We start from the raw sequence: 217158 nt of genomic DNA, 5'->3' as shown, positions 1-217158 counted from the left end.
CTGAGGCCGGGGATGTCAACATATCTGGCGTTGACTTTTGGCACGCTGTTGAGTTCTCAAGGAACGGACACTTCCTTCGGACCGCCTTCCAGCGGGCCCTCCGGGCGCTTCGTTCTTTCGTGTTTCCAGCTTACCAGATGTTTTCCGCTCCGTTTTCCGGAGTTTCATTCATCCGATTTCCCGAACTGGTCGGGCCGCTTTCCGCGACGGCCTCCACATTAGCGCATTTCGGTTGTTGCCCGAAATTCACACTCACCACGGTTGACGGGAACGCCAACAAACCCATGTGAATGGGTGTCGAGGTGGGGGTGGGTCCTGCAGAGTGGGGTGGCCGCATCAGCGACTCGTTCAACACTAGGCCACCCGGACGACATCGTCAAACACCGAGGGCGGGATCCGGCTGGATCCCGCCCTCGTATGTCGAAGCCGCAGCTCAGCGGCGTCGTGTTTCGGTCACGCCGTAGCCGGAACCAGCTCCGCCGCCGCCAGGTTGCGCTTGCCGCGGCGCAGCACGAGCCAGCGACCGTGCAGCAGATCGGCCTCGGCCGGCACCGCTTCCTCGTCCGTCACCTTGACGTTGTTGAGGTAGGCGCCGCCCTCCTTGACCGTGCGGCGGGCGGCCGAACGGCTCGGCGCCAGGCCGACGGCGACCAACAGGTCGACCACCGACTGGAGTTCGGCCACCTCGGCCTTCGGGACCTCGGCCAGGGCGGCGGCCAGGGTCGGCGCCTCCAGGTCGGCGAGGTCGCCCTGGCCGAACAGCGCCTTGGACGCGGCGACCGCGCGCTCGTACTGCTCGGCGCCGTGGACGAGGGTGGTGAGCTCCTCGGCGAGGGCTCGCTGGGCGAGGCGGGCGGCGGGGCGCTCGGTGGTCTCGCGCTCCAGTTCCTCGATCTCCTCCTTCGAGCGGAAGCTGAAGATCCGCAGGAAGTTGGGGACGTCCCGGTCGTCCGCGTTCAGCCAGAACTGGTAGAAGGCGTACGGGGTGGTCAGCTCGGGGTCGAGCCAGACCGTGCCGGACTCGGTCTTGCCGAACTTGGTGCCGTCGGCCTTGACGATCAGCGGCGTGGCCAGCGCGTGCACGGACTTGGCGTCGGCCTTGCGGATCAGGTCCGTGCCGGCGGTCAAGTTGCCCCACTGGTCGCTGCCACCGGTCTGCAGGGTGCAGCCGTAGCGGCGGTTCAGCTCCAGGTAGTCCATGCCCTGCAGGATCTGGTAGCTGAACTCGGTGTAGCTGATGCCCGCGTCGGAGTTGAGCCGTCGGGCGACGGCCTCCTTGGCGATCATGTTGTTGACGCGGAAGTACTTGCCCACGTCGCGCAGCAGGCTGATGGCCGACATCCCGGACGTCCAGTCCAGGTTGTTGACCATGCGCGCCGCGTAGGGGCCCTCGAAATCGAGGAAGCGCGAGATCTGGCCCCGCAGCCGCTCGACCCAGCCGGCCACGGTCTCGGGGTCGTTGAGGACACGCTCGGCGGTGGGCTTCGGGTCACCGATGAGGCCCGTGGCGCCGCCGACCAGGCCGAGCGGGAGGTTTCCCGCCTGCTGGATGCGGCGCATGGTGAGGATCTGCACGAGGTTGCCGAGGTGCAGGCTGGGGGCCGTCGGGTCGAAGCCGCAATAGAACGTGACCGGGCCGTCCGCGAACGCCTTGCGCAGTGCGTCCTCGTCGGTGGACAGGGCGATCAGCCCCCGCCACCGCAGCTCGTCGACGATGTCCGTCACGGTCACGCTTCTCCTTCGATCGGGCGCCCGCCCGGTGGCGGCCCGTTCTCTCGGACCCCGGGTCGGTACGACTCCAGCGTGGTAGAGCCTACGCGGTCGGGGCCAGCGGGTTTTCCCCGAGCGTCGTGCCGCACTCCTCCCCCGGCCGCTCCGGCGCCCGTCTCCCAGCCGCTCCGGCGCCTGCCCGATACCGGAAATTCCGTTGTTCGTCGGCTGTGGGCCCGTTCAGAGTGGTGTCACCGCCGTGCGGCGGCAGTGACGTGTGTGGAGACGGTCGTGCCGCCGTGGCACGCCCGGGAGAAGGGTGTGCCGAGTGCGCAACACGCTGGTTCTGAACGCGAGCTACGAGCCCCTGACGACGGTGTCGCTCCAGCGCGCCGTCGTCCTGGTGCTCCAGGACAAGGCGGTGGTGGAGCAGGCGCATCCGCTGCGCACGGTCCGGGGGACGGGCGTCAGCATCCCGGTGCCGCGGGTGATCAGGCTGCAGCGCTACGTGAGAGTGCCGTTCCGACAACAGGCGCCGTGGTCGCGGCGGGGTGTCCTGGCCCGGGACCAGCACCTGTGCGCGTACTGCGGGCGGCGGGCCACCACGGTGGACCACCTGCAGCCCAGGTCGCGCGGCGGGGAGGACAGCTGGTTGAACACCGTGGCCGCGTGCCCGGAGGACAACCAGCGCAAGGCGGACCGGACACCCGAACAGGCCGGGATGAGGCTGCTGCGTCGGCCGTTCGTGCCGACCCCGCAGGCCACCCTCATGCTGGCGCTCGGCCTGCGCGGCTCGGAGGCCCGGGAGCTGGCCGACTGGCTGCCGGCCGTGCCGGGCCAGCCCGCTCCGACAGCCGTCCCGGCCGCGTGAGCGCCGCCGCGAGCTGCGGCCCGGGCTAGCCCTTCGCCTGGTAACCCGCCGCCGTGCCGTAGTTGGCCGAGTGCTCGGGCATCACGACCACCCGCCCGCCGCCGATCAGCACCCGCCCGGAGACCAGCAGCGAACCGGTGCCCTGCGGGAAGTTGCCGCCGGTCGCCTCCTGGCCGCCGGCCAGCGGGAACCTGCTGAGGCGGGCGGGCTGGTCGCGGCGTTCGTCGGCGGCGAGCACCAGCGCGCCGCCGTCGACGCCGACCGCCCGGACGGTGCCCTTGGCGGCGGTCGGCGCCTTCCAGCGCTGCTTGCCGGTGTCGAGGTCGTAGCCGACCGCCGCGACCGGTCCGCCGCCGTTCGCCGGGACGAGCGTGGTGACCATCGTGCGGTTCTGGAAGAACACCTCGGGCGTGGCCGAGAACGTGCCGTGGCCGACGTCCAGCCGGCCGCCGTCGCCGACCACCGGGATCTCGGCGGCCGGGTCCCCGCCCGCGCCCCAGGAGAACACCCGGTCGTCCTCCGGCTTCTCGCCCGTGGTGAGGACGACGGACGGCTCGGCGGACAGCACGGTCACCGTCTTCGGCCGGTTGTTCAGGCCGCGCCACCAACTGACCTTGCCGTCCGCCGTGTTCAGTGCGACGGCCTGGTCGGCGGGAGTCGAGTCGGCGCAGGAGGAGGCGACCAGCACGGTCTTGTCGGTCACGCCGCCGGACAGGGTGCAGAACTTCCCCTGGCCGGTGTACTGCCAGACGTCCTTGCCGTCCGCGGACTCCCAGGCGATCGCCCGGTCGTCGCCGACCGCGATCACCTTGTCCTCGGTGACGCCGATCCGCGCGCCGTACGCGCCCTTGGCGTCCGAGACGGTCTTCGTCCACGCGGTCTTGCCGGTCTTGGTGTCCACGGCGGCGACCAGCGTGCACGGGCTCTTCGGGTCGGCCTGGGCCCGGAACAGCACCGCGCCCAGCCCCGCCTGGTTGACCCCCGCCGACAGCCCGCACGGGACGGCCCCGGCGGCCGGTGGCTCGACCGACCAGACGGGCTTGCCGGCCGCGAGGTCGTAGGCCCGCACGCCGGCGGCGTCGGCGCGGACCACCGCATCGGCCAGCAGCCAGCTGCCGACCAGCGTGTCGTCACCCGACGACCCGGACGCGGCGGGCTGGGCGGACCACACCTTGGTGTGCGCGACGGCGAAACCGGGCTCCCCGCCGCTGCTGGCGGCCGCGTTGCCGCCGCCCTCGGCCCCGACCATCAGGCCGGCCGCGACCAGCACGCCCAGCGCGGCCACCCCGGCGCCGGTGCGCACCAGCAGGGTCCGCCGGTTGGGCACGTGCTCGCCGGTGAGTACCGCCCCGGCGGCGGCGCGGGCCCTGGCCGAGAGCGAAGAGCCCGCCGTCGAGGAGCCTGCCTTCGGCGAGCCCGTCTTCGGGGAGCCCGTCTTCGGGGAGCCACCCTTCGGGGACCTGCCCCGACGGGCGGCAGCCCGCGACGGCGCGACGGGCGCGGCCTCGGGCGTCGTGTCCGGCTCGGGTTCCGGCTCCGTGGACGGCTCCACCGGAGCGGGCTCGGCATCCTCGATGTGCACGTACCCGTCGGCCGAGTACTCCGCCCCCACCGGGACGTACAGCCCCTCCCCCGCAGGCTGCTCCGGGACGGCGTACGGCGCGTACTGCTGCTGCCCGTGGTCGGGGTACGGCTGGTGCTGCTGGTACTGCTGGTACTGCCCCTCGGCGTAGCCACCCTGGACGTAGCCGCCCTCGGCGTACCCGGTCTGGGCGTAGCCGGTCTGCGCGTACTGAGGGTCCTGTCCGTACGGCGAGCCCTGCCCGTCCTGCTGCGGGTACGGCAGGCCCTGCCCGTACCCGCCCTGGCCGTAGCCAGCCGCCGTCTGCCAGTACTCCTGCTGCGGGTGGTCCTGCGGCTGCGGCTCCTGGTGCCCGCCGCCCGGCCAGGCCTGCTGGCCCTGCGGGTACCACGGCTGCTGCTGGGCGTCTCCGAAGGGCTCCTGCGCCATCCGTTCCCGTCCCTCCCGAGCCGCCTGCCGATGCGGCAGTCAGCATCTCACGCCCGTTCGAGCGCGCCGCCCCGGCCTCGGGGGTCGGGGAGGTCAGCCCGCGGACTCCGCGTTCAGCGCCTCGTCGATGCGGGCGGCCAGGGTGAAGTCCAGGCCGGTCAGCCCGCCCGCGCTGTGGGTGGAGAGGACGAAGCGCAGGGTGCGCCAGCGGATGTCGACGTCGGGATGGTGGTCGAGCGCCTCGGCCTGTTCGGCGACGGCGACGACCACCCGGATCGCCGCCGGGAAGTCGGGGGCGTCGGCCGCGCGGACGATGCTGTCGCCCTCCCTGGTCCACCGCGGCAGTGCGGCCAGGGCCGCCGTGATCTCGTCCTCGCTCAGCCGTGCCCTGCTGCTCATCGAAGCTCTTCCGTTCGTCGTCTCGTCGTCCGGTCAGGCGTGCACTGCGAGGAACATACCGAGCCGGGGCCCTCCGCACCGGACGACACAGCCGCTGACGGACAGCCCCCGACTGGCGGCAGCCCCTGGCAGGCGGCAGCCCCCGGCAGACGCCCCCCGACGGATGCTCGGCTCGTCAGCTCAGCAGCAGTTTGGTGACCGCGGCGAGGCCGACCACCACGATGATCCCGCGCAGCGCGGCCGGCGGCAGGCGGCGGCCGACCTTGGCGCCGAGCAGGCCGCCGACCAGCGAGCCCGCCGCGATCAGGCCGGCGGCCGCCCAGTTGACGGTGGCGGTGAACAGGAAGAACAGCGCGGCGACGCCGTTGACGACCATCGCCAGCGCGTTCTTCACGGCGTTGATCCGCTGCAGGTCCTCCTGGAGCAGGATGCCCATCAGCGCCAGCAGCAGGACGCCCTGCGCGGCGCCGAAGTAGCCGCCGTAGATGCCGGTGAGGAAGACGCCGACGAACAGCAGCAGGCCGCCGTCCGGGTCCCCGTCGGGGCGGCGGCGGGCGGCGACCGCCTTGGCGACCTTGGGCTGGATCACCACCAGGACGAGGGCGAGCAGGATCAGTACCGGGACGATCGCGTCGAAGGCGCCTTTCGGCAGTCTGATCAGCAGCAGCGCGCCGACCAGCCCGCCGAGCAGCGAGGCGGTGCCCAGGCGCAGCAGCCGGTGGCCCTGGCCGGCCAGCTCGCGGCGGTAGCCGATCACGCCGCTGAGCGAACCGGGCACCAGGCCGAAGGTGTTGGAGACGTTGGCGGTGACCGGTGGAATCCCGATGGCGAGCAGCACCGGGAACGTGATCAGCGTGCCGGAGCCGACGATCACGTTGATCATCCCGGCGCCGACGCCCGCCACCAGGACGGCGATGCCCTCCCAGAGCGTCATGGGTCACCTCTCCTCTCGGTCCTGTCCGGGGGGATCATGCCGGACGGCCCGCCGGTCGGACCAGGGCCGCCCACGATTCGGGACACGCGCCGCGACCGCCACGCACCACGACCGCCACACGCCGGGGGCCCGCCACCATGCGGTGGCGGGCCCCCGGGCCGGACGGTTCAGCCGGTCACTCCGGGTCGATCTTGCGGTACTCGCGGGCCGGGTCCACCCGGGGGCGGGCGGCACCCTTCTCGGTGTCCACCGGGCGCGGGCCGGCCGCCGGGTCGAGCGGCACCTGGGTGGCCGCGGGGGCCGCCTGCGGGACGCTCGGGGCGGCGACCGCGCCGCCGTTGACGCCGGGGTTGCCGGTCAGCCCGCCGAAGGCGCCGCCGAGGCCCTTGAGGGCGTCGCCGACCTCGCTGGGGATGATCCAGAGCTTGTTGGAGTCGCCCTTGGCCAGCTCGGGCAGGGTCTGGAGGTACTGGTAGGCGAGCAGCTTCTGGTCGGCGTCGCCGTCGTGGATGGCCTCGAAGACCGTCCGGATCGCGGCCGCCTCACCGTCGGCGCGCAGCACCGCGGCCTGCGCCTCACCCTCGGCCCGGAGCACGTCGGCCTGCTTCTCACCCTCGGCCTTGAGGATCTGGGCCTGCCGCTGGCCCTCGGCGGTGAGGATCGCGGCGCGCTTGTCACGGTCGGCTCGCATCTGCTTCTCCATCGAGTCCTGGATGGAGGTGGGCGGCTCGATCGCCTTCAGCTCGACGCGGTTGACCCGGATGCCCCACTTGCCGGTGGCCTCGTCCAGGACGCCGCGCAGACCGGCGTTGATGACCTCGCGCGAGGTCAGGGTGGATTCGAGGTCCATCGAGCCGATGATGTTGCGCAGCGTGGTGACGGTCAGCTGCTCGATGGCCTGGATGTAGCTGGCGACCTCGTAGGTGGCCGCGCGCGGGTCGGTGACCTGGTAGTAGATCACCGTGTCGATGTTGACCACCAGGTTGTCCTGGGTGATCACCGGCTGCGGCGGGAACGGCACGACCTGCTCGCGCAGGTCGATCCGGTTGCGGACCCGGTCGATGAACGGGACGACGATGTTCAGGCCTGCGTTGAGCGTCCGGGTGTAGCGGCCGAAGCGCTCCACGATCGCGGCGCTGGCCTGCGGGATGACCTGGATCGTCTTGATCAGCGCGATGAAGGCCACCACGACCAGGACGACCAAAACGATAAGGACGGGTTCCACGGACTCTCCCCTAGATGACCAGGGCGGTCGCGCCCTGGATTTCGACGACGTCGACCTGCTGCCCCGGTTGGTACACGCTGTCGGGGTGGAGCGCGCGGGCCGACCAGATCTCGCCGTTCAGCTTGATCCGTCCACCCTCCCCGTCGACGGTTTCCGCGACGACCGCGGTGGCGCCCTGGAGCGCCTCGATGCCCATCTTGATGTGCGGGCCCTGCCGCAGTTGCCGGTAGGCGATCGGGCGGACGAAGACCAGCAGCGAGACCGAGACCGTGATGAAGACCAGGGTCTGCCAGACCGCGTCTCCGCCCAGCCCGGCCACGCCGGCGGCCACCAGCGCACCGACCGCGAACATGGCGAACTCCGGCATCGCGGTCAGCACCAGCGGTATGCCGAGCCCGACGGCGGCCAGGAGCCACCAGATCCAGCTGTCCACGTGTCCATCCTAGGGAGCGAAGGGCCTTCGAGGCGGACAGTTCCCGCAGGTCGAGGGGCGGAAACCGGTCGCGCGTGCGACCGGTCCCCGGAAACCCGACGACATCGGAGCGTGCGAGGTGCGTGCGAGGCGCGGACGGGGGCTCAGCCCAGCGGCAGGCCCTGCGCGGACCAGCGGTCCCCGTGGCGCTCCAGGGTGAGCGGCAGGCCGAAGCACTTGGAGAGGTTGCGGGCGGTCAGCTCGGTGTCGATCGGACCGGCGGTGAGCACCTTGCCCTGGCGGATCATCAGGACGTGGGTGAAGCCCGGCGCGATCTCCTCGACGTGGTGGGTGACCATCGCCATGGCCGGGGCGAACTCGTCCTGGGCGAGCGCGCCGAGCCGGCGGACGAGGTCCTCGCGGCCGCCGAGGTCCAGGCCGGCCGCGGGCTCGTCGAGCAGCAGCAGCTCGGGGTCGGTCATCAGGGCGCGGGCGATCAGGGTGCGCTTGCGCTCGCCCTCGGAGAGGGTGCCGAACTTGCGGCCGGTGAGGTTGGACATGCCCATCCGGTCGAGCAGCGCGAGCGCGCGGGACTCGTCGAACTGCTCGTAGGTCTCCTGCCAGCTGACCGTCATGCCGTAGGCGGCGGTCAGCACGGTCTGCAGCACCGTCTGCTCGGCCGGCAGCTTGTCGAACATGGCGGCGCCGGCCAGGCCGATCCGGGAGCGCAGCTCGAAGACGTCGACCTCGCCCAGCTTCTCGCCCAGCACCGACACCTTGCCCGCGGTCGGGAACAGGTAGGTGGCGGCGATCTGCAGCAGGGTGGTCTTCCCGGCGCCGTTGGGGCCCAGGATGACCCAGCGCTCCCCCTCGGAGATGGACCACGAGACCTGGTCGACCAGCGCGCGTCCCTCCCGGACCACGGATACGTCCACCAGCTCCAGCACGTCGCTCATGCCTACGCCTTCCCCAATACAAGAATTTCGGCCGTCGGTGCGGGCGGCGAGCCTACTCCGGCAGCCGGTGGGCACGGGGTGGGTGCGCCGCACACGCATGGGCAAACCTACGCCACGCGGATGACCGCCGATTCCGTAGGCTGGCCGGATGCTCGCGACTCCTCCCGACAATCCGTACGAAGAACCCCGTTCGGGGCGGCTGACCGCGTGGGGCAACGCCCTGCTGGCCGGTCTGGTGCCGCCGGACAACGCCGCCGCGGCCGTGCTGGGCGACGACGAGAGCCACCGGGTGACCGGGCTGCCCGGGGACGGACCGGACGAACGGCACGGCCTCACCTGGGCGCTGGGGCGGCTCCGGATGCTCGGGGTGAAGGGCCTGCGGCTGGCTCTGCCGTCCGCCGGGCACCCGCTGGGGCTGACCGGTCCGGCGCCGTTCAACGCGCGGGCGATGGGCGTCGGCGAGGCGGTGCTGGCGGTGGGAGTCCCGCTCGGACTGGTGCCGGAGGTGGAGGTGTTCGGCCCGGCCGGGGACCGTTCGGCGACGGTGCTGTGGCGCTGCCTTGAGACCAACGACACACCGCCGGCCGACGTCCCGTCGCTGCACGAGGCCGAACGGGAGCTGGCCGACGGGCTGCGCGAGGCGACGCTCCTGCTGACCCGGCTGGACGTGGCGGGCGCCGGGCCGGAGGCGCTGCGGGCGCTGGAGGCGTACCGCCGGCGCGGGCACGCCGAACTGCTGGCGCCCGGGTACCCGCCGCGCGCGGTGCGGGTGCTGGAGTCGGCCCGGCAGGTGTCGGCGCTGCTGGCGATCGCCGCGGGCGGGCACGGCGCGGCGGTCAACGCCTCCGAGATGGCGGCGCGGCAGGCGGTGCTGGCGCCGCTGCGGCGCACCGCCCGGCGGGCGCAGGTGGCGGCGTACAACGCGCTGGTCGACGAGCGCGAGGACCGCTGAGCACGAGGACCGCTCAGCACGAGGACCGCTCAGCACGAGAGCCGCTCAGCAGCCGGACAGCTGGGCAGCCGGGCGCCCGCGGCCCGCTAGGACGGGCCGCCGGCCCGCGCCTCGCCGTTGCGGACGGCCCACAGGGCCGCCTGGGTGCGGTCCGCCAGGTCCAGCTTCATCAGGATGTTGGAGACGTGGGTCTTCACCGTCTTCTCCGACAGGTGCAGGCTGCGGGCGATCTCCCGGTTGGAGCGGCCGTCGGCGATGTGGCCGAGGACCTCGCGCTCGCGCTCGGTGAGGGTGCCGCCGCGGCCCTGCGGGGCGCGGGGGCCGTCGTCGGCGAGCAGCGCCTCGGCCAGTTCGGGCTGGAGCAGGACGTGGCCGGCGTGCACCGAGCGGATCGCGCCGGCCAGCGCCTCCGGGTCGACGTCCTTGTAGACGTACCCGGCGGCGCCGGCCCGCAGCGCGGGGACCATCGTGCGGTGCTCGGTGAAGCTGGTGACGATCAGGATCCGGGCCCGGCTGCCCTCGCCCTTGAGCGTGCGCAGCGCCTCGATGCCGTCGACGCCGGGCATCTTGAGGTCCATCAGGACGACGTCGGGGTCGAGTTCGCGGGCGCGCTCGACGCCCTCGGCCCCGTCGGCGGCCTCCCCGACCACCTCGATGTCGTCCTGGACCTCCAGGAACGTGCGCAGCCCGCGGCGGACCACCTGGTGGTCGTCGACCAGCAGGACGCGGATCGACGGCGTGCCGTGAGGCGGGTTGTCAGGCACCGGGGACCTCCATCTCGACGAGCGTCCCCCGGCCGGGGGCGGACTCCAGGGTGAGCGTGCCGCCGACGGCGGCCGCGCGGTCGCGCATCGAGGCCAGGCCGAGGTGGCGCCCGGCCCGGCGGACGGACTCGGGGTCGAAGCCGTGCCCGTCGTCGCGCACCCGCAGCACGGCGCCGCGCGCGGGCGTGCCGGCCAGGGTGACGGTGACGCGGCCGGCACCGGAGTGGCGCAGCGCGTTGTGCAGCGCCTCCTGGGCGACCCGCAGCAGCGCGGCCTCCTGCGCCGGCGGCAGGGCGCGGACGCCGTCGGCGGCGAAGGCGACGTCCGCGGTGTGGGCCCGGTCGAGGACCTGCACCTGGGAGGCGAGGGTGGCGCTCAGCCCGTCCTCCTCCAGGGCGGCGGGGCGCAGTTCGACGACGACGGCGCGCAGTTCGTCGGCGGCCTCGGCGGCGAGCCGGGCGACCTCGGCGAGTTCGGCGCGGGCCCGGGCCGGATCGCGGTCGACGAGCGTGGCGGCGGCCTTGGCGGTGAGCCGCAGCGAGAAGAGCTTCTGCGCGACGGCGTCGTGCAGGTCGTGGGCGATGCGGGCGCGTTCGCCGGCCAGGGTGAGTTCGCGGCTGCGCTCGTACAGGCGGGCGTTGGAGAGGGCCAGGGCGGCGTGCGCGGCGAGTATCCGCAGCAGCTCCTCGTCGTGGTCGGTGAACAGGCCGCCGCCGCGCTTGTTGGCGAGGAAGATGACGCCGATGACCTGCGGTTCGTCCTCGGCGGCCTCGGCGTCCAGGATGGGCATGCCGAGGAAGGCGTCCATCTCGGGGTGGGCGGCCGGCCAGCCGCCGAAGGCCGGGGCCCTGCGGACGTCGGCGAGCCGGGTGGGGCCGGTCTCGTGCAGCATCTTGGCGAGGACGCCGTGCTGGCGGGGCAGCGGGCCGATCGCCCGCCACTGCTCGTCGGTGACGCCGTCGACGACGAACTGGGCGAAGCCGCCGTGGTCGTCGGGCACGCCCAGGGCCGCGTACTCGGCGCCGAGCAGGTCGCGGGCGGAGGCGGTGATGCGGCGCAGCACCTCGCGGACCTCCAGGTGCCGGCTCATCGCGAGCAGCGCCTGGCTGACCGCCTCGATGCCGGCCAGGCAGGGGTCGCAACCGGGCATGGGGCGGGCCGGGCCGCGCAGGTCGAGGTGCGGACCGGCCGGGCTCCGGTGGTCGCTGGGCGTGCTGGGCATACCGCCAAACTACCGCCGCCGCGGGCGCCGCCGCGTCGGTCCGCGGCCGGGGTGGGCACAGGTCCGGGGACCTAGGTCCCGGGGCCCGCGCAACGGCCGAGGGGCGGCTCTCCGGTGACGGGAGAGCCGCCCCTCGGCGGGCGGGACGAAAGCGGGCGGGACGAAGGCGGGGGGACGAAGGCGGGGGGCGGAGGGGGTCAGCCCTTCTGCATGACCTCGGGCTCGTGGCGGCGCTGGAGCCGGGTGACGATGACGCCGATGACGATCGAGATCGCGATCAGCGCGCCCGCGTCGATCGCCCACTGGGCGACGCTGGCCGTCCACAGCGGGTCGTACTGGGGGTTCTCGAAGTCCTTGTTCCAGGGGCCCATGAGCTTGGACAGGTCCAGTGTGGTGGCCACGATGCCGGTGCCCCAGCGGGCCGGCATCAGCCAGGCGGCCTGCTCCAGGCCGGGCTTGCCGAAGAGCTGGAACAGGCAGCCGGTGAAGACGACCTGGATGATGGCGAACATGACCAGCAGCGGCATGGTCTTCTCGGCGGTCTTGACCAGGGCCGAGATCATCAGGCCGAACATCATCGCGGTGAAGCTGAGCAGGATCATGCCGATGGTCATCTCGATGATCGGCAGGTCCTTGACGATCAGGCCGTGCTCGGGGAGCTTGCGCGGCAGGAAGCCGACCGCGGCGACGATGGCGCCCTGGATCACGCTGAAGAAGCCCAGCACGATGATCTTGGACATCATGTACGCCGAGCGGGAGAGCCCGGTGGCCCGTTCCCGTTCGTAGATGGCCCGTTCCTTGATCAGTTCGCGGACCGAGTTGGCCGCTCCGGAGAAGCAGGCTCCGATCGCCAGGATCATGATGATCGTCGCGGCCCCGCTGTTGAGGTGGAGCTGCGTGTTCGGATTGGGCGCGAGGCCCGCCCCGTTGGGGACCAGCACGCTGACCGCGCCGATGACGGCGGGCAGCAGCACCGACAGCGCCAGGAAGCCGCGGTCCGAGGCGAGGACCGACATGTAGCGGCGCATCAGCGTCCACAGCTGGGAGCCCCAGCTCTGCGGCTTCGGCGGCCGGACGGCCTCCTGGGCGACCTGGGCGTGCTGCACCTCGCCCGACTCCACGTCGGGGGCGGAGTACTGCTGGTGGTGCACCGAGCCGCGGTAGCGGCCGGCCCAGTCGTGGTCCGGGTAGTTCTCGAAGGCCTGGAAGACGTCCGCCCAGGTCTCGTACCCGAAGAAGTGCAGCGCCTCGTCCGGCGGGCCGAAGTAGGCCACCGCGCCGCCCGGCGCCATCACCAGCAGCCGGTCGCAGAGCGCGAGTTCGGCCACCGAGTGGGTGACGACCAGGATGGTGCGGCCGTCGTCGGCGAGACCGCGCAGCATCTGCATGACCTCGCGGTCCATGCCCGGATCGAGGCCCGAGGTGGGCTCGTCCAGGAAGATCAGCGACGGCTTGGTGAGCAGTTCCAGGGCGACCGAGACGCGCTTCTGCTGGCCGCCGGAGAGCGCGGTGATCTTGTTGTCGGCGCGCTTGTCCAGGCGCAGCTCGTACAGCACCTCGTCGATCCGGGCCGCGCGCTCGCGCGCCTCGGTGTCGCCGGGGAAGCGCAGTTGGGCCGCGTACTTGAGGCCGGTGCGGACGGTGAGTTCCTTGTGCAGGATCTCGGACTGCGGCACCAGGCCGATGCGCGAGCGGAGTTCGGCGAACTGCTTGTAGAGGTTGCGGCCGTCGTACAGGACCTCGCCGCGGTCGGCCGGGCGGTAGCCGGTGAGGGCGCGCAGCAGGGTCGACTTGCCGGAGCCGGACGGGCCGATGACGGCGACCAGGGACTTCTCCGGGACGCCGAAGCTGACGTCGTCGAGCAGGATCTTCTTGGCGCCCTTGTGCTCGACCTCGACGGTCAGGTGACGGGCGGAGAAGGAGACCGCGCCGGTGTCGACGAACTCCTGCAGCTGGTCGCCGACCAGGACGAAGCTGGAGTGGCCGACGGTCAGCCGGTCCTGCGGGCCCATCAGCTGGCGCTGCACCCGCTGGCCGTTGAGGAAGATCCCGTTGTGGCTGCCGAGGTCGACGATCTCGTAGCGGCCGTCCTGGAGCTGGCGCAGCTCGGCGTGGTGGCGGGAGACCTGGAGGTCGGAGACCACGACGTCGTTGTCGAGCGCGCGGCCGATCCGGACGGTGCGCATGGCGGCGGTCAGGTTGCGGATGATCGTCGGCTGCGGGCCGTCGCCGTCCTGCGGGGCGGGCGGGAAGGCCTGCTGCTGCGGGAAGCCGCCCTGCTGGGGCTGGGGCGGGTGCGGGTGCTGCTGCTGCGGGAACGGCGGCTGGGGCCGGCCCGCCCAGGCCTGTTCGGGCTGCGGCGGGTAGGGGGCCTGCGGCGACCAGCCCTGCTGCGGGGCCGGCGGCTGGGGCGTCGGCGCGGCGCTGCGGCTGGTGGCGGCCTCGTGCCAGGCGGGAGCCTGCGGGGCGGCGGCGTGCGGGGCGGCGTGGGCGGGCGCGGAGAAGCCGAGCCGGGGTCCGTTCTCCGGGTTGCCGAGGTTGACGACGGCGCCGGGGAACAGCTGGGCCTGCATCGTCCGGGCACCGGCCGTGTAGGTGCCGTTGGTGCTGCCGTGGTCGTCCAGCTGCCAGCCGCTGCCGTTGAAGGTGATGGTCCCGTGGTTCCAGGAGACCCTGGCGTCGTCGAACGTGAAGTCCGACTGCGGGTTGCGCCCGATGGTGTAGGACCGCCCGGGCTCCAGAATCCGCTGCTGTCCGTTGATATCGATGACGAGTTGCGGCACTGCGCGCCTGCCCCGCTCTCTCGGTTCCCCCGAATTGTGCCCCCGACCAGGGGTGCGATGTTTCCGAAACTGACGGGGGGAATCATTCCAGCCTGCTGACCGCCGATAAAAGTCACCCCGGGTGACTGTGACCAGGCTGCTACCCGGCACCCGTCCGCGACGTGGGACGGGTGCTCTGGGCCCGCCGGCCGGCGGGTAGCGTGGGAGACACCATGAACGCATCGCCCCTGGCCGCTGAGCCCCTCCCCGCCGCCCAGCCCCGGACCGCGGACGAGCGCACCCTGCTCGTCAAGGTGTTCGGCAAGGACCGCCCCGGCATCACCGCCGGCCTCTTCGCCACCCTGGCCGGCTTCGCCGTCGACGTGATCGACATCGAACAGGTCGTGACCCGTGGCCGCATCACGCTCTGCGCACTGGTCACCCCGCCCACCGCTCCCGGCGCCGAGGGCGGACTGCGGGCCACCGTGCACCGCTGGGCGGAGGAGCAGAAGCTCCAGGCCGAGATCCTCTCCGGCATCGGCGACAACCGGCCGCGCCGCGAGGGCCGTTCGCACGTCACAGTGCTCGGCAATCCGCTGACCTCCGCCGCCGTCTCCGCGCTCACCTCCCGGATCACCGCGGCGGGCGGCAACATCGACCGTGTGTTCCGGCTCGCCAAGTACCCGGTGACGGCGGTCGAACTGGCCGTGTCCGGTGTGGCCACCGACGAGCTGCGGGCCGAACTGGCCCAGGAGGCGGCCACCCAGCGGGTGGACGTCGCGGTGGTCGCGGCCGGGCTGGAGCGCCGGGCCAAGCGCCTGGTCGTGATGGACGTCGACTCCACGCTCATCCAGGACGAGGTGATCGAGCTGTTCGCGGCCCACGCGGGCTGCGAGGAGGAGGTCGCCGAGGTGACGGCGCAGGCGATGCGCGGCGAGCTGGACTTCGCCGAGTCGCTGCGGGCCCGGGTCGCGCTGCTGGCCGGGCTGGACGCCTCGGTGACCGAGAAGGTGCGCGCGGAGGTCCGTTTCACGCCGGGGGCGCGCACCCTGATCCGCACGCTCCAGCGGCTGGGCTACCAGGTCGCGGTGGTGTCGGGCGGGTTCACCCAGGTCACCGACCACCTGGTCGAGGAGCTGGGGCTGGACTTCGCGGCCGCCAACACCCTGGAGGTGGTGGACGGAAAGTTCACCGGCCGGGTGGTCGGCGAGATCGTGGACCGCGCGGGCAAGGCCCGCTGGCTGGCCCGGTTCGCCGAGCAGGCGAAGGTGCCGCTGTCGCAGACGGTGGCGATCGGCGACGGCGCCAACGACCTGGACATGCTGAACGCGGCCGGGCTGGGCGTGGCGTTCAACGCCAAGCCGGTGGTGCGCGAGGCCGCCGACACCGCCGTCAACGTGCCGTTCCTGGACACCGTGCTGTACCTGCTGGGCATCACCCGGGAGGAGGTCGAGGCGGCCGACGCGGTGGACGGCAGCCTGACCGAGTAGAGCCTGAAGACGCACGAGAGGGGCGCGCGGACCTGGTCCGCGCGCCCCTCGTCGTCATCGAAACCCGGAGCCCGAAACCCGGAGCCCGAACCCGGGAAGTCTGGAGCCCGGGAAGTCTGGAGCCCGGAAGCCCGTACCGAACCCGGAGCTCCGGACGGGGTCAGTCCTGCGGCGTGTGGTACGAGACCAGCGCGGCCACGCCCGGCTCGACGCCCTTCCACGAACCGCTGAAGCTGAGCACCGCGATCGCCGCCGTCGGGAAACCGCCGAGCCGCAGCCGCTCCAACGCGTCCCGGTCGCCAGCGTCCCCGGCCAGCACCTGGGTCAGGCCCAGCACGCCGGGATTGTGCCCGACCAGCACCACGTCCGCGTACTCCTCCGGGGTCTCCTGGAGGACGGCGATGATCTCACCGGGGCTGGCCTCGTAGATCCGCTCCTCGTACACGGTCTTGCGGGCCCGCTTCGGCAGCTCGTGCGCCGCCAGCTTCCACGTCTCGCGGGTGCGCAGCGCGGTGGAGCAGAGCACGTACTCGGGGTTGATGCCGGAGTCGACCAGCCAGCGGCCGGCGTCCGGGGCCTGGTGACGGCCCCGGTCGGCCAACGGGCGCTCATGGTCGTCCACGCCGTTGGGCCAGTCGGCCTTGGCATGGCGGAGAACGATGATCCTGCGGGACGTGTCGGCGCTCATACCCAGCAAGCTTGGCAGAAAAGCCGCTCCGGGGCGCGGTGCTCCCGGATGCCGCCACTCGCAGGGGTGGCGGGTGTCATCATCCGCCGTTCGTCCGGCCTTCCGATAAACGGGGGCGGCCGGTGAACGGCGCCGCTACGCGCGGGGGGGGGGATGGGCCGGATCAGCCTATGGCAGCGGCGACGGAGGCGATGATCGCCACCAGCACCACGATGCCGGCGATCGCCAGGGCGATCTGGCCGAGCTGCTTGCGGCCGTCGGTCGGGTTGGGATCGAGAACGGGCATGTCCGGGATTCTTCCACCCCGAACACGCCCGTCGGTCACCGACCCCTCGGGGTTGGCCGTCCCTTGGTCAGGCCTTGACCTGCGCCACGGGGTGGACCGCCTCGTCCTCGATGTGCCGGGCCATCGCGGCCCGCAGGCCGAACAGCATCTGCGGCACCAGCAGCAGCGCCAGGAAGCCCAGCGGGCCGTACCACTCGCCGGTCATCTGGTAGATCCGGCCGATCAGGATCGGGCCGGGGATGGAGATCAGGTAGCCGACGCCCTGGGCGAAGGCGGAGAGCTGGGCGACCCCGCCGGCGGTGCGGGCGCGCAGCCCGATCATCGTCAGCACCAGCGGGAAGGCGCAGTTGGACAGGCCCACCAGGACCGCCCAGAGCCACGACGCACCGGCCGGGGCCAGCGCCAGCCCGGCGTAACCGGCGATGCCGCAGGCGGCCAGCACGACGACGAACAGCCGCTGGTCGCCGCGGCGGGCGGCCAGGTTGGGCAGCACGAAGGAGACCGGCACGCCGATCACCATGGTCACCGCGAGCAGCACCCCGGAGGTGCCCTTGTCGACGCCGGCGTCCTGGAAGATCTTCGGCAGCCAGCCCATCACCACGTAGGCGCCGGTGGCCTGGAGGCCGAAGAAGCAGGCCATCGCCCAGGCCGTCCGGCTGCGGGTGATCGGCAGCTTGGCGGCGGCCGCCCCGCCCGCGCGCTCGCCGCGCTCGCGCTTGGTCAGCAGCACCGGGAGCCAGAGCAGCAGGGCCAGCGCGGCGAGACCGGCCCAGACGCCCAGGCCGTAGCGCCAGTCGCCGCCGAGCGCGCTGGTCATCGGCACGGTGACGGCGGCGGCCAGCGCGGTGCCGGCCGACAGCGCCATCGAGTACAGGCCGATCATCGGACCGACCTTGTCCGGGAAGTAGCGCTTGATCACCACCGGGATCAGCACGTTGGAGACCGCCACACCGGCCAGCGCGAGCGCCGTCAGCAGCAGGAACACCGCGGTGCCGCCGGCGAAGGAGCGGGAGAGCACGCCCAGGGTGATCGCGCCCATGCCGGCGGTGATCACGGCGATCGGGCCGATCCGCCGGGCCATCGAGGGCGCGGCGAAGCCGAACAGACCGAAGCAGAGCGACGGGACGGCGGTGAGCAGCCCGGCGAGCGTCGGGTTCATCCCGAGGTCGGCGCGGACCTGGTCGAGCAGCGGCCCGAGGCTGGTGACCACGGGGCGCAGGTTGAAGGCGGCGGCGGCGATCGCGACGGCGAACAGCCAGCCCAGGTACTTGCCGGAGGAGGGCGTGGAGGGCCGCTCGGTCTGCGGCCGGGCCTCGGTTCGTGGGGAGGCGGTGGTGTCTGCTGCGGGAGGCATGGGCACCATCATAGAATGATGGGATGAATCGGCGCACCTTCGAATTGGCATGATGTGCCGACCCGCTCCCCCACCGGACGCCGGCCCTCCCACCCGCCGGCCCCGTCCATCGAACCGTAGCCGCAAGGAGTACCCGTGGCGCTGTCCTCGCCGAGGCGCACCCCGCTGTCCGACCAGGTGATCGCGCAGCTGCGCGCCCAGATCACCTCCGGGGAGTGGCCCGTCGGCTCACGCATCCCCACCGAGGCCGCACTCGTCGAACAGCTCGGCGTCGCCCGCAACACCGTCCGCGAGGCCGTCCGCGCCCTCGCCCACAACGGGCTGCTCGACATCCGCCAGGGCTCCGGCACCTACGTGCTCGCCACCAGCGAGCTGGCCGGGGTCATGCACCGCCGCTTCGCCGACGCCGACCAGGCGCAGGTCGCCGAGCTGCGGGCCGCCCTGGAGACCTCCGCGGCCGGCCTCGCCGCGGCCCGCCGCACCGACCGCGACCTCGGCCTGCTGGACGCCGCGCTGGGCCGCCGCGAGAGCGCCTGGCACTCCGGCGACGCCGAGGACTTCATCCAGGCCGACGCCGCGTTCCACCAGGCCGTCGTCGCCGCCGCCCACAACGACGTGCTGGCCGCCGTCTACGCCGACCTCGGCGAGGTCACCCGCGCCCACCTGCGGCACGACGTCGGCCCCGAGCTGGTCGCCGAGCGCTACATCGGCCACGCCACCATCCTCGACGCCATCCGGGCCGGCGACGCCCAGCGCGCCTCCGTCGAGGCGGGCCGCGCCATCGGCGCGTGCACCCCCGCCGACGCCTGAGGCGCCCCGGAAAGCCCAGGAAAGCCCCGGAACGTCCTGGAACGCCACTGCCCGGCACCCCCCACGAGGGGCGCCGGGCAGCGGTGTGCGGCGGAGCGGTCAGGCGCCGATGGCGTGCAGGCCGCCGTCGACGTGGATGATCTCGCCGGTGGTCTTCGGGAACCAGTCCGACAGCAGCGCGACGATGCCGCGGCCGGCCGGCTCCGGGTCGGTCAGGTCCCACTTCAGCGGGGAGCGGTGGTTCCAGGTGTCCGCCAGGTCGCCGAAGCCCGGGATGGACTTGGCGGCCATCGAGCCGAGCGGGCCGGCCGAGATCAGGTTGCAGCGGATGTCCCGCTCGCCCAGGTAGCGCGCCAGGTAGCGGTTGGTCGACTCCAGGGCGGCCTTGGCCGGGCCCATCCAGTCGTACTGCGGCCAGGCGAACTGCGCGTCGAAGGTGAGGCCGACGACCGAGCCGCCGTCCTGCATCAGCGGCAGCAGCGCCATGGTCAGCGACTTCAGCGAGAAGGCCGAGACGTTCATCGCGGTGGCCACGGACTCCCAGGGGGTGTCCAGGAAGTTGCCGCCCAGGGCGTCCTGCGGGGCGAAGCCGATCGAGTGGACGATGCCGTCCAGGGTCGGCAGGTGCTCGCGGACCGTGTCGGCGATGCCCGCCAGCTCCTCCGCGCTGGAGACGTCCAGCGGCAGCACGGTGACCGGCTTCGGCAGCTTCTTGGCGATCCGCTCGGTCAGGCTCGGGCGCGGGAACGCGGTGAGGATGATCTCCGCACCCTGCTCCTGGGCGAGCTTGGCGGCGTGGAAGGCGATGGAGGACTCCATCAGCACACCCGTGATCAGGATGCGCTTGCCCTCGAGGATTCCAGTCATGCTCAGTGACCCATGCCCAATCCGCCGTCCACGGGAATGACGGCTCCGGTGATGTACGCGGCCTCGTCCGAACCGAGGAACCGCACGGTGGACGCGACCTCGGCGGGCGACGCGTAGCGGCCCAGCGGCACGCCCGAGACGATCTCCGCGCGGCGCTCGTCGCTGAGCACAGCGGTCATGTCGGTGTCGACGAAGCCGGGGGCGACCACGTTGACGGTGATGTTGCGCGGGCCCAGCTCACGCGCCAGCGACCGGGCGAAGCCGACCAGGCCCGCCTTGGACGCGGCGTAGTTCGACTGGCCCGGCGAACCGGACAGGCCCACCACGGACGAGATCAGCACGACACGGCCCTTGCGGGCCCGCATCATCAGCTTCGAGGCGCGCTTGACCACCCGGAAGGCACCGGTCAGGTTGGTGTCCAGGACGGAGGTGAAGTCCTCCTCGGACATGCGCAGCAGCAGGGTGTCGTTGGTGATGCCCGCGTTGGCGACCAGCACCTGGACCGCGCCGTGCTTCTCCTCGATCTCGGTGAAGGCGGCGTCGACCTGCGCGGCGTCCGTGATGTCGCAGCGCACCGCGAGGACGTCGTACTTCTCCAGGGCCTCGGGCACCTCGCCCGAGCGGCTGGTGATGGCGACCTTGTCACCCGCCTCGGCGAAGGCCTGGGCGATCGCGAGGCCGATGCCCCGGTTTCCTCCGGTGACGAGAACCGAGCGGCTCAACGATCCACCTCTCTCCGTGTGTGCGGACGTACGTCGGAACGCGTACGCAGTGTGACGCTATCGGGCGGTCGGCGGTGTCGGCGCATCGGGCTCCCACAGCGCCGCACCGGAGGAACTGTCGCAATCCGACAATCCGCACCCGCAGCGCCCCGCACCTGCTCAGCCGCCCCGACCGAACCGCCGCCGGAGCCGAGCCGACGCCGCCGTACGGGAACAACACGGCCCCGCGCACCCGTTGCCCCCGTGGTGTGGGCCGACCCGGGACCGGCCGTACCGATCCCCGAAGGGTCCCGCGAGGAACGAAGGCAGGGCGCATGACCAAGGCACGGCCCAGGAGCACCCACCGAAACGGACGGCTGCTGGCCCTGACCGCCCTCGCGGCCGGCCTGGGAGCGGCCGCCTGGTCGCTGCGCGACCTGCCGGCGGCGTTCGGCCGGCGGCCGGACGGCGAGCACGAGGAGCGGGTGCGCGACTCGCCGCAGTACCGCGACGGCGTCTTCCACAACGCCCCCTCCACCCTGGCCCGGGCCACCACCGCCCCGGACATCGACCGCGGCACCGTCCGCCGGATGCTGTTCGACCGCGAGGGCCGCGTCCCCGCCCACCCCGTGCCCACCGTCCGCCCCGCCGGCGGCCCCGGCCCGGCCGCCGAGGGCGTGGCGATCACCTGGTACGGGCACGCCTCCGCGCTGGTGGAGATCGAGGGCTCCCGGGTGCTGCTCGACCCGATCTGGAGCGAGCGCTGCTCCCCCGCCGCGCACGTCGGCCCCAAGCGACTGCACCCGGTGCCGGTGGAACTGGAGGAGCTGCCGCAGGTCGACGCCGTGCTGATCTCGCACGACCACTACGACCACCTGGACATGGCGACGGTCAAGCGCCTGGTGCGCAGCCAGTCCGCGCCGTTCGCGGTGCCGCTGGGCATCGGCGGCCACCTGCGCCGCTGGGGCGTCCCGGAGCACCGCATCATCGAGCTGGACTGGGACGAGACCTGCACCCTCGGCGACCTGGTGCTCACCCTCACCTCGGCGCACCACTTCTCCGGCCGCGGCCTGACCCGCAACACCACCCTGTGGGGCTCCTGGGTGATCGCCGGCCCCGACCGCAAGGTCTTCTACACCGGTGACTCCGGCTACTTCGAGGGCTACGCCCGGATCGGCGACCGGCACGGCCCCTTCGACGCCGCGCTGGTGCAGATCGGCGCCTACGACGCCGCCTGGGCCGACATCCACATGACCCCCGAGGACGCCGTGCGCGCCCACCGCGACCTCCAGGCGGGCCTGCTGGTGCCGGTGCACTGGTGCACCTTCAACCTGGGCCTGCACCCGTGGGCCGAGCCGATCGAGCGACTGCTGGTCGAGGCCAAGGCGCAGGCCGTCCCGCTGGCCGTGCCGCGCCCCGGCGAGCGGGTCGACGTGGACAACCCGCCGGAGCTGGACGGCTGGTGGGAGATCGTCGGCTGACCGACCGGCCACCACGGCGGCGCACCGGTCGAAATGCGCTGGCCGAAACCCCCTGGACCGGCCATGATGCGGTGCGGGCGCCCCTGTGCGGCGCCGCACCGCCACCCTCCGCGACCAGGGAGCACGATTGCCTCCGATCCCTCCGGCCGACAGCGTCGGCGCCCCGCACGGGCGCGCCGTCGACCCGCTGTTCCTCGCCTTCCCGCTGCGCACCCTCGCCGACGCCGCCCTCACCCGGGCGCGCGAACTCGGCGCCGCCCACGCCGACTTCCGTCTGGAGCGGGTCCGCAGCGCCTCCTGGCGGCTGCGCGACGCCCGCCCGGCCGGCACCTCCGACAGCGTGCAACTCGGCTTCGCCGTCCGGGTCCTGCTGGACGGCGCCTGGGGCTTCGCCGCCGGGGTGGACCTCACCACCGACGCGGCGGCGCGGGTCGCCGAACAGGCCGTCGCGGTGGCCCGGCTGTCCGGCGGGATCAGCCGGGCCGCCGGCTCCGCCGAGCGGGTCGAGCTGGCCGACGAGCCGGTGTACCGGGACGCCACCTGGGTCTCCTCGTACGAGGTGAACCCCTTCGAGGTGCCGGACGCGGAGAAGACCGCGCTGCTCGCCGAGTGGAGTTCGCGGCTGCTGGCCGCCGAGGGCGTCTCGCACGTCCAGGCGAGCCTGCTGACCGTCCAGGAGAACAAGTTCTACGCGGACACCGCGGGCACCGTCACCACCCAGCAGCGGATCCGGCTGCACCCCACGCTGGAGGCCACCTCGGTGGACGAGCGCACCGGGGCCTTCGACTCGATGCGCACGCTGGCCCCGCCGGTCGGGCGCGGCTTCGAGTACCTCACGGGGGGCCGGGGGGCGGCCACCGACGGCCGGGGCCCGGCCGCAACGGGCTGGGACTGGGACGCCGAACTCGCCGAACTGCCCACCCTGCTGGCCGAGAAGATGAAGGCGCCGAGCGTCCGGGCCGGCCGCTACGACCTGGTCATCGACCCGTCCAACCTCTGGCTGACCATCCACGAGTCGATCGGCCACGCCACCGAGCTGGACCGCGCCCTCGGCTACGAGGCCGCCTACGCCGGCACCTCCTTCGCCACCTTCGACCAGCTCGGCTCGCTCAGGTACGGCTCCGAACTGATGCACGTCACCGGCGACCGCACCGCCGAGCACGGCCTGTCCACGATCGGCTACGACGACGAGGGCGTCGCCACCCAGTCCTGGGACCTGGTCAAGGACGGCACCCTGGTCGGCTACCAACTCGACCGCGGCATGGCCAAGCTGAAGGGCTTCGAGCGCTCCAACGGCTGCGCCTTCGCGGACTCCCCGGCGCACGTGCCGGTGCAGCGGATGGCCAACGTCTCGCTCCAGCCCGCCGCCGACGGCCCGGACACCGAGGGCCTGTTCGCCGGGGTGGAGAACGGCCTGTACATCGTCGGCGACCGCTCCTGGTCGATCGACATGCAGCGCTACAACTTCCAGTTCACCGGCCAGCGCGCCTACGCCATCAGGAACGGCGAACTCGCCGGCCAGGTCAAGGACTTCGCCTACCAGGCGACCACCACCGACTTCTGGGGCTCGATGACGGCGGTCGGCGGCCCGCAGACCTACGTCCTCGGCGGCGCCTTCAACTGCGGCAAGGCGCAGCCCGGCCAGATCGCGGCGGTCAGCCACGGCTGCCCGTCGGCGCTGTTCCGCAACGTCAACGTGCTCAACACCCAGCAGGAGGCGGGTCACTGATGACCGCGATGCAGCCCCACGAACTGGTCGAGCTGGCACTCGGCCTCGCCCGCGCCGACGGCTGCGTGGTGATCGCCGACGAGGAGTCCACCGCCAACCTGCGCTGGGCCGGCAACTCGCTGACCACCAACGGCGTCACCCGCGGCCGCCGCCTCACCGTGATCGCCACCGTGGCCGGGGCCGAGGGCACCGCCTCCGGCGTGGTCTCCCGCGAGGCCGTCGCCCCGGACGAGGTGGAGGGCCTGGTCCGCGCCGCCGAGGAGGCCGCCCGCGCGGCCGGCCCGGCCGAGGACGCCCAGCCGCTGGTGGCCGACCGGCCGTCCTCCCCGGACTTCACCCGGCCGCCCGCCGAGACCTCGATCGCGGTGTTCGACGCCTTCGGCCCGGCCCTCGGCGAGGCCTTCGCCCGGGCCGCCGCGCAGGGCGAACTGCTGTACGGCTTCGCCCGGCACGAGGTGGTCAGCAGCTACCTGGGCACCTCCACCGGCCTGCGGCTGCGCCACGACCAGCCGACCGGCATGGTCGAGATCAACGCCAAGACCGCCGACCTGTCCGGCTCCGCCTGGGCCGGCGCCGCCACCCGGGACTTCTCCGACGTGGACGTCACCGCCCTGCACACCGAGCTGACCAAGCGCCTCGGCTGGGGCGCCCGCAAGGTGGACCTGCCCGCCGGCCGGTACGAGACGCTGCTGCCGCCCTCGGCCGTCGCCGACCTGATGCTCTGCCTCGCCTGGTCCGCCGTCGGCCGCGACGCCCACGAGGGCCGCACCGTCTTCTCCAAGCCCGGCGGCGGCACCCGGATCGGCGACAAGCTCGCCGGGCTGCCGCTGACGCTGCGCACGGACCCGGCCGAACCCGGCCTGGAGTCGGTGCCGTTCGTCCTCGCGCACTCGACCGGCGGGGACGTCTCGGTCTTCGACAACGGCCTGCCGATCGACGCCACCGAGTGGATCCGCGAGGGTGTGCTGACCGACCTGGTCACCAGCCGCCACTCCGCCGGCCTCACCGGCCTGCCGCTGCGCCCGTTCGGCGACAACCTGGTGCTGGAGACGGCCGGCCAGGACACCGCGCCGACCCTGGACGAGATGATCGCCCGCACCGAGCGCGGCCTGCTGCTCACCTGCCTCTGGTACATCCGCGAGGTGGACCCGGCGACGATGCTGCTCACCGGTCTGACCAGGGACGGCGTCTACCTGGTCGAGAACGGCGAGGTCGTCGGCGCGGTCAACAACTTCCGGTTCAACGAGTCCCCGGTGGACCTGCTGGACCGGATCACCGAGGCGGGCCGCACCGAGCGCTGCCTGCCCCGCGAGTGGAGCGACTACTTCACCCGCACCGCGATGCCACCCGTGCGTGTCGCGGACTTCAACATGAGTTCGGTCAGCCAGGCCTCATAGCCACTGACCAACGGGGGGATACGAGAGACATGATGGACGAGAAGCGGCTGGTCAAGACGAGCAAGATGCTGTCGCGCATCCTGCGGCACGAACCGGAGCGGGTGGGCGTCACGCTGGACGAGTCCGGCTGGATCCGGATCGACGTGCTCCTCACCGCCCTCGCGGCCGAGGGCAACCGGCTGACCAGGGCCGATCTGGACCACGTGGTGGCGACCAACAACAAGCGCCGCTTCGGCTACTCCGCGGACGGTCTCTCGATCCGCGCCAACCAGGGCCACACGGTGGCGGTCGACCTCGGCCTGGCCGCCACCGTGCCGCCCCCGGTGCTCTACCACGGCACCGCCGACCGCCACCTGGCGTCGATCTTCCGGGAGGGCCTGCGCCCGATGGCCCGGCAGGACGTCCACCTGTCCGCGGACACCGAGACCGCGGTGCGGGTCGGCGCCCGGCACGGCCGCCCGGTGGTGCTCACCGTGAACGCGGCCGCGATGGCGGCGGCCGGCCACGAGTTCCGGATCAGCGACAACGGCGTCTGGCTCACCGACGCCGTCCCGCCGCAGTTCCTCTCCCGGCGGTCGTGAGGCCCCTCGCCCCGCCGTCCCGATTGCCCGTCCCGATCGGCCGGACAGTCCCTTCGCACGCCCGACCGGGTGGGTCCGCCCCACCCGGTCTCGTCGTCCCCGCTGCCCAGGCGTACCGTGAGGAGGCCGCGCGGCGAGTCGCGCGGGAGCGTGGACGAGGGCGGTACGACATGGGCAAGAGCGCTGACGGTGGGCAGGTCCACCGGATCACGGGAGCGCGGAGCAGCCTCACCGAGGACGTCCGCGGGCGGCAGCGCCGCTACGTGGTCTCGATGCTGCTCCGTACGGTCTGCGTGCTGCTCGCCGTGGTGCTGTGGGACGTCCAGCGGTGGCTGGCGTTCGCGGCGCTGGCCGGCGCCGTGCTGCTGCCGTACTTCGCCGTCCTGATCGCCAACGCGGGCCGGGAGCGCGCGCCGGGGCTGCCGAGCACCTTCGACATCCCGCTGGACACCCCGCTGATGCTCGGCCCCGGTGGGACGGGCGGGCGGGGTGGGGCGGACGGGGCCCCCGGTACAGGAGGGGCAAAGACCGCTGCCACCGATCCTTCACAGGGCCCGAACTGACCGTCCGTTTCGAGACGTTTCGAGAAAATCTGGCTCGAAGAAAGCTCAGAAGAAGCTCAGATTAATCATGCAAGACCTCCCCATCCGAGGCCCCTGGCGTGACATACTGCGTACGCGCTCCGCATCCCCCGTCGGAGCGACGGACCGACGCCGGGCGGCTCCCCCCGTGGCTGCCCGGCGTCGCCATGCCCGGATCCGGGCGGGCTCGCTCCGGGCCGCGCGGAACGCGTGAAACACTGGCGGTGCAGACCACCCGCCTAGTGCTGAGGACGACCCGATGGACACCCCGCAGACGCCGATCTGCTCCGCCAAGGGCTGCCGGGCGGAAGCCCGTTGGGTGCTGGTGTGGAACAACCCCAAGCTGCACACCCCGGACCGCCGCAAGACCTGGCTCGCCTGCGACGAGCACCGCGAGCACCTGTCCCAGTTCCTCGGCGTGCGCGGCTTCCTCAAGGAGGTCGTCGCCTTCGCCGACTGGACCCCGGAGACGTCCGAGTCGTCCTGACCTCGCGAGGCCCGCTAGCCGCCGATCGCCGACATCGGCCGCTCGGGCTGGTGGAACTCCGGGTCGTCGATCCCGGCGCCGGCCTTCTTGCCCCACATCGCCGCCCGCCACAGCGCGCCAAGCTCGGCGTCGTCCGCGCCCGAGCGCAGGGCGGCGCGCAGGTCCGTCTCCCCGGTCGCGAACAGGCAGTTGCGCACCTGCCCGTCGGCGGTCAGCCGGGTCCGGTCGCAGGCCCGGCAGAACGGGCGGGTGACGGAGGCGATCACGCCGACCCGGGCCGGGCCGCCGTCCACCAGCCAGCGTTCGGCGGGCGCCGCGCCCCGGCGGGCGGACGGCTCCGGGGTGAGCGCGAACCGCGCGCCGAGCAGGTCGAGGATCTCCTCGGCGGTGACCATCGCGGAGCGGTCCCAGCCGTGCTGGGCGTCCAGCGGCATCTGCTCGATGAAGCGCAGCTCGTAGCCGTGCTCCAGGCACCAGGCCAGCAGGTCGGCAGCCTCGTGGTCGTTGACCCCGCGCATCAGCACCGCGTTCAGCTTGACCGGTGTCAGCCCGGCGGCCTCGGCGGCGGCCAGCCCGGCCAGCACGTCCTGGTGGCGGTGGCGGCGGGTGAGGGTGTGGAAGACCTCGGGGTCGAGGGTGTCCAGCGAGACGTTGACCCGGTCGAGCCCGGCCTCGCGCAGCGCCGTCGCGGTGCGGGCCAGCCCGATGCCGTTGGTGGTGAGGGACAGCTCGGGGCGCGGCTCCAGCTCCGAGCAGGCGGCGACGATGGCGACCAGGCCGGGGCGCAGCAACGGCTCGCCGCCGGTGAAGCGGACCTCCCGGACGCCCAGGTCGCGCACCGCGAGGGTGACCAGCCGGACGATCTCCTCGTCGGTCAGCAACTCCGGCTTGGCCAGCCAGCTCAGGCCCTCCTCCGGCATGCAGTAGGTGCAACGGAGGTTGCACCGGTCGGTCAGGGATACCCGCAGGTCGACGGCCTGGCGTCCGAAGGTGTCGAGCAGCACGTGCGTCCCTTCCCGAGAATGCGGCCGGCCCGGCCACCGTCACGGCGGGCCGGGCCAGCATAGTCATCGCCGGTCGGTCGGTGGGCGCCCGGTCAGTGGGCGCCCAGCCCGGTCAGCGCCCGGACCTCCAGTTCAGCGTACTTCGCCGGGTCGGGTCGGTCCTTGGACAGCAGGGTGGCGATCCACCCGGCCAGGAAGCCGATCGGGATGGAGACCAGCCCGGGGTTCTCCAGCGGGAACCAGTGGAAGTCGGTGTCCGGGAACAGTGAGGTCTTCGCCCCGGAGACCACCGGGGAGAAGACCACCAGCACGACCGAGCTGATCAGACCGGCGTAGACCGAGCTGACCGCGCCGGAGGTGGTGAAGCGCTTCCAGAACAGCGAGTAGAGCAGGGTGGGCAGGTTCGCCGAGGCCGCCACCGCGAAGGCCAGGGCGACCAGGGCGGCGGTGTTGAGCTTGCCCGCGAAGAGGCTGAGCACGATGGCCACCGCGCCGATCGCGACGGCGGCCCACTTCGCCGAGAGCACCTCCTGCTTCTCGGTGGCCTTGCCGCGCCGGATCACGTTGGCGTACAGGTCGTGCGCGAAGGAGGCGGAGGACGCCAGGGTGAGTCCGGCGACCACGGCCAGGATGGTGGCGAAGGCGACGGCGGAGATCACCGCGAGCAGGATCGCGCCGCCGGTGGTGCCGGGGCCTCCGCCGAGCACCTCGGCCAGCTGCGGGGCCGCCGTGTTGCCGGAGGCGTTGGCCGCCTTGATCGCCTTGGGGCCGACCAGCGCCGCCGCGCCGAAGCCGAGCGCCAGGGTCATCAGGTAGAAGACGCCGATGATGCCGATCGCCCAGAGCACCGACTTCCGGGCCGCCTTGGCGGTGGGCACGGTGTAGAAGCGGACCAGGATGTGCGGCAGGCCGGCGGTGCCGAGCACCAGCGCGATCCCGAGGCTGATGAAGTCGAGTTTGCTGGTGTCGCTGGCCCCGTACTTCAGCCCCGGTTCGAGGAAGGCCGCGCCCTTGCCGCTGGCGCTGGCGGCGGCGCCGAGCAGTTCCGAGGGGTTGAAGTGGTACTTGGCGAGCACCAGGACGGTCATCAGCGCGGTGCCGGCGATCAGCAGCACGGCCTTGACGATCTGCACCCAGGTGGTGCCCTTCATGCCCCCTATCACCACGTAGACGACCATCAGCGCGCCGACCGCGACGATGGTCCAGCGCTTGGCGGCGTCCCCGTTGACCCCCAGCAGCAGGGCGACCAGCGTCCCGGCGCCGACCATCTGGGCGAGCAGGTAGAAGATCGACACCACGATGGTGGAGACGCCCGCCGCGGTGCGCACCGGGCGCTGGCGCATCCGGAACGCGAGGACGTCCGCCATGGTGAAGCGGCCGGAGTTGCGCAACGGTTCGGCGATCAGCAGCAGCGCGACCAGCCAGGCGACCAGGAAGCCGATCGAGTAGAGGAAGCCGTCGTAGCCGGAGAGCGCGATGGCGCCGGCGATGCCGAGGAAGGACGCGGCGGACATGTAGTCGCCGGAGATGGCCAGGCCGTTCTGGAATCCGGTGAAGCCGCGGCCGCCGGCGTAGAAGTCGGCCGCGTCCTTGGTCTGCCGCCCGGCCCAGACGGTGATCGCGAGGGTGGCCAGCACGAACAGCCCGAAGAGGGTCATCGTGATGCCGCGGTGCTCCGTGGCGGAGCTGGCGAGCAGGCTCATTCGGCGGACTCCCGGGGAGCGTGGACGACGGCGCCGTGGGCCTCGCGGATCGCGGCGGCGGTCGGGTCGATCCGCCGGTCGGCGTAGCGGGCGTACCAGGCGGCGATGGCGAAGGTGGTGACGAACTGCAGCAGCCCCAGCACCAGGGCCACGTTGATGTGCCCGACGACCTTGGCACCCATCAGGCCGGGCGCGTAGCAGGAGAGCAGCACGTAGAGCAGGTACCAGAGCACGAAGCCGATGGTGACCGGGAAGGCGAAGCTCCGGAACGAGCGCCTCAGGGTACGGAACTCCTCGCTGTCATCGATGAGTTGGACTTCCGTAGGGGCAGTGGTGATCGGCGGCGAATCCACTCTGTCTCTCCTCACTCCTTCGGCGTAGCGGTCGCACACGGGGAACGATCGGACGTGAGGGGCGTCACAATCCGTGTGCGCGCCGCGCAATGCTAGGAGCGTCGCGCCCGCCCCGAAAGGGGTTGACCGCGATCAGCCAGTCGTTCACCCTCCCGCACTATCCAATTGGCCGAAAACCATCACTCGCGCCACTTCACGACACCGCCGCCACATGCCGAAGGGGCGGCACCGTCCAGCAGTGCCGCCCCTTCTGACGCATCGTCAGAAAGCGATCCGGACCTTCAGCGCCGAGCGGTCGTCCATCGCCCGGTACCCGTCCGGGACACCGTCCAGGCCCACCGTGCGGTCGAACACCAGACCCGGCTCGATGGCCCCGGAGAGGACGTCCGGCAGCAGGTCGGGGATGTAGGCGCGGGCCGGGGCGACGCCACCGTTGAGCGAAACGTTTCGGCCGAACATCTGACCGATGTCGACGCCCGCGCTGCCGCCGTGCGGAACGCCGACGTAGCCCACCGCGCCGCCGTCCCGGGCGATCGAGACGGCCGTGCGCATCGACTCCTCGGTCCCGACGGCCTCCAGGACGGCGTGCGCGCCCTGGCCGCCGGTCAGCTCCTTGACCGCCTCGATCGCGGCCTCGCCGCGATCGGCCACCACGTCGGTCGCGCCGAAGCGCCGGGCCAGGTCGGTGCGGGCGGTGTGCCGGCCCAGCGCGATGATGCGGTCCGCGCCCAGCCGGTGCGCCGCCAGCACGCCGCACAGGCCCACCGCGCCGTCGCCGACCACGGCGACCGTCACGCCCGGGCGCACCCGCGCCGACACGGCGGCGTGGTGCCCGGTGGCCATCACGTCGGACAGCGCCAGCAGCCCCGGCAGCAGCTTCTCGTCGCCCGCGGCCTCCTTCGGCAGCTTCACCAGCGTGCCGTCCGCGAACGGCACCCGCACCGCCTCGCCCTGGCCGCCGTCGGAGCCGACCTGGCCCCAGAACCCGCCGTGCGGGCAGGAGGTCTGCAGGCCCTCCCGGCAGAAGTCGCAGCTGCCGTCCGACCAGACGAACGGCGCCACCACCAGGTCGCCCGGCGCGAAGCCGCGCACCTCGGCGCCCGCCTCCTCGACCACGCCCAGGAACTCGTGCCCGATCCGCTGCCCGGCCACCCGCTGGGCCACCCCGCGGTACGCCCACAGGTCGCTGCCGCAGATGCAGGCGTTCACCACCCGCACCACGACGTCCGTCGGGTGCTGGATCACCGGGTCCGGGACCTCTTCGATCCGGATGTCATTGGGGCCGTGGATCACGGTGGCGCGCATGGGAGTTCGTCCTTACGGAGTCGGCCGTCGGGGGGTGTCGACAGCCGGTGGATGGCGTCGACCGGATAGGCGACGCCCATGCGGAATACTCTATTCCGGTCGCTCGGCCGGAACATTTCGACCGGACCCGGGCCCGACGGCGCTTATCCTGTTGGACCATGCAACCGATCCAGCCCGAGACGTACGGCGCGCCGCGGACCGTCCCGGTCCCCGCCCAGCGCACCGCCGCCCCCGCCGAGGGCTTCGCGGTGGTCGACGTCGAGACCACCGGCCTCGGCCGCTCGGACCGCGTCATCTCGGCGGGCGTCTACCAGCTGGACCCGGACGGCGAGGTCACCGACCACTGGTACACCCTGGTCAACCCCCAGCGGGACCCGGGCCCGGTCTGGATCCACGGCCTCACGTCGGAGCTCCTCTCCGGCGCCCCGACCTTCCCGCAGATCGCCGACGAGTTCGCCGACCGGCTGAACGGCCGGGTCCTGGTCGCCCACAACGCGCTCTTCGACTGGAACATGATCTCGCGCGAGTTCTCCCGGGCCGGCCTGCGCGCCCCGGTCGAGCAGCGGATCTGCACCATGGTGCTCTCCCGCGACCTGCGGCTGCCGCTGCCCAACGGCAAGCTGTCCTCGCTCGCCGCCCACTTCGGCGTCCGCCAGCAGCACGCGCACAACGCCCTGGACGACGCCCGGGTGCTCGCCGAGGCGTTCCGCCCCAGCCTGCACCTGGCCCGCCAGGGCGGCGTCCCGCTGCCGGTGCAGGCGTGCGTGGCCGTCACCGACCTCGGCGAGGAGGAGCCCGCCACCCCCGGCCGCGCCTCCTGGACCGGCGCCGCCTACCGCCAGGCCAAGAAGCGCCCGCCCTGCCCGTACCCCAACCCCGGGCGCTGGGAGGACGGCAAGCCGCTGGTGCAGGGCATGCGGGTGGCCTTCACCGGCGACACCGCCACCGACCGGGAGCTGCTGGAGGACCGCGCCGCCGAGGCCGGCCTGCACATCGCGACCTCGGTGAGCCGGCTCACCAGCCTGCTGGTCACCAACGAGCCGAACAGCTGGAGCGGCAAGGCCCGCCGGGCCCGCGAGGTCGGCACGCCGGTGGTCGGCGAGGACGCCTTCCTCCAACTGCTCCGCGAAGTCGCCCCGCACCCCGGTGCGTGAGCCGGATGTGAAGTCGGCGTACCGTGCCCATGTGTACCGTTTTCTGCTGACCCGCCAGTGGCTGATCACCATGCTGATCGCGCTGCTGCTGATCCCCGCGACGATCGAGCTGGGCTTCTGGCAGCTGCACCGCCACGAGGCGCGGGTGGCCCGGAACGACCTGATCGGCAAGGCCCTCACCGTCGCCCCGGTGCCGTTCGACACCGTGTCGTCGGCCCCCGGCTTCGCGGTGCCCAAGGACCTCATCTGGCACCCGGTGACGGCCACCGGGCAGTACGACACGGCGCACGAGTTCGTCGTCCGCAAGCGGACCGACTCCAGCGGGGACACGATCGGCTACTTCGTCATCACCCCGCTCAAGCTCTCCGACGGCAGGGGCAGCATCCTGGTCAACCGCGGCTGGGTGGCCGGCGACGGCGGCGCCACCGCCTACCCGACGGTCCCGGCCGCCCCGGCCGGCGAGGTCTCCCTCACCGGCCGGATGCGCGCCGACGAGACCACGGGCAGCAGCGGCATCAAGGACCGCGCCGGCCTGCCCGACCGGCAGTTCAACCTGATCAACACCGAGCAGCAGGCCAAGGAGACCGGCGTCACCACCGTGCTCGGCGGCTACCTGGAGCTCACCGCCACCACCCCGGCCCCCGCCGACCAGCCCGAGCTGATCCCCGAGCCCAACCACTCCGACATCGGCCCGCACATGGCGTACGCGATCCAGTGGTGGCTGTTCACCGCGATGATCCCGGTCGGGGTCGGGGTGCTGGCCCGCCGCGAGGCCAAGGACCGGGCCAAGCAGGCCGCCGAGGCCGAGGTGCCGGTCGAGGCCGTACCGGCGGCCTGAGGCCCCGGCCCGGGCGAACGCCCCGCAGACGGCCCGCAACGCCCCGGAGAACCGCCTACAGCACGTCCTCCAGCTCGCGCAGCAGCCGCGCCTTGGCACGGGCGCCGACCACCGAGCGCACCGGCTCGCCGCCGCGGAACACCATCAGCGTCGGCATCGACAGCACCCCGTACGCCGCCTGGGTGCGCGGATTGCGGTCCACGTCCACGCTGACCACCCGCAGCCGGTGCGCCTCCTCGCGGGCGACGTCCGCCAGCACCGGCGCCATCATCCGGCACGGCGGGCACCAGTCCGCCGTGAAGTCCACCAGCACCGGCCCTTCGGCCGCCAGCACCTCCGCGGCGAACGTGTCGTCCGTCACCGCGGGCACCCCTGGGATCTGCACCATCGTCTACTCCTTCGCCCATTCGTTCGCCAGTTCACAGCGCGGCGGCTGTCCGGAGGTCTCGGCCGCCAGCCCGTCCCGGGCCCGTACCGCCCGGTCGAACTGCCCGGCCACCCGGGCCCGGACGTCCTGCAGCCGGGCGATGCACCCGTCCAGTTCGGCGAGCTTGCGCCGGTACACCTCCAGCGAGGCCGGGCAGGAGTCGCCCTCGGGGTGGCCCGCCTGGAGGCACTCCACGAACGGGCGGGTCTCCTCCAGGCCGAACCCGACGTCCTGCAGCGTCCGGATCTGCCGCAGCAGCCGCAGGTCCTCCTCGTCGTACGCCCGGTAGCCGTTGCCCGCCCGGCGGGCCGGCAGCAGGCCGAGCTGCTCGTAGTACCGCAGCGCCCGGGTGGTCGTCCCCGCCCGCTCCGCCAGCTCCCCGATCCGCATCCCCGCACCCGCTCTCCCGGCCCGCCTCCGCACGCCGCCGGGACCGACGGTAGACCTTGACCCGGACGTCAACGCCAGCCCGGCTCCGACCGCCCTCCACCGCCCCCGGCGCCACGCCACCCCGCTCCCGCCCCCAGCCCTCCCCCTCGCGCCCGCCACCCGGCAGGATGGTCCCCATGGATCTTGGACTGAAGGACAAGGTGTACGTGGCCACCGGCGCCACCCGGGGCCTCGGCCTCGCCGCCGCCCGGGAGCTGGCCGCCGACGGGGCCCGGGTGCTGGTCAGCGGGCGCGGCAAGGAGTCCGTGGCCGCCGCCGTCGCCGAGCTGGACGCCATCGGCGGCGCCGGGACGGCCCACGGCCTGGCCGCCGACAACGCCGACCCGGCGACCGCCGAACGGCTGATCGCCGAGGCGACCGGGCACTTCGGCCGCCTCGACGGCGTGCTGATCAGCGTCGGCGGCCCCCAGGCCGGCCCGGTGGCCACCGCCCCCGAGGAGGCCTGGCGGGACGCGTTCGAGTCGGTCTTCCTCGGCGCGCTGCGGCTCGCCCGCGCCGCCGCCGCGGCCCTCGGCGAGGGCGGCGTGATCGGCTTCGTGCTCTCCGCCTCGGTGCGCCAGCCGATCCCCGGCCTGGGCATCTCCAACGGCCTGCGCCCGGGGCTGGCGATGGCCGCCAAGTCCCTCGCCGACGAGCTCGGCCCGCGCGGCATCCGGGTGGTGGGCCTGCTCCCGGCCCGGATCGACACCGACCGGGTGCGCGAGCTGGACTCCCTGGGCGGCGACCCGGACGGCGCCCGCGCCCAGGCCGTCGCGACCATCCCGCTCGGCCGCTACGGCACCCCGGAGGAGTTCGGCAAGGTCGCGGCCTTCCTGCTCTCCCCCGCCGCCTCCTACCTGACCGGTGTGATGATCCCCGTCGACGGCGGCGCCCTGCGGCCTCTCTAGGGCGCGTACGGGGGCGGGCGTCCAGCTCCGCCCGCCCCCGGTTCACTCCACCCGCGGGGGCCTGCGCCGCCCGCGGCGCCGTCGCGACCCGGACGGGGCGGCCTGGAGGACCCGGATCCGCAGGTCGGCGGGGAGTTCCGGGAGGCCCAGGCTGGTCCGGGCGTCGGTTCGTGGGCCGGTGTCGAAGTGCTCCACCAGGGCCGCCGGATCGCCACCGGGGGTGAGCCGGACAGCGCCCCGCAGCCGCGGGTGCCCGGGTGCGCGCACCAGGCGTACGCCCGCGCGCTCGACTTCGGGGAGCGTGGCCGTCCCGGCCTCCAGCGCCTCCTCCAGCGCCCGGGTGCGGACCCGCAGCCGGAGTCCGGTGGCGCCGGGCGTCGGCACGACGAGACCGGCCGGGCCGCTGCGCCGCAGCTGCGCCACCAGCCACCAGCCGGTGCCCGCGACCACCACGGCCAGCCCGCCGATGACGGCGGGCCACCACCAGGCCGAATCCGCCCAGCGGGTGCGCGAGCGGGCACTGAGCACCGGCTGGTCCGGGGAGGTGAGCGGCCACCAGCCCGGCGGGTCGGCGCCGAGCCGCCGGTACAGGTCGAGTCCGCCGGCCAGCACCAGCACGCCGGCGGCCAGCAGCACCGCCCCGACCACCCCCAGCAGCACCCGGTTGACGGCCGTCCGCCTCATCCCGCCGCCCCCGGCCCGGGCCCCGCCCCGGGCGCCGCCCGCACGTCGAGGCGCAGCGGCCGGGCCAGCGTCACCCGCGCCAGTTCGTCGCGCAGTTGGCGCTGGACCGACACCGGGTCCGCCGACCCGATGAGAGTGACCCGGACGCGCCGGCGGCTGATCCGGATCCGCAGCCGGTCGATGCCCTGGAGTCCGGCGGCGCGGTCGGCGAGCAGGTGCCCGATGCCGGCCCGGTCGATGGCGGCGCCGGTGTCGCCGTGCGGGCGCAGCGGGAGCCAGCGGCCGAGACCGGGGGCGAGGGCCAGCCAGAGCAGCATCCCGCCGAGGAGGACGGCGGCGCCGGCACCGACCAGCGTCCACAGGTAGTCGAGGTGACGGGTGGCCAGTTCGTCGGCGGCCCGGGCGCGCCACCGGCGGGTCGGGTACCCGGCGCGGACGGCGATCACGTCGTACAGCAGCGCGCCCGCGAGCACCAGCAGCACGGTGGCGACGAGCGCCGCGACGACGGCCCGCGGCGCCTGCGGCCGCCGCACCTTCCCCGGCGGGGGCCCGTCCCCGGCCGGCGTCGCCGCATCCCCGGCCACCGTCGCCGCCTCGCCGGACGCCGGTTCGCCCCCCGCGCTCATGACACTCCCCCGGTCACCAGCCGCTCCACGACGACGACCACCTCGGACACCCTGGTCCCGGTGAACCCGGAGACCTGCGCGGCGACGCGTTCGCGGACGGCCCGGGCGAGCCCCGCGAGGTCGGCGGGGAAGGGCAGCGCGACGGCGACCCGGACGGTCACCGTACTGCCGGGCAACGCCACCGAGACGGCGGGCGGTGCGCCCTTGACGGTGCGGCCGGTCCAGGCGTCGGCGAGGGCCTCGTGGGCGGCCCGGGCGGCGATACGGGCGTAGACGCGGTCGGCGATCCGGAGCCGGCCCCGGGCGGCGGGTTCGCGGCGGGCACCGGTGGTGGGAGCCGCCATCAACGGCGCCGGTCGCGGCCGCGGAGCAGGTCGCCGAGGTCGCCCAGCTCGATGTCGCCCTCCAGCAGGCGGCCGGCCACGAAGCCGACCAGCCCGAGCGCGGCGACCAGCAGGAACGCCGCGAAGCCGCCGAAGTACCCGGCGAAGCCGAGGGCCATGCCCACCACCAGGCCGACGATGGCCAGGTTCATCCGCTACTCCTCGTCCTCGCTGCCGCCCGCCGCCGGGCGCTTCGTGGGCTCGTTACTTGAGCTTGGGCCGCTGCCCCGCGACGACCGGCTCCTCTTCCTCCTCCTCGACGTCCGGCTCGTCGGGGAGGTGGACGTCGTTGACCGCGATGTTGACCTCGACGACTTCCAGGCCAGTCATCCGCTCGACCGCGTCGATGATGTTCTCCCGTACCTGACGGGCGAGTTCGGGGATGACCACGCCGTACTCGACGACCAGGGCGATGTCGATGGCGGTCTGCTTCTCGCCGACCTCGGCCTTGATGCCGCGCCCGACGCCGGACTTGCCGCCCGGCACCCGGTCGCGCATCGCGCCGAAGGTGCGGGCGAGGCCTGAGCCGAGGGCGTGGATGCCGTTGACCTCGCGGGCGGCCATCCCGGCGATCTTCTCGACCACGCCGACGGCCAGCGCCGTACGGCCGCGCTCGCCGGACGGCTTGCCGGCATCGGTCGCGCCCGAGGCCGAGGACGGCGAGGACGGCGTGTGGGCGGCGGCGGAGCCGGCGGCCACGGCGTGGCCGGGGTTCTTGTGCATGGTGGCGGGGGTCGGAGTGTCAGGCATGGGGGCGCATCTCCCGTCGTACGGCTCCAGCTATATCGCAGATCCCCATAACTCTGGCATTTCGCCACGTTCCGCGCCCGCCGGGGAGGGCCACCGGGACGCCGCCGGGAACGCCGAGGGCCCGGCCCGGGGAGCACCCCCGGGCCGGGCCCGTCCACACGACGCAGCCTGGTAGGTCCTAGTCGCCGATCCCGGCGAGGTCCCGCAGGCGGCGGGCCTGCGCCGCCCGTTCGGCCGAGCGCTGCTCGTCGAAGGAGCGGCCCGCGGCGCCCTGGAGCAGGGCCTTGGTCTCGATGACGGCGTTGCGCGGCGCGGCCAGCAGGGCGGCGGCGAGGTCGCGGGCGGCGGCGTCCAGTTCCGCACCGGGGACGGCCAGGTTGGCCAGCCCGATGGCGGCGGCCTCCTCGGCGCCGACCCAGCGGCCGGTGGCGCAGATCTCCAGCGCCCGGGCGTAGCCGACGAGTTCGGTGAGCGGCTTGGTGCCGGCCAGGTCGGGGACGAGGCCGAGCGAGGTCTCCTTCATGGCGAACTGGACGTCGTCGGCGACGACGCGCAGGTCGCAGCCGAGGGCGAGCTGGAAGCCGGCGCCGACGGCATGGCCCTGGACGGCGGCGATGGAGACCAGGTCGGGGCGGCGCCACCAGGTGAAGGCCTGCTGGTAGGAGGCGATGGTGTCGTCGAGCTCCTGGTCGGGAGCGCCGGCGAGCTGGAGGAAGGTGGGCTCGCCGGGGATGCCCTCGGGGGTGAACATGGCCCGGTCCAGGCCCGCCGAGAAGGAGACGCCCTCCGCACGCAGCAGGACCACCCGGACGCCACCGGGCAGGTCACGGCCCGCGGCGGCGAGGGCGCGCCACAGGGCGGGCGACTGGGCGTTGCGCCGCTTGGGCTGACACAGGGTGACGACGGCGAGCTCGCCGTCGATCTCCAGGCGGACGCCGTCCTGCTCCCAGCTCGGGGCCTGCGGGTCGGTGACGGGGGCGGTCATGCGGGGACCTCCGGTGGCGAGGGGCTTGGCTACCGGAGAGTAACAAACCTGGGCGCGCGGCGGCAGGGCGCCGGCCCGGAAAGATCAGCAGAAGGGGAGCACCGGGGGGCGGACAACACCCCGGACATGACGATCGGCGGCCGGTCCACTCGACCCGAGGGCGGACGATCGGTTCTCGTCTCCTCAGTCGGCGCCCTGCCGCCGCGCCATCCAGCGATAAGCTGATGGACCGTCAGGAACCGGCCCCTGCGGTCGCCTTGTTCTTGCCACGCGTGGCACCACCGCGGCCCCGGAGAATGACTCCGGACTCGCTCAGCATCCGGTGCACAAAGCCGTACGAACGACCGGTCTCCTCCGCGAGAGCGCGAATGCTCGCCCCGGAGTCGTACTTCTTCTTGAGATCGGCCGCGAGCTTCTCACGCGCGGCACCGGTCACCCGGCTGCCCTTTTTCAGAGTCTCGGCCACCCGTGCCTCCTCGTAGCGTTGCTCGGTCAGATTCCCATGATCACCCATCCACCGCGTCCTGGCCACCCATTCGGCAAGGTCGATGTCGGGAATGCGTGGTCCTGCGGTGGTGATCCGAGCGCGTCGGGGCGCTCACGTAGAGTGCGCGCCCCCGGGCGGATTCCGCCATCCGCCGAGAAAGGGCTGATCAGCAGTGTCGGCCCGACCACGATCGAGTGGCGGGCCGACAGGAAGTCCTTAAACGGAATCCAGGCTTTCTTCATTCCCGGACACGCCGTAAGTACTAGTTTTTCTGGTCCTAAAAGCGGAGATCGCGTCTACACCCGGTCAGGCCAGCGAGACCAGATCGGCGTACGCCGGGCTCCAGAGGTCCTCGACCCCGTCCGGCAGCAGGATGATCCGCTCCGGCTGGAGCGCCTCGACGGCGCCCTCGTCGTGGGTGACCAGCACGACCGCGCCGCTGAACTCGCGCAGCGCGCCGAGGATCTCCTCGCGGCTGGCCGGGTCGAGGTTGTTGGTGGGCTCGTCGAGCAGCAGCACGTTGGCGCTGGAGACGACCAGCGAGGCCAGCGCGAGCCGGGTCTTCTCACCGCCGGAGAGCACCCCGGCCAGCTTGTCGACGTCGTCGCCGGAGAACAGGAAGGAACCGAGGATCTTGCGGATCTGCACCAGGTCGGTGTCCGGCGCGGAGGAACGCATGTTCTCCAGCACCGTGCGGTCCGGGTCCAGGGTCTCGTGCTCCTGGGCGTAGTAGCCGATCTTCAGGCCGTGGCCCGGGGTCACCTCACCGGTGTCAGGCTGCTCCACCCCGGCGAGCATCCGCAGCAGGGTGGTCTTGCCCGCGCCGTTGAAGCCGAGGATGACGACCCGCGAACCGCGGTCGATGGCCAGGCCGACGTCGGTGAAGATCTCCAGCGAACCGTAGGACTTGGAGAGCCCGCTGGCCATCAGCGGGGTCTTGCCGCAGGGCGCCGGGTCCGGGAAGCGCAGCTTGGCGACCTTGTCGTTCTGGCGCACCTGCTCCAGGCCGGAGAGCAGCTTCTCGGCACGGCGGGCCATATTCTGCGCCGCCACCGTCTTGGTCGCCTTGGCCCGCATCTTGTCGGCCTGGGAGTTGAGGGTCGCGGCCTTCTTCTCGGCGTTGGCCCGCTCGCGCTTGCGGCGCTTCTCGTCGTCCTCGCGCTGCTGCTGGTACTGCTTCCAGCCCATGTTGTAGACGTCGATGGCGGCGCGGTTGGCGTCCAGGTAGAAGACCTTGTTGACGACCGTCTCGACCAGTTCGACGTCGTGCGAGATGACGATGAAGCCACCCTTGTAGGTCTTCAGGAAGTCCCGCAGCCAGACGATCGAGTCGGCGTCGAGGTGGTTGGTGGGCTCGTCGAGCAGCAGCACGTCGGAGTCCGAGAACAGGATCCGGGCCAGCTCGACGCGGCGGCGCTGACCACCGGAAAGGGTGTGCAGCTCCTGGTTCAGGATGCGGTCCGGCAGGCCCAGGGCGGCCGCGATGGTGGCCGCCTCGGCCTCGGCGGCGTACCCGCCCTTGGTGAGGAACTCGGTCTCCAGGCGCGCGTACTTCTTCATCGCGTTGTCCCGGGTGGCGCCCTGGCCGTTGGCCATCCGGTCCTCGTTCTCGCGCATCTTCCTGAGCACGGTGTCGAGGCCGCGGGCGGAGAGGATGCGGTCCTTGGCGAGGACGTCCAGGTCACCGGTGCGCGGGTCCTGCGGGAGGTAGCCGACCTCGCCGGAGCGGGTCACCGTGCCCGAGGCCGGCATGCCCTCGCCGGCCAGCACCTTGGTCAGCGTGGTCTTGCCGGCGCCGTTGCGCCCGACCAGGCCGATCCGGTCGCCGGCGGCGACCTTGAAGTTCGCGGACTCGATCAGGATTCGGGCACCGGCGCGCAGCTCGAGGGCGTTGGCGGAAATCATGGCGGAAACTACTCCTGGGACGTGGGCGGGCGGCCGGACGGGGCCCGGGGCCGGGCAGCGGGAAGGGGCGTCGTCGGTGGTCGGCACAGCGCACGGGGCGGTGCCGCGCGCCCGCTATTGCCCGGAGAAGTCAGCCATGACGGCAAGTCTACCGGGCCGCGCGGGAACCCCCGGGGCTACCGCCCAGGGGTACCGGCGGTCCGGCGTCACTGCTGGGGCTGCTGAGACTGCTGGGGCTGCTGCGCCTGGGGCTGCATGAGCGGCTGGTCGCCCACCGGGGCGTCCTGACCCGCCGGGGCGTCCTGACCCACCGGGGCGTCCTGGGCCGGGCTCGCCGCCGGGTCGGTGCAGCCGCCCTGCGGACGGACCGCCGCGAACGGCGCGGACGGGCTGCCGCAGGCCGCCTCGGGGGCGGCCGCCTTGGTGTCGAACACCCGGGCCGGAACGATCGGGCCGTCGGTGATCAGCACCCGGCTGCCGTCCAGCGCCTTGACCGAGGCGCTCGGGCCGGTGTTCAGCTGCCAGCCGGTGCTGTCCAGCCGGTACCCGTTGATGCCGCCGGAGACGGCCTGCCCCGCGCTGTTGGTGCAGCTGCGCGGGACGAGCACGGCGTACTCGGTGCCGACCGTGCGCAGCGGGTCGTAGACGCAGCCGCTGGGCGGCTTGGAGTTGTAGCGCAGGTCGCCGTCGGCGTCGCGCAGTCCCATGGTCAGGTTCGGGGTCACCACGGCCACCCAGGCGGAGCCGCCCTGCGGGACGGTGTGCAGGGCCGCCGCGGCCCGCTCCTGGGCCAGCTCCTTGCGCTGCGCGTCGGTGCGCTTGTCGGCGCCGGGCTCGCCGTCGCCGCGCAGCCAGTCCGCCAGGCCGGGCACCGCCCGGTGCCAGCGCACCTCGTGGTCGCCCGGGCGCACCGAGGTGACCAGGCCGTCGTCCCAGACCACGATGGCGTTGTCCCCCGCCATCGACAGGTACAGCGCGGTGGCGCCCTCGCGGCGGTAGGACCAGGCCTGCTCGCCGCTCTGCCGGTGGAAGGCCTCCAGTCCGGGGCCGACCTTCAGGTCCAGGTCGGCCGTGCTCAGCGACTGCGTGCTGACCGGCGTGGCCTCCGCCTCGCCCGGCCCCGCCACCCGGTCGCCGAACGGCACCGGCTTGTTGGCGTGCGCCGCCGCACCGGCCGCAAGGACCAGCATCACCGCCAGGGCAGGCAGGATCGAGCGGGGGGTCAGTACACGCAGCGGCTTCCAGGACACGGCCGGAGCGTACCTTTCACCGGGCACGCGAGTCAGCCTGGAATCGCCCCCGCCCCACCCCTCGGACCGCGCGTCCGGCCGCGCGCGCCCTCCCCGCGCACCCGCCCGCCCACCTGCACCGTCGGTGCCGGGGCCGGGCCGCCGCCCGCTCCGGGGCCGGGCGCCGGGGCCCGGCCGGACCGTTACAGAGCTGATACACGCGGCGGGGCCCGACCGGGCGTTGCGGCAGACGGCGTTCGAATATCGCCCACTTTAGGGTGACATTCGGCTTTTCTGACGCGCGCCGGGCCTACTGTCGGCGAGCGGAGCGCCACGGTCCGTCCAGTGCGCCCCCGCCCCGCGACGCCCGGAGGAGAGACCATGCGAATCGGCCGCCTGACGCTGGCCGCCGCCGCCCTGCTGCTGATGGCCACGGCCAGCGTCCCGGCCGGGTCGCCGCTCAGCCAGACCGAACGGCACTCCCTCTCCTCGGACGCCTTCGAGCCGCGCGGCGCCGCCCCCCGCCCGCCCGTCCAGCGGCCCAAGCACGAGCCGCCGTTCGGCGCCTTCGTCGGCTCCTGGGACGACTACATCCCGCAGATCGGCCGGTACGCGCAGTGGCTGGGCAACGCCAACCTGCAGGTCGGCCACACCTACCTGGCGGGCAACAGCTGGGCCGACGTCGAGGGCGAGCTGATGGTGCTCGGCATGTGGTCGCAGTGGCGGTTGGCCGACCCGTCCCGGACGCTCGTCCTCGGCGTGCCGATGCTGGTGCCCAACGAGGCGAACGTGCCGGACGGCGAGGTCGCCAAGCTGCTCGCCCAGGGCGCGCGCGGGGACTTCGACCGGCACTTCCTGCGGCTCGCCCACCGGCTGGTGTCCCTCGGCGGCGCGGACACCGTACTCACCCTCGGCTGGGAGATGAACGGCGTCACCTACACACACCGCTGCAAGCCCGACCCGTCCGCGTGGAAGGCGTACTGGCGGCGGATCGTCGACGTGATGCGCTCGGTGCCCGGGCAGCGGTTCCGCTTCGACTTCACCCCGAACCGGGGCCTGGACGCCATCCCGTGGACCAAGTGCTACCCCGGTGACGACGTGGTCGACATCATCGGCATGGACAACTACGACCAGCCCGCCGGGGGCACCTTCGACGACTACGTGCGCGAGCCGTACGGGCTTCAGGACCAGGTGGAGTTCGCCGCCAAGCGCGGCAAGCCGGTCTCCTACCCGGAGTGGGGGCTGTTCCGCAACGGCGACAACCCGGAGTTCGTGCAGCGGATGGTCGAGTGGATGCGCACCCACGACACCGCCTACCAGACCGTCACCGACTACTGCCCGCACGGCTTCTTCGAGTGCGACCGCAACCCGCGCTCCGCCGCCCGGTTCAAGCAGCTGATGTCCGGGTCGAAGGGGGCGCCGGCGGTGGTGCCGACGGCGCCCCCGGCCCCCGTCCAGCCGATCGTCCCGCCGCGCCCGCCCACGCCGTCGGCCACGCCCGGGGCCCCGAGCGTGGCGCCCGGCCCGTCCGCGAGCCCGTCGCCGGCCCCCTCGGCCACCACGTCGGCGAGCCCCTCGAAGAGCCCGTCCGCGAGTCCCTCGGCGGCCCGGACGCCCGCCCGGACGCCCGCCCGGCGCTGAGCCCGGGCCGGGGGGGCGGGGGCGGTCAGCTGCGGCGGCGGGCCAGCAGGGCCTCCTTGAGCCGCGGGAAGCGGGTCCGCAGCACGTGCGCCGCCTGCTGGCGGACGCGCACCGCGCCGGACCGGGCGACGGCCGCCGGCGCCGGCCCGGGCGGACCGAACAGCAGGCGCTGGTTGGACAGCTGGTCCGGCCGCCAGCGCTGCTTGTACGGCTCCTGGCCGCGCAGCAGGCCGAGCAGCGGGACGCCCGCGCCGACCGTCTCGTCCAGGGCGGCGCTGAACAGCAGCCCGGCGATGTCCAGCCGCTCGCGCAGCACCGGGTGCGCGCCGTACATGTACAGGCCGCCGAAGGAGGGGCAGAGCAGCAGCAGGTTCACCGCGACCAGTTCGCCGTTCAGCCGGAACTGGTGGACGGCCGCCCTGCCGGTGGCGACCAGGCCGACGGTGGACTCGGTCAGGTGCCGGGCGAAGCGGTCGGTGCGGTGCTCCGGGGTGACGCCGCGCTCCTGCCACTGCAGGAAGTGCAGCCGCAGCAGGCCCTCCAGCGCCGCCGGCACCTCGGCCGCCGGCGTCGAGCTGACCTGCACCCCGGCCTCGGCGATCTTGCGCAGCTTCACCCGGCTGCGCTGCGCGGTCTTGCCGGGCACCCGCTTGAGCAGCCGGTCCATCGGGACGGCCGGCAGGTACTGGCAGAGCGAGTCCTGGTAGCGGCGGCGCCGGCCGTGCCAGTGCTCGTACACCCGCTGCACCGCCGCCTCGGGGTGCACCTCGCGCAGTTCCAGGGAGTGCCACGGGCGGGTGAGCGGGAGGGCGGCGGCGAACTCGGCGGCGGCCCGGTCGGCGCAGTCGTCGTCGAGCAGCACGTCGGAGTAGTCGACCAGCCCGGCGCCCAGGGCGGTCAGCCCGCCGAGCGGGCCGCCGCGGCGTCTGAAGGCACCCGCGCCGACCAGCAGGCCGTCCCGGCGGACGAGCACCACCAGCAGGCCGCCCGGGCTGCCGTAGTGGCGCCACCAGGAGCGCTGCCAGTCGGCGGCCTGGAAGAAGGTGGCGGTCCGGCAGCGGGCGGCCAGGTCGTCCCACTCCTCGGCGAGGGTGTCCAGGGCGTCGTCCTCGCGGCGCAGCTCGGTGGTCCAGCCCGGCGCTGCCGGCTGGGCGGGGAGGCCGGCATGCCGGGTCTCAGTGCTCATCGCCCGCTCCCGGCCGCGGCCTTCTCCTTGGCCGGGGACTCCTCGGCGCTCTTCTTCTCGGCGGCGGCCTTCCCGGGCTTCCCCTCCGCCTTCTCGGCCTCCTCCACCTGGCCGGTCCTGTCGGCCTGGTCGGCCGGCCCGGCCCGGTCGGCGGCGGGCGGCTCCTCGCCGCGCGGGCGGGGGGCGGCCGGCGTCGTCGGCTCCGCCGGGGCCCCGGCGGCCTCGACGGGCTCGGGGGCCTCCGGCAGGGCGGCCTCGCCCCGGCGGCGGGTCATCATCACCAGGGCCCCCACCAGCAGCCCGGCCGCGCCGCCGACCGCGACGTCCAGCGTGGCGGACGGGGTGGTCGGCCGGTCCGGCTCGGCGGCCGGGGCCAGCGTCACCAGCCGGACGCTGGTGTCCCTGCTGCTGGTGTTCGCGAAGGAGACCAGCGAGCGGGCCACCGCGTCGGCGGTCTGGGCCGCCTCCTGGGGGCGCCTCCCGGTGCCGGTGATCTCGATCATCGGGGCGTCCGGGGAGGTGGTCCCGTGCACCAGGGACTCCAGCTCGGCGCGGGTGTGGCCGGTCTCGGCGGCCGCCACCGCGAGCACCTGCGGCTGGCCCGCCAACCGCCCGTACGCCTGGGCGAAGTTGGTCGCGGTGGCGGCCTCCCCCGGGTTCTGCGGCACCACGAGGACGTAGGCGCTGGCGGCGTACGAGGGGTGCGAGACGACGGCGTACCCGGCGCCGGCCGCGGCGCCCAGCGGCACCGCGAGCGCCACCGGCCACCAGCGGCGGACCAGGTGGCGGGCCCTTCGGCGCGGTGTGGTCATGGGTGTGACTCCTTGGGTATGTGACGGCGGTTCCGGTGGCGGCGGGCCGTCAAGCGCGGGCCAGCCGGTCGTAGAGGGCGCCCAGGTCTGCGGCGACCCGGGCGATGTCGTAGTGGCCGACCGCCGGGGGGTGCGGCAGCGGGTCGGAGTTGTGGTCGTTCAGGTGCCGCAGGTCGCGCAGCGCGGCGGCGTACGCGGCGCCCTCGGACGGGATCCGGCGGGCCTGCGGGGCGGCGCTGGGCGGCAGTTCGTCGAGCGCCGGGCAGGCGCTGTGCCGCACCGGCAGGCCGGCCGCCAGGCCCTCCAGGATGCCGAGGCCGAAGGTCTCCGCGGTGGAGGGGGCGGCCAGCACGTCCAGGGCGGTCAGCAGGTCGGGCACGTCGTCGCGCTCGCCGGTGAGCACCAGCCGTTCCCGGACGCCGAGTTCGGCGGCCCGGTGCTCCAGCGCGGCGCGCTCCGGGCCCGCGCCGACCAGCACCAGCCGGGCGGCCGGGTCGAGTGCGGCGAGGGCCTCCAGCAGCACCTCGAAGCGCTTGCCGGGGACCAGCCGGCCGACTCCGCCGACCACCCAGCTCCCCTCCGGCAGGCCGAGTTCGGCCCGCAGCCGGCGGCGGGTGGCGGTCCGGGCGGCGGCCGGGCGGCGGTAGCGGGCGGTGTCGATGCCGTTGGGGATCAGCTCGACCCGGGTCGGTGGGACGCCCCAGGAGTGCAGCGTCTGGGCGACCTGCCGGGAGACCGCGACGGTGGTGCTGCCGAGCCGCTCGGCCGCCAGGTAGAGGCCCTTGACGCCGCGGGTGACCGGGCGGCCCTCGATCACCCCGGCGTGCAGCGAGTGCTCGGTGGAGACCACCGCGCGGACCCCGGCGAGCCGGGCCGCCAGCCGGCCGTACAGCTGCGCCCGGTACAGGTGGGTGTGCACCAGGTCGTAGCGGCCGGAGCGGACCAGCCGGACGAGCCGGGGCAGCGCGCCCAGGTCGCGGTTGCCACGCATGCCGAGGTGGTGGACGGTCACCCCGTCGGCGCGCAGCGCGGCGGCGACCGTGCCGGGGTTGGTCAGTGCGACCACCTCGCACTGCTGGTGTGCGGGCAAGTGCCTCAGCAGCAGGTGGAGTTGGCGCTCGGCGCCGCCCGAGGCGAGGCCGGTGACGATGTGCAGGACCCTCACGGCCGGGCCCCCCGCCGGGCGACCAGGGGGCTTCGGCGCAGCTCGGTGACGGCGTCGCGCAGCCGCTGCCGGCCGCGTTTGGCGCGCAGCCGCCAGGCGCCGTCGCGGTCGCCGACGTAGCAGCGGGGCAGCGCGAAGCGGCCGGTGAGCGGGGAGTGCGCGATGGCGCAGGCGTAGTCGTAGCCGGCGTCGCGCACGGCCTCGGTGGCGGGCAGGTCGACGGCGCCGTACGGGTAGCAGAAGCCGGTGACCGGGCCGCCGACCACCTCCTCCAGGAGGCGCCGGCTCTCCCGGGTCTGCACCGCCAGGACGTCGGCCGGCAGGCCGGGCAGCGCCTGGTGGCCGAGGCCGTGCGAGCCGATCTCCCAGCCGGCGGCGGCGAGTTCGGTGACCTCCTGGACGGTGAGCAGCTGCTTGCGCGGCCCCTCGACGTCCCAGCCGTTGTCCCGGCCGAGCAGGTCGGCGACCACGTACGCGGTGGCGGTGAAGCCGTACGCCTGGAGGATCGGCACGGCGTGGCGCGCGAAGTCCGCGTAGCCGTCGTCGAAGCTCAGCCCGACCAGTCCGTCGTCCCGGCCGACGGCCCGGGCCCGCATCAGCTCGCCCACGGAGACGCCGCGCCACCCGCGCCGGTGCAGCCAGGCGACCTGCTCGGCGAACCGCTCGGGGCTGACGGTCAGCTGGTACGGGTCCTCCTTCTCGACCGCCACCGAGTGGTACATCAGGATCCACGGCGAGGAGGAACCGGGGCCGGACGGTTCGCCGAGCGGGCGGCGGCTCCTGGGCAGCTGCGCCTGCGGCCCGGCGGGGTCGGTGCACGGGAGGTCGCCGCGTGGTGCGGCTGCGGCCGGTACGGCCTGGCGGCGGACGCCCGCCTGGGCCGAACGGACGGTTCCCCGTTCATTGTCCATGGGGAAGCTTCCCTTCATCGGCGACGGTTGGCGGGTTCAGGGCCCGGGCCACGGCGAGGACCGGACCGCGCACCTCACGCGCGCCGAGGCCGGTGCCGAGGACGGCGAAGGCCAGCGCCACGGTGAGGCCCCCGAGGAGGGTGGAGAGCAGGGGGCCGGTGGCCAACCCGGCGACGGCGGTGCCGAGGGCGGTGGCGCCGCCGGCGGCGGCCACCAGCCGGGCGTGGCCGCCGAGCACCCGGCGCAGCCGCAGCGGGATGCCGCGCAGCACCAGGCCGTGCAGCAGCAGCGCGGCGGTGGCGGTGATGCCGGCCGCGTTCCCGGCGGCGAGCCCGAGGGCGCCGAAGCGGGGGGTGGCGAGCAGGCTGACCACGACGGTGACGCCGAGGCCGAGCAGCATCGCGGCGACCGGGAACCAGTCCAGCAGCCGGCGGCCACCGTCCTCGGTGCCCGGATCGTCGGCCCGACGGACCACCGGGCGCAGTGAGAAGTACGGACGGATCATCACGCCGATCAGCGCCTGGGCGGGCAGGCCGAAGCTGTAGACCCGGATGACGGCGGCGGTGGCGGCGGTGTCCTGCGGGCCGAAGGCGCCGCGCTGGAAGAGCAGCGAGACCACCGAGGGGGCGCAGGCCATCAGGAAGGCGGTGCCGCCCAGGACGACCGCCGCGGCCTGGCCGAGGTCCTTCTCGACCCGGTCCCGGGCGGCGGCGAGGTCCCCGGCCGCCAGCGCCCGGGCGACCAGCGGGAAGGTGACGGTGCAGATCAGGATGCCGGCCGTCATGGCCAGTTGGGAGACCTTGGCGGCGTAGTTGAGGTGCGAGATGGTGCCGGCCGGCAGCGCCGAGCCGAGGTAGCGCTCGACGAAGACCTGCGACTGGCGGGTCAGGGTGAACGCGGCCACCGGCAGCAGGGCGAACGGCATCAGCACCAGCGCCTGGCGGGAACGGCGCGCGCGGCCCGCGCCGGGGGGCGATCCCGGGCCCGCGCCCTGGCGCAGCCGGCGCAGGAACGGGGCGACCAGCAGGCCGGCCATCAGCAGGCTGCCGAGCGCGACGCCGAGGGCGGCGGAGCGCACGCCCAGGAAGGACTGGCAGCCGAGCAGCACGGCGAGGATGCCGACGTTGTAGGCGACGTAGATGCCGGCCGGCGCGGTGAAGCAGTGGTGGGCGCGCAGCGCGGCGGCGAGGTAGCCGACCACGCCGAACGGCAGCACGGTGATCGCGGTGATCCGGGTGCAGGTGACGGCGAGGCCGGGGTTGGCCAGGCCGGGGGCGAGCAGCTCGACCAGCTGCGGGGCGCCGAGGGCGGCGGCCAGCGCGAGCCCGCTGAGCGCGAGCAGCAGCCAGGGCAGGGTGGCGCGGACCAGTTGGCGGACCGGGTCGGGGGCGTCCGGGTCCTCCTCGCGCAGCACCAGGGCTAGCGCGAAGGCGGGCACCATGAGGAAGGACATGGCGTCCTCGATCAGCAGCGGCGCGGCCGTCTCCGGGACGGTCCAGGCGACCAGGAAGGCGTCGGTGCCCTGGTTGGCGCCGAAGTAGCGGGCCAGCAGGAGGTCGCGCAGCAGGCCCAGGCCGGACCCGGCGGCGCTGAGGACGGCGGTGATGCCGAAGGCCTTGGCGAGGAAGCCGCGCCGGGGGGCCGGGCCGGGCCCGGACGGCGGGCCGTCGGCGGCGGCGCCGCGCGGCGCGGGCACGGCGGAGGCGAGGGCCGGCTGGTCGGTGGTCATCGCGGGTCGGCCTCCGCGACGCAGGCCCGGGCCGCGAGGCCGAGGACGACGGAGGTCAGCACGGTGGTGGTGCCGCCGATGTCCGCGTACAGGAAGTCGACCAGCACCCAGGTGAGCAGGGCCAGGGCGGCGAGCGCCGGGCCGCGGGAGTGGCGCAGGCAGCCGAGCAGCAGACCGAGGAAGAGCGCGGCGTAGGCGACGATGCCGATCAGGCCCTGCTCGCTGAGCACCAGGAAGTACATGTTGTGCGGGGAGAGCAGCGGTTCGCGCTGGAAGCCGATGGTGGGGTCGGCGGCGTCGCTGCCGGAGGAGAGCCGCAGCGGGGCGTGGCTGTCGCGCAGTTGCTGGAAGGCCTTGGGGCCGGCGCCGTGGACGGGGTGGTCCTGCCAGATCCGCCCGGCGGTGGACCACAGGTCGTAGCGGTCGGAGACGGACTGGTCGGGGGCGGCGGAGACGGAGCCGATCGAGCTGAGCCGCTCGGTGACGCCGGAGGCGCCGAGGCCGAGGCCGCCGACCAGGACGACCGCGGTGGCCAGGCCGAGGACGGCGCCGCGGACGGCGAGCCGGGCGTCGGCCCGCAGCAGCAGCACGGTGGCCGCGGCGGCGGTGGCGATCCAGCTGCCGCGGCTGAACGAGACGGCGAGCGGGAAGGCCAGGAAGGCGGCGGTGGCGAACATGGCGCGGCGCAGCCGGACGTCTCCGCCGGGGCGGCGCTCGGCGAGCGCCAGGGCGAGGGCGGCGAGCAGGCCGTAGCTGACGACCGTGGACATCGCCATGATGTCGAGGGCGCCGAAGGTGCCGACGGCCCGGATCGGCTGGCCGGTGTAGGAGGCGCCGGTCCGGGTGAGGTACTGGTGCGCGCCGACCACGCCCTGGACCAGCGCGGCGAGCACGAAGGAGCCGAGGACCAGCCGCTGGTCGACGCGGTCGCGCAGCGAGCAGAGCACCCCGGCCGGCACCAGGACGAACACCTGGGTGAGCCGGACGAAGCCGGTGAGGCTGGTGGCCGGGTCGATCGAGCCGACGGTGGCGACGGCGGCGGCGACCACGATGCCGCCGAACAGCACGCAGGTGGCGCGGCTGACGGCGGGCAGCCGCCCGCGCAGCAGGTTGAGCACGGTGAGGGCGACCAGGGCCAGCGAGGCCACGTCGGCGGCGGTGACGTGGACGGCGGCGGCGACGTCCTTCTCGCCGGTGGGCACGCAGACCAGCAGGACGGTCGCCGCGGCGAGCAGGCTGGGCCGGTCCGCGAGCGCGGGCAGCGCCTTGCGTAACGCGAGCCGCGGGACGGCGGGAAGGGTCAGGGCCACGCGGGTCAGCTCCCGTCCGGGTGGAGCATCAGGACCGCAGTGCGGCACAGGATCTTGACGTCCTGCCAGAGGCTCCAGCTCTCGATGTAGCGGTTGTCGAACCGGGCCCGGTCCTCGATCGAGGTGTCCCCTCGCAGGCCGTTGACCTGGGCGAGGCCGGTCAGGCCGACCGGGACGCGGTGGCGGTCGGCGTACTCGGGGTAGGCCTGGCCGAACCGCATGACGAAGTAGGGGCGCTCCGGGCGCGGGCCGACCAGGCTCATGTCGCCGCACAGCACGTTCCACAGCTGCGGCAGCTCGTCCAGCGAGCTGCGGCGCAGCAGCCTGCCGACGGCGCCCATCCGGTGGTCCTGGGAGATGTTCCAGCGGGTCGCCGACTCGTGTTCGTTGCTCGGGCGCAGGGTGCGGAACTTGAGGACGGTGAAGACCTTGCCGTCGAGCCCGGTGCGCTGCTGGCGGAAGAGCACGCCGGGGCCGGTGTCGAAGCGGACGGCCAGCGCGCAGAGCACCAGGACGGGGGCGAGCAGCAGCAGGCCGAGCCCGGCGGCGACGACGTCCAGGGCGCGCTTGGCGGCCCAGCCGGGGCGGCGCATCGCCGGGCTGCCGACCCGCAGGCAGGGGAAGCCCCACAGGTGGTCGGCTCCGGCCAGCGGGCCGGCGGGCAGCGAGCCGTGCTCGCGCAGCGCGGGCACCAGCCAGACCTGGCAGCCGAGCCGGGCGGCGTCGCGCAGGGCGGCGGCGGTCTCGGCCTCGTCGGCGGCGCCGGCGGTGGCGACCACGTGGTGGATCCGGTGCCGGCGGACCTCGCGCTCCAGCACCTCGCGGCCGCCGAGGACGGGCAGGTCGGTGTCGCCGGCGAGCAGCGGCGGGTCGGCGTCGAGGAAGCCGACCGGGCGCATCCCGTACTCGCCGCGCTCGCTGAGGGCGGCGGCGACCCGGCGGCCGAGCCGGCCGGCGCCGAGCACCAGGACGGGGTTGGGGCGGCTGCGGCGGATCCGCCGGACCAGGTGGTAGAGCACGGCGCGGCCGACGGCGGCGATCAGCAGTTGGACGCCGAGCAGGACGGTGAGCCGGGCCGGGGTGGCCGGGCCGCAGTCGGGCCAGCGGCCGTCCAGGCAGCCGGCCAGGGTGACGGCGAAGGCGGTGGCGACGACGGCCCGGACGGCCAGCGCGGGCAGTTCGTCCAGGACGGAGAGGGTGAGCCGGGTGCGGTAGAGGCCGCCGACCAGGTTGAGCACGAGCAGCAGGGGCAGGACGGCGGCGGCACCGAGCAGCGGCGCGAGCGGGACGGCCGGGTCGACGGCCCGGTTGGCGAGGCCGGTGGCGGTGCACAGCGCGATCGCGTCGACCTGGACCAGCGCGAGCGGCAGGGCGAGCCGGGACCGGACCGCCCCGCGGTGCCGGCGGGGCGGCGGCACCGTCCGGGTCTGGGCGGATCCGGCCGGGCGGTCGAGCAGCCCGGTGCCGGGCCGCCGCGGACCGGACAGGGACCGACCGGATCGCGGCACGCTGTCGTGGTCAATAGTCATCAGCGCACGAACTCCCCTGCTGTGTGCCCGGGGTGACGGCGCCCCGACACCGGATGGCGCGGAGCTGCCGTCCCGGCCCGGTGGGCGCGGTCCTGACAGCACCTGCTGCCGCTGGCGGCTTTCGGTCCTCTCGCACCGGGCCCGGCCGCGCGGGGCGCGACCATGAAGGGCTCAGTCGCGAATTCCCGGCGTGAAATCGAAACGAAGCAGGCGAAATCCGACAATACATAACCTGGCTGCGCAGACTGGAAGTTGACTTGCCGTTTCATTCCAGCCGCCCATTAATAGGTATTTCGGATTTGACGCCTCGTCCCTATCCGGTTGAGGGTGCGAATACGACGGCGCCGGACCGGCGGGCATTCACGGCATGTGAAACGATCAGATCCGCTCTGGGACACGGGCCCGGCGGCGCCCGGCCGCCGGACCGGCACCCAGCAGATGGCGGTACAGCGCGTCCACCTGTTCGACCACCGTGCGGACGTCGTGCCGGGCGACCACGTGATCGCGCAGCCTCGCCCCGCGCCGCTCACACTCGATCGAATCGGACAGCGCTTCCGCCATTCGGGTGGCGAGCGCGGTCACGTCCTCGGGCGGCACCACCGCCCGCCCCCGCTCGGCCTGGGGCAGGCACTCCCGGGCGCCCGGCACGTCGGTCAGCAGCACCGGACGGGCCACCGCCATCGCCTCCAGCGGGGCCAGCGCCATGCCCTCCCAGCGCGAGGGCAGCACCACCAGGTCGGCCGCCGCCAGCCACGGCCTCGGGTCCGGCACGTCCCCGACCAGCCGGACCCGGGACGGCTCGGCCGACTCCCGGACCAGATCGGCCAGCCGGTTCTCCTCGGGGCCGCCGCCGACCAGCGCCAGCCGGGCCTGCGGCACCGCCCGCAGCACCTCCGGCCAGGCCGACAGCAGCACGTCCTGGCCCTTCTGTCGGCACAGCCGGCCGACGCAGACCGCGAGCGGGGCGTCCAGGTCCAGGCCCAGCGCGATCCGGGCCGCCCGGCGGTCGGCGGGTGCGTAGTGGCGCACGTCCACGCCGTTGGGCACCACCGCCCAGTCCGCGCTCACCCCGGCGGCGACGCCGTCGGCCCGCTCCTGGACGCTGACGCAGAGCAGCCGGTGCGCCCAGCGGCTGGCGAAGCGCTCCCAGTGCAGGGTGGCGGTGGCCAGCGGGCCCTCGACGGCGGCGAAGGACCAGGCGTGCGGCTGGAAGACGGTCGGCACCGCGCCGCGCACCGCCAGCCGGCCGGCCAGTCCGGCCTTGGCGCTGTGCAGGTGGACCACGTCGGGCGCGGCCGCCCGGACGATCCGGCGCAGCCGCCACGCCTCGGCGGCGGTGCCCGGGCCCGGCGAGCGCCCGGCGGGCCAGTCATGGACCAGCGCGCCCACGGCGGCGGCCTCCTCGGCCAGCCGGCCGCCGCCCGGGCAGGCGACCAGCACCCGGTGGCCGGCCTCGCGCTGCCCCCGGACCAGATCGGCGACGACGCGGGCGACTCCGCCGTCCACGGGCTGTGAAATGTGAAGGATCGTCATATGCACGGCGGCGAGCCTAGGGTGGCTCCCCCGCGCCGGGCGGCCCTCGTCACCCGGAGGTGGCGGGCCGTCCACCCGTACGGCTTTCCGCTCGTACGGGTGGGCGGGCCGCTCGAATTCCCGGGCGAATTCCCGTGGGAAAGACAGCCCCGTGAACCCGGTGAACCCGGTGAACTCCGCGGAGTCAGCGGACCTCGGCGGCCAGGTTGGCCAGCACCTGGTCGTGGATCCGGTTCAGGCCCTTCGGGGCGAAGGTGCGCTCGAAGAAGCCGCCGATGCCGCTCGCGCCCTGCCAGGTGGCCGAGACGGTGACCTTCGACCGGCCCTCGCCGGCCGCCGAGACGGTCCAGGTGATCACCATGCTGGAGTTGGCGTCCTTCTCCACCAGCTGGTCGGGCGAGGGCGCCGAGACGGTGAACAGGCAGTCCCGCACGCGCTTCTCGGTGGCCTGGAGCTTCCAGTGCACCTGGGTGCCCGCGCCGGTGCCGCCGACCCGGACCTCGTACTCGCTGTACTGCGGGGGCAGCAGCTTCGGGCGGGTCACCTGGTAGTCGGCCAGCGCCTCGTACACCCGCTCGGGGGCGGCGTCGTAGTCCCGCTCGGTGGTGGCCTGCACCTGTCCCATGGCCTTGCTCTCCTCGTCCGGTGGTCTTCCGATTGTCACCGGCAAGCCAATCACAGCGCCGGGGGCGGAGGCCGACCGGACGGCCCGCCGCGGTCGCGGGGCGGCGGGATAGGGTGGCCGGTGTGCTCGATCTGGTGACAGCAGTGCGCTACGTCGACCCGCTGCGGTCCGGCGGCTCCGTCCCCGGCGTGGTGGAGACCGACGACCTGGGAACCTACGTGGTCAAGTTCACCGGCGCCGCGCAGGGCCGCAAGGCGCTGGTGGCGGAGGTGATCGTCGGCGAGCTGTCCCGGCGGCTCGGCCTGCGCGTCCCCGAGCTGCGGCTGGTGGACTTCGATCCGGCCGTCGCCGCGGACGAGCCCGACACCGAGATCCAGGACATGCTCAAGGCCAGCGGCGGCCTCAACCTCGGGATGGACCTGCTGCCCGGCGCGCGGGACTACCGGCCGGGCATGATCCCGGTGGACTCCGCCGAGGCCGGGCGGGTGGTCTGGCTGGACGCCCTCACCGGCAACGTCGACCGCACCGTGCACAACCCCAACCTGGTGGTCTGGCACGGACGGCTCTGGCTGATCGACAACGGCGCCGCGCTGATCTTCCACCACCGCTGGGCCACCGCCGAGGCGGCGGTCGGCAAGCGCTACGACCTCAGCGCGCACGCGCTGGGCGGCTCGGCCCCGGACGTCCGGCTGGCCGACGAGGAGCTCGGCCCGCTGGTCACCGTCGGCCTGCTGGAGGAGGTGCTGGCGCTCGTCCCGGACGAGTGGCTGGCCGACGAGCCCGGCTTCGACTCGGTGGCCGCCGTCCGGCACGCCTACGTGACCCACCTGGCCGCCCGGGTGGTGCTCTCCGCGCAGTGGCTCCCGGAGGGCTTCGCCACCCCCGAGCAGCTGCGCGAGGCCGACCGCCGCAGGGAGGCCCGGACCCGGGCCGGCCGGCCCGCCTGGCTCCAGGAAGTCCCGGACCTGCACGGCAAGCCGTCGGTGGAGACCGTCTGGGACCAGCACGTCGAATGAGCGGGGCGGGGCCCGCCCGGAGCGGTCGGCCGGGCGGGGCCCGGGCACCGCGGCCGGGAAACGACCGGGGAGCGGACCCTGATGGGCCCGCTCCCCGGCTCAGTGTTCAGGTGTCGCCGTGGTCAGCGCGTCAGCGCCACCACTGGACCGCCTTCTCGGCGTTGATGATGCCCGCGCCGTAGAAGCCGTTGTCGTCCGCGCCGCCCTCGCAGGTGGCCTTGTACGCGCCGGTGCCGCCCGGGTTGTACTCGCCGGTCGGGCAGGGGTGCGACTCCGCCTGGTTGGTGAGCAGCTCGGTCAGCTCGTCCGGGTTGGCCCACGGGAAGGTGCTGGCGAGCAGCGCGACCACGCCGACGACGTGCGGGGTGGCCATCGAGGTGCCCTGCATGTAGCCGTACTTGTTGCCCGGGATGGTGGAGAGGATCCGGCCGTTCTTGTCCGGGGTGTCCGGGATCTGGTAGCGGGCGTCGCCACCCGGCGCGGCGACGGTCACGACGCCCTTGCCGTAGCTGGAGTAGTACGCCTTGTCGCCCTTGACGCCCACCGAGGAGACGGCGATGACGCCGGGCAGCTCGGTCGGCAGCGACAGGCAGTCGTTGGTGACCGGGCGGGTCACCTTGGTGGTGTCGTCCGGGCTGGCGACGTCAACGGTCTTGTGCGCCAGGTCGATGTTCTCGTTGCCCGCCGCGGCGACGTTGAGGACGCCCTTGCGCTGCGAGAACGAGACCGCCTTGCGGACGGCGGCGCTGATCGCGGCCTGGTCCTTGTCGTTCGGGCAGTTGAACATCCACGGGTCGACGTAGTAGCTGTTGTTGGTCACCTTGAACTGGTGCTCACCGGCCCACACGAAGCCGCAGATCGCGTACTCGGGGTAGATGAACCCGCCGTCGTCGACGACCTTGACCGCGGCCAGCTTCACGTTCGGGGCGATGCCGACGACGCCCTTGCCGTTCTTGGCGGCGCCGATCGTGCCGGCCACGTGGGTGCCGTGGTCGCTGGTGGTGGGCTGCCAGGACTTCCAGTCGGTGTTCGGCTTGCCGCCGTCGATGCAGGAGACCGACTGCGAGGCGTCCACGTTGGCGGCCAGGTCCTCGTGCGTCGCGTCGATGCCGGAGTCCAGCACGCCGACGGTGACGTTGCGGCTGCCGAGCGAGAGCTTGTGCGCCTTGTCGACACCGATCTGGCGCATGTCCCACTGGTTGGCCTCGTACGGCTCCTGACCGGCGGCGGGCGCGCCGGCGGGCTCGGCGGCGACCTCGGCCTTGGCCTGGTCGGCGGCGGTGATGCCCTTGGTACGGCTGGCACCGACGGAGTCGACGCCCTTGGCCTGACGCAGCTTCTGCGCGAACGCGGTGTCGTCCGAGCGGGCGATGACGACGCCGATCTGCTCGTACGAGTACACCACCGAGCCGCCGAGGGCGGTGATCGCCTTCTCGACCTTCTGCACCTGGCCGTGGTTGGCCTTGGTGTTGACGACGTAGCTGAGCAGCGGACCGGTCGTCGAGCCCGCCGAGGGGGCTGCGACGGCGGTGCCGGCCGGGAGCGCGAGGGCGCCGGCGGTGGCGAGCACGAGGCCCACCGCCGCGAACCGGGTCCGGCTGATCCGAGGAACTCTCATAGGGGTTGGCCCTCCCGAGTCGTCATGCGGCAGCTGCGGTGTGGCAGGTGCGCCTGGAATGATCGGGACGCTAATGAATATTCGCTGATAAGCGCAAGAGGTAGTCATCTAATCGTCACATGTTGGCCAACATCGGAACCGAGGAGTCCGGAGGCCCAACACGTCAACAGAGTTGAAGAGTGTTAAAAAGTGACGGTTCGCCGACGTGCTACGGTGCGCCGGGCAGTGAGTACAGCGCACGGGCGTTGTCGGCGGCGACCAGCCGGGCCAGCCGCTGCGCGTCCGCCGCCGAACAGGCGCCACCCGCCTGCCAGTCGGCCAGCACCGCCCCCAGTCCGTACCGGAACTGGGCGGCGCCCACCAGGTACAACTCGGGCAGCCCGTACGCGTCGGTGGAGAACAACAGCTTGCCGAACGGCGCCAGTTCCAGCATCTCGCCCAGCACTTCGGCCACCCGCGGGCCGGTGTAGGAGGCGGTCAGCCCGAGATCGGTGTACACCGTCGGGAAGGCCTGGGCCAGCCACCCGGCCTGGCGGTGGTACGGGTAGCAGTGCAGCAGCACCAGCGGGACGCCGCTCGGCTCGGCCGCGCGCACGAACCCCGTCAGCAGCGACGGATCGGCCCGGTGCAGGGTGAGGTCGGGATCGCCGAAGCCGGTGTGGAGTTGGAGCGGCAGGCCCAGCCCGGCGCAGACGTCCACGGCCGTCCAGAGCAGGTGGTGCAGCAGCACCGGATCGGCCAGGCGGCCCCGCCCGCCGCGCAGCCAGGCGCCGGCCGCGGCCACCACGGCCGCCCGAGCGGGCCGTTCGGCGGGGGCGGCCAGGCCGTGCCGGTAGGCGAGCACCGACTTGACCGCGACCGCACCCGCGGCCGCCGCCGCCAGCGTCTCCCCGACGGCCTGCGGCCAGGACTCGGCCGGGCCCGCCACCGCCTCGGCCACCGACTCCAGCCGGACCACCTCGTGCACCACCGCCCCGGCGGCCGCGGCCAGTTCGCCGAGCGGCAGCAGCGGGAGGCCCGCGGCGGTGGTCAGCCCGGTGTCCACCAGGCAGGTGTCCAGCCCGGCGGCGGCCAGCAGCCGGCGGGTGGCCTCGGCGCCGCCCAGCTCGCGCCGCCGGGCCAGGTAGTCGGCGGCCGGGGCGTGCGCGGGCAGGCCGAGGACGGGCGGGCACCAGCGCCGGACGGCCAGGCCGAGCGCGCTGTCGAAGGGCGAACAGCCGGGCGCGGGCGGCCGGTCGGACTCGGTGAGCAGCCCGGCCAGCGCGTCGTCGGCGAGGTCGGCCGCCACCACGCTGTGGCAGTGGTGGTCGACCAGCGCGGGCAACGCCAGGGCCCCGGCGGGCACCGGTCAGTACCGCCAGCGGGTGGCGGCGACCAGCTGCTCGGGGGTGGCGACGGCGTACTGCTCGCCCTCCGCCCGGCGCACCGCCAGCACCGCCTCGTACAGCGGCCCGCCGAGCGCCTCGCGCAGCACCGCCGATCGCTCGTACGCGGCCAGCGCCTCCGCCGGGCCGGTCGGCAGCCGGGGCACCGCGCCGGGCTCGGCGGCGGCCGGGTCCCCGGTGAACTCCGTTGGCAGCGAGAGGTGTTGGTCGAGACCGGCGAGACCGGCGGCGAGCACCGCACCGACCGCCAGGTACGGATTGGCGCTGGCGTCGAAGCACTTGACCTCGGCGTTGGCGGCGGCGGCCCGCTCCCCCGTGGAGCCCGTCACCAGGCGCAGCGCGGCCTCGCGGTTCTCCAGGCCCCAGCACTGGTAGGCGCCGGCCCAGTGCGAGGGCACCAGCCGCAGGTAGCCGGCCGGGCTGGAGCAGCCCAGCACCAGGAGTTCGGGCAGCGCGCCGAGCACCCCGGCGAGGAAGCCCTCGGCCTCGGCGGTCAGGCCGTGCGGGCCGGGGCCGCCGTTGCCGAGGTTGTGGCCGTCCCGCCAGAGGCTCAGGTGCAGGTGCCCGCCGTTGCCGACCGTGCCGGGCTCGACCACGGGGGCGAAGGAGACCCGCAGGCCGTGCCGGGCGGAGACGGCCCGCACGGTGTGCCGGACCAGGACGGAGGTGTCGGCGGCGCCGACCGGGCCCTCGGGGGCCACCGAGACCTCGAACTGGCCCGGGGCGTACTCGGGGTGGATCTGCAGGACGCTCAGCCCCTGCTCGCCGAGGGCGCGCAGGACGTCCCGCAGGTAGTCGGTGAGGTCGGTGAGCCGGTGCATCCCGTACGCGGGGCCGTGCGTCGGGTACTGCGGCTCGTCCTGCGGGCCGCCGGCGAGGGCGACCACCCACTCGACCTCGATGCCGGCCCGCAGGGTCAGCCCGCGCTCGGCGGCGGCGGCCTCCATCCGGCGGGCGAACAGCCGCTGGCAGCCGGGGTGCGGGGTGCCGTCCTGGGTGTGCCGGTCCCCCGGGGCCCAGGCCCAGCCGGGCTGGGCGGCCAGCGGGACGACCCGGTCGAGGTCGGGGTAGAGCCGCAGGTCCCCGGTGGGGCCGCCGGTGCTCGGGCTGGTGGTGATGCCGTCGTCGGCGAGGAAGACGTCGAAGCAGGGCGCGGCGCCGACGCCCCACTGCGCGGCGTGCACCAGGGCGCCCAGCGGGACGGCCTTGACCCGGGTGATGCCCGCGTTGTCCACCCAGGTGACGGCCACCGCGTCGACGGCGGCGGTGCGCAGCCGGTGGACGGCGGCCTCGGCCTGTTCGACGCGGGCGGCGCACGGGGGCAGCGCGACGGCGGCGAGGTGCCCGCCGAGGCCTCCGGTCGGGCCGGTGGAGCCGGTGGCGGACGCGGCGGGGCCGGCGGCGGTTCCGAGGGTCATGCCCCCATGCTGCCCCGCCCGTCGCGGCCGGGTAACTCCCCTATCGGGTGGTCCCCGTGGACGCCCGTCCGCCCGTTCACCCGTTCGGGCCGCCGCCGGGCCCCGCCCCGCCGCCCGGATGCCTTTTGTGACGCCCGCACCCCTTCCTACTCGCGGGTAGCTTCGCTACAGTGGCCGGACGCACCACCGCCGGGCTACGGGAGCCGCACCGGCGGGGGCCTGCGGCCGCCGTGTCCACGGCGGGCGCGCGGTGCGTCATTCACCGGCCGGCGCCGCGAACCGCGGCGGGCCGGGTCTCCTTCCTCGTATCAGAGCCGCTTCCTTTCACCCTTGAGCGCCTGAGCACCACGGCACACCCCTCAGTTCGGCCGGAGCGGACCGGCCGCCGCGGCGGTGTGCCGGAACCCGTCATCTCCCCAGCCCCGCGCGCGGACCCTCCCCCGGCGGCGGCCGCCCCCGCCGCACGCGCGGGCGCGGCGGCCCGGCCGCCGGGGCGTCGCGCGGGCCCTTCAGGACTAGGAGTCAGGACAGATGGAGCGTCCCTTTTCCACGGTCGCCGTCGTCGGCCTCGGCACGATGGGTGCCGGTGTCGCGGTAGCCGTCGCCAGGAGCGGCCGCCGGGTGATCGGCATCGAGGCCACCGAGGACTCGGCCGCCCGGGCACTGGCCCGGATCGAGGAGGCGACCGCGCACGCGGTCGACCGGGAGCGGATCACCGCCGGGGAGCGCACCGCGCTGCTGGCGCTGATCTCGGTCGGCCACGAGCTGTCGGCCGCCGCCGGGGCCGGGCTGGTGATCGAGGAGGTGCCCGAGCGGCTGGAGCTGAAGCGGGAGCTCTTCGCCGAGCTGGACCGGATCTGCCCGGCGGAGACGGTGCTGGCCACCGGCACCACCGCGCTCTCGGTGACCCGGATCGCCGCCGCGACCGCCCGCCCGGAGCGGGTGCTGGGCCTGCACTTCTTCAACCCGGTGCACAGCATGAAGCTGGTCGAGGTGGTCCGCACGGTGCTGACCTCCCCGCAGGTCGCCGAGGACGCCGCCGCGTTCGCCCGGGACCTCGGCAAGGAACCGGTGGCGGCCGGCGACCGGGCCGGCTTCGTGGTCAACGGCCTGCTGTTCGCGTACCTGAACCAGGCCGCCGCGATGTACGAGTCCAAGTACGCCTCCCGGGAGGACATCGACGCCGCGATGCGGCTCGGCTGCGGCCTGCCGATGGGCCCGCTGGCGCTGCTCGACCTGATCGGCGTGGACACCGCGCGGACCGTCCTGGAGGCGATGTACGAACAGTCCCGGGACCGCCTGCACGCGCCCGCCCCGATCCTCGGCCAGCTGGTCGCGGCCGGGCTGCTGGGCCGCAAGTCCGGCCGCGGCTTCTACACCTACGAGGCGCCCGGCTCGTCCAGGGCCGTGGACGCGGCGACCGGCCCGGCGCGGGCCGCGGTGGCGGGCCGGGAGGTCCGCACGGTCGGCGTCTGCGGCTCGGGCACCATGGCGACCGGCATCGCCGAGGTCTTCGCCAAGGCCGGCCGCCCGGTGCTGCTGGCCGCCCGCAGCCAGGAGAAGGCCGACCGGGCCAAGGCGCAGCTGGCGAAGTCGCTGGCGCGCGCGGTCGACCGGGGCCGGCTGAGCGCGCAGGCGCGGGACGCCGCGCTGGCGCTGGTCACCCCGGTCGGCCAGTACGCCGAACTGGCCGACGTGGACCTGGTGATCGAGGCGGTGGCCGAGGACCTGGCGGTCAAGCGCGAGCTGTTCGCCACCCTGGACAAGATCGTCAGGCCGGGCGCGGTGCTCGCCACCACCACCTCCTCGCTGCCGGTGATCAGCTGCGCGACCGCCACCTCGCGGCCGCAGGACGTGATCGGCATGCACTTCTTCAACCCGGCGCCGGCCATGAAGCTGGTCGAGGTCGTCTCCACCGTGCTGACCGCGCCGGACGTCACCGCGACCGTGCTGGAGCTGACCGCCGAGGTCCGCAAGCACCCGGTGGAGTGCGGCGACCGGGCCGGCTTCATCGTCAACGCGCTGCTCTTCCCCTACCTGAACGACGCGGTGCGGATGCTCCAGGAGCACTACGCGACGGTGGACGACATCGACACCGCGATGAAGCTGGGCTGCGGCTACCCGATGGGCCCGTTCGAGCTGCTGGACGTGGTCGGCCTGGACGTCTCGCTGACCATCGAGCAGGTGCTGCACCAGGAGTTCCGCGAGCCGGGACTGGCGGCCGCGCCGCTGCTGGAGCACCTGGTCGCCGCCGGCTGCCTGGGCCGCAAGACCGGCCGCGGCTTCCGCGACCACGCGCGCCGGTGACCACGCCAGCCGCCGGGGGCGCCGCCGCGCGCGAGTCGGCGCCGCCCGGGGCCGGGCCGTCCGCGGCCGGGTCGGGCCCGGTCAGACCGGGCTGGAGCCCGGGGACGGTGTCCGCGCGCTGGCCCAGACCGGCCGTCACCGGCCCGGTCGCACCGGTCCGTCGGGGAAGGGCCGCGGCCGAACCGCCGGGGCCGTGTAGCGTTCCGGACATGGATCGGGTTCAGTCAGCCACCCCGCAGCACTCCGCCGGACCGCGCGGCGCCGACCGGACGGCCTCCTCGACCGGGGGCACCGGGCCGGAAGGGGGGCCGGGCAGCCGCCGGGCGGCGGCGCAGCGCCAGCAGATGCGTCAGGACCTGGCCACGGCCGCGATGGAGCTGTTCTCCTCGCAGGGCTACGAGGAGACCACGGTCGACCAGATCGCGGCCGCCGCCGGGGTGGCCCGGCGGACCTTCTTCCGGTACTTCCGGTCGAAGGAGGAGGCGATCTTCCCCGACCACGACGACACCCTCGTCCGGGTGGCCGACCTGCTGGCCAGCGCCGAGCCGGAGGAGCACCCGCTGGACGTGGTCTGCCGCGGCATCAAGGAGGTGCTGCGGATGTACGCCTCGACCCCCGGGGTGTCGGTCGCGCGGTACCAGCTGATCCGTCAGGTCCCGGCGCTGCGCGAGCGGGAGATCGCCGTGGTGGCCCGGTACGAGCGGCTGTTCACCCGGTACCTGCTGGGCCGCTTCGACACCGGGGAGTCCATCCCGTCGGGCTGGCAGCGCGGCGGCGAGGACGACTCGATGCTGGCCGAGGTGTCGGCGGCGGCGGTCGTCGCGGCGCACAACCACGTGCTGCGGCGCTGGCTGCGGGCCGGCGGGCGCGGGGACGTGGAGGCGCAGCTGGACCACTCCTTCGAGGTGATCCGGCGGACCTTCTGGGCCGCCAGCACGCCGGGTGCCAGACGCCGCGGCTCCCTGGTGGCACCGGGTGCCAATGGGGCTCCCGGTGACGTGCTGGCCGAGAGCGCACTGAGTGCCAGTCCTGGAGGTGAGGTGCTCATCACAGTCGCCCGGACGGACGCTCCACTGGACGTGGTGGTGGACAGCATCCGGGCCGCGCTGAGTGGCGCCAGGGAGTCCTGAGCCCACCATCCGTCCAGGTCAGAGCGATATCGAGGGCCCGCGTCGAACAGTCGACGCGGGCCCTTTCGGCACCCCCCGCAGCGCGTCCGAGGGCCGCCCCAGTGCGCCGGAATTCGTGACACCCGGTGTCTTTACGTGTGGCACAGGGTGCCACTACCTTGTTACTCACCAGTCGCGGCGCCGCGGCTCCCCACCTCGGCGCGCCGTCGTCCGGCATTCCCACACCCCGGGAGCAGTGCGCGTTCGGCCCGGTCCACCCCGGGCGCCCAGCCCGACCACCCACCACCCACCTCAGCGAAGCCGGTGTCCGCTCCCGGCTACCCCAGACGCCCTGTGCCCTCACACAGGTACGCCTTCGGAGGCAGCCATGCAGGAAATCCTCGACGCGATCCTCAGCAACGACGCCACGTCGGAGGACTTCGCCGCCGTCAAGCTTCCCGAGTCCTACCGAGCGGTGACGCTCCACAAGGACGAGGAGCAGCTGTTCGCGGGCCTCGACAGCCGCGACAAGGACCCCCGCAAGTCCCTTCACCTCGACGAGGTCGCCCTGCCCGAGCTGGGCCCCGGCGAGGCCCTGGTCGCCGTCATGGCCAGCGCGGTGAACTACAACACCGTCTGGAGCTCGATCTTCGAGCCGGTCTCCACCTTCTCCTTCCTGGAGCGCTACGGCCGGCTGTCGCCGCTCACCAAGCGCCACGACCTGCCGTACCACGTCCTCGGCTCCGACCTCGCGGGCGTGGTGCTGCGCACCGGCGCCGGCGTCAACGCCTGGAAGCCCGGCGACGAGGTCGTCGCGCACTGCCTCTCCGTCGAGCTGGAGTCCCCGGACGGCCACAACGACACGATGATGGACCCGGAGCAGCGCATCTGGGGCTTCGAGACCAACTTCGGCGGGCTGGCCCAGATCGCCCTGGTGAAGACCAACCAGCTGCTGCCCAAGCCCAAGCACCTCACCTGGGAGGAGGCCGCCTCCCCCGGCCTGGTCAACTCCACCGCGTACCGCCAGCTGGTCTCGCGCAACGGCGCCGGCATGAAGCAGGGCGACAACGTGCTGATCTGGGGCGCCAGCGGCGGCCTCGGCTCGTACGCCACCCAGTACGCGCTGGCCGGCGGCGCCACCCCGATCTGTGTGGTCTCCAACGACCAGAAGGCCGAGATCTGCCGCGCCATGGGCGCCGAGGCGATCATCGACCGCTCCGCCGAGGGCTACCGGTTCTGGAAGGACGAGCACACCCAGGACCCGCGCGAGTGGAAGCGCCTGGGTGCGAGGATCCGCGAGTTCACCGGCGGCGAGGACGTCGACATCGTCTTCGAGCACCCGGGCCGGGAGACCTTCGGCGCCTCGGTGTACGTCACCCGCAAGGGCGGCACCATCGTCACCTGCGCCTCCACCTCCGGCTTCATGCACCAGTACGACAACCGCTACCTGTGGATGTCGCTCAAGCGCATCGTCGGCTCGCACTTCGCCAACTACCGCGAGGCCTTCGAGGCCAACCGCCTGATCGCCAAGGGAAAGATCCACCCGACCCTGTCCAAGGTCTACTCCCTGGAGGAGACCGGCCAGGCCGCCCTCGACGTGCACCACAACAAGCACCAGGGCAAGGTCGGCGTGCTCTGCCTGGCGCCGGAGGAGGGCCTGGGCGTGCGCGACCACGCGCTGCGCGAGCAGCACCTCCCGGCGATCAACCGCTTCCGGAACGTCTGAGGCCGATCCCATGACCGACCAGCACAAGCGCGATCGCCCCTGGCTGATGCGCACCTACGCCGGGCACTCCACCGCGAGCGACTCCAACGCGCTCTACCGGCGGAACCTGGCGAAGGGCCAGACGGGCCTCTCCGTCGCCTTCGACCTGCCGACCCAGACCGGCTACGACTCCGACCACCTCCTCGCCCGCGGCGAGGTGGGCCGGGTCGGCGTCCCGGTCGGCCACGTCGGCGACATGCGCACCCTGTTCGACGGCATCCCGCTCGAACAGACCAACACCTCCATGACGATCAACGCCACCGCGATGTGGCTGCTGGCGCTCTACCAGGTCGTCGCCGAGGAGCAGGGCGCCGACATCGCCAAGCTCACCGGCACCACCCAGAACGACATCGTCAAGGAGTACCTCTCGCGCGGGACGCACGTCTTCCCGCCCGGCCCCTCGGTGCGCCTGATCACCGACATGATCGCCTACACCGTCGGCCGCATCCCCAAGTGGAACCCGATCAACATCTGCAGCTACCACCTGCAGGAGGCCGGGGCCACGCCCGTCCAGGAGATCGCCTACGCGATGTGCACCGCCATCTCGGTGCTCGACGCCGTCCGCGACTCCGGCCAGGTGCCGGCCGAGCGGATGGGCGAGGTGGTCGCCCGGATCTCCTTCTTCGTCAACGCCGGCGTGCGCTTCGTCGAGGAGATGTGCAAGATGCGCGCCTTCGCCCAGCTGTGGGAGAAGGTCACGCTGGAGCGCTACGGCGTCCAGGACCCGAAGCAGCGCCGCTTCCGCTACGGCGTCCAGGTCAACTCGCTCGGCCTGACCGAGGCCCAGCCGGAGAACAACGTCCAGCGGATCGTCCTGGAGATGCTGGCCGTCACCCTCTCCAAGGACGCCCGCGCCCGCGCCGTCCAACTGCCCGCCTGGAACGAGGCGCTGGGCCTGCCCCGGCCCTGGGACCAGCAGTGGTCGCTGCGGATCCAGCAGGTGCTGGCCTACGAGTCGGACCTGCTGGAGTACGGCGACCTCTTCAACGGCTCCGAGGTGATCGAGGCCAAGACCGCCGACCTGCTGGCCGGCGCCGAGGCGGAGATCGCCAAGGTGCTGGCGATGGGCGGGGTCATTCCCGCCGTCGAGTCCGGCTACCTGAAGTCCAACCTGGTCTCCTCGCACGCCGCCCGGCGGGCCCGGATCGAGTCCGGCGAGGACAAGATCGTCGGCGTCAACTGCTTCGACACCACCGAGGAGAGCCCGCTCACGGCCGACCTCGACACCGCCATCATGGTCGTCGACCCGGCCTCCGAGCAGTCCGTGCTCGCCGCCCTGGAGGCCTGGCGCGGCCAGCGCGACGAGGCCGCCGTCCAGACCGCGCTGGCCGAGCTCAAGTCCACCGCGGCCACCGACGCCAACCTGGTGCCGGCCACGCTCGCCTGCGCCCGGGCCGGCGTCACCACCGGCGAGTGGGCCTTCGCCCTGCGCGAGGTCTTCGGCGAGTACCGCGCGCCCACCGGCGTCGGCGGCGCCCCGGTCGCGGTGGCCGCCGAACCCGGCGGGGAACTGGCCGCGGTGCGCGCCGCCGTCGCCGCCACCGCCGAGGAGCTGGGCTCCGGCAAGCTGCGCCTGCTGGTCGGCAAGCCCGGCCTGGACGGGCACTCCAACGGCGCCGAGCAGATCGCCGTCCGGGCCCGCGATGCCGGGTTCGAGGTGGTCTACCAGGGCATCCGGCTGACCCCCGAGCAGATCGTCTCCGCCGCCGTCGCGGAGGACGTGCACTGCGTGGGCCTGTCGATCCTCTCCGGCGCCCACTGCGAGCTGGTGCCCGACGTCCTGCGCCGGCTGCACCGGGCCGGGGTGCAGGATGTCCCGGTGATCGTGGGTGGCATCATCCCGGCAGCGGACGGCGAGGCCCTCAAGGCCGCCGGCGTCGCCGCCGTGTTCACCCCGAAGGACTTCGGCATCACCACCATCATCGGCCGGATCGTGGACGAGATCCGGCTCGCCAACAAGCTCCAGCCCTGGACGCCCGCACCCGCGCCCACCAGCTGACCACTGGGAAGGAACCGACCCACCCTCATGTCAACCGTCAACCGCCTGCGCCCGCGCCGCTCCTGCCTCGCCGTGCCCGGCAGCAACCCGCGCTTCCTGGAGAAGGCCCAGGGCCTCCCCGCCGACCAGGTCTTCCTCGACCTGGAGGACGCCTGCGCCCCCCTCGTCAAGGAGAGCGCCCGCCACCACATCGTCGACGCGCTCAACAACGGCGACTGGGGCGGCAAGACCCGCGTCGTCCGGGTCAACGACTGGACCACCCACTGGACCTACCGCGACGTGATCACCGTCGTCGAGGGCGCCGGCCCCAACCTCGACTGCATCATGCTGCCCAAGGTCCAGGACGCCGAACAGGTCAAGGCGCTCGACCTGCTGCTCACCCAGATCGAGAAGACCATGGGCTTCGAGGTCGGCCGGATCGGCATCGAGGCGCAGATCGAGAACGCCAAGGGCCTGGTCAACGTCGACGCCATCGCCGAGGCCTCGCCCCGGCTGGAGACCATCATCTTCGGCCCCGCCGACTTCATGGCCTCCATCAACATGAAGTCCCTGGTGGTCGGCGAGCAGCCGGCCGGCTACCCGGCCGACGCCTACCACTACATCCTGATGCGCATCCTGATGGCCGCCCGTGCCAACGACCTCCAGGCCATCGACGGCCCGTACCTGCAGATCCGCAACCAGGAGGGCTACCGCGAGGTCGCCCGGCGCGCCGCCGCCCTCGGCTTCGACGGCAAGTGGGTGCTCCACCCCGACCAGGTCGGCGCCGCGAACGAGATCTTCTCGCCCTCCCAGGAGGACTACGACCACGCCGAGCTGATCCTCGACGCCTACGACTGGTGCACCTCCGAGGCGGGCGGCGCCAAGGGCTCCGCGATGCTCGGCGACGAGATGATCGACGAGGCCAGCCGCAAGATGGCCCTGGTCATCGCCGGCAAGGGCCGGGCCGCCGGCCTGGAGCGCACCACCAAGTTCGAGATCCCGGAAAGCTGAGGCCCGACGCGATGCAGTTCGGACGCACCTACGAGGAGTTCGAGGTCGGCGCGGTCTACAAGCACTGGCCCGGCAAGACCGTCACCGAGTACGACGACCACCTCTTCTGCCTGCTCACCATGAACCACCACCCGCTCCACCTGGACACCAACTACGCCGAGCGGACGACGGACTTCGGCAGGAACGTCGTGGTGGGCAACTACGTCTACTCGCTGCTGCTGGGCATGTCCGTCCCGGACGTCTCCGGCAAGGCCATCGCCAACCTGGAGATCGAGTCGCTGCGGCACGTCGCGCCGACCTTCCACGGCGACACCCTCTACGGCGAGACCACCGTCCTCGACAAGTGGCCGTCCAAGTCCAAGGACGACCGCGGCATCGTGCACGTCGAGACCAAGGGGTACAAGCAGGACGGCACGGTCGTCTGCGTCTTCCGCCGCAAGGTGATGGTGCCGACCGAGACGTACGTCAAGGAGCGCGGCGGCGAGCAGCCCGGCCGCCCGACTCCCCTTTCCTAGGGCCCCGAATCCCCCGAGACCCCGGAGGGGCCGGCCGCCGTCATCGGCCGGCCCCCACCCGGAACGGGGGCCCTGCCGCCGCAGCCACGCCGGCAGGGCCCCCGGCAATCCCCCCCCCCCCCGCCCCCTTAAACCTTTCGGAGCCGCACGATGGGACGCCTGGCACAGACCGACGGCCTCACCGAGATCCAGCGGGACATCCTCGCCACCGTGCGGGATTTCGTCGACAAGGAGATCATTCCGGTCGCGACCGAGCTGGAACACAAGGACGAGTACCCGACCGCCATCGTCGAGGGGATGAAGCAGCTCGGCCTCTTCGGCCTCACCATCCCCGAGGAGTACGGCGGCCTCGGCGAGTCGCTGCTCACATACGCCCTGGTGGTCGAGGAGATCGCCCGCGGCTGGATGAGCGTGTCCGGCATCGTCAACACCCACTTCATCGTGGCGCACATGATCAACGCCCACGGCACCCAGGAGCAGAAGGACCACTTCCTGCCGAAGATGGCCGCCGGGGAAATCCGCGGCGCGTTCTCGATGTCCGAGCCCGGCCTCGGCTCCGACGTTTCGGCCATCTCCACCAAGGGCGTCAAGGACGGGGAGTTCTACGTCCTCAACGGCCAGAAGATGTGGCTCACCAACGGCGGCACCTCCACCCTCGTCGCGGTCCTGTGCAAGACCGACGAGGGCGGCAGCACCCCGTACAAGAACATGACCACCTTCCTGGTCGAGAAGACCCCCGGATTCGGCCCGAACCCGACCGTGCCCGGCCTCACCGTGCCCGGGAAGATCGAGAAGATGGGCTACAAGGGCGTCGACACCACCGAACTGGTCCTCCAGGACGTCCGGATCCCGGCCGACCGCATCCTCGGCGGCGTCCCCGGGCGCGGCTTCTACCAGATGATGGACGGCGTCGAGGTCGGCCGCGTCAACGTCGCCGCCCGCGGCTGCGGCGTCGCCCGCCGCGCCTTCGAACTCGGCATCTCCTACGCCCAGCAGCGCTCCACCTTCGGCAAGAAGATCGCCGAGCACCAGGCCATCCAGTTCAAGCTCGCCGAGATGGCCACCAAGGTCGAGGCCGCCCACCAGATGATGGTCATGGCCGCCCGCAAGAAGGACGGCGGCGAGCGCAACGACCTCGAGGCCGGCATGGCCAAGTACCTCGCCTCCGAGTACTGCAAGGAGGTCGTCGAGGACGCCTTCCGCATCCACGGCGGCTACGGCTTCTCCAAGGAGTACGAGATCGAGCGGCTCTACCGCGAGGCCCCGATGCTGCTCATCGGTGAAGGAACTGCGGAGATCCAGAAGATGATCGTCGGACGCCGGCTCCTGGAGGAGTACCGGATCGCGGAGTGAGCACCGGGTCACCCCGGCTCGACGAGCGGCCCCAGGGACGCTCCGGGCCGGCTGGACGACCCTTCCGAACCGCCGGTCGACGGGCGTGCGGGCCCGTCCCGGCCACCCGCCGTGCCATCACGGCCCCGGCCTGGTCCGCCTGGGTCCGGCACGGCCCTCCGGAAGCGGCCGCAGGGCGTACAGCTGCGGCGACACGCCCCGCGGCCGCTTCCGCACACCCTCGACAAGGCCGTGTCCCGCACCCCCGGCGGACCGCGAACGGCCCGTTGCGTCCACCGGGTTCCGCCGACGGGCCTGTTGAGACAAGTGTCACCAGCCCCGTCCGGTCCCTTGGGAACCGGACCGGGGCGAGCTACGGTCGTAGAGGTGGGACGCGCACACGCGCTTCCACCGGACACGTGAACGAGCAGGCGGGTTGCCCACCCACCGTGTGCTCCCGATAGCATCCACCGGGACAGCAAGCCGTCCCTCTATTACCCGATCCCGCGGTGGCCCCCGTCCAGCGGCCATGATCCCCCGCGACAAAGGTCTTCGATGCCCATCAGCCCGTCCCCTCACACCTCCGTCACGGACCGCGATGCCCTCGCAGCCACGACGGCCGGTCGGCGACCCCGCGTGACCATCGCGCGCGGAGCCACCCCCTGGTTCGTCCCCACCCTCGCCACGGCCGCCGTGACCACCGCCCTCACCCGGCGCAGCGGCAAGTGGGCCCTGGCAGCGGTACCCGCCTGTGCGCTCAGCGCGGGCATGCTGTGGTTCTTCCGCGACCCCGAGCGTGAGATCGGCGCGGGCAGAGTGATCTCCCCCGCCGACGGCGTGGTGCAGAGCATCGACGCCTGGCCGGACGGCCGCACCCGGGTCGCGATCTTCATGAGCCCGCTCAACGTCCACGTCAACCGCGCGCCCCTGCCCGGCACGGTGACGTCGGTCGAGCACGTCGCGGGCGGCTTCGTCCCCGCGTTCAACAAGGACAGCGACCAGAACGAGCGGGTCGTCTGGCACTTCGACACCGAGCTCGGCGACATCGAGATGGTGCAGATCGCGGGGGCCGTGGCCCGTCGCATCGTGCCGTACGTCGCCGCCGGTACCAAGGTCGAGCAGGGCGACCGGATCGGTCTGATCCGGTTCGGCTCCCGGGTCGACACCTACCTGCCGGCCGGCGTCGAGGTCGGCGTCGAGGTCGGCCAGAAGACCACAGCCGGGGTGACGCGCCTTGACCGTGACTGATCCTGAGACAATCGTCGGCCTGGACGACGAGGAGACGGCCCTGCGCCGTCGCCGCTGGGCGCGCGACCGCGAGCTGCGCGCCCCGCGCTCTCCCCAGCACCTGTCCACCGCCGACTTCCTGACCCTGGGGAACGCCGTCTGCGGCTTCCTGGCGATCTACTCGATCACCACCGGGGTCCTCGTCCCGCACATCACCAACCCGGACGCCGCACCCGACCGGCACAGCGCCGCCACCGCGGTCACGCTGCTGCTCATCGGCTCCATGTGCGACCTCTTCGACGGGCTGGTGGCGCGCAAGCTCCGCTCCTCCGCCCTCGGAGCGGAACTGGACAACCTGGCCGACCTGATCAGCTTCGGCATCGCGCCGGCCTACTTCGTCGCCGTCTGGGGCATGGTCTCGCAGGGCTCCAACAGCAAGCTCTCGGCGCTCATCGCGATCACCGTCCTGCTCGCGGTCGTCCTGCGGCTCGCCCGCTTCTCCGCCGTCAAGATGCGGCCCGGGGTGTTCCAGGGCATGCCCTGCCCGATGGGCGCGATGACGGTGATCGCCATCGTGCTGCTCGACCCGCCGTTCCTGCCCGGTCTGCTCGCCATCTTCGGCGCCGCGTACCTCATGGTCAGCCGGATCGAGTACCCCAAGCCCCAGGGGCTGCTGGCCACCGCCACGCTGTGCTGGATCGTCGTCTCGATCGGCTGCCTCGCGGCCTGGGCGACCGGCCTGCCCGGTGGCGACGCGCTGATGCACGTCGGCGCCTTCGCCCAGATCACGCTCGCCGCGATGGCCCCGCTGCTGGTCATCCGGCGCAAGGTCGGGCAGAAGGTCGGCGACGTCCGCGCCAGGCGGGCGGAGTCCCGCCTCGGCTGAGTCGTTCCCGTACGCGAGAGGGGCCCGGATCCAGTCGGATCCGGGCCCCTCTTCGTGCTCGCTCTTCGCGGCGGGCTCGTTCTTCGGCCGGTCCTGCTAGGCGCCGCCGGTGTGCACGCTGAACGCCGAGCGGCGGGCCGCCCGCGCCACGCCCGGATCCGGGTGCACGCCCGAGACCGCCGTCAGCACCGAGGCCGCCCGCGGGTGCCCCGACTGCCGGGCCCGGGCGAACAGCCGCACCGGATCGCCCGCCGCGGCGCCCTCGACGTGGCCCACCAGCAGCTCCGTCTCGCCGTGGTCCAGCACCGCCGCCGCCGTGTCCACCCACAGCCAGGCCGCGTCCTCCGCCCCCAGCACGTCCGCCGGCGAAACGCCCTCGTCCGAGCGCTCCGCCAGCCACAGCAGCGCGTACGGGCGCAGCACCGGCTCGTCCACCGAGGCCCGCACCGCCTGCTCGGCCGGGCCGCCGGCCACCCGCAGCGCCTCGAAGGCCAGTCCGCGCACCAGCGCGTCGTCCCCCTGCGCCGCGTCCAGCAGCTCCGCCACCGCCCGATCGGCCGGACGGGCCGCCACCCAGGCGCGGAACTCGGCCCGCGCCGGGCCCGGCGAGTAGTCCGCGCAGGCGTTCAGCAGCTCGAAGGCGCTCTGCTCGATGTGCCCGGCCGCGGTCTGCGCGACCGTGCAGATCTCCTCCAGCTTCGCCCGCACCGCCCAGTGGCCCAGCGGCGACAGCTCGGCGGCCTCGTCCCTGCGGACCACGGCCCCGACGGCCGCCAGGCCGTCCAGCATCCAGTCCAGGACCGCGGCCACGTCCGCCGGCGACGGCGGGGTGTCGATCTGCGGCTCCCGGCACGTGCCGCGCACCGCCGAGACCGCCGAGGCGGCGTGCGGCACGGGCGACAGGCCCGAACCGTCCGCGCCACCCACCCGGCGCTCGTCCAGGCCCCGGCGCAGCAGCTCCAGCAGTTCGCCGTCCGACACCGGACCGGCCACCAGGTGCAAGAACGACAGCAGCTGCGGCGCCTGGTCCACCGCCTGGCCGGCCAGCACCGCGAACACGCCCCGCAGGGCGGCCGGCGGCACCGGGGCGAGCAGCGTCCAGGCGTCGAACAGCGCCGACCAGCCGCGGACGACCGCCTCGTCGTCGTGCTCCCAGGCGTGCAGGCGCCAACCCGGGACCGCACCGCCGTCCCTGGCCTCCACCAGGCCGACCAGCAGTGCCTGCCCCCACGCCTTGGCGGCGGCGCCGACCGTCATGGCCAGCGCCCGACCCGCCGCACGGGCGTCATCGGGCAGCAGCTCGCCCCGCTTGTCGACCTCTTCCAGGTCCCCCGCCCAGCGGGCGATCCGGACGGCGTCCACCAGCATCCGGCGGGCCAGCGGCGCCAGCTCGGCCGGCGCGGGGAAGCCCTCCGGTACGGGAACCCTCCCCCGACCGGGCGCCGCAGCGGGCCCTCGTCGGCGGGGTACCCCGGCCCCGCCCGGCTTGCCGGCGGCGGGCCGGTGGGCCGTACCGGGGAGACGGGTCACCGTCGCACCAGTACCGATCGTCGGAGGGAGCGGGGCATCACGGTCGCGCGGATTCCGAGACGTCACGTCGAGCAGTCTTCCCCTTGTACCGGCCTTCTGTCACATCCGGTTGGCTGTACGGACGGGCGGCCGTCGACGGCACCTCCCCAAGATCGGGCAACAATCGGGCAACAGAGGCAAACCGCCTGGCCGGAAACAGGTGGCGGGGTCATGCCATCCCGGCACAACCCTTGCGGCGACGGTCGCGCTACTCGCCCGGACGATCACGCTCCGTGGCTGACGGGTGAGGTTCGGCTTTCGTACAGAGGCCCTGTCGGTGCGACTTCCCGCGCGGGGGGGCTGGGTTCAGAGAAGGGGGGTGAGCCAGCGGCGGAGGAGTTCGGTGTAGTGGGTGGGGGCGGAGTTCCAGAGGGTGGCATGGTCGGCGCCCGGGAAGGGCCGGAGGCTGACCACGCCGGGGCGGGCGGCGGCGAGGCGCTCGGCGGCGCGGAAGGGGGCGATCTGATCGTCGGGGCTGTGCAGGAGGAGGGTGGGGACGCGCAGGTCGGCGCCCTCCGCGATGCGGCTGAAGTCGGCGAGGTCGACGCCGGTGCGGCCCTCGGCGGCGAGGGCGCCGAGCTCGGCGGCGGCGCCGGTGTAGCCGGCCCGGGCGGCGCCGCGGCGGGCGGTGGCGGGCAGGTCGAGGACCGGCGAGTCCAGGACGAGGCCGCTGACGGCATGGGCCCAGGCCGAGCGGGCGGCCGTCTGGAGGGCCATGGTGGCGCCGAGGGACCAGCCGTACAGGATGACCCGGCCGGCGCCGCTGTCGAGGGCGAGCCGGACCGCCGACTCGACGTCGCGCCACTCGGTCTCGCCGAAGTGGCCGAGCCCGTCCGGCGAGGCGGGGGCGCCCTGGTCGCCCCGGTAGGTGACGACGAGGGCCGGCAGGGCGAGGCGGTCGAGGACGGGGAGGACCGGGAGGGTCTGCTGCCGGTCGGCGCCGGGGCCGTGGACGAGGATCACCCAGGTGCCGCGTTTGCCGGCGAGGCGCCAGGCGGGGAGGGCGCCGAGTTCGCCGTCGGCGGCGGTGTCGGTGAAGGGGAGGCCGAGCGCCTCGGTGGGGTCGCCGAGGTGGACGCGGGGGGTGAAGCGGACCTCGGTGCCGGGGGTGAGGGTGCCCCGGTCGGCGCGGACGAGGCGGCGGGTGACGCCGTGCTCGTCGCTGTGCAGGACGTCCTCGACGACGGCGTGGCCGTGGTCGTCCCATTCCACGGCCCAGCGGCCGGGGCGCAGGCTCTCGGGGCGGCGGTTGAAGGTGATCCGGCCCGCGGCCAGGCTCCGCACCAGGACGGGGCCGGACTCCCGGGCGGCGCTCGCCGGGTGGACCAGCCGTTCGGAGGCCCGACGGCCGATCACCAGGACGGCGGCCCCGGCGCCGACGACGGCGGCCGCCACGACGGCCGCGGTTCCCCAACGCATATCGCTCCCCGCTCTGCTGGTCTTGGACCGGACGGTGTCCGGGCGGTGTTCGGACGGTGTTCGGGCACCAGTTCACCGGGGGGCCGCGCGGGCGGCCACCGGGCTGGGCCGTCCGGGGCACGGCGGGGCGCCGGGCGGGGCGGGCGACAGGCGGGCGGTCCTCTGGCGGGGTGGGCGGATCGGAGGTGGCGACGGGGCTCCGAGGTGTGACCAACCCCTCCGTGACCTCGGTTGACTCCCGGTTCGGCCGCGTGATGGGATCCTGGGGCCAAACGGAGGCATGCAGAGGAAGCCGGTGCGAGTCCGGCGCGGTCCCGCCACTGTCACCGGGGAGCACGCTCGGAACATCGCCACGGCGGGCCGTCAGAAGCCGCTGGAAGGCCCGGGGGTGCGTCCGACCCGGAAGCCAGGAGACTCTCGCCCCCGGTACGTCGATCCAGGGCGCGGACCCTGAGTGAGGACACGCACGCGATGCAGGCTGCCCCGCCCCGCCGGACCCCACGCGGCCTTCCGCCGAACCCGCCGTGCGCCCGCTGACCCGCGCCGCCGCGTTCGCGCTCGGCGCCGTCGCGGGCTTCGCCGCGGACGCCCGCTTCGCCGACCCCCGGCGCGGCCACCCGGTGGCCGTCTTCGGCAGTGCGGCGACCCGGCTGGAGCGGCGGGTGTGGCAGGACGACCGGGTGGCCGGCGCCGGGTACACGGCACTGTGCGTGGGCGCGGTCGCGGCCGGCGCGGTGGCCCTGGACCGTACGGTGGGCCGGCGTCCGCTGGGCCGGGCCGCACTGGCGGCCGCCGCGACCTGGACGGTGCTGGGCGGCACCTCGCTGACCCGGGAGGCGCGCACCATCGGCCGGTCGCTGGCCACCGGCGACCTGACGGCCGCGCGGGAGCGGCTGCCGCACCTGTGCGGGCGGGACCCGAGCGCGCTGGACGGGCCTCAGATCGCCCGCGCGGTGGTCGAGTCGGTGGCCGAGAACACGGCGGACGCCGTGGTGAACGCGCTGGTCTGGGGCACCCTGGCGGGCACCCCGGGGCTGCTGGCGTTCCGCGCGGTGAACACGCTGGACGCGATGGTCGGCCACCGCTCGCCGCGGTACGCCCGGTTCGGCTGGGCCTCGGCCCGGCTGGACGACGTGGCGGGCTGGCCGGGCGCCCGACTGACGGCACTGCTCACGGTGGCCGCCGCGCCGCAGCCGAAAACGGCCTGGCGGGTCTGGCGGCGGGACGGTTCGGCGCACCCGAGCCCGAACGCGGGCCAGGCGGAGGCGGCCTTCGCGGGCGCGGTGGGCGTCCGGCTGGGCGGAACCCTCCAGTACGGGGAGCGGGTGGAGCACCGGCCGGTGCTCGGCGCGGAGTTGCGGCCGGTGACGGTGGACGACATCGAGCGGGCCTGCGTGCTCTCCCGGCGGGTGGGCGCGCTGGCCCTGGGTACGACGGTCGCGGGGCACGTCGCGCTGCGCTTGCTGACGACACGGTGGAGGGGAAGGGCATGAGCAACGCACTGCTGGTCGCCGGGACGACCTCGGACGCGGGCAAGAGCGTGGTGACCGCGGGCATCTGCCGCTGGCTGGCCCGGCAGGGGGTGCGGGTCGCGCCGTTCAAGGCACAGAACATGTCGCTGAACTCCTTCGTCACCGCCGACGGCGCCGAGATCGGCCGGGCGCAGGCGATGCAGGCGCAGGCGGCCCGGGTGGAGCCGGAGGCGGCGATGAACCCGGTGCTGCTGAAGCCGGGCGCGGACGGCCGCAGCCAGGTGGTGCTGCTGGGCCGGCCGGTCGCCGAGGTCGGCGCGCTGGACTACCGCGAGCGCAAGCCCGTCCTGCTGGAACGGTCGCTGGAGTGCCTGGCGGACCTGCGCCGCCGCTACGAGGTGGTGGTCTGCGAGGGCGCCGGCTCGCCCGCCGAGATCAACCTGCGGGACCGGGACATCGCCAACATGGGCCTGGCCACGGCCGCCGGGCTGCCGGTGGTGGTGGTCGGGGACATCGACCGCGGCGGCGTCTTCGCGGCGATGTACGGGACGCTGGCGCTGCTGTCGGCGGAGGACCAGCGGCACGTGGCCGGCTGGTTCGTCAACAAGTTCCGCGGCGACGCGCGGCTGCTGGCGCCCGGCCTGGACATGCTGCACGGGCTGACCGGCCGTCCGGTGCTGGGCACCCTGCCGATGCTGCCGGGCCTGTGGCTGGACGCCGAGGACTCGCTGGACCTGTCCACGGTGGTGGACCGGGTCGACGGCCGCGGCCCGCTCGGGGCGGACGTGCTGCGGGTGGCCGTGGTGCGCTTCCCCCGGCTGTCGAACTTCACCGACCTGGACGCGCTGGCCCAGGAGCCCGGCGTGCTGGTGCGCTGGGTGACCCGGCCGGAGGAACTGGCCGACGCCGACCTGGTGGTGCTGCCCGGCACCCGGGCCACCGTGGCCGACCTGGCCTGGCTGCGCGAACGCGGCCTGGAGCCGGCGCTGAAGGCGCGGGCGGCGGCCGGGCTGCCGGTCCTCGGGGTGTGCGGCGGCTACCAGATGCTGGCGCGCGGGATCGAGGACGAGGTGGAGTCCCGGGCCGGCTCGGTCGAGGGCCTGGGCCTGCTGCCGACGCACGTCCGGTTCGGCGCCGAGAAGGTGCTGGCGCGGCCGGTCGGCACGGCGTACGGGCAGCGGGTCGAGGGGTACGAGATCCACCACGGGGTGGTGGCCGTGGAGGGGGGCGAACCGTTCTTCTCCGATGACGACGGGCACGGCCTGGACGGCTGCCGGGTCGGCCCGGTGTGGGGCACGACCTGGCACGGCGCGCTGGAGAACGACGGCTTCCGCCGTGAACTCCTGCGCGAGGTCGCCGCGTTGGCGGGCCGGGCGTTCGTGCCGGCGCCGGACACCTCGTTCGCCGAGGCGCGCGAGGCCCGGCTGGACCGGCTGGGCGACCTGATCGAGGAGCACGCCGACACCGACGCGCTGTGGAAGCTGATCGAGGGCGGGGTGCCGGCGGCAGGATCGCTGCCGTTCCTGGCGCCCGGGGCACCTGGGGAGTATGCATGAGTGACGTCCGCTATCCGTTCACCGCGATCGTCGGCATGCCCGACCTGCGGCTCGGACTGCTGCTCAACGCGGTCTCGCCGGCCGTGGGCGGCGTGCTGGTGCGCGGCGAGAAGGGCACCGCGAAGTCGACCATGGTGCGCGCGCTGGCCGGCCTGCTGCCGACCCTCGCGGCCGTCGACGGCTGCCGGTTCGCCTGCGACCCGGCCGCGCCGGACCCGCAGTGCCCGGACGGGCCGCACGACCGCCCTTCGGCGTCCGAACGCCCCGCCCAGCTGGTCGAGTTGCCGGTCGGCGTGGCCGAGGACCGGATCGTCGGCTCGCTCGACCTGGAACGGGCGCTCGCCGAGGGCGTCAAGGCGTACGAGCCGGGGCTGCTCGCCAAGGCGCACCGCGGCGTGCTCTACATCGACGAGGTGAACCTGCTCCAGGACCACGTCGTGGACCTGCTGCTGGACGCCGCCGCGATGGGCCGCTCGTACGTCGAGCGCGAGGGCGTGTCGGTGCGGCACGCCGCCCGCTTCCTGCTGGTCGGCACGATGAACCCGGAGGAGGGCGAGCTGCGGCCGCAGCTGCTCGACCGGTTCGGCCTGACCGTCGAGATCGCCGCCACCCGGGACCCGGCCGAGCGCGCCGAGGTGGTCCGCCGCCGGCTCGGCTACGACGCCGACCCGGCCGGCTTCGCCGCGCGGTTCGCCGCGGACGAGCAGGCGCTCGCCGAACGCATCACCGCCGCCCGGGAGTTGCTGCCCAAGGTGGAGCTGACGGATGTGGCGCTGCGTCAGATCACCGCCGTGTGCGCCGCGTTCGAGGTGGACGGGCTGCGCGCCGACATCGTGATGGCCCGCACCGCCGTCGCGCTCGCCGCCTGGGACGGGCGGACCGAGGTGCTGGAGGAGGACGTCCGCAAGGCCGCCCAGCTGGCGCTGCCGCACCGGCGCCGCCGCAACCCCTTCGACGCGCCGGGGCTGGACGAGGAGCAGCTCGACCGGACGCTGGAGGAGCACGCGCAGCCGGAGGAGCCCGAGGAGCCTTCTGAGCCGTCGGAGTCCGAGGGGCTCGGGGGCTCGGGAGAGGCCGAGGGCGACGGGGACGGCGAGGGCGACGGCCCCGAGGACGACGGTCCGGGCCCGGACGGCGGCCCCGGCGGCGGCCCGGACGGCGGCGGGGCCCCCGAGCCCGCCTCCGGCCCGGAGGCGTCGGCCGCCGAGCCGGACGAGCCGCTCCAGCAGCCCGTACCGGCCCAACACCCCGCCCCCGCAAGGGAGTCGGCGCCGGTCGCGGCCGGCGACCCGTACCGGACCAAGCTGTTCACCGTGCAGGGAACCGGCCACGGCGCCCAGGGCCGCCGCTCCCCCGCCGAGACCACCGGCGGGCACACCGTGCGCGCCCGGCGCCCCCAGGGCGCGCTCAGCCGGCTGCACCTGACCGCCACCCTGCAGGCCGCCGCACCGCACCAGGCGGCGCGCGGGCGGGCCGGCCGGGCGCTGGTGCTGCGCAAGGACGACTTCCGCGAACAGGTCCGCCAGGGGCGGGAGTCCAACCTGGTGCTGTTCGTCGTCGACGCCTCCGGCTCGATGGCCGCCCGGCAGCGGATGACCGCCGTCAAGGGCGCCGTGCTGTCCCTGCTGATGGACGCCTACCAGCGGCGCGACAAGATCGGCATGATCACCTTCCGGGGCGCGGACGCCGAACTGGCGCTGCCGCCGACGTCGTCCGTGGAGGTCGGCGCGGCCCGGCTGGAGTCGCTGCCCACCGGCGGGCGCACCCCGCTGGCCGCCGGTCTGCTGCGCGCGCACGAGGTGCTGCGGGTGGAGCGGCTGCGCGACCCGAGCCGCCGCCCGCTGCTGGTCGTGGTGACCGACGGCCGGGCCACCGGCGGGCGGGACGCACTCGCCCGGTCGCAGCGCGCGGCCGGGCTGTTCGCCGCGCAGGGCACCGCCAGCGTGGTGCTGGACTGCGAGTCCGGCCCCGTCCGGCTCGGCCTCGCCCGCACCCTGGCCGGGCTGCTCGGCGGCACCGCCGTCAGTCTGGACGAGCTGCGCCCCGAGGGCGTCGCCTCGCTCGTCCGCGAGAACCGGCAGGACAGCCGGCGCGAGAACCGTCGCGATAACCGTGCCACCACCATGCGAAAGGCGGCCTGAGCCGACATGCCCAAGGGTGTCCCCGAGAGCGTCCCCGACGACGGCCTGACGACCCGTCAGCGTCGCACGCAGCCGATCACCGCCGTGCACACCGGCCCCGGCAAGGGCAAGTCCACGGCCGCGTTCGGCATGGCGCTGCGGGCCTGGAACCAGGGCTGGCCCGTCGGGGTGTTCCAGTTCGTGAAGTCCGCCAAGTGGAAGGTCGGCGAGGAGAACGCGCTGCGCGTACTCGGCGCCTCCGGCGAGGGCGGAACGGTCGACTGGCACAAGATGGGCTCCGGCTGGTCGTGGATCCAGCGCTCCAGCGAGATGGAGATGGACAGCGAGGCGGCCGCCAAGGAGGGCTGGGAGCAGGTCAAGCGCGACCTGGCGGCCGAGACCTACCGCTTCTACGTGCTGGACGAGTTCACCTACCCGATGCACTGGGGCTGGGTCGACCCGGAGGAGGTCGTGTCGGTGCTCAAGGACCGCCCGGGCAGCCAGCACGTCGTCATCACCGGCCGGTACGCGCCCGAGCCGCTGACCGAATTCGCCGACCTGGTCACCGAGATGACCAAGGTCAAGCACCCCATGGACGCCGGCCGCAAGGGCCAGCGCGGTATCGAGTGGTAGACCGTTGAGCACTGCCGGCAGGCCGTTGGCCGCCATCCCCCGCCTCGTCATCGCCGCGCCCTCCTCGGGCGCCGGCAAGACCACCGTCGCCACCGGCCTGATCGCGGCGCTCGCCGCGCGCGGGCTGGCGGTGTCCCCGCACAAGGTCGGCCCCGACTACATCGACCCGGGCTACCACGCGCTCGCCGCCGGGCGCCCGGGCCGCAACCTGGACGCCTTCCTGTGCGGCCCGGAGCGGATCGCCCCGCTCTTCCTGCACGGCGCGGCGGGGGCGGACGTCGCGGTGGTCGAGGGGGTCATGGGCCTGTTCGACGGGGCCTCCGGGCGGGGGGAGCTGGCCTCCACCGCGCACGTCGCCAAGCTGCTGCGGGCGCCCGTGGTCCTGGTGGTGGACGGCTCCTCGCAGTCCCGGTCGGTGGCCGCGCTGGTGCACGGCTTCGCCTCCTGGGACCCGGAGGTGCGCCTCGCCGGGGTGATCCTCAACCGGGTCGCCTCCGACCGGCACGAGCACCTCCTGCGCGAGGCCCTGGAGGAGGGCTCGGGCGTGCCCGTGCTGGGCGCGCTGCGCCGCTCCACGGCCGTCGCCACGCCGTCCCGCCACCTCGGGCTGATCCCGGCCGTGGAGCGCTCGGCGGAGGCCCTGCGCGCCGTCGCCGACATGGGTGAACTCGTCGCCGCCTCGGTCGACTTGGACGCCCTGCTCGAACTCGCCCGGACGGCGCCGGAGTTGACCGCCGAACCGTGGGACCCGGCGGCCGAGGTCGACCCGGTGGCTGGCACGCCGCGGATCGCGGTGGCGGGCGGCGCCGCGTTCTCCTTCTCGTACGCCGAGAACGCCGAACTCCTCACCGCCGCAGGCGCCGAGGTCGTCCCCTTCGACCCGCTGCACGCCTCGGCACTGCCCGACGGCACGGCCGGCCTGGTCATCGGCGGCGGCTTCCCCGAACTGTACGTCCGGGAGCTGAGCGGCAACACGGCGCTGCGCGGGGCCATCGCGGCGTTCGCCGCCGACGGCGGCCCGATCGCCGCCGAATGCGCCGGACTGCTCTACCTGGGGCGCGAGTTGGACGGCCTGCCGATGTGCGGCGTGCTGGACACCGGCGCCCGGATGACCGAACGGCTCACCCTCGGCTACCGGGAGGCCGTCGCCCTGCACGACTCCCCGCTCGGCCCGACCGGCACCCGGGTGCGCGGCCACGAGTTCCACCGCACGGTCTGCGAACCGGGCGCGGGCGAACACCCCGCCTGGGGCTGGCGCCTGCCCACCGGCCCCCGCACCGAGGGCTTCGCGGGCAGCCACGTCCACGCCTCCTACCTGCACCTGCACTGGGCCGGAGCCCCGTCCCTGGCCACCTCCTTCACCTCCGCCGCAGCCACCTACCAGGCAGCCCCCGGGAACCCCGCGTCACCGTGACCCCCCTCGCGCCCCGCCCGTCTCAGGACGGGCCGTTGCCGAAGGTGCCGGTCAGGGGGTCGGGACGGTCGGGTCGGTCGGCGCGGTGGCAGGTGGCGCAGCGGAGGCGGGTGTAGATCGCCACCGGGCCCATGAAGACGTCCTCCCGGCCGTCCGCCGGGGAGGCGGAGGCGGCCGGCCCGCCGCAGTCCAGGCAGGTGCGGCGGGGGCGGGCCGCGATCGAGCAGGCGCGGCAGACCAGGTGGGTCGGGTGCTCGGCGTGGACGACCACGGGCTGGGGGCCGCCGTTGAGCAGGTGGACGCACCACGTGCAGGACTCGTCCGCCTGCGCCGCCAGCATCCGGGCCCTGGTCTCCTGCTGCCACCTGGCGGCCTTCTGCACCGGGACCGTCACCGGCGGCCCCCACCCGGCGGCGCTGAGCCACTGGGCGCCTTCCGCCCCGGCCGCCCGCAGCTGGTCGTCGACGGCGATGTCCCTGGGGGTCTTGTCCTTCATCGGCTCCTCCTCCGGTGCGGTTCCCGCCGGGTTAACGCCACCGGGGAGGCCATGGACACGCGAACTGCCCGACCACTACGGCCGCCTGCCGCTGCCGCCGCCCGCGCACACCCGGACCGACCGTCACCGCGGGCCCCGGCCACCCAACGTACGCCGAAGCGCCGCACCGCGCGGCGGTTCGGCCACAGACGCCGTCGGCGCGTTCAGCCGGGGCGCGTTCAGCCGGTGGCGCGGATGTAGATGTCGGCGGCGCCGGGGGCCGCGCCGGGGATGGTGGCGACGTAGATGCGGCGGGTGGTCTGGGGGTGGGTGCGGGGCGGGGCCGGGGTGGGGGTGAGGGAGGGAGGGATGGGGGTGGGTGTCGGGGTGGGTGTCGGGGTCGGGGGGAGGGTGACGGAGGGGGCGGGCTCGGGGGTGTCGTCGTCGAGGTCCGGGGCGGGGCCGGCCTCGGCGTCGGGGTCCGGTTCGGCGTCGGGGTCGGCGGCCTGGAGGCCAGGGGGTGCCGCGGGTGCCGGGGGTGCCGGGTCGGCGGTGGGGGTGAGGGAGGGAGTGGGTGACGCGGCGGTGGTGGAGGTGGGCTCGGGGTCCGGGAGGAGTTCGGGGGCCTCGGCCGGGCCGTCGCCGCCGAGGGCGGCGGTGAGGTCGGCCGGGAGGGGGGCGGCCGGTCCGGGGGCCGGGAGGTCGTAGGCGCGGAGGAAGTCGCCGAGGCCGACGTCCTTGCCCGCGACGCGGTAGTGCAGGTAGGCGATGGGAGCGCCGTCGGGGGTGTGGGTGTAGATGGCGCCGACGGGGACGTAGGAGCGGCCGACGCCGGGGTGCTGGGAGGGGTGGAGGCCGGCGAGGAGCTCGGCGCGGTCGCGGTCGGTCTCGCGGCCGACGCGGCCGGCGGTGAGCGAGTTGACGCCGCGCACCACGAGGGCGGCCGCGACGGACACGCAGAGGACCAGTCCGACGGCGACGGTGCGCCGCAGGACGGGTCGGCCGTGCAGGGCCGGCCAGGAGTCGGTGACCACGCGCTCGGGCGGGATGCCGTCCACGATTGTCGTTCCCCCGTTCGATCAGGACGTCATTGTGCTCGACGAGGGACCGTAGCCGAGAGTTCCTCAGCCCAGGTAGGCGGGGGCGACCGCGGCCTGGGTGACCCGCCGGGGGGCGCCGCCGCCGTCGGCGGGGACGGTCCACAGGTCGGCGCCGTAGTCGCCGGGCAGAGCGTAGAGCAGGGTACCGCTGTCCGACCAGACGGCCTGGTCGTCGATGTTGCGCTGTTCGGCGGTGGCGGTCTCGGTCATGGTGGCGAGGTCGAGGACGTACAGGCGCCAGGGGGCGTCGGGGGACAGGCCGGGGACGCGCTTCTTGTACGCGATGCGGGTGCCGTCCGGGGAGAGCGAGGGGCACTCGACGTTCTCGTGCAGGGTGGTGAGGGTGCGGGCGGCGAGGTCGCCGCGGACGAGGTGGGTGTGGCCGCCGGTGGCGAGGGTCGCGTAGAAGGTGTTGTCGTCGGCGAAGGTCACGCCCCAGATGTTGATGTCGTGGGCCTGGTAGGGGTGGCCGTCCTTGATCACGTCGAAGGTCTCCAGGTTGTCCCGGAGGTTCCAGTCGCGGACGTCGACGATGGAGGTGCGGGTGGAGAAGTCGGTGCCCGCGTAGGAGTCGCCGCTGACGAAGACCGTCCAGGCGGCGAGGTGCCCGGACGGGGAGACCCGGGAGCGGGTGGGGATGCCGGCCGCCGGGTAGGAGCGCCGTTCGCGCAGGTGGTCGTCGAGGACGACGGCGCGGTAGGTGTCCTCCAGGGCGCCGTGCTGGGCCTGGAGGCAGATGCCGGTGCCGGCGGCGGCGTAGAAGCGCAGGCACTGGACGCCGGAGGCGGTGCGCGGGCCGTCCGGGCGGTCGGCGGGGACGGCGGTGAGTTCGTCGCGGTGCGGGCCCCAGGCCATGTTGCGGAAGACCAGCCTCCGCCCCTCGGAGGGCTTCTGCAGGGTGACGGCGCCCTCGGTGACGGCGGGGCCGCCGGGCTGGGCCTGGTCGCGCCGGGCGGTGCGGTCGGCGGCGTGGAGGACGGCCCCGGTGCCGACGGCGCCGAGCAGCAGGACGGCGACCAGGAGGATGATCACCCTGGTCCGGTTCTGGAGTCGGTTCACGGGCTCTCCTCGACGGTGGTGGTGGCGGCGGGTTCACGCAGGACGGCGGCCGCGCCGAGCACGCAGAGCGCCAGCGCCCCCGCCGACCAGCCCAGCGCGCCGGTGCCGCCGACCGCGCTCCACAGCGCGCCGAACAGCAGCGAGCAGGCGAACCGGGCGAGCGCCTGCCCGGTCCCGACCAGGGCGAGCCCGGCGCCGCGCTGCCCGGCCGGGACGGCGTCGGCCGCGGCGGCGGCGAGCACGCCGTCGGTGGCCGCGTAGAAGGCGCCGTGCAGCACGAGGACGCAGACGGCCACCGCCGGGCCGCCGGCCGGCGAGAGCAGCAGCCCGTACGCGAGCAGCAGCAGCACGTGCCCGCCGAGGAAGAGCCGGCGGCGGCCGATCCGGTCGGCGAGGGCGCCGAGCGGGACGGCGAGCAGCAGGAAGGCGGCGGCGGTGCCCAGCGGCAGCAGCGGGAACAGGTCGACGGAGAGGCCGAGCCGGCGCTGGACGAGGAGGTACAGGAAGGAGTCGCTGACGGTGGTGAGTCCGAGCAGGACGGCGCAGAGCGTGAGCCGTCGCAGCCCGGGCAGCCGCAGCAGGGTGAGGCTGTCACGCAGCGAGGGAACCGTAGTTGACGGATCGTCAGCCGATGGCCGGTTCGGCACGAACAGCAGCAGGATCAGCACGCCGAGGGCGGCGACGCACGCGCTGACCGTGAACACGGCGTCGTAGCCGTGCCGTTCGCCCCCGTCGGCGAGCATCGGCCCGCCCGCCAGGCGCAGCACGAGGAAGGCGGTGAGCGGGCCGAGCAGGGCGCCGGCGGTGTCCATCGCCCGGTGCACGCCGAACGCCCGTCCGCGGTGGGCGGGTTCGGTGGAGAGCGAGATCATCGCGTCCCGGGGCGCGGTGCGCAGGCCCTTGCCGGTGCGGTCGACGGCGATCACGGCGCCGATCAGCGGCACGGTGTGGACGAGCAGCAGCAGCGGTTTGCAGAGCGCGGACAGGCCGTAGCCGACGGCCGCGACGGCCTTGTGGCGGGCGGCGCCGTCACGGCCGCGGCGGTCGGCGAGGTGGCCCCCGGCGAGGCGCACGAGCGCGCTGAACCCGTTCTGGATGCCGTCCAGCAGCCCGAACCCGAGCGGGGAGAGGCCGAGGCCGGTGAGCAGGTAGAGCGGCAGGACGGCGGTGACCATCTCGGAGGAGATGTCGGTGACCAGGCTGACGGCGCCGAGGGCGAGCACCGTGCCGGGTACGGCACGCAGGGCGGCGCCCCGCCGCCCCGGCGGCTCCGTTGCGGAGGCCGGGGCGGCGGGGGCCTTGGAGCTGCGGGAGTCCGCGACGTACACGGGCGTCAGTTCCAGATGCCGGTGATGTCGGTGGCGTTGGCGGCGTTGCCCGCGTGGGTGGTCAGCCCGGCGAGGTCCTCCAGGGTGCGCAGCACGTTGTAGTGGTTGTAGGTGGTGCCGGTGCTGCTGCCGGGGGTGACGTGGGCGCCGTAGACGACGGTCGGGATGCGGTTGCCGGCGAGGCGGTTGTCCTCGTCGAAGGTGACCACGAGCAGGCTGTTGTGGCTCTTGGCCCAGGTGGCGTAGGCGGCGAGGTTGGTCTGCAGCCAGGTGTCACCGGTGCCGACGGAACAGTCGTGCATGTCGTTGCACAGGTCCGGGATGACGAAGGAGACCTTGGGCAGGGTGGTGTAGTCGGTCGGGAAGGCGTCCATGCCGTAGGCGCTGGAGGCGGGCACGTTGCCGAAGCCGAACCACGGGTTGTGCTTCTGCGCGTAGTTGTCGACGCGGCAGTCGGTGGCGCCCTGGGCGGGCAGGCCCTCGTTGTAGCTGGCCCAGGTCTGGCCGGCGGCGAGCAGTTCGGAGCCCAGGTTGGGCTGCTGGAGGGCGCCGACGTCGACGCAGCTGTCGTCGGTGACGCCCTGCGCGCTGCCGGAGAACAGCATGTAGTAGTTGGGCTGGCTGGGGTGGGTGAGCGCGAAGGACTGGGTGAGCGTGGCGCCGCCGGCGACCAGCGTGTTGTTGATGTACGGCGCGCTGGAGCTGCTGCCGATGACCTGCGAGTAGGCGTGGTTCTCCATCAACACGACGATCACGTGGTCGGGCGAGGGCAGCCCGCCGGCGGTGTCGGCGGCCGCGCTGCCGCCGGCGGCCCACAGGCCGAGCGAGCCGCCGACGAGGCCGAGCCCGGCGGCGAGGGCGGTGAGGGGCCGGCGGAGCGGGCGGCGGAAGGGGCGGCGGGGGGACGTGGTTCCGGGGGTGCGGAGTCGTGCGAAGGCCATCGGGTCCTCCGTGCGTCGGGGCTGGCTGGTTGGAGCGCCGAGAACAGTAGGATCGCGCCGTGTCGTGTACCGCACAAGACAAGTGAAGAACAGGCGAACAGCTGCCGCCCGTCGGCGGTCCACGTCACAACCGCCCCGATTGACCCGTTCCGACCGGGCGTGGTGGGATCACGGGGGCCCTTGTGGCGGAATCGCGGATGCTCGTGCGCGGGGACCGCTGGGCTTTTCGGGTGAAGGAGCGGGACGTGATCGGACTGGTCGCCCTCAACGGGACGGGCCGGCTGCTGGCCGACGAGATCCACGCCGCCTGGCCCGAGACCACCCGCGTCCACACCGCTGTCGCCAGCGCCTGCTTCGGCCCGCCCGAAGCCCTGGAGTACGCCCTCGGCCGGGACGACCTGGTGGTCTGCCTCGCGCCGGTCGCGACCACCGTGCGGCTGCTGATCGACGGCTCGCACCTGCGCCCGGGCGGGCCCGGCCTGGTCAGCCTGGACCTGAACCTGCGCTACGCCGTCCCGCTGACCGGCCGCGACAGCGGCGCCGACGAACTGGCCGAGGAACTCGCCGCCCTGCTCGGCGTCCGGGCCGTCCTGACCAGCAGCCCTCCCCCGGCCACCGCCCCGCCCTTCGCGCACCTGGCCGGGCACGCGTCGACGTCCACCCGCGGGCCGCGCGGCTCGGCGGCCGTGCGGGCGCTCGCCGAGGGCCGACCGGTCCGGCTGGAAAGCGACCTGGCGTACCCGCTGCCCGCGCTGCCGCCCTCCGCCCGCCCCGACGCGCCCGCCGACGCCCCCGTCCTACGGGTCACCGACCGCACCCACCCCGACGAGGACGTGCTCCTCGTGCACCCGCGCACCCTGGTCGTCGGGGTCGGCGCGGGCGGCGGCGCCACGGACTCCGAGCTGATGCGACTGATCACGGACGCCCTGGCCGAACACGGCCTGGCCCGCGCCTCGGTCGCCCGGCTGGCGACGGTGGCCGGAAAGGCGGACCACCCGGAGGTGCGCTGGGCCGCGTTCTGCCTCGGCGGGGTGCCGGTGGACGAGCACCCGGCGGCGGCCCTGGCCGCGGTGGCGGTGCCGAACCCGTCGGACCGGGTCGGCGCCGCCGTCGGCACCGCGAGCGTCGCCGAGGCGGCCGCCCTGGCGAGCGCCCCCGGCGGCGAACTCGTCGCCGCCAAACGGAAGTCCGCCGCGGCGACGGTCGCGATCGCCCGGGCGGCGGTGCGCGGACGCCTCGCCGTCGTCGGGCTCGGGCCCGGCGCGCACGACCTGCTGGTGCCGCGCGCGCTGGCGGAACTGCGGCGCGCGTCGGCGGTCGTGGGCGCGCCGGGCGCGGTCGAGGCGGTCGCCGAGCTGCTGCGGCCGGGGACCAGGCGGATCGCGACCAGGCGGATCTCAACGGACGACGGCGCCGGGGCGGCCGCCGGTGCTTCCGTTGACCTGGCCGTCGACGCGGCCGTCGACCTGGCCGCGCACGGGCACGCCGTCGCGCTGGTCGCCCTCGGCGACGGCGCGGCGCTGAACGTGCCGCCGGGCGCGTACGACGTCCACCGCGTCCCGGGGCTGCCCCTCCACCCGCTCGCCCCCGATACACCCGCCCACCCGCAAGGAGCCCCCGCGTGACCGCCCCCGAACCCGACCTGCGCCACCACGGCGACGCCGAGGTGCGCGCCGACGGGTCCGGCCTGGTCGACCTCGCCGTCAACGTCCGCACCGGCACACCCCCGGCCTGGCTGCGCGACCGGCTCGCGGCCACCCTCGGCGACCTCGCCGCCTACCCCGACCAGGGCGCCGCCCGCGCCGCGGTGGCCGCCCGGCACGGGCGGCCGGCCGACGAGGTGCTGCTCACCTCGGGGGCGGCGGAGGCCTTCGTCCTGCTGGCCCGCGTCCTGACGGCACGTCACATCGTCGTCGTTCATCCGCAGTTCACCGAGCCCGAGGCGGCTCTGCGAGGCGCCGGGCACCAGGTGCACCGGGTGCTGCTGTCCCCCGAGGACGGGTTCCGGCTGGGGGCCGTCCCGGAGGAGGCCGACCTGGTCGTCCTCGGCAACCCCACCAACCCGACCTCCGTCCTGCACCCCGCCGACGCCGTCGCCGCACTCGCCCGCCCCGGGCGCACCCTGGTGGTCGACGAGGCGTTCATGGACACCGTGCCCGGCGAAAGCGAGTCCCTCGCCCCGGTCCGGGACCTGCCCGGCCAGGTGGTCGTCCTGCGCAGCCTCACCAAGACCTGGGGCCTGGCCGGACTGCGGATCGGCTACGTCCTCGGGCCCGCGCCGCTGATCGCCGCGCTCGGCGCCGCCCAGTCGCTCTGGCCGGTCTCCACCCCCGCGCTGGCCGCCGCCGAGGCGTGCAGCAGCCCGGCCGCGCTGGCCGAGGCGGCGGCGGCCGCCGCCGAACTGGCCTCGTGGCGGACGTACTTGCTGAAGGGCTTGGCCGCCTTCCCGACTCTTCGGGTGTACGGCGAGCCGGCCGCGTCCTTCGTCCTGGTACGGCTGCCGGAGGCGGCGGCCGTCCGGGAGCGGCTGCGCGGGCGCGGCTTCGCCGTCCGGCGCGGGGACACCTTCCCGGGGCTGGGCGAGGAGTGGCTGCGGATCGCCGTCCGGGACGAGGCCACCACCGACCGCTTCCTGGAGGCCCTCGCCGCCGTCCTCGGCCCAGCCTGACCCCCGCCTCCGACTCCTCCGCCCCTGCCCCCCGCCCCTCGCCTCAGCCCAGCCTGATCGCGTCCCCCACCGCGACCCGGCCGGGCACCAGCACCTGCGCGTACACCCCCGCGCAGGGCAGCGCGGGCATGCCCTCCAGCGGGACCAGGCGGTTCCGCTCGGCCGGGACGCGCAGGGCGGACGTGCTCCGGGGCAGCGGGCCGTGCCGCAGGGTCGGGACGGCGCAGCGCGGCGTGGGCACCACGACGCGCAGCCGCAGCGCCGGCCCGATCGCCAATTCCCGCCCCACCCAGGCGTTCTCGACGTACCCCTCGCCCTCGGTGCGGATCACCAGGTTCGGCCGGTAGCGCTCCGCCTCGGCGCCGGTCGCGGCCAGCGTCGAGGTGGTGACCAGGTGCAGCGGGGCAAAGTCGAAGAAGCCGCCGTCCGGCGCGGCCCGGCCCAACTCGTTGACGGTGACGTCGACTTCGGCCTCGATGCCGTGCGCCAGCACCTCCTCCGGCACGGCCCGCTCGATCGTCGCCCCGGGCGGGCGCTCGGCGATCAGGGCGACCTTGCGGCCGAGCGCCGCCGACAGCTCCTCCTCGTCCACGCACCGCCCGTCCGGGTCGGTGATCACCACGCCGCCCGCCGTGGTCGCCGCCGTGTAACCGAGCAGGCCCGCCCACAGCCGCGGGTTCTTGGCGCTGGCGACCTTCCCGGTGTCGAGGTCGAGCAGGGCGCGGCCGCGGTCCCGCTCCAGGCCGCGCCCGTCCACCCCGACCGCCGCCAGCTCCTCCCCCAGCAGCGACTTCACCGGGTAGCGCCGCAGCCGTTCGACCGTTCCGATCCTCATGCCGCGACCGCCCATTCGCGCAGGGCCGCGAAGTCGGCCGCCAGCAGGCCGAGTCGGGGGTTGACGTGGAACGTGAGGGCCGGGGCGGGGTGGTGGGCGGCTATCCAGGCGGTGTCCTGCGGGCCGAGTTCGTCGTCCACCCAGACGAACGGGCGGCCGTCCGCCCAGGCGACCACGTCCCGGGTCTTCCAGTGCAGGCCGTCCGGGTCCTCCCCGAACAGGTCCGTCCACTGGATGTAGGGGAGTTCGGGCAGTCCGAGGTTCGGGCCGATGTGGGTGTTCGCCTCGCCCATCCAGCCGGTGGCCCACACCAGTTCGTACGGCAGGCCGAGCAGTTCCGGCCCGTGCGCCGGGTTCAGCCACACCCGCAGCGGCTTCGCCCGCGCGTGGGAGTAGCGCGCCTGCCGGTCCGCCCACCAGGTCGGGAGCAGGCGGTGGGTGTCGTACCCCTCCGGCCGCTGGGTCTTCGGCGCGGCGTAGGGGTTGAGCGGTCCGTCCACGTCGAGGAGGAGCAGGGGCAGCGTCATGCCGTGAATTCTCCGGCCGCCCCGGCGGATTGACCAGCGGTTTGCGAGTTCACGGCCGGTGCCACAGGTTGCGGGCGGCCAGCAGCGGCAGCACGCCCTCGCCGAACCAGTACGCCTCCTCCAGGTGCGGCATGCCCGACAGCACGAACTCGTCGATCCCCAGCTCGTGGTACTCGGTGATCAGGTCCGCGACCTCCCGGTGGCTGCCCACCAGGGCCGTCCCGGCGCCGCCGCGCAGCAGGCCGATCCCGGCCCACAGCCCCGGGTACACCTCCAGCCGCTCGGCCGAGCCGCCGTGCAGCGCGAGCATCCGCCGCTGGCCCTCCGACTCGCTCTCGGCGAGCGCCCGCTGGGTCCGGCGCACGCGCCCCGGGTCCATTCCGGCGAGCAGCCGCTCGGTCTCCGCCCAGGCCTGCGCGGCGGTGTCCCGGGTGATCACGTGCAGCCGGATCCCGAACCGCACCACCCGCCCGCGGGCTGCGGCGAGTTCGCGGATCCAGCGGACCTTCTCCCGCACCTGGGCGGGCGGTTCGCCCCAGGTCAGGTAGACGTCCGCGGACTGCGCCGCGACCGCGCCGGCCGCCGGGGACGAGCCGCCGAAGTACACCGCCGGCACCGGGTCCGGCAGCCGGTTCAACCTGGCGCGCTCGACCCGCAGATGGGGCCCGTGGTGGTCGACCGTCTCGCCCGCCCACAGCCGCCGGACGATGTCCAGGAACTCCCCGGTCCGCGCGTACCGGGCGTCCTTGTCCAGGAAGTCCCCGTAGGCGCGCTGCTCGGCGGACTCCCCGCCGGTCACCACGTTCAGCAGCAGCCGTCCACCGGACTGCCGTTGGTACGTCGCGGCCATCTGCGCGGCCAGCGTCGGGCTGATCTGTCCGGGCCGGAACGCCACCAGGTACTTCAGCCGCTCCGTCACCTGCGTCAGCATCGCCGTCGTCAGCCAGGCGTCCTCGCACCACGCGCCGGTCGGCGTCAGCACCCCCTCGAACCCCAACTGCTCCGCGCTGCGGGCGACCTGCCCCAGGTACCCGAGGCTCGGCGGCCGGTCCGTCCCCGCCGCCCCCGGCGTGGACCCGTGCCCACCCCCGACGATCTGCCGGCTGTCACCGTTGGTGGGAAGGAACCAGTGGAACACGAGCGACATGATCGGACACACTCCTACGCCGGGTTGCCTGCGGGATGAGGACGGAGACACTCACCGGCAACACGCGGCCGCACACACCCGCACCAGGTCCACGTGCAGACGTCGCACGAGGACACGGCGGGCGGAAGCGGTCATGCGAGCGATTATGCCCGACGACGACGGCCGCCGGCCCTCCCGCGTACGGGAGGACCGGCGGCCGGTGCGCGGCGGGGGCGGATCAGACCTGGCCGGCCTTCTCCAGCGCCTCGCAGCAGGTGTTGATCATGAGGCGGGTGACGACGTAGGGGTCGACGTTGGCGTTCGGGCGACGGTCCTCGATGTAGCCCTTCTGCTCCACCTCGACCTGCCACGGGATGCGGACCGAGGCACCGCGGTTGGAGACGCCGTAGCTGTAGACGTTCCACGGGGCGGTCTCGTGCTTGCCGGTCAGGCGGGACTGGATGTCGTCGCCGTACTGGCTGACGTGCTCCAGCACCTTGTCCTGGGAGGCGCCGAGCGACTCGCAGGCGGTGATGATGGCGTCGTAGCCCTCGCGCATCGCCTTGGTGGAGAAGTTGGTGTGCGCACCCGCGCCGTTCCAGTCGCCCCTGACCGGCTTGGCGTCCAGGGTGGCGTCGATGCCGAACTCCTCGGCGGTGCGGTACAGCAGGTAGCGGGCGATCCACAGGTCGTCCGAGACGGTCAGCGAGGAGACCGGGCCGATCTGGAACTCCCACTGGCCGGGCATGACCTCGGCGTTGATGCCGCAGATCGCCAGGCCGGCGTCGATGCAGCGGTCCAGGTGCAGCTCGACGATCTCGCGGCCGAAGACCTCCTCGGCGCCGATGCCGCAGTAGTAACCGCCCTGCGGGGCCGGGAAGCCGCCCTCCGGGAAGCCGAGCGGGCGGGAGCCCTTGAAGAAGGTGTACTCCTGCTCGATGCCGAAGATCGACTCCTGGGCCGCGTACTTCTCGTCGACCTCGCGCAGCAGGGCGCGGGTGTTGGACTTGTGCGGGGTGCCGTCGGTCTCCAGGACCTCGCACAGGACGAGGATGTTGTCACCGCCGCGGATCGGGTCCGGCACGACCTTCACCGGGTCCAGCACGCGGTCCGAGGCGTGGCCCTCCGCCTGGTTGGTCGAGGAGCCGTCGAAACCCCAGGTCGGGATCTTGTCCGCGTTGGGCAGGACCCGAGTCTTGGAACGGAGCTTCGCGGTCGGCTTGGTGCCGTCGATCCAGATGTACTCGGCCTTGATTGCCACGGCGGTGTACCTCGCATTGCTGGGTGGTGGGTGCCCGCGTAGCGTCGCAAGCCGCCGTTTCCCGGTTGTTCCTCTCGTGTAACGCGGATGTGAACCAACCCTCCGTGGTGGCACGGTCACGGTGCGGGAGTGCCAGGGCTGCGCCCCGGGTGGCGGGAGCGGCACCCGGGGCGCCGGGGTGGCACCCGGGATGGCGCCCGGGGTGGCGCTCCCGCACCGCGAGGGGCCGGGGCTCAGCCCCGGCGGGCGTGCGCGGCCCGGCGGCGCCGGGTGGCCCACAGGGCGCCGGCCCCGCCGGCGACGAGGGCGGCGGCCCCGGCGGCCAGCGGGCCGGTGGCGCTGCTGCCGCCGGTCGCGGCGAGGCCGGCGGCCGGCTTCTCCGACGGGCCGGGCTTCTCGGTGGCGGCCTGCGGGGCGACGGCGCGGGTGGTGGTGTCGGCGACCGGCTGGGCGGTGGCGGCGGTGCCGGTCGGCGCGGGCGACGTCGGGGCCTGGGTCGCCTGGGTCGGGGTCGCACCGGCAGCCGGCGCGGAGGGCTTCTCGCAGCTCACCGAGGCCACGGTGATCTTGCCGGTGACCTTGGCGACGTTCAGGTTCAGCGGGTTCACCTCCACCTGGACCTCCAGGGCGGAGGCGGCCGCGGTGGTCGAGGTGGTGCTCTTCTTGGAGAGCTCCACCGACACGCTGCCGATCAGCGGCACGTCCACCTTGGTCGGCCCGTACAGGCCGATGGTGACGGGCTTGCCGAGCACCGTCAGCTTGGCGGGCGCGACGACGTCGGCGGTCGGCTGTCCGTCGACGGGGCAGGTCGCCTCGGCGCTCATCGCCTCCAGGCCGATCAGCGTGGTGGCGGGCAGCCCGGGGGCGTGCACGTCGGCGTTGACCAGCTTGACGGAGGCGGCGGTGCCCTTGGCGTCGATGCGGGTCACGGCCGTGCCGATGTCGGCCTTGACCAGGGTGACCGGGCCCTGCTGGTCGACACCGTCGACCTTGGCGGTGAGGAGCGAGCCCTCGCGCAGGGCCGGCGTCTCCACCTTGTTGAGCGCGAGGTCCACCGGGACGTCGACCGCCTTGTTCAACAGGCTGACGTCCAGGGCGAGTTCGGCGGTGACGGCACGCGCCTTGCCGGGCGAGGCGGCGGACGACGGAGAGGGCGACGCGGTGGCCGCCGGGGCGGCGTACGCGGGCGGGACGGTGAGCAGCGTGCAGGCCGCGACCACGGCGGCGGCGGAAGCGGCCCGGCGGACGGAACGGGTGGAGCCGGCGGAACGGGTGGAGCTGGTGGAACGGGTGGAGCTGGTGGAACGGGTGGAGCTGGTGGAACGAGAAGACATGGCGGTACCCCCACAGGTGCTGTTGATCCGGAGCGCGCCCAGACGTCACCCGCGACAGGCAGGGAGGGGCCGGCGTTCCGAACGGTGAGCCGCCAGTCTTCTCGAACAGTCCGTCACAGGAGCCACACAGAACGTCATTTCACTCGTTGGAGTGAGATTGACGCCTGCCGCTGACTCCGGTCTGCTACGGCAGTCGCCAGTCCACCGGCTGCGCCCCCTGCCGCGCCAGCAGCTCGTTCGCCCGGCTGAACGGCCGCGAGCCGAAGAAGCCGCCGCTCGCCGAGTACGGGCTCGGGTGCGCCGACTCGATCGCCGGGACGTCCCCGAGCAGCGGCCGCAGGTTGCGGGCGTCGCGCCCCCACAGGATCGCCACCAGTGGGCCGCCGCGCGCCACCAGCGCCCGGATCGCCTGCTCGGTGACCTCCTCCCAACCCTTGCCCCGGTGCGCGGCGGGCTTGCGCGGCGCGGTGGTCAGCGCGCGGTTGAGCAGCAGGACGCCCTGCTGCGTCCACGGGGTGAGGTCGCCGTTGGACGGCTGGGGCAGGCCGAGGTCGCTGCCGTACTCCTGGAAGATGTTGATCAGGCTGGCCGGGATCGGCCGGGTCTCCGGCGCCACCGAGAAGCTGAGCCCGACGGCGTGGCCGGGCGTCGGGTACGGGTCCTGGCCGACGATCAGCACCCGCACGTCGGCGAAGGGCTGCTGGAAGGCCCGCAGCACGTTCGGCCCGGACGGCAGGTAGGTACGGCCGGCGGCCAGTTCGGCGCGCAGGAAGTCGCCCATGGCGGCGACCCGCCCGCCGACGGGCTCCAGGGCGGTGGCCCAACCGGGCTCGACGATCTCGTTCAGTGGACGCGGTGCCATGGTGGCCACCCTATCGGCCTACACCGACAGCGCGTTCAGCGGATGATCATGCATACGAGCCCGGGGCCGACCGGCCCACCGCCGACCACGACGGGCCACCGCCACCGACCGGCCGCTCACCCCACCGGCCGGCCGCGCAGCACCACCAGCCGCGGGTCGGCGAGCACCCGGACGTCCGCCCGCGGATCCTCCCCGTACACCACGAAGTCGGCCGACTCCCCCTCCTCCAGCCCCGGCCGCCCCAGCCACTCCCGCGCGCCCCAACTGGCCGCCGACAGCGCCTGCGCCGGGCTCAGCCCCGCCTTCACCAGCTCCGCCACCTCCTCCGCGACCAGCCCGTGCGCCAGCGAGCCGCCCGCGTCCGTGCCGACGAACACCGGGATGCCGGCGTCGTGCGCGGCGCCGACGGTGGCGTAGCGGCGCTCGTGCAGCCGCCGCATGTGGGCCGCCCAGGCCGGGAACCTGCCCTCGCCGCCGGCCGCCAGGCCCGGGAAGGTGGCGATGTTGACCAGCGTCGGGACGATCGCCACGCCGCGCTCGGCGAAGGCCGGGATCAGCTCCTCGGTCAGCCCGGTGGCGTGCTCGATGCAGTCGATGCCGGCCGCCAGCAGGTCCGGCAGCGACTCGGCGGCGAAGCAGTGCGCGGTGACCCGCGCGCCTTCCTCGTGCGCCGCCGCGATCGCCTCGGCCAGCGCGTCGCCGGGCCAGCAGGCGGCGAGGTCGCCGCGCTCGCGGTCGATCCAGTCGCCGACCAGCTTCACCCAGCCGTCGCCGCGCCGGGCCTCCGCCCGGACGTACGCGGCGAGGTCGCCGGGCTCGATCTCGTGCGCGTAGTTGCGGATGTAGCGGCGGGTGCGGGCGATGTGCCGCCCGGCCCGGATGATCCGGGGCAGGTCCTCGCGCTCGTCGATCCACCGGGTGTCGGCGGCCGAGCCGGCGTCGCGGATCAGCAGGGTGCCGGCGTCACGGTCGGTGAGCGCCTGCTTCTCGCTGGTCTCCGCGTCGACGGCGCCGTGCGCGTCCAGGCCGACGTGGCAGTGCGCGTCCACCAGGCCGGGCAGCACCCAGCCCGTCACCGTCCGGACGTCCTCGGCGCCGGGCGGGCGGGTGAAGCTCACCCGGCCGTCCACGACCCAGAGTTCGTCCCGGACGTCCTCCGGACCGACCAGCACCCGACCCCGGACGTGCAGCACCGCGCGATCGCTCATGGCCCGCACTCTACCGACGGGCGTGTTCCCTGTAAGCAGCAAAGATGCGGCAGACTCGTTCCGGCACCCACCACCCCACGCCCGAAAGGCCGCTACCGTGAGTCCCTTCCTCGACCTCCCCCCGCTCAGCGCCGCCGAGTTCGCGGCGATCGAGGACCAGGTGGCCGCACTGCTGCACACCACCGCGGACGTCATCGTCACCCAGGGTGAGGCGCTGCTGCCGCTGGAGGCCGCGATCCGCGGCGCCGCGCACCCCGGCTCCACCGCGCTCAACATCGTCACCGGCCCGTACGGGCAGACCTTCGGCAACTGGCTGCGCTCCTGCGGGGTCGAGGTCGTGGACCTGGCCGTCCCCTTCGACAGCGCGGTCAGCGCGCAGCAGGTCGCCGACGCCCTCGCCGCCCACCCGGCCATCGACTTCGTCTCCCTCGTCCACGCCGAGGCCGCCACCGGCAACACCAACCCCGTCGCCGGGATCGCCGCCGCCGTCCGCGAGCACGGCGCCCTGCTGATGCTCGACGCGGTCGCCTCCGTCGCCGCCGAGCCGCTGCTCACCGACGAGTGGGGCGTCGACCTGTGCGTCATCGGCGGCCAGAAGGCCATGGGCGGCCCCGCCGGGGTCTCCGCCGTCTCCGTCTCCCAGCGCGCCTGGGAGCGGATCGCCGCCAACCCGGCCGCCCCGCGCCGCTCCTACCTGTCCCTGCTCGACTGGAAGGAGCGCTGGACGGACGCCGGGCGCACCGTGCTCCCGCACGCCCCCGCCCAGTTGGAGATGCTGGCCCTCGGCGCCTGCCTCGACCGGATCGCCGCCGACGGCCTGCCCGCCGTCATCGCCCGCCACCGCGCCGCCTCCGCCGCCACCCGCGCGGGCGCCCGCGCGCTCGGCACCCTCGCCCCGTTCGTCACCGAGGACGCCCACGCGGCCCCCGTCGCCACCACGCTGCGCACCCCGGCCGGCGTGCACGCGGCCGAGCTCGCCGCCCGCCTCGACCCCGCCCTCCCCGTCCAGCCCGGCGGCGGGCCCCTCGCCGCCTCGATGCTCCGTGTCAACCACTACGGCCCCGCCGCCGCCCTGCCCACCGTCCACGCCTGCCTCGCCGCCCTCGCCACCGCGACGGACGCGGACCCGGCCCCGGCCCTGGCCGCCGCGGAGGCCGCCTGGACGGCCACCGTCCAGGACTGACACCACGGCGCCGTCAAGGCCCGAGCACGCGCAGCGGCCCCCGGGACCCTCGGTCCCGGGGGCCGCTCCGTCCCTCCCCCCGACAAGACCCAGCCGCACCCGGCACGGCGGGTTTCGGCCATGGGCTCCCGGCACAGTTCCCGCAGCGTTCATCTGCGCGGCACGCCGATCTCACCGGGGACCGGCAGGCTCCGGCCAGGGGTGAAGTTGGCTATACAACTTCGCCCGGGACGCCGCCGAGGAGGAGACCACCATGACCGAGCTGCCGCCGTACTGGCTGCGCGACAACTGCCCGTGCGCCGAGTGCCGGGACCCCCGGAACGGCCAGAAGCTGTTCCAGATCAACGACCTGGAGGAAGGGCTGACGATCTCCGCGAGCACGGAGATCGACGGCCACCTGGAGATCCTCTGGTCGGGCGGGCACCGCTCGCGGTACCCGCTGGCGTGGCTCGGCGCCGAGCGGGACGGCGACGGGCGGACGGAGGCCGACAAGCGGCTCTGGGTGGCGGCGGACTTCGCCCGCGGCCTCCCCGAGGCGCGGTGGGAGGCGTACCTGTCCGACCCCGCCGAGCAGGCCGCCGTCCTCACCGCCGTGCGCGGCAGCGGCTTCGCGGTGCTGCGCGGGGTGCCGACGGTGGAGCGGCAGGTCCTCGCGGTGGCCGAGAGCTTCGGCTACGTCCGGGTCACCAACTACGGGGAGCTGTTCGACGTCCGAGTCGAGCCGGATCCGAACAACCTGGCGTTCACCAGCGTCGCGATCGCGCCGCACACCGACAACCCGTACCGGGACCCGGTGCCGACGCTCCAGCTGCTGCACTGCCTGGAGAACTCCGCGACCGGCGGCGACTCCGGCCTGGTGGACGGGTTCCGGGCGGCGGCGGCCCTCCGGGAGGAGGCGCCGGCGGACTTCGAGACGCTCACCCGCACGCCCGTCCCGTTCGTCTTCCGCGACCGCCGCACCGAACTGCGCGCCGACCGCCCGCTGATCGAGCTGGACGCGCTCGGCCGGATCCGCGAGGTGCGCTTCAACAACCGCTCGATCGGGACCCTGCGCGGCACCCCCGAGGAGCTGAACGCCTTCTACGCCGCTTACCGCCGCTTCGCCGCGATCACCCTGCGCCCGGAGCTCCAGCTCACCTTCCGCCTCGACCGCGGCGACTGCCTGATCTTCGACAACACCCGCCTGCTGCACGCCCGTACGGCCTTCCAGCAGGACGGCCACCGCCACCTCCAGGGCTGCTACGCCGACCTCGACTCCCTGGCGAGCACCCTCGCCGTGCTGCGCCGCCGCACCGCCGCGCTGGACGCGATCGCCGGGCTGTTCGCGGGCGAGGGCGCCGGGGAGTACCTGGGCGAGGAGGTCACCATGGCCGAGCACATGCTCCAGGCCGCCGCTGCCGCCGAGGCGGCCGGGGTGCCGGACCACCTCGTCGCCGCCGCGCTGCTGCACGACGTCGGCCACTTCTTCGACAAGCACGGCCAGGGTGCGCTGCACGGAAGGGACTTGATGGAGGGTCAGGACAACCGGCACAGCGACACCGGCGCCGACTGGCTGGCGCGGTGGTTCGGCCCGGAGGTGACCGAGCCGGTCCGGCTGCACGTGGCCGCCAAGCGCTACCTGTGCGCGGTGGAGCCGGACTACCGGCAGCGGCTGTCCGAGGCCTCGGAGTACACCCTCGCCGTCCAGGGCGGCCCGATGGACGAGCGGCAGGCCGCCGCGTTCGCCGAACTCCCGCGCGCCGCCGACGCGGTGGCCGTGCGCCGCTGGGACGATCAGGCGAAGGTGGCCGGGGCGCCGACGCCGGGCTTCGAGCACTACCGCCCGCTGCTGGCCGCGCTCATGCACTGACGGCACCGGCCGGCACGCCCGGGAGACGGACCAGGCCCGGCCCCGGGCTCAGTCACCCTCCCGGGCGTGCCGCGAAAGCGCCGACGCGGCCAGCGAGTTGTGGATGCTGAACGCCACCGTCCCGGGCAGGTAGCGGTCCTGGGACCACTCCACCGGAGTGCCGGTCGGGTCCGTCGTGCGCCGCCGTTCGCGCAGCAGCGGGCCGCCGCGGCGGCAGCCGAGGAGCCGGGCGTCCTCGGCGTTGGCGGCCACGATGTCGATGGTGTGGTCGGCGTCGGTGAACAGGATGCCGTGCTCGCGCAGGACCTCGGTGTGCGAGACGACGTCCGCCGGCAGCTCGGCGACGATCTCGCCGACTCGCGGCGGGTAGACGGTCCGCTCGACCATCACGGGCGTGCCGGAGAGGGTGCGCAGCCGGACGGTCACGTACACCTCGGCGCCCGGCTCCAGGCGCAGTTGCTCGCGTTCGGCGGTGTCGGCGGGGCGGCGGACCAGCGAGTCCAGGATGCCGCCGGGCTCCTCGCCCATCGAGTACGCCCAGTGCGTGAAGCTGAGCAGTTCGGAGAAGCTCTGCACCCGGGCGCCCCCGAGCACGACGCGCCGGGTGCCGCGGCGGGAGGTGACCAGCCCGTCGGAGCGCAGGACGGCGAGCGCCTGGCGGACGGTGCCCCGGGAGACGCCGTACTGCTCGGCGAGCGCGCCCTCGGCGGGCAGCCGGCCGGCCTCGCCGTACGCGCCGGTGGTGATGGCCTCGCGCAGGTCGGCGGCGACCTTCCGGTACAGGGCGCCGGGAGCGCGCTCGGCGGGGCGCCCGGGCTCAAGTGCCACGTCAGTCAATGTCCCTCCTGGGGCGGTGTCCTGCGCAGCCGTACCGGCACGGACAGCCCGACCTTATCCCGCTGCGCCTTTGAAGCATCGCACCGAACGGATCACGCTCCGATGGCCGGATTCGACCGTTCCCGCAGCCGACCCCGGTTCTGGGCCGTCCGTTCACCTTCCCGTCATCGGACTCCGGCGTACTTACCTCCGTCAGCGAAGTTGGCTAGTCAACTCGGACGGCCTCGAACGGCTCCGGGCGGCTCCGAACGGCACCGGGCACCTCAGAACGGCTCCGAACGGCCACTCGCACGATCCCCCGATCAGACAACCCCACCGCAGCTCACCCCCTTGCAGTACACCCGATCAGGAGACTGACCCGTGTCCGTGCACCGCGCCCGTTCCGCCGCCTTCGCAGCGGTCCTGACCGCCGCCGCGCTGTCCCTCACCGCCTGCGGCTCCGCCGGCTCCTCCACCGCGAAGTCCGGCGACGCCGCGGGCGGAAAGAGCGCCAAGACCGCCACCTCGGTCGCCGACTTCGGCGGGATGGACGGCCTGATCGCCGCCGCCAAGAAGGAGGGGAAGCTGCACGTCATCACGCTGCCCCGGACCTGGGCGAACTACGGCAAGCTGATGGACGACTTCAAGGCGAAGTACGGCATCGAGATCGAGAGCGAGAACCCGGACGGCACCAGCCAGGACGAGATCAACGCGGTCACCTCCCGCAAGGGCCAGGACCGCGCCCCGGACGTCGTCGACCTCGGCTCGGCCTTCGCGCTCAGCGCCGCCAAGCAGGGCCTGCTGGCCCCGTACAAGGTGACCGACTTCGACAAGATCCCGGCCACCATGAAGAACGCCGACGGCATGCACTACAACGACTACGGCGGCTACATGGCGATCGGCTGCGACGCCAAGAAGGTGTCCGCCTGCCCGAAGACCTTCGCCGACCTGCTGAAGCCCGAGTACAAGGGCATGGTCGCCCTGAACGGCAACCCGACCAAGGCCGGTGCCGCGTTCGGCGCCGTCTACGCGGCCGCGCTCGCCAACGGCGGCTCGCTGGACAACATCCAGCCCGGCATCGACTTCTTCGCCAAGGTCAAGCAGGCCGGCAACTTCAACCCGGTCGAGGTCACCCCGGCGACCATCGAGAAGGGCGAGACCCCGATCAGCATCGACTGGTCGTACCTGAACGCCGGCTACGCCGACAAGTTCAAGGACAAGGGCATCGACTGGCAGGTGGCCATCCCCTCGGACGGCTCCTACGCGCAGTACTACAACCAGGCGATCAACAAGGACGCGCCGCACCCGGCCGCCGCCCGCCTGTGGGAGGAGTACCTGTACAGCGCCGAGGGCCAGAACGGCTTCCTGGGCGGCTACGCCACCCCGGCCCTGTTCGACGCCATGAAGACGGCCGGCACCCTGGACGCGACCGCCGCCACCAAGCTGCCGACCGTCGAGAAGCCCTTCACCACCTTCCCGACCCAGGACCAGACCGACACGGCCAAGAAGACCGTGACCGAGAACTGGGCCAAGGCGATCGCGGGCTGACCTGACGATGACCACGGCTCCCACCCCGGTGCCGGCCCCCGCCTCCGCCGCCCAGAGCGGCGGGGGCGCCCCCGGCCCCGCAGCAACCACCCCCGCCACCACGACCTCCCCGACCACGGCCACCACGGCCAAGAGCACCGAGACCGCCAAGACCGCCGGGGCCCCCCGCCCCGGCAAGCCCCGGGCCGGCCGCGGCCGCGCCTGGATGGCCGCCCTCCCCCTGCTCCTGTTCTTCCTGGTCGGCTTCGGCCTGCCCGCCGTCGCGATCGCCATCGGCGCGTTCACCACCTCGCCCGACGCCCCCGACGGCGGCGGCACCTTCACCACCGACAACCTCACCGGCTCGCTGCAGGGCGCCTACTGGACCGCCCTGTGGGGCAGCGTCAAGCTCTCCCTGCTGACCGCGCTGATCGCCGCCGTGGTCGGCCTGCCGCTGGCCCAGGCCGTGGCCACCTCCCGGTTCCGGGTGTTCCGCGAGGCGGTGCTCTCCGCCTCCGGCGTGCTCGCCAACTTCGGCGGCGTGCCGCTCGCCTTCATGTTCGTCGCCACCCTCGGCAACGCCGGCGAGGTCACCAAGAAGTTCGGCCTCACCAGCCACGGCTGGAACCTCTACACCTTCACCGGCCTCTCCGTGGTCTACCTGTACTTCCTGGTGCCGCTGATGGTCATCACCATCACCCCGGCCCTGGAGGGCCTGCGCACCCAGTGGCGCGAGGCCGCGTACAACAACGGCGCCACCGTCGTGCAGTACTGGCGGCACGTGGCCCTGCCGGTCCTGGTGCCCTCGCTGCTCGGCGGCTTCGTGCTGCTGTTCGGCGCCTCCTTCGCCGCGTACGCCACCGCCGAGGCCATGGTGGGCAGTTCGGTGCCGCTGATCTCGATGCAGATCGGCGACGCGCTGTCCGGCAACGTCCTGGTCGGCCAGGGCAACCTCGCCCTCGCCCTCGGCCTCGACATGATCGTGGTCGCCTGCCTGGTGATGGCCGTGTACCTGCCCCTTCAGCGCCGGAGTGCCAAGTGGCTCGCCTGATCAATCGCATCCGTTTCGGCCGCGGCCTCGTCCTGCTGCTCTGCGGCGTCTACTTCGCCGTACCGCTGGCCTCCTCGGTGATCTTCAGCGTCGACGACAACAAGGGCGGCACCACCTTCCGGGCCTACACCGAGCTGCTGAACGCGCCCGGCTTCCTGGACAGCCTGGTGCTGAGCCTGGAGCTGGCCGGCGTCACGGTGGCGGTGCTGCTGCTCCTGCTCGTCCCGGCGATGCTCGCCGCCCGGCTCGGTGCGCCGAAGCTGCGCCCGGTGATCGAGGTGATGTGCTCGATGCCGCTGGTCGTCCCCGTGGTCGCGCTCACCACCGGCATCATCGGCGTGCTGCGCTGGGGCCCGGACTACCTCCAGGACACCCCGCTGTTCCAGACCATCGTGGCCATCCAGGACCCGAAGTTCCCGATCGTCCTGGTCATCGCCTACGTGCTGATGGCGCTGCCGTTCGCCTACCGGGCGCTGGACGCCGGGCTGCGCGGCGTGGACGTCGCCACCCTGGTCGAGGCCGCCCGCAACTGCGGGGCCGGCTGGCTGCGCGCGGTGTTCACCGTCGTCCTGCCGAACCTGCGCAGCGCGCTGCTGAACGCGGCCGTCCTCACCGTCGCCCTGGTTCTCGGCGAGTTCACCACCGCCTCCATCCTCGGCTTCTCCCCCTTCTCGGTGTGGATCAACTCCAACGGCAAGAGCGACGGCCAGATGTCCGTCGCCGTCTCGATGCTCAGCCTGCTGATCGTCTGGCTCGTCCTGCTGCTGATGTCCGCCGCCGGCCGCGGCCGCAAGGGCGCGCGGGCCTGAGGCGCCCCGCGCTCCGGCCGCACGGTCCTGAACCACCCCACGCTTTCCAGGAGTTACCAGCCATGACCACGGTTTCCGCCCCCGTCACCGGTGTCGCGCTCGCCCCCGGCGGCGCCACCGTCGAGTTCCGCTCGCTGCGCCGCTCGTTCGGCGCCACCACCGCCCTCGACGGCCTGGACCTGACCGTCCACCCGGGCGAACTGCTCGCCCTGCTCGGCCCGTCCGGCTGCGGCAAGACCACCGCGCTGCGCATCCTGGCCGGCTTCGAGCAGCACGACTCCGGCGAGGTCCTGGTCGACGGGCAGGACATCACCGCGATCCCCGCCCACAAGCGCGACGCGGGCATGGTGTTCCAGTCGTACAGCCTCTTCCCGCACCTGACCGCGCTGGACAACGTCGCCTTCGGGCTGCGGATGCGCGGCGCCGGCAAGGCCGAGCGCCGCAAGCGCGCCCAGGAGCTGCTGGAGCTGGTCGGCCTGCCGCACCGCGCCGAGCACTACCCGCACCAGATGTCCGGCGGCCAGCAGCAGCGCATCGCGCTCGCCCGGGCGCTCGCCCTGCAGCCGCGCGTGCTGCTGCTCGACGAGCCGCTGTCCGCGCTGGACGCCAAGGTCCGCCTCCAGCTGCGCGAGGAGATCCGCCGGCTCCAGCAGGAACTGGGGATCACCACCCTGTTCGTCACCCACGACCAGGAGGAGGCGCTGTCGATGGCCGACCGGGTCGCGGTGCTGCGCGCGGGCCGGCTGGAGCAGTGCGCCACCCCGTCCGAGCTGTACGGCCGCCCGGCCACCGCGTTCGTCGCCGAGTTCGTCGGCACCATGAGCCGCATCCCGTGCACCCGCACGTCCGACGGCGTCGAGGTGCTCGGCCGCCGGCACGCGGTGGACGGCGACCTGCCCGCCGACGGCGAGCTCCAGGTGCTGGTCCGCCCGGAGAACGTCACCCTGACCCCGTCCGAGACCGGCCCCGCCCTGGTGATCACCGCGTCCTTCCTGGGCGCCGTCACCCGGCTCACCGTCCGCCTCGACGACGGCACCGAGGTCAAGGCCGACCTGCCGACCGAGGCCGCCGCCGCGCTGCCGGCCGGCTCGCGCGCCGAGCTCCTGCTGCCGGAGCGTCCGGTGCTGGTGGACCGCCGCACCGTCTGAGAGCCTCGAACCCCATCTGCGTAGCACCATCTGATGAACCACCGAAGGTACCGCCATGCCTGAAGCCCTGACGCCCGACTCCGCCCTGACGCCCGACTCCGCCGTGACACCCGGCCCTCTGGCCACCGGCGCCCCGACGCCCGAGGCCCCTCGCCCCGCCGCCGTCCTGTTCGACATGGACGGCACCCTGGTCGACACCGAGCAGCTCTGGTGGCAGGCCGCCGCCGAACTCGCCGACGAGCTCCACCACGCGCTCACCGACCAGGACGCCCTCGAAGTGCTCGGCCAGGCCGTCGAGCACACCGCCGCCCACCTGCACAAGGTCAGCGGCACCCCCCTCACCGAGGCCGAACTCGCCGCCCGGCTCGGCGAGTCCTTCGCCGCCAAGGTCGCCGCCGAGACCGTCCCGCGCCCCGGCGCGCTCGCCCTGCTGGCCTCCCTGCGGGACGCCCAGGTGCCCACCGCGCTGGTCTCCGCCTCCCCGCGCCGGGTCGTCGACCTGGTCCTCGCTACCATCGGCCGGGACTGGTTCGCCGTCACCCTGGCCGCCGAGGACACCCCGCGCACCAAGCCCGCACCGGACCCGTACCTCGCCGCCGCCGAACGGCTCGGCCTGGACCCGGCCACCTGCGTCGCCGTCGAGGACACCCCGACCGGAGTCGCCTCCGCCGCCGCGGCCGGCTGCGCCGTGCTCGCCGTACCGTCCACCGCGACGCCGATGCCCGACGGCGGCCGGATCACCCTGCTCGCCAGCCTCGAACAGGCCGACCTCGCCCTGCTGGGGAAGCTCGGCGCCGCCCGGGCCGTTTGACCGGCATGCCCTATCTCCTGCTCTCCCTCGCCATCCTGAGCGAGGTCTGCGCGACCAGCTGCCTCAAGCTCACCGAGGGGTTCACCCGCCTCTGGCCGAGCGTGGGGGTGGCGGTCGGCTACGTGCTGTCCTTCGTACTGCTCGGGCGCGCGCTCAAGCACATCCCGGTCTCGGTCGCCTACGCCGTCTGGTCCGGGGCCGGGACGGCGGCGGTCGCCGGAATAGGCGTGGTCGCCTTCGGTGAATCGCTGGGACGCCTCCAGTGGCTGGGGATCGCCCTGGTGATCGTCGGAGTCGTCGTGCTCAACCTCAAGAACAGCCACTGACGGGCCGTCCCCGGCCTTCGGTGCTGGTCAACTACCCTTTCGGAGCGGGAAGTCGGATGTGCCGACTGCCCGCTCCGAGCGGTTCGCTACCGTGGGCCCCATGAGCGACCCACGACCCCACCACTACCGCTTCGTCCACCGCGAGCTCGCCCGCCAGGTCCTCGAGTTCGGCCCGCGGCTGACCGTCCCGGACGCCGGCGGCAGCCTCCTGCCCGTCCTCACCGGCATCTGGGACAACCTCGGCCAGACCCTCCCGCCCGAGGACCGACTGCCCAGCCACGGCCTGGACTGCCGGCACCTGCGGGCCGACGGCCACCCCCTGCTGCTCGTCATCCTCCCCACCCCGACCGGCGCCACCGAGGCCCACTTCGTCGCCGCCGTCCACCCCCAGGGCACCAAGACCGTCCGCTACGTGACCCTGGAGCACGCGGTCAACCCCTTCGACGGCAGCCCCGGCACCGTCCTCGGCGAGTGGTCCTCCGAAGGCCACCTCAACCACGGCGAAGGCCCCTCCCCCGTCGCCGAACTGTTCGTCGCCGCGGTGGCGAAGCTCGTCACCCCGAAGAAGCGCGGCTTCTGGCGCCGCTGAGCCCGGCAGCGCGCGGCCGCCTCCCTGCCGCCTCCGACGGCGCCGCGTGCTGGCGCATCGTCAAGATCCCGCCACCGCACCGTGAAGCACCCGTTCACAACAGATCGCCCGCGCACCGACTGCGGCTATGCTCGGCCGGTCACGCCATCGACACATCGGGGGAGCAGTGGCCGACTTCACGGTCAGCACCGAGTTCCTCGCCAAGCTGGCCAAGGACCTCAAAGGCTGCGGCGACGAACTCGACCAGGGACTCAAGGCGCTCAAGGACGCGAGTCGCAGCGGACTGGGCTACGACTTCCTCGACGAGGCCTGCGGACACTTCCAGGGCACGTGGGAGTACGGGCTGAAGAAGGTCCGCGAGTGCGTCAAGATCCTCGACGAGGGCCTGGAGAAGGTGCAGCAGGGCTACGACAGCACCGAACAGGACACCACCAAGGCCCTCACCCCCCAGGGGCGCTCGTGACCGGCCCCGCGCCGGACTGGTCCGGCCTCGGCTTCGACCCGACCCCCGGCGACGCCGCCGCGGTCACCGGCCTCAGCGGAAGCCTGCGCCGGGTGGGCCAGCACCTGACCGACGTCCACACCACGCTCTCGCAGCTCTCCGCCGACCAGGGCCAGTGGACCGGCGAGGCCGCCAAGGCCTTCGCCGGCCAGTTCGGCAAGCTCCCCACGTACCTCCAGGACGCCGCCGACTCGATCACCGCCGCCTACCAGGCCCTCGACGTCTGGTACCAGGCACTGACCGAACACCAGCCCAAGGCCGCCGAGTTGGCCCGCGCCGCGGTCGCCGCCAAGCAGCAGCAGGAGCAGGCCGAACAGGCGCACACCGCCGCGGCCGCCGCCCCCGACCTCAAGCTCGCCGGCCGGACCTTCCCCGACGACGCCGCCCTCGCCGCCGCCGAACAGCGCTACACCAAGGCGAAGACCCACCTGGAAGCGGCCGCCGCACTCGTCAGCAGCGCCGCCACCGACCTCACCCAGCTGCAGAAGCAGGCCCACGAACTCGCCGGGGGCCACAAGTCCGACGCCCACAAGACCGCGGCCGCCATCCGCAAGGCCGCCGACAGCAAGGCGCCGCCGGAGCCCGGCTGGCTCAGCAAGGTCGGCAGCTGGTTCAGCAAGCACGGCGCGGACCTGTTGACGGTGGCCTCGGGCATCTGCGGCGTCGCGGCCATCTTCTGCCCCGCGTTCGCGCTGCCCGCCATCCTGCTGAGCGTCGGCGCAGCCGGATGGCACGCGAAGCAGTACGGCGTCAAAGGACTGATGCCGACCAGCATGGCGAACCTCGGCAACGACCTCACCCTCGCCGGTGATCTCCTCGGGGCGCTCCCCGGAGGAGCACTCATCAAGGGCGGAGTCACCGCGTTCCGGGGCGCCCGTGCGACCGGAACCGGGGTCAAGGCCGTGAGCGCCGGCGCCACCGAGATCCGCACCGCCGCCAGGGCGATGGACCCGGCCAGCCCGGTCTTCACGACGGCCATCGAGAAGCCCGCCATCAAACTCGGGCTCTCCAAGGCCGCTGCGATGAACGTCTCCGACGGCGTGCAGGCAGCCAGTGGCGTCGCGCTGACGGCCCCCACCGCCTGGGGCCTCACCCAGGACAACCCGAGCCCGGGGCTGAGCGCCGCGGTGAACTACACCACGGGAGGCGGCACCGCGCTCAATGGTGCCGGAGCCGCCATCGGCGGCAGCGGCAAGAGCCGGATCGCACCCGGGCTGCTCGGTGCCGGCAGTGCGGTCGTCACCGGTGTGTGGGGAGTCGGCCATGACTGACACGACCGCCCCGTCGTTCTGGCTCTCCCTGCCCGAAGGGTTCACGAGCATCGACCTGTCCGAGGATCCGGGCGACCGCATGAGTCGGATCGTGGACGGACTCGACGCGCTCACCGATGCCGGTCCGGGACAGAAGCTCGGCATCGCCATCTCCGCCGAACTCGCCCTCCAGGCGCAGCTGCGCGAGGGTGCGGTCCACGTCTCCAACTGCCTGGTGCAGACCGAGGAAGGCGCAATCGTCCAGGGCATGTTGAGCCTGTTCCTCCGCGAGCAGGAGCGAGGCGTCCCGGGCACCTACCCCCAGCGCGCCGCCGAGGAGCTCGCGGCCGCCTGGCCGGACGCCGACGTCGACGTCCTCGACTTCCCGCTCGGCCGTGCCACCGTGACCGTCCGCGACCTGGCCGTGCCCCTGTCCGGAGCGGTCTACGGCCTGCCGGGATCGGGCGTCGTCACCGTCCGCCTGCTGGAAGCCCTGTTCCCGCATCCGTGGCGCCCTCACGTGCTGGCCGTCGTCTTCACCACCCAGCACCTGGACTACTGGGACGGGTGGTCGGTCCTGGTAGGCGCCGCCATCAGCGGGATCTCTTTCCACCCTCCGCTCGAAGAAGCACAGAACGCCCTGTCGCCGGAGCGGCGGGACAACATCCGAAAGGCCTTCGGGTGACACTCGCCCAGCCCGCCCCGGAGGCGGGGAGCAAGCCGCACTGGCTCCGCCGCGGTGCCGTCCTGGTCGCCGTCCTGACCTGTCTGTCCGTCGGCATCGTCCTCGCGTTCGTTTACGTCGGCACCCTCCTGGCATTCGGCTTAGGTGCGCTCTACATGGTCGCGACGGGCGTCGGACTCGCGAAGCTGAGAGGACCGGGGAACGACCCCGGTGGCGATGACGTCAGCGCCGGGCTGGTCCTCGTCTTCTTCGCCGTCCTCATCGCCACCGGTGCGGGCGCCGACGCCTGGCACAACCAGCTGCTGAGTTCGGGGCGGGACGTCAAGGCGATGGTCATCGCCGAGCACATCGACAAGTCGATCCGCGGCACGAAGCGGACCTACGACCTCTCCACGCAGGGCGAGGAGGTCCCCGGCGGGTCCCTGAAACCGGACAGTCGACGTTTCAGCCCCGGCGACTACGCCACCGTCCGGATGGACCCGACCGGCCGGGTCGCCCCCAAGCTGCCCGGGGAGGCCGACTCCCCGGCCTCCCTGTGGAGCGCGATCGGAATCAACGCAGGCATCGCCCTGTTCCTGCTGTGGTTCGCCTACGACAGCAGCAAGCCGCCCAGGGAGCCACGCCCGGCCGGACCGTGGCGCGAGCGCATGCGCCGACTCGACGGGCTGCCGCTCACCGCGGCGGCGACGGCGGTCTCAGTGCCCTGGCTCCTGTGCTTCCTGCTCGTCCAGAGCCGTCTCGGCCTGGCCCTGATGGTCGCGATCCCCTATCCCCTTGCCGGGTTGGCGGCCTTCGGCGCGCTCGTCCGCGACGAGGACCGGAAACAACCCCAGGGCCTGGTCCTCCTCGCGGTCGGTCTCGTCTTCACCGCGCTCGCCCTGTTCCTCTGACCGACCACCCGGCACGCCGCCGACTCAGCGGCACGCCGACCTCATCGTCCTCTCCTGGGACCTCGCTTCGACCGAACTGGCTGGCGAGGTCCCCGGCCGACGCGAGGCCGATCCGACCGGCCCGCCACGGCGTGACGCCCGTCACACCAGCGCTCGGCAACCCTGCCGCTCCGAACGGGCATCTCACTCCTCACTGCTCATGACACACGGACAGTACGGGGGGAACACCATGGCAGATGACGGAGCGAAAGCCGGCGGCCCGGAGTTCAAGATCCGGCCGGGGGACCTGAAGGCGGCCGCGCCGACCTTCCAGGCCCAGAGCAAGGCCCTCAAGGACGCCCTCGACACGCTCAGGCACAGCCTCGCCGCCGCCGGCAGCCCGTGGGGCGACGACAAGCAGGGCAAGGAGTTCGCCCAGGCCTACAACGGCCCGCACGACCACGTGCTCTCCGCGCTGGACACCCTGGTCAAAGGCCTCACCAGCATCCACGACGGGCTGAACGCCCACGCCGACAACCACACCGACGCCGACAACCACGTCCGCAAGGACCTGACGCCGTGATCGGCCGCCCGCCGCGGAGGGAGCCGGCGCGTGGGTGAGTCCGCGGCCGAGAAGATCGTCCGCAAGGTCACCGGCCTGTGGTGGCCCGACGCCGACCCGGACCAGCTCCGCACGGTCGCCGCCGCCTGGGACACGATGGCCACCGCCATCGACAACGTCACCGCGCCCACCCACCAGGCCGCCGCCGCCATCGTCGCCAACAACCACGGCCCCGCCATCGACGCCTTCGGCAAGTTCTGGGGCCAGTACTACGGAGGCAACGGCAAGGGCTGGCTCCCCGATGTCGCCGCCGCCTGCCGCAACCTCGCCAAGGCCCTGCGCGCCTTCGCCGACGAGGTCGACAAGGCCCTCAAGAAGCTCGAGGAGGAGGCCGCGATCGTCGGCGCGACCCTGGTCGCCGGCACCGCCCTCGCCATCTTCACCGCCGGCATCTCCGAAGCCGCCGCCGGCACCGCCGCCGCGGGCATCATCGCCACCGCCGCGGGCCTCGGCGTCGCCGTCTCCGAAGCCATCGCCACCATCGCCGCCACCATCCTCACCGGCGTCGTCTTCGGCGCCGTCGAGGCCATCGCCGTCGACCTCGCCGTCGCCCAGCCGATCCGCGTCGAGTTCTTCGACGACGGCGGCTACAGCCTCCAGGAGGCCGCCGACTCCGCCGAGACCGGCGGCGTGATGGGCGGCGCCGGAGGCGGCCTCGGCGCCGGAGGCCGCGTCGCCGCCAACGCCGCCGAGGGCACCGAGAACGCCTCCGTCGCCCTCGCCGGCCTCGCCAAGGCCGCGGGCGCCGCCGACACCCTCCCCGGCCGCATGCTCACCGGCGCCGGCCTCGCCTACGGCTACGACGCCACCTTCAAAACCGGCCCGGTCATGCCCCTCGACCTCATCCTCGGCGCCATCGGCAGCGCGGCAGCTCCCGGGAGCAGCACTCCGAAGCGCCGCCCCGGTTTCACCGGGGCCGACGCGAACGGCTGGGAGGGCGGACTCGGCGCCCGCCCGGAGCCCTGGCTCTCCGAGTCGGGAACCCCGTACGCGATCGACCCGACCGGCACACCGAACAAGAGGGCCGTGCAGCGCTACGAGGACTACCGCACCAGGACGGACGATGTGATCGAGGTCGCCAAGGAAACCGGTGTCGATCCGCGGATCGTCCAGGTCGCCAAGGACAACCTCATGGTCAACCGGCATGACGTCCCGGTGGGACCGGGCGCACACAACGTCCTGAAGAACGTCCATTTCGAACCGGACCCGGCGGTCTCCACACCCTGGAACGCCGCCGTCAACGGATTCATAAAACCGGGCAGCATTCCACCGCTGCGCGGAACGCTCGCCCACGAGTATGTCGAGGCCAAGCTCCTCGAAGCCGGTCTCCCCTATCTTTCCAGCCATCCGGACGCGTGGAATTCGGAGGGCGCGCCAATTGTCCACCCCGATCATTTCGGCGCACACAATCTGGCACCACGGAGCTATCACGAGGGAGAGGTGTCGGCGGACGGATCACTCGACCACTGGAAGCTCTACGGACTCAAGGTGCCCACCGGGGCCGTCGCCGAAGACCTCTCGAACCTTGATATCGTAGTCGATGCCGTTAAATCCCAACTCCGCGAGAAAGGTTATGATCTCAAGTGAGCACGGAAAATGTTCAGTTGATGGTCGACCGCCTCAAAGCCGTCCAGTGGACGGCCTATCGGGAGGGGGAGCGGAGGGCCTTTTCTCGCGCGGCGCTCATGAAGGAGTACTTCCGACGGGCCGCGCTCTGGCTCGACGCCTACGGGGAAACCGACGAATGGCCTTTCTTCGATCTCGCGGCGATTGTGGCGCCGGCCGTGCGGGCCGACCCGGCGGTGGTCTCCGACATCGAGGATTTCGTGGAGGAGGCCTCCGGCTCGTGGCACGCGATCGAGTGCTCGGCGGCCGCCGTCCAGTGGGCCGCCCTGGGTGACGCCCCCGGGCCGGTGCTGCGTCCGCTGCCCGATCCCTTCGAGCCCCTGATCCGGGTCTACGAGCGCGGCGGCGCCGGTTTCTCGTTCGCCAACGGCTTCCTCGACTTCGGCATGCTGATGGTGAAGCGCGGCAACTGGCGCGCCCACCTGTCGCCGGAGCCCGTCGTCGAACTCGACGACGGCGTCCTCGACGACCTGGATGCGCAGTCCTGGGCCGAGTTCCGAGCGCTGGCGGCCCGCAGCGGACACCCGGTGGACAACAGCTGAGCAATAGCTCGCGGCCCTGCACCCTGCCTGACGAAGGCCCACGCCTGCCTCTTCCTCGGCGCCGAGGAAGTCCCCCTCCCGCCCGACCGGCCCCCGTGTCCGGGGGCGAGGGGACGCGTCGTACTCTTCCAGCCCGATCGGACGCACGCGGGGAGAGCCATGGGGACGACCAGGGACCGCAGCCGGGCCACCGCGCTGAGCACTGTCCTGATCCTGGGCGTCCCCGTGGGGACGTTCGGGCTGGTGCTCGCGGGCACCTACCTCGGCGGGGCCGTCGCGTCGCTGCTCGGTCTGGTGCTGGTGGTGGCCTGGGTGGTGGGTCTGGTGCGGCTGCTGGGGCGGTGGGTGGGCTGTTGGGTGGCGCTGTTCGCCGTTGTCCTCGCGGGCCTGGCGACGGGGGCCGCGGCCATGGCGCGGGACGACGTGATCCTGCGGCTGTCCGGCGAGACGGTGACGGCCCGGGTCACCGGGGAGACGGACCGCCTCGCCGGGAAGCACCCGTCCTCGATGTACGACCTCGCGGCCGAGGACGGCACCGCGTTGCCCGGCGGCGAGTTGTCGACGGGGTTGCGCGCGCTCGCGGTCGGTGACCGGGTGACGGTCCGTTTCGATCCGGCCGGCCGCGCCGACCCGCAGCGCCCGGAGGACATCAGCCTTCCCCGGGATCTCGAGCTCGCCGTCGGGCTGACGGCCGCCCTGATGCTCGCCATCGCCTGGCTGGGCCGCGAGTCGGCCCGGCAGCGGGGCGGCGGAGCGGCCGGGCCGGTGTCCTGATCTGGCCCCGGTGAGCAGGAAGTCGGCCGGGCCGACTTCCTGCTCCCGGAGGGATCGATCAGCCCAGCAGGGCGGGCAGTTCCGCGACCGAGCCGAGCACGTGCGTCGCCCCGTCGGCGCGCAGCCGGGCTTCGTCGTGGGCGCCGGTGAGCACGCCGGCGACGACGGACGCTCCGGCCCGTACGCCGGTCAGCATGTCGTAGCCGGTGTCGCCGGCGACGGCGATCTGCCGCACCGACTCGACTCCGGTCCACAGCAGCGCGGTGAGCGCGAGGTCCGGGTAGGGGCGGCCGCGGCCGGCCTCGGCGGGGCTGAGGGTGAGGTCGGCGACGGACTGCCAGCCGAGGGCGGTGAGGATGCGGTCCTGGGTGGCCCGGGAGAAGCCGGTGGTGAGGGCGACCTTCCGGCCCTGGCCGCGCAGTTCGGCGATGGCTTCGGCGGCGCCGGGCAGGGCGGCGCAGTGCCCGGCGTCGACGAGGTCGTGGTAGGCGGCCTCGAAGGCGGTGTTGGCCCGCTGGGCCTTGTCCTCGTCCCCGAAGAGGTGCCGGAAGACGGAGATCTTGGATTCGCCCATGGTGGCGCGGACGTGTTCCAGCATGGGGCCGAAGCCCGGGCTGCCGGCCTCGACGCCGAGCGTCCGGGCGGCGGCGGTGAAGGCCTGTTCGACGAGGCCGTCGTCGGCCACGGTGGTGCCGGCCATGTCGAGGACGACCAGGCGGATATCAAAGGACATGTCAACTACCCTTACAGGTTTGCGAGTTCGGCGGTGGTTTCGGCGATGGCCGGGGAGCAGGTCATGCCGCGGCCGCCGGGGCCGGTGACGAGCCAGACGCCGTCGCGGAGTCGTTCGCGGTGGACGACCCGGGTGGTGTCGACGCACTGCGCGTACACCCCGGCCCAGCGGCGGCGGACGCGCGGCAGGGGGCGGCCGAGCAGGTCCTCGGCCACGGCGACCAGGTGGTCGTACGGGTCCTCGACGACGTCGAAGCCGAACGGCTGGTCGTACTCGTGGGTGTCGCCGATGGTGAGGCCGCCGTCGCGCCGCTGGACCATGAGCAGCTGCATCTTGTGTTCGGCGGCGACGTCGGGCTGCGGCTGGGTGTCGCGGAGGCGGTCCAGGGCGGTGCCGGCGAAGGCCGGGTAGTAGCGGAAGCTGTCGCCGTCGGCGACGGAGGTGGTGAGGGTCTCGCCGAGCGGGTCGGTCTGCATCATCTGCAGCCGGACCCTGCGTACGGGCAGCGAGGGGGCGAGTTCGCGGACGAGGCCGCCGAGCCAGGCGCCGGTGCAGAGGATGACGAGGTCACCGGTGTGGATGTCGCCGTGGTCGTCGCGGACGGCGTTCTCGCCGATCACGTCGCGGACCTCGCGGCCGGGCAGGAAGGTGTAGCGGCCGGTGGCCTGGAGGGCGGCGCGCAGCGCGGGCTGGGCGGTGCGGGGTTCGACGGCGGCGTCGCGCTCGCACCACAGGGCGCCGAGGAGTTCGCCGCGCAGGGCGGGGTTGGCGGCCCTGGTCTGGTCGGCGTCGAGCAGCCGGTAGCCGCGGGCGGCGGCGTCGGGCAGGGTGAGTGCCTGTTCGGCGACGGCGAGTTCGGCCTGGGTGCGGATCGCGGTGAGCGATCCGTTGGCGCGGAAGCCGAGGTCGGGGACCCGGGCGCCGATGCCTTCCCACAGTTCGCGGGCGCGCAGCGCGGTGTCCAGTTCCTCGCCCTGCGCGCGGCCGCTGACCCAGACCAGGCCGAAGTTGCGCACCGAGGCGCCGCGCGCCTCGGTCTCGCGCTCCAGGTGGACGACCTCGTGGCCGCGTTCGACGGCCTGCCAGGCGTGCATGGTGCCGAGCACGCCTGCTCCTACGACGATGACTCTCATGCGGCCAGGCTGGTGCGCCCAGGTGTCCTGGGGGCGTCCCGGCAGCGTCCCGCAGATGAATCACCCGAAAAGTTGTACAGACAACCCTGGGGACCGGACAGGGCCTACGGCCGCAGCACCCGCGCCCGCAGGTAGTTGCGCCGCCCGAAGTTCGGCTCGTCCACCGCCGTCAGCTCCTCCACCTGGAACCGGTACAGCGCCGCCGCCCCGCCCCCGGTGAGGAACTGCCGCCGCACCTGCTCGTCCTGTGCGAAGGACGGGTACCGCCCCTGGTAGGCGGCCAGCGCCGCCTCGGCCTGCCGCCCCCAGGCCTCGCTCGCGCCGCCGGCCAGTTGCAGGCCGCGCAGCTGCTCGCCGAAGACCGGCGGCGGCAGGAAAACGGTGGCGGCGGCCCGGGCCTCCTCGGCGAGGTGGTGGCTGTGCCGGGTGGAGCGCTCGCTGACGAAGTACAGGACGAGGTCGTCGTCGTACGCGAAGAAGGCCAGGTTGGCGTGCGGGCCGTGCTCGTGGCCGGCGGTGGCGAGGGTGAGCACCATGGCCTCGGCGAGCAGGCCCTCGACGCCCTTGTGCGGCGACTCGCCCGGCCAGTCCCCCTGCGTGATGTCGAGTCGGTACGGCATTGGCACTCCCTCCGCTGGCACGCCCGGCGCTCCCGCGCCCCGGCACGACTGAGCCGGGCGGGTTCCCCGCGAAGGGGCCCCACGCCCGGCTCACATGCTCTACCCGCCACCCCGGCCAGACAAGGGTCGGACGGGCTACGGGGAGGCTACGGAATCAGCGCTGTCGGGTCTCGCCGCCAGTGCCGCCGACACCCGCCAACAGTGCCGTCGGCACCCGCCGTTCAGTGCTGCCGCGTCCCGTACGCGGCGTGGCGGCCGGCCGTCACCGGCACCGCGCCCGGGCCGAGCAGCGGGCGCAGCGCTCCCGTCCGCATCCGGTCCACCAGCGGCCCGCAGCGGCCGGCGAGCGGCGCCAGCACCACCGCGACCAGGAGGCCGACCAGCGCGCCGACGGCCACGTCGTGCGGGTAGTGCACGCCGACCCAGACCCGGGAGGCGCCCATCAGCACCGCGAAGATCCCGGCGATCCAGCCGAGCCGCCGGTCGGCGAACCAGAGTGCGGTGGCGGCGGCGAAGGCGATCACGGTGTGGTTGCTGGGGAAGGACCAGTCACCGGCGCCGGGGCAGGTCTCCAGCGAGACGCTGCCGGGGATCTGGGCGCACGGCCGGACTTCTTCGACCATGCCCTTGAGCACCGAGTTGACGCCGTACGCGACGACGACGATCACCGGCGAGGCGAGCACCTTGGCCATCACGGCCGAGTCGGCGCCGCGCGCCCGCCACCAGGCGTAGAGCATGAAGACCGCGAACAGGCCGAGGCCGAGCGCCGACCAGACCTTGATCAGCTCGTCGAGCCAGTGCGGGGCGGCTTGCGCCCACCCGTTCACCCGGGTGTAGAGGCTGCCGTCGATGCCGCTGCCGTCGTAGACGGCGAGAGCCCGGGAAGACGTCACTTGTCACCTCCGTGACGGTGCGCCTTACGGGCGCGGAACAGTTCGAGAACAATGGGGAGCACGGAGACAACTACTACCAGACCGATGATCGGGAGCAGATATCTGTCGATGCTGGGGATCGACGATCCGAGCCCGTACCCGGCGAGCACGACGCCGACGGTCCAGACGGCGCCGCCGGTCACCTGCCAGAACGTGAACGAGCGGGCCGGCACTTCGAGCACGCCGCAGAGCGGGTTCAGCACCGTTCGGACCACCGGGATGAAGCGGGCGAGCACGATCGCCTTGCCGTGGCCGTACTTGCCCAGCAGTTCCTCGGCCCGCTCGACGCCCTCCAGCAGGCTCTTGCGCTCGGTGCGGCGCAGCAGCGCGCGGCCGCCGCGCTTGCCGATCAGGTAGCCGACCTGGGCGCCTGCCAGCGCGCCGACCAGGGCGGCGGGCAGCACCTGGTAGAGCTCCAGCTGCGGGCCCCTGGTGGCGCCGGGCACGCACAGCAGCCCCGCGGTGAACAGCAGCGAGTCTCCGGGCAGGAAGAAGCCCACCAGCAGGCCGGTCTCGGCGAAGAGCACGACGGCGATGCCGAGTGCGCCGAAGGCGGCGAGCAGCGAGGACGCGTCCAGCGGGTTCACCGCGAGGTGAGCGGCCGGATCGGCGAGGAACTGAAGCAAGGCTGGCGGACCTCCCGTACGTTGGGGGGCGGTTCACAGCGGAACCCGCCCCGACCGTCTACAGTGACGTAGACGGTCTACATGACTGTAGACGAAACCTGGAGGAAGCGCCGCCATGTCCGACGTACCGTCCGCCCGCCGGCCCGCCGGGGAGCTGGAGGCCGAGGTGCTGGCCGCGCTCTGGTCGGCCCGGCAGCCGATGACCCCGCAGGACGTCCAGTCGGCACTCGGCGGGGACCTCGCCCGCACCACCATCGCCACGATCCTCGCCCGCCTCCACGACAAGGGCACCGTGGAGCGCACCCGGGCCGGCCGCGCCTACGCGTACACCCCGACCGTCCAGGACACCGCGGGCCTCGCCGCCCGCCGGATGCACACCGAGCTCGGCCGCGAGGCCGACCGCTCCACCGTGCTCGCCCGCTTCGTCTCCGACCTCTCCGCCGAGGACGAGCAGCTGCTGCGCGACCTGCTCGGCGACGGCGCCCCGGGTCTCGACTCCACCCCGGGCATCGCCCCCGCCCCCGGCCACCGAACCTCCGGCCACGGCACCCCCGGGGCGGCCGGATCGTGATGATCGCCGTCTGGGCCCCGCTGCTGCTGCCGTTCCTGGCCGCCCCGCTGGCCCGCCGCCTCGCCGACGCGCTGCCGCCCCGGGCCGCCGCCTGGATGCTCGCCGGGACGTCCGCCGTGCTGGCCGGCGGCACCCTCTGCTCGCTCGGCCTGCTCGCCGCCGCCGGGCTGCTCCAGCTACCGCCGGTCGCCGCGATCGGCCACCTGTCGCTGCCCTGGCTCACCGCCGCCGCACCCGACGCGCCGGTGGCGGCCGCCGCGGCCGGTCTGGTGCTCGCCGCGCTGACCGCCCGGGCCGTCCGCACCGCCCGCCGCCACCGGCTGGAACTGCGCGAGGCCCGGGCCGCCCTCCCGGCCTGCCCCGCGCCGGACTGCCCCACGCCGACCGAGGGCCGGCATCCGGACACACGCCCCGGGCACGTCACCATGCGCCGGGCACGCACCCCGCAGGCCGTCCTGGCCGGCGCCCGCGCCCTGCTCCAGCCGAGCGAGCACCCGCTCGCCGTCCTCGACGACGAGCGCGCCGACGCCTTCGCCCTACCGGGGCGCCTGCCCCTCCCCGGCCGGCCCGGCGAGCCCGGCCGGATCGTGGTCACCTCCGGCATGCTGCGCATCCTCACCGGGCCCGAGCGGGCCGCCCTGCTCGCCCACGAGCGCGCCCACCTGACCGCCCGCCACCACGTCTTCCTCGCCCTCGCCGAGCACGCCGCCGACCTCCACCCGGCGCTGCGGCCGCTCCGCGCGCCCCTCGGGTACCACCTGGAGCGCTGGGCCGACGAGGTGGCGGCCGCCCGGGTCGGCGACCGCGCCGTGACCGCCCGCGCGGTCGGCCGGGCCGCCCTGGCCGCCAGCCGCTCCCCCTGGCCGGCCCGGCCCCGGCTCGTCCCCGCCGCCCACTCCGGGCCGGTCCCGCGCCGGGTCGCCGCCCTGCTCCAGCCCCGCCCGGCGACCACCGCCACCGGCACCCGCCTGCGCGCGGTCGCGATCGCGCTGGCCGCCTGCCTGGCGCTGAGCACCGCCGCCTCCCTGGAGGCCACCGCCGACCTGCACCACACCGTCGAGGCGGCCCAGCGCGGCACCGGCGCGGAACGCTGACCGCTGACCGCTGACCGCTGACCGCTGACCGCGGCACGATCCACCGAGCCCGCACCAGGCCCACGCAAGGCCCTCACCAGGTCCCGTGCCAGGCCTCGCACCAGGCCCGCGTCAGGCTCACACCAGGCCCGCACCAGGACCCCCGCTAGTCATCACACCCCGGCATGTCCACGGTCATACCGTCCGGTATGCCGAGTTGGCAGACCCCGTCCCCAGACACTCACCGCCCCCGTACGCTTTCGTCAGCGCGTCGACCCCGGCGCGGCCTCGAACGGCGGCGAGGAGCAACGCGAGTGCGGCAGACCGGACGGCAGTCCCGACGACCAGAACGCCGCACCGCGCCGAGCACGGCCGAGCTGGCCAGGGTCCACGACCGCACCCTCGCCGAAGCCGCCGCCCGCGAACTCGCCCAGCCCCCCTACCCCGACCCCGGCTCCCCCGGCCTGCTCGAACCCCGCCCCGAGATCGGCGACTCCTGGGCCCGGCTGCGCCGCCTCGGGCTCGACCCCGACGCCGGTGCCGCCGCCGTCCACCTCGGCCCCGCCGAGATCGAGCAGCGCCGCCGCACCAGCGGCCTGGACGCGGTCCTGCCGGTGCTGCGCGACACCCTGCTCCAGCCGGTCGGCCAGAGCCCGCTGATCCTCGCCATCGCCGACGCCGACGGCCACGTGCTCTGGCAGGAGGGCGAGCGCGCCCTGCGCCGCAGCGCCGACCGGATCGGCTTCCTCACCGGCGCCCGCTGGATCGAGGAGAGCGTCGGCACCAACGGCATCGCCGTCGCACTGCGCGCCCAGCGCCCGATGCACGTCCACTCCGCCGAGCACTACCTGCGCAGCCACCACTCCTGGACCTGCGTGGCCGCCCCCGTGCACGACCCGGGCACCGGGCGGCTGGTCGGCGCGATCAACCTCAGCGGCCCGGCCCGCAACGTCCGCCCGTACCTGCTGCAGCTCACCGCCACCGCCGCCCGGCTCGCCGAGACCGAGCTGCGCGCCCACCGGCTGGAGGCGCTGCACCAACTGCGCACCCTGGCCGCGCCGGTGCTCGCCCGGGTGGCCGGCCCGGCCCTGGTGGTGGACTCCGCCGGGTGGACCGCCGCCGCGGCCGGGCTGCCGCCGCCCGGCCGGCTGCGGGTGCCGGTCGGCGGCTGGGGGACCGCCGCCGTGCACTGGGTGCCGGGCCTCGGCGAGTGCGCCCTGGAACCGCTCGCGGACGGCTGGCTGGTGCGACCGGTCCGGCCACCCGAGGCGGACGGCTCCGGCACGGTGACGGCCGAACAGGCCGAGCAGGCCGAGGGCGCCCGCCTCCGGCTCGACCTGCGCCGCCAGGACCGCCCGGAGCTGACCGTCCGGGGCGCGGCCGGCAGCTGGTCGCACCCGCTCAGCCCGCGCCACGCCGAACTGCTGCTCCTGCTCGCCACCGGACGCGAGGGCAGCACGGCCGCGCAGCTCGCGGAGGCGCTGTTCGGCGACCCGGGCCGGACGGTGACGGTCCGCGCCGAGCTGTCCCGGCTGCGCCGCTACCTGGGCGGCCTGCTGGCCCACCGGCCGTACCGCATCGCCGAGTCGGTGCTGGTCACGGTGGACGGGCCGGACGACCCGTACGACCTGCTGCCGGCCTCCTCGGCCCCGGCCGTCCGGCGGCTGCGGGCCGGGCTGGCCACGGGGACGGTCCGGCTGCCGGGCACGGCGCCCGTCCCGCCGCCGCGCGGGCCCGCCGGCGCCCCGACCGGGCCTCAGCCGCCGGCGAGCAGCGCGGCCAGCTGGGCGTCGGTCGGGCCGCAGGCGCGCTCCGCATCGGCGGAGACCAGCGCGTAGGTACGGTCCAGCCACGCCCGCACCCGGGGCTTGGAGGCCTCCAGCAGGGCGCTGCCGTGCGGTGATTCGAGCGCCAGGTGCAGCGTCGAGCCGTGGCACGGGCAGTACGCCGGCCACAGCTTGACGTCGCCCTGGCCGCTCAGCGTCTGGAGACCGTCGCGCAGCAGCTCGCGCGAGAACACCCAGTCGGCCTCGTCCGGCCGCCCCAGATGGAAGGTCAGCAGCACCTCGTACGGGCGCGCGGCCTCGAACCGGAACCGGGTGCGCACCTCGCCGACCACCTCCTCGCCCAGCGAGATCCGCAGCATCAGCACCTCCTCCACCGCCGCCGGAGCGGCGGTGGAGCCGTCCCCATCGCCGCCCGTGGGGGTGGCGGCGAGGGGTGCACTGGAGGCTGCGGACAGCGGGTCGGGCGGCATGACGGTCTCTCCGGGACGGCGTGGGATGACCTCAGCCTGAGCCACTTCCGGCCGGGCGGGCAAGGGTTGCAAGGAGGTTGCATCGATCCCCGTCCGGGCGGGCCCGACCGCCCTCACCGACTTATCAGATGGATCGTCAACTTCCTTCTGTCGAACGGGTGTCCACGAAACGGATCAAAACCGTCCAGGCCGCGACGAGCCGCTGGTACGCTCTCCCCCTCCCGGCGCGGGCCCCACCCGGACCCCGGCCGACCGACCCCGGGCGGCCGATGCCGGCCCGGTGGCAGCGCATGGGAGAATACCGCGACCGCGACGGCGACTTCGGGGAGGGAGGGGTCCGGTGGCTGCGCGCGAGGACACTGCGCGGGACGTTCGGCACGAACCCGAACGGCACGGCCGGCACGGGCGGCCACGCCCGTTCGGCGGCCGGTTCCGGCTGCCCACCCTGCGCTTCTCCGGTGCCGCGATGGCGATGTCCACCGTCGTCGGCATCAGCATCGCCACCACCCTCCTGCTCAACGAGCAGCAGGGCGTGGGCCGGCGGGCCGGGGTCGCGCGCGTCGGCACCACCCCGCCGCCCACCCCCGCCGCGGGCGACCAGGCCGAGGCCGCCGCCGACCGGGCCCCGACCGCGCCGAACCCCACCGCGCCGAACCCCACCGACCTCCCGGCCACCGGCCGACCGCCCGCACCGAGCCCCTCGGCGCACCGCCCGGGGGCGGCGGAGGGCACGGCCGCCGGAGCTGCCTCGCCCAGCGCCTCGCCCAGCGCGCCCGGCACCCGGTCGGCACCCCCGGAACCCGCCGGCGGACAGGCCGCGGCCGAACCCATGGCCGACCACGGCCCCGGCACCCGGCCGGCCGGCACCGGCGAGCCCGCCACGCCGGCCGACGCCGCCGCGCCCTCGCCGTCGGCCCAGCCCGTCGCGCCCGCCGCCGAGCAGCCGGCCGACCCCTCTTCGCCCTCCCCCTCGCCGACCACGCCGCACGCGCCCGGACCCCGCCCGGCCGCCCCGGCGCAGCCCGCACCGCCGCCGCCCGGCGCGGTTGCCCCGGGCACCGACGGCCCGACCGCCGGCACCCCTGACCCGGACACCGACCCGGGCACCGACCAGGCCCTGACCGGCGTCGCCACGGTCACACCGCTCGGCCGGGACGGCCTCCGGCACCAGCTCGACCTCACCGCCACCGAGCCGCTCACCGCATTTCAGGCCGAATTCCGCCTCACCCCGGGCGAGTTGGCACCCGGAAGCGGCGCCGCCTGGACCGACCTGCCCGGCGCGGTCGTCACCGCCCAACAGGAGCGCGGCACCCTCGTCTACCGCTTCACCACCCCGGCCGGCATCGACGTCCCGCCCGGCCACTACGCCTTCGGCGTGCGCGGCACCCGCCCCGCCGCCGAACCCCCGGGGCCCACCGGCCCGTCCGGCCCGTCCCTCCCGTCCGGCCCCTCGCTCCCGTCCGGTTGGCCCGCTTCGTCCGGCCCGGTCCGCAAGGTCGCCGCGGCGGAGAGCTGGAGCGCCGCCGCCTTCGGCATCGACCGGCCCCGGGCGGTCGCCGCGCTCGGCGCCTTCGGCCCGGTCGCACCACAGCCGGCCGCGCCGCAGCCGGTCACACCGCGGCCCGCCGCGCCCGAGGCACCCGGGCTCCCGCCGCGCCCCGGCACGCCGACGGCCTTCACGCCCCGCTGACCTCCGGCCGCGCCGTCCCGCCGGCTTGCCACCTCGCAGCCTCGCCACCTCGCCGGGGTCTGCCGCCCACCCCCGTCGTCCGGCCGTACCGTCCGACGATCCGACAGGTCACCGCCCCGGACGGGCTCATCCCGACGCGCCCGTTCGTTACTGTGGGCAGCACCCGGCCCGGCGGTCCCAGCGGCCCCGGCCGGCCGCCGTTCCGCATCCGAGGAGGAGTCCGTGTCCACCGTCCTGACCCAAGGCGGCAACGCCCCGCTGACCGCCGCGCGGGTGACTGTCGAGGTCACCGCGCCCAAGGCGCTGGACGTCTCCGGCCTGCTGCTGACCGACGCCGGAAAGGTGCGCTCGGACGACGACTTCGTCTTCTTCAACGCCCCGCACGGCCCCGGCGTCAGCCACCGCCCGGCCGCCGCCGGAGCGCCGGACGCGATCACCGTCGACACCCTGGCCGTCCCGGCCGGCATCACCAAGATCGTGGTGACCGCCAGCCCCGCCGACCAGTCCTCCACCTTCGCCGGGATGGAGCCGACCGCCACCGTCCGCGACGCCGACACCGGGCAGGCCCTGGTGACCTTCACCCCGCCTCAGCTGGGCCAGGAGACCGCGCTCATCGTGGTCGAGGTCTACCAGCGCGGCGGCGCCTGGAAGGTGCGCGCGGTCGGCCAGGGCTACGCCAACGGCCTGGCGGGCATCGCCACCGACTTCGGCGTCTCCGTCGACGACTCCCCGGCCGCGGCCCCGGCCGCCCAGGCCCAGGCCCCGGCCCCCGCCACTCCCCCCGCGGCCCCGCCCACCCCTCCGGCCGCTCCCCCGGCTCACCCGGCTCACCCGGCTCACCCGGCTCCCCCCGTCGACCCGCGGATCGCCCTCGCCGCCACCCCGCCCGCGCCCCCCGTGCCCCCGGTCGCCCCGCCGGCCCCGGCCGCCCCCGCCAAGGTCACCCTGGACAAGGGCCGGGTCAACCTGGTCAAGGGCAGTTCGGTCTCCCTGGTGAAGAACGGCCGCCCGTTCCTCTCCTCGGTCCGGATGGCGCTCGGCTGGGAGCCCGCCGGCCGCGGCCGCAGCGTCGACCTGGACGCCTCCTGCCTCACCTTCGACGCCCGGCGCAAGAAGCTGGAGACGGCCTGGTTCATGAAGCTGACCGTCTTCAAGGGCGCGATCGCCCACTCCGGCGACAACCTCACCGGCGGCGGAGCCGGCGACGACGAGTCGATCACCGTCCATCTGGACGGCCTGCCGGCCGAGGTCACCGGCCTGGTCTTCGTCGTCAACTCCTTCTCCGGCCAGCGGTTCACCGAGGTCAAGAACGCCTACTGCCGCCTGCTGGACGCCCGGACGGAGGAGGAGCTGGTCCGCTTCGACCTCACCCACTCCGAGCCGCACACGGGCGTGGTGATGTGCAAGCTGGTCCGGCAGTCGTCCGGCGAGTGGGTGATGACCGCGCTCGGCGAGTACGTCGACGCCAAGACCGCCCGGGCGATGGTCGATCCGTCCGCCGCCCTGCTCTGAACCGTCTCGCCCCCGCCCCGCCCCACCCCTCACCGCCCCACCCTGACGCCCAGGGCCGATCGGCCCAATGTCATGGCCGCACACGCGAATTCACCCTCCTGAGGGATCAAGTCGTCCACCCGCCGACTCGATTTACCTCTAGGGGGGTGAATCGCGCTCTCCCGCGCACTCGTTGAGGGAGAGACCGTGCCACGCTTCCTGTCCCGCCTCGCCGTCGCCGGCACCGCCGTCGCGCTCACCGCCGGCCTGATCACCCCGTCCGCCGCCCAGGCCGCCGCCGAGCCGTCCGGCCGCGTCCGGACGCTCGCCTGGGCCGCGCTCGGCGACTCCTACACGGCCGGCTTCGTCGAGGCCGCCGGCGCCGAGACCGAACCCCGCGACGGCTGCGCCCGCACCACCGGCTCCTACCCCGAGCTGATCCGCCGCGGCCTCGGCCCCCTGGTCGAACTGCGCAACGCCAGCTGTTCCGGCGCCACCGTCAAGGACGTCTACCAGACCAAGGAGGCCCCGCCCGGCCGCCCGCTCCCGCCGCTCGGGACCAACCCCGGCGCCCCCTTCCCACCGGTCCCGTCGCAGATCGACGCCGTCTCCCCGAGCGCCGACGTGATCACCGTCGAGATCGGCGGCAACACCCTCGGCTTCGCCGAGATCCTCAAGGGCTGCATCGAACTCGGCGCCGCGGTCCTCGGCCAGGGCACGCCCTGCAAGGACAAGTTCGACGCGAGCCTGCCCGACCGCTTCGACCAACTGCGCGGCGACTTCGACCAGATGCTCGGCGCCCTGCACGCCAAGGCCCCGTCCGCGCGGCTGCTGACCGTCGGCTACCCCCATCTCGTCCCCGAGGACGCCACCCGCTGCACCTACGGCAACCTGGAGCAGTTCGCCACCTTCACCACCGGCGACCTCGCCTGGGCACGGACGGCCATCCTGGAGCCGCTCAACGCGACCATCGCCCAGCGGACCGCCGCCCGCGGCGACACCTTCGTCGACCTCTACCCCTCCACCGCCGGCCACAGCGTGTGCGACCAGGACCACTGGCTGGACGGCGTGCTGACCAGCATCATCCCGCTGCACTACGCCCTGGTGCACCCCAACGCCAAGGGCCAGGCCCACGCGGCCACCCTGGTCGAGGACGCCGTCCTGAACTGACCGGCCGCACCACACCGCACCGCACCGCAGCCCCGGCGGTCGCACCGGAGACGCCCGCGCATCGAGAACCAGTCGAAAACCAGTGGCAGGCCCCTCCCGTCGCGGATCATGCTGAGCGGATGCTCATCCGCGAAGCCACCCCGGAGGACTGGCCTGCCGTCTGGCCCTTCTTCCACACCGTCATCGCCGCCGGCGAGACGTTCCCCTACCCCCTCGACCTCTCCTCCGACCTCGGCCGGGAGTGGTGGATGCTCGCCGCCCCCCATCGCACGGTGGTCGCGGTGGACGAGGCCGGCACGGTCGTCGGCACCGCCAACATGACCCGCAACCGCCCCGGCAACGGCGCGCACGTGGCCAGCGCCAGCTACCTGGTCGACCCGGCGCACCACGGCCGCGGCATCGGGCGGGCCCTGGTCGAGTACACCCTCGACTGGGCCCGCGCCAACGGCTACCGCGCCATGCAGTTCAACGCCGTGGTCGCCAACAACCACCACGCCGTGAAGCTCTACCGGTCCCTCGGCTTCGACATCGTCGGCACCGTCCCCGAAGCCTTCCACCACCCCGTCGACGGCTACGTCGGCCTGCACGTCATGCACCGTGCACTGTAAGGGAGTTCGCTACTCCTCGATCGCCCCGCCGACCCGCCGCAGGTGCTGCCGGAAGCTGTACGACGGGTCGGCGGCGCGGCGCTCCAGGTACTCGTCGAAGGCGGTCTGCCGGCGCAGCGTGTCGCCGGAGGCGATCCGCCCGGCCTGCGCGCGCTCGGTCCCGGCGATCGCGGCGGCCGTCTCCAGCACCTCCCCGGCCCGGTCGGCCGGGACGAACAGCACCCCGTCCGCGTCGCCGAACACCACGTCCCCGGCGCCCACCAGGTGCGGCCCGACCCGCGCCGTCACCAGCGCCTCCGGCTCCCGCCCGTCCAGCCGCACCGGCCCCAGCGGCAGCGCGCCGTAGCTGAACACCGGCAGCCCGATCTCCACCAGTTCGGGGGTGTCCCGGTGCAGCCCCCACACCACGATCCCGGCGACCCCGGCGGCCCGCGCCTCCAGCACCGCGAGGTCCCCGATGCAGGCCTCGTCGGTCCGCCCGCCGTTGTCGATCACCAGCACGTCACCGTCCCGGGCCGCCCCGTACGCCTCCAGGAACACGTCCACGCTCCCGTAGTGCCGCACCGGCAGCACCCGCCCCGCGACCCGCCCCCCGGCCACCACCGCCGCCACCCCCACCGGCGCCGCCCTGAGCCCCACCCCCAACCGCACACACGCATCCGCCACCAACGGCGTCGACAACCCCGCGAACTCCTTCAGCATCCCCAACTCCTCCCACCAAAGCCCCAGTTCACAACCCCTCGATCCTAATCCGGTGCCGCCTCACCCCATTGAGTGATCGCCATCAATCCATCCGACGTGCCACTCCGAGCTCTCCTATTCTGTTGGCGCGTCCAACCAAGGGGTTGCTCATGAACACGGCGGACAGCGCCATCCTGCTGGAACTCTTCCTGACTCTGGACACTCCCGAAGGCCTCCGAGCCGAACTTGTCGCCGGCGAGATCCTGATCGGGCTTCCCCCCGACGGCGATCACGAGGACATCCTCAGTCACGTGACCGACCAGGTGTTCCACAGGGCGGCTGCGGATATGCAGATGTCTGCCAACAAAGGCCTTCGCCTCGCCAGCCACGGAGGGCACCCTTCCGACCACGTCATCCCGGACGCCACGTTCGTCCCGCAGGAACTCCGCCTCTTCCGCGACGCGCCGCCCTGGATGGAGCCCGACGGCGTCGCGATGGTCGCGGAGGTCACCTCCAGCAGGCCCGACCAGGACCGCATCGCCAAACGCCACTGCTACGCCCGCGCCGCGATCCCGCTGTACCTCCTGATCGACCGCGAGCGGGCCCAGGTCAGCCTCTTCAGCAACCCCCACCGCGACGAGTACACCGAGGTGCACCTGGCAGCCTTCGGCGAACCGCTCGCCCTCCCCGCCCCGTTCGAGTTCGAGTTGGACACCAAGGACTTCCTCTAGAAGTCCCGGGAACGCGACAAACGGCCCGCACCCCCCTTCCACCGGGGGTGCGGGCCGTCGTCGTGCGGGTGCGCGCGGGTCAGCCGCGGGTGGCCATGGCGCGCAGGAAGAAGGTGAGGTTGGCCGGGCGCTCGGCGAGGCGGCGCATGAAGTAGCCGTACCACTCCTGGCCGTAGGGCAGGTACACGCGCATGGTGTTGCCCTCGCCGGCGAGGCGCAGCTGCTCCTCGGGGCGGATGCCGAACAGCATCTGGTACTCGAAGGAGTCGCGCTTGCGGCCGTTCCACTGGGCGAGCTGGCCGGCGATCTTGATCATGTTGGGGTCGTGCGAGGCGATCATCGGGTAGCCCTCGCCGGCCATCAGGACCTTGAGCGCGCGGACGTACGCGAGGTCGACCTCGTGCTTGCCCTGGAAGGCGACCGACTCGGGCTCCTTGTAGGCGCCCTTGCACAGACGCACGCGCGAGCCGGGGCCGGAGAACTCGCGGCAGTCGGCCTCGGTGCGGCGCAGGTAGGCCTGGAGCACGACGCCCAGCCAGGGGAAGTCGGCCCGCAGCTCGCGCGCGATGGCGAGGGTGGAGTCGGTGGTGGTGTGGTCCTCCATGTCGAGGGTCACCGTGGTGCCGGCGTCGGCGGCGGCCTCGCAGATGCGGCGGGCGTTCTCCAGCGCGATCTTCTCGCCGTCCACCGGGAGGAACTGGCCGACGGCCGACAGCTTGACCGACACCTCGGCGCCGGCCGCGAGGCCGGTCTCCTTGAGCGCCGTGAGCAGGTGCTCGTAGGCCTCGGCGGTGCCGGCGGCCTGGGCGGCGTCCTGGGTGTCCTCGCCGAGGTGGTCCAGGGTGACCTTGCGGCCGGTGGCGATCAGGTCGTCGGTGGCGGTGACGGCGTCGTCGAGGACGTCACCGGCGACGAAGCGCTCGACTATCGCGTGGGTCGGCGGGAACTTCTCGACCACGGTGCGGACCTGCGGCGACCGGGAGGCCGCGAGAAGGGCGGAACGGAGCATCGTGACTCCTGGAGCTGGTGCTTCTAAGGGTGGCAGAAGGGGGCCGGGGCGGCGGGCGGCGGGTGTGTGGCACCGCCGCCCCGGCGGGCGACGCCCGGCTGCGGGGCCGGGCGTCGCGGGTGACCGAGTGGTCAGGCGACCGCAGTGGTCAGGTCACTGAAGCGGTCAGGTCACTGAAACGGTCAGGCGACCGGAACGGTCGGGAGGGGCACTCAGCCCATGTGCGGGTAGCGGTAGTCCGTCGGCGGGACGAAGGTCTCCTTGACCGAGCGGGTCGAGGTCCACCGCGCCAGGTTCTGCTTGGCACCGGCCTTGTCGTTGGTGCCGGAGGCCCGGCCGCCGCCGAAGGGCTGCTGGCCGACGACGGCGCCGGTCGGCTTGTCGTTGATGTAGAAGTTGCCGGCCGCGAAGCGCAGCTTGTGCATGGCGTCCTGGGCGGCCGCGCGGTCCTGGGCGATGATCGCGCCGGTCAGGCCGTAGGCGGAGGCCGACTCCATCTGGGCCAGCATCTCGTCGTACTTGTCGTCCTGGTAGACGTGCACGGCGAGGATCGGGCCGAAGTACTCCTCGCGGAAGTACTCGGACGCCGGGTCCTCGCAGACCAGGACGGTCGGGCGGACGAAGTAGCCGACCGAGTCGTCGTACGTGCCGCCGGCCAGGACCTCGACCGCGGGGTCGGCCTGGGCGCGGTCGATCGCGGCCTTGTTCTTGGCGAAGGCGCGGTCGTCGATGACGGCGGACATGAAGTTCGTCAGGTCGGTGACGTCGCCCATGGTGAGGCCCTCGACCTCGGCGGCGAACTCGTCCTTGAGGCCGGCCCAGATCGAGGCCGGGACGTAGGCGCGGGAGAGCGCCGAGCACTTCTGGCCCTGGAACTCGAAGGCGCCGCGGGTCATCGCGGTCTTCAGCACGGCCGGGTCGGCGGACGGGTGGGCGACCAGGAAGTCCTTGCCGCCGGTCTCGCCGACGATCCGCGGGTAGGTGCGGTAGCCGGCGATGTTCTCGCCGACGGAGCGCCACAGGTGCTGGAAGGTGGCGGTGGAGCCGGTGAAGTGGATGCCGGCCAGCGCCGGGTGCTTGAGCGCCACGGCGGAGACGTCCAGGCCGTCGCCGGTCACCATGTTGATGACGCCCTTGGGCAGGCCGGCCTCCTCCAGCAGCTGCATCAGCAGGTGCGCGGAGTACTGCTGGGTCGGGGACGGCTTCCAGAGCACCACGTTGCCCATCAGCGCGGGCGCGGTCGGCAGGTTGCCGGCGATCGCGGTGAAGTTGAACGGGGTGATCGCGTAGACGAAGCCCTCCAGCGGGCGGTGGTCGCTGCGGTTCCACACGCCGTCCGAGGAGATCGGCTGCTCGGCCATGATCTGGCGGGCGAAGTGCACGTTGAAGCGCAGGAAGTCGACCAGCTCGCAGGGCGTGTCGATCTCGGCCTGCTGGGCGGTCTTGGACTGGCCGAGCATGGTGGCGGCGGCCAGGGTCTCGCGCCAGGGGCCGGCCAGCAGGTCGGCGGCCTTGAGGAAGATCGCGGCGCGGGAGTCGAAGGAGAGCGCCTGCCAGGCCGGGGCCGCGGCCAGGGCAGTGTCGATGGCCTCCTGCGCGTCGGCCTGGGTGGCGTTGCGCAGGGTGCCGAGCCTCGCCGCGTGGTTGTGCGGCTGGACGACGTGGATCTCGGTGCCGCCGCCCATGCGGCGCTCACCGTTGATCGTCATGGTCAGCTGGACCGGCTCCTGGCCGCCCAGCTCCTTCAGCTTGGCCTCCAGACGGGCCCGTTCCGGGCTGCCCGGGGCGTAGCTGTGGACCGGCTCGTTCACCGGCGCGGGGACCTGGGTCACAGCGTCCATAGAGCGCACGCTCTCCTTCGTTGATGCGGGGGGATGCCGACGCGGGTCGCACGTCGGCCACAGCACGAACGCTATTCCTGCCCCTGGGGCCACTTGATTGGCCGGAAGGCTAAATTCCCCCGTACGGCGTTGTCCGGCCCGACGAAGGGGTCACGGCGCAGTCACGGCGCGGTCACGGCGCGCCGTTGACGGCCGTTCGCGCCGGAGGCCACCGGGAGCACCGGCCGGTCCCAGTCGATCCGGTGGCCGTGCACCGGGCGGAGCATCTTCTCCGGGCTCATGAAGGTCCGCATCGCGATCGGCGCGAGCAGCCGGAACAGCGCCCGGCCGACCGGCCCGGAGGACTTCTGGTTGTTGGTGCGCGCCGCGTTGGCCGCGATCTTCTCGACCCGGGGCCGGCGCAGCGCCTCGTAGGCGGCGAAGGCGGCGGTGTGGTCGGGCAGGTCCCGCAGGCAGCGGGCGAGTTCGACGGCGCTCTCGACGGCCAGCGAGACGCCCTGGCCGGAGCTGTTGGAGGGGGCGTGCGCGCAGTCGCCGACCAGCACCATCCGGCCGCGGTACCAGTGCGGGACGGACGGCATGATCTCCAGCCGCGGGAAGACCTCGACGGTGTCGGCGGCGGCCTCGCGCAGCACGTCCCGGGCGGGCAGGTCGTCGGCGTGCAGGTCGCGGACCCGGCGCAGCCACTGCTCCGGGCTGACGGCGCGGACCTGCTCGGCGGTCAACTGTTCGGGCTGCGGGATGTTGCTGAACCAGGCCGTCCCGGCGCCGTCCGGCAGTCCCCAGTAGCCGAAGAAGGCGCGGGCGCCGTTGGCGAAGTGCATGGTCTCGCCACGTCCGGCCCGGCCGGGCAGCCGGTAGGGGCTGTAGCCGCCGACGCCGAGCAGGCCGGTGTACTGCGCGCCGGGTGCGGCCGGGTCGATCAGGGTGCGGACGGTGGAGCGGGTGCCGTCGGTGCCGATCAACAGGTCGCCGGTGGCGGTGTCGCCGTCGGCGAAGCGGGCGGTGATGCCGTCGGCGCCCTCCTCGGCGCCGACCAGCCGTTTGCCGTACCGGACTTCGATGCCGCTCTCGCGCAGCCGCCGCTGGAGCACCTCGTACAGTTCGGCGCGGCGCATGACCCGGCCGGGCGGCAGGTCGGGGAGGCCGGCGAACTCGGCCAGCACGCCGCCCCGGCCGTCCTCGATCAGCATCGGGCCGATCGGCTGCCCGATCGCGCCGACCTCCGCCCCGAGCCCGACGGTCGCCAGGGCGTCGAGCCCGTTGGGGGCGATCATGAAGGTGCCGCCGATGCCCTCGGCGGAGGACTCGTAGGCCTCGAAGACGACGGCTTCGACGCCGGCCTTGCGCAGGGCCAGTGCCGTCACCGGCCCGGCGATCCCGCCGCCGATGACGAGGGCCTTCTTCTCCCCGTTGCTCGTACTCATTCCAGACTCCCGAAGATCTCGTGCCAGGTCCGGATGAACTCCGGCTCCTTGAGTCGACCGACGAGGTGCTCGACGAAGCGGCCCTCGGCCTCCAGCGCGCCGACCCGGTGCTCCTCCTCGATCAGGAAGATCCAGTCCACGCCGTCGTCCGAGGCCTTCCGCAGGGCCGCCCGGATGCCCGCCACCTCGGCGGCCAGCGCGGCCCGCCGCTGTTCCAGCAGTTCCACGGCCTCGGCCGGCGGGACCACCATGAGCAGCGACAGCGCGACCCCGAACGCGGGGTACTCGTGCTGCGGTTCGGCGACGAGTTCGCGCATCCAGTCGGTGAGCTCCGCGCGGCCCTCGGGGGTGACGGCGTAGACGGTGCGCTCCGGTCGCTGGGTGTCGCGGACGGTCTCCTGTTCGGCGACGAACCCGGCCTTCCGCAGCTGCTCCACGACCATGTACAGCGAGCTGCGGTTGTACTTGATGTTGCGGTCCTTGCCGTGCTCCTTGAGCCGGCGCCCCATCTCGTACGGGTGCATCGGCCCGGCCACGAGTTCGGCCAGGACCGCGAGGGCCAGCGGGTTCGACACCTTGCGTCGCTTCGCCACGAGACGTCCTCATCTCTTGGTCAGTACTGACTATCCATTCCCGAATAGTCAGAGTCAACTATTTATGAAAGCCGGGCCACGACTCTGTCCGCCCGGCTAAAATCAACCACACGGCATTGTCCGAGCGGATGAAGGAGGCCCGATGACGACCCCCGGCCTCCCCGCCACCCCCGGACCCCCGCCCACCTCCGGCCTCCCGCTCCGCCAGCTGCTGATGTCCCTCGGCGAACCCCTGGTCGAACTCCAGGCCGCCCCGCAGGGCCTGGACGTCCCGGTCCGCGACGTCGCGATCCTCGACCCGGAGGACCCGCCGACCGCCGCCCCCGGCGAACTCGTCCTCGCGATCGGCGCCCGCGGCCGCGCCGCCCTCCCCGCCCTGCGCGCCGCCGGACGGGCCGGCGCCGCGGCGGTCGCGGTCAAACTGGACGGCCCCGGCCAGGCGGACGCCCTGCGCGAGGCCGCCACCGAGGCGGGCGTCGCCCTGCTCTCGGTCCGCCGCGAGACCCGCTGGGAGCACCTCGACTCGCTGGCCCGCGCGATCATCGCCGGCCCGGACGCCCCGGACACCCCGGGCGCCCCCGAACCCAACGCGGGCGACCTCTTCTCCCTCGCCCAGACCGTCGCCGTGCTCACCAACGGCATCGTCTCGATCGAGGACACCTCCAGCCGGGTGCTGGCGTACTCCCGCTCCTCCGACTCGGACGAGGTCGACGACCTGCGCCGGCTCTCCATCCTCGGCTGGCAGGGCCCCGAGCCCTACCTGTCCAAGCTCCGCGAGTGGGGTATCTTCCAGCACCTGCGCACCTCGGACGCCCCGATCGCGGTCGAACCGCACCCCGAACTCGGCCTGCGCCGCCGCCTGGCGATCGGCATCCGGGCCGGGGCGCAGCCGCTCGGCACCATCTGGGTGCAGGAGGGGGCGCAGCCGCTGGCGCCGCTCGCCGATCAGGCCCTGGTCGGCGCCGCCCGGGTGGCCGCCGCCCAACTGGTGCGCCGCCGACGCGAGTTGTCCGCCGACATGCGGCTCACCCGGACACTGCTCACCGGCCTGCTGGAGGGCTCCACCGGCCCGCAGTCGCTCGCCACCCACCTGGGCCTGGACCTGCGGCGCCCGGCCACCGTGCTCGCCTACAGCGCGCACACCACCGAGGCGCTGCACCGCTCCGACGTCACCGGCCTGATCTCGGTGCACACCGCCGCCCGGCACCGCACCGCGCTGCTCGCCCCGATCGAGTCCCGGGTGTACGTGCTGCTGCCCGAACTCCCGCCCGGCCTGCCGATGGCCACCGTGCGCGGCTGGGCGGACGAGGTGGTGGTGGCCGCCCGGGAGCACCTCGGCGTCCCGCTGCGCGCCGCGATCGGCTCGACCGTGGACGGCCTGGCCCAGGTGCCGGACTCCCGCGCGCAGGCGGACCGCATCCTGGACGCGATGGGCCGCGGCGGGGTGGACCTCGACGTGGCGGCGCTGATCGACGTCCAGGCCGAGGTGCTGGTCAGCGAGATGCTCGCGCTGCTCCAGGAGCGCTCCGGCCTGCGCGACCCCCGGCTCACCGCGCTCGCCGCGTACGACCGCCGGCACGGCACCCGGCTCGCCGAGTCGGTGCTGGCCTGGCTGGACGCGCTCGGCGAGGTCCGGGTCGCCGCGGACGCCCTGCACATCCACCCCAACACCCTGCGCTACCGGGTGCGCCGCGCCGAGCAGTTGACCGGCATCGACCTCTCCCAGCCGCAGCAGCGCCTGCTGGCGATGCTGCAACTGAGGCTGCCCGCGGACGAATGACCGCGGGCAGCCTCGACTCTCAGTGGCTCACTCGCCGTAGCCCTGGCCGCGCTTGTGCTCGTTCAGCCGGTGCCACGGGCCGGTGATGGCCAGCTGGATGCCCGGCTCCTGGATGTTGGCGAAGAGGGTCTTGCCGTCGTCCGAGAAGGTCACCCCGGTGAACTCGCTGAACTCGGGCTTGGCCGCGCTGCCGATGTTCAGCTCGTTGCGCGCGATCGGGTAGGTCAGCCCGTCCTCGGTGGCGCCGAACAGGTGCTGCACGCCCTCGCCGTCCTCGGCGATGACCACGCCGCCGTACGGCGACACGGTGATGTTGTCCGGGCCGTCGTAGTTGTCGTGGTCGCCGAGCACGTCGGTGTTGACGCCCAGCAGCACCTTCAGGGTGATGGTGCGGCGGGCCGGGTTGTAGAACCAGACCTGGCCGTCGTGCTGCACCGGGCTCTCCGAGCGGGCGAAGCTGGAGACGAAGTAGAAGCCGCCGTCACCCCACCACATGCCCTCCAGCTTGCGGGCCCGGGTGACCTCGCCCTCCTTGAACTGCTTGCGGACCGAGACGGTCCTGGCGTCGCGGTCCTGGACCTTGACCCAGTCCGCGCCGTAGGTGGTGCCGACCTTGGTGGCGCGGGAGAGGTCGTCGACGAACTTGCCCTGGGAGTCGAAGACCTTGAAGGCCTCCAGCACACCGGCGTCGGCGGCCAGCGCGCGCAGCTTGTAGCGGCCGTGCTTGAAGCCGGCCGGCGGGGTCCAGCGGAACAGCAGGCCGTTGGGGTTCGAGGCGTCCTCGGTCAGGTAGACGTGGCCGCGCTTCGGGTCCACCACGACGGCCTCGTGCGCGTACCGGCCGAAGGCCTTCACCGGCTGCGGGTCGCGGTTGTAGTCGTCGTCGAACGGGTCGACCTCGAAGATGTACCCGTGGTCCTTGGTCATGCCGTTCTGGCCGGCCTTGTCCTCGGTCTCCTCGCCGGACAGCCAGGTGCCCCACGGGGTCACGCCGCCCGCGCAGTTGGTGGAGGTGCCGGCGATGCCGACCCACTGCTCGACCGAGCCGTTCCGCTTGGCGTGCACGATGGTGCAGCCGCCGGCCGCGCCCGGGTCGTAGACGTGGCCCTCGGTCAGCGGCACCGGGTTCGGCCAGTTCGCCCGGGGTCCGCGCAGCTCGTGGTTGGTGACGAGCAGGTTGCCGCCGCGCTCGTCCTCGAAGGCGGAGGTGCCGTCGTGGTTGCTCGGGGTGAACTCGCCGGTGCGCAGCCGGGTGACACCGGCGCGGTTGACGACCTTGTACGCGAAGCCCTTGGGCAGCGACAGCAGCCCGGCCGGGTCCTGCACCAGCGGGCCGTAGCCGACGGCGGCGCGCGCGGCGCCGGTGTCACCCGCCGCGGACGCGGCCGGCAGCTCGCCGCCGGCCGGGGCGGCGATCGCGCCCGGAGCGCTGGCCAGCGCCTCCGCGCTGCCGGCGATCAGCACGCCGGCCCCGACGAGGGTGGAACGGTTGACGAAGTCCCGGCGGGACAGCGACATGGCAGCAACTCCTGAGGAATCGGCCGCCGGACCGGGGGCGGGCCCGGTGCCCGGCGGGCGGGGCGTCGAGACGGGGCGTCGACGCCCAGCAGACTCCGCCGCGGGGATGAACCCGGCATGACGCCCACCTCACGCCCAGGCGGCCATTTGCCAACCGATGACCGACACATGACCTGCGCTTTGCCCAAGACGCCCTGCCGAGGGTCACCCCGACCGCGTCGTCCGCCACTGCTCCCAGGCCGACAGCCACAGCTGCTCGGCGAGCCGGTGCTCCTCCCAGACCTCCGGCCCGCCGCCCCGCCGCTCCCGCCAGAGCTGCTCCCAGGCCCGCTGCGCCGGCAGGCTCGCCACCTCACTGGCGAACACCGTGTACCGGACGACCTCCTCGACGGCCGCCCCGCCCTCCGGCGTGCCGATCAGCCAATGCGTGTGCCGGGCAAGCCGGTTGACGTGGTTGACCATCGCGGTCAGCGCCGTCACCGCCTCCTCCCGGGTCTCGGTGGCGAGCCGCATCTGCTGGCGCACCGCCACCTCCCAGCGCACCTCGTAGGCGTCCCCGCGCGGGCGCCGCGGCGTCCGCCCGGCCCGGACCTGCGCCTCGACGGCGGCGGCCTCGGCGACGCTCTGCGCGATCAGCTCCCGGTGCGCCTCCAGTCCGACGGCGGGCGGCAGTTCACGCTCCTCCACCGGGACCTGCCGGGCCCGCCGGGCGGCCAGCTCGCCCAGCAGCTCGGCCCGGCCGCGCAGGTACGGCTCGAAGTCCGCGATCGCGCCGAGCTCCACGCCGCCGGGCGGCACCCCGCGCCCGCACACCGTCACGGTCAGCCCGCCGATCCGCAGCCGCCCGGCCCAGACCGGTGCGGCCCCGTCGGCGGCCGACGTGCCCGGCCAGAGCACCGGCCGGTCCTCGTGCACCTCCACCGGGTACGGCTCGCCGTCCACGGTGATCCACTCGCGCAGCGCCCGCACCCGGCCCGGCCCGTCGCCCTCGTCGACCCCGAGGTGCTCGTAGACCCGGTCCCGCTCGTCCTCGACCACGTCCTCCAGCTCGGGCAGGCCCTCGCCGTGCTCCGCGCCCGGCCGGTAGGTGCGCACGCTGACGTACGGACCGGCCACCGAGCTCCAGTCGCCGGACTGCACCTCGACCCAGGCGAGTTCGCCGCCGGAGGTCTCGAAGGCGGCCAGCGCCTCACCCCAGCCGCCCGTCGCGCCGCTCCCGTGCGACAGTCGCGCGACCACGCCGTACACCGGGAAGTCGGCCGCGGCCACCGTCCGGCGGGAGAAGTCCTCCACCGCGGCGAGACGCTCCTCCCTGTTCCTCGGGTCCGGGACGCACGCAGGGTCCGTCCGCCCGACGTTCCACTCCGGGGGCCTGCCGCCGCTCTCCCGCATCATCCTGTGCCGCACCCCCGAGTCCTCGCGCCCGCACCGCCGACGCCACCTTAGTGCCCGGGACCTGCCGGGTCATCAGCTCGGGTGCCGGGCAACGGCGCAGGCCGCGTCGGGACTGCCGACTGCCGACCGGCACGGGCCGTGTCAGGACGCGCGGTTGTCAGCCGCCCTCCCTACCCTGGCGGCATGACAGCAGACAGCAGTTTCCCGGCCCGGATCAGCATCGTCACCCTCGGGGTCTCCGACCTCGACCGCAGCGCCCGCTTCTACGAGGACCTGGGCTGGCGGCGGTCCTCCGCCTCCAGCCCGGAGATCGTCTGGTTCCGCACCGCCGACTCGGCACTCGGCCTCTTCCCCACCGAGGAGCTGGCCGCCGACGCGGGCGTGCCCGCCACCGGCGAGCCCGCCTTCCGCGGCGTCACCCTCGCGGTGAACCTGGAGTCCCCCGCGCTGGTGGACGCCGCGTTGAAGACGGCGGTCGAGGCCGGCGCCGTGGTGGTCAAGCCGCCGGTCCCGACCAGCTGGGGCGGCTACTCCGGCTACTTCGAGGACCCGGACGGCCACCTCTGGGAGCTGGCCCACAACCCGTTCTTCCCCTTCGCCGAGGACGGCTCCCTGGATCTGCCCTGACCCGCCGGCCCATCAGCCCGTCGAAGCCCCCGCCGGCCCGTCGAAAGCCCCCCCGTCGGCCCGTCAGCTCTTGGACCGCGCCTTGAAGGCCGCCTTGCGCGCCTCCTTGGCCACCGCCCGGTCCAGGTGCAGCTCCCCGACGGCCTCCAGGACGTCCGCCGTGTACGGGTGGTCGACCCGCCAGAGCTCGCCGAAGTAGGACGCGGGGTTGCCGGTCACCGGCAGGTCCGCGATCAGCTCGCGCAACAGCTCGGCGTCGCCGCCGCTGTCCAGCAGCTGGGCGGCGAAGGTGTCGACCACCGTCCACAGCGCCATCGTCCGCTCCGGCACAGGCACGTCCGTCGCTCCCTTCGAGGTCAGCCAGGCCCGGGCGGCGCCGCCCAGCTCGGGGTCGTCCAGCACGTCACGCACGGCCGGCTCGGCGGCCGTGCCCAGCATGTTCAGCGCCGAGACGCCGAGCATCCGCCGCATCGGGGCGTACGCGTCGTCGCCGCGCGCCGCCGCCAGCAGCTCACGCGCCGCCGCCACCGGCTCCCGGCCGGTGATCCAGACCCGCAGCTCCTCGTCCGGCAGCACGTTGGCGGCCTCGCACACCGCGCGCAGCAGCTCGGCCGCGTCGCCCTGGGCCAGCTCGCCGACCAGCGGCGCGTCGTAGCCGTCCTCCAGCAGCCACTGCCGGATGCCGTACTGGCCGAGCGGGGTGAGCCGGACGAGCCCGAAGCGCGCCGACTCCTCCTCGTCCAGCGGCGCCTCGCCGACGAGGGCGGGCTCCTCGCCCTCCGGGCCCTCCTCCTCGTCGAACAGCTCCGGGTCGATCGGCCGGTACTCCAGCAGACCGAGCTCGGCCAGGTCTCCCAGCATCGGGTCCAGTGCGACCATCACATCGGTGATGTCGCCCAGCAGCTCCTCGCTCGGCTCCTCGCCCTCCGGCACCACCAGCAGCGCGGCCAGCACGCCCAGCGGCACGGTCTCGTTGCCCGGGTCGGCGAAGGCGGTGGTCTCGTACAGCACCTGCAACGCCTCGTCCAGCAGCTCGGCGGCGGCGTCCCGGGCCTCCTCGACCTCGCTCAGGGCGTCCTCGTCCTCCTCCCCGGCGTCCCCGGCCTCTCCGGCCTCCCCGGCCTCCCCGCCCTCGGCGGCCCGCGCGGCCTCCTCCTCCGGCAGCGAGTCGGCCTCCACGGCCAGCTCCCGGACGATCCCGGCGGCGGTCAGCCACAGCTCCAGGACGGTCTCCGGGTCACCCTCCTCGGCGGGCTCCAGATCCGGGCCCGGCACGGCGACGTGCTCACCGGCCGCCGTCGTCCCGATCTCCACCAGGTCCAGGTCGCAGGCCAGCGACCAGGCCCGCATCGCCTCGACCTCCGCCTCCTCCGGCGCCTCCCCCTCGGCGGGGGCCAGGCCCAGCAGCTGCGCCGCGGGCGCCCGGTCCTCCTCCACCAGGTCGCCGAACTCGTCCACCACCCGGTGCGGGGCGGCCCAGCGGGCCAGCGCCAGCGCGTACCCGAACATCGGCACGGCCTTCGCCAGGGCGGCCAGCTCCTCCTCGGCGGGCAGCTTCACCGGCGGTACCAGGACCGCCGCGTCGTCCAGGTCCTCGTCGTCCAGCCCGTGCGCGGCGAACGCCCCGTAAAGGTCCTGGAGCTCCAGGTCGGCGGGCAGAACCGGCTCGGCCGCACTCTCTCCCGGCGAAGCCCCGGCGTTCTTCCGACGTCGTCCGGCCATCGTTGTGCGTTCTCCCTCAGCCAGCGGTCCGCCTATCAGCTCAGCGTCCCGATCCACCACCTCAGCGTATAGGCCGGGCACCCCCGATGCCCGGCCTCAAGGGGCGCGCGCCGCAACCGTGCGCCCACCCTTTATCCTTCGCATTGGCACCGTGCACACCCCGCGCGGGCCACCGGGCAATGAAGCCCTTCGCCCTCCCCGCCCGACACCGGGCAGGAGGGGCCCACTCAGCTCACCCGCTCCACCAGGAAGCCCCGCACCGCGGCCACCACCACAGCGCCTCAGGACGGGCGCGCCGGCACACCCCGCCGACCCGGTGGTGCCCTGCCACAGGAGATCCCTTACATGGCGGACCTCTCCCCCGCCGGCTCCGGCCTGCGCACCGCGCAGCTCGACGGACGCCGACTCTCGGAGGCCCTGCTTCCCCTGGAGCTCGCGCCCCGCGCCCAGCTCCAGCTCGCCGCGGTCAGCCGCTGGAACGCGCTGCGCGGCGTCCGCGTCGGCCTCGTCGCCGCCGCCCTGCTGCTGATGCTGATCGGTGCCAACCTGGCGACGCCGATCTACCCGCTCCTCCAGCAGCGCCTCGGCCTCGGCCCGCTCGACACCACGATCCTCTTCACGATCTACGTGTTCGCGCTGGTCCCCGTGCTCGCCGTGGTCGGCCACTGGTCCGACCACCTCGGCCGCCGCGCCCTGATCCTGCCCGCCGTCGCCCTGGCCGCCGCCGGCGACGTCGTGTTCGCCACCTCCGGCAGCTTCTGGCAGCTCGCCGTCGGCCGGGCCGTCCAGGGCATCGCCGTCGGCCTCTCCACCGGCGCCGCCGGGGCCGCCCTCGGCGACCTGCTGCCCGACCACCCGACGCTCGCCGCCAAGCTCACCCTGGCCTGTTCCGCCGGCGGCGTCGCGCTCGGCCCGGTGGTCGGCGCCCTGCTCGCCAACGGCGCGGACCCGCTGCTGACGCCCTTCCTGCTGCACGCCATCGCCCTGCTGGCGCTCTGCGTGCCGCTGGCCCTCGTCCACCCGCGGATGCCCGGCCGCAACCGCCCGCCGGCCACCCCGCCCCGCATCACCACCCCGGCCCACCTGCGCCCCCGCCGGCTCGCCCTGCCCCGCACCGGCCGCCGCGAGTTCCTGCTCGCCGCCTCGGCCGGCTTCATCTCGTACGCGGTGTTCGGCGTCTACCTGGCGCTCGCCCCGGCCTTCTCCGCCAAGCTGCTGCACACCTCCTCGCACCTGACCGGCGCGATCGTGGCCGCCCTGCTGCTCGGCTCGTCCGCACTGGCCCAGCTCCTCGTCCCGCCCACCTCCGACCGCCTGGTCATCGCCCTCGGCATGACCGGCCTGGCCGCCGGCCTCGCCCTGGTCGTCGCCGCCCAGTACACCGAGACCCCGGCGCTGCTGTTCATCGGAAGCGTCCTCGGCGGCATCTGCCAGGGCGTGGCCTTCCGCTCCCTCTTCACCACCGCCGTCGCCGCGATGAACCCGGAACGCCGGGGCTCCGAACTGAGCTCCCTGTGGATCATCGTCTACCTCGGCAGCTCCCTCCCCATCGTCGCCGTCGGCGCCCTGGTCCAGCACTACGGCCTCCTCCCCGCCGTCAGCGGCTTCGCCGCCGTCGCCGCCGCCCTCTGCACGGCCCTGGCCATAGCCGTCGCCCGCATACCCAAGCAGTCCTGACCACCCCCCAAACACCGCCGCCCGGGACGACCATTCGTCCCGGGCGGCATTCGTACAGGGCTACTCAGCCCAGGGGGTCCACCTCGCGGTGTCGAGTTCGAGCCCGAACTTTCCCCAAAAGAAAGGCTTGCGCGGCAGCGGGTTGACGAAGGCCTGGCGGAACCGAAGCTTGTCCACCCGCCCATGGGAGCGGGTACCTTCCGAGTACGGCCGTGTACCCGGAAGGGGACCAGGATGACGCAGTGGACCGACTACACCACTGGCGAGCGCATCAAGCTTCTGCGCGGTCCGGACATGACGCAGGAACAGCTTGCGGAGGCATCGGGCCTGTCGGTGGCGACGATCCGCAAGGCGGAACGCAACCTCGGTGGCAGCCTCCAGACGCTACTGCGCATCTCGGCCGCGCTGCACGCCGACGTCTCGGTGGTCCTCGGCCAACAGGCCCCCCGCCGCGCGATGCACGGCGCCGACCGGGCGATGATGCGCGAGTTGTCCCGTGCCGTTCACGACACCGCCGCCGGGGTCGGCGTCGACGTGCAGCCCCCGTCCCCGGCCGAACTCACGGCAGGGCTCACCGCCGCGTGGAAGGCCTATCGCTCCGGCGACTTCATGGGCGCCGGAGTGCGCGTCGCCCCAGTCCTGCGCGAAGCCGCCGCCGCGCTGAAGGCCGCACCGGTCGACCTGGGGAGTACGGCGGCGGGCATCCTCGCGGACGCCTACCGGCTCGCCGCCTACGTGGCGAACCAGTTCGGCGCCCGAGATCTCGCGTACGCCGGGATCGGGCACGCACAGCACCAGGCCGACCGTGCCGGGGACACCGTCCGCTCGGCCATGGTCGCGTCCGGCCGGTCATGGATCTACCTGCGGGATGCCCGGCTCGACCAGGCGGAGGAGACCGCCCGCGCGTCGTACGAGTCCATCGAGCCCAGGTACGGGGATCGAGATCTTGGCATGCTCGCCACCTACGGATGGCACGTGACCTTCGCGGCCGTCGTCGCCGCCCGCCGAGGAGACGTGGACGGAGCCGACGACCTGCTGTCACAGGGGCGTGCGGTCGCGGCCCGGATGGGCCGGGACGTCATGGTGAACGGCACGGCGTTCGGGCCCGCGACGGTCGCCGCACAGGCGATCGGCATCTCCGTCTCGACCAGTCGGCCCGGGAGGGCGCTCAGTCTGTTCGAGTCGATCGCCGACATGAGCTCGCTCACCCCGTCGGCGCGCAACCGGATGATGCTGGACGTGGCGCTCGCACAGGCCGAGACCCGGCAGTCCGACACCGCCCTGGACACCCTGCTCGAGGTGTGCTCGGCCGCCCCTGGTTGGGCTCGCCATCAGGGGCTGCCCGGGGTGATCGCACAGAAGGCGAGCGCGGGCAGCGCGACCACGGCCAAGCTGCGCAAGCTCTCATCGATCCTCGGAACATCCGTGATCATCAACTGAGGAGTGATGCGAGGCGTATCACTCGACGCCGGTACTACTTCGGGAAGTGATACACGCCATCCGTTCACCGGCGGCAGCAACTCGGCGACATTGAACGCATGCTGACGTTCCATCACCAGCGCCCCGCGCTCGCCCCCGTTCTGCCGATCCCCGCCACCCTCCGGCTGCCTTACACCACGGCATCGGCCCTCGCTGCCCGCCGGCTGGTCCGCGCCAAGCTCACCGACGACGGCCGCGACACGGTGCGGCGCCCTCCTCGCGGCCGGAACGCCCTTCCCCGCCTCCCGCCGCAGCGAGGCCAGCGCCCGCTGAGGCGCAGATACACCGCTGCCGCACGAATCCCCCGGAAGGAAGGAGTCGCGCGGCAGCGGGTTGACGGAAGGGTCGTCCGTCAGACGTTGAAGCCCAGGGCGCGGAGCTGGTCGCGGCCGTCGTCGGTGATCTTGTCGGGGCCCCACGGCGGCATCCAGACCCAGTTGATGCGCAGGTCCTGGACCAGGCCGTCGGTGGCGGTCTTGGCCTGGTCCTCGATGACGTCGGTCAGCGGGCAGGCCGCCGAGGTGAGCGTCATGTCGATGGTGGCCACGTCGGACTCGTCGATGTGGATGCCGTAGATCAGGCCCAGGTTGACGACGTCGATGCCCAGTTCGGGGTCGACGACGTCCATCAGGGCCTCGGTCAGGTCCTCCACGGACACGGTGCCGGCGGTGGTGCCGACGATGACGACGCCGTTCGGCTGCTCCTCCGCAGCGGAGGGGGTTTCGTCACTCATTGTTCTGTCCTCCTCTGCGGGTCAGTCGTTCACGGCGGGGTGCTGGGCGAGCGCCTGGGCGGTGGCGTCCTTCCAGGCCATCCAGCTGAGCAGGGCGCACTTGACCCGGGCGGGGTACTTGGAGACGCCGGCGAACGCGACCGCGTCCTCCAGCACCTCCTCGTCGCCCTCGCCCTGGCCCTTGCTCTGCATCAGCTCCAGGAAGGCCTCCTGGACGGTCTGCGCCTCGCCGACGGTCTTGCCCACGACCAGGTCGTTCAGCACCGAGGCGCTGGCCTGGCTGATCGAGCAGCCCTGGGACTCGTACGAGACGTCGGCGACCGTCGAGCCGTCGAGCCGCACCCGCAGGGTGATCTCGTCACCGCAGGTCGGGTTGACGTGGTGCACCTCGGCGTCGCCGTCCCGCAGCCCCTTGCCGTGGGGGTTGCGGTAGTGGTCCAGGATGATGTCCTGGTACATCGAGTCGAGCTTCATGTCCTGCCCTGTCCCGTCAGCCGAAGAAGTTCCGGACGTGGTGCAGGCCGTCGATCAGTGCGTCGACCTCGCCCGGCGTCGAGTACAGGTAGAACGACGCCCGCGTGGTCGCCGGAATTCCGTACCGCAGGCAGACCGGCCGCGCGCAGTGGTGGCCGACGCGCACGGCGATGCCCTGCTCGTCCAGCACCTGGCCCACGTCGTGCGGGTGGATGTCGCCGAGGGTGAAGGAGATCGCGGCGCCGCGGTCGACGGCCGTGCGCGGGCCGATGATCCGCAGGTCCGGGACCTCCAGCAGGCGCTCGACCGCGTACGCGGTGATCGCGTGCTCGTGCGCGGCGATCTTCTCCATGCCGATGTCCGACAGGTAGTCGATGGCCGCGCCGAGCCCGACCGCCTGGGCGATCGGCGGGGTGCCGGCCTCGAACTTGTGCGGCGCCGGGGCGTAGGTGGACGAGCCCATGGTGACGGTCTCGATCATCTCGCCGCCGCCGAGGAACGGCGGGAGGTCCTCCAGCAGCTCCTGGCGGCCCCAGAGCACGCCGATGCCGGTCGGGGCGAGCATCTTGTGGCCGGTGAAGGCGACGAAGTCGGCCTCCAGCGCCTGGACGTCCAGCACCATGTGCGGGGCGGCCTGCGAGGCGTCGATGACGACCAGCGCGCCGACCGACTGGGCCTTGCGCACGATCGTCTCGACCGGGTTGACGGTGCCGAGCAGGTTGGAGACCAGGGTGAAGGAGACCACCTTGGTCTTCTCGGTGATCAGCTCGTCGATGTCGGAGAGGTCGAGCCGGCCCTCGTCGGTGAGCCCGAACCACTTCAGCTTCGCGCCGGTGCGCTGCGACAGCAGCTGCCACGGAACGATGTTGGAGTGGTGCTCCATCTCCGTGATGACGATCTCGGAGTCGGCGTCCACCCGGTACGGCTCGTCGGCCCAACCGAGCATGTTGGCAACGAGGTTGAGCGACTCGGAGGCGTTCTTGGTGAAGATCACCTCGTTGCGGCTCGGCGCGTTGACGAAGGCCGCGACCTTGTCCCGCGCGCCCTCGTAGAGCGCCGTGGCCTCTTCGGCGAGCACGTGCACGCCGCGGTGGACGTTGGCGTTGTGCCGCTCGTAGTAGGCGGTGAGGGCTTCCAGCACCTGACGCGGCTTCTGCGAGGTGGCCGCGTTGTCCAGGTAGACGAGCGGCTTGTCGTCGTGCAGCACGCGCTGCAGGATGGGGAAGTCCTTGCGGATCGCGTCGGTGTCGAGCAGACCCGTGAACGGATGCGTCACGCGGACGCGCCCCCCTTCACATATGCCTCGTAGCCCTCGTTCTCCAGCTTGTCGGCCAGCTCGGCACCGCCGGACTCGACGATGCGGCCGCCCGCGAAGACGTGGACGTAGTCGGGCTTGATGTACCGCAGGATGCGGGTGTAGTGGGTCACCAGCAGGGTGCCGACCTCGCCGGTCGAGCGGACCCGGTTGATGCCCTCGGAGACGATCCGCAGCGCGTCGACGTCCAGGCCGGAGTCGGTCTCGTCGAGGATCGCGATCTTCGGCTTGAGGAGCTCCAGCTGGAGGATCTCGTGGCGCTTCTTCTCGCCGCCGGAGAAGCCCTCGTTGACGTTGCGCTCGGCGAAGGCCGGGTCCATCTGGAGGGCGGCCATCGCCTCCTTGACCTCCTTCACCCACAGACGCAGCTTGGGGGCCTCGCCGCGGACGGCGGTGGCGGCGGTGCGCAGGAAGTTGCTCACCGAGACGCCCGGGACCTCGACCGGGTACTGCATGGCCAGGAAGACGCCGGCCTTGGCGCGCTCGTCGACGGACATCTCCAGGACGTCCTCGCCGTCCAGCAGCACCGAGCCGCCGGTGACGGTGTACTTGGGGTGGCCGGCGAGCGAGTAGGCCAGGGTGGACTTGCCGGAGCCGTTCGGACCCATGATCGCGTGGGTCTCGCCCTGCTTCACGGTCAGGTCGACGCCCTTGAGGATCTCGCGCGGGCCGTTCTCGGCCTCGACGGAGACGTGCAGGTCGCGGATTTCAAGCGTTGCCATGGGTACTCAGGACTCCTGGTTGACGGAGACGAGCACATCGTCCCCTTCGATCTTTACGGGGTAGACAGCGACCGGCTTGGTGGCGGGCAGGCCGGAGGGCTTGCCGGTGCGCAGGTCGAAGCTGGAGCCGTGCAGCCAGCACTCGATCATGCAGTCCTCGACCTCGCCCTCGGAGAGCGAGACGTTCGCGTGCGAGCAGGTGTCGTTGATCGCGAACACCCCCTCGTCGGTGCGGACGACGGAGACCGGCACGCCGTTGAGGTCCACGCGCTTGGGCACGTCCTCCTGGAGGTCGCTCAGCGCGCAGGCACGGAGGAAGGTCATCTGGATCAGACCGCCGCTTCCAGCTCGGCCTCGATCTTCTCCATCAGCTGGTCCTGGATCTCGGCGACGCCGATCTGCTGGACGAGTTCGGCGAAGAAGCCGCGGACGACCAGGCGGCGGGCCTCGTCGGCCGGGATGCCGCGGGAGCGCAGGTAGAACAGCTGCTCGTCGTCGAAGCGGCCGGTCGCGGAGGCGTGGCCGGCGCCGACGATCTCGCCGGTCTCGATCTCCAGGTTGGGGATCGAGTCGACCCGGGCGCCGTCGGTGAGCACCAGGTTGCGGTTGAGCTCGTAGGTGTCGGTGCCCTCGGCGGCGGCGCGGATCAGCACGTCGCCGACCCAGACGGCGTGGGCGTCCTGGCCCTGCAGCGCGCCCTTGTAGACCACGTTGGAGCGGCAGTGCGGGGTGTCGTGGTCGATGACCAGACGGTGCTCCAGGTGCTGGCCGGCGTCGGCGAAGTAGAGGCCGAACAGCTCGGCCTCGCCGCCGGGCGCGGCGTAGTTGACCCGCGGGTGGATCCGGACGACGTCGCCGCCGAAGGTGACGACCACGGACTTCAGCGAGGCGTCCCGGCCGACCAGCGCGGTCTGCTGGGCGACGTGGACGGCGTTGCGGTCCCAGTCCTGGACGGAGACGAAGGTGAGCTTGGCGCCGTCGCCGACGAGCAGCTCGACGTTGGCGGCCCGGGTGCCGGTCCCGGTGTGGTTGATCACCACGACGGCCTCGGCGAACGGCTTGACGTCGACCACCACGTGGGCGAAGCGGGTGCCGCCCTCGCCGTGCACGTCGATCTTGACCGGCCCGGTGAGCACCGCGTCCTGGGGGACGGTGACCACGAGCGCCTGCTCGAAGGCGCTGAACGCCTGCGCGGCGACCCGGTCGACGGGCTTGCCGGCCTTGCCCAGGCGGGCGTCGTCGCGGCCGACGGTCTCGGCGGTGACGCCGTCCGGCAGGCTCAGCTCGACCTTGTCCTCGCCCTTGGCCGCCTCGGCGGCGGTGCCGTCGTGCAGGCCGCCCAGGCGGTGCATCGGGGTGAACCGCCAGTCCTCCTCGCGGCCGGTGGGCACCGGGAAGTCGCCGACCTCGAACGAGGGCTTGACGGCGACCCGGGCGTCGATCGGCTGCTGGACGGTGGCGCGGCCGGTGCCGGGGCCGGCGAGCTGGGCGCCGGCGCCGGCGGTGCCGACCTCGATCGACCCGGCGGTGGTGGAGCCGGTGGTGGTGTTGACGTCAGCCATGGCTGTCGTAGTGCTCTCTTCCTCGAAAAGCTCGAAAAGTCGGTGGGCGGTCAGCGGCTGGACGTCAGCCGACCGCACCCTCCATCTGCAGCTCGATCAGCCGGTTGAGCTCCAGCGCGTACTCCATCGGCAGCTCGCGCGCGATCGGCTCGACGAAGCCGCGGACGATCATCGCCATCGCCTCGAACTCGGTCATGCCCCGGCTCATCAGGTAGAACAGCTGGTCCTCGCTGACCTTGGAGACCGTCGCCTCGTGGCCCATGGACACGTCGTCCTCGCGGACATCCACGTACGGGTAGGTGTCCGAGCGGGAGATGGTGTCCACCAGCAGCGCGTCGCACAGCACGTTGGACTTGGCGCCCTTGGAGCCCTCGCCGATCTCGATCAGACCGCGGTAGGAGGTCCGGCCGCCGCCGCGCGCCACCGACTTGGAGACGATGTTGGAGGAGGTGTTCGGCGCCATGTGCACCATCTTGGCGCCGGCGTCCTGGTGCTGGCCCTCGCCCGCGAAGGCGATCGACAGGGTCTCGCCCTTGGCGTGCTCGCCCATCAGGTAGACGGCCGGGTACTTCATGGTGACCTTGGAGCCGATGTTGCCGTCGACCCACTCCATGGTCGCGCCCTCGTACGCCACGGCGCGCTTGGTGACCAGGTTGTAGACGTTGTTCGACCAGTTCTGGATGGTCGTGTAGCGGCAGCGGCCGCCCTTCTTGACGATGATCTCCACGACCGCGGAGTGCAGCGAGTCCGAGGAGTAGATCGGCGCGGTGCAGCCCTCGACGTAGTGGACGTACGCGTCCTCGTCGACGATGATCAGCGTCCGCTCGAACTGGCCCATGTTCTCGGTGTTGATCCGGAAGTAGGCCTGGAGCGGGATGTCGACGTGGACGCCCTTGGGCACGTAGATGAACGAGCCGCCGGACCACACCGCCGTGTTCAGCGCGGCGAACTTGTTGTCGCCGGCCGGGATGACGGTGCCGAAGTACTCCTTGAAGATCTCCGGGTGCTCGCGCAGCGCGGTGTCGGTGTCCAGGAAGAGGACGCCCTGCTCCTCCAGGTCCTCGCGGATCTGGTGGTAGACGACCTCGGACTCGTACTGGGCGGCGACACCGGCGACCAGGCGCTGCTTCTCGGCCTCCGGGATGCCCAGCCGGTCGTAGGTGGCCTTGATGTCCGCGGGCAGGTCCTCCCAGGACTCGGCCTGCTTCTCGGTGGAGCGGACGAAGTACTTGATGTTGTCGAAGTCGATGCCGGAGAGGTCGGAGCCCCAGGTCGGCATGGGCTTCTTGCCGAACAGCTTCAGGCCCTTGAGACGCAGGTTCAGCATCCACTCGGACTCGTTCTTCTTCGCGGAGATGTCGCGGACGACCTCCTCGCTGAGCCCGCGCTTGGCCGCGGCACCAGCGGTGTCCGGGTCGGCCCAGCCGTACTCGTAGGTGCCCAGGCCCTCGAGCTCGGGGTGCGAAACGGTGTCAGTCATGCGAGCTTCCTAACGCGCGGACGCTGAATCTTCGGTGGACGTACCGGCAGTCGGCACTGCATCGGAGCCGCGGCCCGCGGAACGCCGGGCAGGCGACGATGCGGCACCGGGTGCCGGCACATAGGTGGTGCAGACCCCGTCGCCGTGGGCGATGGTGGCCAGCCGTTGCACATGGGTGCCCAGCAGCTGGGAGAAGACCTCGGTCTCCGCCTCGCAGAGCTGCGGGAACTGCTCGGCGATGTGCGCGACCGGGCAGTGGTGCTGGCAGAGCTGGGCGCCTGCCGGGGCCTTCGCCACGGCCGGCGGGACCCGCCGCACCGTGGCAGCGTACCCGTCCGCGCTCAGCGCCTGGGCGAGCGCCTCGGTGCGCTCCCCCGCCTCGGCCAGCCGCAGGAGCTCCAGGTAGCGCTCGCCCTGCTTGCCGAACCGGGCCCGGGCGAAGGCGGCGACCGCCTCCTCGCCCGCCTTGCCGCCGCCGACCGAGTCGGAGATCCAACGCAGCGCGTCGGCGGCGAGCTGGTCGTACGCCTGGTAGAAGGCGTCCCGGCCGCCGTCGGTGAGGGCGAAGACCTTGGCCGGGCGGCCCCGGCCACGGCTGCCGTAGACCCGCTGCTCGCGGGACTCGACCAGGCCGGCGGCGGCCAGCCCGTCCAGGTGGCGGCGGACGGCTGCGGCGGTGAGGCCGAGCCGGGTCGCCAGGTCGGCGGCGGAGGAGGGGCCGTGGTCGAGGATCGACCGGGCGACCCGGTCCCGGGTGGCGCGGTGGCCCTCCAGCAGCACCTCGGCCGCCGTCACGGGCACGTCGCACCCGGGGGCCGACTCGGCCTCCTGGGGCGTGGCGTGCTCGCGCATGTTTTTCACAACACCAGTGTTGCGTAATTACTTCCGACAGGACAAGCCGTGATGCAGGCCTCACTCGTGTCATCTGTCACGCAGGTAAGCCTTACCTGACCTGCGAAAACGATCATCGAGGGCGCCGTCCGGGCCCGGCGTCGGGGCCTCTTACACTCGCCGGTATGCACTCCGAACCCGCGGTGAAGATCGCCGGGCTGGTCAAGCGCTACGGCGACAAGCCCGCGGTGGACGGCCTCGACCTCACCATCGCACGCGGCGCGATCACCGCCGTCCTCGGCCCCAACGGCGCCGGCAAGACCACCACCATCGAGACCTGCGAGGGCTACCGCCGCCCCGACGCCGGCACCGTCCGCGTCCTCGGCCTCGACCCGGTCGCCCAGAGCGCCGCGCTGCGCCCCCGGATCGGCGTCATGCTCCAGTCGGGCGGCGTGTACGCGGGCGCGCGCGCCGTCGAGATGCTGCGTCACACCGCCGCGCTGCACGCCCACCCGCTGGACGTCGACGCGCTGGTCGAACGGCTCGGCCTCGGCTCCTGCGGCCGCACCGCCTACCGGCGCCTGTCCGGCGGCCAGCAGCAGCGGCTCGCCCTGGCCATGGCCGTCGTCGGCCGCCCCGAGCTGGTCTTCCTGGACGAGCCCACCGCCGGACTCGACCCGCAGGCCCGGCGCGCCACCTGGGAGCTGGTCCGCGACCTGCGCCGGGACGGCGTCACCGTGGTCGTCACCACCCACCACATGGACGAGGCCGAACAGCTCGCCGACCAGGTCGCCGTCATCGACCGCGGCCGGGTGATCGCCACCGGAAGCCCCGAGGAGCTGTGCCGCGGCGGCGCCGAGAACGCCCTGCGCTTCGACGGCCCGCCCGGGCTCGACCTCGGCCCGCTGCTCAAGGAACTGCCCGAGGGCGCCACCGCCACCGAGACCGCCCCCGGCAGCTACCGCGTCGAGGCGCCCGTCGACCCGCAGCTGGTGGCCACCGTCACCGGCTGGTGCGCGGCCTCCGGCGTCCTGCCCGAACGGCTGTCCGTCCAGCGCCGCAGCCTCGAAGACGTCTTCCTCGACCTGACCGGACGGGACCTGCGCTCGTGAGTACGACCACCGACTACTCCCCCAAGCCCGGCGCGGCCCCGGTCGGCCGGATGCTGCTCGCCCAGACCGCCTTCGAGACCAGGATGCTGCTGCGCAACGGCGAACAGCTGCTGCTCACCGTGGTCATCCCGACCGTGCTGCTGGTGCTGTTCTCGGCCGTGGACATCGTCGCGGTGGACGGGCCCGGCAAGCGGGTCGACTTCCTGGCCCCCGGCCTGCTCGCGCTGGCCGTGATGTCCACCGCCTTCACCGGGCAGGCCATCGCCACCGGCTTCGAGCGCCGCTACGGCGTGCTGAAGCGGCTCGGCGCCAGCCCGCTGCCGCGCTGGGCGCTGCTGACCGCCAAGACCGGCTGCGTCCTGGTGACCGAGGCGCTGCAGGTCGCGCTGCTGTCGGCGATCGCGCTGGCGCTCGGCTGGTCCCCGCAGGGCAACCCCCTGTCGGTCGTCGCGCTGCTGGTGCTCGGCACCGCGGCCTTCTCCGGCCTGGGCCTGCTGATGGCCGGCACGCTCAAGGCGGAGGCCACGCTGGCCGCCGCCAACCTGGTGTTCATCCTGCTGCTGCTGGCCGGCGGGGTGATCGTGCCGCTGAGCAGGTTCCCCTCGGCCGTGCAGTCGGTGCTGGAGCTGCTGCCGATCTCCGCGCTCTCGGACGGCCTGCGGTCGGTCCTCCAGCACGGCGCCGGGGTGCCCTGGTCCGACCTCGGCATCCTGGCCGGCTGGGCCGTCCTCGGCCTGGCCGCCGCGGCCCGCTTCTTCCGCTGGGAGTAGCCCCCGGCCCCGCACGGGAACCACACCGCTACTGAGACCGCCCCCCGGCCGCTTCGGCCGGGGGGCGGTCTCACGTCACCGACGCAACGTCAGCTCTGGCTGCCGCGACGCTTGCGGGCCAGCAGGACGAGCGCGCCGCCGACCAGCAGCACGCCGCCGCCGGCCGCCGCGATCATCGGGGTGGCGTCGTTGCTACCGGTCTGGGCGAGCGCCGGGCCACTGGTGGTGGGCGTCGGGACCGGGGTCGGGGTCGGCGTCGCGGTCGCGGTCTTGCTCGCGGTGGGCGAGGCCGACGGGGTCGGGGTCTTGGTGGGCGTGGGAGTGGGAGTGGGAGTCGGCGTCGGAGTCGTGGTCTGCGACGGGGTCGGGGTGGGAGTCGGGGTCGGGGTCTTGGTGGGCGTGGGAGTCGGCGTCGGAGTCGGAGTCGGCGTGTGGCACGGCTCGATCGTCTTGGTCTCGTCGATGTTCCAGCCCTTTTCGTTGGGCGTCTCCGTCGTGTTCACGACGAGGTGCGCCTTGACGGGGGCCGAGTGGTCCTTCACCGGGAAGGTGCCGTGGAACTCCGCGGGGAAGGCCTTGGCGTCCAGGACCTTCTCGCCGTCGATGGTGAGGCTGACGGTGTTCTTCACGTCGGGCTTCGGGCTGTAGTTGATCAGATCGATCACGATCTTGTCGCAGGTCACCGACCAACTCGGCACGTGCGCCGAGGCGTTGGTTGCCAGCGCCAGAGGCAGGAGAATTCCGGCCGCTGCCGTCCCGGCGAGTGCCGCCGCGCCGATCCGCATGTGCCGCTGCTGTCGCGCCATTTACGCTGTTCCCCTCAGAACGGTCTTGCGCAGCAGGCGTGTTGAAGGTTTCGCGGTGGCCCGCTACGACTGTCCGGGGGACTCTACCGGCACTCCCGCACCTCTCCACACCCCGCCGTACGACCGAATTTCGTCTGTTGGTCCGTCGTCTGATGTGTATGACCAGCCCATCACAGCTGCCACCTCGCGGAACGCGGATTCGGCAAACTTGAATGAACTTCGTCACCTGACTGAAATACGTGCGCCCTCGGCGATCAGGTTCAATCACCGAGGGCGCAGCACCGGTCGAGCGGCGAAATGATCAGGCCTTCTTCGCCGCCCGGCGCCGGGTGACGACCACGATCGCGCCACCGGCCGCGAGCACCACCGCGCCGGCGATCGCCAGCGGCACGACGGGCCCGGAGCCGGTGTGCGCGAGGTTGCCGCCCGCGTTCGCCTGGGCGGACGGGCTCGCCGAGGCCGAGGCCGAGGCGGCCGGCACGCCCGCCGAGGCGGTGGCCGACGGGCTGGCCGAGGCACCCGCGCTCGGCTTGCCGCTCACCGGGGCCGAGGGCGTGGCCGAGGGGCTCGCCGAGGTCCCGGGGGTGGCCGAGGTGCCGGGAGTCCCGGGCGTCCCGGGCGTGGTGGAGGCCGACGGCGTCCCGCTCGGCACCACCGGCGGCACGGTGGGCGTGGTGGACGGCGTCGGGACGACGACGCCGGGCAGGCAGCCGGCGAACGGGTAGTGGTGCGTCTCCGCCCCGCCCTTGCCGGTCAGCGAGGCGGCGATGACCGAACCGTTGACCGGGCCGCCGCTACCGAGGTCGAAGGCGGCGTTGGGCGCCAGCACGGTGCCTGCCCAGGCGGCCTTGCTGTTCTTGACCACCTTGGTCGCGGTGGGGAAGTTCCACAGCAGCTTGGCGCGGATCGCCCCGCCGGCCGCGCTCTGCAGCTTGTCGTCCAGGACGAAGGACGCCTTGGCCTCGTCCCACAGGTGGAAGCCGGTGGTCCCGGCGGCCGCCATGTCGTACGAGCCGCCGGTCACGGTGATGACGGTCACCGAGCCGGCCGGCACCTTGAGGAAGACGTCCTTGGCGCCCTGGAGCTTCGCGGCGTCGACGGTGAAGCTGTTGTACTTCGCGTCGCCACCGGTGAAGGTCAGCTCGGCGCCCTTGGCCTGGACGGTGGCGCCGGCGGTCTGCGGCGCGGCGGCCAGCGCGGTGGAGGCGGCGCGCAGCTTGGCGAACTCGGCCTTGAAGTCGATCGGGGAGGCGCCCTGGGCGGTGGCGCCCTGGTGGGCCTGGACGACGGCGCCGTCGGCCTTGGAGCCGTAGACGCCGTTGCCCTTCATCACCTGGGTGTTGTGGCCGGTGATGCGGCCGGCGACCACCAGCGCGTTCTTGCCGGGCAGGGCGTCGACCTCGGCGGGGGTCAGCTCCTGGCCGACCGAGAAGCCGCCGGTGAAGTCGGCGTTGCCGCCGACGGCGACGGCGCCCTCGGCGTCGGGGGTGTGGGTGTCGTCGCCCTCGATGAACTCGCCGTAGAGGTTGGCGACCCCGAGGCTTCGGCACTCCTGGCCGGGGTCGGCGGCGTGGGCGGCGGCGGGGGCGATCAGGCCGGCCAGTGCGAGCGAGCCGCCGACTGCGAGCGCGGCGGCGGACGTGGGTATGCGCATGTGCAGGTCTCCGCTTGTGCGGGAGGAGTGGGAGAGGTCCGAAAAAGGTATGGACCAATCCGCACTCTTTCGGCCGCACAGGTGATTGGTCAAGACCAATGACCGCCTTGACCGAAGAGTCCGGTTTGCACCCCGTCCGGCCCGGTGCGGCCGTCGCCCGCGCGGCACCCGCGCCCCGCCCCAAGATCGGCTGTAAGGCCGCCTACGATTGACCCCGTGCCTAATCCCTTCTCCCTGCTCGCCGACCGCTGGCAGCCGTCCGCCGTGATGGTCCGGCGCGCCGCGTTCGCCGCGCTGGTGATGAGCGTGGTGATCGTCGTCACCGGCGGTGCCGTCCGCCTCACCGCCTCCGGCCTCGGCTGTACGACGTGGCCCCGCTGCACCGCCGACAGCCTGACCCCGACCGCCGAGATGGGCTTCCACGGCGTCGTCGAGTTCACCAACCGGATGCTCACCTACGTGCTGAGCGCCGCCGTCGGCTGGGCCATCCTGGCCGCCCGCTGCCACCGCCCCTGGCGGCGCAGCATGACCAAGCTCGGCTGGGCGCAGTTCTGGCTGGTGATGAGCAACGCCGTACTCGGCGGCATCACCGTGCTGACCGGCCTGAACCCCTACACCGTCGCGCTGCACATGATCGCCGCGATGGCGCTGGTCTGGGTCGCCCTGCTGATGTGGGAGCGGTCGAAGGAGGGCGACGGGGCCCCGAAGCTCAGCGTGGCCCGCCCGATCCACCAGCTCTCCTACGTGCTGGTCCTGGTCATCGGCCTGCTGGTCGCAGCCGGCACCCTGGTCACCGGCGCCGGCCACCACCCGGGCACGCCGAAGGACAACAAGATCGTCCCCCGGATCCCGATCGACTACGACAGGCTGGCCCAGTTCCACGCCGACCTCGCGTTCGTCTCGGTCGGCCTGACCATCGCGATGATCTTCGTCCTCGCGGCCGTGAAGGCCCCGCCGGCGGCGAAGGCCCGCACCAGGGAACTGCTGGCGGTCCTGCTCCTCCAGGGCGTCCTCGGCTTCATCCAGTACTTCACGGACGCCCCCGAGCTGATGGTCGGCCTCCACATGCTCGGCGCCACCCTCACCTGGATCGCCGCCCTCCGCATCCCCCTCGCCCTGCGCACCCGCGCACACGAGGCCCAGGACATGGCCGACCAGCTCCCCACCCAGACCCCCCAGGCCGCCGCAGTCTGAACAAGCACCGAAGGCCCCCATCCGAGCCCTTGGGTTCTAGGAGTCGTTGCAACACCCCAGTTCAGGGGATGCATTGGACTTCGAGATCCGCAAGGACCGGACGGCTCAGGGGCCCGTGAAGCTGAGCCGGGAGCGAGCGGCATACTCCCGGCTCATGCAGCAGGGCTACAGCAACACCGAGGCGTGCAGGATCGTCGGGATCACCCCCCGGACAGGCCGTAGGTGGCGCAACGGCCGCAGCGCCGACCGACGGCAGAAGGCGGCACCACCGATTCACGCGGTGGTGCCGCCTTCCGGTCCCTCCCGTTACCTGTGCGAGGACGAGCGCATCCACATCGCCGACAGGCTTCGAGAGCGGGCGGCGGTCCGTACGATCGCCGCCGAGCTGGGCCGCAGCCCCTCCACGGTCAGCCGCGAGATCAAGCGCAACCGGCACCCCGAGAGCGGCGCCTACCGCCCACACGCGGCCCAGGCCCGGGCCGACGCCCGCCGGCCACGTCCCAAACCCCGCAAGATCGGCCGGATACCCGGGCTGCGGGACTTCATCCAGCACCACCTCGACAGGAAATGGAGCCCGGAGCAGATCTGTCACGCTCTACGGGCACAGTTTCCCGAGCGGCCGGAGATGCACGTGGTCCACGAAACCGTCTACCAGGCCCTCTACGTCCAGGGCCGCGGCGAACTGCGCCGCGAACTGGCCGGTGCCCTGCGCAGTGGCCGGGCCCGCCGCAGACCCCAGCGGCAGGCCAACTGCCGCCAGCCCCGCTTCACCGACCCCATGGTCATGATCAGCGAGCGGCCGGCCGAAGCCGAGGACCGGGCCGTCCCCGGCCACTGGGAAGGCGACCTGATCCTCGGCAAGGACGGCAAGTCCGCCATAGGAACCCTGGTCGAACGCGCCACCCGCTACGTCATGCTCCTACACCTGCCGAACGGCCGCACCGCCGACCAGGTCCGCGACACCCTCGTGGAAACCGTCCAGACCCTGCCCGCCCACCTGGTGCGCTCGCTCACGTGGGACCAGGGCTCCGAGATGGCCGCCCACAAGAGCTTCACCATCGCCACCGACGTCCCGGTCTACTTCTGCGACCCCGCCAGTCCCTGGCAGCGCGGCTCGAACGAGAACACCAACGGCCTGCTGCGGCAGTACTTCCCCAAGGGCACAGACCTGTCCGTCCACGCTCCCGAACATCTGGCCTTCGTCGCCGCCGAACTCAACGGCCGCCCACGCAAAACGCTCGGCTGGGAAACCCCAGCCGAGCGCCTGCATAAACTAATCGCGGCTTGATCAACTCACCACGTGTTGCAACGACCCCTGGAAACCGCCGCCGGATGGGGGCCTTCGTCGTCACGATCAAAGGTGGCTAGCGCACCATGGGGAACTCCCCGGAGCGCCAGTCGGCCAGCCGCTTGCGGATGTTCGACACCATCGGCAGCCCGTCCGTCTCGACCGGGGCGAACCACGCCACCTCGTGGGATTCGTCGGACACCCGCAACTCCCCACCGAACGGGCGCCCGAGGAGGCAGATGGAGAACTCCTGGCGGACCTCGCCGTCGTCGTAGGCGAAGACGTGGCCGGGGTCGGTGTAGGTGCCGACGATGCCGGTGATCTCGATGTCGATACCGGTCTCCTCACGGGTCTCGCGGATGCCACACCCGGCGAGCGACTCCCCGATGTCCATCATGCCGCCGGGCAGCGCCCACATCCCGTTGTCGGTGCGCCGCTGGAGCAGGACACGGCCCGCATCGTCGACCACGACCACGGACGCGGCCGGGACCAGCGAGTTCGCCTCGGGCGCGTCGGGGTCATTCTCGTAGTCACGCCTGGCCACGATCCACCACCTCCGCTGCCTGATCCGTTCTTGCATTCCTCTTGCGGTGGCGGCAGAAGGCCCCATGTCCGAGGGCCTGACCCCTGCCATCACGCCGGGGCCTCTACCCTGTCACAGCAGATGTCGACCGTCATGAGTCCTGACACTCGGTGCGGCGTCGCCCCGAAGCGCGTCCAGGACACGCACTGCATAGACCTCGGCCATCCGGGCTGAGACCTCGGCCGGAGCAAGCCAGGCAACCTCGATCGACTCGTCCGAGAGCCGCGCAATCTGATTCTCCGGGCTGCACCGAAAGACGAGAGCGACGATCCCTCGGTTCATGTTCTTGTAGACGCCGGTCAGCCGCTCCACGCGGACCTTGATACCGGTCTCCTCGTAGACCTCGCGACGCACGCCGTCTTCAACGGACTCCGCCACCTCCAGCACCCCACCCGGCGGCTCCCAAGCCCCGTTGTCGGCCCGCCGAATCGCCAGCACCCGGCCGTCCTCCCGCACCACCACCCCCGCGACGGACACCGAGTGGAGTGGCGTCACGCTCGCACCACCGGGTGGATCAGATCGAGGACCATCACGTCGTGCCGAGCCGCGCCGTCCCACGGGATCGCCGACCCGACGCGCGTGTAGCCCCACGCTCGGTAGGACGCCTGGGCCGCAGTCGCCTCCGGCCGGCTGTTCAGCATCACCCGGGCGTTGTCGATTCCCTCGATGAGGGCGCGATGCATGCGGGTGGCGACGCCCTGGCGCCGCCACCGGGGCCGAACCGCCAACTCGAAGAGACCGAACGTGCGCTTTCCGTCCTCATGCCTGAGGTCCTCGGGCACGGGATCGATCAGGGTGTCCCACCATCCGGTGTTCGCCGACAACGGGTAGCCGTACGCCATCCCGACAACGGTGTCGCCGTCGAAGGCGATGGCCGCCCGGAACCCCCGCCGACGCGCCTGCGAGCGGAACCGGCGAAACGCCCGCTCCACGTCGGTCGGCCCCTCGCCATAGGGGGCTTCCGCGAACGCCTCCGAGAACACCTCCTTCAACCGGCCCTCCAACTCGACCGCCTGCTCGCCGTCCAACAGCCGAACCGCCACCGTCACACCGTCCTCTGTTTCCGGGCCGAAACCCCGAGCGATCGAAGTTCCTCAACGCAGTCCCGTGCCATCGCCGTATCGACTCGGGCCGCCGACGACGCCACCGAACGCAACCGGTCCGCCAACCTGGCCGAGGTCATTCCCTTCGCCGCACTCGCACTGGCTACCGCCTCTGCGCAAGCCTCCTCAACATTGCTGGCCTTCATGTACGAGCCCTGCCACCTCCCGACCGACCACCAGCGCTGGTTCGAGGCGGCCTACACCGACGCCCCCGTCGTCACCCAGGTCAACGACGGCGAGGCATCGGCCGATCCGCCCGACCCGTCCGGGTGCCCGACCCGTCCGGGAGCCCGACCCGTCCGGGAGCTACCCCGTTGAGCCCACGGCTACGGCCCGGCCCCCCTCGAAGGGGGGGCCGGGCCGTAGCCGTGGGCGCCGAAGTGATCAGCCGCCGAGCTGGATGCCGGCCATGCGCTTCCACTCGTACGGGCCGGTCTTCACCTTGAGGGCCAGCTCGCCCTCGAAGTCGTCGTGCAGGGTCAGCCCGGCCAGTTCGGCGGCGCGGCGGCCGACGGCGTAGCTCGGGGCCACCTGGTCGCCCCAGGCGCCGTCCGCGCCGACCACGACGATCCGGGTGGCCACGGCGCCGACGTACTCGACGACCGCGTCGGCGCCGCCCCCGTGCTGGCGGGCGAAGCTGCTGAGGTGCTTGGCGATGCGCTTGGCGCGGCGCTCGGTACGGGCGTCCGGCGCGGTGGCGGTGGCGGTCTCTGCGCTGCTCATGCCCGCATGCTACCCACCGGTAGTCGAGCTGGCGACGGGAGCGCCCTGTGCACCGGGCCACATACTGGAGGCGTGACCTTCTCCGGCTGGCCGGCCGAGGCGCTCGACTTCTACGAGCACCTCGAAGCCGACAATTCCAAGACCTTCTGGCAGGCCCACAAGGAGCAGTACGACGACGCCGTACGGGCCCCGATGGAGCTGCTGCTCGCCGAGCTGGAGCCGGAGTTCGGACCCGGGAAGATCTTCCGTCCCAACCGCGACGTCCGGTTCAGCGCCGACAAGTCCCCGTACAAGACGCACATCGGCGCCCATCTGGAGAGCGGCGGCTACGTCCAGCTCTCCGCCGACGGCCTGGCCTGCGGCAACGGGATGTACCAGCTCGCCCCCGACCAGCTGGACCGCTACCGCGCCGCCGTCGCCGAGGACGTCAGCGGCGCCGAACTGGAGCGGGTGATCGCCGCGGTGGAGCAGGACGGCCCCCGGGTGCACGGCCGGAGCTCTCTCAGGACCGCTCCGCGCGGCTTCCCCAAGGACCACCCGAGGATCGAGTCTGCTGCGCCACAAGGGCCTGGTCGCCTGGCAGGAGTGGGCGCCCGCGAAGTGGCTCGGCACCCGCGGCGCCCGGACCCGGATCGCCGCCTTCCTGCGCGCCTCCCAGCCGCTCCGGGACTGGCTGGACGACCACGTCGGCCCGTCCGAGCTGCCGGCCCGGTGAGAACGCGAAGAGCCCCGGTCCACCGGACCGGGGCTCTTCGACGTCTGACGGGGCCTACTTCACGAACGGGTCGATCGCGCACACCACGAACAGGAGCGACAGGTAGGTGATCGACCAGTGGAACAGCCGCATCTCCTTCAGCTTCGCGCCCACCACGCCGGCCTTGGCCCGGCCGTACAGCGCGTGCGCCTCGCGCAGCCAGAAGCCGCCGAGCAGCACCGCGGTGACGGGGTACAGCCAGCTCATGTGCCCCAGCGGCCACACCGCCAGCGAGGTCGCCACCATCACCCAGGAGTAGGCGACGACCTGCTTGCCGACGGCGACGTTGCCCTTGACCACCGGCAGCATCGGCACGCCGGCCCGCTCGTAGTCCTCGCGCACCTTCATCGAGAGCACCCAGGTGTGCGGCGGCGTCCAGAAGAACACCACCAGGAACAGCGCGACCGCCGCCCAGGACACCGAGTTGGTGACGGAGGACCAGCCGATCAGCACCGGCATGCAGCCGGCGATGCCGCCCCAGACGATGTTCTGCGAAGTGCGCCGCTTGAGCCCCAACGTGTAGACGAACACGTAGAACAGCAGCGCGCCGAGCGCCAGTCCGGAGGAGAGCCAGTTGACTCCGAAGCCCAGCAGCAGCGTCGAGACGACCGCGAGGGCGATGCCGAACACCAGCGCCTCGCGCGGCGACACCATCCCGGTGACGATCGGCCGGCGCTCGGTGCGGGACATCACCGCGTCGATGTCGCGGTCGATGTACATGTTGAGGGCGTTGGCGCCGCCCGCCGAGAGGTAGCCGCCGACCACGACCTTCAGCACCAGCAGCATGTTCGGAACGCCCTGCTGGGCGAGGAACATCACCGGCACCGTGCTCATCAGCAACAGTTCGATGATCCGTGGCTTGGTCAGTGCGACGAAGGCGCCGACACGGGCCCCGATGGGCCGGTGCGCAGGAGTCGCCCCGGTGACCCCGGCGGGACGGGTTTCGACGGCGGTCACTAACACCCCAACTGAAGATGAATCCTCGCAGGCGTCCACAGGAACGAAGGGTCCCAAATCGTCCGCTCTGCGCGTACCACGCCACCTTAGACGCTCCATATATCCCATCCGGCTCCGGGGTCCCCCGGCGAGGCCGATTGGCACACCCCCGGGTGAACCGACCGGGTGAAGCCACGAAGCCGTTCCGGCGCGCCGCCGCAACCCGTCCTGACCACCGGAGCGGCAGGGTGCCGTAAAACAGGAGAGCCTGGGACAAAATCAGGCAGACCGCCCTGGTGGGAATCACCATCCGGATTTCCTGGTTGTCCCAGCACGGAGGGTGAGCCCCGGGCCGGACGGTAGGCTCGCACGCAGAAGCGGGATCTACCCTCCGTGACCGGCACCACCCAGCGTCGAGACCACAGCGCCGTGGCCGACCCGGTCCCCTTTCACGGGGTCACTCTTCACAACGGAAGGAGCCCTGAGACAGGGTGAGCACGACGCCGACGAACGCATTCGAGTGGTCCGAACTGGACGAGCGCACGGTTGACACAGCGCGGGTCCTGGCCATGGACGCCGTCCAGAAGGTCGGCAACGGACACCCCGGGACGGCCATGTCGCTGGCCCCCGCGGCGTACCTGATCTTCCAGCGTTTCCTGCGCCACGACCCGACCGACCCGTCGTGGGTCGGCCGCGACCGGTTCGTGCTGTCCCCCGGGCACACGAGCCTGACCCTCTACACCCAGCTGTACCTGTCGGGCTACGGCCTGGAGCTGGACGACCTCAAGGCCTTCCGCGTCGCGGGCAGCCGCACTCCGGGCCACCCGGAGCACGGCCACACCGCGGGCGTGGAGACCACCACCGGCCCGCTCGGCCAGGGCATCGCCAATGCGGTGGGCATGGCGATGGCCGCCCGCTACGAGCGCGGCCTGTTCGACCCGGACGCCGCCGCCGGCGAGTCCCCCTTCGACCACACCATCTGGGCCATCGTCTCCGACGGCGACCTGGAGGAGGGCATCTCCGCCGAGGCCTCCTCGCTGGCCGGTCACCAGAAGCTGGGCAACCTGGTCGCCCTGTACGACGACAACCACATCTCGATCGAGGGCGACACCGAGACCGCCTTCTCCGAGGACGTCCTCAAGCGCTACGAGGCGTACGGCTGGCACGTCCAGCGGGTCGCCCCGAAGGACAACGGCGACATCGACGTGGCCGTCCTGGCCGACGCGCTGGCCGCGGCCAAGGCCGAGACCACCCGTCCGTCGATCATCGCGATGCGCACGATCATCGCCTGGCCGGCCCCGGACGCCCAGAACACCGCCAAGGCGCACGGCTCCGCGCTCGGCGCCGCCGAGATCGCCGCCACCAAGAAGGTCCTGGGCTTCGACCCGGAGAAGACCTTCGAGGTCTCCGACAAGGTGATCGAGCACGCCCGCGAGGTCATCAAGCGCGGCAAGGCCGCCCACGCCGAGTGGAACCAGTCCCTGGAGGCCTGGCGCGCCGCCGACCCGCAGCGCGCCGCCGAGTTCGACCGCATCCAGGCCGGCGAGCTGCCCGAGGGCTGGAAGAAGACCGTCCCGGTCTTCCCGGCCGGCAAGGACGTCGCCACCCGCAAGGCCTCCGGCGAGACCCTCAAGGCGATCGGCGCGGTCATCCCGGAGCTGTGGGGCGGCTCGGCCGACCTCGCCGAGTCCAACCTCACCACCATCGACGAGGACAGCTCGTTCCTCCCCGAGGGCAACCCGCTGAAGAGCGCCAGCCCGTACGGCCGGACGATCCACTTCGGCATCCGCGAGCACGCCATGGGCTCGACCATGAACGGCATCGCCCTGCACGGCAAGACCCGCGTGTACGGCGGCACCTTCCTGGTCTTCGCCGACTACATGCGCCCGGCCGTGCGCCTGGCCGCGCTGATGAAGCTGCCGGTCACCTACGTCTGGACGCACGACTCGATCGGCCTCGGCGAGGACGGCCCGACCCACCAGCCGGTCGAGCACATGGCCTCGCTGCGCGCCATCCCGGGCCTGGCCATGGTCCGCCCGGCCGACGCCAACGAGACGGCCGTCGCCTGGCGCACCGTCATCGAGCGCCAGACCACCCACCCCGGCCCGGTCGGCCTGGCGCTCACCCGCCAGAACGTCCCGACCTTCGACCGCGAGGTCTTCGGCTCCGCCGAGGGCACCGCGAAGGGCGGCTACATCCTGGCCGAGGCCTCCAGCGGCGACCCGCAGGTGATCCTGCTGGGCACCGGCTCCGAGGTCCAGCTGGCCGTCCAGGCCCGCGAGGTGCTGGAGGCCGAGGGCATCGCCACCCGGGTGGTCTCGGTGCCGTCCTTCGAGTGGTTCCAGGAGCAGGACCAGGCCTACCGTGACAGCGTGCTGCCGCCGTCGGTCAAGGCCCGGGTGTCGGTCGAGGCCGGCATCGGCCAGGGCTGGCGCGAGCTGGTCGGCGACCACGGCCGGATCGTCTCGCTGGAGCACTTCGGCGCCTCCGCCGACTACAAGGTGCTCTTCGAGGAGTTCGGCCTGACCGCCGAGCGCGTGGTGGCCGAGGCCCACAACGCCCTCCGTTCCCTCGAGGCCGTCAACCGCTGACGCCCCCTGGGCCGTGCGCCCGCCCGCACGCGGGCGCACGGCCCCTCTGACTACCCCACGAAGCAGAACAAAAAAGGACTGAAGCACCATGACTGACGCACTGAAGCGCCTCAGCGACGAAGGCGTGGCGATCTGGCTGGACGACCTCAGCCGCAAGCGGCTGAACACCGGCAACCTCGCCGAGCTGGTGCAGAACAAGCACGTGGTGGGCGTGACCACCAACCCGACCATCTTCCAGAAGGCCATCGGCGGCGGCGACGACTCCTACGACGGCCAGCTGCGCGACCTCGCCGTCCGCAAGGTCACCACCGACGAGGCCGTCCGCATGATCACCACCTCGGACGTGCGCGACGCGGCCGACGTGCTGCGCCCGGTCTACGACGCCTCCAACGGCCGCGACGGCCGGGTCTCCATCGAGGTCGACCCGCGCCTGGCGCACGAGACCGCGGCCACCGTGGCCGAGGCCAAGCAGCTGTGGTGGCTGGTCGACCGCCCGAACGTCTTCATCAAGATCCCCGCCACCAAGGCCGGCCTGCCCGCGATCGCCGAGGTGATCGGCCGGGGCATCAGCGTCAACGTCACGCTGATCTTCTCGCTGGAGCGCTACAAGGCCGTCATCGACGCCTACCTGACCGGCCTGGAGGCCGCCAAGGCCAAGGGCCTGGACCTCTCCCAGATCGAGTCGGTCGCCTCCTTCTTCGTCTCCCGCGTGGACACCGAGATCGACAAGCGCCTGGAGAAGATCGGCGGCGACGCCCGGGACCTGCGCTCCAAGGCCGCCCTGGCCAACGCCCGCCTCGCCTACCAGGCGTACGAGGAGGTCTTCGGCTCGGTCGACGGCAAGTCCGCCGGCAGCGCCCGCTGGCGCTCGCTGGAGGCCGCCGGCGCCAAGCCGCAGCGCCCGCTGTGGGCCTCCACCGGTGTCAAGGACCCGGCCCTGCCGGACACCCTGTACGTCACCGAGCTGGTCGCCCCCGGCACGGTCAACACCATGCCCGAGGCCACCCTGGAGGCCACCGCCGACCACGGCGTGGTCACCGGCGGCACCATCGTCCCCAACTACGCCGACGCCAAGGCCGTGATGGACGCCATCGCCGCCGCCGGCGTGGACTACGACGACGTGGTCCAGGTCCTGGAGGACGAGGGCGTGGAGAAGTTCGAGCAGTCCTGGAACGAGCTGCTCGACACCGTCACCGCCTCGCTCGCCTCCTTCGCCGGCGAGAAGTGACCGTTCGCTCACACAGCCAGCGCACGAAAGCGGAGCACACCAAGTGAGCACTGATTTCCCCGAGTTGACGTCGGAGTCGGACGCGGACGATCTCCCGCCGGCCCCCGTCAACCCGCTTCGTGACCCGGCCGACCGACGGCTCCCGCGCATCGCGGGGCCGTCCGGTCTGGTCATCTTCGGAGTCACCGGCGACCTGTCCCGCAAGAAGCTCATGCCGGCCATCTACGACCTGGCCAACCGCGGTCTGCTGCCGCCGGGCTTCTCTCTCGTCGGCTTCGCCCGGCGCGAGTGGGACGACGAGGACTTCGCCAAGGAGGTCCACGACGCGGTCAAGGACCACGCCCGCACCCCGTTCCGGGAGGAGGTCTGGCAGCAGCTCGCCAAGGGCATGCGCTTCGTCCACGGCACCTTCGACGACGACGACGCCTTCGACAAGCTCCGCGAGACCATCGACGAGCTGGACAAGGCGCAGGGCACCGGCGGCAACTTCGCCTTCTACCTGTCCGTCCCGCCGAAGTTCTTCCCGACCGTCGTCCAGCAGCTCAAGAAGCACGGCCTGGCCGACCCCCCGCAGGGCTCCTGGCGCCGCGCGGTCATCGAGAAGCCCTTCGGCCACGACCTGGGGAGCGCCCAGGAGCTGAACCGGATCGTCCACGAGGTCTTCCCCCGGGACGAGGTCTTCCGGATCGACCACTACCTGGGCAAGGAGACGGTCCAGAACATCCTGGCGCTGCGGTTCGCCAACCAGATGTTCGAGCCGATCTGGAACCGGTCGTACGTCGACCACGTGCAGATCACCATGGCCGAGGACATCGGCATCGGCGGCCGGGCCGGCTACTACGACGGCATCGGCTCCGCCCGCGACGTCATCCAGAACCACCTGCTCCAGCTGATGGCGCTCACCGCCATCGAGGAGCCGGCGTCCTTCCACCCGAAGGCGCTGGTGGCCGAGAAGCTCAAGGTGCTCAGCGCCGTCAAGCTCCCGGCCGACCTCGGCCGGCACACCGTGCGCGGCCAGTACGCGGCCGGCTGGCAGGGCGGCGAGGAGGTGGTCGGCTACCTGGACGAGGACGGCATCGACCCGGACTCCAAGACCGACACCTACGCGGCGATCAAGCTGGAGATCAACAACCGCCGCTGGGCGGGCGTCCCGTTCTACCTGCGCACCGGCAAGCGGCTGGGCCGCCGGGTCACCGAGATCGCGGTGGTCTTCCAGCGCGCCCCGTACCTGCCGTTCGACTCCTACGCGACCGAGGAGCTGGGGCAGAACGCCCTGGTCATCCGGGTCCAGCCGGACGAGGGCGTGACGGTGCGGTTCGGCTCCAAGGTGCCGGGCACCTCCTTCGAGGTCCGGGACGTCACGATGGACTTCGCCTACGGCGAGTCCTTCACCGAGTCCAGCCCGGAGGCGTACGAGCGGCTCATCCTCGACGTGCTGCTCGGCGACGCCAACCTGTTCCCGCGTCACCAGGAGGTCGAGCTCTCCTGGCAGATCCTCGACCCGATCGAGAAGTACTGGGACACCCACGGCAAGCCCGCCCAGTACTCCGCGGGGACGTGGGGCCCGGCCGAGGCGGACGAGATGCTCGCACGAGACGGCAGGAGCTGGCGCCGGCCATGAAGATCGACCTCACCAACACGACGTCCAGCAAGATCAACGCCGCGCTGATGGAGGCGCGCCGGGCCAGTGGCTCCACCGCCGCCGGCATGGTGCTCACCCTGGTGATCGTGACCGACGAGGGCAGTGCGTACGACGCCCTCAAGGCCGCCAACGACGCCTCCCGCGAGCACCCCTCGCGCACCCTCGCGGTGATCAAGCGCGCCGGGCGCTCGCCCCGGGCCCGCGCCGAGACCCGGCTGGACGCCGAGATCCTGGTCGGCACCGACGCCGGCTCGGGAGAGACGGTCATCCTGCGCATGCACGGCGAACTCGCCGCGCACGCCCAGTCGGTGGTCCTGCCGCTGCTGCTCCCGGACGCCCCGGTCGTCGTCTGGTGGCCCGACAACGCGCCGCTGCACCCGGCGCAGGACCCGCTGGGCGCGCTCGCCCAGCGCCGGATCACCGACGCCGTCACCGCCGAGTCCCCGGTCGGCCAGCTCGCCCAGCGGGCCCAGAGCTACACCCCGGGCGACACCGACCTGGCCTGGACCCGGATCACCGGCTGGCGCTCGATGCTGGCCGCCGCGCTGGACCAGCGGCCGGTCACGATCACCTCCGCGGTGGTCGAGGGCGAGTCCTACAACCCCAGCGTCGAGCTGCTCGGCCTCTGGCTGCACAACCGGCTGCACGTGCCGGTCGAGCGGATCGTCACCGGCGGCCCCGGCATCACCGCGGTGCACCTGCGCACCAAGGACGGGGACATCACCCTGGACCGCCCGGACGGCCTGATGGGCACGCTCTCCATGGTCGGCTCCCCCGACCGCCAGGTGGCGCTCAAGCGGCGCGAGACCTCGGAGCTGATCGCCGAGGAACTGCGCCGGCTCGACCCGGACGACATCTACGCGACGGCCGTGCGCACGCCCGTCGACCGGCTGCGCGAGCCGGACACCGCCGAGACGGCGGCGGCCGAGCGGGTCGCCCGCGCGGCCGTCACCGAGGCCGCGGTGGCCAACCCCGCCCGGGTGACCGCCAAGGCCGCGTCCGAGGCCGAGACCGCGTCCGAGGACGTGGCCGAGGCCTCCGAGAAGGCTCCCGCCAGGAAGCCCGCCAAGCGCGCCGCCAAGGGGAGCGCATGACCAACGCGACCCCGCAGCTGGTCGTCCACCGGGACAAGGAGCTGATGGCCCAGGCGGCCGCGGCCCGGCTGATCACCCGGATCGTGGACGCCCAGGCCGCCCGCGGCACCGCCTCGGTGGTGCTCACGGGCGGGCGCAACGGCAACGCCCTGCTGGCCGCGATCGCCGCCTCCCCGGCGCGCGACGCGGTCGACTGGGCGCGGCTGGACCTCTGGTGGGGCGACGAGCGCTTCGTCCCCGCCGGGGACCCGGACCGCAACGCCGTCCAGGCCCGCGCCGAACTGCTGGACTCCGTCCCGCTCGACCCGGCGCGGGTGCACGAGATGCCCGCCTCGGACGGTGCGGACGGATCGGACGTGGAAGCGGCCGCCGCCCGCTACGCGGAGGAGCTGGCGAAGGCCTCCGGCCCGGGTGACCGGCTCGGCGTCCCGGCCTTCGACGTGCTGCTGCTCGGCGTCGGCCCGGACACCCACGTCGCCTCGCTCTTCCCCGAGCACCCGGGCGTGCGGGAGACCGAGCTGACCGTGATCGGCGTGCGCGGGGCCCCCAAGCCCCCGCCGACCCGGGTCTCGCTCACCCTCCCGGCGATCCGGGCGGCCCGTGAGGTCTGGCTGCTGGCGGCCGGCGCGGACAAGGCGGACGCGGTCGCGATGGCCCTGTCCGGCCCCGGCGAGCTCCAGGCGCCCGCCTCCGGCGCGTACGGCCGCAGCCGCACCCTGTGGCTGCTGGACCGGGCCGCGGCGGAGCAGATCCCGCCCCAGCTGTACCCGCCGGCCTCGGCCTAACGGGCCCGGCAACGCACAAGGGCGCCACCGTCCTCGACGGTGGCGCCCTTCGCTGTCTGTCTGTCGTCCGGGTCAGATCTCGCCGCGCAGCTTGGCCAGCGCCTCGGCGAGGATCGCCTCGCCGTCGGCGTCGGTGCGCCGCTCGCGGACGTAGGCGAGGTGGGTCTTGTACGGCTCGTTGCGCGAGGGCGCGGGCGGGTTGTGCTCGTCCTGTCCGGCCGGGAAACCGCACCGCGGGCAGTCCCAGGTGTCCGGGATGACGGCCTCGGCGGCGAAGCTCGGCCGGGTCTCGTGCTTGTTGGCACACCAGAAGGTGATCCGGTTGCGCGGAGCGGACTCGCCGCGCTCCGCCTCGCCCATCGGGCCCGCTCCGACCCTGCTGCCACGGATGGCGTTGCCACTTGCCACGGTCTGACTCCCTGCGTGCTGGTGCGCCGACCCTCCGCGGTGCGCGTCGGTGGCGAAAGTCGTCCTAGTGTAAGCAGGAGTTAAGCGTCCACCGCCATCGCCTCCGCCCCCGACCGTCCCAGGATAGGCGCTCGGGCGACGGGGCGTCAGGGTTACGTCAGCTCTTGTACTTCAGCACCAGGCCCAGCACGATGATGCAGGCGAACCAGGCGACACCGACCACGATCGTGATGCGGTCCAGGTTGCGCTCGGCCACCGCCGAGCCGCCGCCGGTGGACATCGCGCCGCCACCGAACATGTCCGACAGGCCGCCGCCCTTCCCCTTGTGCAGCAGCACCAGCAGGATCATCAGCAGACTGAAGATGATCAGGGCAATCGAGAACCCGAGAACCACGACGGGACCAACTCTCTCGTATCTTCGGCGACGGGGCCGGACCGCTGACGGCGGTCCGGCCCCAAAGCCTACGTTGCTGCAGCGGCGTTAGCCTACTGCCTGCTCACGGTAGCGCACGATCTTGACGAACTCGTCGGCGTCCAGCGAGGCACCGCCGATCAGGCCGCCGTCGATGTCGGGCTTGGCCATCAGGCCGGCCGCGCTCGACGACTTCACCGAACCGCCGTACAGCACGCGGACCTTGCCGGCCAGCTCGGCGTCGTACAGCTCGGCGATCCGCTTGCGGATGGCGGCGCAGACCTCCTGCGCGTCCTCCGGGGTGGCCACCTCGCCGGTGCCGATCGCCCAGACCGGCTCGTAGGCGACCACGATGGACTCGGCCTGGTGGGCCGGGATGTCCGCCAGGGCGCCGTCCAGCTGCGCGAGGGTGTGCTCGACGTGGGTGCCGGCCTTGCGGACGTCCAGCGGCTCGCCGATGCACAGGATCGGGGTGATCCCGGCCCGGTAGGCGGCCTTGACCTTGGCGTTGACGATCGCCTCGTCCTCGCCGTGGTACTGGCGGCGCTCCGAGTGGCCGATCACCGCGAAGGTGCACTTCAGCTTGGCCAGCATCGGGCCGGAGACCTCGCCGGTGTAGGCACCGGAGTCGTGCTGCGAGATGTCCTGCGAGCCGTACTTGATCTTCAGCTTGTCGCCGTCGACCAGGGTCTGCACCGAACGCAGGTCGGTGAACGGCACCAGGACGGCGACCTCGACGGCCTCGTAGTCCTTGTCGGCCAGCGCGAAGGCCAGCTTCTGGGTGTGCTGGATGGCCTCAAGGTGGTTGAGGTTCATCTTCCAGTTGCCCGCCATCAGCGGGAGACGCTCAGTCATTGCTTTCAGCCTTCCAGGGCGGCGAGACCGGGGAGGGTCTTGCCCTCCAGGTACTCGAGGCTGGCGCCACCGCCGGTCGAGATGTGTCCGAATGCGTTCTCGTCGAAGCCCAGGATGCGGACGGCCGCGGCGGAGTCGCCGCCACCGACCACGGTGAACGCGTCGCTGTCCAGCAGCGCCTGGGCCACGGCCTTGGTGCCGTTCGCGTAGTCCGGGTGCTCGAAGACGCCCATCGGGCCGTTCCAGAACACGGTGCCCGCGTCGGCCAGCTTCGCCGCGTACAGCTCGCGGGTCTTCGGGCCGATGTCCAGGCCCTCCTGGTCGGCCGGGATCGCGTCCGCGGCCACGAGCGAGGGGTTGGCCGGGGCCTTGGTCTTGAGGTCGGGGAAGTCCGCCGACACCAGGACGTCCACCGGCAGGACGAACTCGACGCCCGTCTCCTCGGCACGCTTCAGGTAGTCCAGGACGACCGGGATCTGGTCCTCCTGCAGCAGCGAGATGCCGACCTCGTGGCCCTTGGCCTTGAGGAAGGTGTACGCCATGCCGCCGCCGATGAGGATCCGGTCGGCCTTCTTCAGCAGGTTGTCGATCACGCCGAGCTTGTCGGAGACCTTGGCGCCGCCGAGCACGACCACGTACGGGCGCGCGACCTCCTCGGTGAGCTTCTTGAGCACACCGACCTCGGTGGCGATCAGGTCACCGGCCGCGTGCGGCAGCAGGGCGGGCAGGTCGTAGACCGAGGCGTGCTTGCGGTGCACGGCACCGAAGCCGTCGCCGACGTACAGGTCCGCGAGGGCGGCCAGCTGCTCGGCGAAGGCCTTGCGCTCGGCGTCGTCCTTGCTGGTCTCGCCGGCGTTGAAGCGCAGGTTCTCCAGCAGCGCGACCTCGCCGTCGCCCAGCGCGGCCACGGTGGACTCGGCGCTCTCGCCCACGGTGTCGGTGGCGAAGGCGACGTTCTTACCGAGGATCTCGCCGAGGCGCACGGCCGCCGGGGCCAGCGAGAACTTCGGGTCCGGCGCACCCTTCGGGCGGCCGAGGTGGGAGGCGACGACGACCCGGGCGCCGCGCTCGACGAGCTTGGCGATGGTCGGGGCGACGGCACGGATCCGGCCGTCGTCGGTGATCGTGGTGCCGTCCAACGGGACGTTCAGGTCGGCACGGACGAACACGCGCTTGCCGGCGACGTCGAGGTCTTCGATGGTCTTCACGGGGATTGGCTCTCCTGGGGAGATGGTTGATGCGCAGAGGCGGCACGGCGCAGGGGCCGCCTGGGAAAGTCCTGGTGCGCAGAGCGAGGGCCCGGTCGGCACAGTGCGCCAGCCGGGCCCTCGCCCCTACATCACGTCAGCTCCCGCTGCGTCAGAGCTGGCCGCCGACGAGGGAGGTCAGGTTGACGAGGCGGTTCGAGTAGCCCCACTCGTTGTCGTACCAGCCGAGCACCTTGACCTGGTTGCCCTGGACCATGGTGAGCTGGGAGTCGAAGATGCAGGAGGCCGGGTCGTTGACGATGTCCGAGGAGACGATCGGGTCCTCGGTGTAGGTCAGGATGCCCTTGAGCGGGCCCTCCTGCGAGGCCTTCTGGAAGGCGGCGTTGACCTCGTCCTTGGTCACCTCGCGCTCCAGGGTGACGACCAGGTCGGTGATGGAGCCGGTCGGGACCGGGACGCGCAGCGAGGTGCCGTCCAGCTTGCCCTTCAGCTCCGGCAGGACCAGGGCGGTCGCCTTGGCGGCACCGGTCGAGGTCGGGATGATGTTCTGCGACGCGGCACGGGCGCGGCGCAGGTCCTTGTGCGGGAAGTCCAGGGTCACCTGGTCGTTGGTGAACGCGTGGACGGTCGTCATCAGGCCCTTGACGATGCCGAAGTTCTCGTGCAGCACCTTGGCCATCGGCGCCACACAGTTGGTGGTGCAGGAGGCGTTGGAGATGATCGAGTGGTTGTCGGCGTCGTACTTGTCCTCGTTGACGCCCAGGACGATGGTGACGTCCTCGTCGCTCGCGGGCGCCGAGATGATGACCTTCTTGGCGCCGGCGGTGAGGTGCTTCTTCGCGGCCTCGGCCTTGGTGAAGATGCCGGTGGACTCGACGACGATGTCGGCGCCCAGGGCGGCCCACGGCAGGTTGGCGGGGTCACGCTCGGCGCTGACCTGGAAGGTCTTGCCGTCGACGGTGATGCTGTCCTCGGTGTGCGAGACCTCGCCCGGGAAGGTGCCCAGGGTGGTGTCGTACTTGAGCAGGTGAGCCAGGGTCTTCGTGTCAGTGAGGTCGTTGACACCGACGATCTCGATGTCCGCGCCCTGCGCCTTGACCGCGCGGAAGAAGTTGCGGCCGATGCGGCCGAATCCGTTGATGCCTACCCGGATCGTCACGAACCGATCTCCTCGTTAGGTACGCCGGAGCTAAGCCGACGGGGGTGAGATTTGGGAAGTCCCCGACCGCCTATGACCCTACCCCTCCCAGGCCTGGGAGGGCACATCGCGCCACGTGCGACGACCTGGCGTGGCGCGAAATCAGGCCGACCGTCCTTGGTCGTCAGGGCAGTTGGCCCTGGTCAGTGGTCTCTACCAATTTGCACACACCGGGCGCGTCCGGGTATCGCCTCCGGACACGGCGGCGGCCGGTGCCCGGAATCCGGACACCGGCCGCGGAACAGCCACTCGGTGCGGCGGTCAGTTCATCGCCATCTCGTCGGTGAGGTTGGCCTCGGTGCTCGGCAGGCCGAGCTCGGAGGCGCGCTTGTCCGCCATCGCCAGCAGGCGGCGGATCCGGCCGGCCACCGCGTCCTTGGTCAGCGGCGGGTCGGCGAGCGCGCCCAGCTCCTCCAGCGAGGCCTGCTTGTGCTGCATCCGCAGCTGGCCGGCCGCGGCCAGGTGCTCGGGCACCTCCTCGCCGAGGATCTCCAGCGCCCGCGCCACCCGGGCGCCGGCCGCCACCGCGGCGCGGGCCGAGCGGCGCAGGTTGGCGTCGTCGAAGTTGGCCAGGCGGTTGGCGGTGGCCCGGACCTCGCGCCGCATCCGGCGCTCCTCCCAGGCGAGCACCGACTCGTGCGCGCCGAGCCGGGTCAGCAGCGCGCCGATCGCGTCGCCGTCGCGGATCACCACCCGGTCCACGCCGCGCACCTCGCGGGCCTTGGCCGGGATGCCGAGCCGGCGGGCCGCGCCGACCAGGGCGAGGGCGGCCTCGGAGCCGGGGCAGGTGATCTCCAGCGAGGAGGAGCGGCCCGGCTCGGTGAGCGAGCCGTGCGCCAGGAAGGCCCCGCGCCAGGCCGCCTCGGCGTCGCAGGTGGCCCCGGAGACGACTGCCGGGGGCAGCCCCCGGATCGGCCGGCCCCGGCCGTCCACGAGGCCCGTCTGGCGCGCGAGCAGTTCGCCGTCCTTGACCACCCGGACGACGAAGCGGCTGCCGCGCCGCAGTCCGCCGGGGGCCATCACCACGAGGTCGGAGGAGTGTCCGAAGATCTCCAGCAGGTCCTTGCGCAGCCGCCGCGCAGCCGCGCCGGTGTCCAGCTCCGCCTCGATCACGATCCGGCCGCTCACGATGTGCAGCCCGCCCGCGAACCGCAGGATCGCCGACACCTCCGCCTTGCGGCAGCAGGCCCTGGTGACCGGGAGCCGGCTGATCTCGTCCTTCACCGCTGGAGTCATCGCCATGGCCCGATCCTTCCATGTGTCCGGAAAATCCGGTCGTACGCGGCCGCCAACAGCTCCGGGTCGTGTCGCGGGGTGCCGTCCGTGCGGGCCACCCGGCCCAGGACCAGGGCGGCGCCCATCCGCTCGGCGGCCTTCTCCAGACCGGCCAGATCCGCCTGGCCGAAGGCGCCGCCGGTGACGGCGCGCTCGTCCACCAGGATCGCATCCACCGCGAGGCCCGGGGCGTGGTCGGCGATGACCTCCAGGTGGCGCTGCGGGGTGAAGCCCTCGGTCTCGCCGGGCTGGGGGGCCAGGTTCAGGGTGAGCAGGCGGCGGGCGCGGGTCTCGGTGAGCGCCTTGGCCAGCTCCGGGACCAGCAGGTGCGGCAGCACGCTGGTGAACCAGGAGCCCGGGCCGAGCACCACCCAGTCCGCCTCCCGCACGGCGGTGACCGCCTCCGGGACGGCCGGCGGCCCGTCCGGCAGCAGCCGGATCGACTGCACGGTGCCGGGCGTGACCGCGACGCTGGCCTGGCCGCGGACGGCCGACAGCTCGCCGGGGCGCTCCGGGTCGTGGCCGCGCACGGTCGCCTCGATGTCCAGCGGCACCGCCGACATCGGCAGCACCCGGCCCTGGACGTTCAGCAGCCGGCCGACCCAGTCCAGGGCGGCCACCGGGTCACCGAGCTTCTCCCAGAGCGCGACGATCAGCAGGTTGCCGACCGCGTGGCCACCCAGCTCGCCGGTGCCGGTGAAGCGCTGCTGGATCACCTCGGACCAGGTGCGCCCCCAGTCGTCGTCCCCGCACAGCGCGGCCAGCGCCTTGCGCAGGTCGCCGGGGGGCAGCACGCCCAGCTCGGTGCGGAGCCGGCCGCTGGAGCCGCCGTCGTCGGCGACGGTGACCACGGCGGTCAGGTCGCTGGTGAGCCGGCGCAGCGCGGAGAGCGAGGCGGACAGGCCCTGGCCGCCGCCGAGCGCGGTGATCCGGGGGGCCGGGTTGGCCCGGGCGGGGCTGCTGCGCGGCCGGCTCGGGCCACCCGCCCGGTCGGCACTCCTGTTCTGCGGCTGCCGCCCGGGCACATATCCCGCCACACTCACCTCGCGTTCCTCGCCGCGGCCGCCGGCCCCGCCGGCGGCCCGGCTAGGAGGCGGCGGTCACTCCCGTCCCATGTCACGGTGGACGAGCACCGTCTCCACTCCGTCGGCGATGAGACGCTTGGTCAGGCGCTCGGACATCGCGACGCTGCGGTGCTTGCCACCGGTGCAGCCTACGGCAAGCGTCATGTAGCGCTTCCCCTCGCGGCGGTACCCCTCGGTGATGATGCGCAGGAGCTCGGCGTAGCCGTCCAGGAACTCGTTGGCGCCGGGCTGCTGGAACACGTAGTCGGCGACGTCCGCGTCGGTGCCGGTGCGGGCGCGCAGCTCGGGCACCCAGTGCGGGTTGGGCAGGAAGCGGCAGTCCACCACCAGGTCGGCATCGACCGGCAGGCCGTACTTGAAGCCGAAGGACATCACGGTGGCGCGCAGCTCGGGCTCGTCGTGGTCGGCGAACTGGGCGTCCAGCTTGGCGCGCAGCTGGTGCACGTTGAGGTTGGAGGTGTCGATCACCAGGTCGGCCTCGCCGCGCAGGTCGCGCAGCAGGTCGCGCTCCTGGGCGATGCCGTCGACGATCCGGCCGTCGGCCTGCAGCGGGTGCGGGCGGCGCACGCTCTCGAAGCGGCGGACCAGCGCGTCGTCGGAGGAGTCCAGGAAGACCACGCTGAGCCGGACGCCGCGCTTCTCCAACTCGTCGAGCGAGGTGAGCAGGTCGTCGAAGAACTGGCGGCCCCGGACGTCCACGACCACGCCGATCCGGGCGACGTTGCCCTGGGAGCGGGCGCCCAGGTCGACCATGGTCGGGATCAGGGCCGGTGGCAGGTTGTCCACCACGAACCAGCCCAGGTCCTCCAGGCACTTCGCGGCGGTGGAGCGGCCGGCTCCGGACATGCCGGAGATGATCACCAGCTCCGGCGCGTTCTCGGCCACGTCTGACACGGTCACTTCGGTTCCCCGCTCTCGGTCTTTCTGCTGGGGAGAACGCGCACGGCGCGGCCGCCCTTCCCCTGCCCGGACAGGCAGGCGGGGGCTGGGCGCGCCGTCTGACGGTCGGCGTCGGCCGTCATGGCGTCTCCTGGGATGGTGCGGTCTGGGATGCTGCGGCCACCGGCTCGGCGGCCGGTTCGGCCCCGTCCTCGATGATCTCGCCGGTAGCGGTGTTCACCGCTGGTGCGACGGGTGTACGGGAGGACAACGCCGCCGCAACAGTCTCCGCCGTACGGCGTCCGATGCCGGGTACGGCGCAGAGTTCGTCGACGGTGGCGGCCCGGAGCCTCTTCAGCGAGCCGAAGTGCTTGAGCAGCGCCTGGCGGCGAGTCTCGCCGAGGCCCGGGACGGAGTCCAGTTCCCCGGCGGTGAGTCGCTTGGAACGCTTGCTGCGCTGGTAGGTGATCGCGAAGCGGTGGGCCTCGTCGCGGACCCGCTGGAGCAGGTAGAGGCCCTCGCTGGAGCGCGGCAGCACGACCGGGTCGTCCTCGCCGGGCAGCCAGACCTCCTCCAGCCGCTTGGCCAGGCCGCACAGCGCGACGTCGTCGATGCCGAGTTCGTCCAGGGCGCGCTTGGCGGCGGCGACCTGCGGCTGGCCGCCGTCGACGACCAGCAGTTGGGGCGGGTAGGCGAATCGGCGCGGGCGGCCCGTCTCCGGGTCGATCGGGCCGGCCGGGGCCCCGGTGCCGTCGGCGGCGCCCGGGTCGTCGGCCTCGGGGACGACCCACTCGCCGGTCTGCTCGCGCTCCTGGAGGTAGCGGCGGAAGCGCCGGCCGATCACCTCGTGCATCGAGCGGACGTCGTCCTGGCCCTCGAAGCCCTTGATCTGGAAGCGCCGGTACTCGCTCTTGCGGGCCAGGCCGTCCTCGAAGACGACCATCGAGGCGACCACGTCCTCGCCCTGGAGGTGGGAGATGTCGAAGCACTCGATGCGCAGCGGCACCGAGTCCAGCTCCAGCGCGTCGGCGATCTCCTGCAGGGCGCGGCTGCGGGTGGTGAGGTCGGAGGCGCGCTTGGTCTTGTGCAGTGCCAGCGCCTGCTGGGCGTTGCGCTGCACGGTGGCCATCAGGTCCTTCTTGTCGCCGCGTTGCGGGATCCGCAGGTCGACCTGGCTGCCGCGCAGGCCGCTCAGCCAGTCCCGGACCGGGCCGGCCGGCTCGGGCAGCGCGGGGACGAGCACCTCGCGCGGCACGGACTCGTTGCGCTCGTCCGAGCCGCCGGCGGCGCCGTAGAGCTGCTGGAGGGCGTGCTCGACCAGGCCGGCGGTGTCGACGTCCTCGACCTTGTCGGTGACCCAGCCGCGCTGGCCGCGCACCCGGCCGCCGCGGACGTGGAAGATCTGGACGGCGGCCTCCAGTTCGTCCTCGGCGACGGCCAGCAGGTCGGCGTCGGTGGCGTCGGCGAGCACGATGGCGTTCTTCTCCATCGCGCGCTTGAGGGCGCCGATGTCGTCCCGCAGCCGGGCCGCCTTCTCGTACTCCATCTCCTCGGCGGCCTCCCGCATCTGCTCTTCCAGCCGGCGCAGGTAGTTGCCGGTGCGCCCGGCCATGAAGTCGCAGAAGTCCTCGGCCAGCGCCCGGTGTTCGTCCGGCGAGACCTTGCCGACGCAGGGCGCGGCGCACTTGCCGATGTAGCCGAGCAGGCAGGGCCGGCCGACCTGCCGGGCGCGCTTGAACACGCCGTTGGAGCAGGTACGGACGGGGAAGACGCGCAGCAGCAGGTCGACCGTCTCGCGGATCGCCCAGGCGTGCCCGTACGGCCCGAAGTAGCGCACGCCCTTCTTGTGCGCCCCGCGCATCACCTGGACCCGCGGGTACTCCTCGTCGAGGGTGACGGCGAGTTCCGGATAGCTCTTGTCGTCGCGGTACTTGACGTTGAACCGCGGGTCGAACTCCTTGATCCAGGAGTACTCCAGCTGGAGCGCCTCGACCTCGGTGGCCACCACCGTCCACTCCACCGAGGCGGCGGTGGTGACCATGGTCGCGGTGCGCGGGTGCAGGCCGGCCAGGTCCTGGAAGTAGGACGACAGGCGCGGCCGCAGGCTCTTGGCCTTGCCGACGTAGATGACCCGTCCGTGGGCGTCACGGAACTTGTAGACGCCCGGTGAGGTCGGGATCGCGCCCGGCGCCGGGCGGTAGGTGCTCGGGTCAGCCATGGGTCCACCGTACCGAGTGGAGCCGGGGCCGCGAAGGGGAGATCAACTGGGCGGGGATCGACTGGGCGGAGATCGACTTGGCGGAGATCAACTGGTTCAGCTCGGGGTCACCTTGAGGTTCCCGCCGTCGACCGTGACGGCGTAGGCGGGCAGCGGCCGGGGGGCCGGGCCGTCCTGGACGGCGCCGTCGGTGATGGCGAACCGGCTGCCGTGGCAGGGGCACTGGATCTGCTGGCTCTTCACCTGGTCGACGACGCAGCCGGCGTGGGTGCAGACGGCGCTGAAGGCCTTGTACTCCCCCGCGGTCGGCTGGGTCACGACGATCTTCTGGTTGCGGAAGACCTTGCCGCCGCCCTCCGGCACCGCCGAGGCCGGGCCGAGGTCCACCGGGCTCTTGGCCGCGCTGCCGGCGCCGGAGGAGCCCGAGGAGCCCGCGGAGGAACCGCAGCCGGCGACCGCCACGGTGCCGCCGGCCGCCAGTACGGCGGCGGCACCGCAGAGCACGGTGCGGCGGGAGGTGGCGGGGCTGGTCTCGGGGGCCTCTGACATCGGTGCGCTCCTGCGGTTCGGCTTCCTACGAGGGACCACGGAAGTCTATGCGGCACCCGCTCCGCCGCCCCGGGGGCGGGGCGGCGGAGCGGGTCGCTTCTCCCTCTTCGCTACTTCTTCGCGGCGGCGGCGCGCTTGCGCGGTGCCTTCTTCACCGGGGCGATCGGGGCGTCCGCGAACTCGCCCGGAAGGATGTCCCGGAGGAACTTGCCGGTGTGGCTCTCCGGGACGGCGGCGATCTGCTCCGGGGTGCCCTCGGCGACCACCATGCCGCCGCCGGAACCGCCCTCGGGGCCCATGTCGACGACCCAGTCGGCGGTCTTGATCACATCGAGGTTGTGCTCGATGACGATCACCGTGTTGCCCTTCTCCACCAGCCCGCTGAGCACCTTGATCAGCTTGCTGATGTCCTCGAAGTGCAGGCCGGTGGTGGGCTCGTCCAGCACGTAGACCGTCCGCCCGGTCGAGCGCTTCTGCAGCTCGGAGGCGAGCTTGACGCGCTGCGCCTCGCCGCCGGAGAGCGTCGGCGCGGACTGGCCGAGCCGGACGTAGCCGAGGCCGACGTCGTTGAGCGTCCTGAGGTGCCGGGAGATCGCCGGGACGGCCTCGAAGAAGGCCAGCGCCTCCTCGATCGGCATGTCCAGCACCTCGGAGATGGACTTGCCCTTGTAGTGGACCTCCAGCGTCTCCCGGTTGTACCGGGCGCCGTGGCAGACCTCGCACGGTACGTAGACGTCCGGCAGGAAGTTCATCTCGATCTTGATGGTGCCGTCGCCCGAGCAGTTCTCGCAGCGGCCGCCCTTGACGTTGAAGGAGAACCGGCCGGGCAGGTAGCCGCGGACCTTCGCCTCCTGCGTCTCCGCGAAGAGCCGGCGCACGTGGTCGAACACCCCGGTGTAGGTGGCCGGGTTGGAGCGCGGGGTGCGCCCGATCGGCGACTGGTCGACGTGCACCACCTTGTCCACCAGGTCGGTGCCGGTGATCCGGGTGTGCCGGCCGGGCACGCTGCGGGCGCCGTTCAGCTCCCGGGCGAGGTGGGTGTAGAGGATGTCGTTGACCAGCGTCGACTTGCCGGAGCCGGAGACACCGGTGATCGCGGTGAAGGTGCCGAGCGGGAAGCCGACCGTGACGTCCTTGAGGTTGTGCTCGCGGGCGCCGTGGACGGTCAGCTGGCGCTTCTTGTCCCGGTCGCGGCGGCCCGCCGGGATCGGGATGGACCGCTTGCCGGAGAGGTACTGGCCGGTCAGCGAGTCCTTGTTGGACAGCAGCCCCTTCAGCGAGCCGGAGTGCACCACCTTGCCGCCGTGCTCGCCGGCGCCCGGGCCGATGTCGACCACCCAGTCCGCCGTCTTGATGGTGTCCTCGTCGTGCTCGACCACGATCAGCGTGTTGCCGATGTCGCGCAGCCGCACCAGCGTCTCGATCAGCCGGTGGTTGTCCCGCTGGTGCAGGCCGATGGACGGCTCGTCCAGCACGTACAGCACGCCGACCAGGCCGGAGCCGATCTGGGTGGCCAGCCGGATGCGCTGGGCCTCGCCGCCGGACAGGGTGCCGGCCGCGCGGTTCAGCGAGAGGTAGTCCAGGCCGACGTCGACCAGGAAGCGCAGCCGCTCGTTGACCTCCTTGAGGACGCGCTCGGCGATCTGCTTGTCCCGGTCGTTCAGCTTCATCGCGCCCAGGAACTCGGCGCAGTCGCTGATCGACATCGCCGAGACGTCGGCGATCGACTTCTCCTCGACGGTGACCGCGAGCACCACCGGCTTGAGCCTGGTGCCCTCGCACGTCGGGCAGGGCACCTCGCGCATGTAGCCCTCGAAGCGCTCGCGACTGCTGTCGCTCTCCGCCTCGGTGTGCCGGCGCTGGATGAACGGGACGGCGCCCTCGAAGCCGGTGCTGTACGAGCGCTCGCGCCCGAAGCGGTTGCGGTAGCTGACCTGCACCTGGTGCTTGTGCCCGTACAGCAGCGCCTTCTTGGCGCGGGCCGGCAGCCCGGCCCACGGGATGTCGGTGCGGAAGCCCAGCTCCCCGGCGAGCGCGTCGATCAGCCGCTGGAAGTACTCCTTGGCGTGGCCCGCCGACCACGGGTGGATCGCGCCCTCCTCCAGCGAGCGCTCCGGGTCCGGCACGACCAGCTCCGGGTCGACCTCCATCCGGTTGCCCAGGCCGGAGCAGTCCGGGCAGGCGCCGAACGGCGAGTTGAAGGAGAACGAGCGCGGCTCCAGCTCCTCGAACGACACGTCGTCGTACGGGCAGTAGAGGTGCTCGGAGTACATCCGCTCGCGCTCCGGGTCGTCCTCCGCGAGGTCGACGAAGTCGAGCACGACCATGCCGCCGGACAGCCGCAGGGCCGTCTCCACCGAGTCGGTGAGCCGCCGCTTGGCGCTCTCCTTGACGGTCAGGCGGTCGATGACCACCTCGACGGTGTGCTTCTCCTGCTTCTTGAGCTTCGGCGGCTCGGCGAGCTGGATCGTCTCGCCGTCCACCCGGGCGCGCGAGTAGCCCTTGGACTGGAGGTCGGCGAAGAGGTCGACGAACTCGCCCTTGCGCTCGCGCACCACCGGGCTGAGCACCTGGAACCGGGTGCCCTCGGCGAGCTCCAGCACCTTGTCGACGATCGCCTGCGGCGACTGCTTGGCGATCGGGCGGCCGCAGTGCGGGCAGTGCGGCTTGCCGATCCGGGCGAACAGCAGGCGCAGGTAGTCGTAGACCTCGGTGATCGTGCCGACGGTCGAACGGGGGTTTCGGTTGGTGGACTTCTGATCGATCGAGACGGCCGGGGAGAGGCCTTCGATGAAGTCCACATCGGGCTTGTCCATCTGCCCGAGGAACTGGCGGGCGTAGGAGGACAGCGACTCGACGTAGCGGCGCTGGCCCTCGGCGAAGATCGTGTCGAAGGCGAGCGAGGACTTGCCGGAGCCGGAGAGGCCCGTGAAGACGATGAGGGAGTCGCGGGGCAGGTCGAGCGAGACGTTCTTGAGGTTGTGCTCGCGAGCACCGCGGACGATGAGGCGGTCGGCCACTGCTTCTGGCGCCTTTCTCCGGGGCGAGAGGACTTGCGGGGAGATGTGTGCTTCTTCCAGGATGCGGCAGCCAGCCTACTAGCTCAGACGTTCGAATATCGACCGTGTCCAGCGGAGTCCACCCGAACGAGTGAGAGCGCCCCTCGGACCCTCCGTACCCGGACCGAAAAAGGCCCTGCTCAGCGGTCGGATTCGGCGATAGCGTCAGCTGGTCAACGAGCGGAGCCCCCCGCGGGCAACGCGCCGTCTCCCACAGAAGGCCGATCCGATGACCGACCCGCAGACCGCCGCCGAGGCCGCCGCGCAGTACCTGGCCCTGGTCGAGGAGAGCACCCGGCACCTGCTGAACACCGTCGCCGAGCTGAAGCCCGAGGCCGTCGCCGAGCCCTCCGCCCTGCCCGGCTGGACCCGCGGTCACGTGCTGGCCCACATCGCCCGCAACGCCGACTCCCTGGTCAACCTGCTGGACGGCGCCCGCACCGGCACCGACATCCCGCAGTACGCCAGCACCGAGGTCCGCGACCGGCAGATCGAGGAGGGCGCGCCCCGCCCGGTGGACGTCCAGCTCGCCGACCTGCGCGACTCCCGCGAGCGCTTCGCCGCGGCCGCCGCGCTGCTGCCCGCCGAAGCCTGGACGGTCGAGGTCCGCCACCGCACCGGCTACGTCTTCCCCGCCCACGACCTCCCGTGGAAGCGCCTCGCCGAGGTCGAGTACCACCACGTCGACCTGGACGCCGGCCACACCCCCGCGCACTGGCCGGAGGTCTTCGCCGTCACCGAGTTCCACAAGATCGCCAACAAGCTGCACGGCACCGACCTGCCCGGCGTCGAGCTGGCCGCCGAGGACACCGGGGACATCGGCCTGATCGGCACCGGCGAGCCCGTCCTCACCGTCCGGGGCCCCCTCCGCTCCCTGCTCGCCTGGCTCTCCGGCCGCTCCGACGGCGCCGACCTCCGGGCCACCCCCGACACCGCCCTCCCCCAGCTTCCCCCGCTGGGCTGACGGCGCGAAGATGATCCTGAACCCCTTCACCGGACGAGGAGCGGACGTATGACGTACCACGGAGCGGTCAAGGTCGGCGGGCCGCCGGACGTGCGGGAGCTGGCGCACCTGATCATCACCAAGGTGGCCGTCGGCGCGTACGACAACAACGCCTACCTGCTGCGCTGCCGGGCCACCGACGAGCAGCTGCTGATCGACGCGGCCGCCGACGCCCCGGTGCTGCTGGAGACCGTCGGCGACGAGCTGGCCACCGTGGTCACCACCCACCGGCACCACGACCACTGGGCCGCGCTCGCCGAGGTGGTCGCCGTGACGGGGGCCCGCACCGCCGCCGGCGCGCACGACGCCGAGGGCGTCGACGTGCCCACCGAACTGCTGCTCGCGGACGGCGACAAGCTGCGGGTCGGCGACGTGGAACTCACCGTCCGGCACCTGGTCGGACACACCCCGGGCGCGATCGTGCTGATCTACGACGACCCGCAGGGCCACCCGCACGTCTTCACCGGCGACTGCCTCTTCCCGGGCGGCGTCGGCAACACCTGGGGCGATGCGGCGGCCTTCACGAGCCTCTTCCGGGACGTCAACGAGAAGATCTTCGACGTCCTCCCGGACGAGGCCTGGGTCTACCCCGGCCACGGCAACGACACCACCCTCGGCGCCGAGCGCCCGCACCTCGACGAGTGGCGCGAACGCGGCTGGTGACCCCGGCCTCCGGGCACCGGGCACCGGGCACCGGGCACGACGAGGCCCCCGCGACCCCTTCCGGGTCGCGGGGGCCTCGGCCGTCACGCGGGGGTCAGGCGTCCAGCTTCTCGGCCTCGCGCTCGGCCCGCTCCTGCTTCTTCGAGGCGACCAGGCTGGTCACCGTGGTGACGGCCAGCACGACCACGATGACGCCCAGCGAGAGCGGGATGCCGATCTCCGGCACGTTCGCACCCGCCTCGTGCGCCGCGTGCAGCACCAGCTTCACGCCGATGAAGCCGAGGATCACCGACAGGCCGTACGACAGGTGGACCAGCTTCTTCAGCAGGCCGCCGATCAGGAAGTACAGCTGACGCAGACCCATCAGGGCGAAGGCGTTGGCGGTGAAGACGATGTACGGGTCCTGGGTGAGGCCGAAGATCGCCGGGATCGAGTCCAGCGCGAACAGCACGTCCGTGGTGCCGATCGCCAGCATCACGATCAGCATCGGGGTCATCAGCCGGCGGCCGTTCTCCCGGATGAAGAGCTTGGTGCCGTGGTACGTGTCGGTGGACGGGAAGCGCCGCTCGATCGACTTGAGCAGGCGGTTCTCCTCGAACTCGTCCTCCTCCTCGCCGGCCCGGGCCTCCTTGATCAGCTTCCAGGCGGTCCAGATCAGGAAGGCGCCGAAGATGAAGAACACCCAGGAGAACTGGGTGACCAGCGCCGCGCCGCCGGCGATGAAGACCGCCCGCAGCACCAGCGCGATGATCACACCGAACATCAGCACGCGCTGCTGGTAGATCCTCGGCACCGCGAACTTGCCCATGATCAGGATGAAGACGAACAGGTTGTCGACACTGAGCGACTTCTCGGTGATGTAACCGGCGAAGAACTCACCGGCCGGCTGCGCGCCGGAGTGCCACCAGAGGAACCCGCCGAAGATCAGCGCCAGCACGATCCAGACCGCGGTCCAGATCCCGGCCTCCTTGATCGAGACCTCGTGCGGCTTGCGCCCTCCGATGAAGAAGTCCGCCACGATCAGTGCGATCAACACACCGATCGTGGTGACCCACATGGCTACGGAAACGTCCACTACTGCTCCTCCGGCAGGTAGGCGAGACAGTCATCGTCACTGCCGGAGGTCTCTTCCGCCCGTCGGGCCCGCTCTCGGGGCATCCGCACGGACCAGCGCCCCGGGGCGCCGCTCGTGAGCGCCCGTGATGACGGGGACAACTGCGGGGGAATACTCCCCTCCGCTGCCATCGAGAGTAACAGGAAGCCCAAAGAAAGGTAAAGAAGGTAAAGAACTGTCAGGGGCGACGTCCAGGTGCCCGTCAGAGGTGCCGTCGGAGGTGCCCGTCAGAGGTACGGCTCGATCGCCGGCAGCAGGTCCTGGAAGGTCCGCCCCTTGGCCGGCGCGCCGATCGCCTGCATCTCCCAGCCGCCGGCCCCGTCACGGAACACCTTCGCCATGATCTGCCCGGTGTGCGGCCCTCCCCCGGCCAGCTCGTACCGGGCCAGCTCCTCGCCCGTGGTCTCGTCCACCAGCCGGCAGTGCGCGCCCCGCACCTCCGCGAACGTCTGCCCGGTGTACGAGCTCACCGTGAACACCACCTGGGTGATGTGCGCCGGCACGTGCAGCAGGTCCACCAGGATCGCCTCGTCGTCCTCCGTGCCCGAGCCGCCCTCCAGGTTGTCCCCGGTGTGCCGGACGGAACCGTCCGTGCTCTCCAGGTGCTGGAAGAACACCACGTCGGACGGGGTCTTCTCGGCGTACAGGAGCGCCGACGCGTCCAGGTCGATCGTCCTGGTACGGCTGCCGAACAGGCCCCGCTTCGGCGCGGCCTGCCAGCCGAGCCCCATCCGGACCACGGTCAACGCGCCGCCCGGCCCCTTCTGGAGACTGACCCGCTGTCCCTTGGCAAGGTTCACCGACACGGCGTTGTCCTCTCTACCCGGCCACGCGGTCGCTCCCCGCGCGGCGCCACGGTGGAACACCCCGTGCCGTCCCCCGGCTGAGGCCCCCTGTTGCTGCGGCACCACCCCGTCCCGAGGTCGATGCCGCAGGCCAGCCTAGGGCCTGCGGCACCCCGCACCTCCCGGCGGTCGCCGCATTGTGGCAAGGCTGAGACACCGCCGGGCTTGACCGGTGTCACACCGGCCCGGCCCGGCGGCCGCCTCGACCCGCCTCAGCCCCCGTCTGCCCCCTCGACCCCCGTTCAGGCCACGCCGGCCTCCCGCATCTGGCGCAGCTCCCGCTTCAGCTCCTTCACCTCGTCGCGCAGCCGGGCCGCGACCTCGAACTGGAGGTCGGCGGCGGCCGCGTGCATCCGGTCCGTCATCGACTGGATCAGCTCCGCCAGCTCGGCGGCCGGCAGGCTCTCGCCCTGCTTGCGCTCCATGCCCAGGGCCGGCACCGGGGCCTTGCCCTTCCCGGCGGCCCCGCGGTAGCCGGTGGACAGCAGCTCGTCGGTGTCCACGTCCTCGCGGGCGAGGGTGTCCAGGATGTCGCCGATCTTCTTCCGCAGCGGCTGCGGGTCGATCCCGTGCTTCTTGTTGTACGCCTGCTGCACGACCCGGCGGCGGTTCGTCTCGTCGATCGCCTTCTCCATCGACGGGGTGATCCGGTCCGCGTACATGTGCACCTGGCCCGAGACGTTTCGGGCGGCGCGCCCGATCGTCTGGATCAGCGAGGTGCCGGAGCGCAGGAAGCCCTCCTTGTCCGCGTCCAGGATCGCCACCAGCGACACCTCCGGCAGGTCCAGGCCCTCGCGCAGCAGGTTGATGCCGACCAGCACGTCGTACCTGCCCGCGCGCAGCTCGCGCAGCAGCTCCACCCGGCGCAGGGTGTCCACGTCGCTGTGCAGGTACCGGACCCGGATGTCCAGGCCGAGCATGTAGTCGGTGAGGTCCTCGGCCATCTTCTTGGTCAGCGTGGTCACCAGGACGCGCTCGTCCCGCTCCACCCGCTTGCGGACCTCGTGCACCAGGTCGTCGATCTGGCCCTCGGTCGGCTTGACGATCACCTCCGGGTCGATCAGACCGGTCGGGCGGATGATCTGCTCGACCTGGCCGTCGCCGCGGGACAGCTCGTACGGGCCGGGCGTCGCCGACAGGTACACCGTCTGGCCGATCCGCCCCAGGAACTCCTCCCACTTCAGCGGGCGGTTGTCCATCGCGGAGGGCAGCCGGAAGCCGTGCTCCACCAGGGTGCGCTTGCGCGAGGCGTCGCCCTCGTACATCGCGCCGATCTGCGGGACGGTGACGTGCGACTCGTCGATCACCAGGAGGAAGTCCTCCGGGAAGTAGTCGAGCAGGGTGTTCGGCGGGGAGCCGGGCTCGCGGCCGTCGAAGTGCATCGAGTAGTTCTCGACGCCCGAGCAGGTGCCGATCTGGCGCAGCATCTCGATGTCGTAGGTGGTGCGCATGCGCAGCCGCTGGGCCTCCAGCAGCTTGCCCTGCTTCTCCTGCCGGGCGAGCGTCTCCTCCAGCTCCTTCTCGATGCCGGTGATCGCCCGCTCCATGCGCTCCGGGCCGGCCACGTAGTGCGAGGCGGGGAAGACGTACACCGACTCGTCCTGGCTGATGATCTCGCCGGTGAGCGGGTGCAGGGTGTACAGCGCCTCGATCTCGTCGCCGAACATCTCGATCCGGACGGCCAGCTCCTCGTAGACCGGGAAGATCTCGATGGTGTCGCCGCGGACCCGGAAGGTGCCCCGGGTGAACGCCACGTCGTTGCGGGCGTACTGGATGTCCACGAAGCGGCGCAGCAGGACGTCCCGGTCGATCTCCTCGCCGACCTTGAGCGGGACCATCCGGTCCACGTACTCCTGCGGGGTGCCGAGGCCGTAGATGCAGGACACCGACGCGACCACGATCACGTCCCGCCTGGTCAGCAGCGAGTTGGTCGCCGAGTGCCGCAGCCGCTCGACCTCCTCGTTGATCGAGGAGTCCTTCTCGATGTAGGTGTCCGTCTGCGGGACGTACGCCTCGGGCTGGTAGTAGTCGTAGTACGAGACGAAGTACTCGACCGCGTTGTTCGGCAGCAGCTCGCGGAACTCGTTCGCCAGCTGGGCGGCCAGCGTCTTGTTCGGCGCCATCACCAGGGTGGGCCGCTGCAGCCGCTCGATCATCCAGGCCGTGGTGGCCGACTTCCCGGTGCCCGTGGCACCGAGCAGGACGACGTCCTTCTCCCCGCCCTTGATCCGCCGCTCCAGCTCGGCGATCGCCGCCGGCTGGTCCCCGTTCGGCTGGAAGGGACTGACGACCTCGAAGGGCGCCACTGACCGCTCAATACTCGTGATGGGTCGCACGAGTCCACCGTACGACCCACCACCGACAAGCGGTGCCGCTCCCTCAGGCCGCGTGCCCCTCGAACCTCATGGCGGGGGTGGGGCCGGGCGGGGGTTACGGGGTCAGGGCTTCGCGCTGTCGCGGGCGAGGGCCACCAGGCGGGAGATGGCGCGGAGGTACTTCTTGCGGTAGCCGCCGCGGAGCATGTCGTCGGGGAAGACCTGGTCGAAGGGGAGGCCGGAGGCGGTGATGGGGAGCTCGCGGTCGTACATGCGGTCGGCGAGGACGACCAGGCGCAGGGCGGTGGACTGGTCGTCGACCTGGCGGACGCCGCGCAGGCAGACGGCGGTGACGTCGTCGAGCAGCGCGCCGTAGCGGCTGGGGTGGACGGCGGAGAGGTGGGCGAGGAGGGTGTCGAAGTCGTCCAGGGAGGCGCCGGGGGTCCGGGCGGCGACGGCGTCGACGGCCGCGTCGGAGTAGGGCGGCGGGGCGTCCGGGAGGCCGCGGTGGCGGTAGTCCTGGCCGTCGATCCGCATCGGGCGGAAGTGCGCGGACAGGCCCTGGATCTCGCGCAGGAAGTCGGCGGCGGCGAAGCGGCCCTCGCCGAGCTTCTCCGGCAGGGTGTTCGAGGTGGCGCAGAGCTTGACGCCGTTGTCGACGAGGCGGCCGAGCAGCGTGGAGACGAGGACGGTGTCGCCCGGGTCGTCGAGCTCGAACTCGTCGATGCACAGCAGCGTGTGCCCGGAGAGGGTCCGGACGGCCTGCTGGAAGCCGAGCGCACCGACCAGGTTGGTCAGCTCGACGAAGGTGCCGAAGGCCTTGGGGCCGGGGGCGGCGTGCCAGAGCGAGGCGAGCAGGTGGGTCTTGCCGACGCCGTAGCCGCCGTCGAGGTACACGCCGGCCGGGCCGGTGGGCGCCGGGGCGGAGCGGCGGAACCAGCTGCGCTTGGGTGCGGAACCGTTTCCCCCGCCGAGGGTGGTGGCGAACTGCTCCAGGACCTGGACGGCCTCGTACTGGCTGGGCTGGTTCGGGTCCGGGATGTACGTCCCGAAGCTCACGTCGGAGAACCGGGGCGGCGGGACCATCTCGGCGACCAGCCGCTCGGCGGGCACGACGGGGCGGCGGTCGGCGAGCGCGATCGGGGAGCCGGCCGCGCTCGCGGCGGCTATGGACTCGGTCGCGGTGTCGGGGCGGGGGGCTGCTGGCACGTTAGTAGAGGGTACGCCTGGTCCCGGGCCCCTCGGGACGGCGGCCGGTGGAAGACTGAGGGCATGCAACAGTTGATCAGCCCGCTGGGCGAGCCGGTCGTCGACCCGGCCTCGCTGGAGTCGCTCGCCGCCGTCTACGCGTACCCCGAGCAGGTGAATCGGGGTCTGCCCTGGCTGCGCGCCAACATGGTGGCGGGCCTGGACGGCGGGGCGAGGCTGGAGGGCCTCTCGGAGGGCCTGTCCGGGGACGCCGACAAGCGGATCTTCGGTGTGCTGCGCGCGCTGTCGGACGTGGTGCTGGTGGGCGCGGAGACGGTCCGCGCGGAGGGGTACCGGCCGGCCCGGGCCCGGGCCGAGTTCGCGGCGGCGCGGGCGGCGGCCGGGCAAGCCCCGGCTCCGGCGATCGCGATCGTGAGCCGCTCGCTGACCCTGGACCTGACCGCGCCGCTGTTCACCGCCCCGCTGGCCAGGACGGTGGTGATCACCACCGCGGACGCGCCCGAGGAGCGCCGCCGGGCGGTCGCCGAGGTGGCCGACCTGGTGCTCGCCGGGGAGGGGTCGGTGGACCTGCGGGCGGGTGTGTCGGCGCTGGCGGAGCGGGGCTGGACGCGGCTGCTGAGCGAGGGCGGCCCGCGGCTGCTGGGGCAGCTGGCGGCGGCCGGCCTGCTGGACGAGCTGTGCCTGTCGCTGGCTCCGCTGATCACCGGCGGCGACGCGCCGCGCATCATCCGCGATGCGGAAATGCCTGACGTGCAGCGGATGCGGCTGGTCTCATTGATCGAGCAGAAAGGATTCCTCTTCACCCGCTACCTGCGTCCGGCGACCCCGTGACCGACGGGTCGTGATCCCGTTAATGCGATGCCGGGGCCCGGGGGCCGGCCACTGGAAGGGACTCACGTGTTCAAGACGGTACTGATGATCGAAAAGGCTCTCTCCGACGCGGACGTGGAACTCGTCACCACGCTCCACAGCGACGAGAAGGTCTCCTTCGTCGTCCTGATGCAGCCGCGCGGCAAGCAGGACGAGCTGCTGCGGGCGCTGGACGACGTGGCGCTCGGCCACCTCGACAAGGTGGTGCACGAGCACGACGAGTCCGAGTCCGGGCCGACCGTGGCCTCCGAGTCGCTCGAACACAGCCTGCGCCACCTGCGCGCCGCCGGGGCCGAGGCGGTCGGCGAGCTGGTCGAGGAGAAGCCCCTGGACCGGCTGCGGGCGGCGGTCGAGGAGCACCGCGCGGACGAGGTGGTGGTGCTCACCTCACCGCACTTCGTGGAGGAGTTCTTCCACCGCGACTGGGCCTCCCAGGCCCGGCACAAGGTGGGGGTCCCGGTGCTGCGGCTGTTCGCCAGCGACTCCTAGGGATCCCGGCCGGTGGTGCAGAATCGTCCTTGCGGTCCGCCCGCGAGGACGATTCCCCATCCCGTCCGCCCGACCATTCCGCCCCCGCCCTACGGAGCCCCGCCTTGAACGACGCCGCGCACGACCTGCACGCCCCGCACTTCATCGGCATCGGCGGCGCCGGGATGTCCGGCCTGGCGAAGATCCTCGCGGTGCGCGGCGCCAGCGTCTCCGGCAGCGACTCCAAGGAGTCCGAGACCGTCCTCGCGCTGCGCGCCCTCGGCGCGACCGTGCACGTCGGCCACGCCGCCGAGCACGTGCCGGACGGCACCAGCAGCGTGGTGGTCTCCAGCGCGATCCGCGCCGACAACCCGGAGCTGGCCGCCGCCCACGAGCGCGGCATCCCGGTGGTGCACCGCTCCGACGCGCTCGCCGCCCTGATGGGCGGCCGCCGGGCGCTGGCGGTGGCCGGCACCCACGGCAAGACCACCACCACCAGCATGCTCGCCGTCGCCCTCGGCGAACTGGGCCTGGACCCGTCCTACGCGATCGGCGGCGACCTCGACACGCCCGGCTCCAACGCCCACCACGGCGCCGGCGAGATCTTCGTCGCCGAGGCCGACGAGAGCGACCGCAGCTTCCACAAGTACGCGCCCGAGGTGGCGATCGTGCTCAACGTGGAGCTGGACCACCACGCCAACTACGCGTCGATCGAGGAGATCTACGAGTCCTTCGAGACCTTCGTCGGCCGGATCACCCCCGGCGGCACCCTGGTGGTCTCCGCCGACCACGACGGCGCCCGCGAGCTGACCGCCCGGGTGGCCGGCCGCGAGAGCCTCACCGTGGTGACCGTCGGCGCCGCCGAGGACGCCGACGTCCGGGTCCGCTCGGTGGTCGCCCGCGGCATGACCAGCGAGGTCACCGTCGAGCTGGACGGCGCCGAGCTGTCCTTCACCGTCTCGGTGCCCGGCCGGCACTACGCGCACAACGCGGTCGCCGCGCTGGCCGCCGGCGTCGCGCTGGGCGTCCCGGCCGCCGACCTGGCCAAGGCCCTCGGCGCCTACACCGGCGTGCGGCGCCGCCTCCAGCTCAAGGGCGAGGCCGGCGGCGTCCAGGTGATCGACTCCTACGCCCACCACCCCACCGAGATGACCGCCGACCTGGAGGCGATCCGGGAGGGCCTGGAGGGCGAGGGCCGGGTGCTGGTGGTCTTCCAGCCGCACCTGTTCAGCCGCACCCAGCAGCTCTCCGAGGAGATGGGCCAGGCCCTGGCGCTGGCCGACGCCTCGGTGGTGCTGGACATCTACCCGGCCCGCGAGGACCCGATCCCCGGCGTGACCAGCGAGCTGATCATCGACGCCGCCCACCGGGCCGGCGCCGACGTCACCGCCGAGCACTCCTTCGACGCCGCCCCCGCCGTGCTGGCCGGCCTGGCCCGCCCCGGCGACCTGCTGCTCACCATGGGCGCCGGCGACGTCACCAACCTGGGCCCCGCCATCCTGGAGGAGATCCGGGGAAGCGTGCAGCACCTCTCGAACGTTGCCTCCAACGTCTGACGTACCCCGACCGGGAGCCGTGATGAGCTACGAGATCGAGAAGACCGAGGCCGAGTGGCGGGACGAGCTGAGCCCCGAGGAGTACCACGTGCTCCGCGAGGCCGGCACCGAGCGCCCGTTCACCGGTGAGTACACCGACACCAAGACCGTCGGCGTCTACGGCTGCCGGGCCTGCGGCGCGGAGCTGTTCAGCTCCGAGACCAAGTTCGACAGCCACTGCGGCTGGCCGTCGTACTACGCGCCGCTGGCCGGGGACCGGGTCCAGTACATCGAGGACACCACGCTCGGCATGCGCCGGGTCGAGGTGCGCTGCGCCCGCTGCGGCGGGCACCTGGGCCACGTCTTCGAGGGCGAGGGCTACGGCACGCCGACCGACCAGCGGTACTGCATCAACAGCGTCTCGCTGACGCTGAAGCCGGCCGAGTAGCGCCGGCCGGTCGCGCCGCGAGGGCCCGGGTTTCCGTACGGACGGACACCCGGGCCCTCGTGCGTCCCGGGCCGCCTGGGCTCGGACCAGCAGGGTCCGGGCCGCCGAGGGTCTGGCCACCGGGGTCCGAGCCGCGGGGGGCCGCCGAGGCTCAGGCCGTCGGGGCGAAGCGGACCGGGAGGTGGACCAGGGCCCGGTGGAACGGGCCGGGGCGCCAGAGCAGGTCCTCGGCCGGGGTGGCCAGTTCGAGGTCGCTGAGCCGGCTGGTCAGCTGCTCGATCGCGGTGATCGCGATCAGCAGCGCCGGGTCCCGGGCCGGGCAGCCGTGCGGGCCGGCCGCCCAGGCCAGGTGGGCGCTCTCGCCGCTGCGCAGCTCGGTGCCGTCGGTGGGCGGCGCGGCCTGCGAGTTGGCGGCCGCGTAGGAGACCAGCACCAGGGTGCCGGCCGGGATCTCCCGGCCGTGGAAGGTGATGTCGTAGCGCGGGTAGTGGGCGGAGAGGTTGGCCAGCGGCGGCTCGTGCCAGAGCACCTCGTCGATCGCCTGGTAGGCGGTCATCGCGCCGCCGATGAGGGAGCCGGCGTAGCGGGCGTCGGTGAGCAGGCGCAGCAGGGCGTTGCCGATCAGGTTGGTGGTCGGCTCGTGCCCGGCGATCATGGTGAGGGTGATCTGCCGGATCACCTCGTCGTCCTCCAGCCCGGCCGGGTGGGTGACGAACCAGGAGGTGAGGTCGTGCCGGGGCCGCGCGCGCCGCTCGGCGACCATGGCGGTGACCACCGCGACGAGGTCCCCGTACGCGACGACGGCCTTCTCGGTGGACTCGATCATCCCGGCGATCCCGGCGACCAGCCGGGCGCTGTGCTCTTCCGGCACGCCGAACCAGGTGGTGAGGACGAAGGCCGGCAGCTGGCGGGCGTACTGGGCGATCAGGTCGGCGGTGCCGGCCGCCTCGAAGCGGTCGACGAGCTGGTGGGCGACCTCGGCGACCCGGCGCTGGAGCCGGTGCGGTTCGAGCAGGGCGAGGCCGTCGGTGATCACCGCGCGGTAGCGCGCGTGCACCTCGCCGTCGCTGAACAGGGCGGTCGGGCGGTAGCCGAGCACCGGCAGCAGCGGGTTGTCGGGGGCGACGGTGCGCTGCCAGGCGCGGGAGTCCTTGGAGAAGGTGTCGGTGTCGCGCAGCAGGTCCAGGGCGGCCTGGTAGTCGGTGACCAGCAGGGCCTCGACGCCGGGCGCGATCTCCACCGGGGCGACCGCGCCGTAGCGGCGCAGCCGGTCGTAGACCAGCTGCGGGTCGGCGGCGAAGACCGGGCCGTAGATCGGGGTCGGGCGGGTGTCGGTGGTCACGGGCGCTCCTCGGCGGCGGAGGCGACAGGGGCGGCGGGCAGGCCGTCGAGGACGTGCTCGGCCAGCGCGATCAGCGCGTCCAGGCTGGCCCCGCGCTCGCGGGCGTCGCAGAGCAGCAGCGGGGTGGCGGGGTGCAGGTCCAGGTGGGCGCGCAGCACCTCGATCGAGTGGACCGGCGCGTCCGGGAAGCAGTTGACGGCGACGGCGTAGGGCAGGCCCTGCTCCTCGACCATGTCCATGATCTCGAAGGAGTCGGCGAGCCGGCGGGTGTCGGCGAGCACCAGCGCGCCGAGGGCGCCGCGGGCGATGTCCTGCCAGAGCGGGAAGAAGCGGCGCTGGCCGGGGGTGCCGAACATGTAGAGCACGAGGTTGCCGGGCAGGGTCAGCCGGCCGAAGTCGACGGCGACCGTGGTGGTGGCCTTCTCGGGCAGGCCCGCCAGGTCGTCGACCGGCCGTCCGGTCTCGGTCATCGCCTCCTCGGTGTGCAGGGTGGCGATCTCGGAGAGGGTGCGGATGAGCGTCGTCTTGCCGACCCCGAACGGGCCGGCCACCACCAGCTTCATCAGCGTCTGGTCCCGGTCGGGCAGGTAGCCCACCCGGCTCGGCCGGTCGGCCGGGCTACCGGAGCGCACGGAGTCCAACGAGGAGCCTCTCGACGATGGAGCGGTCGGTCTGCTGGGCGCGCGGGATCGGCGCGCGGGCGCGCAGGCAGCCCGCCTCGACCAGGTCGGCCGCGAGGAAGACGGTGGCGCTGACCGGCAGGCGCAGGTGCGCGGCGGCCTCCACCACGGTCAGCGCGCCGGGGCGCAGCAGTTCCCAGAGCCGCTGGTGTTCGGGTTCCAGCTCGCGGGGCGGTTCGACGCGGTCCGCGAACAGCACGGTGAGCCGGTCGAAGCCGGCGGTGCCGGGGCGGCTGCGGCCGCCGGTGGCCAGGTAGGCGGGCACCATCCGCCTGCGGGGTACGGCGGTCATGATCGGACGGTGGTGTCCTGCTGCCGGGTCGGACTCGCGAGGGCACGGCCCAGAGCGGCGACCTGTACCTGCATCTGGTAGGCCACGTTGCCGAGTTGGGCCTCCGGGGAGGTGAACACGGCGAGCGAGGTGTTCTCCCCGGCCGGGACGACGACGGCGTAGCCGAGGTCGGACTCGACCACGGTCTGGGCCAGCCGGGGCCGTTCGGTGTCGGTGAAGGCGCTGGTGAACGCGCGGGCGGCGGCGTGCACGGTGGCGGTCATCGCGGCGACCCTCTCGGCGGAGGCGCGGTCGAGACCGTCCGAGGCTCCCTCGACGAGGCCGTCACCGGTGGCGATGACCGCGTGCAGCACCCCCGGCAGCTCCAGCAGCGGGGTCAGCACCCACGAGATCTCGTCGGTGGTGGTCGGGCTGGGCGTGCTGGTCACTGCTCGGCTCCTTCGGGGGTCGGGGCGGTCGGGCGGACGGTGGTGCGGGCACCGGTGTCGCGGGCGGCCGCGGTCGGACCGCTCCCGCCGGTCGCGCTGGTCCCGGCGGTCGCGCTGGTCCCGGCGGTCGTGCTGGCCCCGCGGGCGGCCTGTGCCACGGCGGCGCGGCCGGAGTCGGTGCCCTCCTGGAGCGCCTGCCAGTGGGCGGCGGCGCGCTCGGGCGTCCGCTCGGGGGCCCGGGCGGGCGGCTCGGCCGGTGCGGCGGACGGCCCGGCGGCGGGCTCGGGGGCTCCGGGGCCGTCCGCGGTGGCCGGTCGGCGGCGTCGCCGGCTGGGCAGGCCGGTGCCGTCGTCGACCGGGTCGGCGGGGCCGGCCGGCGCGTCGGGCACCGCGTGGATGGCGGGCGCGGGGTGCGGGCCCGGCTGGTTGTGCCGGTCGGCGAGCGGGGGCGGCCCGTCGCCCTCGTCGGCGTCGCGCATCGGCGGGACGGCCTGGACGGTGGGCGCGGGGGCCGGGCCCGCGCCGGCCCGCAGCGGCAGCGGGGTGAGCACCGACAGCGGCTGCTCGTCGTCGACGACGGTCACCAGCGCGGCCGGGATGCGCAGGATGGTGCGCATCCCGCCGTACGGCGAGGGCTCGATGTGGCAGGAGAAGCCGTACTGGCGGGCCAGTTTGCCGATCACCGCGAAGCCGGTCTTGGGCGGGTTGCCGAGTTCGGTGAGCAGGACGTCGGGCGGGCCGGCCAGCAGTCGGCGGGCCCGGCGCAGCTGGTCGTCGTCCATGCCGATGCCGCTGTCGTCGATGATCACCAGCGCGCCGCGGCCGCCCTGCTGGACGGTGACCGGGATGTCGGTCTCTGGGTGCGAGTAGGCGGAGGCGTTGGCGAGGAGTTCGGCGACGGTGATGGCCAGCGGCTCGGCGGCCCGGGCGACCACGGCGAGCCGCTGCTCGCGCAGGTGGTTGGCGACCTTGATCCGGGCGTAGCCGGGCACCCGGGAGAGCGCGCCGACCACCACTTCGGCGAGCGGCGAGTCGGTGCGGGCCAGGCCGGGCCAGGCTTCGCAGAGCACGGCGACGGTCTGGATCCGGCGCAGCGCGACCTCGTTGCGGAAGTCGACCTCCAGCAGCCGGGGGTCGTCGTTGTCGTGCTGGAGCTGCTGGACCAGGCTCTGGATCTGGTAGAGCAGGGTCTGGATCCGGGAGGTGGCGCCGCGCATGGCGGCGCGGGCGGCGGCGTCGACGCGTTCGCGCTCGTCGGTGAGGGCGGCGGAGGCGGCGTCCAGGACGGACTGCAGCGCCCGGACGGTCTCGGGGCCGACGGCCTTCCCGTCCAGCGGGCCGACCAGCGGGGCGTTGGCGTGGCTGAGCCGGACGGCGGTGGCGGCCACCCGTTCCTGGGCGAGGTGGCCGATCTCGGCGAGCACGGCGGCGGTGTGCTCCTCGGCGGCGGTGAGCCGCTGCTCGGCCTCCTCGGCCCGGGTGTTCGCGGCGGCGGCCCGCTGGTCGGTCTCCCGGGTGGCGTCCTCGGCGGCACGGGCCCGGTTCTCGGCCTCCCGGGTGCGCTCCTCGGCGGCCCGGTAGCGGCTCTCGGCGTGGTGGGTCTCCTCGGTGGCGCGCCGGGCGGCCTCCTGTGCCTCGCGCAGTTGCTGCTCGGCGCGGGCCAGCCGGCCTTCGGCGGCGCGGGCGCGTTCCTCGCCGTGGCCGCGGGCGGTCTCGGCGGCGACCGCCCGGGTGAGGGCCCGGGCCCGGCCGCGGGCGAGCACGCCCGCCGTGGCGGCGGCGACCAGCGCCAGGACGATCAGCGCAATCTGCGCGATCTGCGTCATCGAAGTCCTCGGGAGTCCTCTGGGGGTCCGGCTGGTCGGCTGCTGCCGGTACCGGGGCCGGCGGTGGTCCGGCCCGGGCGCGGCGGGCGGTCCCGGGCGGTCAGTCCCGGGCGGCGGCGGCGCGCGGGCGCGGGCTGCGGGCGGCGTCCTCGGCCAGTTCGCGGGCCACCTGGGCGACCTGGCCCATGGCCTCCAGGACGTTCGGCACCTCGGTGCCGTCCAGGTGCCGGTACTCGGCGGCGACGGTGAGCACCAGCCGCTCGGGCAGGCCGAGTTCGGGGTGGCGCTGCTCGGCTATCACCCGCCGGGCGGCGTCCAGCGCGGGGATCCCGGCGGTGTGCAGGGCGTGCGCGCGCTCGCGGACGTACGTCAGGTAGGCGATGTGGTGGCGGACGCCGTCGCGGTCGAGCACGGGGCCGTGGCCGGGGACGAAGATCTCGGCGCCGGTGGCCAGGATCCGCTCGCAGGCGGTGATCACGTTCTCCAGCGGGCCGGCCCAGTGCACCGGGTGGTCGCCGGGGTACTCGGGGGTCGAGCCGAAGATCACGTCGCCGGTGAAGACGGCGCGCTGGTACGGGAGGTGGACGATCAGGTCACCGCCGGTGTGGGCGGCGGGCAGGCCGGTCACCTGCACCGGGTACTCCCCCACCCGCAGTTCCAGCTCGCCGGTGAAGACGGTGTCCGGGTGCACGGGGTCGGTGGCGGACCAGTCGAACCGTCCGAAGTGCTCCCGGAGGTAGCCGCCGAGCGGGGAGTCCGGGTCGCCGCCGACGACGAGGGCGTGCTGCTGCTGCGGGGTGGGCTCGTAGTGGATGTGCTCCAGCGCCTCGCGGGTGGAGATCACCTCGGCGTCCGGGACGACTCCGGCGCCCCACAGGTGGTCGCCGTTGGCGTGGGTGACGATCACCCGGTCGACCTCGACCCCGGCCGGCAGCAGGCGGCGGCTGGCGGCGAGGAACTCCCCGGCCAGGGTGGGGTCGTAGGGGGTGTCGATCCAGAGCGCGGTCTTCGCCGAGGCCAGCAGCCCGCAGTTGGCCAGGCCCCAGCCCCGCTTCGGGGGGAGCCACACATACAGGTCCTCGGCAATCGCGCTCACGTTCGCACGGTTGATCGTCATGTGCGCGATTATGCCCAAAGTGTGTCAGGAGCGGGGCAAAACCTGTACGGCCGCCAGGAGTTACTGCCCCAGACTCTCCCGAGCTGTCCGGTTTCGCCCCTCCTGGTCGAGACCAATCGTCTCAACCGTCGGGACGACCCGTGGACACCTCGCCCCGGAATCCCGACGGGACGTCGGACCGGGGCGCGGGCAGGGCGCGGCAGACCTCGACCGTGACGTCGACGGTGTCCAGGCCTATCACCCGCCCCTCCACCGCGACGAATCCTTTCTCCCCCGAGCGGAAGAGCGCCGCCAGCGGGGAGTTGCGGCTCGCCGAGGTCAACGCCTCCACCGCCATCGCGGAGCCGAAGGCGAACACCCCGCAGAGCACGACGCAGGGCGCCTGCCGGGGCGTGCGGGTCACGAAGATGAAGCCGTGGTCCCGGATCAGCTCCCCGGCCGGGTTGTACAGCGCCTCGAAGGTCATTCCGCCCCACCGGGCGCGGGCCTCGTCCGGGTACTCGATGGCGAAATCCGGGAACACCGCGTCCAGCACGCCGCCGGAATAGGAGTTGACGCTCGGGCCCCCGATCGAGAACGTCGGCATCCGCGGATCCTGCGCTCCGGCCACCACCAGCTCGATCGTCGCCTTCCGGTTGACCTTCCGCAGCAGGTCGGTGAGCCCCGCTATCGCCCTGGCCTCGGCCATCGGCATGAACAGCACGTTCTTCGGCCCGCGGCTGGTCAGCTGGCAGCCGTCCGTGGTGAAGGCGAACTCCGCGACCTCGATGCTCGGCGTGATGATCTGCACCCGGCTGTACGGCGCCAGCAGTGCCCGCAGGAAGCCGTAGCGCAGGAACAGTCTGGTCCGGGCGAGGGAGCGGGCCGCGAGGAATCCGATCACGGCCGGAACCGATGCGATGAACACCTGGAGCAGGATCTCCATATCATCCCCACGGAGGAAGACTCGACCACGAACTGTGTGCCCTGGTTAAGTCCCCTCCGTGGCCGGAAATACCCCCCTCGCGGCAATTCCGACCGTCAGGATCGCCGCACCCGGCGTCACTTCAGGCGCTTGATCCCCTTGCGTTCCCCCGCGCACCGCTCGTACCCCAGCCACGCGTTGATCGCGAGCATCGGCACATTGGTCTCGTCGTTGGACGTGTACGCGCGCCGGTAGCCCGCCGCGGCCGCCAGGCGCAGCGACTCCAGCTTGGCCAGCTTGCTCAGCCCGCGCCCGCGGAACTCCCGGCGGCAGGCGGTGAACGCGGACCAGTAGCGGTCCACCCCGTCGGTCTGCGCCATGCTGAACGCGGCCGGTTCGCCGTCCACCACGGCGACGACGGTCAGCGCCCGGTCCAGGTCCGGCCGGGCCCAGTCGCCCCGCAGCCAGTCCTCGTAGTCCAGGGCGTCCATCAGCACCTCGCCGGGCTCGTCCTGGATGGCGTCCGCCTCGACCAGGAACAGCGGGCGCGGGTCGGCCGCCCACTCCTCGGCCGGGCGCAGCTCGACGCCGGCCGGCCGTACGGGCGCCGGCGGGAGCGGCAGCGCCAAGTCCCGTCCGCCGAACTGCGCCGCGCGCCCGAGCTCGTAGCCCCGGGCGGCGGCGAAGGCCAGCGAGGCGGGCTCGTCGTCCAGCCAGGTGTGCAGTTCGCTCACCCCGTGCCCGGCCAGGTGCCGTTCGGCCGCGGCCAGCAGCGCGGTGGCCGCGCCGCGCCGCCGGAACCCCGGCAGCACGCTGCCGTTGGCGTACCCGACGCCGGTGGTCGTCGTCCCGAGCACCACCGCGCAGCGCACCGAGCCGACCACCCGGCCGTCCAGCTCGGCGACGAAGGTGCGGAAGTGCTCGCCCGGGCTCTGCCGGCCGTTCAGCCAGAGCAGGGCCTCGGAGGTCATCACCAGGTGCTCGCGCCCGGCCCGGTGGGCGGCGGCCACGGCCTCGGCGTCGTCGGGGCGGAAGTCACGGATCGTCAAAGAAGTCATGGGTTCCCACGCTAGCCCCGCGGCCCGTCCGGCGCCTTCGAATTTCCCCTCGCCGGTGCGCCTCACCTGCGGCGACGGCCCCGGCTCGGGACCAAAGTCCCTCACCCCCGCAACAGCAAGCTCAAATAATGCTCTGAGAAGACCGGGCGGGGCTTGGCAGTCGCCCCACCCGGGGACATCCTCAGCAACACGGCCGCGCGGTCCTGGCGACGAAGCCCGCACCACCCGGCGGCCTCCCCACCCGGCCCTCCGAAAGGGGGCGCACCGATGACTTCCCCTGCCCTGGACCTGCCCGGCTCCGCCACCCCGGCGCGGGACGGCGCGCCCCGCCTCGGCGTCGGCCTCGGCTGGCGCAGCGAGATCGACACCGTCGTCGAACGCCAACCCGGCCTGGACTGGGTCGAGGTGGTCGCCGAGAACATCTGCGCCGACCACCTGCCCGAGTCCCTGACCGTCCTGCGCGCCCGCGGCGTCACCGTCGTCCCGCACGGCGTGGCGCTCGGCCTCGGCGGCGCCGACCTGCCCGACCCCGCCCGACTCGCCGAGCTCGCCGGGGCGGCGCTCGCCCTCGACTCCCCGCTGGTCACCGAACACCTGGCGTTCGTCCGGGCCGGCGGTCTGGAGGCCGGCCACCTGCTGCCCGTCCCCCGCACCCGGGACTCGCTGCGGGTGATCGCCGAGAACGTCCGGATCGCCCAGGACCAGCTCCCGGTGCCGCTCGCCCTGGAGAACATCGCCGCCCAGCTGGCCTGGCCCGACGACGAGCTGACCGAGGGGCAGTTCCTCGCCGAGCTGGTCGAGCGGACCGGCGTCCGGCTGCTGATCGACGTCGCCAACCTGCACACCAACCGGGTCAACCTCGGCATCGACCCGGCCGCCGAACTGGACCGCCTGCCGCTGGAGGCGCTCGCCTACGTCCACGTCGCCGGCGGCACCCTGGTCGACGGCGTCTGGCACGACACCCACGCCCACCCCGTCACCGAACCGGTGCTGGAGGTCCTGGCCGAACTCTGCGCACGGGTCGCACCACCCGGCGTCCTGCTGGAACGGGACGCCGACTTCCCGCCGCCCAGCGAGCTGGCCGGCGAACTGGACGCCATCCGCCGGGTGCTGGAGGGGAGCACCCCGCGGACGGCCCCACCCGCCCCCCGCGCCGAGCCCCGGGAGACCGCGGCGGGCGCGTGCCCGAGCGGCACCCGCGCCCGGCTGGCGCGGCGCCAGGCGGACCTGCTCGCCGCCCTGGTGGCCGGCGGGCCCGTCCCGCCCGGCTTCGACCCGGACCAGGTCCGCGCCCAGTCCACCGGCCTGGCCACCAAACGGCGGGACACCGTCGCCAAGGTGGCCCCCGAACTGCCCCGCCTGCTCGGCCGGCCGTACGGGCCGCTGTTCCTCGACTACGCCCGCCGGCACCCGCAGACCGGCGGCTACCGCGCCGACGCCCGGGCCTTCGCCGCCTGGGCGCTCGCCGACGGCGGCCCGCTCGCCGCCGACCACCGCCGGTCCCTGGAGCAGTGGCTCCACCCGGCCGCCGAGCCGCCGCCCGGCGCGTTCGCCCGTCTGCGCCGAGCCCTGCGGCGCTGAGCACCCGTCTTCACCGCACACCTTCGGGGGGAACCCGCCCATGTGGCACAACACCTACTTCGTCGTCCCCGCCGTCCTGCTGGTGGCGGCCTCGCTCTACGCGTCCCGGACCAAGCAGCGGGTCGGCCACGTCCCGCGCGTCCAGGGCCTGCCGGGCCGCGGCCTGCCGCTGATGGACACCGCCTTCCTGTCCGGCGGCCCCGGCCGGGTCTTCGACACCGCCCTGATCCGGATGCACCTCTCCGAGCGGGCCGTGATCAGCCGCGCCGGCCTGGTCACCCTCACCGGGCACAAGCCGTACGACGCCGTCGACCAGGCCGTCCTGGACGCCGTCGGCCCGGGCCGCAGCCGTGAACTCGCCCCGCTGCGCCGGGCCGTGATGCGCTCCGCCGCCGTGCAGGAGATCGGCGACCGGCTCGCCGACCGCGGCCTGATGCGCCACCCCGAGCGGCTGCGGCGGGCCCGCACCGCCCGGCGGCTGCTCTGGCTCGCGCTGCTCGGCGTCGCCGTCTCGACCGTCCTCGCCTACGTGCTGGACGACGGCGGCGCCGGCTCCGACCGCCCCGCGCCGTGGGTCCCGGTGGTGCTCCTGGTCTTCGGCGTGATCAGCCTGCTCGTCACCTGGCCGGCCAAGGGCCGGATCACCCCGGCCGGGCGGCGCCAGCTCTCCCTGATGAAGGTCGGCACGCCGTGGACGCCGAGCGCCGGCCTGTCGCCGAAGATGACCGGCGGCGCGCTGCTGGGCGCCCTCGCGCTCGGCGGGCTGGCCGCCGCCGGGCTGGAGGACGACGAGCTGCAGTCCGCGATGCTGGCCGCGGCCGCCCAGGACGAGGCGATGAAGTCGGCCGCCGCGAGCTCCTACGCCTCCTCCTCGACGGGCTCCTCCAGCAGCTTTCCCCCCAGCTCGTGCAGCTCGTCCGGGTCCTCCTGCGGGGGCTCCACGGCCTGGTGCGGCTCCTCGCACTCCGGCTCCTCCGGCTGCGGGGGAAGCAGCAGCAGCTGCGGATCCTCGTCCTCCAGCTGCGGCTCCGGCTCCAGCAGTTGCGGCTCCTCCTCGTCGAGCTGCGGGTCGTCCTCCTCCAGTTGCGGGTCGTCCTCGTCGAGCTGCGGTGGCGGCGGCGGCTGCGGCTCCTGACGTCACAGTTCGGTATCGCGGTCCGGGAAGCCGTTCCCCGCGCCGTCGGCCCAGGCATACAACAAGCCCATGTGGTTGCTGTTCCTGATACCGGCGTGCGTCGCGGCGGTCCTCTCGTGTCTCCGGCTCGTCCGGACGACCGCCACCGCCGACGCCCTGGCCGAGGCGGACGGCCTGCGCCCGCCCGAGGCCGTCGGGATCGGGCTGTACGAGACGGCCTACCTGGCGGGCGGCCCGGACCGGGTGGTCGAACTCGCCCTCGTCCTGATGGCCGGCCGGGGCCGGCTGCACCTGGCCCACACCGGCTGGACCACGGTGGTCGACCCCCGGGGCCGCAGCCGCCTGGAGCGCGCGGTCATCGTCACCGTCGGCCCCGACGGCCAGTGCCGCACCGACGGGCTGCGCCGGTCGATGGCCGAGCACCCGACCGTCCTGGAGATCGGCGCCAGGCTCTCGCTGGCAGGCCTGGCCACCCCGGCCATGGTCCAGCGCAGCACCGTCCTGGTGGTCCGGCAGGTGCGGCACGCACTGCTGCTGACGCTCCTCCTGCTGGCCGCCGCGCTGACCCTCACCGGCTTCACCGGCGGTGACACCGTCGCCCCGCTCGCCTGGTTCTCGCTGCCGCTGGTGCTCACCTCGGGCACCCTGCTGATGGCCCGGGTCGACGTCTACCCCTACACCCGCTGGGCGTCCCCGGTCGGCCAGGAGGTGCTGCGCGAGGTCCGCCCGGCCCGCCAGCACGGCCTCGCCGACGACGAGGAGCGCGAACTGCTCACCGCCGTCGCCATGAACGGCCCCGCCGTCCTCCCCGACCCCCGCCTGCGCGCCGCCCTCCGCCCCCACCGGACGTGACACGCGGAACGGGGCCCGCCGAAGCGGACCCCGTTCACCGATCCCGCGGAACTCAGGCCAGGCCGTTGAGCAGCTCGCTGAGCGGCTTGCGGCGGCCGGTGAAGAACGGCACCTCCTCGCGGACGTGCAGCCGGGCCCGGGAGGGGCGCAGGTCGCGCATCAGGTCGACGATGCGGTGCAGCTCGTCCGCCTCGAAGGCGAGCAGCCACTCGTAGTCGCCGAGCGCGAACGAGGCCACCGTGTTGGCCCGCACGTCCGGGTAGCCGCGGGCCATCTGGCCGTGCTCGGCGAGCATCGCGCGCCGCTCGGCGTCCGGCAGCAGGTACCACTCGTAGGAGCGGACGAACGGGTACACGCAGACGTAGTCGCGCGCGCGCTCGTCGGCGAGGAACGCCGGGATGTGCGACTTGTTGAACTCGGCGGGGCGGTGCAGCGCCATGTTGGACCAGACCGGCTCCAGCTGGCGGCCCAGGCCGGTGCGGCGGAAGCGGTTGTACGCCTCCTGCAGGTCGTCCGAGTCCTCGGCGTGCCACCAGACCATGAGGTCGGCGTCCGCGCGCAGACCGGACACGTCGTACGTGCCGCGCACCGTCACGTCCTTCGCGGCCAGCTGGGCGAACAGCTCGTCGACCTCGGCGGCCAGCGCCGTGCGGTCCTCGGGCAGCGTGCCCTTGAGCTTGAACACCGACCACATGGTGTAGCGGATGACCTGGTTCAGGTCGCGCGCCTTCTTCTTCTCGGGCTGCTGCTCCGGCTGCCGCTCAACGGTCTCAGTCATGCGCCCATTGTCCTCTCCGTGGAACCTTCCCCGGTTGCCGGGGTCAACAGTTTGTCGAGGGCCGCCACCGCGGCGGCCGCCGAGCCGATGCAGGCCGGAATGCCGACCCCGTCGTACGCGGCGCCGCACAGCGCCAGCCCCCCCACCCCGGCGGCCGCCGCCCGGACCCGGGCCACCCGGTCCAGGTGGCCCACCGGGTACTGCGGCAGGCCCGCCCGGAAGCGCGAGACGGCGGTGTCGTACGGCCGGGCGGTCAGGCCGATCGCCTCCCGGAGGTCCGCCAGCGACCGGGCCACCAGCTCCTCGTCCGGCAGCTCCAGCGCCTCCTCCTCGCGGTAACGGCCCAGCGAGGTGCGCAGCAGGAACGCGTCCGGGGCGGAACGCTCCAGCCAGCCCCACTTGTTGGAGGAGAAGGTCGACGCCTTGATCCGCCGCCCGTCCACCGGCGGCACCAGGAACCCGCTGCCGGCCGGCAGCTCCGCCAGGTCGGCCCGGCGGAACGCCAGGGTCACCAGCGCCATGCCCGCGTACTCGACGGCGTCCAGCTCGGCGGCGGCCGCCGGCGCGTCCGCGCGCAGCAGCCGGGCCGCGGCCGGCGCCGGGACGGCCAGCACCACGGCGTCCGCGTGCAGCACCTCGCCGTCGCCGGTCACCACCCGCCAGCCCCCGGGGGTGCGGCGCAGCCCGTCCACCGACGTACCGGTGCGCAGGTCCACGCCCGCCTTCCGGCAGGCGGCGGCGACGGCCTCCGGCAGGGTGCCGAGCCCGCCGCGCAGGCCCTGGAACACCGGGGTGCCGACCACCTTCGGCCGCGAGGCCAGCTCGTGCACCCCGTCGACCAGGGAGCCGCCGCCCCGCGCGATCGCCAGCAGCTGCGGCACGGCGGCGCGCAGCGAGATCTCCTCGGCCCGCCCGGCGTAGACGCCGCCCAGCAGCGGCTCGACCAGCCGGTCCACCACCTCCTGGCCCAGCCGGTCGGCGACGTAGCGGCCGATCGCCACGTCGTCCCCGACCTCGGTGGCGCCCTCGTGCCGGGCCCGCTCCAGCCCCTCGGCGGTGAGCACCCCGGAGGCCGCCAGCGCGTCCAGATCGCCCGGGACGCCCATCACCTGCCCGCCCGGCAGCGGGCGCAGCGCGCCCCGCGTCCAGATCGAGGCCTTCGCGGTGGTCGGCGGCTCCAGCTCCTCGCCCAGCCCGACCGCCCGCACCAGCTCCACCGCCTCCGGCCGCCGCGCGAGCATCGACTCGGCCCCCAGGTCCACCCGGACCCCGCCGACCTCGCCGCCCCGCAGCTTCCCGCCGACCCGCTCCGACGCCTCCAGCAGCGTCACCCGCGCCCGCACCGGCCCCCCGGCGGCCCCGCTCAGAAAAGCGGCCGCAGCCAGCCCCGCGATCCCACCACCGACGACGACGACCTGTGCATCCGACATGCCTCGCAGTCTCGCAGGTCTTTACACCGGGCCCTCAATCCGCTGCACGCCGCCCGGCCGGCACCAGCGCGTCCAGATCGATCGTGATCGGGAACGGCACCGGGCGTTCGAGCTTGCCGCGGAAGATCCCGGCCGGGACGTAGGAGGACGTCGCCGGCTCCAGCTCGAAGACGTGCACGACCGGCAGGCCGTCCTCCTCCTCGACGATCCAGTAGTGCGGGATCCCGGCCTCGGCGTACTTGCGGACCTTGACCGTACGGTCGCGGTGCGCGGACTCCGGGGAGACGACCTCGACCACGAGCGCCACGTCAGCGACGGCGAACCAGGTACGGCCGGTGGCGTACTCCGCCGTGGCAACCACCACATCCGGCTCCGGCCGGTTCCACCGGTCAAGCTTGACCGTCATCTGGTCCTCGGCCATCGTCCCGTCCGGCGCCAGCACCTCCAGCGCAGCGGTCAGGTTTCGCACGACCCTGCCGTGAAACGAACGCTGCGGAGACATCATGAAGACCAGTGCTCCATCGATCAGTTCGGTGTGCCGCGGCGCCTGCGGCAGGTGGTCGAGGTCATCGGCGAACCAGCCCTCCTCTCTGGGCGCGTACATCCAGTCCGGCAGCTCGCTCATGCTCCCAAGATAGCGAGTTCCGAGGCCCTGCGAGCCGCTGCCTAGGCTGTGTGCTATGGAACCGATCGTGGTGAGTGCGTGTCTGGCCGGGGTGCCGTGCCGGTACGACGGGCGGGCGAAGACCTCGCCGGACGTGGTGGAGCTGGTCGAGGCGGGGCGGGCGGTGGTGGTGTGCCCGGAGGGGGCCGGCGGGCTGCCGACCCCGCGCCCGCCGGCGGAGATCGTCGGCGGGGACGGCGCGGACGTGCTGGACGGCCGGGCCCGGGTGATGGACGCGACGGGCGCGGACTGTACGGCGGAGTTCGTGGCCGGCGCCCGGGCGGCGCTGGCGGCGGCCGAGGCCGCGGGAGCGCGGCGGGCGGTGCTGATGGCGCGCAGCCCGTCCTGCGGCTGCGGGCGGGTGTACGACGGGACGTTCACCGGGGAGCTGCGCCCCGGGGACGGGGTGACGGCGGCGCTGCTGCGGCGGGCGGGCATCGAGGTTGTCCGGTCCGCTGCCGAGCTGTGATCGAGTCGCGACCTTCCGGCGGGGTCCGCTCGGGGCGTTCCTTCGTCCAATGGGGAGATCTCACAGCGGACTTGGGGAGGGCTTCGGAATGGGGAGACGGGCAGGGGCGGGGGCGCTGGCGGTAGCGACCGCGGGCGTGCTGCTGGTCGGGGCGTGCAGCGCCGGCGGTGCGGGCCGGGCGGGGGAGGCGGCGAAGGCGGACGCCGTCGCCCCGGCGGCACCGGCGGCCGCGCCGAGCGCCGCCGGGACGGCGCCGGCGGCGGGGGCGAGCGCCCAGCCGGTCGCGGACAACCGGTTGATCGCGTACACCGCGCAGTTGACGCTGCGGACCGGGGATGTCGCCCAGGTGCTGGCGAAGGCCCGGGAGTTGACGGCGGCCGCGGGCGGCTACGTCGGCGCCGAGTCGGTCTCCGGCGCGGTGGAGGGCGGGCCGGGGAGCACGGCGGGGGGCGAGGCGGGGGGCCAGCTGACGCTGAGGATCCCCTCCGCCGCCTACCAGCAGACGCTGGACCAGCTGGCCGCGCTGGGCCAGGTGGTGTCCCGCAGGAGCCAGGCGGACGACCTGACCCAGCAGGTCGCGGACGTGGCGAGCCGGGTGCAGACCCAGCAGGCGAGCGTGGAGCGGGTGCGGGCGCTGATGGGGCAGGCGAAGTCGCTGAGCGAGGTGACCACGCTGGAGGCCGAGTTGAGCCGCCGGGAGGCCGACCTGGAGTCGCTGCAGAAGCAGCAGAAGGAGCTGGCCGGCAAGACCTCACTCTCGACCGTCACGCTGGACGTGCGCCGTGCGGCCGCCTCGCCGACGCCCACCCCGGGACCGCCGAAGGGCGGCGGCGAGGGCTTCGGGGCGTCGGTCGGCTCCGCGCTGGGCGGCGGCTGGCACGTGCTGGTGGCGATCGTGCGCGCCCTGGCGGTGGGGCTCGCGGCGGTGGCTCCGTTCCTGCTGGTGCTGGGCGTCCCCGCGGCGCTGGTGTACCGGCTGTGGCGCCGGCGCCGCCCGGCGGCCGCGCTGCCCCCGGAGTCCGGGCCGCAGGAAGGTCCCGCGGAGGACTGAGCGACGACCGGGCGAGGACCGGGCGAGGACTGGAACACGGCGGGCCCCCTCCCGGTCGGGAGGGGGCCCGCCGCCGGGGTCAGCGGGCGCTGGCCTCGTGGACGAAGGCGACGAGGCGGGAGAGGGCGTCCGGGTCCATGGACGGCAGGACGCCGTGGCCGAGGTTGAAGATGTGGCCGCTGGTGCCGAGGGCCTGGGCGGCGTGCAGCACCTCGCGGGCCTTGGTCTCGACGACCTTGGTGGGGGCGAACAGCACGGCCGGGTCGAGGTTGCCCTGGAGGCCCTTGCCGGGGCCGACGCGCTCGGCCGCGACGTTCAGCGGCACCCGCCAGTCGACGCCGACGATGTCCGCGCCGGCCTGGCCCATCAGGCCGAGGAGCTCGCCGGTGCCGACGCCGAAGTGGATCCGCGGCACGCCGTAGGAGGCGACGGCGTCGAAGACCTTGGTGCTGGACGGCATGACCGAGCGGCGGTAGTCGTCGGGGGCGAGCGAGCCGACCCAGGAGTCGAAGAGCTGGACGGCCGAGGCGCCGGCCTCGATCTGCACCTTCAGGAAGGTGGAGGTGATGTCGGCGAGCCGGTCGACCAGGGCGGCCCAGAGCTCGGGCTGCCCGTACATCATGGCCTTGGTGCGCTCGTGGTTCTTGGACGGGCCGCCCTCGACCAGGTAGCTGGCCAGCGTGTAGGGGGCGCCGGCGAAGCCGATCAGCGGGGTCTCGCCGAGTTCGTCCACCAGCAGGCCGACGGCCTCGGTGATGTAGGGGACGTCGTCGGGCTCCAGCGGGCGCAGCCGCTTGAGGTCCTCGGCGGTGCGGATCGGGTCGGCGATGACCGGGCCGACGTTGGGCTTGATCTCGACGTCGATGCCGACGGCCTTGAGCGGCACCACGATGTCGCTGAAGAAGATCGCCGCGTCCACCTTGTGCCGGCGGACCGGCTGGAGGGTGATCTCCTTGACCAGCTCGGGCCGCATGCAGGACTCCAGCATGGGGATGCCCTCGCGGACCTTCAGGTACTCCGGCAGCGAGCGGCCGGCCTGGCGCATGAACCACACCGGGGTGTGCGGCACGGGCTCGTGCCGGCAGGCGCGCAGGAACGCGGAGTCGTGCGCGGCGCCGCGGCGCGCGGGGGTGGGCCTGCCGTCGGGGGTGGCCGCCGTGGTGTCTGCCGTAGTCTCGCTCACGGTCCAAATCTTCGCATGCGCCTCGGGGCGCTCCTCCCGGGCGGCCTCGTCGGTTCCTCCAAGATCTGGCCGGGTTTGCCGTTCCGGCACGCCGCTCGGACGGAAGTTGCGGCCTTAACCGCGGTTTTCGACCTAGTCTTCGGGTCATGGCAGCGGTCGGCGGGCACCCCGCGCAGGGTGGCGGAGCAGGTGGCGGAACAGGTCGGGAGGGGGCTCCGAGCGAGTTCCGGGCCGCCGTGGAGGCCCTCGACGGAGCACGTCTGCGGCCCGAGATCCAGCTCTCCCCCGCGCCGGCCCCGCGCCGGCTGGCCCCGTACGCGTTCGCGGTGACCGCCTCGGTGGAGGTGGACGGCGAGGAGCTGGCGGACGGCCGGCTGGTGCTGCTGTACGACCCGGCCGGGCAGGAGGCCTGGAACGGGGAGTTCCGGGTGGTGACGATGACCCGGGCGGAGCTGGAGCCGGAGATGGCCGGCGACCCGATGCTCTCGGAGGTCGGCTGGGCCTGGCTGCTGGACTCGCTGCAGGCACACGGGGCCGGGTACGCGGAGCCGTCCGGCACGGTGAGCCACTGCGCCTCGCAGTACTTCGGCGGGCTGGCGGACCGCCCGTCCTCGACCGAGATCGAGATCCGGGCCTCCTGGACGCCGGCCGACGGCCGGTTCGAGCGGCACCTGGCGGCCTGGGGGGACCTGCTGTGCATCAGCGCCGGCCTGCCGCCGGCCGCGCCGGCCCCGCAGGCGCCGGCCGATGTGCCGTCACTCGGTGGGGTGGTCCCGATGCCCGCGCGGCGGCGTCCTCGTTCGCACTGAGGAGTGGCGCCCCGGGCCGGGCGGCCCCGGCCGCCCCGATGCCACCCCCAGGACTGACGGAGTGTGACTTCGAACCCGCTCTGGGTCAATTAACCGGCCGAAACCGACCGATCAGCACCAGATCTGATCGATTTTGTGCGAATTCAGGACGGGTCGCATCACTCATATGCGCGATTTGTCCGTATTGTTACTCACTAGATCGTGATCTTTCGCTAAAGCCGGGCACGGTAGCTGCCGAAGCAGACTGTGACCCTTTCCGAACGCGGAACACTCCGACCGCCCCCTCGGGGTTCCGTCCGCCACTCCCCGCAGGAGGCCTGGTGTCGGTCCTTCTTGAGCACCCCGCAAACGTGGTCGCCTACCGGCCGACCAAGCCCACCGCCATGGTGGTCATCGCCGATCCCCGTGTCCGAAACACCGTCACCCGTCACCTGTGGGCGCTCGGCGTCCGGGACGTGATCGAGGTGTCCTCGATCGCCGAGGCCCGCCCCCGGGTCTCCACTCCGCGCGACATCTGTGTCGCCGACGTACACCTGCCGGACGGCTCCGGCCTGACCATCCTGGCCGAGACCCGCGCCGCGGGCTGGCCCAACGGCCTGGCCCTGTCCGCCGCCGACGACATCGGCGCCGTCCGCAGCGCGCTGGCCGGCGGCGTCAAGGGATACGTCGTCACGGGCACCCGCACCAACGTGGCGATGCCCGGCCGCCCGGGCCTGCCGCTCGGCGCCGCCGGGCTGGCCGGCCGGATGCGCCGCCCCGGCATGCCGGGCATGCCGGGCGCCGTGGGTGCGCCGGGCGCCCACGGACCCCATGGAGCCCCCGGCGCTCCCGGTGCGCCGGGCACGCAGCAGTCCGCCTACCGCGAGCTGTCGGGCCGTGAGGTCGAGGTGCTGCGGCTGGTCGCCGAAGGACAGTCGAACAAGGCGATCGGGGTGGCGATGGGCCTGTCCGCGCTGACCGTCAAGAGCCACCTCGCCCGGATCGCCCGCAAGCTGGGCACCGGCGACCGTGCCGGGATGGTCGCGGTCGCGCTGCGCACCGGCATCATCCACTGAGTCCTCGGACGGCCCCGCCACGGCGGTCGAGGAGGAACGTTTCCTCCTCGGCCGCCGTAGCCGTGCTCCTCGGCCACCGCCCGGGCCCCGTGGCATAGTCACGGACCCGGTCTGACCAGTCCGACAACACTCCCGGCCGCGAGGACCGTCGTACCCTTGGTGGGTGACCGACGCCGTAGCAGCCATCCCAGAAGAAGCAGCCCCGGTCCCGCTCCTCGAACCGAAGGAGGGGATCCCGCCCGTCGTGGCGGACGAGCAGGCGCTGGCCGCCACCGTCGCCGCCTTCGCCGGGGGCACCGGACCGGTCGCCGTCGACGCCGAGCGGGCCTCCGGCTACCGCTACGGGCAGCGCGCGTACCTCATTCAGCTGCGCCGTGCGGGCGCCGGCAGTGCGCTGATCGACCCGATCGCCTGCCCCGACCTCAGCGGCCTGGGCGATGCCCTCGCCGACACCGAATGGGTGGTGCACGCGGCCACCCAGGACCTGCCCTGCCTGGCCGAGGTCGGCATGAGACCCCGGCAGCTGTTCGACACCGAGCTGGCCGGGCGGATCGCCGGCTTCGCCCGGGTCGGCCTCGGGCCGATGACCGAGAGCGTGCTCGGGCTGAGCCTGGCCAAGGAGCACTCCGCGGTCGACTGGTCCACCCGCCCGCTGCCCGAGCCGTGGCTGCGCTACGCCGCTCTGGACGTCGAGGTGCTGGTCGAGCTGCGCGACGCACTCGAACAGGAGCTGGACGCCCAGGGCAAGCTCGGCTGGGCCCTGGAGGAGTTCGCGGCGATCGCCGCCGCACCGCGCCCGGCTCCGCGCACCGACCCGTGGCGCCGCACCTCGCAGCTGCACAAGGTCCGCCGGCGCCGCCAGCTGGCCGTGGTGCGCGAGCTGTGGCTGGCCCGGGACCGGCTGGCGCAGGAGCGCGACGTCTCGCCGGGCCGGGTGCTCTCGGACGCCGCGATCGTCAACGCCGCGCTGGCCATGCCGCTGAACATCGCCGCGCTGCAGGGCGTCCAGGGCTTCGGGCCGCGGGTGCACCGGCGCCAGTTGGAGCAGTGGCTGGCGGCCGTCCAGCGGGGCCGGGAGGTCCCGGAGAACCAGCTGCCGCCGGCCTCCGCGCCGCACGACGGGCCGCCGCCGCCGCGGGCCTGGGCCGAGAAGGACCCGGTGGCCGCCGCCCGGCTGTCCGGGGCGCGCGCCGCGGTCGCGGACCTCGCCGAGCGGCACAACCTGCCGGCCGAGAACCTGATCACCCCGGACCTGGTGCGCCGGGTCTCCTGGGAGCCGCCGGCCGATCCGGCCGCCGAGGGCGTGGCCGCCGCGCTGCGCCGGCTCGGCGCCCGGCAGTGGCAGGTCGACCTGGTGGCGCCGGTGGTGGCCACCGCGTTCGCCGAGGCCGCGGCCGCCCAGGACTGACCTGGAGCGTGTCCGGAGGGGGTGCCGTCCTTGTGACGGTGCCCCCTTCGGCGCATTCGGGGTCCGTCTTTCGAACTCCGCCGGTCGGACGTGTCGCGGGACACACGGGGTGAACCCTCCGTGAGGCCTGGGCAGGTTGGTTACCGACCGGTAGCATGACGGTGAAGCGGCGCCGCTCGGGTCTTCACCGGCGGCAGCCTGCCCACCTCAAATGTTGGTCCCTGGGAGGAGAGCCCCCGTGCCTCGTACCGTGAGGGACGTCGTCTTCGTCGATGGCGTCCGCACCCCGTTCGGCAAGGCCGGCCCGAAGGGCATCTACCACGAGACGCGCGCCGACGACCTGGTCGTCAAGTGCATCCGGGAGCTCGTGCGCCGTAACCCGAACCTGCCCGTCGAGCGCATCGACGAGGTCGCCATCGCGGCCACCACGCAGATCGGCGACCAGGGTCTGACCATCGGGCGCACCGCCGCCCTGCTGTCCGGCCTGCCCAAGTCCGTCCCCGGCTACTCGATCGACCGCATGTGCGCCGGTGCGCTCACGGCCGTGACCGCCACCGCCGGCGGCATCGCCTTCGGCGCGTACGACGTGGTCGTGGCCGGCGGCGTCGAGCACATGGGCCGCCACCCGATGGGCGAGGGCGTCGACCCGAACCCGCGCTTCGTCTCCGAGAAGCTGGTCGACGAGTCCGCCCTGTTCATGGGCATGACGGCGGAGAACCTGCACGACCGGTTCCCGCACCTGACCAAGGAGCGCTGCGACGCCTACGCCGTGCGCTCGCAGGAGAAGGCCGCCAAGGCGTACGCCAACGGCGACATCCAGCCCGACCTGGTGCCGATCTCGATCCGCAACACCAACCCCGAGGTCGGCGAGACCGGCTGGGGCCTGGCCACCGTGGACGAGCCGATGCGCCCGGGCACCACGATGGAGAGCCTGGCCGGCCTGAAGACCCCCTTCCGCCCGCACGGCAACATCACCGCGGGCAACTCGGCCGGCCTCAACGACGGCGCCACCGCCTCGCTGCTGGCCGCCGAGGACGTCGCCGAGGAGCTCGGCCTCCCGGTCAAGATGCGCCTGGTCTCCTACGCCTTCGCCGGCGTGGAGCCCGAGGTCATGGGCATCGGCCCGGTGCCGGCCACCGAGAAGGCGCTGGCCAAGGCCGGTCTGACCATCGACGACATCCAGGCCTTCGAGGTCAACGAGGCCTTCGCCGTCCAGGTGCTGTCCTTCCTCGACCACTACGGCATCGCGGACGACGACGAGCGGGTCAACCCGTACGGCGGCGCGATCGCCTTCGGCCACCCGCTGGCCTCCTCCGGCGTCCGTCTGATGAACCAGCTGGCCCGCCGCTTCGAGCAGCGCCCGGACGTCCGCTACGGCCTCACCACGATGTGCATCGGCTTCGGCATGGGCGGGACCGTCATCTGGGAGAACCCGCACTGGAGCGGAGCGGAAAAGTCGTCCGAGCTCGAGGGTGGTAAGTGAACATGACGAGCACCACTGAGCTGCTGCAGCACGGCGCCGAGCTGTTCCCCGGCGAGGTCGTCACGACCGCGCACGTGCGCCACCTGGACCTGCCGCTGCAGGCCGGCAAGCTGGCCCTGATCACCCTGGACAACGGCTTCGACCACACCAAGCCGACCACCTTCGGCCCGGGCTCGCTGCTGAAGCTGTCCGCCGCGCTGGACCAGGTCGAGGCCGAGGCCGCCGAGGGCAAGGTCGTCGCCGTCGCCGTCACCGGCAAGCCGTTCATCTTCGCGGTCGGCGCCGACCTCAAGGGCGTCGAGCTGCTCCAGGAGCACGCGGACGCGCTGGCCATCGGCAAGGGCGGCCACGAGGTCTTCAAGCGGATCGCCGCGCTGCCCGTCCCCTCCTTCGCCTTCTACAACGGCGCGGCGATGGGCGGCGGCGTCGAGGTCGGCCTGCACGCCACCTACCGCACGGTCAGCGCGGGCGTCCCGGCGTTCTCGCTGCCGGAGGTCTTCCTGGGCCTCGTCCCCGGCTGGGGCGGCTGCACCCTGCTGCCGAACCTGATCGGCCCCTCGAAGGCGATCAAGGTCATCATCGAGAACTCGATGAACCAGAACAAGCAGCTCAAGGGCAAGGACGTGTTCGAGCTGGGGATCGCCGACGCGATCTTCGAGCCGGCCGACTTCCTGGAGCAGTCGCTGCTGTGGGCCGCCAAGGTCCTCAAGGGCGACGTCGTCGTCGAGCGCGAGGAGATCGACCGCGGCAAGGCCTGGGACGACGCCGTCGCCTGGGGCCGCCTGGTCGCCGACGCCAAGGTGCACGGCGCCGCGCCGGCCGCCTACAAGGCGCTGGACATCATCCAGCAGGTCAAGGACTCCGACCTCCAGGCCGGCTTCGACGCCGAGGACGCGGCCTTGGCCGACCTCATCATGAGCGGCGAGCTGCGCAGCGGCATCTACGCCTTCAACCTGGTGCAGCGCCGGGCCAAGCGCCCGGTCGGCGCGCCGGACAAGTCGCTGGCCCGCCAGGTCAACAAGGTCGGCGTCGTCGGCGCCGGTCTGATGGCCTCGCAGCTGGCGCTGCTGTTCGCCCGCCGTCTGGAGGTGCCGGTGGTCCTCACCGACATCGACCAGGAGCGCGTCGACAAGGGCGTCGGCTACGTCCACGCCGAGATCGACAAGCTGCTCGGCAAGGGCCGGATCGGCCAGGACAAGGCCAACCGTCTCAAGGGCCTGGTCAGCGGCTCGCTCGACAAGGCCACCGCCTTCGGCGACGCGGACTTCGTGATCGAGGCCGTGTTCGAGGAGATGGGCGTCAAGCAGACCGTCTTCGCGGACCTGGAGAACGTGGTCTCGCCGACCTGCGTACTGGCGACCAACACCTCCTCGCTGTCGGTCACCGAGATGGCCTCGAAGCTGAAGCACCCCGAGCGGGTCGTCGGCTTCCACTTCTTCAACCCGGTCGCGATCCTGCCGCTGCTGGAGATCGTCCGCGGCGAGCAGACCGACGACGCCTCGCTGGCCACTGCCTTCGGCGTCTCGAAGAAGCTGAAGAAGACCTCGGTGCTGGTCAAGGACGCCCCGGCGTTCGTGGTGAACCGGATCCTGACCCGCTTCATGGGCGAGATCCAGACCATCATCGACGAGGGCACCCCGATCGCCACCGTCGAGAAGGGCGTCGAGCCGCTCGGCCTGCCGATGTCCCCGATCGTGCTGCTGGAGCTGGTCGGCCCGGCCATCGCGCTGCACGTCTCGGAGACCCTGCACGGCGCGTTCCCGGAGCGGTTCGCCGTCTCCGAGAACCTCGGCAAGGTGGTCAAGGCCGGCAAGCGCGGCTTCTACACCTGGGTCGACGGCAAGCAGGTCCTCGACCCCGAGGTGCTGGAGCTGCTGTCCTTCGGCGACACCGTGCTGACCGAGGAGCAGGTCCTGAACCGCTCCCTGGAGGCCGTGGCCCAGGAGATCGGCCTGATGCTGGAGGAGGGTGTCGTCGCCGAGGCGCAGGACATCGACCTCTGCATGATCACCGGCGCCGGCTGGCCCTTCCACCTGGGCGGGATCACCCCGTACCTGGACCGTGAGGGCGTCTCGGAGCGGGTGAACGGCAAGCGCTTCCTCGCCCCCGGCGTGGCCTCGGTGCCCGCGTAACGCGCAGCGCCACCGTACGCCGGAGCCCCGGTGACCTGGACGGTCACCGGGGCTCCGGCGTGTGCGGGGGCGGTCAGCTCTTCTTGAGGCGGTAGACCACGGTGTCGGCGAAGACGCCGACCATCTCGTAGTGGGTGTCCAGCAGGTTCTCGATCCGCGGGACCAGCACCGGCTGGTACGGGGCGATGCCGGAGTCGTCCACCACGACCTCGGGCAGGTTGTCGGCGAGCTCCTTGTCGAAGGTCTGCCAGGCGTTGCTGACGCTGAACTGCTCGCCCACGTTGGCGTTGCCGTCCTTGCCGCCGCTGTAGTTGGTCAGGAAGCCGGCGGTCAGGTAGCGGGTGGCGGGCTTGCGGTCGGCCAGCCAGTACAGCTCGGGGTGCATGCCCCAGACCAGGACGGTGTCCTTGGGGGTGGTCTGGGCGGCGACCGCGGTGGCGACCTCGGTGGTGCGGTTGAGCCGCTCCCCCGGCCAGGCCAGGGCCAGCGCCCAGAAGACCGTCGAGGCGACCGTGGTGTACACCAGGACGGGCTTCCAGCGGACCGCCGAGGTGGCCACCGCCCCGGTGCCCAGCAGCACCAGCGGGGGGATCAGCTGGAGGTAGTAGTGGCCGAAGAAGTGGAAGCCCACGCTGACCGCGACGACCGAGGAGGCCAGCCAGACCCACAGGTCCCCGGTGGAGCCGTGCTCCTCCCCGGCGACGGGCAGCGGCCGGTGGCGGTGCTTGAGCCAGAGCCGGCGCCCGACCGGGAGCAGGAAGCCCAGCCCGGCCGCGACCAGGATGGCCGAGTTGCCGAGCGCGCGGCCGATCATCTGGAGCCAGGCGCCGCCGAAGGAGGCGTAGTCCCCGCTGCCGGTGACCACCCAGAACAGGAAGCCCTTGGGCTTGGTCAGGATGACCGCGACCAGCGCTATCGGCAGGATGAAGCCGAAGCCGATCTTGAACAGGGCGGGCGGCCAGCGCACCCCGCGCCGGCGGGCGTCCTGGAACAGCATCCAGAGCACCGGCAGCAGCACCGCGCCGCCGGTCTGCTTGGTCAGCGAGCAGAGCGCCACCGCGATGCCCGCGGCCAGCCAGCGGCGGCGCTCGGCGTACCGGAACGCGGCCACCATGGCGGGCAGCATGAAGACCTCGAAGGTCGCCGCCTGGGTGTCCTCCGGGGAGAGCCCGATGGAGACCAGCAGGTAGAGCAGCCCCGCGCCGGCCCCGGCCCGGTTGCCCCAGCGGCCGCGGGCGATGGACGCCAGCAGGATCGCGGTGACCAGGTGGGCGCCCACCGCCAGGGTGCGCAGCGGCCACAGCGAGGCGGAGCCGAAGATCGTGAAGCAGGCCTGGTAGAGCCAGGGCAGCAACGGCGGCTTGCGG

General features: G+C 73.2%; 201 protein-coding genes and 1 riboswitch (1 of these 202 only partly in view). Of the genes, 87 read left to right on the top strand and 114 right to left on the bottom strand.

All coding sequences use genetic code 11. The features are described 5' to 3' along the window. Positions 1 to 453: 453 nt before the first annotated feature. Positions 454 to 1725 carry a tyrosine--tRNA ligase gene (tyrS, locus tag OG556_RS25120; RefSeq protein WP_063351463.1) on the bottom strand — a complete coding sequence of 424 codons (1272 nt, stop codon included), beginning with the start codon at positions 1723 to 1725 and terminating at the stop codon, positions 454 to 456. A gap of 313 nt (positions 1726 to 2038) precedes the next feature. Here tyrS and OG556_RS25115 point away from each other — a divergent pair, with 313 nt between their 5' ends. Continuing rightward, positions 2039 to 2581 (top strand): HNH endonuclease, encoded by a 543-nt coding sequence (locus OG556_RS25115; protein WP_063349641.1) that lies wholly within the window; start codon positions 2039 to 2041, stop codon positions 2579 to 2581. 25 nt (positions 2582 to 2606) lie between these two features. On the opposite strand, the gene OG556_RS25110 is transcribed toward OG556_RS25115, so the two are convergent. The 6 genes from OG556_RS25110 to OG556_RS25085 all read right to left on the bottom strand — a co-directional run bounded on the left by OG556_RS25110 (position 2607) and on the right by OG556_RS25085 (position 8518). Beyond that, positions 2607 to 4592 (bottom strand): PQQ-binding-like beta-propeller repeat protein, encoded by a 1986-nt coding sequence (locus OG556_RS25110; RefSeq protein WP_371519537.1) that lies wholly within the window; start codon positions 4590 to 4592, stop codon positions 2607 to 2609. Positions 4593 to 4685: 93 nt separating this feature from the next. Then, the gene (locus OG556_RS25105; protein ID WP_350887574.1) at positions 4686 to 4991 is read right to left on the bottom strand and encodes a 4a-hydroxytetrahydrobiopterin dehydratase; all 306 of its coding nucleotides are present in this window, start codon (positions 4989 to 4991) and stop codon (positions 4686 to 4688) included. Positions 4992 to 5166: 175 nt separating this feature from the next. Next, entirely contained in the window at positions 5167 to 5925 is a 759-nt protein-coding gene (locus OG556_RS25100; protein WP_371519533.1) for a sulfite exporter TauE/SafE family protein, read from the bottom strand. A gap of 175 nt (positions 5926 to 6100) precedes the next feature. Then, complete coding sequence (locus tag OG556_RS25095) at positions 6101 to 7150, bottom strand: SPFH domain-containing protein (protein WP_363589446.1); 1050 nt, start codon at positions 7148 to 7150, stop codon at positions 6101 to 6103. A gap of 10 nt (positions 7151 to 7160) precedes the next feature. Next, complete coding sequence (locus OG556_RS25090; protein ID WP_371522875.1) at positions 7161 to 7571, bottom strand: NfeD family protein; 411 nt, start codon at positions 7569 to 7571, stop codon at positions 7161 to 7163. Positions 7572 to 7726: 155 nt separating this feature from the next. Then, entirely contained in the window at positions 7727 to 8518 is a 792-nt protein-coding gene (locus tag OG556_RS25085) for an ABC transporter ATP-binding protein (protein WP_063349636.1), read from the bottom strand. Positions 8519 to 8666: 148 nt separating this feature from the next. On the opposite strand from OG556_RS25085, the gene OG556_RS25080 reads away from it, so the two are divergent. After that, positions 8667 to 9470 carry a hypothetical protein gene (locus tag OG556_RS25080; RefSeq protein ID WP_371519529.1) on the top strand — a complete coding sequence of 268 codons (804 nt, stop codon included), beginning with the start codon at positions 8667 to 8669 and terminating at the stop codon, positions 9468 to 9470. Between the two features lie 86 nt (positions 9471 to 9556). Here OG556_RS25080 and OG556_RS25075 read toward each other — a convergent pair whose 3' ends face one another. From OG556_RS25075 to OG556_RS25065, 3 genes are all read right to left on the bottom strand, one after another. After that, the gene (locus tag OG556_RS25075) at positions 9557 to 10234 is read right to left on the bottom strand and encodes a response regulator (protein WP_371519526.1); all 678 of its coding nucleotides are present in this window, start codon (positions 10232 to 10234) and stop codon (positions 9557 to 9559) included. Then, complete coding sequence (locus OG556_RS25070) at positions 10227 to 11384, bottom strand: GAF domain-containing sensor histidine kinase (protein ID WP_371522873.1); 1158 nt, start codon at positions 11382 to 11384, stop codon at positions 10227 to 10229. The genes OG556_RS25075 and OG556_RS25070 overlap by 8 nt, the downstream gene beginning before the upstream one ends. 269 nt (positions 11385 to 11653) lie before the next feature. Then, on the bottom strand, positions 11654 to 14239 hold the full coding sequence (locus OG556_RS25065) for an FHA domain-containing protein (RefSeq protein ID WP_371519524.1): 2586 nt from the start codon (positions 14237 to 14239) through the stop codon (positions 11654 to 11656). A gap of 212 nt (positions 14240 to 14451) precedes the next feature. Here OG556_RS25065 and serB point away from each other — a divergent pair, with 212 nt between their 5' ends. Then, on the top strand, positions 14452 to 15708 hold the full coding sequence (gene serB / locus OG556_RS25060; RefSeq protein WP_371519521.1) for a phosphoserine phosphatase SerB: 1257 nt from the start codon (positions 14452 to 14454) through the stop codon (positions 15706 to 15708). Positions 15709 to 15868: 160 nt separating this feature from the next. Here the strand turns inward: serB and OG556_RS25055 are convergent, their stop codons facing one another. The 3 genes from OG556_RS25055 to OG556_RS25045 form a co-directional block, all read right to left on the bottom strand. Beyond that, entirely contained in the window at positions 15869 to 16396 is a 528-nt protein-coding gene (locus OG556_RS25055) for a histidine phosphatase family protein (protein WP_371519520.1), read from the bottom strand. Positions 16397 to 16559: 163 nt separating this feature from the next. After that, positions 16560 to 16682 (bottom strand): SGM_5486 family transporter-associated protein, encoded by a 123-nt coding sequence (locus tag OG556_RS25050; protein ID WP_279634939.1) that lies wholly within the window; start codon positions 16680 to 16682, stop codon positions 16560 to 16562. 67 nt (positions 16683 to 16749) lie between these two features. After that, positions 16750 to 18036, bottom strand: a complete 1287-nt coding sequence (locus tag OG556_RS25045; RefSeq protein ID WP_371519517.1) for a CynX/NimT family MFS transporter — start codon at positions 18034 to 18036, stop codon at positions 16750 to 16752. Positions 18037 to 18171: 135 nt separating this feature from the next. On the opposite strand from OG556_RS25045, the gene OG556_RS25040 reads away from it, so the two are divergent. Then, a complete protein-coding gene (locus OG556_RS25040; RefSeq protein ID WP_371519514.1) occupies positions 18172 to 18846 on the top strand; it encodes a FadR/GntR family transcriptional regulator in 675 nt (224 codons plus the stop codon). A gap of 99 nt (positions 18847 to 18945) precedes the next feature. Here OG556_RS25040 and fabI read toward each other — a convergent pair whose 3' ends face one another. Next, complete coding sequence (fabI, locus tag OG556_RS25035) at positions 18946 to 19713, bottom strand: enoyl-ACP reductase FabI (protein ID WP_371519511.1); 768 nt, start codon at positions 19711 to 19713, stop codon at positions 18946 to 18948. Between the two features lie 2 nt (positions 19714 to 19715). Continuing rightward, entirely contained in the window at positions 19716 to 20435 is a 720-nt protein-coding gene (gene fabG / locus OG556_RS25030) for a 3-oxoacyl-[acyl-carrier-protein] reductase (protein ID WP_350887665.1), read from the bottom strand. A gap of 314 nt (positions 20436 to 20749) precedes the next feature. On the opposite strand from fabG, the gene OG556_RS25025 reads away from it, so the two are divergent. From OG556_RS25025 to OG556_RS25000, 6 genes are all read left to right on the top strand, one after another. Next, positions 20750 to 21895, top strand: coding sequence for an MBL fold metallo-hydrolase (locus OG556_RS25025; protein WP_371519508.1), 1146 nt, complete (start codon positions 20750 to 20752; stop codon positions 21893 to 21895). 127 nt (positions 21896 to 22022) lie between these two features. After that, entirely contained in the window at positions 22023 to 23624 is a 1602-nt protein-coding gene (locus OG556_RS25020; RefSeq protein ID WP_371519505.1) for a TldD/PmbA family protein, read from the top strand. Continuing rightward, positions 23624 to 25021, top strand: coding sequence for a metallopeptidase TldD-related protein (locus tag OG556_RS25015; RefSeq protein ID WP_371519503.1), 1398 nt, complete (start codon positions 23624 to 23626; stop codon positions 25019 to 25021). Before OG556_RS25020 ends, OG556_RS25015 begins: the two co-directional genes overlap by 1 nt. A 32-nt stretch (positions 25022 to 25053) precedes the next feature. Continuing rightward, positions 25054 to 25602 (top strand): RNA 2'-phosphotransferase, encoded by a 549-nt coding sequence (locus OG556_RS25010; protein ID WP_371522871.1) that lies wholly within the window; start codon positions 25054 to 25056, stop codon positions 25600 to 25602. A gap of 170 nt (positions 25603 to 25772) precedes the next feature. Then, on the top strand, positions 25773 to 26165 hold the full coding sequence (locus OG556_RS25005; protein ID WP_363618529.1) for a DUF3099 domain-containing protein: 393 nt from the start codon (positions 25773 to 25775) through the stop codon (positions 26163 to 26165). 277 nt (positions 26166 to 26442) lie between these two features. Then, the gene (locus OG556_RS25000; protein WP_371519500.1) at positions 26443 to 26670 is read left to right on the top strand and encodes a hypothetical protein; all 228 of its coding nucleotides are present in this window, start codon (positions 26443 to 26445) and stop codon (positions 26668 to 26670) included. A gap of 14 nt (positions 26671 to 26684) precedes the next feature. Here OG556_RS25000 and moaA read toward each other — a convergent pair whose 3' ends face one another. From moaA to OG556_RS24980, 4 genes are all read right to left on the bottom strand, one after another. Next, on the bottom strand, positions 26685 to 27674 hold the full coding sequence (gene moaA, locus OG556_RS24995) for a GTP 3',8-cyclase MoaA (RefSeq protein WP_371519497.1): 990 nt from the start codon (positions 27672 to 27674) through the stop codon (positions 26685 to 26687). A 92-nt stretch (positions 27675 to 27766) separates the two neighbouring features. Further along, positions 27767 to 29377, bottom strand: a complete 1611-nt coding sequence (locus tag OG556_RS24990) for a cation acetate symporter (RefSeq protein ID WP_371519495.1) — start codon at positions 29375 to 29377, stop codon at positions 27767 to 27769. Continuing rightward, on the bottom strand, positions 29374 to 29730 hold the full coding sequence (locus OG556_RS24985; protein ID WP_371519492.1) for a DUF485 domain-containing protein: 357 nt from the start codon (positions 29728 to 29730) through the stop codon (positions 29374 to 29376). The genes OG556_RS24990 and OG556_RS24985 overlap by 4 nt, the downstream gene beginning before the upstream one ends. 261 nt (positions 29731 to 29991) lie before the next feature. After that, positions 29992 to 31035 (bottom strand): zinc-dependent alcohol dehydrogenase family protein, encoded by a 1044-nt coding sequence (locus OG556_RS24980; RefSeq protein ID WP_371519489.1) that lies wholly within the window; start codon positions 31033 to 31035, stop codon positions 29992 to 29994. 158 nt (positions 31036 to 31193) lie between these two features. On the opposite strand from OG556_RS24980, the gene OG556_RS24975 reads away from it, so the two are divergent. Both OG556_RS24975 and OG556_RS24970 read left to right on the top strand, forming a co-directional pair. Then, complete coding sequence (locus tag OG556_RS24975; protein WP_371519486.1) at positions 31194 to 32189, top strand: DEDDh family exonuclease; 996 nt, start codon at positions 31194 to 31196, stop codon at positions 32187 to 32189. Positions 32190 to 32220: 31 nt separating this feature from the next. Continuing rightward, positions 32221 to 33027, top strand: coding sequence for an SURF1 family protein (locus OG556_RS24970; protein ID WP_371519483.1), 807 nt, complete (start codon positions 32221 to 32223; stop codon positions 33025 to 33027). A gap of 55 nt (positions 33028 to 33082) precedes the next feature. Here the strand turns inward: OG556_RS24970 and trxA are convergent, their stop codons facing one another. Beyond that, positions 33083 to 33415 carry a thioredoxin gene (gene trxA / locus OG556_RS24965; RefSeq protein ID WP_063349617.1) on the bottom strand — a complete coding sequence of 111 codons (333 nt, stop codon included), beginning with the start codon at positions 33413 to 33415 and terminating at the stop codon, positions 33083 to 33085. A 3-nt stretch (positions 33416 to 33418) separates the two neighbouring features. Beyond that, positions 33419 to 33844 (bottom strand): MerR family transcriptional regulator, encoded by a 426-nt coding sequence (locus tag OG556_RS24960; RefSeq protein ID WP_371519480.1) that lies wholly within the window; start codon positions 33842 to 33844, stop codon positions 33419 to 33421. A gap of 176 nt (positions 33845 to 34020) precedes the next feature. On the opposite strand from OG556_RS24960, the gene OG556_RS24955 reads away from it, so the two are divergent. Next, on the top strand, positions 34021 to 34791 hold the full coding sequence (locus OG556_RS24955) for an SDR family oxidoreductase (RefSeq protein ID WP_371519477.1): 771 nt from the start codon (positions 34021 to 34023) through the stop codon (positions 34789 to 34791). Between the two features lie 42 nt (positions 34792 to 34833). On the opposite strand, the gene OG556_RS24950 is transcribed toward OG556_RS24955, so the two are convergent. The 9 genes from OG556_RS24950 to OG556_RS24910 all read right to left on the bottom strand — a co-directional run bounded on the left by OG556_RS24950 (position 34834) and on the right by OG556_RS24910 (position 41861). Further along, positions 34834 to 35475, bottom strand: a complete 642-nt coding sequence (locus OG556_RS24950; protein ID WP_371519475.1) for an alkaline shock response membrane anchor protein AmaP — start codon at positions 35473 to 35475, stop codon at positions 34834 to 34836. After that, positions 35472 to 36101, bottom strand: a complete 630-nt coding sequence (locus OG556_RS24945; protein ID WP_371519473.1) for a DUF6286 domain-containing protein — start codon at positions 36099 to 36101, stop codon at positions 35472 to 35474. Before OG556_RS24945 ends, OG556_RS24950 begins: the two co-directional genes overlap by 4 nt. Next, positions 36098 to 36445, bottom strand: a complete 348-nt coding sequence (locus tag OG556_RS24940; protein ID WP_371519471.1) for a hypothetical protein — start codon at positions 36443 to 36445, stop codon at positions 36098 to 36100. Before OG556_RS24940 ends, OG556_RS24945 begins: the two co-directional genes overlap by 4 nt. Next, positions 36445 to 36636, bottom strand: coding sequence for a hypothetical protein (locus OG556_RS24935; protein WP_063349611.1), 192 nt, complete (start codon positions 36634 to 36636; stop codon positions 36445 to 36447). The genes OG556_RS24940 and OG556_RS24935 overlap by 1 nt, the downstream gene beginning before the upstream one ends. 52 nt (positions 36637 to 36688) lie before the next feature. After that, on the bottom strand, positions 36689 to 37207 hold the full coding sequence (locus OG556_RS24930) for an Asp23/Gls24 family envelope stress response protein (protein WP_371522868.1): 519 nt from the start codon (positions 37205 to 37207) through the stop codon (positions 36689 to 36691). 205 nt (positions 37208 to 37412) lie between these two features. After that, positions 37413 to 38219, bottom strand: a complete 807-nt coding sequence (locus OG556_RS24925) for an enoyl-CoA hydratase/isomerase family protein (RefSeq protein WP_363580631.1) — start codon at positions 38217 to 38219, stop codon at positions 37413 to 37415. Between the two features lie 232 nt (positions 38220 to 38451). Beyond that, a complete protein-coding gene (locus OG556_RS24920) occupies positions 38452 to 38685 on the bottom strand; it encodes a helix-turn-helix domain-containing protein (protein ID WP_030059940.1) in 234 nt (77 codons plus the stop codon). A 327-nt stretch (positions 38686 to 39012) separates the two neighbouring features. Beyond that, positions 39013 to 40611, bottom strand: coding sequence for a ribosomal protection-like ABC-F family protein (gene abc-f / locus OG556_RS24915; protein WP_371519468.1), 1599 nt, complete (start codon positions 40609 to 40611; stop codon positions 39013 to 39015). Between the two features lie 206 nt (positions 40612 to 40817). After that, positions 40818 to 41861: a hypothetical protein gene (locus OG556_RS24910; RefSeq protein WP_371519465.1), complete on the bottom strand. Its 1044-nt coding sequence runs from the start codon at positions 41859 to 41861 to the stop codon at positions 40818 to 40820. 360 nt (positions 41862 to 42221) lie between these two features. On the opposite strand from OG556_RS24910, the gene OG556_RS24905 reads away from it, so the two are divergent. Further along, entirely contained in the window at positions 42222 to 43481 is a 1260-nt protein-coding gene (locus tag OG556_RS24905; protein WP_371519462.1) for a glycoside hydrolase family 26 protein, read from the top strand. A gap of 25 nt (positions 43482 to 43506) precedes the next feature. Here the strand turns inward: OG556_RS24905 and OG556_RS24900 are convergent, their stop codons facing one another. The 9 genes from OG556_RS24900 to OG556_RS24860 form a co-directional block, all read right to left on the bottom strand. Further along, positions 43507 to 44667 carry a GNAT family N-acetyltransferase gene (locus OG556_RS24900; protein WP_371519459.1) on the bottom strand — a complete coding sequence of 387 codons (1161 nt, stop codon included), beginning with the start codon at positions 44665 to 44667 and terminating at the stop codon, positions 43507 to 43509. After that, positions 44664 to 45479, bottom strand: coding sequence for a Wzz/FepE/Etk N-terminal domain-containing protein (locus OG556_RS24895; RefSeq protein WP_371519457.1), 816 nt, complete (start codon positions 45477 to 45479; stop codon positions 44664 to 44666). The genes OG556_RS24900 and OG556_RS24895 overlap by 4 nt, the downstream gene beginning before the upstream one ends. Before the next feature lie 49 nt (positions 45480 to 45528). Further along, on the bottom strand, positions 45529 to 46644 hold the full coding sequence (locus OG556_RS24890; RefSeq protein ID WP_371519454.1) for a glycosyltransferase: 1116 nt from the start codon (positions 46642 to 46644) through the stop codon (positions 45529 to 45531). After that, on the bottom strand, positions 46641 to 47555 hold the full coding sequence (locus OG556_RS24885) for a polysaccharide deacetylase family protein (RefSeq protein WP_371519451.1): 915 nt from the start codon (positions 47553 to 47555) through the stop codon (positions 46641 to 46643). The genes OG556_RS24890 and OG556_RS24885 overlap by 4 nt, the downstream gene beginning before the upstream one ends. Then, positions 47545 to 49284, bottom strand: coding sequence for a lipid II flippase MurJ (locus tag OG556_RS24880; protein ID WP_371519449.1), 1740 nt, complete (start codon positions 49282 to 49284; stop codon positions 47545 to 47547). Before OG556_RS24880 ends, OG556_RS24885 begins: the two co-directional genes overlap by 11 nt. Continuing rightward, positions 49281 to 50594, bottom strand: coding sequence for an O-antigen ligase family protein (locus OG556_RS24875; protein WP_371519447.1), 1314 nt, complete (start codon positions 50592 to 50594; stop codon positions 49281 to 49283). Before OG556_RS24875 ends, OG556_RS24880 begins: the two co-directional genes overlap by 4 nt. A 5-nt stretch (positions 50595 to 50599) precedes the next feature. Beyond that, positions 50600 to 52123, bottom strand: a complete 1524-nt coding sequence (locus tag OG556_RS24870; protein ID WP_371519444.1) for a sugar transferase — start codon at positions 52121 to 52123, stop codon at positions 50600 to 50602. Positions 52124 to 52501: 378 nt separating this feature from the next. Continuing rightward, positions 52502 to 53656: a glycosyltransferase gene (locus tag OG556_RS24865; RefSeq protein ID WP_371519442.1), complete on the bottom strand. Its 1155-nt coding sequence runs from the start codon at positions 53654 to 53656 to the stop codon at positions 52502 to 52504. A 184-nt stretch (positions 53657 to 53840) separates the two neighbouring features. Then, positions 53841 to 54281 (bottom strand): SRPBCC family protein, encoded by a 441-nt coding sequence (locus OG556_RS24860; protein ID WP_063349600.1) that lies wholly within the window; start codon positions 54279 to 54281, stop codon positions 53841 to 53843. Between the two features lie 122 nt (positions 54282 to 54403). On the opposite strand from OG556_RS24860, the gene OG556_RS24855 reads away from it, so the two are divergent. Further along, the gene (locus OG556_RS24855) at positions 54404 to 55297 is read left to right on the top strand and encodes a HipA family kinase (protein WP_371519439.1); all 894 of its coding nucleotides are present in this window, start codon (positions 54404 to 54406) and stop codon (positions 55295 to 55297) included. A 130-nt stretch (positions 55298 to 55427) separates the two neighbouring features. Here the strand turns inward: OG556_RS24855 and OG556_RS24850 are convergent, their stop codons facing one another. The 3 genes from OG556_RS24850 to OG556_RS24840 all read right to left on the bottom strand — a co-directional run bounded on the left by OG556_RS24850 (position 55428) and on the right by OG556_RS24840 (position 59718). Continuing rightward, on the bottom strand, positions 55428 to 56915 hold the full coding sequence (locus OG556_RS24850; RefSeq protein WP_371519437.1) for a S8 family serine peptidase: 1488 nt from the start codon (positions 56913 to 56915) through the stop codon (positions 55428 to 55430). 208 nt (positions 56916 to 57123) lie between these two features. Further along, the gene (locus OG556_RS24845) at positions 57124 to 58260 is read right to left on the bottom strand and encodes an amidohydrolase family protein (protein ID WP_371519434.1); all 1137 of its coding nucleotides are present in this window, start codon (positions 58258 to 58260) and stop codon (positions 57124 to 57126) included. Between the two features lie 3 nt (positions 58261 to 58263). Further along, on the bottom strand, positions 58264 to 59718 hold the full coding sequence (locus OG556_RS24840; RefSeq protein WP_371519431.1) for a glutamine synthetase: 1455 nt from the start codon (positions 59716 to 59718) through the stop codon (positions 58264 to 58266). A gap of 531 nt (positions 59719 to 60249) precedes the next feature. Between OG556_RS24840 and OG556_RS24835 the strand changes: the two genes are divergently transcribed. The 9 genes from OG556_RS24835 to OG556_RS24795 all read left to right on the top strand — a co-directional run bounded on the left by OG556_RS24835 (position 60250) and on the right by OG556_RS24795 (position 71848). Next, positions 60250 to 62025 carry a 3-hydroxyacyl-CoA dehydrogenase family protein gene (locus OG556_RS24835; protein ID WP_371519428.1) on the top strand — a complete coding sequence of 592 codons (1776 nt, stop codon included), beginning with the start codon at positions 60250 to 60252 and terminating at the stop codon, positions 62023 to 62025. Positions 62026 to 62234: 209 nt separating this feature from the next. After that, positions 62235 to 63155 carry a TetR family transcriptional regulator gene (locus OG556_RS24830; RefSeq protein WP_371519426.1) on the top strand — a complete coding sequence of 307 codons (921 nt, stop codon included), beginning with the start codon at positions 62235 to 62237 and terminating at the stop codon, positions 63153 to 63155. 367 nt (positions 63156 to 63522) lie between these two features. Beyond that, positions 63523 to 64860 (top strand): crotonyl-CoA carboxylase/reductase, encoded by a 1338-nt coding sequence (gene ccrA / locus OG556_RS24825; protein ID WP_371519423.1) that lies wholly within the window; start codon positions 63523 to 63525, stop codon positions 64858 to 64860. 10 nt (positions 64861 to 64870) lie between these two features. Further along, positions 64871 to 66898 (top strand): protein meaA, encoded by a 2028-nt coding sequence (locus tag OG556_RS24820; RefSeq protein ID WP_371519421.1) that lies wholly within the window; start codon positions 64871 to 64873, stop codon positions 66896 to 66898. 27 nt (positions 66899 to 66925) lie between these two features. After that, positions 66926 to 67888 carry a CoA ester lyase gene (locus OG556_RS24815; RefSeq protein WP_371519419.1) on the top strand — a complete coding sequence of 321 codons (963 nt, stop codon included), beginning with the start codon at positions 66926 to 66928 and terminating at the stop codon, positions 67886 to 67888. A gap of 11 nt (positions 67889 to 67899) precedes the next feature. Next, positions 67900 to 68403 carry a MaoC family dehydratase gene (locus OG556_RS24810; protein ID WP_371519416.1) on the top strand — a complete coding sequence of 168 codons (504 nt, stop codon included), beginning with the start codon at positions 67900 to 67902 and terminating at the stop codon, positions 68401 to 68403. Between the two features lie 150 nt (positions 68404 to 68553). Then, on the top strand, positions 68554 to 69756 hold the full coding sequence (locus OG556_RS24805) for an acyl-CoA dehydrogenase family protein (RefSeq protein ID WP_371519413.1): 1203 nt from the start codon (positions 68554 to 68556) through the stop codon (positions 69754 to 69756). Positions 69757 to 70290: 534 nt separating this feature from the next. Beyond that, the gene (locus OG556_RS24800) at positions 70291 to 70983 is read left to right on the top strand and encodes a phosphatidylserine decarboxylase (protein ID WP_371519410.1); all 693 of its coding nucleotides are present in this window, start codon (positions 70291 to 70293) and stop codon (positions 70981 to 70983) included. After that, positions 70970 to 71848 (top strand): CDP-alcohol phosphatidyltransferase family protein, encoded by an 879-nt coding sequence (locus OG556_RS24795; protein ID WP_030059975.1) that lies wholly within the window; start codon positions 70970 to 70972, stop codon positions 71846 to 71848. The genes OG556_RS24800 and OG556_RS24795 overlap by 14 nt, the downstream gene beginning before the upstream one ends. Positions 71849 to 71944: 96 nt before the next feature. Here the strand turns inward: OG556_RS24795 and OG556_RS24790 are convergent, their stop codons facing one another. Both OG556_RS24790 and OG556_RS24785 read right to left on the bottom strand, forming a co-directional pair. Further along, entirely contained in the window at positions 71945 to 73378 is a 1434-nt protein-coding gene (locus OG556_RS24790) for a hypothetical protein (protein ID WP_350880317.1), read from the bottom strand. A gap of 345 nt (positions 73379 to 73723) precedes the next feature. Then, positions 73724 to 74836, bottom strand: a complete 1113-nt coding sequence (locus tag OG556_RS24785; RefSeq protein WP_371519405.1) for an alpha/beta hydrolase family protein — start codon at positions 74834 to 74836, stop codon at positions 73724 to 73726. A 284-nt stretch (positions 74837 to 75120) separates the two neighbouring features. Next, a riboswitch (cobalamin riboswitch) is annotated at positions 75121 to 75253 on the top strand. Positions 75254 to 75360: 107 nt separating this feature from the next. Between OG556_RS24785 and OG556_RS24780 the strand changes: the two genes are divergently transcribed. From OG556_RS24780 to OG556_RS24760, 5 genes are read left to right on the top strand one after another with little or no spacing between them, the layout of a single operon-like run. Further along, positions 75361 to 76329: a cobalamin biosynthesis protein gene (locus OG556_RS24780; protein ID WP_371519402.1), complete on the top strand. Its 969-nt coding sequence runs from the start codon at positions 75361 to 75363 to the stop codon at positions 76327 to 76329. Then, on the top strand, positions 76326 to 77864 hold the full coding sequence (locus tag OG556_RS24775) for a cobyric acid synthase (protein WP_371519399.1): 1539 nt from the start codon (positions 76326 to 76328) through the stop codon (positions 77862 to 77864). The genes OG556_RS24780 and OG556_RS24775 overlap by 4 nt, the downstream gene beginning before the upstream one ends. Beyond that, positions 77861 to 80005, top strand: a complete 2145-nt coding sequence (locus tag OG556_RS24770; RefSeq protein WP_371519396.1) for a putative cobaltochelatase — start codon at positions 77861 to 77863, stop codon at positions 80003 to 80005. Before OG556_RS24775 ends, OG556_RS24770 begins: the two co-directional genes overlap by 4 nt. A gap of 6 nt (positions 80006 to 80011) precedes the next feature. Beyond that, positions 80012 to 80617, top strand: coding sequence for a cob(I)yrinic acid a,c-diamide adenosyltransferase (cobO, locus tag OG556_RS24765; protein ID WP_063349585.1), 606 nt, complete (start codon positions 80012 to 80014; stop codon positions 80615 to 80617). 25 nt (positions 80618 to 80642) lie between these two features. Next, positions 80643 to 82031, top strand: coding sequence for a cobyrinate a,c-diamide synthase (locus OG556_RS24760; protein WP_371522866.1), 1389 nt, complete (start codon positions 80643 to 80645; stop codon positions 82029 to 82031). 22 nt (positions 82032 to 82053) lie between these two features. Here the strand turns inward: OG556_RS24760 and OG556_RS24755 are convergent, their stop codons facing one another. From OG556_RS24755 to OG556_RS24735, 5 genes are all read right to left on the bottom strand, one after another. Then, positions 82054 to 82527 (bottom strand): hypothetical protein, encoded by a 474-nt coding sequence (locus OG556_RS24755; RefSeq protein WP_371519394.1) that lies wholly within the window; start codon positions 82525 to 82527, stop codon positions 82054 to 82056. A gap of 218 nt (positions 82528 to 82745) precedes the next feature. Continuing rightward, positions 82746 to 83564: a hypothetical protein gene (locus OG556_RS24750; RefSeq protein ID WP_371519392.1), complete on the bottom strand. Its 819-nt coding sequence runs from the start codon at positions 83562 to 83564 to the stop codon at positions 82746 to 82748. 66 nt (positions 83565 to 83630) lie between these two features. Then, positions 83631 to 84665, bottom strand: a complete 1035-nt coding sequence (locus OG556_RS24745) for a TolB family protein (RefSeq protein ID WP_371519390.1) — start codon at positions 84663 to 84665, stop codon at positions 83631 to 83633. Then, positions 84662 to 85993, bottom strand: a complete 1332-nt coding sequence (locus OG556_RS24740) for an MFS transporter (protein WP_371519387.1) — start codon at positions 85991 to 85993, stop codon at positions 84662 to 84664. Before OG556_RS24740 ends, OG556_RS24745 begins: the two co-directional genes overlap by 4 nt. 5 nt (positions 85994 to 85998) lie before the next feature. After that, positions 85999 to 86934, bottom strand: coding sequence for an alkaline phosphatase family protein (locus OG556_RS24735; protein WP_371519385.1), 936 nt, complete (start codon positions 86932 to 86934; stop codon positions 85999 to 86001). A gap of 245 nt (positions 86935 to 87179) precedes the next feature. On the opposite strand from OG556_RS24735, the gene OG556_RS24730 reads away from it, so the two are divergent. Both OG556_RS24730 and cobC read left to right on the top strand, forming a co-directional pair. Then, the gene (locus tag OG556_RS24730) at positions 87180 to 88559 is read left to right on the top strand and encodes a cobalamin biosynthesis protein (RefSeq protein ID WP_371519382.1); all 1380 of its coding nucleotides are present in this window, start codon (positions 87180 to 87182) and stop codon (positions 88557 to 88559) included. Further along, positions 88556 to 89602 (top strand): Rv2231c family pyridoxal phosphate-dependent protein CobC, encoded by a 1047-nt coding sequence (gene cobC, locus OG556_RS24725; protein ID WP_371519380.1) that lies wholly within the window; start codon positions 88556 to 88558, stop codon positions 89600 to 89602. The genes OG556_RS24730 and cobC overlap by 4 nt, the downstream gene beginning before the upstream one ends. 43 nt (positions 89603 to 89645) lie before the next feature. Here the strand turns inward: cobC and OG556_RS24720 are convergent, their stop codons facing one another. The 7 genes from OG556_RS24720 to OG556_RS24690 all read right to left on the bottom strand — a co-directional run bounded on the left by OG556_RS24720 (position 89646) and on the right by OG556_RS24690 (position 96755). Then, positions 89646 to 90437, bottom strand: coding sequence for an MOSC domain-containing protein (locus OG556_RS24720; protein WP_371519378.1), 792 nt, complete (start codon positions 90435 to 90437; stop codon positions 89646 to 89648). Then, the gene (locus OG556_RS24715; protein WP_371519375.1) at positions 90434 to 90964 is read right to left on the bottom strand and encodes a hypothetical protein; all 531 of its coding nucleotides are present in this window, start codon (positions 90962 to 90964) and stop codon (positions 90434 to 90436) included. Before OG556_RS24715 ends, OG556_RS24720 begins: the two co-directional genes overlap by 4 nt. A 49-nt stretch (positions 90965 to 91013) precedes the next feature. Continuing rightward, a complete protein-coding gene (locus OG556_RS24710; protein ID WP_371519372.1) occupies positions 91014 to 92111 on the bottom strand; it encodes an LLM class flavin-dependent oxidoreductase in 1098 nt (365 codons plus the stop codon). A 217-nt stretch (positions 92112 to 92328) separates the two neighbouring features. Beyond that, positions 92329 to 93351 carry a glutamine synthetase gene (glnII, locus tag OG556_RS24705; RefSeq protein ID WP_350880359.1) on the bottom strand — a complete coding sequence of 341 codons (1023 nt, stop codon included), beginning with the start codon at positions 93349 to 93351 and terminating at the stop codon, positions 92329 to 92331. A 233-nt stretch (positions 93352 to 93584) separates the two neighbouring features. Further along, positions 93585 to 94685, bottom strand: a complete 1101-nt coding sequence (locus OG556_RS24700; RefSeq protein WP_371519369.1) for an SCO1860 family LAETG-anchored protein — start codon at positions 94683 to 94685, stop codon at positions 93585 to 93587. Between the two features lie 184 nt (positions 94686 to 94869). Beyond that, positions 94870 to 95547, bottom strand: a complete 678-nt coding sequence (locus OG556_RS24695; RefSeq protein ID WP_371519368.1) for a uracil-DNA glycosylase — start codon at positions 95545 to 95547, stop codon at positions 94870 to 94872. A 116-nt stretch (positions 95548 to 95663) separates the two neighbouring features. After that, positions 95664 to 96755 (bottom strand): amidohydrolase family protein, encoded by a 1092-nt coding sequence (locus OG556_RS24690; protein WP_371519365.1) that lies wholly within the window; start codon positions 96753 to 96755, stop codon positions 95664 to 95666. Positions 96756 to 96852: 97 nt separating this feature from the next. Here OG556_RS24690 and OG556_RS24685 point away from each other — a divergent pair, with 97 nt between their 5' ends. Together OG556_RS24685 and OG556_RS24680 are read left to right on the top strand one after the other, a co-directional pair. Continuing rightward, the gene (locus OG556_RS24685) at positions 96853 to 97938 is read left to right on the top strand and encodes an alanine--glyoxylate aminotransferase family protein (RefSeq protein WP_371519362.1); all 1086 of its coding nucleotides are present in this window, start codon (positions 96853 to 96855) and stop codon (positions 97936 to 97938) included. Positions 97939 to 98191: 253 nt separating this feature from the next. Continuing rightward, positions 98192 to 99787, top strand: coding sequence for a phosphonate degradation HD-domain oxygenase (locus tag OG556_RS24680; RefSeq protein WP_371519360.1), 1596 nt, complete (start codon positions 98192 to 98194; stop codon positions 99785 to 99787). A 48-nt stretch (positions 99788 to 99835) separates the two neighbouring features. On the opposite strand, the gene OG556_RS24675 is transcribed toward OG556_RS24680, so the two are convergent. After that, positions 99836 to 100615 carry a GntR family transcriptional regulator gene (locus OG556_RS24675; RefSeq protein WP_371519358.1) on the bottom strand — a complete coding sequence of 260 codons (780 nt, stop codon included), beginning with the start codon at positions 100613 to 100615 and terminating at the stop codon, positions 99836 to 99838. A 369-nt stretch (positions 100616 to 100984) separates the two neighbouring features. Here OG556_RS24675 and OG556_RS24670 point away from each other — a divergent pair, with 369 nt between their 5' ends. The 15 genes from OG556_RS24670 (at position 100985) to OG556_RS24600 (ending at position 113734) form a co-directional block, all read left to right on the top strand. After that, complete coding sequence (locus OG556_RS24670) at positions 100985 to 102151, top strand: ABC transporter substrate-binding protein (protein ID WP_371519356.1); 1167 nt, start codon at positions 100985 to 100987, stop codon at positions 102149 to 102151. Between the two features lie 205 nt (positions 102152 to 102356). After that, positions 102357 to 103181: an ABC transporter permease subunit gene (locus tag OG556_RS24665; RefSeq protein WP_350880479.1), complete on the top strand. Its 825-nt coding sequence runs from the start codon at positions 102357 to 102359 to the stop codon at positions 103179 to 103181. After that, the gene (locus OG556_RS24660; protein WP_371522864.1) at positions 103181 to 103990 is read left to right on the top strand and encodes an ABC transporter permease; all 810 of its coding nucleotides are present in this window, start codon (positions 103181 to 103183) and stop codon (positions 103988 to 103990) included. The genes OG556_RS24665 and OG556_RS24660 overlap by 1 nt, the downstream gene beginning before the upstream one ends. Before the next feature lie 62 nt (positions 103991 to 104052). Beyond that, complete coding sequence (locus OG556_RS24655) at positions 104053 to 105138, top strand: ABC transporter ATP-binding protein (RefSeq protein WP_371519354.1); 1086 nt, start codon at positions 104053 to 104055, stop codon at positions 105136 to 105138. Between the two features lie 55 nt (positions 105139 to 105193). After that, the gene (locus tag OG556_RS24650; RefSeq protein ID WP_371519352.1) at positions 105194 to 105949 is read left to right on the top strand and encodes an HAD family hydrolase; all 756 of its coding nucleotides are present in this window, start codon (positions 105194 to 105196) and stop codon (positions 105947 to 105949) included. Positions 105950 to 105954: 5 nt separating this feature from the next. Then, positions 105955 to 106275 (top strand): multidrug efflux SMR transporter, encoded by a 321-nt coding sequence (locus OG556_RS24645; RefSeq protein WP_363618628.1) that lies wholly within the window; start codon positions 105955 to 105957, stop codon positions 106273 to 106275. A 100-nt stretch (positions 106276 to 106375) separates the two neighbouring features. Further along, positions 106376 to 106864 (top strand): hypothetical protein, encoded by a 489-nt coding sequence (locus tag OG556_RS24640; protein WP_371519350.1) that lies wholly within the window; start codon positions 106376 to 106378, stop codon positions 106862 to 106864. Positions 106865 to 107030: 166 nt separating this feature from the next. Beyond that, entirely contained in the window at positions 107031 to 107327 is a 297-nt protein-coding gene (locus tag OG556_RS24635; RefSeq protein ID WP_371519348.1) for a hypothetical protein, read from the top strand. After that, positions 107324 to 108637 (top strand): putative T7SS-secreted protein, encoded by a 1314-nt coding sequence (locus OG556_RS24630; RefSeq protein WP_371519346.1) that lies wholly within the window; start codon positions 107324 to 107326, stop codon positions 108635 to 108637. The genes OG556_RS24635 and OG556_RS24630 overlap by 4 nt, the downstream gene beginning before the upstream one ends. Then, the gene (locus OG556_RS24625; RefSeq protein WP_371519344.1) at positions 108630 to 109301 is read left to right on the top strand and encodes a hypothetical protein; all 672 of its coding nucleotides are present in this window, start codon (positions 108630 to 108632) and stop codon (positions 109299 to 109301) included. The genes OG556_RS24630 and OG556_RS24625 overlap by 8 nt, the downstream gene beginning before the upstream one ends. Beyond that, positions 109298 to 110191 (top strand): hypothetical protein, encoded by an 894-nt coding sequence (locus tag OG556_RS24620; protein ID WP_371519342.1) that lies wholly within the window; start codon positions 109298 to 109300, stop codon positions 110189 to 110191. The genes OG556_RS24625 and OG556_RS24620 overlap by 4 nt, the downstream gene beginning before the upstream one ends. 229 nt (positions 110192 to 110420) lie before the next feature. After that, positions 110421 to 110753 carry a WXG100 family type VII secretion target gene (locus tag OG556_RS24615; RefSeq protein WP_371519340.1) on the top strand — a complete coding sequence of 111 codons (333 nt, stop codon included), beginning with the start codon at positions 110421 to 110423 and terminating at the stop codon, positions 110751 to 110753. A 30-nt stretch (positions 110754 to 110783) separates the two neighbouring features. Further along, on the top strand, positions 110784 to 112379 hold the full coding sequence (locus OG556_RS24610) for a hypothetical protein (RefSeq protein WP_371519338.1): 1596 nt from the start codon (positions 110784 to 110786) through the stop codon (positions 112377 to 112379). Positions 112380 to 112399: 20 nt separating this feature from the next. After that, the gene (locus OG556_RS24605) at positions 112400 to 112960 is read left to right on the top strand and encodes a hypothetical protein (RefSeq protein ID WP_371519336.1); all 561 of its coding nucleotides are present in this window, start codon (positions 112400 to 112402) and stop codon (positions 112958 to 112960) included. A 159-nt stretch (positions 112961 to 113119) separates the two neighbouring features. After that, a complete protein-coding gene (locus tag OG556_RS24600) occupies positions 113120 to 113734 on the top strand; it encodes a hypothetical protein (RefSeq protein ID WP_371519334.1) in 615 nt (204 codons plus the stop codon). A gap of 58 nt (positions 113735 to 113792) precedes the next feature. Here the strand turns inward: OG556_RS24600 and OG556_RS24595 are convergent, their stop codons facing one another. The 5 genes from OG556_RS24595 to OG556_RS24575 form a co-directional block, all read right to left on the bottom strand. Then, positions 113793 to 114467 carry a phosphonatase-like hydrolase gene (locus OG556_RS24595; RefSeq protein ID WP_371519332.1) on the bottom strand — a complete coding sequence of 225 codons (675 nt, stop codon included), beginning with the start codon at positions 114465 to 114467 and terminating at the stop codon, positions 113793 to 113795. An 11-nt stretch (positions 114468 to 114478) separates the two neighbouring features. Further along, entirely contained in the window at positions 114479 to 115600 is a 1122-nt protein-coding gene (locus OG556_RS24590; protein WP_363580509.1) for a TIGR03364 family FAD-dependent oxidoreductase, read from the bottom strand. A 104-nt stretch (positions 115601 to 115704) separates the two neighbouring features. Beyond that, a complete protein-coding gene (locus OG556_RS24585) occupies positions 115705 to 116220 on the bottom strand; it encodes a pyridoxamine 5'-phosphate oxidase family protein (protein ID WP_350880400.1) in 516 nt (171 codons plus the stop codon). A gap of 221 nt (positions 116221 to 116441) precedes the next feature. Beyond that, entirely contained in the window at positions 116442 to 117113 is a 672-nt protein-coding gene (locus OG556_RS24580) for a phosphatase PAP2 family protein (RefSeq protein WP_371519329.1), read from the bottom strand. Next, the gene (locus tag OG556_RS24575) at positions 117110 to 117778 is read right to left on the bottom strand and encodes a DedA family protein (protein WP_363580503.1); all 669 of its coding nucleotides are present in this window, start codon (positions 117776 to 117778) and stop codon (positions 117110 to 117112) included. Before OG556_RS24575 ends, OG556_RS24580 begins: the two co-directional genes overlap by 4 nt. A gap of 115 nt (positions 117779 to 117893) precedes the next feature. On the opposite strand from OG556_RS24575, the gene OG556_RS24570 reads away from it, so the two are divergent. The 3 genes from OG556_RS24570 (at position 117894) to OG556_RS24560 (ending at position 121260) form a co-directional block, all read left to right on the top strand. Next, complete coding sequence (locus OG556_RS24570; protein WP_363580501.1) at positions 117894 to 118349, top strand: BlaI/MecI/CopY family transcriptional regulator; 456 nt, start codon at positions 117894 to 117896, stop codon at positions 118347 to 118349. Beyond that, entirely contained in the window at positions 118349 to 119443 is a 1095-nt protein-coding gene (locus OG556_RS24565) for a M56 family metallopeptidase (protein ID WP_363627936.1), read from the top strand. The genes OG556_RS24570 and OG556_RS24565 overlap by 1 nt, the downstream gene beginning before the upstream one ends. Positions 119444 to 119736: 293 nt before the next feature. Beyond that, the gene (locus OG556_RS24560; protein WP_363627937.1) at positions 119737 to 121260 is read left to right on the top strand and encodes a GAF domain-containing protein; all 1524 of its coding nucleotides are present in this window, start codon (positions 119737 to 119739) and stop codon (positions 121258 to 121260) included. Here OG556_RS24560 and OG556_RS24555 read toward each other — a convergent pair. Continuing rightward, positions 121179 to 121679, bottom strand: coding sequence for an SsgA family sporulation/cell division regulator (locus tag OG556_RS24555; protein ID WP_363627938.1), 501 nt, complete (start codon positions 121677 to 121679; stop codon positions 121179 to 121181). The genes OG556_RS24560 and OG556_RS24555 overlap by 82 nt on opposite strands. Before the next feature lie 340 nt (positions 121680 to 122019). Between OG556_RS24555 and OG556_RS24550 the strand changes: the two genes are divergently transcribed. The 4 genes from OG556_RS24550 to OG556_RS24535 all read left to right on the top strand — a co-directional run bounded on the left by OG556_RS24550 (position 122020) and on the right by OG556_RS24535 (position 126638). Continuing rightward, a complete protein-coding gene (locus OG556_RS24550) occupies positions 122020 to 123369 on the top strand; it encodes a hypothetical protein (RefSeq protein WP_371519325.1) in 1350 nt (449 codons plus the stop codon). A gap of 234 nt (positions 123370 to 123603) precedes the next feature. Beyond that, the gene (locus OG556_RS24545; RefSeq protein WP_371522862.1) at positions 123604 to 124881 is read left to right on the top strand and encodes a TerD family protein; all 1278 of its coding nucleotides are present in this window, start codon (positions 123604 to 123606) and stop codon (positions 124879 to 124881) included. A gap of 186 nt (positions 124882 to 125067) precedes the next feature. Continuing rightward, the gene (locus tag OG556_RS24540) at positions 125068 to 126030 is read left to right on the top strand and encodes an SGNH/GDSL hydrolase family protein (RefSeq protein WP_371519323.1); all 963 of its coding nucleotides are present in this window, start codon (positions 125068 to 125070) and stop codon (positions 126028 to 126030) included. Positions 126031 to 126149: 119 nt separating this feature from the next. After that, positions 126150 to 126638: a GNAT family N-acetyltransferase gene (locus OG556_RS24535; RefSeq protein ID WP_363627942.1), complete on the top strand. Its 489-nt coding sequence runs from the start codon at positions 126150 to 126152 to the stop codon at positions 126636 to 126638. 9 nt (positions 126639 to 126647) lie between these two features. Here the strand turns inward: OG556_RS24535 and OG556_RS24530 are convergent, their stop codons facing one another. Beyond that, the gene (locus OG556_RS24530; RefSeq protein WP_371519321.1) at positions 126648 to 127340 is read right to left on the bottom strand and encodes an RraA family protein; all 693 of its coding nucleotides are present in this window, start codon (positions 127338 to 127340) and stop codon (positions 126648 to 126650) included. Positions 127341 to 127489: 149 nt separating this feature from the next. On the opposite strand from OG556_RS24530, the gene OG556_RS24525 reads away from it, so the two are divergent. Then, positions 127490 to 128050 carry a Uma2 family endonuclease gene (locus tag OG556_RS24525; protein WP_371519319.1) on the top strand — a complete coding sequence of 187 codons (561 nt, stop codon included), beginning with the start codon at positions 127490 to 127492 and terminating at the stop codon, positions 128048 to 128050. A gap of 79 nt (positions 128051 to 128129) precedes the next feature. Here OG556_RS24525 and OG556_RS24520 read toward each other — a convergent pair whose 3' ends face one another. The 4 genes from OG556_RS24520 to OG556_RS24505 form a co-directional block, all read right to left on the bottom strand. Continuing rightward, positions 128130 to 129059, bottom strand: coding sequence for a proline dehydrogenase family protein (locus OG556_RS24520; protein WP_371519317.1), 930 nt, complete (start codon positions 129057 to 129059; stop codon positions 128130 to 128132). A gap of 212 nt (positions 129060 to 129271) precedes the next feature. Then, positions 129272 to 130900, bottom strand: a complete 1629-nt coding sequence (gene pruA, locus OG556_RS24515) for an L-glutamate gamma-semialdehyde dehydrogenase (RefSeq protein ID WP_371519315.1) — start codon at positions 130898 to 130900, stop codon at positions 129272 to 129274. Positions 130901 to 131061: 161 nt separating this feature from the next. Continuing rightward, positions 131062 to 132327, bottom strand: a complete 1266-nt coding sequence (locus OG556_RS24510; protein WP_371519313.1) for an FAD-dependent oxidoreductase — start codon at positions 132325 to 132327, stop codon at positions 131062 to 131064. Further along, positions 132324 to 132920 carry a PadR family transcriptional regulator gene (locus OG556_RS24505; RefSeq protein WP_371519311.1) on the bottom strand — a complete coding sequence of 199 codons (597 nt, stop codon included), beginning with the start codon at positions 132918 to 132920 and terminating at the stop codon, positions 132324 to 132326. The genes OG556_RS24510 and OG556_RS24505 overlap by 4 nt, the downstream gene beginning before the upstream one ends. Positions 132921 to 133062: 142 nt before the next feature. Here OG556_RS24505 and OG556_RS24500 point away from each other — a divergent pair, with 142 nt between their 5' ends. Further along, positions 133063 to 134700, top strand: coding sequence for a PucR family transcriptional regulator (locus OG556_RS24500; RefSeq protein WP_371519309.1), 1638 nt, complete (start codon positions 133063 to 133065; stop codon positions 134698 to 134700). Positions 134701 to 134727: 27 nt separating this feature from the next. Here the strand turns inward: OG556_RS24500 and OG556_RS24495 are convergent, their stop codons facing one another. Both OG556_RS24495 and OG556_RS24490 read right to left on the bottom strand, forming a co-directional pair. After that, positions 134728 to 136218, bottom strand: coding sequence for an alkaline phosphatase PhoX (locus OG556_RS24495; protein ID WP_371519307.1), 1491 nt, complete (start codon positions 136216 to 136218; stop codon positions 134728 to 134730). A gap of 204 nt (positions 136219 to 136422) precedes the next feature. Beyond that, positions 136423 to 137511, bottom strand: coding sequence for a hypothetical protein (locus OG556_RS24490; RefSeq protein ID WP_371519305.1), 1089 nt, complete (start codon positions 137509 to 137511; stop codon positions 136423 to 136425). 285 nt (positions 137512 to 137796) lie between these two features. Between OG556_RS24490 and OG556_RS24485 the strand changes: the two genes are divergently transcribed. Continuing rightward, positions 137797 to 138240: a VOC family protein gene (locus OG556_RS24485; RefSeq protein ID WP_063349531.1), complete on the top strand. Its 444-nt coding sequence runs from the start codon at positions 137797 to 137799 to the stop codon at positions 138238 to 138240. Between the two features lie 63 nt (positions 138241 to 138303). Here OG556_RS24485 and OG556_RS24480 read toward each other — a convergent pair whose 3' ends face one another. Then, a complete protein-coding gene (locus OG556_RS24480; protein WP_371519303.1) occupies positions 138304 to 139962 on the bottom strand; it encodes a hypothetical protein in 1659 nt (552 codons plus the stop codon). 345 nt (positions 139963 to 140307) lie between these two features. Between OG556_RS24480 and OG556_RS24475 the strand changes: the two genes are divergently transcribed. Beyond that, a complete protein-coding gene (locus tag OG556_RS24475) occupies positions 140308 to 141639 on the top strand; it encodes an MFS transporter (protein WP_371519301.1) in 1332 nt (443 codons plus the stop codon). 234 nt (positions 141640 to 141873) lie between these two features. Next, the gene (locus tag OG556_RS24470) at positions 141874 to 143079 is read left to right on the top strand and encodes a helix-turn-helix domain-containing protein (RefSeq protein ID WP_371519299.1); all 1206 of its coding nucleotides are present in this window, start codon (positions 141874 to 141876) and stop codon (positions 143077 to 143079) included. Positions 143080 to 143470: 391 nt separating this feature from the next. Here OG556_RS24470 and OG556_RS24465 read toward each other — a convergent pair whose 3' ends face one another. The 8 genes from OG556_RS24465 to OG556_RS24430 form a co-directional block, all read right to left on the bottom strand. Beyond that, complete coding sequence (locus OG556_RS24465) at positions 143471 to 143851, bottom strand: metal-sulfur cluster assembly factor (protein WP_279634938.1); 381 nt, start codon at positions 143849 to 143851, stop codon at positions 143471 to 143473. A gap of 21 nt (positions 143852 to 143872) precedes the next feature. Further along, on the bottom strand, positions 143873 to 144325 hold the full coding sequence (sufU, locus tag OG556_RS24460; RefSeq protein ID WP_063349529.1) for a Fe-S cluster assembly sulfur transfer protein SufU: 453 nt from the start codon (positions 144323 to 144325) through the stop codon (positions 143873 to 143875). A gap of 16 nt (positions 144326 to 144341) precedes the next feature. Further along, positions 144342 to 145601 carry a cysteine desulfurase gene (locus tag OG556_RS24455; RefSeq protein WP_371519296.1) on the bottom strand — a complete coding sequence of 420 codons (1260 nt, stop codon included), beginning with the start codon at positions 145599 to 145601 and terminating at the stop codon, positions 144342 to 144344. Continuing rightward, entirely contained in the window at positions 145598 to 146362 is a 765-nt protein-coding gene (sufC, locus tag OG556_RS24450) for a Fe-S cluster assembly ATPase SufC (RefSeq protein WP_063349527.1), read from the bottom strand. Before sufC ends, OG556_RS24455 begins: the two co-directional genes overlap by 4 nt. Before the next feature lie 6 nt (positions 146363 to 146368). Then, a complete protein-coding gene (locus OG556_RS24445; protein WP_063349526.1) occupies positions 146369 to 146686 on the bottom strand; it encodes a bifunctional 3-phenylpropionate/cinnamic acid dioxygenase ferredoxin subunit in 318 nt (105 codons plus the stop codon). 5 nt (positions 146687 to 146691) lie between these two features. Further along, positions 146692 to 147924: a Fe-S cluster assembly protein SufD gene (gene sufD / locus OG556_RS24440; RefSeq protein ID WP_371519294.1), complete on the bottom strand. Its 1233-nt coding sequence runs from the start codon at positions 147922 to 147924 to the stop codon at positions 146692 to 146694. Between the two features lie 64 nt (positions 147925 to 147988). Further along, positions 147989 to 149404: a Fe-S cluster assembly protein SufB gene (gene sufB, locus OG556_RS24435; protein ID WP_063349524.1), complete on the bottom strand. Its 1416-nt coding sequence runs from the start codon at positions 149402 to 149404 to the stop codon at positions 147989 to 147991. 9 nt (positions 149405 to 149413) lie between these two features. Further along, positions 149414 to 150256, bottom strand: a complete 843-nt coding sequence (locus tag OG556_RS24430) for a MarR family transcriptional regulator (RefSeq protein WP_350880459.1) — start codon at positions 150254 to 150256, stop codon at positions 149414 to 149416. A gap of 164 nt (positions 150257 to 150420) precedes the next feature. Between OG556_RS24430 and OG556_RS24425 the strand changes: the two genes are divergently transcribed. Continuing rightward, positions 150421 to 151347 (top strand): ABC transporter ATP-binding protein, encoded by a 927-nt coding sequence (locus OG556_RS24425; RefSeq protein ID WP_371519291.1) that lies wholly within the window; start codon positions 150421 to 150423, stop codon positions 151345 to 151347. Positions 151348 to 151397: 50 nt separating this feature from the next. Beyond that, the gene (locus OG556_RS24420) at positions 151398 to 152117 is read left to right on the top strand and encodes an ABC transporter permease (RefSeq protein WP_371522860.1); all 720 of its coding nucleotides are present in this window, start codon (positions 151398 to 151400) and stop codon (positions 152115 to 152117) included. An 89-nt stretch (positions 152118 to 152206) separates the two neighbouring features. Here OG556_RS24420 and OG556_RS24415 read toward each other — a convergent pair whose 3' ends face one another. Together OG556_RS24415 and OG556_RS24410 are read right to left on the bottom strand one after the other, a co-directional pair. Continuing rightward, complete coding sequence (locus OG556_RS24415) at positions 152207 to 152923, bottom strand: LAETG motif-containing sortase-dependent surface protein (RefSeq protein ID WP_371519289.1); 717 nt, start codon at positions 152921 to 152923, stop codon at positions 152207 to 152209. A gap of 301 nt (positions 152924 to 153224) precedes the next feature. Then, a complete protein-coding gene (locus tag OG556_RS24410; RefSeq protein WP_371519287.1) occupies positions 153225 to 154577 on the bottom strand; it encodes a choice-of-anchor A family protein in 1353 nt (450 codons plus the stop codon). A 216-nt stretch (positions 154578 to 154793) separates the two neighbouring features. On the opposite strand from OG556_RS24410, the gene OG556_RS24405 reads away from it, so the two are divergent. After that, entirely contained in the window at positions 154794 to 155771 is a 978-nt protein-coding gene (locus OG556_RS24405; protein WP_371519285.1) for a heme A synthase, read from the top strand. A gap of 154 nt (positions 155772 to 155925) precedes the next feature. Continuing rightward, on the top strand, positions 155926 to 157059 hold the full coding sequence (locus OG556_RS24400; protein ID WP_371522649.1) for an IS30 family transposase: 1134 nt from the start codon (positions 155926 to 155928) through the stop codon (positions 157057 to 157059). Positions 157060 to 157135: 76 nt separating this feature from the next. Here the strand turns inward: OG556_RS24400 and OG556_RS24395 are convergent, their stop codons facing one another. The 3 genes from OG556_RS24395 to OG556_RS24385 form a co-directional block, all read right to left on the bottom strand. Next, complete coding sequence (locus OG556_RS24395) at positions 157136 to 157603, bottom strand: NUDIX domain-containing protein (RefSeq protein WP_371519283.1); 468 nt, start codon at positions 157601 to 157603, stop codon at positions 157136 to 157138. A 111-nt stretch (positions 157604 to 157714) separates the two neighbouring features. Next, positions 157715 to 158137, bottom strand: coding sequence for an NUDIX hydrolase (locus OG556_RS24390; RefSeq protein ID WP_371519281.1), 423 nt, complete (start codon positions 158135 to 158137; stop codon positions 157715 to 157717). After that, positions 158134 to 158685, bottom strand: coding sequence for a GNAT family N-acetyltransferase (locus OG556_RS24385; RefSeq protein ID WP_371519279.1), 552 nt, complete (start codon positions 158683 to 158685; stop codon positions 158134 to 158136). Before OG556_RS24385 ends, OG556_RS24390 begins: the two co-directional genes overlap by 4 nt. 204 nt (positions 158686 to 158889) lie before the next feature. On the opposite strand from OG556_RS24385, the gene OG556_RS24380 reads away from it, so the two are divergent. Then, positions 158890 to 159063 carry a hypothetical protein gene (locus OG556_RS24380; protein ID WP_371519277.1) on the top strand — a complete coding sequence of 58 codons (174 nt, stop codon included), beginning with the start codon at positions 158890 to 158892 and terminating at the stop codon, positions 159061 to 159063. A 66-nt stretch (positions 159064 to 159129) separates the two neighbouring features. Here the strand turns inward: OG556_RS24380 and OG556_RS24375 are convergent, their stop codons facing one another. Continuing rightward, a complete protein-coding gene (locus OG556_RS24375) occupies positions 159130 to 159468 on the bottom strand; it encodes a hypothetical protein (RefSeq protein WP_350880471.1) in 339 nt (112 codons plus the stop codon). A 72-nt stretch (positions 159469 to 159540) separates the two neighbouring features. On the opposite strand from OG556_RS24375, the gene OG556_RS24370 reads away from it, so the two are divergent. Beyond that, positions 159541 to 160293, top strand: coding sequence for a DUF2461 domain-containing protein (locus OG556_RS24370; protein ID WP_371519275.1), 753 nt, complete (start codon positions 159541 to 159543; stop codon positions 160291 to 160293). Here OG556_RS24370 and OG556_RS24365 read toward each other — a convergent pair. Next, positions 160238 to 161185 (bottom strand): heme o synthase, encoded by a 948-nt coding sequence (locus OG556_RS24365; protein ID WP_371519273.1) that lies wholly within the window; start codon positions 161183 to 161185, stop codon positions 160238 to 160240. The genes OG556_RS24370 and OG556_RS24365 overlap by 56 nt on opposite strands. 464 nt (positions 161186 to 161649) lie before the next feature. Here OG556_RS24365 and tkt point away from each other — a divergent pair, with 464 nt between their 5' ends. From tkt to pgl, 5 genes are all read left to right on the top strand, one after another. Further along, positions 161650 to 163749 (top strand): transketolase, encoded by a 2100-nt coding sequence (gene tkt, locus OG556_RS24360; protein WP_371519271.1) that lies wholly within the window; start codon positions 161650 to 161652, stop codon positions 163747 to 163749. A gap of 88 nt (positions 163750 to 163837) precedes the next feature. After that, on the top strand, positions 163838 to 164977 hold the full coding sequence (gene tal / locus OG556_RS24355; protein WP_063349514.1) for a transaldolase: 1140 nt from the start codon (positions 163838 to 163840) through the stop codon (positions 164975 to 164977). A 64-nt stretch (positions 164978 to 165041) separates the two neighbouring features. Then, positions 165042 to 166598: a glucose-6-phosphate dehydrogenase gene (gene zwf, locus OG556_RS24350; RefSeq protein WP_371522858.1), complete on the top strand. Its 1557-nt coding sequence runs from the start codon at positions 165042 to 165044 to the stop codon at positions 166596 to 166598. After that, positions 166595 to 167713: a glucose-6-phosphate dehydrogenase assembly protein OpcA gene (opcA, locus tag OG556_RS24345; RefSeq protein ID WP_371519269.1), complete on the top strand. Its 1119-nt coding sequence runs from the start codon at positions 166595 to 166597 to the stop codon at positions 167711 to 167713. Before zwf ends, opcA begins: the two co-directional genes overlap by 4 nt. Further along, the gene (gene pgl, locus OG556_RS24340) at positions 167710 to 168498 is read left to right on the top strand and encodes a 6-phosphogluconolactonase (RefSeq protein ID WP_363368896.1); all 789 of its coding nucleotides are present in this window, start codon (positions 167710 to 167712) and stop codon (positions 168496 to 168498) included. Before opcA ends, pgl begins: the two co-directional genes overlap by 4 nt. Before the next feature lie 72 nt (positions 168499 to 168570). Here pgl and OG556_RS24335 read toward each other — a convergent pair whose 3' ends face one another. The 11 genes from OG556_RS24335 to uvrA form a co-directional block, all read right to left on the bottom strand. Next, a complete protein-coding gene (locus tag OG556_RS24335; RefSeq protein ID WP_063349510.1) occupies positions 168571 to 168858 on the bottom strand; it encodes an RNA polymerase-binding protein RbpA in 288 nt (95 codons plus the stop codon). Positions 168859 to 169063: 205 nt separating this feature from the next. After that, positions 169064 to 169300: a preprotein translocase subunit SecG gene (gene secG / locus OG556_RS24330; protein WP_371519267.1), complete on the bottom strand. Its 237-nt coding sequence runs from the start codon at positions 169298 to 169300 to the stop codon at positions 169064 to 169066. Positions 169301 to 169387: 87 nt separating this feature from the next. Beyond that, positions 169388 to 170173 carry a triose-phosphate isomerase gene (gene tpiA, locus OG556_RS24325; protein ID WP_371519264.1) on the bottom strand — a complete coding sequence of 262 codons (786 nt, stop codon included), beginning with the start codon at positions 170171 to 170173 and terminating at the stop codon, positions 169388 to 169390. A 5-nt stretch (positions 170174 to 170178) separates the two neighbouring features. Next, positions 170179 to 171381 (bottom strand): phosphoglycerate kinase, encoded by a 1203-nt coding sequence (pgk, locus tag OG556_RS24320; protein WP_371519262.1) that lies wholly within the window; start codon positions 171379 to 171381, stop codon positions 170179 to 170181. A gap of 151 nt (positions 171382 to 171532) precedes the next feature. After that, complete coding sequence (gene gap, locus OG556_RS24315; protein WP_371519260.1) at positions 171533 to 172540, bottom strand: type I glyceraldehyde-3-phosphate dehydrogenase; 1008 nt, start codon at positions 172538 to 172540, stop codon at positions 171533 to 171535. Positions 172541 to 172840: 300 nt separating this feature from the next. Continuing rightward, entirely contained in the window at positions 172841 to 173821 is a 981-nt protein-coding gene (gene whiA / locus OG556_RS24310; protein WP_063349505.1) for a DNA-binding protein WhiA, read from the bottom strand. After that, positions 173812 to 174891 carry a uridine diphosphate-N-acetylglucosamine-binding protein YvcK gene (gene yvcK, locus OG556_RS24305; protein ID WP_371522856.1) on the bottom strand — a complete coding sequence of 360 codons (1080 nt, stop codon included), beginning with the start codon at positions 174889 to 174891 and terminating at the stop codon, positions 173812 to 173814. The genes whiA and yvcK overlap by 10 nt, the downstream gene beginning before the upstream one ends. 63 nt (positions 174892 to 174954) lie before the next feature. After that, positions 174955 to 175839 (bottom strand): RNase adapter RapZ, encoded by an 885-nt coding sequence (gene rapZ, locus OG556_RS24300; protein WP_350885802.1) that lies wholly within the window; start codon positions 175837 to 175839, stop codon positions 174955 to 174957. A gap of 118 nt (positions 175840 to 175957) precedes the next feature. Further along, positions 175958 to 178036 (bottom strand): excinuclease ABC subunit UvrC, encoded by a 2079-nt coding sequence (gene uvrC / locus OG556_RS24295; protein WP_371519257.1) that lies wholly within the window; start codon positions 178034 to 178036, stop codon positions 175958 to 175960. A 96-nt stretch (positions 178037 to 178132) separates the two neighbouring features. Continuing rightward, positions 178133 to 178585, bottom strand: coding sequence for a Rieske (2Fe-2S) protein (locus OG556_RS24290; RefSeq protein WP_371519255.1), 453 nt, complete (start codon positions 178583 to 178585; stop codon positions 178133 to 178135). Positions 178586 to 178695: 110 nt separating this feature from the next. Next, complete coding sequence (gene uvrA / locus OG556_RS24285; RefSeq protein ID WP_371519253.1) at positions 178696 to 181605, bottom strand: excinuclease ABC subunit UvrA; 2910 nt, start codon at positions 181603 to 181605, stop codon at positions 178696 to 178698. A 268-nt stretch (positions 181606 to 181873) separates the two neighbouring features. Between uvrA and OG556_RS24280 the strand changes: the two genes are divergently transcribed. Then, complete coding sequence (locus OG556_RS24280; RefSeq protein WP_371519252.1) at positions 181874 to 182608, top strand: maleylpyruvate isomerase family mycothiol-dependent enzyme; 735 nt, start codon at positions 181874 to 181876, stop codon at positions 182606 to 182608. 48 nt (positions 182609 to 182656) lie between these two features. Next, positions 182657 to 183310, top strand: coding sequence for an MBL fold metallo-hydrolase (locus OG556_RS24275; protein WP_371519251.1), 654 nt, complete (start codon positions 182657 to 182659; stop codon positions 183308 to 183310). A gap of 94 nt (positions 183311 to 183404) precedes the next feature. On the opposite strand, the gene OG556_RS24270 is transcribed toward OG556_RS24275, so the two are convergent. The 4 genes from OG556_RS24270 to zapE form a co-directional block, all read right to left on the bottom strand. Next, positions 183405 to 184385: a TerC family protein gene (locus OG556_RS24270; protein WP_371519250.1), complete on the bottom strand. Its 981-nt coding sequence runs from the start codon at positions 184383 to 184385 to the stop codon at positions 183405 to 183407. A 266-nt stretch (positions 184386 to 184651) separates the two neighbouring features. Further along, the gene (locus OG556_RS24265; RefSeq protein WP_350885816.1) at positions 184652 to 185230 is read right to left on the bottom strand and encodes a TerD family protein; all 579 of its coding nucleotides are present in this window, start codon (positions 185228 to 185230) and stop codon (positions 184652 to 184654) included. A gap of 281 nt (positions 185231 to 185511) precedes the next feature. Next, positions 185512 to 187605 (bottom strand): excinuclease ABC subunit UvrB, encoded by a 2094-nt coding sequence (uvrB, locus tag OG556_RS24260; RefSeq protein WP_371519249.1) that lies wholly within the window; start codon positions 187603 to 187605, stop codon positions 185512 to 185514. 102 nt (positions 187606 to 187707) lie between these two features. Next, positions 187708 to 188754, bottom strand: coding sequence for a cell division protein ZapE (zapE, locus tag OG556_RS24255; protein ID WP_371522854.1), 1047 nt, complete (start codon positions 188752 to 188754; stop codon positions 187708 to 187710). A gap of 102 nt (positions 188755 to 188856) precedes the next feature. Here zapE and OG556_RS24250 point away from each other — a divergent pair, with 102 nt between their 5' ends. The 4 genes from OG556_RS24250 to msrB all read left to right on the top strand — a co-directional run bounded on the left by OG556_RS24250 (position 188857) and on the right by msrB (position 192114). Next, complete coding sequence (locus OG556_RS24250) at positions 188857 to 189624, top strand: pyrimidine reductase family protein (RefSeq protein ID WP_371519247.1); 768 nt, start codon at positions 188857 to 188859, stop codon at positions 189622 to 189624. 66 nt (positions 189625 to 189690) lie between these two features. Beyond that, positions 189691 to 190152: an indole-3-glycerol phosphate synthase gene (locus OG556_RS24245; protein ID WP_350885822.1), complete on the top strand. Its 462-nt coding sequence runs from the start codon at positions 189691 to 189693 to the stop codon at positions 190150 to 190152. 104 nt (positions 190153 to 190256) lie between these two features. Next, positions 190257 to 191687 carry a UDP-N-acetylmuramate--L-alanine ligase gene (gene murC, locus OG556_RS24240; RefSeq protein WP_371519245.1) on the top strand — a complete coding sequence of 477 codons (1431 nt, stop codon included), beginning with the start codon at positions 190257 to 190259 and terminating at the stop codon, positions 191685 to 191687. A gap of 22 nt (positions 191688 to 191709) precedes the next feature. Next, the gene (msrB, locus tag OG556_RS24235; RefSeq protein ID WP_063349491.1) at positions 191710 to 192114 is read left to right on the top strand and encodes a peptide-methionine (R)-S-oxide reductase MsrB; all 405 of its coding nucleotides are present in this window, start codon (positions 191710 to 191712) and stop codon (positions 192112 to 192114) included. 151 nt (positions 192115 to 192265) lie between these two features. Here the strand turns inward: msrB and OG556_RS24230 are convergent, their stop codons facing one another. The 8 genes from OG556_RS24230 to OG556_RS24195 form a co-directional block, all read right to left on the bottom strand. Beyond that, positions 192266 to 193456, bottom strand: coding sequence for a cytochrome P450 (locus OG556_RS24230; protein WP_371519243.1), 1191 nt, complete (start codon positions 193454 to 193456; stop codon positions 192266 to 192268). Further along, positions 193453 to 194019, bottom strand: a complete 567-nt coding sequence (locus OG556_RS24225; protein WP_371522852.1) for an ATP/GTP-binding protein — start codon at positions 194017 to 194019, stop codon at positions 193453 to 193455. Before OG556_RS24225 ends, OG556_RS24230 begins: the two co-directional genes overlap by 4 nt. 55 nt (positions 194020 to 194074) lie before the next feature. Next, the gene (locus OG556_RS24220; RefSeq protein WP_350885830.1) at positions 194075 to 194428 is read right to left on the bottom strand and encodes a DUF742 domain-containing protein; all 354 of its coding nucleotides are present in this window, start codon (positions 194426 to 194428) and stop codon (positions 194075 to 194077) included. After that, on the bottom strand, positions 194425 to 194856 hold the full coding sequence (locus OG556_RS24215) for a roadblock/LC7 domain-containing protein (RefSeq protein WP_063349487.1): 432 nt from the start codon (positions 194854 to 194856) through the stop codon (positions 194425 to 194427). The genes OG556_RS24220 and OG556_RS24215 overlap by 4 nt, the downstream gene beginning before the upstream one ends. Further along, positions 194853 to 196682, bottom strand: coding sequence for an ATP-binding protein (locus tag OG556_RS24210; protein WP_371519240.1), 1830 nt, complete (start codon positions 196680 to 196682; stop codon positions 194853 to 194855). Before OG556_RS24210 ends, OG556_RS24215 begins: the two co-directional genes overlap by 4 nt. A 100-nt stretch (positions 196683 to 196782) precedes the next feature. Beyond that, positions 196783 to 197799 carry an MBL fold metallo-hydrolase gene (locus tag OG556_RS24205; RefSeq protein WP_371519238.1) on the bottom strand — a complete coding sequence of 339 codons (1017 nt, stop codon included), beginning with the start codon at positions 197797 to 197799 and terminating at the stop codon, positions 196783 to 196785. A 121-nt stretch (positions 197800 to 197920) separates the two neighbouring features. Beyond that, complete coding sequence (locus OG556_RS24200) at positions 197921 to 198724, bottom strand: hypothetical protein (RefSeq protein ID WP_371519236.1); 804 nt, start codon at positions 198722 to 198724, stop codon at positions 197921 to 197923. A gap of 116 nt (positions 198725 to 198840) precedes the next feature. Next, entirely contained in the window at positions 198841 to 199761 is a 921-nt protein-coding gene (locus tag OG556_RS24195) for a GNAT family N-acetyltransferase (RefSeq protein WP_371519234.1), read from the bottom strand. Between the two features lie 267 nt (positions 199762 to 200028). Here OG556_RS24195 and OG556_RS24190 point away from each other — a divergent pair, with 267 nt between their 5' ends. From OG556_RS24190 to OG556_RS24180, 3 genes are all read left to right on the top strand, one after another. After that, positions 200029 to 201342, top strand: a complete 1314-nt coding sequence (locus OG556_RS24190; protein ID WP_371519232.1) for a DUF692 domain-containing protein — start codon at positions 200029 to 200031, stop codon at positions 201340 to 201342. A gap of 40 nt (positions 201343 to 201382) precedes the next feature. After that, positions 201383 to 202477 (top strand): TIGR04222 domain-containing membrane protein, encoded by a 1095-nt coding sequence (locus OG556_RS24185; RefSeq protein ID WP_371519230.1) that lies wholly within the window; start codon positions 201383 to 201385, stop codon positions 202475 to 202477. 69 nt (positions 202478 to 202546) lie between these two features. Beyond that, complete coding sequence (locus tag OG556_RS24180) at positions 202547 to 203329, top strand: TIGR04222 domain-containing membrane protein (RefSeq protein WP_371519228.1); 783 nt, start codon at positions 202547 to 202549, stop codon at positions 203327 to 203329. A 52-nt stretch (positions 203330 to 203381) separates the two neighbouring features. On the opposite strand, the gene hemQ is transcribed toward OG556_RS24180, so the two are convergent. From hemQ to OG556_RS24165, 3 genes are read right to left on the bottom strand one after another with little or no spacing between them, the layout of a single operon-like run. Next, a complete protein-coding gene (gene hemQ / locus OG556_RS24175) occupies positions 203382 to 204107 on the bottom strand; it encodes a hydrogen peroxide-dependent heme synthase (protein WP_371519226.1) in 726 nt (241 codons plus the stop codon). After that, the gene (hemG, locus tag OG556_RS24170; RefSeq protein ID WP_371519224.1) at positions 204104 to 205537 is read right to left on the bottom strand and encodes a protoporphyrinogen oxidase; all 1434 of its coding nucleotides are present in this window, start codon (positions 205535 to 205537) and stop codon (positions 204104 to 204106) included. The genes hemQ and hemG overlap by 4 nt, the downstream gene beginning before the upstream one ends. A gap of 34 nt (positions 205538 to 205571) precedes the next feature. Next, positions 205572 to 206162 (bottom strand): Uma2 family endonuclease, encoded by a 591-nt coding sequence (locus OG556_RS24165; RefSeq protein ID WP_371519222.1) that lies wholly within the window; start codon positions 206160 to 206162, stop codon positions 205572 to 205574. 55 nt (positions 206163 to 206217) lie between these two features. Here OG556_RS24165 and OG556_RS24160 point away from each other — a divergent pair, with 55 nt between their 5' ends. Both OG556_RS24160 and OG556_RS24155 read left to right on the top strand, forming a co-directional pair. Further along, positions 206218 to 206670: a DUF523 domain-containing protein gene (locus tag OG556_RS24160; RefSeq protein ID WP_371519221.1), complete on the top strand. Its 453-nt coding sequence runs from the start codon at positions 206218 to 206220 to the stop codon at positions 206668 to 206670. Between the two features lie 88 nt (positions 206671 to 206758). Then, positions 206759 to 207721, top strand: coding sequence for a DUF4349 domain-containing protein (locus OG556_RS24155; protein ID WP_371519219.1), 963 nt, complete (start codon positions 206759 to 206761; stop codon positions 207719 to 207721). Between the two features lie 79 nt (positions 207722 to 207800). Here the strand turns inward: OG556_RS24155 and hemE are convergent, their stop codons facing one another. Beyond that, positions 207801 to 208904, bottom strand: coding sequence for a uroporphyrinogen decarboxylase (hemE, locus tag OG556_RS24150; RefSeq protein ID WP_371519217.1), 1104 nt, complete (start codon positions 208902 to 208904; stop codon positions 207801 to 207803). A 146-nt stretch (positions 208905 to 209050) separates the two neighbouring features. Between hemE and OG556_RS24145 the strand changes: the two genes are divergently transcribed. The 5 genes from OG556_RS24145 (at position 209051) to OG556_RS24125 (ending at position 215791) form a co-directional block, all read left to right on the top strand. Next, positions 209051 to 209713: a DUF3000 domain-containing protein gene (locus tag OG556_RS24145; protein ID WP_363368843.1), complete on the top strand. Its 663-nt coding sequence runs from the start codon at positions 209051 to 209053 to the stop codon at positions 209711 to 209713. Positions 209714 to 210033: 320 nt separating this feature from the next. Next, a complete protein-coding gene (locus OG556_RS24140; protein ID WP_371519216.1) occupies positions 210034 to 210768 on the top strand; it encodes a LuxR C-terminal-related transcriptional regulator in 735 nt (244 codons plus the stop codon). Between the two features lie 163 nt (positions 210769 to 210931). Then, a complete protein-coding gene (locus OG556_RS24135; protein ID WP_371519214.1) occupies positions 210932 to 212176 on the top strand; it encodes a ribonuclease D in 1245 nt (414 codons plus the stop codon). 238 nt (positions 212177 to 212414) lie between these two features. Further along, positions 212415 to 213659 (top strand): acetyl-CoA C-acyltransferase, encoded by a 1245-nt coding sequence (locus OG556_RS24130; RefSeq protein ID WP_363580382.1) that lies wholly within the window; start codon positions 212415 to 212417, stop codon positions 213657 to 213659. A 2-nt stretch (positions 213660 to 213661) separates the two neighbouring features. Next, the gene (locus OG556_RS24125; RefSeq protein WP_371519212.1) at positions 213662 to 215791 is read left to right on the top strand and encodes a 3-hydroxyacyl-CoA dehydrogenase NAD-binding domain-containing protein; all 2130 of its coding nucleotides are present in this window, start codon (positions 213662 to 213664) and stop codon (positions 215789 to 215791) included. A 73-nt stretch (positions 215792 to 215864) separates the two neighbouring features. On the opposite strand, the gene OG556_RS24120 is transcribed toward OG556_RS24125, so the two are convergent. Next, positions 215865 to 217158, bottom strand: the 3' portion of a protein-coding gene (locus OG556_RS24120) for an ArnT family glycosyltransferase (protein ID WP_371519210.1). 236 nt of this gene lie beyond the right edge of the window; the window shows 1294 of its 1530 coding nt (coding positions 237–1530); the start codon falls outside the window, past its right edge; it ends in the stop codon at positions 215865 to 215867.

The organism is Kitasatospora sp. NBC_01300, from assembly GCF_041435235.1.
Taxonomy (GTDB): domain Bacteria; phylum Actinomycetota; class Actinomycetes; order Streptomycetales; family Streptomycetaceae; genus Kitasatospora.
This window is presented reverse-complemented; position numbering and strand designations above follow the sequence as displayed.

Coding starts and splice junctions, on each gene's coding strand:
- OG556_RS24655 (WP_371519354.1), top strand. CDS start 104,053: ATGACCACGGTTTCCGCCCCCGTCACCGGTGTCGCGCTCGCCCCCGGC.
- OG556_RS24595 (WP_371519332.1), bottom strand. CDS start 114,467: ATGTCCTTTGATATCCGCCTGGTCGTCCTCGACATGGCCGGCACCACC.
- OG556_RS24585 (WP_350880400.1), bottom strand. CDS start 116,220: ATGCCGTACCGACTCGACATCACGCAGGGGGACTGGCCGGGCGAGTCG.
- OG556_RS24735 (WP_371519385.1), bottom strand. CDS start 86,934: ATGGCCTTCGCACGACTCCGCACCCCCGGAACCACGTCCCCCCGCCGC.
- OG556_RS24930 (WP_371522868.1), bottom strand. CDS start 37,207: ATGCACAAGAACCCCGGCCACGCCGTGGCCGCCGGCTCCGCCGCCGCC.
- OG556_RS25105 (WP_350887574.1), bottom strand. CDS start 4,991: ATGAGCAGCAGGGCACGGCTGAGCGAGGACGAGATCACGGCGGCCCTG.
- OG556_RS24900 (WP_371519459.1), bottom strand. CDS start 44,667: ATGAGCACTGAGACCCGGCATGCCGGCCTCCCCGCCCAGCCGGCAGCG.
- OG556_RS25085 (WP_063349636.1), bottom strand. CDS start 8,518: ATGAGCGACGTGCTGGAGCTGGTGGACGTATCCGTGGTCCGGGAGGGA.
- OG556_RS24940 (WP_371519471.1), bottom strand. CDS start 36,445: ATGGCGGCTCCCACCACCGGTGCCCGCCGCGAACCCGCCGCCCGGGGC.
- OG556_RS24895 (WP_371519457.1), bottom strand. CDS start 45,479: ATGACCACACCGCGCCGAAGGGCCCGCCACCTGGTCCGCCGCTGGTGG.
- OG556_RS24200 (WP_371519236.1), bottom strand. CDS start 198,724: ATGGAGATCCTGCTCCAGGTGTTCATCGCATCGGTTCCGGCCGTGATC.
- OG556_RS24805 (WP_371519413.1), top strand. CDS start 68,554: ATGGGACGCCTGGCACAGACCGACGGCCTCACCGAGATCCAGCGGGAC.
- OG556_RS24465 (WP_279634938.1), bottom strand. CDS start 143,851: ATGAGTGACGAAACCCCCTCCGCTGCGGAGGAGCAGCCGAACGGCGTC.
- pgl (WP_363368896.1), top strand. CDS start 167,710: ATGACCAACGCGACCCCGCAGCTGGTCGTCCACCGGGACAAGGAGCTG.
- OG556_RS24945 (WP_371519473.1), bottom strand. CDS start 36,101: ATGAGCGCGGGGGGCGAACCGGCGTCCGGCGAGGCGGCGACGGTGGCC.
- OG556_RS24800 (WP_371519410.1), top strand. CDS start 70,291: ATGCCCATCAGCCCGTCCCCTCACACCTCCGTCACGGACCGCGATGCC.
- OG556_RS24865 (WP_371519442.1), bottom strand. CDS start 53,656: ATGACGATCCTTCACATTTCACAGCCCGTGGACGGCGGAGTCGCCCGC.
- sufD (WP_371519294.1), bottom strand. CDS start 147,924: ATGGCTGACGTCAACACCACCACCGGCTCCACCACCGCCGGGTCGATC.
- OG556_RS24470 (WP_371519299.1), top strand. CDS start 141,874: ATGACGCAGTGGACCGACTACACCACTGGCGAGCGCATCAAGCTTCTG.
- OG556_RS24420 (WP_371522860.1), top strand. CDS start 151,398: ATGCTGCTCGCCCAGACCGCCTTCGAGACCAGGATGCTGCTGCGCAAC.
- tpiA (WP_371519264.1), bottom strand. CDS start 170,173: ATGACTGAGCGTCTCCCGCTGATGGCGGGCAACTGGAAGATGAACCTC.
- OG556_RS24590 (WP_363580509.1), bottom strand. CDS start 115,600: ATGAGAGTCATCGTCGTAGGAGCAGGCGTGCTCGGCACCATGCACGCC.
- OG556_RS24410 (WP_371519287.1), bottom strand. CDS start 154,577: ATGCGCATACCCACGTCCGCCGCCGCGCTCGCAGTCGGCGGCTCGCTC.
- OG556_RS25025 (WP_371519508.1), top strand. CDS start 20,750: ATGACCAAGGCACGGCCCAGGAGCACCCACCGAAACGGACGGCTGCTG.
- pruA (WP_371519315.1), bottom strand. CDS start 130,900: ATGGACGCTGTGACCCAGGTCCCCGCGCCGGTGAACGAGCCGGTCCAC.
- OG556_RS24695 (WP_371519368.1), bottom strand. CDS start 95,547: ATGGCACCGCGTCCACTGAACGAGATCGTCGAGCCCGGTTGGGCCACC.
- OG556_RS24530 (WP_371519321.1), bottom strand. CDS start 127,340: ATGCTGAAGGAGTTCGCGGGGTTGTCGACGCCGTTGGTGGCGGATGCG.
- OG556_RS24815 (WP_371519419.1), top strand. CDS start 66,926: ATGTCAACCGTCAACCGCCTGCGCCCGCGCCGCTCCTGCCTCGCCGTG.
- OG556_RS24520 (WP_371519317.1), bottom strand. CDS start 129,059: ATGCTCCGTTCCGCCCTTCTCGCGGCCTCCCGGTCGCCGCAGGTCCGC.
- OG556_RS24950 (WP_371519475.1), bottom strand. CDS start 35,475: ATGAGGCGGACGGCCGTCAACCGGGTGCTGCTGGGGGTGGTCGGGGCG.
- OG556_RS24565 (WP_363627936.1), top strand. CDS start 118,349: ATGATCGCCGTCTGGGCCCCGCTGCTGCTGCCGTTCCTGGCCGCCCCG.
- OG556_RS24495 (WP_371519307.1), bottom strand. CDS start 136,218: ATGTCGCTGTCCCGCCGGGACTTCGTCAACCGTTCCACCCTCGTCGGG.
- OG556_RS24665 (WP_350880479.1), top strand. CDS start 102,357: ATGGCCGCCCTCCCCCTGCTCCTGTTCTTCCTGGTCGGCTTCGGCCTG.
- OG556_RS24280 (WP_371519252.1), top strand. CDS start 181,874: ATGACCGACCCGCAGACCGCCGCCGAGGCCGCCGCGCAGTACCTGGCC.
- whiA (WP_063349505.1), bottom strand. CDS start 173,821: ATGGCGATGACTCCAGCGGTGAAGGACGAGATCAGCCGGCTCCCGGTC.
- OG556_RS24720 (WP_371519378.1), bottom strand. CDS start 90,437: ATGAGGATCGGAACGGTCGAACGGCTGCGGCGCTACCCGGTGAAGTCG.
- OG556_RS24880 (WP_371519449.1), bottom strand. CDS start 49,284: ATGACCACCGACCAGCCGGCCCTCGCCTCCGCCGTGCCCGCGCCGCGC.
- OG556_RS25055 (WP_371519520.1), bottom strand. CDS start 16,396: ATGAGCGCCGACACGTCCCGCAGGATCATCGTTCTCCGCCATGCCAAG.
- OG556_RS24870 (WP_371519444.1), bottom strand. CDS start 52,123: ATGACTATTGACCACGACAGCGTGCCGCGATCCGGTCGGTCCCTGTCC.
- opcA (WP_371519269.1), top strand. CDS start 166,595: ATGAAGATCGACCTCACCAACACGACGTCCAGCAAGATCAACGCCGCG.
- OG556_RS24195 (WP_371519234.1), bottom strand. CDS start 199,761: ATGACTTCTTTGACGATCCGTGACTTCCGCCCCGACGACGCCGAGGCC.
- OG556_RS24125 (WP_371519212.1), top strand. CDS start 213,662: ATGACGAGCACCACTGAGCTGCTGCAGCACGGCGCCGAGCTGTTCCCC.
- OG556_RS24535 (WP_363627942.1), top strand. CDS start 126,150: ATGCTCATCCGCGAAGCCACCCCGGAGGACTGGCCTGCCGTCTGGCCC.
- fabI (WP_371519511.1), bottom strand. CDS start 19,713: ATGACTGGAATCCTCGAGGGCAAGCGCATCCTGATCACGGGTGTGCTG.
- OG556_RS24605 (WP_371519336.1), top strand. CDS start 112,400: ATGGTCGACCGCCTCAAAGCCGTCCAGTGGACGGCCTATCGGGAGGGG.
- OG556_RS24375 (WP_350880471.1), bottom strand. CDS start 159,468: ATGAGCAGCGCAGAGACCGCCACCGCCACCGCGCCGGACGCCCGTACC.
- OG556_RS25080 (WP_371519529.1), top strand. CDS start 8,667: ATGCTCGCGACTCCTCCCGACAATCCGTACGAAGAACCCCGTTCGGGG.
- OG556_RS24380 (WP_371519277.1), top strand. CDS start 158,890: ATGTACGAGCCCTGCCACCTCCCGACCGACCACCAGCGCTGGTTCGAG.
- trxA (WP_063349617.1), bottom strand. CDS start 33,415: ATGGTGCAGATCCCAGGGGTGCCCGCGGTGACGGACGACACGTTCGCC.
- OG556_RS24555 (WP_363627938.1), bottom strand. CDS start 121,679: ATGCCGCCCGACCCGCTGTCCGCAGCCTCCAGTGCACCCCTCGCCGCC.
- OG556_RS24600 (WP_371519334.1), top strand. CDS start 113,120: ATGGGGACGACCAGGGACCGCAGCCGGGCCACCGCGCTGAGCACTGTC.
- hemG (WP_371519224.1), bottom strand. CDS start 205,537: ATGTCGGATGCACAGGTCGTCGTCGTCGGTGGTGGGATCGCGGGGCTG.
- OG556_RS24250 (WP_371519247.1), top strand. CDS start 188,857: ATGCAACAGTTGATCAGCCCGCTGGGCGAGCCGGTCGTCGACCCGGCC.
- OG556_RS24225 (WP_371522852.1), bottom strand. CDS start 194,019: ATGAAGCTGGTGGTGGCCGGCCCGTTCGGGGTCGGCAAGACGACGCTC.
- uvrC (WP_371519257.1), bottom strand. CDS start 178,036: ATGGCTGACCCGAGCACCTACCGCCCGGCGCCGGGCGCGATCCCGACC.
- OG556_RS24525 (WP_371519319.1), top strand. CDS start 127,490: ATGAACACGGCGGACAGCGCCATCCTGCTGGAACTCTTCCTGACTCTG.
- OG556_RS24905 (WP_371519462.1), top strand. CDS start 42,222: ATGCGAATCGGCCGCCTGACGCTGGCCGCCGCCGCCCTGCTGCTGATG.
- sufC (WP_063349527.1), bottom strand. CDS start 146,362: ATGGCAACGCTTGAAATCCGCGACCTGCACGTCTCCGTCGAGGCCGAG.
- OG556_RS25050 (WP_279634939.1), bottom strand. CDS start 16,682: ATGCCCGTTCTCGATCCCAACCCGACCGACGGCCGCAAGCAGCTCGGC.
- sufU (WP_063349529.1), bottom strand. CDS start 144,325: ATGAAGCTCGACTCGATGTACCAGGACATCATCCTGGACCACTACCGC.
- sufB (WP_063349524.1), bottom strand. CDS start 149,404: ATGACTGACACCGTTTCGCACCCCGAGCTCGAGGGCCTGGGCACCTAC.
- ccrA (WP_371519423.1), top strand. CDS start 63,523: ATGCAGGAAATCCTCGACGCGATCCTCAGCAACGACGCCACGTCGGAG.
- OG556_RS24415 (WP_371519289.1), bottom strand. CDS start 152,923: ATGGCGCGACAGCAGCGGCACATGCGGATCGGCGCGGCGGCACTCGCC.
- OG556_RS24700 (WP_371519369.1), bottom strand. CDS start 94,685: ATGTCTTCTCGTTCCACCAGCTCCACCCGTTCCACCAGCTCCACCCGT.
- OG556_RS24770 (WP_371519396.1), top strand. CDS start 77,861: ATGAGTGACGTCCGCTATCCGTTCACCGCGATCGTCGGCATGCCCGAC.
- cobO (WP_063349585.1), top strand. CDS start 80,012: ATGCCCAAGGGTGTCCCCGAGAGCGTCCCCGACGACGGCCTGACGACC.
- OG556_RS24190 (WP_371519232.1), top strand. CDS start 200,029: ATGACTTCCCCTGCCCTGGACCTGCCCGGCTCCGCCACCCCGGCGCGG.
- OG556_RS24990 (WP_371519495.1), bottom strand. CDS start 29,377: ATGAGCCTGCTCGCCAGCTCCGCCACGGAGCACCGCGGCATCACGATG.
- OG556_RS24615 (WP_371519340.1), top strand. CDS start 110,421: ATGGCAGATGACGGAGCGAAAGCCGGCGGCCCGGAGTTCAAGATCCGG.
- OG556_RS24625 (WP_371519344.1), top strand. CDS start 108,630: ATGACTGACACGACCGCCCCGTCGTTCTGGCTCTCCCTGCCCGAAGGG.
- OG556_RS24690 (WP_371519365.1), bottom strand. CDS start 96,755: ATGAGCGATCGCGCGGTGCTGCACGTCCGGGGTCGGGTGCTGGTCGGT.
- OG556_RS24775 (WP_371519399.1), top strand. CDS start 76,326: ATGAGCAACGCACTGCTGGTCGCCGGGACGACCTCGGACGCGGGCAAG.
- OG556_RS24710 (WP_371519372.1), bottom strand. CDS start 92,111: ATGTCGCTCGTGTTCCACTGGTTCCTTCCCACCAACGGTGACAGCCGG.
- OG556_RS25100 (WP_371519533.1), bottom strand. CDS start 5,925: ATGACGCTCTGGGAGGGCATCGCCGTCCTGGTGGCGGGCGTCGGCGCC.
- OG556_RS25070 (WP_371522873.1), bottom strand. CDS start 11,384: ATGCCCGGTTGCGACCCCTGCCTGGCCGGCATCGAGGCGGTCAGCCAG.
- OG556_RS25110 (WP_371519537.1), bottom strand. CDS start 4,592: ATGGCGCAGGAGCCCTTCGGAGACGCCCAGCAGCAGCCGTGGTACCCG.
- OG556_RS24275 (WP_371519251.1), top strand. CDS start 182,657: ATGACGTACCACGGAGCGGTCAAGGTCGGCGGGCCGCCGGACGTGCGG.
- tal (WP_063349514.1), top strand. CDS start 163,838: ATGACTGACGCACTGAAGCGCCTCAGCGACGAAGGCGTGGCGATCTGG.
- OG556_RS24210 (WP_371519240.1), bottom strand. CDS start 196,682: ATGACGCAGATCGCGCAGATTGCGCTGATCGTCCTGGCGCTGGTCGCC.
- OG556_RS24220 (WP_350885830.1), bottom strand. CDS start 194,428: ATGACCGCCGTACCCCGCAGGCGGATGGTGCCCGCCTACCTGGCCACC.
- OG556_RS24925 (WP_363580631.1), bottom strand. CDS start 38,219: ATGACCGCCCCCGTCACCGACCCGCAGGCCCCGAGCTGGGAGCAGGAC.
- OG556_RS24885 (WP_371519451.1), bottom strand. CDS start 47,555: ATGGACAATGAACGGGGAACCGTCCGTTCGGCCCAGGCGGGCGTCCGC.
- OG556_RS24430 (WP_350880459.1), bottom strand. CDS start 150,256: ATGCGCGAGCACGCCACGCCCCAGGAGGCCGAGTCGGCCCCCGGGTGC.
- serB (WP_371519521.1), top strand. CDS start 14,452: ATGAACGCATCGCCCCTGGCCGCTGAGCCCCTCCCCGCCGCCCAGCCC.
- OG556_RS24180 (WP_371519228.1), top strand. CDS start 202,547: ATGTGGTTGCTGTTCCTGATACCGGCGTGCGTCGCGGCGGTCCTCTCG.
- hemQ (WP_371519226.1), bottom strand. CDS start 204,107: ATGACTGAGACCGTTGAGCGGCAGCCGGAGCAGCAGCCCGAGAAGAAG.
- OG556_RS24475 (WP_371519301.1), top strand. CDS start 140,308: ATGGCGGACCTCTCCCCCGCCGGCTCCGGCCTGCGCACCGCGCAGCTC.
- msrB (WP_063349491.1), top strand. CDS start 191,710: ATGAGCTACGAGATCGAGAAGACCGAGGCCGAGTGGCGGGACGAGCTG.
- OG556_RS24715 (WP_371519375.1), bottom strand. CDS start 90,964: ATGACGCTGCCCCTGCTCCTCCTCGACGTGGACGGACCGCTCAACCCC.
- OG556_RS24500 (WP_371519309.1), top strand. CDS start 133,063: ATGACGACCCCCGGCCTCCCCGCCACCCCCGGACCCCCGCCCACCTCC.
- OG556_RS24155 (WP_371519219.1), top strand. CDS start 206,759: ATGGGGAGACGGGCAGGGGCGGGGGCGCTGGCGGTAGCGACCGCGGGC.
- OG556_RS24400 (WP_371522649.1), top strand. CDS start 155,926: ATGCAGCAGGGCTACAGCAACACCGAGGCGTGCAGGATCGTCGGGATC.
- OG556_RS24980 (WP_371519489.1), bottom strand. CDS start 31,035: ATGCGCGCCACCGTGATCCACGGCCCCAATGACATCCGGATCGAAGAG.
- OG556_RS24680 (WP_371519360.1), top strand. CDS start 98,192: ATGACCGAGCTGCCGCCGTACTGGCTGCGCGACAACTGCCCGTGCGCC.
- OG556_RS24640 (WP_371519350.1), top strand. CDS start 106,376: ATGAGCGACCCACGACCCCACCACTACCGCTTCGTCCACCGCGAGCTC.
- OG556_RS24830 (WP_371519426.1), top strand. CDS start 62,235: ATGGATCGGGTTCAGTCAGCCACCCCGCAGCACTCCGCCGGACCGCGC.
- OG556_RS25005 (WP_363618529.1), top strand. CDS start 25,773: ATGGGCAAGAGCGCTGACGGTGGGCAGGTCCACCGGATCACGGGAGCG.
- OG556_RS24645 (WP_363618628.1), top strand. CDS start 105,955: ATGCCCTATCTCCTGCTCTCCCTCGCCATCCTGAGCGAGGTCTGCGCG.
- OG556_RS24445 (WP_063349526.1), bottom strand. CDS start 146,686: ATGACCTTCCTCCGTGCCTGCGCGCTGAGCGACCTCCAGGAGGACGTG.
- OG556_RS25015 (WP_371519503.1), top strand. CDS start 23,624: ATGACCGCGATGCAGCCCCACGAACTGGTCGAGCTGGCACTCGGCCTC.
- OG556_RS24755 (WP_371519394.1), bottom strand. CDS start 82,527: ATGAAGGACAAGACCCCCAGGGACATCGCCGTCGACGACCAGCTGCGG.
- OG556_RS24160 (WP_371519221.1), top strand. CDS start 206,218: ATGGAACCGATCGTGGTGAGTGCGTGTCTGGCCGGGGTGCCGTGCCGG.
- OG556_RS25000 (WP_371519500.1), top strand. CDS start 26,443: ATGGACACCCCGCAGACGCCGATCTGCTCCGCCAAGGGCTGCCGGGCG.
- OG556_RS24165 (WP_371519222.1), bottom strand. CDS start 206,162: ATGAGCGAGCTGCCGGACTGGATGTACGCGCCCAGAGAGGAGGGCTGG.
- OG556_RS24785 (WP_371519405.1), bottom strand. CDS start 74,836: ATGCGTTGGGGAACCGCGGCCGTCGTGGCGGCCGCCGTCGTCGGCGCC.
- OG556_RS24335 (WP_063349510.1), bottom strand. CDS start 168,858: ATGGGCGAGGCGGAGCGCGGCGAGTCCGCTCCGCGCAACCGGATCACC.
- OG556_RS24975 (WP_371519486.1), top strand. CDS start 31,194: ATGCAACCGATCCAGCCCGAGACGTACGGCGCGCCGCGGACCGTCCCG.
- OG556_RS24955 (WP_371519477.1), top strand. CDS start 34,021: ATGGATCTTGGACTGAAGGACAAGGTGTACGTGGCCACCGGCGCCACC.
- OG556_RS24480 (WP_371519303.1), bottom strand. CDS start 139,962: ATGGCCGGACGACGTCGGAAGAACGCCGGGGCTTCGCCGGGAGAGAGT.
- OG556_RS24290 (WP_371519255.1), bottom strand. CDS start 178,585: ATGTCAGAGGCCCCCGAGACCAGCCCCGCCACCTCCCGCCGCACCGTG.
- OG556_RS24835 (WP_371519428.1), top strand. CDS start 60,250: ATGGAGCGTCCCTTTTCCACGGTCGCCGTCGTCGGCCTCGGCACGATG.
- abc-f (WP_371519468.1), bottom strand. CDS start 40,611: ATGATTTCCGCCAACGCCCTCGAGCTGCGCGCCGGTGCCCGAATCCTG.
- OG556_RS24145 (WP_363368843.1), top strand. CDS start 209,051: ATGGCAGCGGTCGGCGGGCACCCCGCGCAGGGTGGCGGAGCAGGTGGC.
- OG556_RS25045 (WP_371519517.1), bottom strand. CDS start 18,036: ATGCCTCCCGCAGCAGACACCACCGCCTCCCCACGAACCGAGGCCCGG.
- OG556_RS24850 (WP_371519437.1), bottom strand. CDS start 56,915: ATGAGAGTTCCTCGGATCAGCCGGACCCGGTTCGCGGCGGTGGGCCTC.
- OG556_RS25010 (WP_371522871.1), top strand. CDS start 25,054: ATGGACGAGAAGCGGCTGGTCAAGACGAGCAAGATGCTGTCGCGCATC.
- OG556_RS24205 (WP_371519238.1), bottom strand. CDS start 197,799: ATGACGATCAACCGTGCGAACGTGAGCGCGATTGCCGAGGACCTGTAT.
- OG556_RS24840 (WP_371519431.1), bottom strand. CDS start 59,718: ATGACCCTCGGAACCGCCGCCGGCCCCGCCGCGTCCGCCACCGGCTCC.
- OG556_RS24425 (WP_371519291.1), top strand. CDS start 150,421: ATGCACTCCGAACCCGCGGTGAAGATCGCCGGGCTGGTCAAGCGCTAC.
- OG556_RS24960 (WP_371519480.1), bottom strand. CDS start 33,844: ATGCGGATCGGGGAGCTGGCGGAGCGGGCGGGGACGACCACCCGGGCG.
- OG556_RS24510 (WP_371519313.1), bottom strand. CDS start 132,327: ATGAGTACGAGCAACGGGGAGAAGAAGGCCCTCGTCATCGGCGGCGGG.
- OG556_RS24185 (WP_371519230.1), top strand. CDS start 201,383: ATGTGGCACAACACCTACTTCGTCGTCCCCGCCGTCCTGCTGGTGGCG.
- OG556_RS24860 (WP_063349600.1), bottom strand. CDS start 54,281: ATGGGACAGGTGCAGGCCACCACCGAGCGGGACTACGACGCCGCCCCC.
- OG556_RS24650 (WP_371519352.1), top strand. CDS start 105,194: ATGCCTGAAGCCCTGACGCCCGACTCCGCCCTGACGCCCGACTCCGCC.
- OG556_RS24820 (WP_371519421.1), top strand. CDS start 64,871: ATGACCGACCAGCACAAGCGCGATCGCCCCTGGCTGATGCGCACCTAC.
- OG556_RS24485 (WP_063349531.1), top strand. CDS start 137,797: ATGACAGCAGACAGCAGTTTCCCGGCCCGGATCAGCATCGTCACCCTC.
- OG556_RS24810 (WP_371519416.1), top strand. CDS start 67,900: ATGCAGTTCGGACGCACCTACGAGGAGTTCGAGGTCGGCGCGGTCTAC.
- OG556_RS24570 (WP_363580501.1), top strand. CDS start 117,894: ATGTCCGACGTACCGTCCGCCCGCCGGCCCGCCGGGGAGCTGGAGGCC.
- OG556_RS24935 (WP_063349611.1), bottom strand. CDS start 36,636: ATGAACCTGGCCATCGTCGGCCTGGTGGTGGGCATGGCCCTCGGCTTC.